General features: G+C 52.4%; 178 protein-coding genes, 2 tRNA genes and 3 pseudogenes (2 of these 183 cut by a window edge). 71 read left to right on the top strand and 112 right to left on the bottom strand.

All coding sequences use genetic code 11. The annotated features are described in order from the left end of the window. Window positions 1-1,157 carry the 3' portion of a phospholipase D family protein gene (locus ACTNE6_RS10345; RefSeq protein WP_442499641.1) on the top strand. 406 nt of this gene lie to the left of the window's left edge, so only the last 1,157 of its 1,563 coding nucleotides appear in the window; its start codon lies beyond the left edge, outside the window; its stop codon occupies window positions 1,155-1,157. A gap of 102 nt (window positions 1,158-1,259) precedes the next feature. Here ACTNE6_RS10345 and ACTNE6_RS10340 read toward each other — a convergent pair whose 3' ends face one another. Together ACTNE6_RS10340 and ACTNE6_RS10335 are read right to left on the bottom strand one after the other, a co-directional pair. After that, complete coding sequence (locus ACTNE6_RS10340; protein WP_194968744.1) at window positions 1,260-1,586, bottom strand: hypothetical protein; 327 nt, start codon at window positions 1,584-1,586, stop codon at window positions 1,260-1,262. A 132-nt stretch (window positions 1,587-1,718) separates the two neighbouring features. Further along, a complete protein-coding gene (locus ACTNE6_RS10335) occupies window positions 1,719-2,420 on the bottom strand; it encodes a rhomboid family intramembrane serine protease (RefSeq protein WP_194968743.1) in 702 nt (233 codons plus the stop codon). Window positions 2,421-2,670: 250 nt separating this feature from the next. Between ACTNE6_RS10335 and ACTNE6_RS10330 the strand changes: the two genes are divergently transcribed. After that, window positions 2,671-3,942, top strand: coding sequence for a DEAD/DEAH box helicase (locus ACTNE6_RS10330; RefSeq protein WP_442499640.1), 1,272 nt, complete (start codon window positions 2,671-2,673; stop codon window positions 3,940-3,942). A gap of 240 nt (window positions 3,943-4,182) precedes the next feature. On the opposite strand, the gene ACTNE6_RS10325 is transcribed toward ACTNE6_RS10330, so the two are convergent. Then, window positions 4,183-4,398, bottom strand: coding sequence for a DUF2905 domain-containing protein (locus ACTNE6_RS10325; protein WP_194968741.1), 216 nt, complete (start codon window positions 4,396-4,398; stop codon window positions 4,183-4,185). A gap of 226 nt (window positions 4,399-4,624) precedes the next feature. On the opposite strand from ACTNE6_RS10325, the gene ACTNE6_RS10320 reads away from it, so the two are divergent. The 6 genes from ACTNE6_RS10320 to ACTNE6_RS10295 all read left to right on the top strand — a co-directional run bounded on the left by ACTNE6_RS10320 (window position 4,625) and on the right by ACTNE6_RS10295 (window position 8,776). Beyond that, window positions 4,625-5,332 (top strand): DUF5752 family protein, encoded by a 708-nt coding sequence (locus tag ACTNE6_RS10320; RefSeq protein ID WP_442499639.1) that lies wholly within the window; start codon window positions 4,625-4,627, stop codon window positions 5,330-5,332. Continuing rightward, complete coding sequence (locus tag ACTNE6_RS10315) at window positions 5,329-5,568, top strand: hypothetical protein (protein ID WP_442499638.1); 240 nt, start codon at window positions 5,329-5,331, stop codon at window positions 5,566-5,568. The genes ACTNE6_RS10320 and ACTNE6_RS10315 overlap by 4 nt, the downstream gene beginning before the upstream one ends. An 18-nt stretch (window positions 5,569-5,586) precedes the next feature. Continuing rightward, window positions 5,587-7,434 carry a malto-oligosyltrehalose trehalohydrolase gene (treZ, locus tag ACTNE6_RS10310; protein WP_442499637.1) on the top strand — a complete coding sequence of 616 codons (1,848 nt, stop codon included), beginning with the start codon at window positions 5,587-5,589 and terminating at the stop codon, window positions 7,432-7,434. Window positions 7,435-7,440: 6 nt separating this feature from the next. Beyond that, window positions 7,441-7,758, top strand: coding sequence for an alpha-amylase family glycosyl hydrolase (locus ACTNE6_RS10305; RefSeq protein WP_442499636.1), 318 nt, complete (start codon window positions 7,441-7,443; stop codon window positions 7,756-7,758). A 194-nt stretch (window positions 7,759-7,952) separates the two neighbouring features. Then, entirely contained in the window at window positions 7,953-8,225 is a 273-nt protein-coding gene (locus ACTNE6_RS10300) for a hypothetical protein (protein WP_442499635.1), read from the top strand. Window positions 8,226-8,593: 368 nt separating this feature from the next. Next, complete coding sequence (locus ACTNE6_RS10295) at window positions 8,594-8,776, top strand: PLDc N-terminal domain-containing protein (RefSeq protein ID WP_194968736.1); 183 nt, start codon at window positions 8,594-8,596, stop codon at window positions 8,774-8,776. Between the two features lie 358 nt (window positions 8,777-9,134). Here the strand turns inward: ACTNE6_RS10295 and ACTNE6_RS10290 are convergent, their stop codons facing one another. Next, a complete protein-coding gene (locus tag ACTNE6_RS10290) occupies window positions 9,135-9,494 on the bottom strand; it encodes a DUF2784 domain-containing protein (RefSeq protein WP_442499634.1) in 360 nt (119 codons plus the stop codon). Between the two features lie 139 nt (window positions 9,495-9,633). Between ACTNE6_RS10290 and ACTNE6_RS10285 the strand changes: the two genes are divergently transcribed. Beyond that, window positions 9,634-10,359: an SDR family NAD(P)-dependent oxidoreductase gene (locus ACTNE6_RS10285; RefSeq protein WP_194968734.1), complete on the top strand. Its 726-nt coding sequence runs from the start codon at window positions 9,634-9,636 to the stop codon at window positions 10,357-10,359. Window positions 10,360-10,640: 281 nt separating this feature from the next. Here the strand turns inward: ACTNE6_RS10285 and ACTNE6_RS10280 are convergent, their stop codons facing one another. The 4 genes from ACTNE6_RS10280 to ACTNE6_RS10265 form a co-directional block, all read right to left on the bottom strand. After that, window positions 10,641-11,663, bottom strand: coding sequence for a fimbrial protein (locus tag ACTNE6_RS10280; protein ID WP_442499633.1), 1,023 nt, complete (start codon window positions 11,661-11,663; stop codon window positions 10,641-10,643). A gap of 25 nt (window positions 11,664-11,688) precedes the next feature. Beyond that, on the bottom strand, window positions 11,689-14,220 hold the full coding sequence (locus ACTNE6_RS10275) for a fimbria/pilus outer membrane usher protein (protein ID WP_442499632.1): 2,532 nt from the start codon (window positions 14,218-14,220) through the stop codon (window positions 11,689-11,691). A gap of 189 nt (window positions 14,221-14,409) precedes the next feature. Continuing rightward, window positions 14,410-15,171, bottom strand: coding sequence for a fimbria/pilus periplasmic chaperone (locus ACTNE6_RS10270; protein WP_442499631.1), 762 nt, complete (start codon window positions 15,169-15,171; stop codon window positions 14,410-14,412). 119 nt (window positions 15,172-15,290) lie between these two features. Next, window positions 15,291-15,851, bottom strand: coding sequence for a fimbrial protein (locus ACTNE6_RS10265; RefSeq protein ID WP_442499630.1), 561 nt, complete (start codon window positions 15,849-15,851; stop codon window positions 15,291-15,293). A gap of 939 nt (window positions 15,852-16,790) precedes the next feature. Here ACTNE6_RS10265 and ACTNE6_RS10260 point away from each other — a divergent pair. From ACTNE6_RS10260 to ACTNE6_RS10235, 6 genes are all read left to right on the top strand, one after another. Then, complete coding sequence (locus ACTNE6_RS10260) at window positions 16,791-18,113, top strand: PQQ-dependent sugar dehydrogenase (protein ID WP_442499629.1); 1,323 nt, start codon at window positions 16,791-16,793, stop codon at window positions 18,111-18,113. 133 nt (window positions 18,114-18,246) lie between these two features. Continuing rightward, window positions 18,247-20,457 carry a pentapeptide repeat-containing protein gene (locus ACTNE6_RS10255; RefSeq protein WP_442499628.1) on the top strand — a complete coding sequence of 737 codons (2,211 nt, stop codon included), beginning with the start codon at window positions 18,247-18,249 and terminating at the stop codon, window positions 20,455-20,457. A 163-nt stretch (window positions 20,458-20,620) separates the two neighbouring features. Beyond that, window positions 20,621-21,325, top strand: a complete 705-nt coding sequence (locus ACTNE6_RS10250) for a VPLPA-CTERM sorting domain-containing protein (RefSeq protein WP_442499627.1) — start codon at window positions 20,621-20,623, stop codon at window positions 21,323-21,325. 435 nt (window positions 21,326-21,760) lie between these two features. Continuing rightward, entirely contained in the window at window positions 21,761-22,930 is a 1,170-nt protein-coding gene (locus tag ACTNE6_RS10245; RefSeq protein WP_442499626.1) for an MdtA/MuxA family multidrug efflux RND transporter periplasmic adaptor subunit, read from the top strand. Beyond that, window positions 22,927-26,019, top strand: coding sequence for an MdtB/MuxB family multidrug efflux RND transporter permease subunit (locus ACTNE6_RS10240; RefSeq protein WP_442499625.1), 3,093 nt, complete (start codon window positions 22,927-22,929; stop codon window positions 26,017-26,019). Before ACTNE6_RS10245 ends, ACTNE6_RS10240 begins: the two co-directional genes overlap by 4 nt. Window positions 26,020-26,021: 2 nt before the next feature. Further along, entirely contained in the window at window positions 26,022-29,120 is a 3,099-nt protein-coding gene (locus ACTNE6_RS10235) for a multidrug efflux RND transporter permease subunit (protein WP_442499689.1), read from the top strand. 85 nt (window positions 29,121-29,205) lie between these two features. On the opposite strand, the gene ACTNE6_RS10230 is transcribed toward ACTNE6_RS10235, so the two are convergent. After that, on the bottom strand, window positions 29,206-30,678 hold the full coding sequence (locus tag ACTNE6_RS10230) for a serine/threonine-protein kinase (protein ID WP_442499624.1): 1,473 nt from the start codon (window positions 30,676-30,678) through the stop codon (window positions 29,206-29,208). A 38-nt stretch (window positions 30,679-30,716) separates the two neighbouring features. After that, entirely contained in the window at window positions 30,717-32,549 is a 1,833-nt protein-coding gene (locus tag ACTNE6_RS10225; protein WP_442499623.1) for a caspase family protein, read from the bottom strand. A gap of 343 nt (window positions 32,550-32,892) precedes the next feature. On the opposite strand from ACTNE6_RS10225, the gene ACTNE6_RS10220 reads away from it, so the two are divergent. Then, complete coding sequence (locus tag ACTNE6_RS10220) at window positions 32,893-33,213, top strand: hypothetical protein (RefSeq protein ID WP_442499622.1); 321 nt, start codon at window positions 32,893-32,895, stop codon at window positions 33,211-33,213. A 120-nt stretch (window positions 33,214-33,333) separates the two neighbouring features. Here the strand turns inward: ACTNE6_RS10220 and ACTNE6_RS10215 are convergent. After that, window positions 33,334-33,526: pseudogene (locus ACTNE6_RS10215) on the bottom strand (REP-associated tyrosine transposase); the annotation flags it as partial. A gap of 541 nt (window positions 33,527-34,067) precedes the next feature. On the opposite strand from ACTNE6_RS10215, the gene ACTNE6_RS10210 reads away from it, so the two are divergent. From ACTNE6_RS10210 to ACTNE6_RS10195, 4 genes are all read left to right on the top strand, one after another. After that, a complete protein-coding gene (locus tag ACTNE6_RS10210; RefSeq protein ID WP_442499621.1) occupies window positions 34,068-34,265 on the top strand; it encodes a phage integrase N-terminal SAM-like domain-containing protein in 198 nt (65 codons plus the stop codon). A 431-nt stretch (window positions 34,266-34,696) separates the two neighbouring features. After that, window positions 34,697-35,176, top strand: coding sequence for a DDE-type integrase/transposase/recombinase (locus ACTNE6_RS10205; protein WP_442499620.1), 480 nt, complete (start codon window positions 34,697-34,699; stop codon window positions 35,174-35,176). A 19-nt stretch (window positions 35,177-35,195) separates the two neighbouring features. Beyond that, a complete protein-coding gene (locus tag ACTNE6_RS10200) occupies window positions 35,196-36,146 on the top strand; it encodes a glycoside hydrolase family protein (RefSeq protein WP_442499619.1) in 951 nt (316 codons plus the stop codon). Beyond that, window positions 36,139-36,885, top strand: a complete 747-nt coding sequence (locus ACTNE6_RS10195; protein ID WP_442499618.1) for a hypothetical protein — start codon at window positions 36,139-36,141, stop codon at window positions 36,883-36,885. The genes ACTNE6_RS10200 and ACTNE6_RS10195 overlap by 8 nt, the downstream gene beginning before the upstream one ends. Window positions 36,886-36,962: 77 nt before the next feature. On the opposite strand, the gene ACTNE6_RS10190 is transcribed toward ACTNE6_RS10195, so the two are convergent. The 8 genes from ACTNE6_RS10190 to ACTNE6_RS10155 form a co-directional block, all read right to left on the bottom strand. After that, the gene (locus tag ACTNE6_RS10190) at window positions 36,963-37,154 is read right to left on the bottom strand and encodes a hypothetical protein (protein WP_442499617.1); all 192 of its coding nucleotides are present in this window, start codon (window positions 37,152-37,154) and stop codon (window positions 36,963-36,965) included. A gap of 202 nt (window positions 37,155-37,356) precedes the next feature. Next, window positions 37,357-38,619 (bottom strand): TIGR02270 family protein, encoded by a 1,263-nt coding sequence (locus ACTNE6_RS10185; RefSeq protein WP_442499616.1) that lies wholly within the window; start codon window positions 38,617-38,619, stop codon window positions 37,357-37,359. 96 nt (window positions 38,620-38,715) lie between these two features. Beyond that, window positions 38,716-39,243: an SMI1/KNR4 family protein gene (locus ACTNE6_RS10180; protein WP_442499615.1), complete on the bottom strand. Its 528-nt coding sequence runs from the start codon at window positions 39,241-39,243 to the stop codon at window positions 38,716-38,718. 16 nt (window positions 39,244-39,259) lie between these two features. Further along, window positions 39,260-40,138 carry a DUF4150 domain-containing protein gene (locus tag ACTNE6_RS10175; RefSeq protein WP_442499614.1) on the bottom strand — a complete coding sequence of 293 codons (879 nt, stop codon included), beginning with the start codon at window positions 40,136-40,138 and terminating at the stop codon, window positions 39,260-39,262. Further along, complete coding sequence (locus ACTNE6_RS10170) at window positions 40,139-41,197, bottom strand: beta-ketoacyl synthase N-terminal-like domain-containing protein (protein ID WP_442499613.1); 1,059 nt, start codon at window positions 41,195-41,197, stop codon at window positions 40,139-40,141. Continuing rightward, window positions 41,190-42,257, bottom strand: coding sequence for a DUF2169 family type VI secretion system accessory protein (locus ACTNE6_RS10165; RefSeq protein WP_442499612.1), 1,068 nt, complete (start codon window positions 42,255-42,257; stop codon window positions 41,190-41,192). The genes ACTNE6_RS10170 and ACTNE6_RS10165 overlap by 8 nt, the downstream gene beginning before the upstream one ends. 11 nt (window positions 42,258-42,268) lie before the next feature. Next, window positions 42,269-42,778: a DUF6484 domain-containing protein gene (locus ACTNE6_RS10160; RefSeq protein WP_442499611.1), complete on the bottom strand. Its 510-nt coding sequence runs from the start codon at window positions 42,776-42,778 to the stop codon at window positions 42,269-42,271. A gap of 3 nt (window positions 42,779-42,781) precedes the next feature. Further along, the gene (locus ACTNE6_RS10155) at window positions 42,782-44,968 is read right to left on the bottom strand and encodes a type VI secretion system Vgr family protein (RefSeq protein ID WP_442499610.1); all 2,187 of its coding nucleotides are present in this window, start codon (window positions 44,966-44,968) and stop codon (window positions 42,782-42,784) included. A 326-nt stretch (window positions 44,969-45,294) separates the two neighbouring features. Here ACTNE6_RS10155 and ACTNE6_RS10150 point away from each other — a divergent pair, with 326 nt between their 5' ends. Both ACTNE6_RS10150 and ACTNE6_RS10145 read left to right on the top strand, forming a co-directional pair. Beyond that, complete coding sequence (locus ACTNE6_RS10150; RefSeq protein WP_442499609.1) at window positions 45,295-46,770, top strand: type VI secretion system contractile sheath domain-containing protein; 1,476 nt, start codon at window positions 45,295-45,297, stop codon at window positions 46,768-46,770. A 472-nt stretch (window positions 46,771-47,242) separates the two neighbouring features. After that, entirely contained in the window at window positions 47,243-48,601 is a 1,359-nt protein-coding gene (locus tag ACTNE6_RS10145) for an autotransporter outer membrane beta-barrel domain-containing protein (RefSeq protein ID WP_442499608.1), read from the top strand. Between the two features lie 454 nt (window positions 48,602-49,055). Here ACTNE6_RS10145 and ACTNE6_RS10140 read toward each other — a convergent pair whose 3' ends face one another. From ACTNE6_RS10140 to ACTNE6_RS10045, 20 genes are all read right to left on the bottom strand, one after another. Beyond that, window positions 49,056-49,373, bottom strand: coding sequence for a hypothetical protein (locus ACTNE6_RS10140; protein WP_442499607.1), 318 nt, complete (start codon window positions 49,371-49,373; stop codon window positions 49,056-49,058). Window positions 49,374-49,511: 138 nt separating this feature from the next. Then, a complete protein-coding gene (locus ACTNE6_RS10135; RefSeq protein WP_442499606.1) occupies window positions 49,512-50,078 on the bottom strand; it encodes a hypothetical protein in 567 nt (188 codons plus the stop codon). An 11-nt stretch (window positions 50,079-50,089) separates the two neighbouring features. Next, entirely contained in the window at window positions 50,090-50,233 is a 144-nt protein-coding gene (locus ACTNE6_RS10130) for an N-acetylmuramidase domain-containing protein (RefSeq protein ID WP_442499688.1), read from the bottom strand. Between the two features lie 87 nt (window positions 50,234-50,320). After that, window positions 50,321-50,836 carry a hypothetical protein gene (locus ACTNE6_RS10125; protein WP_442499605.1) on the bottom strand — a complete coding sequence of 172 codons (516 nt, stop codon included), beginning with the start codon at window positions 50,834-50,836 and terminating at the stop codon, window positions 50,321-50,323. Between the two features lie 29 nt (window positions 50,837-50,865). Further along, entirely contained in the window at window positions 50,866-51,957 is a 1,092-nt protein-coding gene (locus ACTNE6_RS10120; RefSeq protein ID WP_442499604.1) for a M35 family metallo-endopeptidase, read from the bottom strand. Window positions 51,958-51,991: 34 nt separating this feature from the next. Further along, on the bottom strand, window positions 51,992-54,724 hold the full coding sequence (gene tssH / locus ACTNE6_RS10115; protein ID WP_442499603.1) for a type VI secretion system ATPase TssH: 2,733 nt from the start codon (window positions 54,722-54,724) through the stop codon (window positions 51,992-51,994). Between the two features lie 34 nt (window positions 54,725-54,758). Continuing rightward, window positions 54,759-55,793 carry a type VI secretion system baseplate subunit TssG gene (gene tssG / locus ACTNE6_RS10110; protein WP_434485313.1) on the bottom strand — a complete coding sequence of 345 codons (1,035 nt, stop codon included), beginning with the start codon at window positions 55,791-55,793 and terminating at the stop codon, window positions 54,759-54,761. Beyond that, window positions 55,757-57,631: a type VI secretion system baseplate subunit TssF gene (gene tssF, locus ACTNE6_RS10105; RefSeq protein ID WP_442499602.1), complete on the bottom strand. Its 1,875-nt coding sequence runs from the start codon at window positions 57,629-57,631 to the stop codon at window positions 55,757-55,759. The genes tssG and tssF overlap by 37 nt, the downstream gene beginning before the upstream one ends. 2 nt (window positions 57,632-57,633) lie before the next feature. Next, entirely contained in the window at window positions 57,634-58,137 is a 504-nt protein-coding gene (gene tssE / locus ACTNE6_RS10100) for a type VI secretion system baseplate subunit TssE (protein WP_194970918.1), read from the bottom strand. Between the two features lie 89 nt (window positions 58,138-58,226). Then, window positions 58,227-59,021, bottom strand: coding sequence for a type VI secretion system accessory protein TagJ (locus ACTNE6_RS10095; RefSeq protein ID WP_442499601.1), 795 nt, complete (start codon window positions 59,019-59,021; stop codon window positions 58,227-58,229). Window positions 59,022-59,108: 87 nt separating this feature from the next. Beyond that, entirely contained in the window at window positions 59,109-59,594 is a 486-nt protein-coding gene (locus tag ACTNE6_RS10090) for an Hcp family type VI secretion system effector (RefSeq protein WP_194970916.1), read from the bottom strand. Window positions 59,595-59,686: 92 nt separating this feature from the next. Continuing rightward, entirely contained in the window at window positions 59,687-61,183 is a 1,497-nt protein-coding gene (gene tssC / locus ACTNE6_RS10085; protein ID WP_194970915.1) for a type VI secretion system contractile sheath large subunit, read from the bottom strand. Window positions 61,184-61,186: 3 nt separating this feature from the next. Further along, the gene (gene tssB / locus ACTNE6_RS10080) at window positions 61,187-61,717 is read right to left on the bottom strand and encodes a type VI secretion system contractile sheath small subunit (protein ID WP_442499600.1); all 531 of its coding nucleotides are present in this window, start codon (window positions 61,715-61,717) and stop codon (window positions 61,187-61,189) included. A 49-nt stretch (window positions 61,718-61,766) separates the two neighbouring features. Beyond that, entirely contained in the window at window positions 61,767-62,816 is a 1,050-nt protein-coding gene (tssA, locus tag ACTNE6_RS10075; RefSeq protein ID WP_442499599.1) for a type VI secretion system protein TssA, read from the bottom strand. A gap of 79 nt (window positions 62,817-62,895) precedes the next feature. After that, window positions 62,896-64,440, bottom strand: a complete 1,545-nt coding sequence (tagF, locus tag ACTNE6_RS10070) for a type VI secretion system-associated protein TagF (RefSeq protein WP_442499598.1) — start codon at window positions 64,438-64,440, stop codon at window positions 62,896-62,898. 2 nt (window positions 64,441-64,442) lie between these two features. Continuing rightward, the gene (tssM, locus tag ACTNE6_RS10065) at window positions 64,443-67,994 is read right to left on the bottom strand and encodes a type VI secretion system membrane subunit TssM (protein ID WP_442499597.1); all 3,552 of its coding nucleotides are present in this window, start codon (window positions 67,992-67,994) and stop codon (window positions 64,443-64,445) included. Between the two features lie 17 nt (window positions 67,995-68,011). Further along, window positions 68,012-69,337: a type IVB secretion system protein IcmH/DotU gene (icmH, locus tag ACTNE6_RS10060; protein ID WP_442499596.1), complete on the bottom strand. Its 1,326-nt coding sequence runs from the start codon at window positions 69,335-69,337 to the stop codon at window positions 68,012-68,014. Between the two features lie 6 nt (window positions 69,338-69,343). Next, a complete protein-coding gene (gene tssK / locus ACTNE6_RS10055; protein ID WP_194970909.1) occupies window positions 69,344-70,681 on the bottom strand; it encodes a type VI secretion system baseplate subunit TssK in 1,338 nt (445 codons plus the stop codon). A gap of 71 nt (window positions 70,682-70,752) precedes the next feature. Then, window positions 70,753-72,387, bottom strand: a complete 1,635-nt coding sequence (tagH, locus tag ACTNE6_RS10050; protein WP_442499595.1) for a type VI secretion system-associated FHA domain protein TagH — start codon at window positions 72,385-72,387, stop codon at window positions 70,753-70,755. Between the two features lie 104 nt (window positions 72,388-72,491). Continuing rightward, entirely contained in the window at window positions 72,492-72,662 is a 171-nt protein-coding gene (locus ACTNE6_RS10045) for a hypothetical protein (RefSeq protein WP_442499594.1), read from the bottom strand. Between the two features lie 56 nt (window positions 72,663-72,718). Between ACTNE6_RS10045 and tssJ the strand changes: the two genes are divergently transcribed. Beyond that, on the top strand, window positions 72,719-73,237 hold the full coding sequence (tssJ, locus tag ACTNE6_RS10040; RefSeq protein ID WP_434485303.1) for a type VI secretion system lipoprotein TssJ: 519 nt from the start codon (window positions 72,719-72,721) through the stop codon (window positions 73,235-73,237). A 16-nt stretch (window positions 73,238-73,253) separates the two neighbouring features. Here tssJ and ACTNE6_RS10035 read toward each other — a convergent pair whose 3' ends face one another. Further along, window positions 73,254-74,441, bottom strand: coding sequence for a glycosyltransferase (locus ACTNE6_RS10035; protein ID WP_442499593.1), 1,188 nt, complete (start codon window positions 74,439-74,441; stop codon window positions 73,254-73,256). A 288-nt stretch (window positions 74,442-74,729) separates the two neighbouring features. Here ACTNE6_RS10035 and ACTNE6_RS10030 point away from each other — a divergent pair, with 288 nt between their 5' ends. Together ACTNE6_RS10030 and ACTNE6_RS10025 are read left to right on the top strand one after the other, a co-directional pair. Continuing rightward, the gene (locus tag ACTNE6_RS10030) at window positions 74,730-77,522 is read left to right on the top strand and encodes a Calx-beta domain-containing protein (RefSeq protein WP_442499592.1); all 2,793 of its coding nucleotides are present in this window, start codon (window positions 74,730-74,732) and stop codon (window positions 77,520-77,522) included. Window positions 77,523-78,262: 740 nt separating this feature from the next. Beyond that, window positions 78,263-78,643, top strand: a complete 381-nt coding sequence (locus tag ACTNE6_RS10025) for a hypothetical protein (protein WP_442499591.1) — start codon at window positions 78,263-78,265, stop codon at window positions 78,641-78,643. A 74-nt stretch (window positions 78,644-78,717) separates the two neighbouring features. Here the strand turns inward: ACTNE6_RS10025 and ACTNE6_RS10020 are convergent, their stop codons facing one another. The 4 genes from ACTNE6_RS10020 to ACTNE6_RS10005 form a co-directional block, all read right to left on the bottom strand. Beyond that, complete coding sequence (locus ACTNE6_RS10020) at window positions 78,718-80,379, bottom strand: ABC transporter ATP-binding protein/permease (protein WP_442499687.1); 1,662 nt, start codon at window positions 80,377-80,379, stop codon at window positions 78,718-78,720. Window positions 80,380-80,696: 317 nt separating this feature from the next. Further along, window positions 80,697-82,295, bottom strand: coding sequence for a serine/threonine-protein kinase (locus ACTNE6_RS10015; protein WP_442499590.1), 1,599 nt, complete (start codon window positions 82,293-82,295; stop codon window positions 80,697-80,699). A gap of 94 nt (window positions 82,296-82,389) precedes the next feature. Then, complete coding sequence (locus ACTNE6_RS10010; RefSeq protein WP_442499589.1) at window positions 82,390-84,786, bottom strand: caspase family protein; 2,397 nt, start codon at window positions 84,784-84,786, stop codon at window positions 82,390-82,392. Between the two features lie 234 nt (window positions 84,787-85,020). Further along, window positions 85,021-85,863 (bottom strand): TOBE domain-containing protein, encoded by an 843-nt coding sequence (locus ACTNE6_RS10005; RefSeq protein WP_442499588.1) that lies wholly within the window; start codon window positions 85,861-85,863, stop codon window positions 85,021-85,023. Window positions 85,864-86,482: 619 nt separating this feature from the next. On the opposite strand from ACTNE6_RS10005, the gene msrA reads away from it, so the two are divergent. The 10 genes from msrA (at window position 86,483) to ACTNE6_RS09955 (ending at window position 95,799) form a co-directional block, all read left to right on the top strand. Next, window positions 86,483-87,169, top strand: coding sequence for a peptide-methionine (S)-S-oxide reductase MsrA (gene msrA, locus ACTNE6_RS10000; RefSeq protein WP_442499587.1), 687 nt, complete (start codon window positions 86,483-86,485; stop codon window positions 87,167-87,169). Window positions 87,170-87,339: 170 nt separating this feature from the next. Continuing rightward, the gene (locus ACTNE6_RS09995) at window positions 87,340-88,542 is read left to right on the top strand and encodes an NAD-dependent formate dehydrogenase (protein ID WP_442499586.1); all 1,203 of its coding nucleotides are present in this window, start codon (window positions 87,340-87,342) and stop codon (window positions 88,540-88,542) included. Window positions 88,543-88,909: 367 nt separating this feature from the next. Further along, window positions 88,910-89,353, top strand: coding sequence for a cyanase (gene cynS / locus ACTNE6_RS09990; protein ID WP_442499585.1), 444 nt, complete (start codon window positions 88,910-88,912; stop codon window positions 89,351-89,353). Between the two features lie 355 nt (window positions 89,354-89,708). Beyond that, window positions 89,709-91,214, top strand: a complete 1,506-nt coding sequence (locus tag ACTNE6_RS09985; protein WP_442499584.1) for an alginate export family protein — start codon at window positions 89,709-89,711, stop codon at window positions 91,212-91,214. Between the two features lie 99 nt (window positions 91,215-91,313). Next, window positions 91,314-92,084: a molybdate ABC transporter substrate-binding protein gene (gene modA, locus ACTNE6_RS09980; RefSeq protein WP_442499583.1), complete on the top strand. Its 771-nt coding sequence runs from the start codon at window positions 91,314-91,316 to the stop codon at window positions 92,082-92,084. Window positions 92,085-92,100: 16 nt separating this feature from the next. Then, entirely contained in the window at window positions 92,101-92,787 is a 687-nt protein-coding gene (gene modB / locus ACTNE6_RS09975; RefSeq protein ID WP_442499582.1) for a molybdate ABC transporter permease subunit, read from the top strand. Continuing rightward, a complete protein-coding gene (modC, locus tag ACTNE6_RS09970; protein ID WP_442499581.1) occupies window positions 92,784-93,863 on the top strand; it encodes a molybdenum ABC transporter ATP-binding protein in 1,080 nt (359 codons plus the stop codon). Before modB ends, modC begins: the two co-directional genes overlap by 4 nt. 26 nt (window positions 93,864-93,889) lie before the next feature. Further along, window positions 93,890-94,318, top strand: coding sequence for a TOBE domain-containing protein (locus ACTNE6_RS09965; protein WP_442499580.1), 429 nt, complete (start codon window positions 93,890-93,892; stop codon window positions 94,316-94,318). 157 nt (window positions 94,319-94,475) lie between these two features. Continuing rightward, on the top strand, window positions 94,476-94,997 hold the full coding sequence (gene msrB, locus ACTNE6_RS09960) for a peptide-methionine (R)-S-oxide reductase MsrB (RefSeq protein ID WP_442499579.1): 522 nt from the start codon (window positions 94,476-94,478) through the stop codon (window positions 94,995-94,997). Window positions 94,998-95,124: 127 nt separating this feature from the next. Then, window positions 95,125-95,799 (top strand): HAD-IA family hydrolase, encoded by a 675-nt coding sequence (locus ACTNE6_RS09955; RefSeq protein WP_442499578.1) that lies wholly within the window; start codon window positions 95,125-95,127, stop codon window positions 95,797-95,799. Here ACTNE6_RS09955 and ACTNE6_RS09950 read toward each other — a convergent pair. Further along, window positions 95,796-96,368 (bottom strand): CAP domain-containing protein, encoded by a 573-nt coding sequence (locus tag ACTNE6_RS09950; RefSeq protein ID WP_442499577.1) that lies wholly within the window; start codon window positions 96,366-96,368, stop codon window positions 95,796-95,798. The genes ACTNE6_RS09955 and ACTNE6_RS09950 overlap by 4 nt on opposite strands. A gap of 367 nt (window positions 96,369-96,735) precedes the next feature. Between ACTNE6_RS09950 and ACTNE6_RS09945 the strand changes: the two genes are divergently transcribed. Genes ACTNE6_RS09945 through ACTNE6_RS09930 form a run of 4 tightly spaced genes read left to right on the top strand, consistent with a single transcriptional unit; the run spans window position 96,736 to window position 100,282 of the window. Continuing rightward, window positions 96,736-97,881 carry an MlaE family ABC transporter permease gene (locus ACTNE6_RS09945; protein ID WP_442499576.1) on the top strand — a complete coding sequence of 382 codons (1,146 nt, stop codon included), beginning with the start codon at window positions 96,736-96,738 and terminating at the stop codon, window positions 97,879-97,881. Between the two features lie 11 nt (window positions 97,882-97,892). Next, on the top strand, window positions 97,893-98,681 hold the full coding sequence (locus tag ACTNE6_RS09940) for an ABC transporter ATP-binding protein (RefSeq protein ID WP_442499575.1): 789 nt from the start codon (window positions 97,893-97,895) through the stop codon (window positions 98,679-98,681). Beyond that, window positions 98,678-99,670 (top strand): MlaD family protein, encoded by a 993-nt coding sequence (locus ACTNE6_RS09935; protein WP_442499574.1) that lies wholly within the window; start codon window positions 98,678-98,680, stop codon window positions 99,668-99,670. Before ACTNE6_RS09940 ends, ACTNE6_RS09935 begins: the two co-directional genes overlap by 4 nt. Window positions 99,671-99,682: 12 nt before the next feature. Further along, window positions 99,683-100,282: a PqiC family protein gene (locus ACTNE6_RS09930; RefSeq protein ID WP_442499573.1), complete on the top strand. Its 600-nt coding sequence runs from the start codon at window positions 99,683-99,685 to the stop codon at window positions 100,280-100,282. Between the two features lie 208 nt (window positions 100,283-100,490). On the opposite strand, the gene ACTNE6_RS09925 is transcribed toward ACTNE6_RS09930, so the two are convergent. The 13 genes from ACTNE6_RS09925 to sdhC all read right to left on the bottom strand — a co-directional run bounded on the left by ACTNE6_RS09925 (window position 100,491) and on the right by sdhC (window position 109,791). Further along, on the bottom strand, window positions 100,491-101,057 hold the full coding sequence (locus tag ACTNE6_RS09925) for an endonuclease dU (protein ID WP_442499572.1): 567 nt from the start codon (window positions 101,055-101,057) through the stop codon (window positions 100,491-100,493). Window positions 101,058-101,292: 235 nt separating this feature from the next. Further along, window positions 101,293-102,324: a PDDEXK nuclease domain-containing protein gene (locus ACTNE6_RS09920; RefSeq protein WP_442499571.1), complete on the bottom strand. Its 1,032-nt coding sequence runs from the start codon at window positions 102,322-102,324 to the stop codon at window positions 101,293-101,295. Between the two features lie 229 nt (window positions 102,325-102,553). Beyond that, complete coding sequence (locus tag ACTNE6_RS09915) at window positions 102,554-103,057, bottom strand: hypothetical protein (protein ID WP_442499570.1); 504 nt, start codon at window positions 103,055-103,057, stop codon at window positions 102,554-102,556. Window positions 103,058-103,060: 3 nt separating this feature from the next. Further along, window positions 103,061-103,723, bottom strand: a complete 663-nt coding sequence (locus tag ACTNE6_RS09910; RefSeq protein ID WP_442499569.1) for a hypothetical protein — start codon at window positions 103,721-103,723, stop codon at window positions 103,061-103,063. Between the two features lie 601 nt (window positions 103,724-104,324). Further along, window positions 104,325-104,401, bottom strand: a tRNA-Met gene (locus tag ACTNE6_RS09905). A 74-nt stretch (window positions 104,402-104,475) separates the two neighbouring features. After that, window positions 104,476-104,552 (bottom strand) — tRNA-Met (locus tag ACTNE6_RS09900). Between the two features lie 54 nt (window positions 104,553-104,606). Then, window positions 104,607-105,698: a redox-regulated ATPase YchF gene (gene ychF / locus ACTNE6_RS09895; RefSeq protein WP_442499568.1), complete on the bottom strand. Its 1,092-nt coding sequence runs from the start codon at window positions 105,696-105,698 to the stop codon at window positions 104,607-104,609. Between the two features lie 112 nt (window positions 105,699-105,810). Continuing rightward, on the bottom strand, window positions 105,811-106,236 hold the full coding sequence (locus ACTNE6_RS09890) for a protein YgfX (RefSeq protein ID WP_442499567.1): 426 nt from the start codon (window positions 106,234-106,236) through the stop codon (window positions 105,811-105,813). Next, the gene (locus tag ACTNE6_RS09885) at window positions 106,196-106,444 is read right to left on the bottom strand and encodes an FAD assembly factor SdhE (RefSeq protein WP_442499566.1); all 249 of its coding nucleotides are present in this window, start codon (window positions 106,442-106,444) and stop codon (window positions 106,196-106,198) included. The genes ACTNE6_RS09890 and ACTNE6_RS09885 overlap by 41 nt, the downstream gene beginning before the upstream one ends. Continuing rightward, window positions 106,444-107,229 carry a succinate dehydrogenase iron-sulfur subunit gene (locus ACTNE6_RS09880; protein ID WP_442499565.1) on the bottom strand — a complete coding sequence of 262 codons (786 nt, stop codon included), beginning with the start codon at window positions 107,227-107,229 and terminating at the stop codon, window positions 106,444-106,446. The genes ACTNE6_RS09885 and ACTNE6_RS09880 overlap by 1 nt, the downstream gene beginning before the upstream one ends. Further along, complete coding sequence (gene sdhA, locus ACTNE6_RS09875; protein ID WP_442499564.1) at window positions 107,229-109,013, bottom strand: succinate dehydrogenase flavoprotein subunit; 1,785 nt, start codon at window positions 109,011-109,013, stop codon at window positions 107,229-107,231. Before sdhA ends, ACTNE6_RS09880 begins: the two co-directional genes overlap by 1 nt. A gap of 3 nt (window positions 109,014-109,016) precedes the next feature. Then, complete coding sequence (gene sdhD, locus ACTNE6_RS09870; protein WP_442499563.1) at window positions 109,017-109,397, bottom strand: succinate dehydrogenase, hydrophobic membrane anchor protein; 381 nt, start codon at window positions 109,395-109,397, stop codon at window positions 109,017-109,019. 13 nt (window positions 109,398-109,410) lie between these two features. Next, window positions 109,411-109,791, bottom strand: coding sequence for a succinate dehydrogenase, cytochrome b556 subunit (sdhC, locus tag ACTNE6_RS09865; RefSeq protein WP_442499562.1), 381 nt, complete (start codon window positions 109,789-109,791; stop codon window positions 109,411-109,413). Between the two features lie 170 nt (window positions 109,792-109,961). Here sdhC and ygfZ point away from each other — a divergent pair, with 170 nt between their 5' ends. Next, window positions 109,962-110,960 (top strand): CAF17-like 4Fe-4S cluster assembly/insertion protein YgfZ, encoded by a 999-nt coding sequence (ygfZ, locus tag ACTNE6_RS09860; protein ID WP_442499561.1) that lies wholly within the window; start codon window positions 109,962-109,964, stop codon window positions 110,958-110,960. Between the two features lie 231 nt (window positions 110,961-111,191). After that, the gene (locus ACTNE6_RS09855; protein ID WP_442499560.1) at window positions 111,192-112,205 is read left to right on the top strand and encodes a COX15/CtaA family protein; all 1,014 of its coding nucleotides are present in this window, start codon (window positions 111,192-111,194) and stop codon (window positions 112,203-112,205) included. Here the strand turns inward: ACTNE6_RS09855 and ACTNE6_RS09850 are convergent. From ACTNE6_RS09850 to ACTNE6_RS09830, 5 genes are all read right to left on the bottom strand, one after another. Beyond that, window positions 112,189-113,151, bottom strand: a complete 963-nt coding sequence (locus ACTNE6_RS09850) for a hypothetical protein (protein ID WP_442499559.1) — start codon at window positions 113,149-113,151, stop codon at window positions 112,189-112,191. The two genes, ACTNE6_RS09855 and ACTNE6_RS09850, sit on opposite strands and share 17 nt — an antisense overlap. Beyond that, a complete protein-coding gene (locus ACTNE6_RS09845; protein ID WP_442499558.1) occupies window positions 113,148-113,879 on the bottom strand; it encodes a type III pantothenate kinase in 732 nt (243 codons plus the stop codon). Before ACTNE6_RS09845 ends, ACTNE6_RS09850 begins: the two co-directional genes overlap by 4 nt. Beyond that, window positions 113,876-114,871: a bifunctional biotin--[acetyl-CoA-carboxylase] ligase/biotin operon repressor BirA gene (gene birA / locus ACTNE6_RS09840; RefSeq protein ID WP_442499557.1), complete on the bottom strand. Its 996-nt coding sequence runs from the start codon at window positions 114,869-114,871 to the stop codon at window positions 113,876-113,878. The genes ACTNE6_RS09845 and birA overlap by 4 nt, the downstream gene beginning before the upstream one ends. Before the next feature lie 4 nt (window positions 114,872-114,875). Then, the gene (locus tag ACTNE6_RS09835) at window positions 114,876-115,076 is read right to left on the bottom strand and encodes a hypothetical protein (protein ID WP_442499556.1); all 201 of its coding nucleotides are present in this window, start codon (window positions 115,074-115,076) and stop codon (window positions 114,876-114,878) included. A 76-nt stretch (window positions 115,077-115,152) separates the two neighbouring features. Further along, window positions 115,153-115,506, bottom strand: a complete 354-nt coding sequence (locus tag ACTNE6_RS09830; RefSeq protein ID WP_442499555.1) for a Rieske (2Fe-2S) protein — start codon at window positions 115,504-115,506, stop codon at window positions 115,153-115,155. Between the two features lie 24 nt (window positions 115,507-115,530). Here ACTNE6_RS09830 and ACTNE6_RS09825 point away from each other — a divergent pair, with 24 nt between their 5' ends. Next, window positions 115,531-116,145, top strand: a complete 615-nt coding sequence (locus ACTNE6_RS09825) for a DsbA family protein (RefSeq protein ID WP_442499554.1) — start codon at window positions 115,531-115,533, stop codon at window positions 116,143-116,145. Here ACTNE6_RS09825 and ACTNE6_RS09820 read toward each other — a convergent pair. From ACTNE6_RS09820 to ACTNE6_RS09800, 5 genes are all read right to left on the bottom strand, one after another. Next, window positions 116,142-118,424, bottom strand: coding sequence for a thioredoxin domain-containing protein (locus ACTNE6_RS09820; RefSeq protein ID WP_442499553.1), 2,283 nt, complete (start codon window positions 118,422-118,424; stop codon window positions 116,142-116,144). The two genes, ACTNE6_RS09825 and ACTNE6_RS09820, sit on opposite strands and share 4 nt — an antisense overlap. Window positions 118,425-118,592: 168 nt before the next feature. After that, on the bottom strand, window positions 118,593-119,807 hold the full coding sequence (locus tag ACTNE6_RS09815) for an exo-beta-1,3-glucanase (protein ID WP_442499552.1): 1,215 nt from the start codon (window positions 119,805-119,807) through the stop codon (window positions 118,593-118,595). 566 nt (window positions 119,808-120,373) lie between these two features. Then, window positions 120,374-121,438: a L,D-transpeptidase family protein gene (locus ACTNE6_RS09810; RefSeq protein WP_442499551.1), complete on the bottom strand. Its 1,065-nt coding sequence runs from the start codon at window positions 121,436-121,438 to the stop codon at window positions 120,374-120,376. 305 nt (window positions 121,439-121,743) lie between these two features. Beyond that, the gene (locus ACTNE6_RS09805) at window positions 121,744-122,676 is read right to left on the bottom strand and encodes an alpha/beta hydrolase (protein ID WP_442499550.1); all 933 of its coding nucleotides are present in this window, start codon (window positions 122,674-122,676) and stop codon (window positions 121,744-121,746) included. Between the two features lie 44 nt (window positions 122,677-122,720). Beyond that, entirely contained in the window at window positions 122,721-123,152 is a 432-nt protein-coding gene (locus ACTNE6_RS09800) for a hypothetical protein (RefSeq protein ID WP_442499549.1), read from the bottom strand. Between the two features lie 368 nt (window positions 123,153-123,520). Between ACTNE6_RS09800 and ACTNE6_RS09795 the strand changes: the two genes are divergently transcribed. Further along, a complete protein-coding gene (locus ACTNE6_RS09795) occupies window positions 123,521-124,423 on the top strand; it encodes a TIGR01777 family oxidoreductase (RefSeq protein WP_442499548.1) in 903 nt (300 codons plus the stop codon). Between the two features lie 41 nt (window positions 124,424-124,464). Here the strand turns inward: ACTNE6_RS09795 and ACTNE6_RS09790 are convergent, their stop codons facing one another. Then, the gene (locus ACTNE6_RS09790) at window positions 124,465-124,911 is read right to left on the bottom strand and encodes a DUF1499 domain-containing protein (RefSeq protein WP_442499547.1); all 447 of its coding nucleotides are present in this window, start codon (window positions 124,909-124,911) and stop codon (window positions 124,465-124,467) included. 144 nt (window positions 124,912-125,055) lie between these two features. Between ACTNE6_RS09790 and ACTNE6_RS09785 the strand changes: the two genes are divergently transcribed. The 5 genes from ACTNE6_RS09785 (at window position 125,056) to ACTNE6_RS09765 (ending at window position 128,906) form a co-directional block, all read left to right on the top strand. Beyond that, a complete protein-coding gene (locus tag ACTNE6_RS09785) occupies window positions 125,056-125,403 on the top strand; it encodes a phenylpyruvate tautomerase MIF-related protein (RefSeq protein ID WP_442499546.1) in 348 nt (115 codons plus the stop codon). A 62-nt stretch (window positions 125,404-125,465) separates the two neighbouring features. Further along, window positions 125,466-126,470 carry a class 1 fructose-bisphosphatase gene (locus ACTNE6_RS09780; protein ID WP_442499545.1) on the top strand — a complete coding sequence of 335 codons (1,005 nt, stop codon included), beginning with the start codon at window positions 125,466-125,468 and terminating at the stop codon, window positions 126,468-126,470. A 52-nt stretch (window positions 126,471-126,522) separates the two neighbouring features. Continuing rightward, complete coding sequence (locus ACTNE6_RS09775; RefSeq protein ID WP_442499544.1) at window positions 126,523-127,047, top strand: excalibur calcium-binding domain-containing protein; 525 nt, start codon at window positions 126,523-126,525, stop codon at window positions 127,045-127,047. A gap of 78 nt (window positions 127,048-127,125) precedes the next feature. Further along, window positions 127,126-128,061, top strand: a complete 936-nt coding sequence (locus ACTNE6_RS09770) for a YbgA family protein (RefSeq protein WP_442499543.1) — start codon at window positions 127,126-127,128, stop codon at window positions 128,059-128,061. A 2-nt stretch (window positions 128,062-128,063) separates the two neighbouring features. Further along, window positions 128,064-128,906, top strand: coding sequence for an NAD-dependent epimerase/dehydratase family protein (locus ACTNE6_RS09765; RefSeq protein WP_442499542.1), 843 nt, complete (start codon window positions 128,064-128,066; stop codon window positions 128,904-128,906). A 63-nt stretch (window positions 128,907-128,969) separates the two neighbouring features. Here ACTNE6_RS09765 and ACTNE6_RS09760 read toward each other — a convergent pair whose 3' ends face one another. Further along, a complete protein-coding gene (locus tag ACTNE6_RS09760; RefSeq protein WP_442499541.1) occupies window positions 128,970-132,341 on the bottom strand; it encodes a hypothetical protein in 3,372 nt (1,123 codons plus the stop codon). Window positions 132,342-132,729: 388 nt separating this feature from the next. On the opposite strand from ACTNE6_RS09760, the gene ACTNE6_RS09755 reads away from it, so the two are divergent. The 3 genes from ACTNE6_RS09755 to ACTNE6_RS09745 are packed head-to-tail and all read left to right on the top strand — an operon-like array spanning window position 132,730 to window position 135,898. Continuing rightward, a complete protein-coding gene (locus ACTNE6_RS09755; RefSeq protein WP_442499540.1) occupies window positions 132,730-133,431 on the top strand; it encodes an FHA domain-containing protein in 702 nt (233 codons plus the stop codon). Window positions 133,432-133,485: 54 nt separating this feature from the next. Beyond that, window positions 133,486-135,084 (top strand): serine/threonine protein kinase, encoded by a 1,599-nt coding sequence (locus ACTNE6_RS09750; protein WP_442499539.1) that lies wholly within the window; start codon window positions 133,486-133,488, stop codon window positions 135,082-135,084. 37 nt (window positions 135,085-135,121) lie between these two features. After that, the gene (locus ACTNE6_RS09745) at window positions 135,122-135,898 is read left to right on the top strand and encodes a PP2C family protein-serine/threonine phosphatase (RefSeq protein ID WP_442499538.1); all 777 of its coding nucleotides are present in this window, start codon (window positions 135,122-135,124) and stop codon (window positions 135,896-135,898) included. 456 nt (window positions 135,899-136,354) lie between these two features. Here ACTNE6_RS09745 and ACTNE6_RS09740 read toward each other — a convergent pair whose 3' ends face one another. The 5 genes from ACTNE6_RS09740 to ACTNE6_RS09720 all read right to left on the bottom strand — a co-directional run bounded on the left by ACTNE6_RS09740 (window position 136,355) and on the right by ACTNE6_RS09720 (window position 143,422). Then, complete coding sequence (locus ACTNE6_RS09740) at window positions 136,355-136,624, bottom strand: hypothetical protein (protein ID WP_442499537.1); 270 nt, start codon at window positions 136,622-136,624, stop codon at window positions 136,355-136,357. 437 nt (window positions 136,625-137,061) lie between these two features. Beyond that, a complete protein-coding gene (locus ACTNE6_RS09735; RefSeq protein ID WP_442499536.1) occupies window positions 137,062-137,373 on the bottom strand; it encodes a hypothetical protein in 312 nt (103 codons plus the stop codon). Between the two features lie 321 nt (window positions 137,374-137,694). Further along, window positions 137,695-139,128, bottom strand: coding sequence for an efflux transporter outer membrane subunit (locus tag ACTNE6_RS09730; protein ID WP_442499535.1), 1,434 nt, complete (start codon window positions 139,126-139,128; stop codon window positions 137,695-137,697). Window positions 139,129-139,134: 6 nt separating this feature from the next. After that, entirely contained in the window at window positions 139,135-142,293 is a 3,159-nt protein-coding gene (locus ACTNE6_RS09725) for an efflux RND transporter permease subunit (RefSeq protein WP_442499534.1), read from the bottom strand. A gap of 19 nt (window positions 142,294-142,312) precedes the next feature. Continuing rightward, window positions 142,313-143,422 (bottom strand): efflux RND transporter periplasmic adaptor subunit, encoded by a 1,110-nt coding sequence (locus ACTNE6_RS09720; protein ID WP_442499533.1) that lies wholly within the window; start codon window positions 143,420-143,422, stop codon window positions 142,313-142,315. A 426-nt stretch (window positions 143,423-143,848) separates the two neighbouring features. Here ACTNE6_RS09720 and ACTNE6_RS09715 point away from each other — a divergent pair, with 426 nt between their 5' ends. The 3 genes from ACTNE6_RS09715 to ACTNE6_RS09705 all read left to right on the top strand — a co-directional run bounded on the left by ACTNE6_RS09715 (window position 143,849) and on the right by ACTNE6_RS09705 (window position 147,760). Next, window positions 143,849-145,324, top strand: a complete 1,476-nt coding sequence (locus tag ACTNE6_RS09715; RefSeq protein WP_442499532.1) for an ATP-binding protein — start codon at window positions 143,849-143,851, stop codon at window positions 145,322-145,324. Further along, window positions 145,321-146,673, top strand: coding sequence for a sigma-54-dependent transcriptional regulator (locus ACTNE6_RS09710; RefSeq protein WP_442499531.1), 1,353 nt, complete (start codon window positions 145,321-145,323; stop codon window positions 146,671-146,673). The genes ACTNE6_RS09715 and ACTNE6_RS09710 overlap by 4 nt, the downstream gene beginning before the upstream one ends. A 307-nt stretch (window positions 146,674-146,980) precedes the next feature. Further along, the gene (locus ACTNE6_RS09705) at window positions 146,981-147,760 is read left to right on the top strand and encodes a 4-hydroxy-tetrahydrodipicolinate reductase (RefSeq protein WP_442499530.1); all 780 of its coding nucleotides are present in this window, start codon (window positions 146,981-146,983) and stop codon (window positions 147,758-147,760) included. A 55-nt stretch (window positions 147,761-147,815) separates the two neighbouring features. On the opposite strand, the gene ACTNE6_RS09700 is transcribed toward ACTNE6_RS09705, so the two are convergent. The 7 genes from ACTNE6_RS09700 to ACTNE6_RS09670 all read right to left on the bottom strand — a co-directional run bounded on the left by ACTNE6_RS09700 (window position 147,816) and on the right by ACTNE6_RS09670 (window position 156,010). Next, window positions 147,816-149,777, bottom strand: coding sequence for an alpha-amylase family glycosyl hydrolase (locus tag ACTNE6_RS09700; RefSeq protein WP_442499529.1), 1,962 nt, complete (start codon window positions 149,775-149,777; stop codon window positions 147,816-147,818). Between the two features lie 19 nt (window positions 149,778-149,796). Next, the gene (locus tag ACTNE6_RS09695; RefSeq protein WP_442499528.1) at window positions 149,797-150,684 is read right to left on the bottom strand and encodes a PfkB family carbohydrate kinase; all 888 of its coding nucleotides are present in this window, start codon (window positions 150,682-150,684) and stop codon (window positions 149,797-149,799) included. Continuing rightward, complete coding sequence (locus tag ACTNE6_RS09690) at window positions 150,677-151,525, bottom strand: HAD-IIB family hydrolase (RefSeq protein ID WP_442499527.1); 849 nt, start codon at window positions 151,523-151,525, stop codon at window positions 150,677-150,679. The genes ACTNE6_RS09695 and ACTNE6_RS09690 overlap by 8 nt, the downstream gene beginning before the upstream one ends. Further along, window positions 151,518-153,662, bottom strand: coding sequence for an HAD family hydrolase (locus ACTNE6_RS09685; RefSeq protein ID WP_442499526.1), 2,145 nt, complete (start codon window positions 153,660-153,662; stop codon window positions 151,518-151,520). The genes ACTNE6_RS09690 and ACTNE6_RS09685 overlap by 8 nt, the downstream gene beginning before the upstream one ends. A 144-nt stretch (window positions 153,663-153,806) precedes the next feature. Beyond that, complete coding sequence (locus ACTNE6_RS09680; RefSeq protein ID WP_442499525.1) at window positions 153,807-154,676, bottom strand: phosphate-starvation-inducible PsiE family protein; 870 nt, start codon at window positions 154,674-154,676, stop codon at window positions 153,807-153,809. A gap of 278 nt (window positions 154,677-154,954) precedes the next feature. Continuing rightward, complete coding sequence (gene lysM / locus ACTNE6_RS09675; protein WP_442499524.1) at window positions 154,955-155,419, bottom strand: peptidoglycan-binding protein LysM; 465 nt, start codon at window positions 155,417-155,419, stop codon at window positions 154,955-154,957. 30 nt (window positions 155,420-155,449) lie between these two features. Beyond that, entirely contained in the window at window positions 155,450-156,010 is a 561-nt protein-coding gene (locus ACTNE6_RS09670; RefSeq protein WP_442499523.1) for a DUF937 domain-containing protein, read from the bottom strand. A 342-nt stretch (window positions 156,011-156,352) separates the two neighbouring features. On the opposite strand from ACTNE6_RS09670, the gene ACTNE6_RS09665 reads away from it, so the two are divergent. Further along, the gene (locus tag ACTNE6_RS09665) at window positions 156,353-157,330 is read left to right on the top strand and encodes a MerR family transcriptional regulator (RefSeq protein ID WP_442499522.1); all 978 of its coding nucleotides are present in this window, start codon (window positions 156,353-156,355) and stop codon (window positions 157,328-157,330) included. A 65-nt stretch (window positions 157,331-157,395) separates the two neighbouring features. Here the strand turns inward: ACTNE6_RS09665 and ftsH are convergent, their stop codons facing one another. Continuing rightward, a complete protein-coding gene (ftsH, locus tag ACTNE6_RS09660) occupies window positions 157,396-159,300 on the bottom strand; it encodes an ATP-dependent zinc metalloprotease FtsH (protein WP_442499521.1) in 1,905 nt (634 codons plus the stop codon). Window positions 159,301-160,334: 1,034 nt separating this feature from the next. Then, window positions 160,335-160,736: pseudogene (locus ACTNE6_RS09655) on the bottom strand (CBS domain-containing protein); the annotation flags it as partial. A gap of 645 nt (window positions 160,737-161,381) precedes the next feature. On the opposite strand from ACTNE6_RS09655, the gene ACTNE6_RS09650 reads away from it, so the two are divergent. From ACTNE6_RS09650 to ilvD, 3 genes are all read left to right on the top strand, one after another. Then, window positions 161,382-161,975: a methylated-DNA--[protein]-cysteine S-methyltransferase gene (locus ACTNE6_RS09650; RefSeq protein ID WP_442499520.1), complete on the top strand. Its 594-nt coding sequence runs from the start codon at window positions 161,382-161,384 to the stop codon at window positions 161,973-161,975. Then, entirely contained in the window at window positions 161,972-162,889 is a 918-nt protein-coding gene (locus tag ACTNE6_RS09645) for a DNA-3-methyladenine glycosylase family protein (RefSeq protein WP_442499519.1), read from the top strand. The genes ACTNE6_RS09650 and ACTNE6_RS09645 overlap by 4 nt, the downstream gene beginning before the upstream one ends. Before the next feature lie 63 nt (window positions 162,890-162,952). After that, window positions 162,953-164,806 (top strand): dihydroxy-acid dehydratase, encoded by a 1,854-nt coding sequence (gene ilvD, locus ACTNE6_RS09640; protein WP_442499518.1) that lies wholly within the window; start codon window positions 162,953-162,955, stop codon window positions 164,804-164,806. A 352-nt stretch (window positions 164,807-165,158) separates the two neighbouring features. Here ilvD and ACTNE6_RS09635 read toward each other — a convergent pair whose 3' ends face one another. Together ACTNE6_RS09635 and ACTNE6_RS09630 are read right to left on the bottom strand one after the other, a co-directional pair. Next, window positions 165,159-166,310 carry an SIR2 family protein gene (locus tag ACTNE6_RS09635; RefSeq protein ID WP_442499517.1) on the bottom strand — a complete coding sequence of 384 codons (1,152 nt, stop codon included), beginning with the start codon at window positions 166,308-166,310 and terminating at the stop codon, window positions 165,159-165,161. 589 nt (window positions 166,311-166,899) lie between these two features. Next, complete coding sequence (locus ACTNE6_RS09630; protein WP_442499516.1) at window positions 166,900-167,544, bottom strand: TetR/AcrR family transcriptional regulator; 645 nt, start codon at window positions 167,542-167,544, stop codon at window positions 166,900-166,902. A gap of 169 nt (window positions 167,545-167,713) precedes the next feature. On the opposite strand from ACTNE6_RS09630, the gene ACTNE6_RS09625 reads away from it, so the two are divergent. From ACTNE6_RS09625 to ACTNE6_RS09615, 3 genes are read left to right on the top strand one after another with little or no spacing between them, the layout of a single operon-like run. Further along, on the top strand, window positions 167,714-168,868 hold the full coding sequence (locus ACTNE6_RS09625; protein ID WP_442499515.1) for an efflux RND transporter periplasmic adaptor subunit: 1,155 nt from the start codon (window positions 167,714-167,716) through the stop codon (window positions 168,866-168,868). 3 nt (window positions 168,869-168,871) lie between these two features. Then, complete coding sequence (locus ACTNE6_RS09620; protein WP_442499514.1) at window positions 168,872-172,072, top strand: efflux RND transporter permease subunit; 3,201 nt, start codon at window positions 168,872-168,874, stop codon at window positions 172,070-172,072. Further along, window positions 172,069-173,523 (top strand): efflux transporter outer membrane subunit, encoded by a 1,455-nt coding sequence (locus tag ACTNE6_RS09615; RefSeq protein ID WP_442499513.1) that lies wholly within the window; start codon window positions 172,069-172,071, stop codon window positions 173,521-173,523. The genes ACTNE6_RS09620 and ACTNE6_RS09615 overlap by 4 nt, the downstream gene beginning before the upstream one ends. Before the next feature lie 69 nt (window positions 173,524-173,592). Here the strand turns inward: ACTNE6_RS09615 and ACTNE6_RS09610 are convergent, their stop codons facing one another. Both ACTNE6_RS09610 and ACTNE6_RS09605 read right to left on the bottom strand, forming a co-directional pair. After that, entirely contained in the window at window positions 173,593-173,973 is a 381-nt protein-coding gene (locus ACTNE6_RS09610; RefSeq protein WP_442499512.1) for a DUF805 domain-containing protein, read from the bottom strand. A 590-nt stretch (window positions 173,974-174,563) separates the two neighbouring features. Further along, the gene (locus tag ACTNE6_RS09605; RefSeq protein ID WP_442499511.1) at window positions 174,564-175,304 is read right to left on the bottom strand and encodes an NAD-dependent epimerase/dehydratase family protein; all 741 of its coding nucleotides are present in this window, start codon (window positions 175,302-175,304) and stop codon (window positions 174,564-174,566) included. A 706-nt stretch (window positions 175,305-176,010) separates the two neighbouring features. Between ACTNE6_RS09605 and ACTNE6_RS09600 the strand changes: the two genes are divergently transcribed. Beyond that, window positions 176,011-176,955 (top strand): ABC transporter permease, encoded by a 945-nt coding sequence (locus ACTNE6_RS09600; RefSeq protein WP_442499510.1) that lies wholly within the window; start codon window positions 176,011-176,013, stop codon window positions 176,953-176,955. Window positions 176,956-177,301: 346 nt separating this feature from the next. Further along, window positions 177,302-180,052: a cation-transporting P-type ATPase gene (locus tag ACTNE6_RS09595; RefSeq protein ID WP_442499509.1), complete on the top strand. Its 2,751-nt coding sequence runs from the start codon at window positions 177,302-177,304 to the stop codon at window positions 180,050-180,052. 58 nt (window positions 180,053-180,110) lie between these two features. Here ACTNE6_RS09595 and mepA read toward each other — a convergent pair whose 3' ends face one another. Next, window positions 180,111-180,950, bottom strand: coding sequence for a penicillin-insensitive murein endopeptidase (gene mepA, locus ACTNE6_RS09590; protein WP_442499508.1), 840 nt, complete (start codon window positions 180,948-180,950; stop codon window positions 180,111-180,113). 578 nt (window positions 180,951-181,528) lie between these two features. On the opposite strand from mepA, the gene ACTNE6_RS09585 reads away from it, so the two are divergent. Beyond that, on the top strand, window positions 181,529-182,980 hold the full coding sequence (locus ACTNE6_RS09585; RefSeq protein WP_442499507.1) for a serine/threonine-protein kinase: 1,452 nt from the start codon (window positions 181,529-181,531) through the stop codon (window positions 182,978-182,980). Window positions 182,981-182,988: 8 nt separating this feature from the next. Here the strand turns inward: ACTNE6_RS09585 and ACTNE6_RS09580 are convergent, their stop codons facing one another. The 17 genes from ACTNE6_RS09580 to ACTNE6_RS09500 form a co-directional block, all read right to left on the bottom strand. Continuing rightward, complete coding sequence (locus tag ACTNE6_RS09580; RefSeq protein WP_442499506.1) at window positions 182,989-183,561, bottom strand: OmpA family protein; 573 nt, start codon at window positions 183,559-183,561, stop codon at window positions 182,989-182,991. 82 nt (window positions 183,562-183,643) lie between these two features. Continuing rightward, window positions 183,644-186,643 carry a caspase family protein gene (locus tag ACTNE6_RS09575; protein WP_442499505.1) on the bottom strand — a complete coding sequence of 1,000 codons (3,000 nt, stop codon included), beginning with the start codon at window positions 186,641-186,643 and terminating at the stop codon, window positions 183,644-183,646. Window positions 186,644-186,657: 14 nt separating this feature from the next. After that, a complete protein-coding gene (locus ACTNE6_RS09570; protein WP_442499504.1) occupies window positions 186,658-194,700 on the bottom strand; it encodes a two-partner secretion domain-containing protein in 8,043 nt (2,680 codons plus the stop codon). A 35-nt stretch (window positions 194,701-194,735) separates the two neighbouring features. Then, window positions 194,736-196,442 carry a ShlB/FhaC/HecB family hemolysin secretion/activation protein gene (locus ACTNE6_RS09565; protein ID WP_442499503.1) on the bottom strand — a complete coding sequence of 569 codons (1,707 nt, stop codon included), beginning with the start codon at window positions 196,440-196,442 and terminating at the stop codon, window positions 194,736-194,738. A gap of 761 nt (window positions 196,443-197,203) precedes the next feature. After that, window positions 197,204-197,794 carry a hypothetical protein gene (locus tag ACTNE6_RS09560; protein ID WP_442499502.1) on the bottom strand — a complete coding sequence of 197 codons (591 nt, stop codon included), beginning with the start codon at window positions 197,792-197,794 and terminating at the stop codon, window positions 197,204-197,206. Window positions 197,795-197,978: 184 nt separating this feature from the next. Beyond that, the gene (locus ACTNE6_RS09555; RefSeq protein WP_442499501.1) at window positions 197,979-198,605 is read right to left on the bottom strand and encodes a hypothetical protein; all 627 of its coding nucleotides are present in this window, start codon (window positions 198,603-198,605) and stop codon (window positions 197,979-197,981) included. Window positions 198,606-198,626: 21 nt separating this feature from the next. Further along, window positions 198,627-200,840, bottom strand: a complete 2,214-nt coding sequence (locus ACTNE6_RS09550) for a S8 family peptidase (RefSeq protein WP_442499500.1) — start codon at window positions 200,838-200,840, stop codon at window positions 198,627-198,629. 44 nt (window positions 200,841-200,884) lie between these two features. After that, entirely contained in the window at window positions 200,885-201,580 is a 696-nt protein-coding gene (locus ACTNE6_RS09545; protein WP_442496985.1) for an IS630 family transposase, read from the bottom strand. Further along, the gene (locus ACTNE6_RS09540) at window positions 201,577-202,020 is read right to left on the bottom strand and encodes a helix-turn-helix domain-containing protein (protein ID WP_268120897.1); all 444 of its coding nucleotides are present in this window, start codon (window positions 202,018-202,020) and stop codon (window positions 201,577-201,579) included. The genes ACTNE6_RS09545 and ACTNE6_RS09540 overlap by 4 nt, the downstream gene beginning before the upstream one ends. A gap of 90 nt (window positions 202,021-202,110) precedes the next feature. Beyond that, the gene (locus tag ACTNE6_RS09535; protein WP_442496982.1) at window positions 202,111-202,755 is read right to left on the bottom strand and encodes an IS630 family transposase; all 645 of its coding nucleotides are present in this window, start codon (window positions 202,753-202,755) and stop codon (window positions 202,111-202,113) included. Then, complete coding sequence (locus ACTNE6_RS09530; protein ID WP_442496983.1) at window positions 202,694-203,059, bottom strand: helix-turn-helix domain-containing protein; 366 nt, start codon at window positions 203,057-203,059, stop codon at window positions 202,694-202,696. The genes ACTNE6_RS09535 and ACTNE6_RS09530 overlap by 62 nt, the downstream gene beginning before the upstream one ends. A gap of 462 nt (window positions 203,060-203,521) precedes the next feature. Then, on the bottom strand, window positions 203,522-205,876 hold the full coding sequence (locus tag ACTNE6_RS09525; RefSeq protein ID WP_442499499.1) for a molybdopterin cofactor-binding domain-containing protein: 2,355 nt from the start codon (window positions 205,874-205,876) through the stop codon (window positions 203,522-203,524). Beyond that, complete coding sequence (locus ACTNE6_RS09520) at window positions 205,873-206,340, bottom strand: (2Fe-2S)-binding protein (RefSeq protein WP_442499498.1); 468 nt, start codon at window positions 206,338-206,340, stop codon at window positions 205,873-205,875. Before ACTNE6_RS09520 ends, ACTNE6_RS09525 begins: the two co-directional genes overlap by 4 nt. Before the next feature lie 135 nt (window positions 206,341-206,475). After that, window positions 206,476-207,273 (bottom strand): XdhC family protein, encoded by a 798-nt coding sequence (locus ACTNE6_RS09515; protein WP_442499497.1) that lies wholly within the window; start codon window positions 207,271-207,273, stop codon window positions 206,476-206,478. A gap of 9 nt (window positions 207,274-207,282) precedes the next feature. Further along, window positions 207,283-207,963: a nucleotidyltransferase family protein gene (locus ACTNE6_RS09510; protein WP_442499496.1), complete on the bottom strand. Its 681-nt coding sequence runs from the start codon at window positions 207,961-207,963 to the stop codon at window positions 207,283-207,285. A gap of 245 nt (window positions 207,964-208,208) precedes the next feature. Next, complete coding sequence (locus tag ACTNE6_RS09505) at window positions 208,209-209,951, bottom strand: P-loop domain-containing protein (protein ID WP_442499495.1); 1,743 nt, start codon at window positions 209,949-209,951, stop codon at window positions 208,209-208,211. Between the two features lie 161 nt (window positions 209,952-210,112). Continuing rightward, on the bottom strand, window positions 210,113-210,502 hold the full coding sequence (locus ACTNE6_RS09500; protein ID WP_194971252.1) for a VOC family protein: 390 nt from the start codon (window positions 210,500-210,502) through the stop codon (window positions 210,113-210,115). Window positions 210,503-210,747: 245 nt separating this feature from the next. On the opposite strand from ACTNE6_RS09500, the gene ACTNE6_RS09495 reads away from it, so the two are divergent. The 7 genes and pseudogenes from ACTNE6_RS09495 (at window position 210,748) to istB (ending at window position 220,226) form a co-directional block, all read left to right on the top strand. After that, window positions 210,748-211,221 (top strand): KGG domain-containing protein, encoded by a 474-nt coding sequence (locus tag ACTNE6_RS09495; RefSeq protein ID WP_434485628.1) that lies wholly within the window; start codon window positions 210,748-210,750, stop codon window positions 211,219-211,221. Between the two features lie 296 nt (window positions 211,222-211,517). Continuing rightward, window positions 211,518-212,879 carry a L,D-transpeptidase family protein gene (locus ACTNE6_RS09490; RefSeq protein WP_442499494.1) on the top strand — a complete coding sequence of 454 codons (1,362 nt, stop codon included), beginning with the start codon at window positions 211,518-211,520 and terminating at the stop codon, window positions 212,877-212,879. A 213-nt stretch (window positions 212,880-213,092) separates the two neighbouring features. Beyond that, entirely contained in the window at window positions 213,093-214,571 is a 1,479-nt protein-coding gene (locus ACTNE6_RS09485; RefSeq protein ID WP_442499493.1) for a NarK family nitrate/nitrite MFS transporter, read from the top strand. A gap of 14 nt (window positions 214,572-214,585) precedes the next feature. After that, window positions 214,586-216,316, top strand: a complete 1,731-nt coding sequence (locus ACTNE6_RS09480) for a protein kinase domain-containing protein (protein ID WP_442499492.1) — start codon at window positions 214,586-214,588, stop codon at window positions 216,314-216,316. Window positions 216,317-216,449: 133 nt separating this feature from the next. Next, window positions 216,450-217,481 (top strand): annotated as a pseudogene (locus ACTNE6_RS09475) (IS110 family transposase). A gap of 401 nt (window positions 217,482-217,882) precedes the next feature. After that, window positions 217,883-219,424, top strand: coding sequence for an IS21 family transposase (gene istA, locus ACTNE6_RS09470; RefSeq protein ID WP_442497231.1), 1,542 nt, complete (start codon window positions 217,883-217,885; stop codon window positions 219,422-219,424). Between the two features lie 46 nt (window positions 219,425-219,470). Next, on the top strand, window positions 219,471-220,226 hold the full coding sequence (gene istB / locus ACTNE6_RS09465; RefSeq protein WP_442497230.1) for an IS21-like element helper ATPase IstB: 756 nt from the start codon (window positions 219,471-219,473) through the stop codon (window positions 220,224-220,226). A 463-nt stretch (window positions 220,227-220,689) separates the two neighbouring features. On the opposite strand, the gene ACTNE6_RS09460 is transcribed toward istB, so the two are convergent. The 6 genes from ACTNE6_RS09460 to ACTNE6_RS09435 all read right to left on the bottom strand — a co-directional run. After that, window positions 220,690-221,559: a hypothetical protein gene (locus ACTNE6_RS09460; protein ID WP_442499491.1), complete on the bottom strand. Its 870-nt coding sequence runs from the start codon at window positions 221,557-221,559 to the stop codon at window positions 220,690-220,692. Continuing rightward, a complete protein-coding gene (locus ACTNE6_RS09455) occupies window positions 221,556-223,271 on the bottom strand; it encodes an AAA family ATPase (protein ID WP_442499490.1) in 1,716 nt (571 codons plus the stop codon). Before ACTNE6_RS09455 ends, ACTNE6_RS09460 begins: the two co-directional genes overlap by 4 nt. Continuing rightward, complete coding sequence (locus tag ACTNE6_RS09450; RefSeq protein WP_442499489.1) at window positions 223,271-225,268, bottom strand: restriction endonuclease subunit S; 1,998 nt, start codon at window positions 225,266-225,268, stop codon at window positions 223,271-223,273. The genes ACTNE6_RS09455 and ACTNE6_RS09450 overlap by 1 nt, the downstream gene beginning before the upstream one ends. After that, the gene (locus ACTNE6_RS09445) at window positions 225,268-227,160 is read right to left on the bottom strand and encodes an N-6 DNA methylase (protein WP_442499488.1); all 1,893 of its coding nucleotides are present in this window, start codon (window positions 227,158-227,160) and stop codon (window positions 225,268-225,270) included. The genes ACTNE6_RS09450 and ACTNE6_RS09445 overlap by 1 nt, the downstream gene beginning before the upstream one ends. A gap of 110 nt (window positions 227,161-227,270) precedes the next feature. After that, window positions 227,271-229,658 carry an EcoAI/FtnUII family type I restriction enzme subunit R gene (gene hsdR, locus ACTNE6_RS09440; protein WP_442499487.1) on the bottom strand — a complete coding sequence of 796 codons (2,388 nt, stop codon included), beginning with the start codon at window positions 229,656-229,658 and terminating at the stop codon, window positions 227,271-227,273. Window positions 229,659-230,099: 441 nt separating this feature from the next. After that, a protein-coding gene (locus tag ACTNE6_RS09435; protein ID WP_442499486.1) for an alpha/beta hydrolase family esterase crosses the window boundary here: on the bottom strand, window positions 230,100-230,686 show its 3' portion. The gene runs 304 nt beyond the window's last position; the window shows 587 of its 891 coding nt (coding positions 305-891); its start codon lies beyond the right edge, outside the window — the gene reads right to left on this strand; its stop codon occupies window positions 230,100-230,102.

Genomic DNA, 230,686 nt, shown 5'->3' with positions numbered 1-230,686 from the left:
TGCTTATGGCGCTTGATGCTCATCCGAATATCGAAGTCCGCCTGTTTAACCCGTTCATGATCCGCAAGCCGCGGTTGATCGGTTACATCACCGACTTCTCCCGCCTGAACCGGCGTATGCATAACAAGTCTTTTACCGCCGATAATCAGGTTACGATCATTGGCGGCCGCAATGTCGGGGACGAGTACTTCGGCGCGGCCGACGACGTGCTGTTCGCCGATCTGGATGTCATGGCCGCAGGGGCGGTCGTCAAGGATGTATCGAATGACTTCGACCGCTACTGGATCAGCGAATCGTCATACCCTATCGACCGCGTATTGCCGCCCGCCGACCTTGTCATGCTCAAGGAATTGGTGTCGGCGGCAAAAATGGTCGAAAGGGATCCGGCTGCCGTGGCCTATATGAATGCGATACGCAACACGGCTGTCATACGCAAACTAGTCCAGGGAAATCTGGAACTGGAATGGGTTGTCACCCGCATGGTCAGCGACGATCCGGGCAAAGGGCTTGGCCAGTCCTCGGAGGACGCCCACCTGACCTGCGAACTTGATAAGATCATCGGCGAGCCAAAAGCTGAAGTGGAACTTGTCTCGCCTTACTTCGTGCCGACCGCCGCAGGCGTCGATGCATTTGTGGCTCTGGCCAGCCGAGGCGTTGACATTAAGGTATTCACCAATTCCCTGGAGGCCACGGATGTCCCTGTTGTACACGTGGGTTATGCGAAATGGCGCAAACCGTTGCTACAGGCCGGCATCACGCTCTATGAAACACGGCTGTTATCGCCGGAAGCCGAAAGAAACAGAAGAGTCGGCATATTGGGCAGTTCGGGTTCAAGCCTGCACGCGAAAACGTTTTCAGTAGACCACTCAAGCGTTTTCATCGGCTCGTTCAATTTCGATCCGCGTTCGGCAGAGCTGAATACCGAACTGGGCTTTATAATCGATAGCCCGCGCTTGGCAAAACAGATCGATGCCGTATTCAGCAACGGTATTCCTGAAAGCGCCTATGAGGTGCGCCTGTCCGATAAGGGGGATTTATATTGGCTTGAGAATCGCGAGGGGATGCTGGTGCGGCACGAGACGGAGCCCGGCACGAATTTTCTGCAGCGCTCTATCGTCTATTTTCTGTCATGGTTGCCGATTGATTGGCTTTTATGATCTGCTCCGGATTTAAAAGTCCGCTGTGGGACATAAAAAAGGCGTGCCGAACACATATCCGACACGCCTTTTTGCACTCACCCGGCAGGGCAAGAATGGAAATTAACTTTTTACTGAATTGGCGATTTCATTAAACGCTTCAACTCTTGATTTGCCGGTAGTAACCAGATCAACGCCAGTATCAACTACCATTTTGCCCAGTCCTGGAATTTTGTAAACCACCATGACCAGATAGCCAACAACCGGAACGGCAATAAAAGCTGCAATAAAACCGTTAAGGCCAATGGCTGACATGAGTTTTATTAGCAGAGCAATCGCATCCAATGGCAGTAAAACCATGGCGCCGAAATAGGCCAATACCATGAATGTGAACAGTACAAAAACTACAAATTGAAGCAGCCTTACCAATGCAACATTAATATTTTTCATATTATTTTTAATTTCCTGATAGAACTTAAGAAGCCTTTTTTAGCCAGAAAGCGTTCCTGGCTCTGATTGATCTTTATCAAAAAGCCCCACTTTTTGAGATCGGCAATTATACCTTAAAGCCATCAAAATAATTTATTTTTCTTCTACCGGCTCATTTGGCTCGTTTCGAATAAATAATCTATATAGAATAGTGCCGGTCACAAAGCCGCCTAAATGCGCCCACCAAGCCACATCAACAGTCACGCCCTCAAACACGACCGAAGTCATGGCATCATGCAGCTGAATAATGACCCACAAACCTAAAAAAGCAATGGCCGGAACATGAACGACAATCGGCAGAAAGAACAGAGGCACCCAAAGGATGACCCGGGCCATCGGATAGAGAAAAAAATAAGCCGCCAATACGCCGGCAATAGCGCCCGATGCGCCAACAACCGGGATGGCAAGACGGGGGTCAAAATACCATTGAAGAAATGTCGCGCATAGGCCGCACACTAAATAAAAGAGCAGAAAAGGCCCATGCCCCATTCTATCTTCTATGTTATCGGCAAAGATCCACATGAAAACCATGTTGATGGCCAGGTGCCACCAGTTCCCATGCAAGAACAGACTGGTCAAGAAGGACAAATAGTAGTCGTCGGGCAAACCGAAACTGAAAGCCCACTGTGGCTCTGTATAACGAATAGGCACCATGCCATAGCGATAAATAAGCCGATAACTCAACTCATACGGCATCAGCTGCATGGCAATAAAAATAGTGATGCAGATGGCCATCAATCCCCAGGTTACCCAAGGCCTTATGTTACAGGGCGCTGTATCTCTAATTGGTATCATGGCTTCCCCTATTGTTGATTCCAGTTATCGAAAAATCCGGATATTTCTAGCTCAAGCTTATCAGTTAAAAATACTGATGAGCAACGAGTCTGCATTTATTGATAAATTCTCGGTCCAAAAAGTTTATAATGATGGAAAAAACAGCTCCTTCTCATATTTGCCTTACGGCGACCGTTAACGATTCATGCAACCGAATTCACTAGATACTCCCCTATCCTTTTCAGACTTGTTCCTTGATGAACATTTGCTCATGGCGTTAAGGCAATTAGGCTTTGAGCAGCCCACACCGACTCAAATACGGGCTATTCCGCCGGCCCTGGAACATAAAGACCTACTGGTCAGCGCCGAAACCGGCAGCGGCAAAACAGCGGCCTTCCTGCTGCCGACTCTGCATCATTTACTAGCGATTCCCGCCTCTCACACCGGAACGCGGGCATTGGTACTTGCTCCGACCCGCGAGCTTGCGCGTCAGATTTTTCAGCAGTGCAGGCAATTGTGCGAATTCAGCGATCTGCAAGCCGGCCTGATTACGGGCGGCGACGATTTCAAACAACAACAGAAAACCATCAGTAAGAATCCTGACATTATCATTGCCACGCCGGGACGGCTTCTGGAACTGTTGAATCAGGACCTGCCGGATCTTGACGGCCTGGAAGTTCTGGTGCTGGATGAAGCCGACCGCATGCTGGACATGGGATTCAGCGATGACGTATTGACCATTGTCGAGCACTGCAATACGAAAAGACAAACCCTGCTGCTTTCTGCAACGCTGGCTCATCAAGGCGTCACGAAGATAGCCAAACAGGTACTGAAAAAACCTGAAGTGATTGCCTTAAACAGCCTGCACGATGAACACGGCAATATTGAACAGCAAATTGTCTTGGCCGACGACAGCGAGCATAAACAAAAACTGCTGGCCTGGCTGCTGCTTAATGAAATTTATGACAAAGCGCTGGTATTTACCAACACTAAAATTCAGGCCGACATTCTGCGTGGCCCGCTGCGCGGCCAGAAGCTCCGCGTCGGCGTGTTGCATGGCGATATGGATCAGAAAGACCGCAATCGGGTTCTGGAATTGTATACACAGGGTGATATCAACATTCTGATTGCCACCGATGTCGCCGCGCGCGGTCTCGATGTAAAAGGCATCGACCTGGTCATTAATTTCGACATGCCCAGGACCGGGATCGATTATATCCATCGTATCGGCAGAACAGGCCGCGCCGATGAACTGGGATTGGCGATTGCTCTGGTAAAAAGCACGGAATGGAACTTGATGGCCGGCATCGAGCGGTTTTTAAAGCAAAAATTTAAGCGCCGCACGATCAAGGAAATGGAAGGCAAGTATAAAGGCCCTAAAAAGCTTAAAGCCTCAGGCAAAGCTGTTGGCAGCAAGACTAAAAAAGAACCTAAAAAAGAAGCCGTCAAAAAGACCAAAGAGCGTCATCGCGACAGGAAAAATATCGGCAAGCGCCGCGTTCCAAGCAATAAGCCTTCTTCAGGGACAGTACCCGCCGAGTAACTGATGTTACGCACGCATCAATCTCTGTGCTGTTTTAGTTTTACTGCAATGCCGTGTAGGGGCGAATTCATTTATGCCCTTTGGGTACTTGTGCCCTTTGTCGGTATTCGCACTGCATGGGTCGGTACATGGGCGTTTGCTTCGGGTCGAATGAATTCGGCCTTACACATCAGTGAATAATAAAAAATCGGGCGATCCAGCTATGGATTGTCCGTTTTTTTGCAAGTCGATCAGCCTCTTCTATTTGCGGAAAATCAGGTTGATAATCAGCGTCAAAATCAGGCTGACGATGACCATTGAGGTAATCGGAAAAAAAATAATCCGCTTTTCATCCTTGATATGGATATCGCCGGGCAACTTGCCAAACCAATTGATCAGCCAGGGGGCATAATTGAAAACAAGCCCGGCGACAATCAGAATGACGCCGATAATCATCAATACTCTTCCGGTTGTCATAGATCGCCCTCCATTACGCTAAGCCGCAATTTTACAATGCGGCAATTATAGCGGCTTTTATTGCCTCGTTCTTAGTCAGTATATTTACCTAGGGGTTAATGCGAATTTTATTTTCGCTTTCAACAGGTTATCTTACATAGCAACTTATGTGGCCTGAAAATTTTAAGCAGCTGGCCGTCAACTCCTGCCATTTGCTGTACGCACCGCCGGCTATTTTAGAGGGGCTATGGCTATAACCGAACCATCCACTGCAGCACCGGGGCCAGACAAGCCCCGCTTCGCGATTAAAGATTGCACATTGATCGCTATCGCCACAGGCAAACGCGCGCATACGCTGAAAGAATTCCGTGACCATATTGCCGAAATCAGTCCTGAGAGCCTGTATTATCATTTTTGGGGCAATCTGCTCCAGGCCCGTTTTGAAGAACGCGAATATAATAACGATTTCGCCGCCTGGACTCATCGCAGCCTTCACGATGCGAAACTGGCAGAACAGCTGGCGGTCGTTGATCCTAGCCAATTCGTCAGCATGACGGAAATTCGCTGGCAGCTTCTGGAGTATATCGAAGAACGCCTTGAAGAAAGCGAGTGCCTGCATTGGGTTATCGCCGAGCAGCCGTTTGAGTTCATACGTTCTCAGATTGTCGTTTTCAACACGCATACGAGCATAGCCAATCCCAGAGAAATGGCCAAAATCATGCATAAGCTGTCAGTCAGCAGCATTTTTTATCATTTTATCGACGCCAGACGACACAATCCGGACAGAATGGACGACTTCCGCGCCTGGCTAAACCATTATGGCGATACCTATCAAGTACTGATTGAGCTCCTGTCGAGCGTAGATCCTAACTTTGGATCACTGGCGGAACTGCGGCAGCAATTGGTCAACGTTTTTGAAATTTGTTTTGACTACGCTATGGATGCCACGGAATGACTCATATACTCGATGCCTATGCTGATATTGTTGGCGCCGATGTCATCCGGCACTTGCGGCAATTAGCCGAGCCCTTGCAAGGCAAAGTTGCGTATCCGTTATTTATTCAATCAACCGAAAAAAGCCCGGGAAATGGGGATCACCGTGAAAAACTTTGTGCGCGAAAATTTCCTGCTAACCCGCCAGCTGCGCGAACATTTAACGCTGATGTTCGCGTTGCAGTATGGCTCCGCTGACCGTATCGAGTTAGGCTGATGACCGTCAAACGCCGCCATCTGATGCCTTTCGGCGCCGAACTAATGGATGACGGCCGGGTGCGTTTCCGCTTGTGGGCGCCGGGAGCCGACAAAGTAGAGCTGAGCCTGCTTGGCCTGGAGCCTGAAGAATACCTGACGATGACGCCGGAAGACGAAGGCTGGTTCGGCATTATTACAAAATATGGCAGCAGCGCTTATTATTACCAGTACCGCATTAATGAGTCATTTTATGTGCCGGACCCCGCATCGCGCTATCAGCCGGAAACCGTGCACGGCGCCAGCCAGATCATCGATCCCCGCGACTGGGACTGGCAAGACCGGGACTGGAAAGGGCGCCCTTGGGAAGAAGTCATTTTATATGAACTGCATATCGGCACATTCACGGCCGAAGGCTCATTTGCGGCTGCCAAGCAGCGGCTCGATTATCTGGCCGATCTGGGTGTCACCGCATTGCAGCTGATGCCCATCGCTGCTTTCCCCGGCAATCGCAACTGGGGTTATGACAGTGTATTGCCATTCGCCCCGGCCACGGCTTACGGCACGCCCGATGAGCTGAAGGATTTTATTCAGACGGCGCATGCCAAGGGCCTGATGGTTTTTCTGGACATGGTTTACAGCCATTTCGGCCCGGAAGGCAATTACCTAAACCAGTATGCACCGACATTTTTTACCGATCGCCATCAAACGCCCTGGGGCAGCGCAATCAATTTTGACGGCCCCGGCAGTACCTGGGTGCGCGCTTACTTTCTTCATAACGCCCTATATTGGCTGGAAGAATATCATGTTGACGGGCTCAGGTTTGATTCTGTCCATGCCGTTTTCGACGATTCCGACGCTACCCGTCCGCCCTTTTTTGAGTATCTGGCCAGGGAGGTGCGGCACGCGTATGGTTATGAACGCCATGTCCATCTGGTTCTGGAAAACGACAACAACGCTGCGCATTATTTGAGGCCGAATCCGGAAGAGCCGCATGACGGCCATTACAATGCTCAGTGGAACGACGATATTCATCATGTGCTGCATGTGTTGCTGACCGGTGAAACGGGCGGTTATTACCAGGATTATGCAAAGAATCCGATCGAACATCTGGCCCGTTGTCTGACTGAAGGCTTCGCCTACCAAGGAGAAATCTCGGCTTACCGGGACGGCAAACCGCGTGGCGAACCGAGCGCAGATTTGTCGCCGTTGGCTTTCGTCAATTTCCTGCAGAATCATGACCAGATCGGCAACTGTGCTTTCGCAGAGCGCCTTTCTGCGCTATGTTCCCCGAAAGCATTGCAGGCGGCCACGGCGATTATCCTGCTGGCCCCATCCATACCGCTCTTATTCATGGGACAGGAATGGGCCGCTTCTACGCCCTTCCCTTATTTCGTGGATTTTCCGGAAGAACTGGGTGAAAGAATTGCACAAGGTCGGCTTCGTGAATTTGCACACTTGTCGGACTTTAACAATTCGCAAGACATGCCGTTACCGAACCAGATTGGCACATTCCAGTCTGCAAAACTGGCCTGGCATGAGTTGGAGCAACCGACGCATCAGCAATGGCTGAATTACCATCGGCAGCTTCTGAACCTGCGCCGACAGTATATTCAACCTCGCCTGCCCTGCATGGCTGGAGGACAAGCCGGATATCGGCTGTTGAGCGAGCGCGCCTTGATGGTGAGCTGGCGGATAGCCGACGATTCGCAACTGGAACTGATCGCCAATCTTGGTGACGAGTCGGTGGCGATCGACAGCCCCGGCAATGGCGAAGTCATTTTCAAAACCGATGCCGCGATTGCCGACTTCCAGCCGCCAGCCAGCTTGTCGCCCTGGTCTGTAGTCTGGCTGCTGACTGAAAGCTGAACGGTTATGGGGCGCATCAAGGCGATTCCCGATGCGACCTATCGCCTGCAATTCAACAGTCAGTTCACATTCCACCAGGCCACAGCACTGATTCCCTATTTGCACCGGCTAGGCATCAGCCACTGCTACGTATCGCTCTATCTGAAGGCTAGGCCGGGCAACACTCACGGCTACGATATTGTCGATCATAACGCACTAAGTCTCGAAATCGGTTCGGAAGCGGATTATGAGCGCTTTGTGGATGAATTGCACCGGCATCGGATGGGCCTGATCGCTGCTATCGAGCCTAACCACATGGGCATTATGGGCAGCGACAACGATTGATGGCTGGATGTGCTGGAAAACGGTACGGCTTCCGATTATGCGGCGTTTTTCGATATAGACTGGCACCCGGTAAAGAAGGCCTTGCAGAACAAGCTGCTGATGCCGGAGAGTTCAGCGTTTGTTGCTATCATCACTGCTTCCCTATTGATCTTCGAACTTATCCTTACATCCTGAATGCCCGGCATGCACAACTATTGAAAATCTTCGCTCCAGCCGATCCTTTGCTGCTGCTCGAGTATCAGACGCTCGACAGCAGTTTCAGGAAATTGCCTGGCCGCACAAAGGCAACAATGGCGCAGCTAGAAGACCGCAATCGCGACAAGGAGGTATTCAAACGGCAACTGGCCCGCCTGTGCAGAGAAAATGCATCGATACGGCAGTTCATTGACAGCCGTGTAGCGGAAATTAATGATACAGCCGGTGCCGATAAACTTCTGCGCACCGTGATCCAGAACAGTTTGTTGTGATTCTGGCATCCAGGCTCATGAAGCATCTGTTGGATGAGGATGATATTTGGGTCAACACCCAACTGGAACTGCCTGTTGACGTTCCTTTGCATTACAGCAATGTTTTACGACCGGGAGACTGTCAGCCAAAGCGGTTGGTGGTCATTTGGAACTGGATATTGAGGATATGCTTGGAGCATTTCCGGTTGAGTTGCTGGTGGCCGGATAACAGTTTCGTAATATCAGATTGATTAAAAACTGCTCAAAAAACGCCGTAGGCTGAGCAATGTGTGCTAGCGTACAGAGCCGGCTTATTTTTAAGCGTAAAGTCTAAAACTGATGAGGCAGAATAGTTTTTCTAATGAAAACAAACCTGTTTAGGAGGAAATATGGATATTGAAGTTGGAGGTTTTCTAGGTTTTATTATACTCGTCTTGGATATCTGGGCCATTATTAACATTATGAAAAGCGCTGCCACCACTGGAATGAAAGTTTTATGGGTGGTTTTAATTCTACTGTTGCCAGTTGTAGGTTTGGTTATTTGGTGGTTTGCTGGCCCAAAGGGTGATTAATAAATTTGTTAATCTAAGATAGAAGCTATCTACCAGTGGCGGAGATTTTAGCCGAGGCAACAACCGAGACTAACCCTCCCCCACTGGATTTTTTCATCTCACTTTAAAACGTTTTCTGAATTCTAAACTTTGTAATTTTCTAGCTGTTGGATAAGCTTGAGCGGATGGGCTCTTCTGGCTCCACCTTGAATTATAATCAATATGTCTATGATATAATAGATTTGTTATTTTCATATGTAACTTGCCGTGTTTGGGATCAGCAGGGCATTTTCCAGAAACTTACTCAGACTTACTTCGTTTAGGGCTAACTGACAAACTGATTCCAGCTATGCAACCGGAACAAAAGTGGATGCTGTCTTCATCCCCTCTTGTGGATAAGCCACAAGCCGTAAATGATGCCGTTGAAAATCAAAACTATTATTCCGAATACGATTTGCATTTGATGGGTTAATTCGCCGGGATAAATTATCGGCATGATGTACTGCTCGATAAAGTCGCCGGAATAACCGCCACCGTTGGCAGCCCGAAGTTTGTTTTCGAGCGGCGTCAGCGGACAGATGCCACCGCTGAGTTCGATAAATGCGCCCCATGCAGCGGCCGGCAAATGAAGCCATACAAGCCACCGCCATTTGAAAATTAACAGGCCGCCGAAAACGACAAATAAAATGAAAGAAAAGTGCAGCAATACGACCAGATCGGCAGCAAATTGATTTGACATTGGTTCTCTTTAGAGTGCTACTTGATTGATCAGAGTCTTAATGGAATCGCCTCGTTCCTTCCTTTGGGACTGTATTTTTAGTTAAACGGGCAATAACGTTACAATACATCTCTACCCTATTCATCATGATAAGTATTTTATGAAGACGATCTTAATAACTGGCAGTAATTCGGATATTGGTATAGCCGTTGCCAAAGCTTTGTCTGACCGCCCATTGCAATTGGCTCTTCAATATTGTTCGAATCAAGCCAAAGCCAATGAGCTTCAAGCTTGGCTAAATGAAAAAAATGTTCCAAGCCGCCTTTTTCAATGCGACCTGACAGAGCCTAAACAAGCCGAATCGCTGATTGCTCAAAGTTTGGAGGCTTTTGGTTCGATTGACGTTTTGATTAACATCGTCGGGCCTTTCGTGTACAAAAACATCTTGGAGGTCACACCGGAGGAATGGTTCGCTGATATCAACCTGAATCTGCATACCTGTTTTAATACCAGTTATTATGCAATGAATGAATTGCGCCGCAATCACGGCCAGATCATCAACTTTGCCTTTTCAGGCGTGGAAAATATTAAAGCCTGGTCTATGTCGGCCGGTTATTGCGCTGCTAAAACCGGAGTTGCCGTTTTAACTAAAAGTCTCGCTGCGGCGCTTGCTCCACATAAAGTCCGTGTCAATGCAATCTGCCCTGGACTTGTCGAAGAAGGCAATATCAGTGCAGAAGAGCGGCAACACATGGCAGACCAAATCCCTTATGGCCGCCCTGTTCACCCTGATGAGATCGGCAAAACCACAGCATGGCTCATTTGGAATAGCCCCGAATCAATGACCGGTTCATTGATCACTGTTGCCGGCGCGTGGGAATACTGATTTTTTAAATAACTAAATCCTAACGTTCATCAGATCTTATTTACTGATGTTACGCAGTTTGTAGGATCAAATAAATTCGACAAAGGCAACCCGAGGTATAGGCGATACGAATGAATTGGCACCCGGGCTATTTTTGTCCATCCCTCGAAAAGGTAAAAAATCAGTAAAAACTAAAGATATCCTCACTTAAAGTTGAGATATAAGGGAACCCTTTCGTTTTTCTGCGATATAGGAGAAGAATTTCCGTTTCCTTATACCTGCAATCTCCCTAAACCCCAAATTTATTGATAGCTCATCGTAAAAGTCGCTGCTGCATTGACAGTTCCCGCTGTTAAGTCTCCGTTTCGATAGTATTGGACTATCAGCGGAATATTGCTGGTGCTTGCCGAGGAGCCGACCAGCCATTGGTTGGTGTTGCCAGCCGCCGCCGAATCCGGCCCAAAAGACACGGGATTGCCGTCATTTTTAAGAATCCGCAACTTGACTCCTTGCGCAGTTGAAGAGGGATTCAATGTCAACAGCGATGTGGTATTGCCGGGTGTCGTAGCATCGGTCAGCGTCACATAGACATTGGCGCCGCTCTGGCAACTCAGGCCAATATTAAATCGTGTATCGCCATTGGTTTGTCCCACCGAACTTAGCGAAGTGGTGGAAACCGTCGGCAAGGTCACGTTGACCGATGGAGTCGTCACGCTGCACGTAACCGGCGAGACGGTAATGTTGCTGGTAGTCAGATCATCCGTATGGTTCCAAGCGAGATTCAGGCCAAGACAGCTTAACAGCGGATTGAGGAGCCCCGTTTTATAATTTATTCGCACAAAAGAGGTGCTGGACGCAACAGAACCAGGAGCAATCTGCCCGGTCACGACCAGATGGGCATTGATGCCAGGCAACGGCCCTGAACCAGTATTAAAAAAAGTGTCGATAAACAGTCCATTGTTCGCATTCGTTATTAATGTGGAGTTTAAATAAAAACTGATCCCCAGGCCGTTAATCCCTGTAGGGTATACGCCTGATGAAACCTCGGTGCCGACCACGGTAACGGTCTGCCTAATGGTACAGCCATATAAGCCCAATAAATTAGGCAAGTTGCTTATGGAAATACCGGTCGTTGCCGTGGCAAGCGTGCTCCCGGCCGCCTCGTCTCTAGGCGGCGAGTAAGGTCCCGCCGGAGAAAAATTGAGCGTGGCTGGCGAATAACTGACCACCGGATCAGCCTTGCACAAAGTGGTCATGACACACAAGCCCAACAATGCTTGTAATAACCCTCCGGCCAGTTTATAGCCGCACATTAAAATTTTCATCGCACTATACCTTCTGTTGCCGACTTCAGAGTCGCTGGTTTGGCCGGTCATTGTTTTGCCTGGATAAGGCATCCCTGATATTGCATACCGCCTCAATTTTTAGGAATGGGCCTTCATCCATGCTCTTCGGTGGCAGTTGATATTCAAAGTCACACTGTTGATCGCTGGCATCTCCCCACTTTGCGGTTAAGATACCTGCGTCGGCAATGCCGCGCAGAAAAATACGGCCATCCTGTCCCGCCAGGCCAACCTCGTGGCCTTCGGCATCGAGTACGCTGGCGCCGAAAGGCACCGGCGAGCGGTCGGCCAGGTAAGTCGTGACCATTACAGCCCGTCCACTGACGGTGGCAAAACTTATCATCGCCACCGTATCGGAGCGGGGCGTAATCTGCTGGCTAGTGGTTTTAAATTCCACATCGGGTGGAACGCCATCCGGATCAATGCTGACGATGTTCATACGGTAGGGCGACAGGAAAGGCAAGACCGCGTAACCACGCCCATCAATGCGTGTACCGATACTGTTGGTGACCCGGGCGCCCTCGGCGCCGGGCGCTTCGACGATGCCAATTGTGTCGCCCATTTGGTTCGCCAGCGTTACCCCTCCCGGATGAAGGACCACACCGCCGGTAGCTCCCAAAGATTGTTGCGAATATTCGGACCCTTCGCTGAAGCTCGCCGAAAGCGTCGTGTAAGGGCTACGGTATCCCCCAGCCAGGCCGAAAACAGCTTTCCCATCATCGGTCTGGCTAGACGATGCGGTATAACTCAGTTCGTTGTTCTCGCCCCCCGTACCGCTGATGATCTCCTGCGCGGTACGGCGAGTTACCCCACCCACGTCGTCTTGAGTAAAATTTGTCATCAGCCTGGGCGCCTGTGGGCTACTGCCCAACGGTAGGGAGACACCGACCAGCACCTGATTGTCAACGCCGCCGGTAGCTCCATCCAACTGACGGGTCACCGAAATATTGTAATTCGGAGTGATACCTGCAAAAGTGAAAAAATTATTGTAGCCCGCTTGGAACTGCGTGGCTGTACCGGATTGGCTCCAATAATCCACGATGGATCCGGTCAGGAAAAGAGTGCCCCAATTCCCAAAATTCTGGTTGATGTTGAGTTGTAATTTACTGCGCTGGTGGTTGATCGTCAGCGGATCGGCACCGGCGGCCACCAAATCACGGCCGGCCAGCGCCTCGTGAAACGACCAATAACCCTCTGACGAATAGCGGTAGGCGGCTAATGTTAAGTAAGTGCGAGTATAAGAGACCAGCTTGCTGTAACTGACGCGCAGACTTTGGCCGCTAGTCGCCGGTGCACCTGGAATATCCGCTTCAGCGTGGGTCAGGTCGACCGCTATCGCTCCCAGTGGCGTGTTAAACCCCGTCCCCACTAGCCCCGCTTTATAGTTGGAGGCGATAATGCCGCCCATATAACCCGTCAGCAGATTATTAAAACCATATTGCAACGTTGCCTGGCCGAATTTCTCGCCGTTGTGAATCTGTGTCTCGCGGACTTCGCCAATCATGGCGTTGTAACGCCAGATTCCCGGACGCAGCAATTGGGTAACGTAAGCATAAGGAACGGTAAAATTCTGCTGGCTGCCGTCCGCTTCATACACGGTGACCAGCAAATCGCCGCCATAGCCGGTGGCATAAACGTCATTGATTTCAAAAGGTCCTGGCGCCACGGTGGTATCCAATATGATATTGCCATTCTGGCTGATCTGTACACGCGCACGAGTCTTGGCGATACCTCGCACTACCGGAGCGTAATTGCGTTGCGAATCAGGCCGCATGCGGTCATCGGTTCCCAGTGAAACGCCACGAAAACCAATACTGTCGAACATCGCACCATCCGTGAAACTATCGCCCAGGCTTAGGCGGCTGGTCAGCGAAGGCAGGTCGCGCAACACATAGGTGGCGATGTTTTGGTAAGTCGAAGACCCATCCGATTGCAGATTTATGGACGAGCGCTGTCGCAAGTGCCAATTCTCGAAATTTAAGCCACCGGTCAGGCCGAGATAGCCATTGGATGTCGTCGAAAATGAGCTTGCGTTGCGGAAGGCATTTAGGTTGTAGGCCAGCGTCGCGGAAGTCACGCCGCTATCCCATAATTCCGGGCTGATATAGCCGCGCGGGGTGCGCAGCAGCGCCGCCTGGGGCACGCTCAGGTCAAGACGTAACGAAGATTGATCAAACGACGCATGGGCATCCTTGACCAATGCGGCTAGGTCGGCGCAGCCGTCAGCCTGCACTTTGAGCAATTCGGAGCGAGCCGAATCTGATAGCTTTTCAAAATCCAAGTCGATTTTCTCAAGCACTGTCCGTTCGATACAAGGCAAGGCGATGTCGCTATCTGGCTGGGCAACAAAACGCACCGAGGCCCGGCCCACCCATTTGTCATTCACGTGCAGATCAACGATATAATCGCCCGGCAGCACGGGATTGCCACGCTGAAACCGGGAAATGTCCACTTGCTGGGCGCTACCGCCGCGCAAAAATGCGGGGTTGAACTCCACCTCGGCAAGCTTTTCCGATTCGGCGCCTGCGGAACCTGCCATGATTAGGATCAAGAGGGTTAGCGCCTTGAAAAATAAACCGGTCCAGGCGAAAATTAGCGTAAAGTTTTGTGATTCGATACCTGGATATCTAGTTACGATCGCGTTGATTAACCGCACCATAAATTTTCACGATTTTTCAATTTTTGGTGCTATGCCAGCGGTCCATTGCTGTATCGGTCAATAGCTGCTTCAACGCGCAGTGGGCGCTTTAAACGTCGCTTCTGCAATTCCACCGTAGTCATTGATAAAGCTGTAATCCACCCGCAACAACCCTGCCGGTTCAACGTCCTGTTTAGGCAGGCCAAACGTCCGGCTAGCAAAAGGCCCCACCATATCCGCTTTGAGGTTGAGAGCATCCTCCCCTACGATGGCTGTCACCTGGGCAAACGAGACATGATACGGGGTTGGGTTGGTAACCTCCAGCGCGGTTTGCCCATCCTTAGCCACCAGCTTCCAGGTCAACTGCGCAGGCGCGTCAGCGGCCGTACCGGGCAGGTTGTCCGGACGAAAAAACACCTTGATGCGGTGTTTGAATGCGAATTCCAGCTTGTTAGGCCTATCGAGATCTGCCGGCGCGCGCGGGGGGATATCCAGCACGTTCAACCAGAACAGTGACTCCCGGTCGACTGGCAGGGGTTCCTGGGTATAGAACAGACGCAGGCTCTGGCCCTTGGTGGGATCGAGGCGGAACAACGGCGGCGTCAGCAAAAATGGAACCTTGTCCTCACCGGGTTTGGACTGAGGGTTACCTGCATCGAGCCAGACCTGCACCAACGATGGGGTTTCCCCATTATTGTGAACATTGATGCTGACTTCCCGTTTTTGTCCGGGATAGACCACCCGGGTGCCGTCGATAACCACGCCAGCCGTGGCCGGCGAAACCAGCCCAAGCGATGCCACCCAGGCGTTAAAAGCGAATGTAAAAAAAAACGTCAATCGTGCCAGCATCATGGATTCGTATGGGGCTGTTTCAAAAAATGATAGGGCGCAGACCTTACAGTACTGCGCCTGATAGGAATATCAAATAAGCCTCTGTTCTAAAAGAGCTTACCAGCGGATTACAAATCTGATCAGTTATAGACCAGCGAGTAAGTTACATTAGAACTATAAGCCCCGGCAGTTGTTGCATCAAGCGCATAGTATTGCGCGACATAATTGAGGGTACCGCTACCGGCGATTAAGTTTATATCTGTCGCTTTCGCTTGATTAGTCACGCCCGGTTTGATCTGGGTAGTCAGGTTATTTTCCGGGAAAAGCTGAACTACAACATTACCTGCGCCGCCAACGGTCAGATTGATTAAATCGCCTGTGGCGGGGTCAACACCGGCCCCTGACTCAAAGAAAGCATTGACCGTAGTCTTGCCATCGGCGGCAGTACAGCCGGTTAAATCCAGCGTAAAATGAGTTGCACCTGCTGTATCTCCTGTGTTGGCCAATGTAGTGGTGGCTACCGTGGGTAGGGTTACAATGCCGGTCCCGGTTCCCCCGCCATTAAGCACAACTGTACAGGTCGAATCGGTCAAAGCCCCATTAAAAGTAATCGTCCCGTCCGACGCCTGGGCCAAACCCGGTAGCGCCAATACCGAAATCAAGCCCACCCCAGACATCATCAATTTAATTTTGTTTTTCATTTCTATCCCTAATAATAAGCTATTGAAATACAAGTTATACAAGAAATATAAAAACCAATATCACCCTACTGACAAGACACGTCGTAGTTTTATGTCAAATTAGGTTTACACCGCTATGCCATGCTTGTAAGTAAACAGGCACAAGCTGTACTTTAGCATATTTTTCCTAAATCTGTTTTGGCTATATCTTCCTATTTGAGCCCTTGAATTTGAGGTTCAGAATCCCTGCCCAGGACGGATGATCACCTTACCTCAGCTATTAGGCAACGTCAAATGCTTTGAAACGGTTCGCCCCTGCGCTGGCCGGATCAACTATTAGGGGTGCAAAAAACTGAGGAAAATTTAGGTGATCAGTGGTTACAGCGGTGGATTGGCAGATCGAATCGCGCAACTCAAATCACTGGAAAGACAGTTGAGAGACTTGCTTTTCCAACAATATGTCTATGATATAATATGTTTTGTATTTTTAATAATATAGCCACTTATCTTCCGAAGCGCATTCCTGAGCAGGCGCATGCTGCAAAAGCTAATGTTTCAAGCCGTAAAGATTGTCGTTGCGCTAACAATATAGTTGGCCGGAGCTGACCGGTTTAGCCTCATCAGAGCCATTTTATGTGCGATATCGTACAGATGCTGTCTGAGGGCTCGGTTATAGTCAAACTTCAGGACTACCGAGAAAAACGGTTTTAAAATCTGTGGGGCGGCTACCAACAGTAGGCGCTTTAGGCGAAGCCGCCTCCACAGGCTTGCGTAAGTCCTGACATTAAGGAATATTGGCAGCGGTGCCGGGAAAGCATAAAGCGAATATTTTTACCGCGCCGGAACTGGCTTATGGTTCAGTTTGAAGAACGCGCGACGTTACACACAGATCGACCTTTTACAAAATTTATGGTTTGTGCCTTCAACAGTTATTCCTTACCTTCCAATCGGAGATGCTGCATGCAACGCTCTGCCCTCTTTCACCTGATCGCTTGTCTGCTTTTACTGACTTTAAACGCCTGTGGTGATGTCGCGACGTTACCCGAACAGGCTGGCATCGGTCCTCATCCGAAGCTGCCGCCGCCCAACCCAACACTAATACCCACTGTCAATATCGCGCCTGCCAAAGGCTGGCCAGCAGATGCCAAGCCTAAGGCTGCCCCTGGGCTTGCGGTGAGCGCCTTTGCCGCAGGCTTAAGTCATCCGCGCTGGCTCTATGTGCTCCCTAACAACGATGTGCTGGTCGCCGAAGCCAGTGCTCCGCCCAATCCTGAAGGCGACAAAGGCATTAAAGGCTGGCTCATGAAGTGGTTTATGGATCGTGCGGGAGCAACTCCACCGAGCGCTAACCGCATCACGCTGCTGCGCGATGCCAATGGTGACGGCACCGTCGAAACGCGCACAATCTTCCTGCAAGGACTGAACTCACCTTTTGGCATGACGCTTGTCGGCAATGATTTTTATGTCGCCGATACTGATAAACTGATGCGTTTCCCTTATCGTACGGGTGAAACGCAGATCACTGGTACCGGCGTCAAGGTGATCGATTTGCCGGCAGATCCCATCAACCATCACTGGACCAAAAATGTAATTGCCAGCCGCGATGGTTCAAAACTGTATGTCACGGTCGGCTCGAACAGCAATGTCGGCGAGAACGGCATGGAAAACGAGGCCAACCGCGCCGCTATCTGGGAAGTTGACCCGGCAACAGGCCAGTGGCGCATCTTTGCCTCGGGCTTGCGCAATCCGAACGGCATGGATTGGGAACCGCGGAGCGGCGCGCTCTGGACAGTCGTCAATGAACGCGATGAGATCGGCAGTGATCTGGTGCCTGACTATATGACTTCGGTAAAAGATGGCGCATTTTATGGATGGCCTTATAGCTATTACGGTCAGCATGTCGATTCAAGGGTGAAGCCGCCTCGGCCTGATCTGGTGGCTAAAGCCATTGTGCCGGATTATGCCTTGGGTGCACACACAGCCTCGCTCGGGCTTGTCTTCTATGAGGGCGATTTATTGCCGAAACGCTTTAAAGGAGGGGCATTTATTGGTCAGCACGGCTCATGGAACCGCGAACCGCGGAGCGGCTATAAAGTGATTTTTGTGCCGTTTGTTGACGGGCGGCCTACCCTGCCACCAAAGAATGTACTTGTCGGCTTTGTCAGCGCGGACGGTGATGCTCTGGGCCGCCCGGTCGGCGTGGCGGTTGACCGATCGGGTGCGCTGCTTGTCGCCGATGACGTCGGCAACACTATTTGGCGGGTGACTCCCGCTACGAAATAGGCGTTCTACTGTAAACCATCAAGATCAGTGTCCCCTAGCTTGTATAGAAAATCAATGCGCAATCATAATGAAGAATTAATTCAGCTGATTTATACTGAAACATCACCAGTCGGCAGCAACAGCATCCACCGCCATGTCCCATACTGCACCGCCAGCTCACCCGGAAACCTCTCCGCATATTGAAAAACTGCTGGACTCAGCGAACTCCGCATCACAATCGGTAGCCGCCCTTCATATCGCATTTATAGCATTCGCCGCCTATCTCGGCGTCATCGTCTGGGGCACCACGCATGAAGACATGCTGCGCATCAGCCCGATCAAACTGCCGATTCTGGATGTGGAAGTACCGCTGACCACCTTTTACGCCTTTGCCCCGTGGATGCTGGTCCTGCTGCACTTCAACCTGCTCATGCAACTGGAGCTGCTTTCCAATAAACTCTGGAACCTGGACCGCGATCTGCCTGATACGCATGCCGGGCAGCAAATACGCGACCGCCTGTTCATCTTCCCTTTCACCCATCTGATCGTCGGACGCTCCAATGTCTGGCTAATCAACTGGCTGCTGTCGCTGGTCGTTGGCACTACTATCATTGCCCTGCCCTTATTCATATTGCTGGCTGCGCAAATCCGCTTTCTGCCGTTCCACGACGAAGGCATCACCTGGTCTCAGCGCCTCTCGGTCTGGACCGATGCGGGCATGCTGCTCGCCCTGTGGCCGCTGATTGCTTCACCCCAGGACAGGGCGCGGGAGTGGTGGCAGAATTTTGCCTTCAATCTCGTGGGCTATTGGCCGGCATGGCTCCGGCATTTGGGCATCCTCGGATGGAATCGGCTGGCGCGGTCGATCCAGCGGCGCTGGCCAAACCGGCACTTCCGGGAAATCCCTCCCCGGCCCGTGCAGCCGCCCGGCGTTGAGCCAAAGGGCATGGTGATATTGATGATCTCAGTGCCGCTCATCATTCTGCTCAGTATTGTCGCGGTAGTTCCCGGCAGCATTACCGTACAGACCTATTATTTTCCGCCGAATGACGAGTCCCAATCGGAGGACACCCCTTATTATCTCGAAGACTGGCTGATCCGGAGAATGCCGGAGTCATGGCTGAGCGTTGCCGCCCATAAATACGGCACCGTCTCCTGCACATCTTTAGCCGAGGCTGCCAAGACCGATGCCACGATGCTTCAGGTAGTGCTGGGCCCTTGCTCATGGTTCAATTTAGACCTTTTTACGCGCAATCTCGACCTCAGAGAAGCCCGGCTTGTGCCCAAGGAAGTTTCCCTGTCGCTGCTGACGCGGGCAACAGATCCGAACAAGCAGATCCGCGATGCGGCCTTCAAGGAATTCGACGGACTTAACCTGCAAAATCGCGATCTGCGCTTTGCCAATTTGTACGGAGCCATGCTGCCTAAAGCCGATATTCGGCATGTCCAGTTGCAGGGCGCAGTTCTGCTGAAAGCCAAACTCCAGGGCGTGATCGGCTGGGATAAGACGCAGTTGCAGGGCGCCATCCTGGGTGGAACGCAGCTGCAAGGCGCGGGATTGATCGAGGCGAATCTGCAGGGCGCAGATCTGCGCGGTGCGGATCTCCAAGGCGCCGACCTGAGTTGGGCGATTCTGCAGAGCGTGGATCTGCGCGGCGCAAACCTGCAGGGCGTGGATCTGCGCGGCGCTAAGCTGCAGGGGGCGGACCTGCGCGGCGCTAAGCTGCAGGGCACCATCCTGCGCAAGGCGAATCTACAAGGCGCCAACATGGTCTTTGCTAATCTGCAGGGCGCGGATTTAACCCTGGCGGAACTACAGGGCGCAGAATTGCGGGAAGCGCGACTGCAAGGGACTGACTGGTCGAAAGCCAATCTCGACGGCATCTATATTTCCGATAGCGCATGGTCAGACTGGAATGAGCAGCAACAGCACCGGTTGGAAACAGCCTTCAAGCAGTTACTGGACGCCGAAAAATTCAGCGCCTTCCAGACCCGTATGGAACGCGCCGGCACTCGTTTGTTGCCAGGCAAAGCGGCCAGTCGGAAAGATTGCTACAGCGATAATCCAACCTTGCTGGACTGCAAATACAGTAAACCGGCGCAACTGAATGCTTATCGAACCCATGTGCTGCACCCGAAGCTGATCGGACTGGCTTGTTCCGATGCTTCAATTGCCGTAGGCATCGCAAGGCGGGGCATGGACGACTTCACCGAGAATGATCCCGATTTTGGCCTGGCGACCGCCTTGATCCGGGCAATAGATGCTGAAAAACCTTGCGAGGGCCTGGCTGCGATGCCGGAACAATTACGCCTGGAATTACGGCATACAGTGAAACAACAGAAGAATGCGACCAAGCCCGGATGACGCAGTACCGGCAAATCTCATGCCGGGCTTTTCAAAGCACTGTTCAATTAGTCGGCTTAGAGAATTTACGTTTAAAAATCCGTTATTTATTGATCAGTTTGGGCAAGGGTATAAAATATGAAACTCCACTAAGCCCTCTATTCAAATCAGGAAAAATTAAATAATGAAGCATTCTCTATCATTTTCGAAGGTGATCGGCGCTGTCGCACTTATTAGCGCTTTTGCGCCGGCTACCGCCGCCGCAGCTCCGGTTTATTGGACAGACTGGGTATCGGCAAGCGCCGGCAACAGCGGATCAGCGTCAGGCATCATTACGCTGGCGGACTCGTCTACTGTCAATGTTGCCTACAGCGGCGGGTTATATTCCGCGCAAATCTCAGGCGGCGCAAATTACTGGTCGCCTAATGCCTACACCAGTGCAACAGTGGATAACGCACCGGATTCCTTGAACACCGATATCCTCCGCCTGGGCCAAGGCACCCCGATGAACACAATTACGTTCTCAACGCCGGTAACCAATCCAATCATGGCCGTCGTCAGCTTTAACGGCCCAAGCTGGACTTTTGATGCGCCGTTCACAGTCCTGAGTTCCGGCTGCGGCTATTGGGGCTGCGATACGCTGAACAGCGGAAACGGCAATATACTGTCTTCAACTCATTTAGGCGAAGGACACGGCACCCTCCAATTCCTAGGCACTTTCAGCTCTATTTCATGGGCTGAGAACGGCTCCGAGAACTGGAGAGGGATCACTGTCGGCGTCAGCGACGTAAGCCCTGTCCCTGCCCCTGCCGCAGCATGGCTGTTCGGCTCGGCTTTGGCCGGCCTGGGCTTTATAGGAAAACGCCGGTCTGATCGGGTATCTGTCTAACTCATCGCCCCTGCCCGGCCCACACCTGCAGAGCGCTGTTTTTCACGCTCTGAGTTGGGCCGGATGCGTAAACGCGCATCGCTCGCGCTCAAGACAACTATCTCACCGGCCTCTCTGGCTTGGGCGTTCAAGCATCAGCCCGAATTGGCAGGACTCAGCGCCAAACGAGGCACTAGAGTTGACCGCCGTATTTTTAAAGGTTTAAAAATACGGATGTATAGCAAGTGCCCGGCCCGGCTCAATATTTAAAATCGTCAGATCCGGTTTGAAGTATTACAATTTTCTTCATGGATTTCGTGGCCTTACGCTTTAAGTTGATAGTCTTTAAGCCTTTATGGCTTTCCCGATAAAAAACCTTAGCTATTGCATCTCAGCCATTGAACATTAATATTGAAATTTTTATCCTCCGCTTTATTGAAGGAAGCGCTCCATTAAATGAAATCGCGTAACTTGAAGCTGCTTCTAATCGGGCTGGCTGTCCTCCTTTCGATCATAACGGCTGCCTATCTCATCAAGCCCCGTAACGACCAGCCGCAACAACAAAATGCCGAAAAACCGGGCAAGCCCGACTTTTCCACCGTTGCGGTTGTAGCCGAGCCGGCCAGACAGGGCGATTTCCCGATTTATCTGAACGGGCTGGGCACAGTGACGGCGCTCAATACGGCGACGATCCGATCGCGCGTCGACGGCGAACTGATCCGTGTCGCTTTTCAAGAAGGCCAGGTAGTGCGCGAAGGCGATCTGCTGGCGGAAATCGACCCGCGCCCGTTCCAGGCTCAGCTCATGCAGGCCGAAGGCCAGCTGCTTCGCGATGAAGCGCTGCTGAAAAATGCACAGCTCGATCTGGAGCGCTACCAAACGCTGCTCGAGCAGGACTCCATCGCTGCGCAGCAGACAGCCACGCAGGAAGCCTTGGTCAGACAGTACCGGGGCACTGTGGAAACCGACCGCGGGCTGATCGCTGACGCCAAACTGCAGTTGACCTACACGCGCATCACGGCCCCGTTCACGGGACGCCTGGGTCTGCGGCTGGTCGATAAGGGCAATATCGTGAAAACGTCCGATACCAATGGACTGGTCGTGCTGACGCAGATTCAGCCCATCACGGTCGTATTCACGTTGCCTGAAGCCGATCTGCCGGCCGTCATGAAACGGCTGCGTGCCGGCGAAACATTGCCTATTGAGGCATACGACCGCTCAGGCAATACCCGCCTATCTCTGGGCAAGCTCGTAGCCGTGGACAATCAGATCGACATCGCGACCGGCACCATCAGGTTCAAGGCACAGTTCGATAATAAAGACCACGCCCTGTTTCCGAACCAGTTCGTCAACGTCAGGATGACTGTGGATACATTGCGCGACGTCACGATCATACCGGCTGCCGCCATTCAGCGCGGAACGCCCGGCGCCTTCGCCTATGTCGTGAAGGAAGACAAGACCATCAGCGTGCGCCCGCTGAAACTGGGCCCCGCCGAATCCGAAAAGGTCGCCGTGCTCGAAGGGCTTAAACCCGGCGAACAGGTCGTGGTCGACGGCATCGACAAGCTGCGCGAAGGCGCCAGGGTAGAGCTCGTCAACCGGGAACCCGCACGGCCAGCGTCATGAACCCATCCCGCACCTTCATCCTGCGCCCGGTCGCCACATCGCTGCTGATGGTGGCCCTGCTGCTGGTCGGGATCATCGGCTACCGCGCGCTGCCGATCTCCGCCCTGCCCCAGGTCGACTATCCGACCATTCAGGTCGTCACGCTCTATCCCGGCGCCAGCCCGGACGTCATGACCTCATCGGTCACGGCACCGCTGGAACGCCAGTTCGGCCAGATGCCGGGACTCAATCAGATGTCGTCCTCCAGCTCGGGCGGCGCGTCGGTCGTCACGCTCCAGTTCGATCTGGAGCTGGACATCGACATTGCCGAACAGGAAGTGCAGGCGGCCATTAACGCGGCTACCAGCTTTCTGCCGACTGATCTGCCCATGCCGCCCGTTTACAGCAAGGTCAACCCGGCGGACGCGCCGATCATGACGCTGGCGGTCAGTTCGAAGACGCTGCCCTTGACCAAGGTCGAGGATCTCGTGGACACGCGCCTGGCACAGAAACTGTCGCAACTGCCGGGCGTCGGCCTGGTCAGCATCAGCGGCGGCCAGCGCCCGGCTGTGCGCATCCAGGCCAATCCGATGGCGCTCGCAGCCTACAACCTGAGCCTGGAAGACCTGCGCACGGCCATTGCCCGCGCCAATGTCAATCAGCCCAAGGGCATGTTCGACGGCCCGGCGCGCGCGGCCATCATCGATGCCAATGACCAGCTCCGCTCGGCGGCCGAGTACAGGCCGATTATCATCGCCTACCGCGACGACAGGCCTGTGCGCGTATCCGATGTCGCCGAAGTCAGCGACGCGGCCGAAAACGTGCGGCTGGCGGCCTGGGCCAACGAAACGGCGGCCGTGATCGTCAATATCCAGCGCCAGCCCGGCACCAACGTCATCGAAGTGGTGGAGCGCATCAAGGCGTTGCTGCCCCAGTTGCAGACGGCCATGCCCAGCGCGCTGGAAATCGTGCCGTTGAGTGACCGCACGACAACCATCCGTGCCTCCGTACAGGATGTCGAGCATGAGCTCCTGCTGGCTGTGGCGCTGGTGGTGCTGGTGATCTACCTGTTTCTGCGCAATGCCTCCGCAACGACTATTCCTGGCGTCGCTGTGCCGCTGTCACTGATCGGCACGTTTGCCGTGATGTATCTGGCCGATTTCAGCATCAATAACCTGACGCTGATGGCGCTGACCATCGCGGCCGGCTTCGTCGTCGATGACGCCATCGTGGTTGTCGAGAACATCGCGCGCTACATCGAACAGGGCGAGAGTCCCCTGCAAGCCGCGCTCAAGGGCTCGGAACAGATCGGCTTCACAATCATCTCGCTGACGCTTTCCATGGTCGCCGTGCTGATCCCGCTGCTGTTCATGCAAGACGTGGTCGGGCGTCTGTTTAGCGAATTCGCGATCACGCTGGCCGTGGCGATCCTGATCTCCGGCATTATCTCGCTGACCCTGACGCCGATGATGTGCGCAAAGATCCTGCGCCCGGTTTCGGAAAAACAGTCCGGCCGCATCCACCATACCAGCGGCCGCTTTTTTGACAAACTCACCAGCGGTTACGGGAGAATGCTGAACCGGGTGCTCAATCATCAGGGCATTACGCTGCTGGTGGCTTTCGCGACATTGGCGCTGACCGTGTTCCTGTATGTCATCGTGCCCAAGGGCTTCTTCCCGATTCAGGACACCGGCGTCATTCAAGGCATCTCCGAAGCGCCGCAGACCATATCCTTCGAAGCCATGGCGCAGCGCCAGCAGGCACTGGCCACGGCAGTGCTGGCCGATCCGGCTGTCGAAAATCTGTCTTCATTTATCGGCGTGGACGGCGCCAATCCCACGCTCAACAGCGGGCGTTTTTTCATCACGCTGAAGCCATTGACCGAGCGCGGCATCAGCGCATCGGAAGTCATCCAGCGCCTGCAGCCGAAGCTTGCGGAAGTACCCGGCATCACGCTGTACCTGCAGCCGGTGCAGGATCTGACCATTGAGAACCGCGTCAGCCGCACGCAGTACCAGTTCACGCTGGAAGCGGTCAATCCCGATGAACTGAGCCACTGGACGCGCCGGCTCGTCGAACAACTTTCACACAAACCCTATCTGGCCGATGTAACCAGCGATATCCAGGACCAGGGGCTTCAGGCTTTCGTATCGATAGACCGCGACAGCGCCAGCCGCCTCGGCGTTACGACTCAGGACATCGATGACGCCTTATATAACGCCTTCGGCCAGCGGCTGATATCGACCAGCTTCACACAGTCGAACCAGTACCGTGTCGTACTGGAAGTCAAGCCGGAGTATCAAAAGAGCCCGGCGGCCCTGAGAGACCTCCGCATCGGTTCAGCGAACGGCACGCAGGTGCCGCTCCCAGCCATTGCCAGCGTAGCAGAGCAGTCAGTCCCGCTCGTCATCAATCATCTGGGCCAGTTCCCGGCTTCGACGGTCTCATTCAATCTGGCGCCGGGCGCGGCTCTCGGCGAAGCGATCGAAAGCGTCGAGGCCGCCAAGCAGGAAATCGGCCTGCCTCTAAGCATACAAACCAGCTACCAGGGCGCCACGCGCGCCTTTACCGCCTCGCTCACAAACACGCTGTGGCTGATCCTGGCCGCGATCGTGACCGTCTATATCGTGCTGGGCGTGCTCTATGAGAGCTATATCCATCCGGTCACGATCCTGTCGACGCTGCCCTCGGCCGGCGTCGGCGCCCTGCTGGCGCTGATGCTGTCGGGCAACGACCTGGGCATCATCGGCATCATCGGCATCATTTTGCTGATCGGCATCGTCAAGAAAAACGCCATTATGATGATCGACTTTGCTTTGGAGGCCGAACGCAAGGAAGGCAAGCCCGCGCGCGAGGCGATCTTTCAGGCGTCCCTGCTGCGCTTTCGGCCGATCATGATGACAACCATGGCGGCGCTGCTGAGCGCTCTGCCGTTGATGCTGGGCACGGGCGTCGGATCGGAGCTGCGCCATCCTTTGGGCATCACCATGGTCGGCGGACTGATTTTCAGCCAGCTGCTGACGCTGTTCACGACGCCGGTCATTTATCTGGCTTTCGACAGGCTGAGCCGGCGGCTGTCGCGCTCGCAAAGCAGTGAGGCCCGGCTGTGACGATGCTGTCCACGCATTTCATCGCCCGCCCCGTAGCGACCACGCTGCTGACGCTGGGACTGGCGCTGGCCGGCTTGGTCGCATTCCTGCAACTGCCGGTTTCGCCGCTGCCGCAAGTCGATTTCCCGGCCATTTCCGTGTCGGCCCGCCTGCCCGGCGCCAGCCCCGAAACCATGGCCGCCACGGTAGCCACACCGCTTGAGCGCACTCTCGGCCGGATCGCGGGCATCAACGAAATGACATCAACGAGCTCAACAGGCTCCACGAGCATCAGCCTGCAATTCGATCTCGAGCGCGACATCAACGGCGCCGCGCGGGACGTGCAGGCTGCGATCAATGCGGCCAGCAGCCTTTTGCCCACGAACCTGCCGACCCGCCCCAGCTATCGCAAGGTCAACCCGGCCGACGCGCCCATCATGATCATCGCGCTGACCTCGGCCACCCAGACCCGCGGCCAACTCTACGATGCGGCCTCGACGATTCTGGCGCAGAAAATCTCGCAGATTCCGGGCATCGGCCAAGTAGACGTCGGCGGCAGTTCGCTGCCGGCGGTCCGGGTGGAGCTCAATCCCGACGCGCTGGCAAAGTACGGGATCGGCTTTGATGATGTCCGCGCGGCGATTGACTCGACCAATGCCAACAGGCCCAAGGGCTCCGTCGCAGAAGACAGCCGGCACTGGCAGATCTATGCCAACGACCAGGTCAGCACGGCGGACGATTACCTGCCGCTTATCGTTGCCTATCGCAACGGCGCGCCCGTGCGCATCGCCGATCTCGGCCAGGCCGTCGATTCCGTGGAAGACCTGCGAAACTCCGGCATCAGTAATGGCAAGCCGTCCGTTATACTGATCCTGCGCAAGCAGCCCGAGGCCAACATCATCGAAACCGTGGACAGAGTCAGGGCAATGCTGCCCCAGCTTAAAGCCTCCATACCGCAATCCATAGACCTGTCGGTGCCTATGGACAGGTCCAGCACCATCCGCGCTTCGCTATATGAAGTGGAAAAAACGCTCTGGATCGCCATCGGGCTGGTGGTTCTGGTCGTATTCCTGTTCCTGCGCAATCTGCGCTCGGCTTTGATTCCATCCATCACCGTGCCGCTGTCGCTGATCGGCACTTTCGGAGTGATGTATCTGTTCGGCTTCAGCTTGAATAATTTGTCCTTGATGGCACTGACTATCGCGACCGGCTTTGTGGTCGATGACGCCATCGTCGTACTGGAAAACACCACCCGGCACATCGAGAAAGGCCTGCCGCCGTTTCAGGCCGCCATAAAAGGCGCCGGCGAAGTCGGCTTCACGGTCTTGTCCATGAGCCTGTCGCTGATTGCCGTGTTTATTCCGATCCTGCTGATGGGCGGCATCGTCGGCCGCCTGTTCCGTGAGTTCGCGGCCACGCTCTCGGCGGCGGTCATGATCTCGCTGGTAGCCTCGCTGACCACGGCCCCGATGCTCTGCTCGCGCTGGCTCGCCCGCGCCGAGGAGCGGCGACACGGACGGCTTTATCACTGGAGCGAGCGCCAGTTCGACCGCCTGCTCGCCGGCTATGAGCGGACGCTGCGCTGGGCGCTGGATCACGGACCGCTGATGATGGCGCTGTTGCTGGGAACGATCATTTTGAATATCTATCTCTACGCTATCGTGCCCAAGGGTTTCTTTCCCGTGCAGGATTCCGGCCGGCTGGCCGGCGCGCTCCGGGCCGATGAAAGCATTTCATCGACCGCCCTGAAGCAGAAACTGATCGATTTTGCCGAGATCGTGCGCGAGGCTCCGGGCGTTGAAAACGTCGTCGGCTTTACCCGCGGCGGCAATACCGGATTCATGTTCGCGACTCTTAAGCCGCTGGAGGAACGCCAGCTGACATCCGATCAGATCATGCAGCGCCTGCGTACCCGGCTCGCCAGAGAGCCGGGAGCCAGCCTGTTCCTGCAGCCGGTACAGGACCTGCGCGTCGGCGCACGCGGCGCGGCGGCCATGTTCGAATACACGCTGCAGGCCGAAAGTCTCGATGACCTCCGCACCTGGACGCCGCAGATTCTAAAAGCGCTGTCGCAACGCCCCGAACTGGCGGACGTCAACACCGATCAGCAGGAAAGAGGCCAGCAGGTATCCCTGATTGTGGACCGCGACGCGGCCTCGCGCCTGGGCGTCAGCCAGGCCCTTATCGATTCGACGCTGAATAACGCCTTCGGCCAGCGCCAGGTGTCGGTCATTTATACGCCCCTCAACCAGTATCACGTCGTGATGGAAGTGGCGCCCGAATACTGGCAGCATCCCGACACGCTGAAAAATTTGTATGTGAGCATCCCGCCCAGCCCGGAATTGCCGGAGGGCAAGCAAGTGCCCCTATCGGCCTTTGCCAGCTACGGCCTGACCAATGCGCCGCTGACCGTCAACCATCAGGGCCAGTTCGCCGCATCCACGCTGTCGTTCAATCTCAAGGGGGGGGCCTCATTGTCGACGGCCACTCAGGCCATCGAGGAGACGATGGTTCAACTGGGCGTGCCCGATTCGATACACGGCAGTTTCCAGGGCACGGCCAAGGCCTTCGCGCAGTCCCTGCGCAACCAGCCCTGGCTGATCCTGGCCGCGCTGGCCACGATTTATATCGTGCTGGGCGTACTGTACGAGAGTTACATCCATCCGTTGACTATCCTTTCCACGCTGCCTTCGGCCGGCGTCGGCGCGCTGCTTGCCCTGCTCGCATTCAAAACCGAGTTCAGCATCATTGCCCTGATCGGCGTGATTTTGCTGATCGGCCTGGTGAAGAAAAACGCCATCATGATGATCGACTTCGCGCTCGATGCCGAGCGCAACGAGGGCCTGAACCCGCACGACGCCATTTTTACCGCCTGCCTCATGCGTTTTCGGCCGATCATGATGACGACCATGGCGGCACTGCTGGGCGCCCTGCCGCTGGCTTTCGGAACCGGCTATGGTGCTGAGCTACGCCAGCCGCTGGGCATTTCCATCGTCGGCGGGCTGATCGTCAGCCAAATGCTGACCCTTTATACGACGCCAGTGGTGTATCTTTACCTGGACCGCTTCCAGCTGTGGTGCCGACGCCGTTTTGGCCGTAATGCGGCCGAAGCCCGGTTTTGAGATGGGACGCGTTGCTGGTAGCTTGCCAGAGCAAATCCGCTCTGGAATTCATCTGCCATGAAGCCATGCATCCGAAGCGCGAGCCCTATCGTCTCATTCTCAATATCTGCTCTTTCAATGACAGCAAACGATCCTTTTCAGGTTGTGCTTTCAGTCCTTCTTCAATTTTTTCCAGGCTTTCATCGAGCTTCTGCTGGGCAAGCAACTCATTTGCCTGCTTTTCAATCAGGTCGGCAATCTTCTCCACCCCTTGCAAGGCCTCCTGGTTATCAGGGTCAATAGCCAACACCTGACGATAAGTCCATAAGGCATTACTGTCTTGGGGCTCGGTTATATAGCCGACATCAAAATGGATTTGCGCCAGTTCGAGCAGATCCTTAATCTGCAGTTGCTGTTCCGGAGTCAGTTCAATCACTGCTGGCGGCGCCGCGTTCATGCTTGGATAAATATAGACGTAACCGCCCACCGCCGCGATCGAAACCATAACCGTCACTGTGCCGAGGATGTTCGGCCTGGACAGCCTGGACTTTATCGCATCAAGGAATTGCCTGACAGAACCTCTTATCTGCTTCCTTTTCAGAATCAGGGCATGCGGCGTTAAAGCTTTGACAGCCCCACCCGACCGGGCCGATTTAGGCCGTATTTCATCAAGGAATTGCGCAATGGAAGCTGTTCTCTGCTCGCTCCTCAACGCCAGAGCATGCGTCAAGGCGTTCCATTGCCGGCGTTTCAAGCCCGGAATGAATGGCGGCTGCAGATTGGTTTCCAGCGCCTTCTGGGCGGACAGTTTGTTGAACGGATGCCTGCCGGCCAATAATTCATAACTCACGCAGGCCAGCGCATAAATATCGTCCCGCGGATCGGGAATGCAGTTTTCAAACATTTTCAGGCCGGCATAAGTCGGCGTCAGCGCCTCCAGATTGCGACGATTGAAAACGGTTCCATCATAACTCTGGTGTTCCGGTTTAACGGCCGCGCTGGCGATGCCGAAATCCAGCACCTTGACTTCGCCGCCGTCAGTAATAAAGATATTGCCCGGTTTAAAGTCCGAATGAACGATATTTTTTTTGTGCGCATAGCCCAGTGCCAATGCCATTCTTTCGATAATAGGCCAGGCCTTGTCGAAGGGAATGCCGCCCCGCCGGGCGATTTTCTGTATGTAATGAGAAAGCGACTTGCCTTCCAGCATTTCCATGACCATGAAAATATTGCGGCCGTCGCGGTCGAAATCATAGACACTGACGATGTTGGGATGCGCCAGCATCTGGGATTTCTTCATTTTTCGCTGAAGTGCAATGAACAGTCCCGGATCATCCCGGAATTCTATGTTCAATACTTTCAAGGCGACATCCGGTTGCTGATCCTGCGCTTTCAAACGGCGCAAATCGGTTGCCCTGAACACTGTGCCCATGCCGCCGCTGCCGAGCACTTCCTTGAGCACGAAGCGCTTGTTCAGTATCGAGCCTACTTTTAATGTATCTGCCTGATCGGATGACCGGCGATTTGTTAGCGTCGGGTTGATTCGCGTCGTCACATCACCTAAATCATCTGCATTCATAGTGCATACTCCTGAATCAAATAAAAAATTGCATCGTGTCAACTCTTCGGCACAAAAAAGAACGGGCTGCCTTCGTGCCCTGCATGCTGCATGGCGGAATACTGCGGACTTTGCTGAAAGCCGATCTGTGACGCGGACTGTTTGACTTTACCGGAGGCCATTCTGTACAGTTCATAATCCTCAAGCAGGCCGGTATTGTCATTCAATGCCTTCAGAAACGCACTGGCGAATACCGAATGGCTGCTGACATTGGAATCCGGTATTGGCTTAACACTCCCGGATGTTATGACGGTTCTGCCCTTGCGGCTGTTCATGAGCTTCAGCCACTTCTTGCGTTTTTTATCGGACGCATCTTCCGGCAGATGAGCGATTGACGTTTTAGTCATGATGCCGGAATAACACGAATCGGCAATAACCAGGATATGCTTGGCCGGGAGAATGCTCAACTGTTGCGCGACATTATGATTGGACAGCCAAGTGGCAATATTGGCCTTTTCCGCATCGGATGGCAGCCAGTAGGCGCTTTGATCGTTTTTATCGATTTCGCCAAGACCGGCGTAATAAATCAACAGACTGTCCTTTTCGGTCAACTCTTTTCTCAGATCATCGAAAGCGGTCATGATCTGATGCTGGGTGACATTGATCAATAGCCTAGTTTGATAGCCGTAACGCGTCCGCAATACTTCATCGACCGCTTTGGCGTCATTGACCGATGTTTGAAGCGCCGGCAGTTGTTTATAGTCATTAATGCCGATAATCAATGCATAAAACCGGCCGAAATCAACGGATGGGTAGGATTTTAGGCTGGCTATGACAAGAGAAGCTTCATTATGATTTTTTTTCTGTACCCCCTTTTTCTCCGGCATCTCGGCCGGAACATCTTTGAGGCCTGCCAGGGTCTTTTCTTCCTGCTCGATCGCTTTCTTCAATTCCTTAATCTGCCCTCCTTGAGCCATCAGCTTGCTCTTGTCCTTTTTGAGCTTGATATGAACTCTTTCAAGGGCAAGTTTTTCCCGCCTGGAATCCATTTGAGGCGCTTTGACTTCTATAGTGATCATGTCACTTTTAATGCGGGCAAACGTATTGTGGTATTCCTCCTCCAAAGATTTCAGTTGCTCCTGCAACTGATCGAGTTTTTCTCTGGATTCCGCCTTCCGCCGCTTAAGTCCGGAATCATCCGCCGAACCGGAAGCGTTATCCCCGATCCTGGCCTGATGTTGTGCGTTATCACCCTGTTTCCTTTTGCCGCCTCTACCGGAGGCTTCGGTCACGGGCATAAACTGCAAACCTGAGTTCGCAAGCCCTGATCCCTTGCGATACCAATTCAACGCAGTCCGAGTATTTTTCTTTACGCCCAATCCTTTCTCATAAAGATAGCCGAGATCAATCTGTGCCCTCGAATTGCCTTGCTTGGCCGCTTTTGAATACCATTGGGCCGCCAAAGCGGGATCAGCTGTTCCGCCCAATCCTTTTTCGTAAATCTCGCCCAGCATTACCTGAGCCTCGGCATTACCCTGCTGCGCCTGCGGCAGCCATACTTTTAAAGCCGATTCGACATCGGTGCGATCGTGAGCCACATATTCGCCGCCGCGAGCCCTGCATTCAGCGGCTGTGGTTTTGATGGGCTGCGGAGAGGAAATATCGGTCTTTTGAGCGCCTGGGCCGCTCGCTTGCTCCGGCAACAAACAATCGACAACGAAAAGCTTATCGGTATCCTCCACCGCAAGATCTCCTGTTGGCTTGACGCTGTCGAGATCGGTTTTGGGATCGGTCTGACAGCCGATTAGCGCGGCAAAGAACAAAGACAGAAAGAAATACTTAGGTCCTGAAGTCCGAGCAAAACACGCTGCGGAAGGGGTGATTTTCCTCATAACAATCATTTTAAATATCCCTGGATTATTATTGATTGACTCGTACTGGGTATAGTAGCCCGACAAGATGAGATTAGTAAAACTTTATAGATATAATGGTTATGAAATGCCCTTTATCCCTGATTAATCAAGGCAAATCCACCCTGCGATTCATTTGCCGTGCGGCCAGTATAAACCATGAAAAAACTCAATTACTATAGAATTAACGCTGATTTTGAAGATCGGTTATGTGCTACAATCCCAAACTTTAACTTACTATTTATAAGGTTTTAACATGCAATTCATTCGGTTTTCTGCTTGCGCTCTGATGCTTTTGTCTTTTTCCGCAAATGCGGACGTTCCATTGACCCAATCCGATCTGCTTGGAACCTGGCAAATCGACAAAGAATCGGTTGATCGCGAAGGCACTAAATCAAGAAGCATAAACACCACTTGGACCTTCAAGGCAGACGGCACGCTGGAAGGCATTTCCCAGGAATCGGACGTACACGCGCGAATCGATCAGTTGCGCGCGGTACTTAATTATTCCGTCCAGGACGGAAAACTGGTCAAACAAGCCGCTCCCGGCCGTTCCAGAATGGAAACTTGCACTGCGATCGAAAAGGAAAACGACAAAATGGTTCTTAAGTGCCAATCGACTTATTTTTTCATGACGAAGAAATAATTAATTGATGACCATCACGGCAAATGCCCTACCGCCCATTATGGCGGCAGGGCATTTGCCAATAGGTTTGAAATCTAACCATTGCATACACCATACGATTTACCCTTCCCCACCGGATCTTTATGCCAACGCTGCCGGCAAATCCTCAGGAACACCACACCAATCGGCAGGTAATAAATCCATCCGCAACATAACGGTGGAACGTGGAATACGGACAATCGACAACCTGTCTCCCATAACCATGCTTCAGCGGATTCACGTGGATATAATCGATATGCCGGGCATAATCCCGTCCGTTGCGGATCATATGCTCCAATACTATCTTTTCAATATGAAAAGCGCAGGACGGTTTCGCACAGCAAAGCGCCATTCCAAACAGGCCGCCAATATCATAGACATAACGGCTACGAGACTCTATTTATTGGTGAATTGCCAAGGCGAATCTCCTATAAGGGGGGCACCAGCCGCCATTTCGATAACAGCAGCACCAGTCATTCATGCCCCGTACGAGTTCATGTGTTCCCAAATCAGTGAGATCAACACAGCATAATCACATAGCTGACTACACATAAGCGGAAAACCCTCGATGTAAAGTTTCCGCATAGTAGAGAATTATGACAAGGATTTCCGTATATTTTTAGCGCTGCAAAACGTCTGTTTCAAACGCCCTGTGGAAGGGTGACCGGAAAACAAGTGTTTTACGGCAACTCAGTGTCGGTTTGGTGCCAAAAGAACTAAACCGCTCGCGCGGTAAGGCGTGTGTATAAAAAGCCTGGGGTGATTAACAGCCTATCACTGTTTTTCCTATCCAAGAAGCGAGGCAATCCGCCTTGTTTCGAGATAGGAGCCGTGTCATGACCTCTACAGGCAACCACGCCAACACCCCTTTGCGCCAACGCATGATCGACGACATGCGGATGCGTAAACTGTCCCCCAAAACCCAAGCTTACTACATCCGCATCGTCCGGCAGTTCGCCGGCTTTCTGGGCCGATCGCCGGATACGGCCAACGCCGAAGATCTACGCCGTTATCAAGGCAATAATACGTATTGACAAATGTCGTCATTCTTTCAGGATGAGTTGCTTTTAATGCTGAGTTAGCGTTAAAGTAACGTAGCGCCTTAAGGCAATATTAAGTTTTGGAGCCAGCTGAGGCTGGCTTAGTAAGGATGAGCCTAATATAAGATGGGCATGATCCAATGGTTCTGTCGTAATGTCTGTCAGGCTGAGTGAATTACTCATTTTAGGAATTGAAAACCAGGATAATTCGTTTTAAAGGTATTTACTTTCCAGAGGAGATTATTCTCTGCGCTGTCTTTTTCTCTGTCCGCTATGCGGCTTCCTCCCGGGATCTCGAAGGCACTCTGACGGAAAGAGTGCGTGAAAGTGGGTCATGCCACGCCCAATCACTGGTCAGTTATTCATCGGCTTTGGCCTTGGAAGCTAAAAATCGCAAGCGCGCTGTAGCCGTTTCCTGGCCCTGGATGAAACGAATATCAAGGTTAAAGGGAAATGGATCTACCTTATACCGTGCTGTTGATAACTTCGTCGATACCGTTGACTTCATGCTCTCTGAGCATCGGGGTGAAGCGACGGTCACGGCCTTTTTCAGGCAAGCGATTGAAGGCAGTGGCTTTCCGCATAAAGTCGTCATGGATAAAAGCAGCGCCAACCAGGCAGGCCTGGAGAATATCAACTGCCTGCTGATGCTGGCCGGTTTGATCAGTTTTGTTGAAATACTCCAGGTCAAATATTTAAACAATCTGGTGGAACAGGATCACCGCTTCATCAAGAAAATCACGAACCCCATGATAGGATTCAAAGCCTTCTATTCAGACAAGGCTACCTTGGATGGCAGTGAAACAGCCCACATGGTTCGCAAAGGCCAACTGGCTGAAGAGAGCATCCTGCCGATAAGTGTGTTTTTATGCTTTTTGAATAATTGCGATAGAACCCTTAATTAATATACATCTAAAGTGACTTATGAAATTTCTAATACGTAAAGGATCAAAAGGTGAAGATGTTAAGCATCTTCAAGAAGAATTAAACAAAGCTGGTTTTGTGTTAAAAGCTGATGGAAAATTTGGCGCAAAGACTGATTCTGCATTACGTCTCTATCAACGCCGAATGGGTTTACTTCCCGATGGAATTGCTGGGCCACGTACGATAGCTATTTTAAAAAAAGTAAGCTCTGCTAATTCTGGTCTAAAAAGTGAGTTATTGCAAAATGACTCTACTTTCCATCGCACACCTTTATTTGATTTAATGGGTCGTATTGGACATTTCATCTATCAGCCTGCCGCATTTGATCAAGCTAAGTCTCGGAGAGTTCAATCATTACCTGTAACATCTTATCGAGCGGCATCTCTGCATATTTCAGACAGAGGCTTACACTTTATTTATATGCATGAAAGTGGATATGGAAGTAATCGTTTGCATTGGCCTAAAGGTGCAAGTGGAGTTACTTTAGGTCCTGGATATGATATGAAAGAACGAAACTCAACATCAATTACTAACGATATGCTCGCGATAGGAGTAGACGCATTAGTTGCACAAAAAATTGCAGAGGCTGCTGGGCTAACAGGAGAGGAAGCTCATACTTTCGCTAGGATAAATCGTGAGTTAGTAAAGTTATCTTCCCAACAAGAAAAGGGTTTATTACGGCATATAGTAAAAAAGTATCAAGCAATTGTTAGAAGAAAGATTTTAGTAGATCTGGCTCAGCATGAATTCGATGCATTAGTTTCTTTCGCATATAATCCTGGAGGAAGACTCGATACGGTTGCAAACCTTATCAATCGCGGAGAAGTGGCTGAAGCAATGAAAGAAATTCAAAAAGCGATAACGTCTGGCGGGCAAGTTATGAGAGGCTTGGTCAATCGTCGACATGATGAGGTTAATTTATATCTTTATGAGAATTACGGTCATGGTTAAACAAAAAAATTTAAAAAAGTTTTTCCTGATTAATAAAACAAAAAAAATATTGTTCTATCTTTTACTACTTTCTCTTACATTTTCCCAGCAGACCTTTGCTGAAGATGACCGCCGCTTTATCGATGTTTCAAAAAGTCCAATTGAAGGTATAACACCTCAAAGCTTTGTACCAAATGGATGGGCAATTGAAAAGAAAGTTGAGGGTGATTTAAACGGTGATAAACAACCTGACATGGTGTTGGAGTTGATTGAAAATGAAGCGATAACTTCTAAAAAGAATGAGAAATCCAATCCCCGTTATCGTGCAATGCTCGTATTATTTAAAACGCAAGAAGACAAATTTAAACTGGCAACAACAGCGGATCATCTTTTACCGTGTTCTATTTGTGGCGGGACATATGCTGTCCCGGACATCGCTCCACAGATAAAGATTAATCGTGGCATTATTATTATAGAAACTGAGTTTGGTGGTGGCTCAAAAGAGACTTGCCGCCAAGTGCAGCGTTTTAGATATGATCTGGAGCTTAATAAATTTGTTTTGATCGGTGCAGATGTAAATATAGCCAGTGAAAACACTCTCGAAAGTACTAACTATTTGACTGGGGTGAAGCTTATAGAACAGTTCAAGTATGATGAATCTTCTGGTAAGGATGTTGTTATTTCCACAAGGAAGGAGACTGTCACCAAAGAGAAAAAGTTGATGGAACAATTGGATTATGAAGATTCTTTTTGTTTATGAAGAAGCGAACGGGGTCAGGTCTTGCAATCCAACATTTTTTGGTGCGAAGCTCATTGCTCAGTATGGCTGCAAGCCAATCATTTACCGTGATTCCGTTCATATGCTTTGACGACCCGCCTGACCGTTGCATAATGCACCTCGAACACATCGGCAATAGCCTTCATCGAATAATCACCGGAAAGATAAGCCTGTGCCATACCAGTATGAGGGGCATGCGCATACTCGGATCGATATTCAGCCAACGGCTTGGCGAAAGGCCGGCGTTGCACGCGGGAGATTGCTGCCCCCTATAACTCACTGGATTATCATCAAAGCTAACGCCACAACAGCAAAGATAATAGCGATGCGCCGCCACACACGGGCTGAGGGAGATAATTTGCCCTTATTGCGCAGATAATCCCGCGCTGAGAAAAAAGCGAAAAGCAAAGACAAAACGCCAAAGATCAGTACGGTCAGATTAGGCATCATTTTTCATGCGGTATGCGGTAACAGACGCTGTTGCCGCCAGCCGGGAGCGCGGACTTCGAACAGAGGCTCGTCTGGCCTTATCAACGCCAATTCCAATGCAGCGGCAGTTCGCTGGCGCTGGAAACCTTCCCGCAAGACTTTTCGGCATTGCGCTTCAGAAACCGGCGCCCCCAGAAAATAGCGGCTTCCGGCCTGAAACCGGTGTTGTCTCGCAGCCCACCAGGCTTGGATCTTGGCCGGATCAGGCCACGGCAAATCCTCGTCGCCGTCGAGTTCGACATCTTCGTCTTCCGGGCTTTCGCTAGGGCCTGATTCGAAACCTTCCGGCCGCTCGCCTTCCAGATTCTCATAAGCGATGTCGGCGCCCGTGATAAAACTGAACGACTCGCCCGCCAGCCGCGCCAGTTCCGGCGTTTCCATCTGCTTGATCAGCCAGGGTACGTACAAAGGATCGCCCACCATTCCCGTACCGGCAATCAGATCCCTTTGCCGTTCCGGATACTGTGCCAGACCTTTCAACAAGGGCGCCGAGCTCTCAATCGGCATCGCGCGCAGCAACATGGGCAGAGCGCCAGGAAACTGCCCCGAGCCGGTCGCCATGAATACCTTGAGAACTTCCAGCGCATCGCTCCGATTACCCAGCAGCACCGCCGACCATGCGGCCCAGAAACGTATTGAGGCATCCTCGGCATGAAAACAATTGCGGAGATCGTAAATCAGGTCACGGCGTTTCAGCTCTCCCACTGCTCGCAAAGCACGGGCACGAAGCAGTGGCGGGGCATCATGGTCTTGCACCCAATTATCCAGAATATTGCCCGGATTCACTCGATGAACCGCACAGGCGGAAAGGCCGATAAACCGGTGGAAGTTCGAGCCGGAATCCAGCAGAAGTTTTACCGTTCTCGCCAGTTTGGAAGGTTCAGTCCAGCCAAAAGCCGAAACCAGTCCCTTAGCTGCCTCAGCCGAATCTTCGGCAATGCTTACGACTTTGGCCAATTTTTGCGGGTTCTTGCTTTCCAGAGCCAGTAACCCGGCAGTAAACACTTCACCGGCCTCGCCGATTTCCAGCGCCTGTTCGCACAGATTCCAGCCTTCCGGTCCGGCAATTCGCAAGCCATCCAGATGGGCTTCTACACGATTGTCGAGTCTGGTTAATTCACTTAATTTATAGTGAGGCGCTTTAACTGCCCGATTGCGGAGAAACCAGAGAAAAGCCGCTTCTTCGGCGTGTTGTTCAACGATGTGGGGAATCGCGGCAGCAAACATAAGCTATAACTTTCTTAAATGAAGGGAAACCCGATTAAGTTTCCGATAGACACTTTTTGAAGCGAACATGACACAACCGGCCGTTCTCAATTTCTTTTAGAGCATATCCTGGTTCATGGAAGCCAATTCATCATATTCATCAACCGACTCCTCAAGCCATTCCAAAAAACTCGCAACTTCGGCTTCTTCACCGTTGTGATGCTGGACGAATCGCCATTCCCCGCGAGAATCGATAATCTCGGGATCTAACAAATATTTGGTCGCAGTCACGGATGACACACCAATAACCAGGCTTCTGGCCGCCACGTCATCCCCACAAGATTCCATTTTTTTTTGCCATTCGGATATCTTCTGCTTGCGCGGGCCGTCAAGCAAATCCTTGAGTGGAAGGAGATCCAGCCCTCCATCGATCATGCGCCAGCCATTAAACATCTCGAGAAAGTGTCTGTACGACGGCGGCAGCGGTTTTCCGATTGCCGCCTCAAGCGCTGATATCTCTTCGTGGGAGGATGGAGGCCCTAATTCCTGCTCATCAGGAAGGCCTATTGAATCATAATATTTTTTGCGGGCGGAAATGCCTTTTTCGACGGCACGCCTGATACGGTCTTCGATGCTCTGATCCATTTTGTCCTCAAATTCGCTAGCAGTTCTTGGTTGTGAAACCGGTCGGGTTTGGTGTTGTATTCCGTTGCTCTTTTATCTGCCGTCCGGAAGCCCCGTTCACTTCACGATCCAGCCATAGAAACGGCCCCTGAGCCCGGCCACCCAGTTGCATTTCATGAATGTGGTCCGCCTCCATATTGTTTCCGAGCGGATCGTTTGTTTTTGCACAGTCATCGTAGAATTTTTTTGGCTGCTTGGCCGGGTTGGAGGAATCCGGCCAGCCTTCCGGCGCCGGTTTGTTCCAGTCGCGAGCGAATTTTGCGGCCCATCCGTTGCCGGCTTTACGTTGCAGTGTCGGCTTGCCGTCTTTGTATGTATTTCTGGGTTTGATCTTTCCCTGCTTGGCAAGCGAGTCCAACTGATTGGCCTTGGCTTGCATCTGTGCTTTTTGACACGGCGTCCAGCCAGGCTCGCACTCGAGCACGATCATGCCTACAGGGGTAGGAGCAAGGATTGCACCGGCCAGATCGACGGTATTTTCATGATTCTGGAATTTTTTGTCTGTCAGCCGGCAGACATTTTTGCCGTCCATCTTCACATCAAACGAATAAAGAATCCAGGTGGACTCCTTAATGAAAGTGCTGGATTTGACGCCGCCGATAGAACCCGGCTCATCACCGTTAGACAGCGAAAATTCCGAACCTTTAATCGCAATCATCATGCCGCCATCGGCCTTAACGGTAGTTGTACCTTTGGCTAATGTCGCAGACTGGGAAATGTTCGGATAAGGAATGGGCACCGGGCCGCCCGGAGTCGGGGTCTTGCAGACATCGGGAATGGTCGCAGTGGAGATTGCGTTACTGCCTTTATGTACCAGCGAATTGGCTATCCCGTTCACCTTGATTGTTACAGGCATTTAAACCGATCTCCTCACTTCCAGAATGCTTGCCGCGCGTTCGCCGCCTTCGGAACTGGCCCAAGCGAATGCCACGTTGCCATTTGAATAATTTTTGCTGCCGGCTATTGCGGCAAGTCCAATGTAGAGCGGCCCGCTGGCGGCGGAAACGTCGCCCCAACAATCCGCCGGGGCGACAAAGTCGGATGCCGACTCAAAATACTCCTTGGTCCGCAAACAGGTAAAACCATATTCGTCGCCCCGATAAGGTTCGCCGTTCATATCGCAATAAACATCGGTCACCTTGACGCCCTCGGGTAATGCCTGCAGGGCGGTGCGGAAAGCCTGAGTAAGCCCCTCGCCGATGCAGACAGTCTCAGTCTTGATGCGTTTGGGCTCAAACGCCGAGCCCAAGCCAAGCAAACGCGCCAGCGGCTGAAGGCGCAGCCGTACAACAAATTCGTGCCGCATGATCAAAATCGCGCCGGCCGCTTCCCCTGGAATAAAACCCCAGGCATTGTTGAGAGGGCCGGCTCCATGCAGCTGGTCGCATGCTTCCAGCCATTCCAGCGTCTCGGGTTCCAGATACGAATCGACTCCGGCTACCACACAAGCATCGAATGCGCCCTGAATAAGCTGTCTCGCTGCGGCTTCAAGGGCCAATAGTCCGGCGGCATGCCCATTGGGAAATGCGGCAACGCTTGCAAAAGTACTACGGTACTTTTCTGCCAGTGCATTCATGAGCATGGGTTGAAAATTCTCAGGCAATCCGGGACGCCGGCCGGGCAGTCCCAGCGACAGCGCGATACGTGGACGCAGTGACTGCGCCTCGGCAAGGGGAGCAAGGGCTTGTTCAATCGCCGGAAACAGCAATGCCTTAAACCGTTCCACACCCGTGATGTCGATATCCAGCCAGGGCGCTATCGCGGCACACATCGGCTCGCCAGCCGTGTCGATCATATAAGGATGTTGCGTGAAGCCGCTGATTCCCGCCCGTACTGCCGCAGCGCTAGACCAGGCATTGCGCCCGACCGGCGTGCTGGCCCCTAACCCAACAACATAGATTGCCGTACTACTCATCTTGCCCCATCTCCAGCGCAGCATCATTAGCCATAGCACTTCCCTCTCTCAAATTAGTCTTGAGGGTTACGATGGTACGTTCCAGCTTTTGTACTTTGAAGTGGCACGGCAAAGCCGTATGCCAGACCAAGGAGACGCGCGGAAAATCCGGCTCCAGGATGACTGTGTGCAGATTGCGCGTTTTATGGATTTCGCGGCTGCCGTCATAAAAGCGGGTTTCGAAGCCCAGATAAATTTTGGGCAGCACAAAGCGCAACAAATCTCCGCTGGGCGTCAGGCCGCTGAGCGCGACGGGTTCTCCGCCTTTTAAGAAACCTGGGGCCTGCTGATCAGTCGGCGCACATTGATAAAAGCGGTCATCGAAATCTTCCGGAAGGAGAGGCTGACGATTTTTCATCCAATTGTCATCATAAGTGCCTGCGAACGATACGCGCGGTTGCCAGTGGCAGCTGACAGCCCCAAAGCCGGCCGGGTCCGGCCGATCACTGCCCGACTGAATAAGCTGATTCGGATATTCAATATTGGGTAACGCTACACCTGCCAGATTCAGCCAAGAAGCCGCGTATCCGGTGCCTACAGGATTGCGCCAATCGAAATCCCGCTCCGGATTGTCCGATGCATGGTCCACCCCGCCAAAGGCCCGTTCGTATATTAAGGGCATTTTTTCGAAAGGTTTCGGGGCTGACAAACCGCCTTCAGCATCCCAATGACGATCGCCATAAATGCGAAGCATCTTTGTAATAGGCCCTACCCGAAAGCCGGCATCCAGACAAGTTACCGTATAACCGATAGGGGCGTATGCATGGCCGATGACCAGCACATCGGTAGTTTTTTTTGTTAAAACAAGATCGGCCTCGTACTTTATGCTGCTCTTGCCCGGCTCGCCGTAATATTCAGGAATGCGCAGCACCGGAGGCTGCTCCTTCGAGATTTCGACGGAACCATCCGGTTTGATGTCAAATGTTGCCTTGACCGCTACCAGCCAGATCTCGGCGCCATCGCGATCACGGACCCATCCTCGCTCCGCGGCAAAAGGCGTACGGTTATCAATTTGCCACATGAAAATACATATTAATTGATGTCAACCGCCGCCCCTTTGATCTTGTTGTATCCGCTTGACCGGCTCAGTACATAAGCGCCTTTGAGAAGCACTTTTCCGGCGGCTGTCAAGGTAATGCTTGCTTCGCCGCAGCGGAGCACGATTTCTTTTTGCGCAGTAAGCAGCAATCTTTCGCCATCAATCTGAATATCGACAGAGGAGGCAGGGATGCCGTCTGACCGGTGATCGACCAGCAGATTTAGAATGACCGGTTTTTCCGGATCGCCATCGGCAAAGGCCAGAATCACTTCACGGCCTGTATTGGCCTGCGACAGCGGCACGCCTGTCAGCGCCCGCAACGCTTTTCCCTGCTTATTGTTTGGAAAACTTACCATCGGCAGGCCATTTTCGAAACCTTCCAAGCGGCCGATCACAACACTTGGCAGAGAGGGTGCCTGAGTAGGGCTTACCGCTTCATTGTTGATTTGTTCGCCAGTGTGTACCGACGGACTTTGAAATTTGATAACCGATTCTGCCGCCATTTTCTAGTTCTCGCCAATTTTGCTGCCTTTGATGACCACATTACTGTCTGCCTTGGCATTGATTTTGCCAGAACCGCGGATGGTAATGTTTTTACCCTTGATGGTAATGTCGCCATTTTTTTTCATAGTAATACTGGCATCCCCTGTTTTTATAACGATGGAGTCGCCTGCATTTATCATTAAGTTTTTACCTACATCAAGGCTGTCATCCTTGCCGACCGAAGCGCTCCGGTTATCACCGATGCTGGAACTCTGATTTTTTCCTACCTGAATGGACTGGTCGTTGCCAACATCCATTGAATAGCTGTTGCCAATGGTGGTTGCCTGATTGAGTCCTACGCTGACTGTTCTAGCCGCGCCGACCACAACCTCCTGAGCGGCGCCAATGGCAATGGCTTCATTGATACCCACCGCGCGCGTCCTGTTCATTCCAACGGTAATGGTCTCATTCTGGGCAACGGTTTCCGTGCGGCTCATGCCGATGTCTATGGTTTCATTGGCGCCAACGGTTTCCTTGCGATTGACGCCGATAGTGATGGTTTCGTTATTATCGACAGTTTCCGTGCGGTCATGCTTGATATGGGAGGTTTCGTCGTGATCGATGGTCTTGGTGCGATCATGACCTACCCAATGCGTTTCGTCATTCTCGACTTCGATGTCCTGGTTTTTTTCGGCATGCAGATAAACTTGCTCCGAACCTTTCTTATCCTCGAAACGGAGTTCGTTGCAGTTGGCGCCAGAACCGCCTTTTGAGGAGCGGGTACGAACACCGCTCTGTGTGGCGTTGGCCGGCAATTCGAAAGGCGGCATCATATCGGCGTTGTAGACGCTGCCAATGATGAGCGGCTGGTCGGGGTCGCCTTCCAGGAATTCTATGACGACTTCATGGCCGATACGAGGAATGGAAATCATGCCCCAGTTCTTGCCGGCCCAAGGGTATGAAACCCGTACCCAGCAGGAACTGTCCTGGTCTTTATTCCCGTAGCGGTCCCAATGAAACTGGACCTTTACCCGGCCGTACTTGTCGGTATAGATTTCCTCGCCGGCAGGCCCCACCACAACGGCGGTCTGCGCGCCTCGAACGTAGGGCTTCGGCGTACTGCGCCGGGCACGGTAGGGTCGCTTGTTGTCCTGAACGGTAAAACTGCAATCGAAGAGCTTCTCTTCGCTGGCAGCGGATCTGGAAGAATACTCATCCAGCAGTAAATGATAGTTAGCTGAGACCACCAGATATTCGCGGTTCTGGTCCTGGCGCGGGAATTCCTGCAGCTTGAAGCGGTAGCCGGCGGCCAGGCCGCGGGCGTTGCATTTACCCTCGCAGCGTTCGAAGCGGGCATGGTGTTCCTCGATACGCTGACGAACCAAATTATCGCCCGCGCTGGTTTCCGTATAACGGCCCGGGTAATCGAAGCGTTCATACTCGGCATGAGGGTGGGAATTTTTGAGGATAGACTTGACCAACAGATTGGCTTTTGGCTTCTTGAAGTCGTAATCGGTCAGTTCATAGGCGCCCGGCTGGACTTCGCGCGCGAAGATCCAGTCGTGGATGTGATCCTTGCGGGTGCGGTCCATCGGGCCGGTTTCGACATGGTAGGGAATGTCGTCATAGCCCGGAAACGGGTCATGGGCATTGTTAGAATCGGCCAGCACCAGCTGATGCTTGTCCTTTCCATGACTGAAATAATAGTAAATCCCCTCCTCTTCCATCAGCCGGCTGACGAAGTTGAAGTCGGTCTCGCGGTATTGCACGCAGTATTCACGAGGGACATAGCTGCCGACCAGCCTTTCTTCAAAGTCACTGAAGCCGCGGTCCTGAAAGACTTGCTTGATAATCTCGGGCACGGATTGGTTCTGGAAGATCCGGCAGTTGGAGGTGCGGGTCAGGAACCACAGCCAGGGCCGGACTGTGGCATGATAGCGGGAAAGCCCGTTCAGATCGCCCCACTGTCCGAAGCGGCTGACAAAGCCATGGAAGTAGCGCCAGTTGCCGTCTTCCAGTTGCAGCCTGATAGTGAGCGGTTCGCCCAGCAGTTTTTCGGGATCGATAGCCCGGTCTTCACTGACCAGTTCCACGCTGTATTCGAATGGTTCGCTCAAGCCCTCCCGGCCATGCATCTGGTAAAACAGCAAAGTATCTTCAGCAAGTGATGTAAAGACCTGAATCTTACGATTTTTTTGTGTAACCGGCATGGAGCTTGATTCCTGGAACAAGAGTGCATTCAACACTGAGCGTCAGCGTATAAGCGATCGATACCACTTTTTGCCGTTTATACCATTTTCTCTATCCAGCAAATATTATTAGAAAGCTGATGAAAGTCAATGCAAATTGGTTTAGTGCAATTTGACATAGCTTTTTCCAAACCCGATAGAACAAGTGGAGGGATAGGTTGCAAGAATAATTATACAAGTAATCAAAGCGGCTCCTAACTACAAGCTCAGCAAGAGACTTGCACATGGGTGAACATCGAATTATCTTAAAGCACAAATGCTTATTTCAGATCACTTAAGGAGCCCTCATGCCCGGACAATTAAAGTTCGACTTCCGCTTCAGCACTGCCGCAGACAAAAAGGCTGCATCCGCAGATTCGCCCATGCGCATACTGATGTTGGGCAATTTCAGCGGACATCGTCATCCTGATGCGGCATTGAAGAATCCGACAATAACCAGCATAGACATTGATAATTTTGACGAAGTCATGTTCCGATTGAGCCCCGTACTGAACTTTCAGGACTTGCAGACCGAAGTCGTCTTCCACTGTCTCGACGACTTTCACCCTGATCATCTCTATAAGAAACTGGATGTTTTTCATCGCGTGACTCAGTTGCGCCAAAGCCTGCAGAATCCTGCAACTTTTGCACAAACGGCGGCAAAGTTGATGGGGACGGCCAATGTACCGGATGACGCCGGACAATCTGTCGAGACAACTCCGGCTGAGGATCAGAACGCATTGTTTGAGCGTCTGCTCGGGAAAGCGCCTGCGCAGCAACCACACCTGCAAAGTTCTCTGGACCACCTGTTTAAAAACATCATAGCGCCCCATATCGTTGAGAAGATCGATCCGCGCCAGCCCGAACTGATAGCCGAGGTCGACCGGGCAACCAGCGCATTGATGCGCTCCCTGCTGCACCATCCTGACTTTCAATCTCTTGAAGCACTATGGCGATCCGCTTATGAACTGGTTTCCCGACTCGAAACGGGCGAATCACTGCAGTTGTACCTGCTCGACATATCACAGGCTGAATTGGCTCAGGATCTTCTGAGCGCCGGCGAGAATCTGGAAACCTCGGCCGTCTACCAATTGCTGGCCCGACAGCACATTGACCAGCCCTGGTCGGTGATAATAGGCGATTATACTTTCGCAGCCGCCCGACAGGATGTACAAACACTGTCAGCCATGGGCGCTATCGCCGCCCATATGGGTACGCCTTTTCTGGCCGCCGCCGACAGCAGTCTTTTAGGCTGCGCTTCGCTCGCCCAGCCTTCCCCTCCCTCGACATGGAATGGCAACTTTGAATTCATGGCCGTATGGCAAGCATTGCGTGAAAAACCTTATGCGCAATGGCTGGGCCTGGCGTTGCCCCGGATTCTTTTGCGCCTGCCTTACGGTAGAAAAACCGACCCGATCGACAGTTTTGAATTTGAAGAACTGACTATGCCGGACGAGCACGAGGCTTTTCTGTGGGGCAGCCCCGCTTTCGCCTGCGCAAGATTATTGGCGGAAAATTTTCAGGAGGCCGGCTGGCCGCTGTCGCCCGACCGGCACTTGAATGTCGACGATCTGCCCGCCTACAGTTATAAACAAGACGGCGAAACGCTCATGCAGGCCTGCGCGGAATGGTATCTGCCTGAAGCGACGGCAGAAGCAATGCTTGAGCGAGGCGTCATGCCGTTGCTGAGCTACCGGAACCGCAATTGCGCACGGTTGTTGCGATTTCAATCAATAGCTGCGCCTCTAGCCGGGCTTGCCGGAATCTGTAGCCGAGAAGGTTGACTCACGTATTCCCAGCCTTGAATAATGTCACGATATATGTACATGCTGGAAAGCTCTCATCCATTAGAATTATGATTACTGCCGGAAAACGGTTTCCAAACGTTCAGGGAGAGGTTACAAACCTCGCCCTGCTCAATAGATTCTGCTCATTATCTAACTTTTACGAGCCACATCAACTCTTTCATACCCCAAATTTCAATCAAGCCATTAACATTGCAGGACGTTACGGTTTTAAGGCTCCGTTTGTCGGTGGATTACCAAGGCAAATTCACCCTACAGTTTTCAGATTCAGTAATGCGGTTCTCTGATTTTATCTATAAAATATGTTAAATGAATTTAACAATGATCAGTTAGCTTAAAACCCAGCAGAGACTGAGATTCATCCTGTGCGGTGTCTCATCGCACGATAATAATAAAACATAATGCGCTGCTTCATGCCAAATGAGCGCAACATAAAGGGGGAACTTTACTAATGAAAAAAATTTTATTTCCGTTGCTGGCATTCACTCCAGCAGCCTGGGGGGCTCTCAGCGGGGCTTATATCGCCCAAGATGGAACGCAATTTCCTGTCGCCGACGTGACTTCCGCACTTAGCCATACAGAAGCTGCAAGCGCGTTTGGCGACTACCAAACAAGCAAAGGTTTTACTGATTTCGCGTATCGAATAACTGACGCCGTGGAAGGAGCAGTTTTCGAGTGGAATACAGCTACTGATACTATGACTTGCAGCTCACCCAGAGGCTCGTCTTCACTGCCGTTTGAGTCGCCATCAGATGCCGCTATCATTGAATTCCAAAACAATTGCTTTCCTGTTTTATCCGGCGGCCATGCGACAGAAGAGCGGCAAGCCATCAATGCAGTCAATGCCGCAACGACTATTAATTTGCAGCTTAACCGTAGCACAACCCAGATGAGCCGCTCGCTGCAATCAATGCGCACATTGAGGCAAAACCCGAATTCTTCTAACGCGGGCGGGGGCGCAGGTGATGGCTATGAGCTTGTGGGGCCATTCGGTCTTTATGTCAATTCCGGCGGTACATTCGGCAATGTTGAGAGCAACAGCACCGCGGCAGGGTTTGACTTATATACCAGGAATTTTAACGGTGGCGTTGATTTAAAAATCAGTGACCGTTTGTTTACGGGCTTGTTATTTGGCTATACCAGTTCATCAGCGGAAGTCGTAAATTCGGGTGGCCGCCTGGATGCCGATACTTTCAGATTTTCACCTTTTGTGACGCTATTGCCAACTGAAAATACCTATATTGATATTGCGGCTGGTTATGCGAGCCATGACAATCGTTCAAAGCGTAACTGCGCAGCGTGCGCTACTTCGGCGAATGCAGCCTTCCGTACAGACGAATACAACATCCATACGGGACTAGGGTACACGCATAGCTTTGGAGCATGGAGTTTACGCGGATACGGTGAAGCGTCAGCTATTTATATGGATATTAGCGGTTACCAGGAAAGCGGAGATGCCCGTACTGGCTTGCTAAATGTGCCGAACCAATATGTTACGTCAGTAACCAGCACATTTGGCACCGAATTGAGCTATGCCTGGAGCCTGCCTTTCGGCGTGATCACCCCGCGAGTCACTGGCGAATGGGTGAGAGAGTACGCCAATGACGCCCGAGTGACTCAAGCCCTAATTCAAGGTGGAGGCAGCACTTTAATCGCGTCGAATTCACCTGAGACAGATTGGGGTAATATCGGCGCCGGTGTTCTAGTGACATTACCGAACGGATTATCGGCCATGTTTAACTATCAATCCCTTATTATGTCTGACGCTGTTAACCATACTATTGAAGGCGGGGTGCGTTTCGAATTTTAACCGGATTATTCTTTAGTACGTCAAACATGGAATGATAATCTCAAAGTCAAATTATTCCATGTTTTGGAAGTGATGACAGGCGCGCTATTTTCTTCCATTAGCGGATATTGGGTTGCCAACATGGCAACCCAATGCGTTCTTAGTCCAGGCTTTTCCGGTCTGGCGCTTATCAACGAATCCAGAGCGGCAGTAGCCGAGATACGCTGCACAGCAAGGCTGGCGCCGACATGGTTTTCACCTTCCAATTTGGAAGAGAAATGCTATCTGATCAAAAGAAGCGCCGTTGTCACCATCACCGCACCATTTAAAGCTGTCGCAAAAACACCGCCTTTGGGACTGACGGTCGGTTTAAATCCTTCCGATATATTCTGGACGCTGCCTGTCCTTAAAGGATTAGAGGCACTCTCAACAATTAAAAGGCGGATTGCCTTTCAGCAAATCCGCCCTACAATTTTCAGCCTCCGTTCCAAATGCTGGTGCCACGGTAATTGGCAGTCTTGCCGCCGGGCGCATTGATTTCGCCAATAGGCACGCTACCAGTATTACCCCAGCGCGTAGCTATCGATTGCAATAGCGTCTCGTAAAAAGCCTTCGTATCAGAAGTATAAGCACCGGAATCATGTGGATTGCCCAGAAAATAATAGTATGGGCCTTCTTTGGCCTTGCCGACCATACGCTCAATACTAAAGCCTCTAAATAAACCCTGGAGGTGGATTTCGCGTCCAGAGTAAGCAATTTTATTGTAAGTATATTTCCCGCTCCAGTCTGTCATAGTGATTTCCTCAAGTTGATAGCCAAAAATGCGCTTCTTTCGTCAGCGCATACTATAATTTATGTTTATTGTTAATAGGACTCTACTCAAACCATACCCCAAATCCCCATCCTGCACGCTCTAATCCACCCTACAGATCTATTTTAATTTAGCTCTAGCTTGTTTTGCGTTTTTTACATCCACCAGTCTTTCAGATAATCCTTCATCAATTTTCCAAGAATCACCCTCCAGATAATAAAAATAGCCAGCGTTTTCGCCCTCTTCTCCAGAACCCAATTTATAATAACTATAGAGAATAACCAGACCATTGTTGTTATGGAGCTTCGTTTTAGCAGTAAATACGGATTTGACTTCAATATCAAATAGTCCATCCGCTTCTTTCATAGACGCAAGATGAGTCACTCGATATTTTTGAGATTTTTCTTCGGGCAAAAGAACAAGCCCACTAAAATTCGTAGATTGATTCTTATTACGATAAATTGCTACAACCGCATGTGATGATTTCTGTACTGTAACCTCTACCACTGGATGAACTAATTCAGCATCTTTCGGTAAGGCCGACTGAGCAAATGTTTGAATTGATTCACCGGATTCTCTTTGAACAAACTCAGCGCTCCACGTAAAAAATGGAAATAACATAAGCACAAAAAAAATGTTAATGAATATCCATTTTTTGTTTCGGTAATTACTATTAGCTTCGCTCATTATTAGTAATCCTATTTTTTAGTATTATATTTTTTATAGGCTACTTCAAGCTTGATATCGTATTGGTTTTCTGCATATTTAGGCCCGTTATATGCACGAGCAAAACTCTTCCATGCTTTGGACTTCAAGTGTTCAGCTAACCCAATCTTGTTGATAAAATTAAAGGCGGATTGCCTTTCAGAAACTCCGCTCTATAGCTCTATAGCTCATCCATCATACGGCCATATTCGGCAGTTTTCCTTTTATTGAGGAATTTTAATCGGTCCTAATGCGTCTATCGGGATCTCGGAAACTTGAGTTGAAGTTTTATCGATGAGATCAAAAATAAAGCGTCTGCCAATTTCATCTTCAATTTCTAGTGCATCACGCCCCGGAATCAGGGCCATACTTTTGAAATAAATACCTATGACATCAACACCGGATTCGGACTGATCCGATACTTCATAAACTTTCACCATCCAAAGGCATTCCCCAGTCTTCACGTCAATTGCAGTCAGATATCCTCCGGGCTGATTGCCACCGTGGTCGTAACTTTGCATATCCTGTTCATAACGGATTCCGTTGTGCTCTATCGGAGCGACAACTGGTGGAGCGGGGCGGCTGCCAGATTGAAAACCTTGACCCATGATGATTTTCTCCTTTTGTTTAACCACAGAATCGTGGCTATCATTTGATGAATTAACCGCTGGTTTAAGTGTTATGGAAGAGGCCTGTGCAAGTCCAACATCTGCCGCATCCAAAACCAATAAAAACCACATTACTATTATCTTATTTTTCACTTGAACAGTTATATTATCTTCAAAGCTCTACTGCGCTCACTCTCAGTCAGCACCCCGGCGCAATCTGCACAGAAGAAAGCCCAACTGTCTGCATTTTTAACTGCGTCGCTTCCCATAAATCCTGCATGAGGGCCTATACCATACCATGCATACCGTGCCTGGCCCTTTGCTACATCCTCAGTTCCGCAAATCAAATGAGTCAATTCATGTACCAAAATCCTGGCCCAATTCTTGGGGCCGCTCAACACATTGCCGGGGTGATCGATAAAGAAAGACTTTTCGATATAAACAACATCCAATCCTTCGTTATTACAGGCAAATGTAAATGCTTCGGAATTCAAAAAACGAATTTCCTCGGGTGTAGAAGCTCTCCGGAGTGGAACCCAATCAGTCAATATCATGCTCCCTCTGTTTAAGGTTGCAGTAATGTCTTTGAACCCCTTGGAAAGAACAGCTATAAATTTGTCCAGATCCGCATCGGAGGTACTTGGATCTGAAAACCAACGCTTCACTATTGCTAATGCCGCTCCCTTGTCTTTATCTGACTTGCTGGTCGCCTGCGCTAATATCATGTTGGTCTTTTGACACCAAGCCAGCGAATATTGGGTAGCGGCGAACAAATCCTTTTTCTGAACGGCTGTGAAGTGTTCGTTATGATCTTTTAGAAGTTCTTTAACCTGACTGCCAGTTGAAGCCCAAGAATTGAGGTGAATGGATGGCCAGTGTAAAAAATTCTTGGGTAATGAATGAATCCAAACTGCGCGGTTTCCACTGGTATATAACATATAAGTATGCAACAGAAACTTCAATGCCGACGCCCGCATTTTAGGTGCATCAGGCACGGTAGCATCATTGTCGTTCAATGCCTTGACCGCTTTTAATATAGCTTTTTCAGCCGATACCAGCTTGCCATTTTCTAACCAGACTTTTTTTCTCAATGTAGTTAATAGTTCGGCCTTGGATGAATCAAAACCATCAGTCGTCATTAGATCATGAAGAGCTGACACCAAGCCGTGCCAATCATTTTCAAAATGATTAATATTTTGTAGCTGACTTTTGGCATAGTCATATTGCCATTTGAATTTAATTCTCCAATCCATAAGAATTCCTAATGTTTACTGTTAATAACACAACCTACTCAAACCCATACCCAAAATCCCCATCCTGCACGCTCACATGAACCCGCTCGATCGGTTTGCCTTCCATCATCCGTGTTAAAAACTCTTCGCTGATCCGCGGCAATACGGTATTGGTCAAAATCGCATCGATCATGCGGCCGCCGCTTTCGACTTCGGTGCAGCGGCTCGCGATCAGCTTGATCACGTCATCGTCGTAAGTGAACGGCACCTTGTGGCTTTCAGCGATGCGCTTCTTGATCCGGCCGAGCTGCAGGCGGGCGATTGCGCCGATCATTTCGTCGCTGAGCGGATAATACGGAATCACGACCAGACGGCCGAGCAGGGCCGGCGGAAACACTTTCAGCAGCGGTTCCCGCAGCGCTTTGGCGATGCCTTCCGGTTCCGGCATCAGTTCCGGATCGCGGCAAAGCCCTGCGATCAAGTCGGTGCCGGCGTTCGTCGTCAGCAGAATCAACGTATTCTTGAAATCGATAACCCTGCCCTCGCCGTCTTCCATCCAGCCTTTGTCGAAAACCTGGAAGAAAATCTCATGCACGTCGGGATGGGCTTTTTCGACCTCATCCAATAGCACGACGCTGTAAGGACGCCGCCTGACCGCTTCGGTCAGCACGCCGCCTTCGCCGTAGCCGACATAGCCCGGAGGCGCGCCTTTCAGGGTCGATACGGTGTGCGCTTCCTGATATTCGCTCATGTTGATGGTGATGACGTTCTGCTCGCCGCCGTACAAGGCTTCAGCCAGGGCCAGCGCCGTTTCGGTCTTGCCGACGCCGGAGGTGCCGGCCAGCATGAAGACGCCGATGGGCTTGTTGGGATTGTCGAGACCGGCGCGCGAGGTCTGAATTCTTCGGGCGATCATGTCCAGGGCATGGCGCTGGCCGATGATGCGCTGTTCCAGGTTGTCGGCCAGATGCAGAATGGTTTCGATTTCGTTTTTAACCATGCGGCCGACCGGAATGCCGGTCCAGTCGCCGACCACGGAGGCAACGGCCTGCGCGTCGACGCTGGGCAGGATCAGCGGCGTTTCGCCTTGCAGTTCATGTAGTTTCGCCTGCAAGGTTTTCAGTTCTTCCAGCAACTGTTCGCGCAGCACACTTGCCGTTGCTGGGGCGGATTCGGCTTCGGCCATCCGGTCGGTAGCTTTTTCAAGCGGGCTGTCGGTGCCTTCCACTTTGCCGGTCTGATCGCGCAACTGCTTGCGGATATCGAGTATGCTTTTGACCAGTTCGCGCTCGGCATTCCAGCGTGTTTCCAGTTTGCTCAGGCGCTCTTTTTCCACGCCGAGCTTTTCAGCGGCGACCGTTTCGCGGTCCTTGATATCAATACCGACCGCTTTCTCTCGGCCGATAATGGCCAGTTCGGTTTCCAGCGCCGCGATGCGTTTGCGGCAGTCGTCCACCTCGGCCGGTATGGCATGCTGGCTGATCGCGACGCGGGCCGAAGCCGTATCGAGCAGGCTGACTGATTTATCGGGCAACTGGCGGGCCGGAATGTAGCGGTGCGACAATCGGACCGCCGCTTCCAATGCCTCATCGAGCACCTGCACCTGATGGTGTTTTTCCATGACCGACGCCACGCCGCGCATCATCAGGATAGCCTTTTCCTCGCTCGGCTCGTTGACCTGCACGACCTGGAAGCGGCGCGTCAGGGCTGGGTCTTTTTCAATGTGCTTTTTGTATTCGGCCCAGGTTGTCGCGGCGACTGTGCGCAGCGTACCGCGCGCCAGAGCCGGCTTCAGCAGATTGGCCGCATCGCCGGTGCCGGCCGCACCGCCCGCTCCGACCAATGTATGGGCTTCATCGATGAACAGAATAATCGGTTTTTCCGAAGACTGAACTTCTTCTATGACCTGGCGCAGGCGGTTTTCGAATTCGCCTTTCATGCTGGCGCCGGCTTGCAGCAAGCCGACATCGAGCGTGCGCAGCGACACATCGCGCAAGGGCGGCGGCACGTCGCCTGCGACGATTTTCTGCGCAAAACCTTCGACGACAGCCGTCTTGCCGACGCCGGCCTCGCCGGTCAGGATCGGATTGTTCTGGCGGCGGCGCATCAGGATATCGATGACCTGGCGGATTTCCTCGTCGCGCCCGACGATCGGGTCCATTTTGCCTTGCCTCGCCTGCTCGGTCAGATCGACCGTAAACTGCTTCAAGGCTTCCTGCTTGCCCATCTGCGCCGGCGACATGGCGCCGCTGGCCTCGCCCGGAACGGCGCCGCCGCCGACCTGAAAGCCGTCGCTGGCGCGCAGGCCCTCTTCCGGCGAGCCGCTGACGATCTCGGCAAAACGTTCGGTCAGTGTCTCAGGCTTGATCTTGTCAAATTCCCGGGAAATACTTTGCAGGGCATGCGTCAGCCCTTTGGTTTTCAGGATGCCGACGACCAGATGCCCCGAGCGGACTTGCGATTCACCGAACATCAGCGTGCCGTAAACCCAGCCGCGCTCGACGGCTTCCTCGACATGCGAAGACAGGTCGGAGATGGACGTGGAGCCCCGGGGCAACCGGTCGAGCGCATCGGTAAAGTCCTTGGCCAGCCGGGAGGGATCGAGATTGAACTGGCGGATGATTTTATGCAGATCGGAATCCTGCAGCTGCAGAATCTGATGCAGCCAGTGCACCAGCTCCACATAGGGATTGCCGCGCATTTTGCAAAATACGGTTGCGCCTTCTATCGCTTTGTAACATACGCTGTTCAGCTTCCCGAACAGCGCCACACGACTGATGTCGGTCATTTCACGTCTCCCAATTTGTTTGTTTTTATTGTGCTTACGCTGCGCCCAGACTGCCCCAGAAAGGATTCAGCATCAAATCGTCAGCATCTGTATTCTCGTTTCGGTCGCCCAGCCAGCTTGTCCAGCCCAGCCCCGTCTGTCCGTCCAGTCGCGTGCCCGGCACTTGTTCTTTTTTCAGGACCAGATTGACATCCCAGACCAGTTCGTCGCCTATGTAATTGCGGACTATCGCTATTAGCTGCCCGATCCTGTAGCCGTTCGGCAACAGGCTCTGGTATTCCGCCAGACTCAACGGTCCCAGGCGGATTCGGAACTTATGCTGGCATGACCAGACCCGCGATCCCAGAATCGCCGACATACCCAATTCGCCGGTTCTGGGCGTCTCGCCCAGACGCGTCAAATCCGATTCCTGAATATCCAGCCATTCGCCGACGAACTCTTCGATGCTGACCGTCAACCTGAAATAGTCCGCCAGCATGGCCCTCAGCCCTTCGGCATGTTTGGCCTGGCAGGACAAGTAGCCCGTATAGTAGAACTTGGCCAGATCGGGCATGGCATCGCGCTCGTGCAGGGATTCCAGGCCCAGCCCGGCCAGCGAGCCGATGTAACCGGAAAAGCGGTCGGATTCGGGCCGATCGAAACTGACGACGGGCTCCGTGTCGGCCCAGGCGCGATAAAACAGGCACAGCATGCGATGGTGGAATATGTCGGCAAAACGCGCCAACGTATGATCGCGGTAATGATGAATTCTTTCGCGAACGTATTCGGTCAGATGCAGAGGCAGCGGCCCATTGGTGCCGAACAGACCCAGGAAGCGCCCGGTCAGCCGCGGAGGAAGTCCGTCCTCACCCGGCGTGAATGAACTGAGCGTGGAGGATTCGAACGACAGCGACACTTCCTGCCCCAGCCTGATCGGATCATCGACGGGGCGGGCCGAATGGCCCAACCGGGGCTTGTCCTTATAGGCGCACTCCAGAAGGCGCATCAGCTGGAAAAAGCCGTATTTATACGGCGCTTTGCCCAGTGACTCTTCTAGAGGATGTGGCGTTGCCCGATTCTCGTCGGCCATCGCATTACCTCGCCCCGGTCGCTGGTTTTCAGCACCGTTTCCGTAAATGAATTGATTGATACATACTGAGCGAAGAACTGCTCCAGCACGGTGCCCAGCAAGAATACGCCGCTCCCCTCAAAGGCCGACTCATCGACATTGAGCGATACTTCCAAACCGCGCCCGAACACGATCGGCCCTTTGGTATTGATACGGCGGACGATGGACTTGGATTGAATCGATAACACGCCCTCGATCTGCTTGCGAGAGCCTGGATCACTGTCGCCGTACAACGACAGCAGGTTACGAAACGCCATGGCGCCTTCTTTTTCGTCGTTATCGACGATCGATAAATAGTTCAGCGACAGATGGCTGATCAGTTTCCATGCGGTATCCTTGTGCGCATTGGACGGACGCGGCTTGGTCGGCCCCGATAGGCACCGTATGGATTGAACCGGAGCGCCGGTCTGAATCGTAAAATCAGTCGTTCCTACGCCGATGGGCAACTGCAGCGGCAAATCGCGGTTCGTGCACAGCGTGGCAAGGCCGAGCTGCTTCAGCTCGCTTCTAAAAGGCGCCTCATTGGCATCTACCAACGAGATATATATTTCATTGCCGGTATAGCTGGAGCGGGGGCCGTATTGCCGTAGCTTGGACGAAATGACGCGCGGCGCCCGGTGTAGCGTATAGTAGGCTCTCTTATGCTTGTGCCTGGCATCGGCGCTGGCTTGATAAAAAGGCAGGAATTCCTGCTTATCATCGGCTGTGCCGCCGAAGCCCGTAACTTCCTTCACCTGATAAACTTCATAATCCAATGGTCGGGTCCGGTCGGGAACGACATGATATTCGGCGGTTTGATTGGTCAAATGAATCCGGTCGGTTCTTTTGGGAAAGATATTGACGGCCGGCGTACAGAACAAGGCAAACCGTGACGCATCGACCGAATTGATCAACCGGGGGTTGCTGCGATTGAGCAGGATGATGATGTCCAGTTCGTTGTCGGCGCACTGCCGCACGGCTTCCTGCAACTGCGTCAATTCGACGAACATAAAACGCTCGGGAAAGGCAAAATACTCCTGCAGTAACCGATAGCCCTGGAATGAACGCGAGACATAAGGCAGCAGCGCCTGATTGTCTTCAAATCCCAGCGGCTGAACGGCGGCGTTCCTGATGACGTGTTGCCAGGCGGCAGGCCGTTGGGTCGGCTGCACGACTACGGCAATCGCATTCGCCAGTATCTGTTCATAAATCTGCATGGGCAATTCGCCGACACCGCGCAGATAGAGCGGCAGATTATTCAGGGCGATCTGGTTGAATTTCAGTCCCGCCGTCGTTCTCAGGCGCAATCGGATGCCGGCTTTCAGTCCGGGCAGGCTCGATACGCCGAGGTTGGCGACGGCGCCGGCACCGGGCAGATATTCAGCTTCCACCAGTTCCAAAGGCCATAAAGTCAGATCGTGGGCCGTGCGGTATTCGCAGGCGGTCTGCTCGCCTTTGCCGATCTGGCTGCGCAAAGCGGTCTCCCGAAGGATCGGAAATCCTTCATTGAGCGCCCCCTCGGACAGATCCGGCTGAAACTGCACGACCGTCATGGACGGCGTAGGCGCCAGATAATGCGGATAGACCATTTCCAGCAGATGCTGGGTAAAGCGCGGAAACTCCGCATCGACCTTGAGCTGGACACGCGCCGCCATGAATGCGAAGCCTTCCAGAAGACGCTCCACGTAAGGATCTGCGCATTCGAATTCGTCCAGACCCAGCCTGCCGGCAATCTTGGGAAATTCGCGCGCGAATTCGCCGCCCATTTCGCGGATGTGCTGCAACTCACGGTTGTAGTATTTCAGTAAGCGAGGATCCACAGCTAGCCTCCTCTGTCCATGATTTCCATGTTGCCGGTCTCAAGATCGAGTTCTGTTCTAAGGTAGAGGCGCAACGGTAACGGTTGCGCCCAAAGATCGCCTTCTATGTCGAAGGTCATGGCATTGTGATTCATCCGGTCATCCGAAGCGGTCACCGTGACCTTGACCGAATCGCGCAGGATTCGAGGCTCAAAATCCCAAATGGCCTGTCGGACGCAACGCTCTATTTCCTGCACATCGGCGCCCGATAACGTTGTGCCGGCCAGATCGGGAATGCCGTAGTTGATTACTGAACCGGCGACTAAAGGATAATCATCGAGATTCTCGACCGCAGCCAGACGGCCTGTATTCAACAGCCAGCCCATATCCCTCAATACGCCCTGCCGCAACCGGCTCAGCGACAAGACGCGCTGTTCGCGCGATTCCTGAGTCTTATCGGGCGCGTCATCGGTCAGCCGATCCAATAGCGAAGGCTGTAAACGTTCTTTCTGGGTTAGCTCGGCCATGGTTTTTATTCTCTACAGGCACCCCATGCGGGATAAAAAAGCGGATAAGAAGCGTTCAAGGTTGCGTTCGAATAAAAACAGGTTGGCGATTAGTCAATATTAAATTTAATTTCACGGACATCCATTAGCGCATAGTCGTTTTCGTCCGTACTCAATAACCGTTGGCCCAAGCCGATGAATGATTCTTCAGCCTGCTCCAGCCACTGCGTCTTGCGGGCCAGACGTATTGCCGGATCATTGGCGGTTTCGGAACCGGGATAACGTGTTGGAATCAAGCCGAAGGCTTCGCCGCCGTTCGCCCAGATGAAATGCGCCGGCATCCAGGCAAAATCGCGCAGATCGGTCGGTTCCTCAATATGAATCTCGCGAATCTGATGGAATGGAACCCAGTAATAATGACCATTGACTATCGCTTCCAGCATGGGCCCCAGGCGGGTGTCGGCATCGGCTATCCAGTTAAAGGCATTGCCGTTGATTGATCCCGGCGTTGCGGGCGCCTGGTCAAAAGCCTGATCGCGCAGATTTCTCGCTTCCGCGAACCGATTGTCGGCGTTCAGTTTAAGCGCTTCCTGAAGCAGCGCGATCCACTGTGCCGGCTCACCAAAAACCACAGGCGTTTTATAGCCTGAGAAGATATCCTTGCGCAAAACTTCGCATCGAATAGCTTCCCTGTAAGTCTGCACCATAGGCAGATTCGCCGCATCGAGCTCGCCCGCCACATTCAGTTGCGTCAGTGCGCGATCCCATTCGCCGAGAATCGACAAAAGCTGAAATAGAAATGTTCTGAGTTTAGGATTGGCAGGGTCTTTACGAACCTGATTTTGTAATTCAGCCAGCGCTTCCTGAAGCCGGCCTTCCTGTAAATGCTGCTCTGCAAGGTTCATAAACTTTCCTGCTGCTGATAAAAACGCTTTGAATTTGTTAGCCGTAAAAAACGCGAAGAAGGATATGCCTTCTTCGCGCTCCCGACTTTAGATTTTTACGTTTTCAGCGATATTCCATTTAGTCTCAATCGCGCCGCCGTCTTTTGAACCGTCCGCTTTTTGAGGCTGGTAGGCGTATTCGAATTCAGCGAAGTTCAGGCTGACATTTTCCGTCAGTCTGTCTTCACCACCGCTGCCGCCCGTGCTGACAGAGGTCACGATGACTTCCTTCATCTTGATCACGATATATTCCAGAGGCGTTTCGCCGGCTTTGCGCACGACCAGTGTAGCCTCGGGATAATGCTTGCCATTGCAGCAAGCCATGATCAAAGGCGCGGAAGATTTATCGACATATTTGGTTAACGATATATCCTGCACGCTGACTTTGCCAGCGCCGCCGCCGCCGCCTGTATGCGTGGTGCCTGATTGCGACATCCCCCAGCTCCATGCCAAAACGTCAATCTCATCCTTGTGCGTTTTATCGCGCGATTCACCTTTTACATCGCCGATTTTAATAAACATATCAACAGCCATTTGTCTCTCCTTTTATTTTTAAGACATCAAAAAAAAGCCAGAAGCGTCGTCCTTAATAAGTGCTAGGCTCCATGACTTGTAAGCACCAAACATCAACCGCCTTTGGCGGAGGGCAGTTTGGAAACCAATCGCAACGACACTGTCAATCCTTCCAGCTGATAGTGCGGGCGAAGAAAGAATTTGGACGAGTAATACCCGGGGTTGCCTTCTATCTCCTCAACAACAACTTCGGCGGCAGCCAGCGGCTTTTTCGCTTTAGTCGTTTCGCTGGAGTTTGCCGGATCGCCATCCACATAATTCAGAATCCAATTATTCAGCCAGCGCTCCATGTCCGAGCGCTCCTTGAATGAGCCGATCTTGTCGCGCACGATACATTTCAGATAATGGGCAAAGCGGCAGGTCGCAAACAGATAAGGCAATCTGGCCGCAAGGTTGGCGTTTGCTGTTGCATCCGGATCATCATACTCGGCCGGCTTATTCAATGATTGCGCGCCGATAAATGCTGCAAAATCGGAATTCTTTTTATGCACCAGCGGCATAAAGCCCGATTTGGCCAGCTCTGCTTCGCGGCGGTCACTGATGGCGATCTCGGTCGGGCATTTCATATCCACGCCGCCGTCATCGGTCGGAAACGAATGCACCGGCAGGCCTTCGACGGCGCCGCCTGATTCAATGCCGCGAATTCTGGAGCACCAGCCGTACAGTTTGAACGAGCGGTTGATGTTGGTCGCCATGGCATAGGCGGCATTGGACCATGTGTAGTTGCCGCTGTTGGCCGCTTCGGTATCTTCTTCGAAATCGAATTCGTCCACCGGATCGGTTTTGGAGCCGTACGGCAGACGAGACAGGAAGCGCGGCATAGCCAGACCGATGTACTTGGAATCATCCGATTCGCGCAATGAACGCCATGCGGCATAATCCGGCGTCGAGAATATTTTCGTCAGATCGCGGGGATTCGCCAGTTCGGCCCATGAATCCATCTGTAATGTCGAAGGCGAAACGCCGGCAATGAACGGCGCATGCGATGCCGCTGAAATCTGCGCTATCTGGCCCAGCAGTTCAACGTCCTGCGGTGAATGATCGAAGTAATAATCGCCCATCAGGCAGCCGAACGGTTCGCCGCCGAATTGGCCGTATTCCTCTTCGTACAGTTTCTTGAACAGCGGGCTTTGATCCCAGGCCGTGCCTTTGAATTTCTTCAGCGTCTTGCCCAACTCTTTCTTCGAGATGTTCATAACTCTGATTTTCAGCTGCTCGTCAGTTTCCGTATTGTTGACCATATAATGCAGGCCTCGCCATGATCCTTCCAGCTTCTGGAAATCTTCATGGTGAAGAATCAGATTAACCTGCTCGGTCAGTTTTTTATCGATCTGCGCGATGATAGCCTCAATTGAATTGATCGCATCTTCCGATATGATGGAGGCATCCTTCAAAACGTATTCGGCCAATGTCTGAACCGCGTTTTCAACTTCTGCCTTGGCGCGATCCGATTTGGGTTTGAACTCTTTGTTCAGCAATGATGAAAAATCGCTGAATTCCTGTGCCTGAGCCCCTGCTTGGGCTTCTGGCGCATTTGCTACTTCAACCATGGCTTATTCTCCTGCTTCCTGAGTTTCTGGCGTTGCGTCTGCAGCCGGCTTAGGCGCCGCGATCAGCGACTGCAGCAAGGCAGGATCGTTGATGGCCTTGGCAATCAGCTCTTCCGCGCCGCCCTTGCCGTCCATATAGGTCACCAGATTGGCCAATTGCGTTCTGGCTTCCAGCAGTTTATTGAGTCCTTCCACTTTTCTGGCGACAGCCGCAGGGGAAAAGTCATCCATGCTCTGGAAGGTGATATCAACGTTCAGATTGCCATCGCCGGTAATGGTGTTCGGCACGGTAAAAGCCACTCGCGGCTTCATGGATTTCAGACGTTCATCGAAGTTGTCAACGTCAATTTCCAGCAGCTTGCGCTCGGCAACCGGCGCCAGAGGTTCGGCGGGTTTTCCTGACAGGTCTGCTAAAACACCCATCACGAACGGCAACTGGACTTTTTTTTCCGCTCCGTATAATTCAACGTCGTATTCGATCTGAACTCTTGGCGCACGATTGCGTGCGATAAATTTTTGACTACTTTCTGCCATTTAATGCCCCTTATTCAACGTATTAAATTTCCAAACCAGCGTGATGTCTTTACTCATCTTCACCACGAGTTCCAATGATGACCTTGGCCTGATCCAAACCATCAGGCGCGATATCCTTAAGCGCGTCCATAAAGCTTTTTCCGACCAGTCTCATGCCACGTTCAATAAAAATAGGCACTGGACTCGACGGTTCATTTTTTTTGTAATATTCGCAGACCAGATTTAATGCCTTAAGCACATCCTGCGTATTGTTGATGGCGCCGGGCGCCGATTTTTTTTCTGCGGCAGCCGCGGCTCTAACGTTGTCAGCGACAATCTCGCTTTCCACCTCATCCGCAACAGCAATTTCGCCACCGCCTTTTATTTCAAGCCAGTCAGTCAGAAGCGCCCTGCTTTCCTTTAACAGATTTCTTAAGTCGCCAAAACTGGGCGCGTCATTGACGCCAACCTGCTCAGTAACAAAACGCTCCAATGCATTCAGGTTATCGAGGCCGGAGCTGACCGCAGCCAATATCTGCTTGAGGCTTTCCAGATCGCTGTCCAGAACGGCGGCGTCAATTGTCGATGACGCTATGCCGCTTTCATTATCGGAAACGGTAATTTTTCCGGTAGCGACAAACACATCGCGTAGGCTGAATCGGCCGAGACCTCTCGATTCGACCAGGGGCGTTTGTTGGAGCGGGCGCAGAATAGTCTCGTGGTCGCACAAGGACATCAAAATATTGACCCGTTCAGTAGGGTCGTTGTCATCATCCGGATCAAGTTGAGGATAAATACTGTCCCAGCGCTGTTCAACCAGCGCCTTGATCAAAGCCATGCCGTCATTGAAGCCGGCAAATCCTTCCGTTGCGATCAGCGCCCGGAGAAAGCTGACCAGTACCCGCAGGTCTCGGGTACGGGATAATAGCTGTTCTGCGCTCTTTTTTACTTCGCGCCAGTTGGGCGGTTCCGCTGCTTGAATGGTATCTCCGACCTGTTGTTCAGGCTTGCCTTTTATAGCCTGTTCCAGAGCAATGAATTCGGCATCGTATTGCAGATCCTCTCCACAGACATTTTCCGAATCTATCGCTTCTAAATAGCTTTCAATATCGACAGCCAATTTGCCCCCTTATTTTTTATTATAACTGCAAACTCTATCACATCATCAAGAACTCTAAAACTCAATGACGTGCTTTAATCTATGAAATTTCGACGGCCACAACCGAAACATTGTCGCGAGCTCCTCGCCGCAGCGTCAAGTCAATCAAAGCCTGTACGCTGGCTTCACGATTATGGGCATTCAAAATCGCCTCAATCTCCTGAAAGCTCACCTCTTTATCCAACCCATCGCTGCAAAGCAGATAAATATCGCCCGACTGTACATCAGCAGTTCCGGAATCCAACTGTAAATCATCATCAGCCCCAATAGCGCGGGTGATGACATTGGTCTGTTTCAGAGGCCTATCGGCCGGCATCAGGCTGCTTTCCGGATATTCCTGGTCTTCGCAATGATCTACGGTCAATTGTTGCAACTGCTTGTTCCTCAACCGATAGAGACGGCTATCGCCAGCCCACAGGTAAGCAAATTGCTTATCGCCCGCCAGCAACACCACAACCGTGCTGCCCACGATTTGATTGCCGAACCGGCTTTCCGCCAGGTCGCGCAGATCATCATTGACCTGTTTCAGGCAGGCGCCGGTTTTTTTTATGGCTGAATCCAGGTCGCCTGAGAATTCCAGCTTGCCCAGGGATTCAACAATCATCTGGCTCGCCACATCGCCGGCCTGGTGTCCGCCCATGCCATCCGCAACAGCCCATATGCCCGCCTGTGGCCGGTCCAATATCGCATCCTCATTACATTTCCGACGCATGCCTACGTCGGTTATGGCAAAAGATCGCCACTTTAGATTCTGCTCATCCTGCCCGGCTTCAGATCCACTGCTGTCCGGCTGATTATTAATACACCTGCGCGGCTGCGTCTTATCCGGATCAATGCCTTCGGCAACATTTGACAAAGTGGTTTTATCAAGCTGCCAGCCTCGGTCTGACATATGGCCGGAGAGCAGGCTGACAAACGCACTCACCGGCGGCAAGCCTTCACAGCCCAGTAAAAAAGGCTTGATATGATCGGAGCCGAGCGTGGCCCACAAACTGTAGCCGGATGTAAATACATCGAACAAATTAGTGTGCAAATCCGCTAACGCTTCCTCGGCCGGTCCCGCATGATCAATGCTTATACAGATGGCGTTTTTGGCGGCACCGGCATCCCTATGCAGGGTTCGATCGGCGAATCGGGCTTCAGGCCTTACTAAGGCAGGGATACTGGCCAGCAGATTATCGAAACCGTTCAGGTCGAGATTATCTTCCAGCGCCGTCAACGCAATCGATTCGACTTCCGCAAACCAGGCGTTATTGGCTATGAACACATCGGGCAAATTGATGTCTGCCGATACAGGCAACGCCAGCGTCAACGGAAAATAACGCCCGACCCGGTCAACGCTGGGCATCAGCACACCGAGCCAACCGGTATTGCCGCACAGCCCCGGGCTTAATGCAAAGCGCCAGACCGGGCTCGATAAGTAAGCCTTCAGCCAGTTCTCGACAAGCTGCTGCTGGCTCGCCGCCATGGCGCTCTGCAGCCATTTATCCCAAGGATTGATAAACTCGCGCGAAAGCCGGCGCGAAACAAAATCGCCCAGCACCGGTAATTTTCCATAAAATCCAGGAATGGACAGGTTTTCCACGGTCATATTCCGGCGATGCAGCGAAAGCTCTTTAAGGCATCAAATGCAAACGGATTGAATACGCTGTTGGCTCTCAACTCGTATTTTGCCGTCAGTCCTTCAATAGCGAAGGTCACGATATAACTGTCCTGCGTCGATTTCTGTATATCAGCCTTATCAAGTACCCTGAACAGCGCCCATGCGCCCTCTTCCGAGCGACTGACCAGCTTGCCGTCCGGCTTTTCGAAACCGTACCGGACCAAGCCTCCGCCCGTACCCGGCCATTGGAACTGCGTCGCCCGCGCCGGACCGTGGCGATAATCGGTCTGCTGGCCGCCCATATCGATCCAGAAGCGCGATGCATTCGAATCGAGTTGCAGCGGCTTGAGCTCAAACGTGATAGCCGGCAACTGTCCGCCGCTCTGGAAAAATACGTCGCGTATTTTTGCCGCATTCTGGAACTGGCTCAGAACGCCCGACGATATGCCGATCGACTTGTTGTCCTGGGCAATCAGCCTCCATTGCATGCCGCTGGTGTCGACAAACGGTTTCAGATGGGTATTGAAAAACTGGTCGAGAACGCCGTTAGGCGCAAAGAACTTGCCGAAATCCTGCAGCGTAATATCGGTGCGGCTGGCTTTTGACAGCGGATAGCGCCCTTCCAGCGCGCTTTTGCAAACCGTGGCCACTTCGCTTTGCAGGCTGCGGTTCAGCTGGGCCTTAGCGCCGCCCAGAATAATGCCCCAGTTTCCCGAAGCCAAGGTCCTGACCCAGCCTTGCAAAGGGTCCGGCAGCCGTGCCGAATGCAGATTAATCTGCGCAATGATGTCATTGCCGCCTCCGGAACTGCGCTGCAAGGCCAAGTTGACAGCGGCGGAAGCATCGGATGTGCTGCCCAGATCAGCCATATAGCCGTAAAGCTGCCCCAGGTCGGCAATCACCTGATCGATCGCCACGGCACCGCCGATATTCCTGATCTGGGCGGTCAGCCTTTCAAAATGGCGCTCGACTTCCTGACCCGAACCGGCCGAGGATTCGCCAGTCACGCCGGCCACTTTGGCGGCATTCAGCAGCTTTTGCATGCGCGCATCGCCGCCTGTTGCGGCTTCAGCGCCCTGTTTCAGCTTATCCAGGCCACCGGCGTCGGCCGGGGCGCGGGTCAGCGATGTCTGTTGATCCAGCGCCTGCAGCAGTTTACGCAAAGGCGAATCGCCGCCGGAGACTATCTCCAGCACTTCTATGGATTGCTGTATATTGGCCGTCGCCCTGATGTTCAAATTATTCAGCAAATCGTCCCAACGCTTGATGAAATCGATGAAATAATAATTGCGCAGCTTGGCTTCCAGATCCGCAGAATCCTGTACCCCGGCCATGTTGTCCTCGCCGAGCACCCACTGCTGCTCAACCGCCTGCTTGGCCAGATCCTTGCTTTCTTTCAGAAAAATCTGATAGAAACCGTCATAGGTAAAAAAGCCGGGAATCAACTGTTCTTCCAGTGTGCCGCTGGCGGTCGAAAAAACGCGGTTTCCGCTTAAACCCAGAGCATCGATCAGCTTGAAGTCATAATCATGCCGCTGCAATGCCTCACGCTTGATGCGCATGTAAACCTGCTGCGCGACCGGTATTTGCGTCAATATCTGCCGGGTGCCTGCAACCAACTGATCATCCAGAGGCTGGGCCTCCATCGGCAATTTCAGCAGATTGTCCAGATGCACCAGCAAGCCTTGCTGCACAGTCTGAGGGTAATTGTTTTCCCAGTCCAGTGCGATCCAGGGCCGAAAAATCCTGGCATCCATTTTCTCCGGGTTGCCGAGCATCAAATAAACGCGCAGCAGTTCATACAAAATCTCCGGGTTTTTGGCTTCCTCGCTGACCAGGCGCTGTTCCAGCCTGGCCTTGATGAGCGGCAGGAAACGGTTCGACAGTTGCTTGCCATAAGCGCTGTCGACCAGCGGCCTGAGCTTGTCGCCCTGGTAAAGCCCGAACTGCATGGACCACGGCGCGTCGTCGGCATAAACGGCGTGCACGGCATAAAGCGCATCCATTTGTTTCAATAAGGCGGCGAAATCGCTTTTCCACTCAGGTGTGTCGGCAAGCGTTTTTTCGTAGAGATCGTTTTTCGCCTGCACGTCGGCAATAGCCAGTTTATTGCGTGTAAAACTGGTCGACCATAAAGCCGCCATGCCGATAGTCAGCGCAATGGCCGCCCCGTAAGACAATTTTTGCATCAGCGAACGGCGTTGCTCCACGCGCTGGTTCAAACCGGCGATTTCGGCCTCGCCGAAGATGACTTCTTTAAGAAGGCGCGTCAGAAAATAGCTTTTGCCCTTGCCGCTGAACACCGGCGCCGAAAAGCGGTCGAGCTTGAATGTAGTCGCCAGTATGCCCATTAACCGATCGATCGGCGTGCCTTCCTGCGTGCCGCTGGTGAAATAAACGCCGCGCAGCAGCGAGGGCGCCTGGTAGCGGTTGATGCCGAAGCACTGCTGCAGGAAACTGAGCATGGGCTCTTTCAGTAACGACATGCGTTGCGGAAAGCCGAAAATCAGATTGCGGCGCTGAAGATCTCTCTCCTCCTGCAGGCGCTTTTGCATGCGGCTGTTCAGGCGCGTCAGCAAATCCTCGAAGTCCTGCCCGACTCGGGCGATGACATCGGCCGGATGTTCTTCATTTTCTTCAGGAAACGTTACGCCCCATATCTGGGCGCGCTCATCCTGGCCGAAATCGGCGAAAAAGTCCGTAAAACCCGCAATCAGATCCGTTTTGGTGAACAACATATAAATCGGGATGCGGATGCCGAGTTGCTCATTCAATTCCTGAATCCGCTGCCGTATGGCGAGCGCGTGCAGCATGCGCTCTTCTTCCGTCTGCCGAAGCAGGTCGGACAGGCTCATGGCAACCAGAACGCCGTTGACGGGCCGGCGCGGCCTGTATTTTTTCAACAGGTCCAGGAACCCGAACCAGGCCGCCTTATCGACGGCTTCATGGCTGTCCTGGGTCGTGTAGCGGCCCGCCGTATCGAGCAGCACCGCCTGGTCGGTGAACCACCAGTCGCAATTGCGCGTGCCGCCGACGCCTTGGATGGCGCTTTTGCCGAAACGGTCAGACAATGGAAATTCCAGGCCGGAATTGATCAAAGCCGTCGTTTTGCCGGAACCCGGCGGTCCTATAATAATGTACCAGGGCAGCTCGTACAGATATTGTCTGCCGTGCGACGACTTGCTTTTCATCTGTTTCAATGTTTGCAAGGCCGCATCGAAGTTTTGCCCGAGCATGCCGATCTCTTCGTCCGACTCATGATTGACCTGTAACGGAGCGGCTATCCTGCTGTCCACCAGTTCGTTGACCATCTGCGCATTGGCGCGGCTGGCTCTGACCTGAGTGAACAGGTTATTGGCGCCCCACAGCACGACAAGGATCAGTATGGCGATCAGGCGTGAAACCTCGGTTTCGAGCGGTACATTGCCGCCTATCGCAATCAGCGGACCGAAAAACCATAACACCAGGCTCAGCGCGATGATACCAATGAGCTGTATCACCCATTTTCTCTTGAAGAAATCGATAATTTTTTTCACGATTAACCTTAAAATTCTTAAAAATTGATTTCTATACGCCGATTCATGGCCCGGTGTTCGGGACTATCGTTAGGCGCCAGACTTTGCGTATCCGCGCGTCCTTCCGATGCAATGGGGTGGCTGAACTGACCGTGGCCGCTTAAAAACGCCGCCACTGTTTTTGCCCTTGCACTGGATAAATCCCAGTTAGAAGGAAAGCGCGCCGTGAAAATAGGTACATTGTCGGTATGTCCGACCACGCTGATGGGATCGGTGATGGTCGTCAGCGCCTGGGCTATTTTTTCCAGCAGCGGATAATATTCGGCCTGGATCTGGTCGCTGCCGGAAGCGAAAAAGCTCTTGGCCATGATTCTGATCACGGTCTTGCCGTTAACCTGATCCACAGTGACTTTATGCTGCTGGATTTCAGGCGCCAGAAACGCTCTGAGATCGTCGAGTATGTTTCTGACCGGCGCTGCAGGCGCGGGTTTGTTAACGGCCAAGGTAGGTTTAACATCGAGATCATCCTTGATTTTGTACAACTGGCTCAGCAACGGATTGGATGCCTGATTCACGGCATACAGAAAACCCAAAAATACCAGCATCAGCGCGAAACCCGCCACCGAAGCCACAACCCACAAGGGCACATATTTGGCCAGCGCATTACGCTTGTCGGTAATGCCGCGCCAGTGCGGCGACAGTTCTTTGTCGAAGTCGCCTCTTTGCCTGCGAATGACCAGATACAGATTCTCGCGCACCTCTTCGAGCCGCGTCAGGCCGTGTTCCTGGACACGGTACTTGCCTTCAAACCCCAAGCTCAAGCAGAAATAGAAAAGTTCCAGCAGATAAAGATAGGTTCCCGGCTGCGCAACCAGGTTCTGCAGGATCTGGAAAAACTTCTCGCCGCCCCAGGCTTCCTTGTGGAAGGTAACCAGCAGGTTTTGCGTGGTCCAGATACTATTGCAGCCCCATGGCGTGTTGAGTATCGCTTCATCGAGCAACGAGCACAGCGCGTAACGCGCAGCCTGCACGTGCTCGGGCGGGCAGCCTGCCTGCAAGGACTTGGCCTCGAAGGTTTTGACCTCGCTGATCAGCTTGTTCCTGAGTCCTGGCACGTCGGCATGAGATACGGAGTTGCGCAGCTGCACCACCAGCGACAATAGCGCCATGGCGCTGCCGGCCAGCGGATTATCGCCGGACTGCAGATTGATCTGCTGCGGTAAAACTTCGGCGGCTGGCGCAAAAACCGGCGCCGCAGGCTGTTGCAAGGATTCCGAAGACGGTTTTTTTCGCAGACCCGGCGAGGGCTTCAAAACAGTTTTGTCGTCATCCAGATAATTGCCGAAAGGATCGCCTTGATTCACGCTGTGTTACCCGTTTTTAATTGCCCAAAATTCTAGTTCAAGACCCGGAAATTCGCCTGCGATATGAATGGCGAAGCCGCCGGACTTGTGCATTTGCTGCCAAAAATCACCCTGCTTGCTCAGCTCGAAATACGAGAACCCCGCATGATAGGGAATCTGCCTGGGCGCAACCGGCAGCGGATGCACCGCGATACCGGGCAGCGCCGACCTGACCAGTTGTTGAATCTGTTCTACCGGACCGATTTTGACCTGGGTCGGGAACTGGCTGCGCAGCATGTCAACCGGCACCTGCGCATTCACAGCCAACACGAAGAAGGCATCTTTCAGCAAATTGTAATCGGGGATTTTGGCCGCACGCGTACCGTATTTGGGCGGCGTCAGCGGAATCGGTATGGCGTTCTGCTCCAGCACCAGGCTCAGGCAGTCGCGGATTTCATCGATCACGTAACTGAAAGTCAGCTGCAGATTGTCATGTTTGTAGACGGGAAAACTGACCGGGCGCTTCTGGGTTTTGGAGAAAGTCGACAGTTCGCCGGCCACCTGCAGCGCGATACGGTAGAAATCCTCGGGATGCATGCCAGGTAGGTTCTGCAGATGCTCGAAAAGCGGCTCCAGCCGGTTGACGACCTGCAACAGTAAAAAATCAGATATTTCCGAAACGCCTCCGCGCCCCGCTTCCGATGCCCGTCCGGCTAATGCTTCTCCCCGGGTGTGCAATAAACCGCAGATTTCCTTGATAAACCCGCTGATCTTGGGATTTGCAAGGCAATCGAGACTGGGAGGGATAAACTCTTCGTCAAGAATCACATTTTTGTCGGCGCGGGATTCGATGACCCGAGCCACACCGATGCAGATGTGCCCGGCGCGCTCCTGTCTTTCCAGCATCAGGCTGGTATGCAGCCGGCCTATCATCAACGCCGAGACTTCGTTGCTGTTGGTATTGTGATCCCTGACATCCGCTTCAACGGCATGATAACGCGCCATATTACTGGGCTTTTCGGCGCTGTCGACTTCAATGGAGCCTTCAAGGCGCGCCGGCAGGGAGAGATAGATAATGCTGTTTTGCACGTCGGACGGAATATCGATAGGCTGAGGCAGCTCATCGTCGGCGGGCAGGTTAAAAGGCGTACCGTCAGGAAAAATACCGCTGCATTCAGCCAGTGCAAACTTGCCCATCGCCAATTGCCGCTGGTCAATCTTCAGCCTTGCCACGCCCCAGTCATAAACCCGGCCTGTACCGCACCGCCCCCGCACCAAAGCTTCGATGTAGCGGTCATGCTGCTGAAAATGTTGCGGACGCAGGAACATCCCCTGCGACCAGATTACCCTGTTGTTTTCTGACATTATTTATCGTGCCCCCCGCACTGAACTGCAAATATCATACCCAAAAAGCCTGAATTTGGAATATTGTTATTTTATTTGTCTGTCCGTAGATTGCTCAACTGCTTCATTTGTTTTTCATAGGCTTCGGCAAAAGCATCTCCGAAAAAATCCTCCATCGCCTGCTCGACCACGCGCGGATAGAGAGCGCTGTATTTGTCCCAGCATTTTGATTTTTTCTGCAGAACCAGCCCTTCCTCATACTGTTTTTCAATCAGCTTCGGATCGAACTGCCTTAAAATTTGCGCCAGCGATGCTTGAATGCCGGCCTGCATGGCCATCTGATGACTCATGATATCGTTGAAGCCTTCATCAATCGCCTCGACCGGCTCCTTGAAACCGCCCTGCCCGTTTTTGACCAGATGCGTCAGCGCATCCTCGGTCGTCACGGCAAATTTTAGCGGATTGTTATTCGTTGTTTTAATGGTCGTCATACTGACGCGGAACTGGCTCTTAAACTCTGCACGGCTTCTCAATACCGCCACGGTGCCTTCGACCAGCTTTCTGAACATCAAGCCGATCCTGTGCATGGTTTCCGGCGCGGCTTGCGCTTGCAGCGCCTTGTCTTCGAGCCCGGCGCCCTGTAAAAATGCGTTAAACAGCGCATTCGAAGCCACGGTTTGATTAATGGGCTGAGCCTGTACCGGAGCGGCCGGCGCCTCCGGTATCGGAGTCACGGCAACCGGAACCGCATCATTCAACGTCGGCATTTCCAGTTCCGGCTCTTTACCGACCGCACCATCATCGGGCATCAGTTCAGTTTCCAGCAGCAATTCCTGTTCAACCGGTTCAAATCCCTGAAAGCCGAAATCCGCCGCAACCGGTACCGAGTCGATGGATACAGGCGTGTCCGGCTCCAGTAATTTGCTGTTTGCCTGCTCGGGCGCCGGTTCTGCTTCTGCCGTTACCGGCGGCAAATCTTGTACAACCTCCGGTTCGAAACCCTGAAACCAACTGTGATCATCGGCCTGCGCATCTGTCCCGGTATTGAATAATTCCTCAAAATTAAAGTCATCGGGAATTTCATTGCCGCTTTGCGGATCCCCGGCCGGCGCAGGCGGAATGAAGCTGTCATGAATCGAGGAAATATTGGCCTGCATAAGCCCTTCGAAACCCGGCTGACCTTTGTCATGATCGGGATTCAGCAATGCGTCATGGGCCGGAAAAGGCGCGGCATCAGTATCGCGAAGAAACGCATCCAGATGGGGATCGCCATGAGATGAACTATTAAAGATGTCGTCCGCCGATGCAAAAGGACTAGGTGCGTAAACAGGACTTTTGGCGGCAGGAACAGCCTCAAAAGGCGAAGCGAACAGATCAGGCCCCAAGGCGAAATCGTCCGGTTGCTGCTCCGGCGTAATCGAAACCAGGATTTCATATTCGCCTATCCTCAGGCGCATACCGTCGATCAAGGTCTGGGTACCGTCATTAAGCGGCGGCTCCTGGTCGTCGATGTAGGTGCCGCTCAAACTGGAATCCCTGATCAGATAATGGCCGTTCTCGAACGAGATGGAGGCATGACGTCTGGACACAAACTTTTCAGGGTCAGGCAGGACCAGGGTATTTTCGTCGGCACGGCCGATTGTTCCTCCATGCCTGTCAAAAACAGCTTCTGTGCCGGCATTAAAGGGTTGCCCCTTGAGTGATATTATTTTTAGCAATAGCGACATATCCACCCTACTTTATTATTGCTTCCATTTTATAAAATCTTTAACCGTAAATGATTAAAGAACTCCTTTTGAGTATTAATATACATCGTGAATTGTGAATATTTCTAATTTTTCGAACCGACCCGATTGAAGCTGCCCGTCATCGGCCATTGAAAAGACAGCTTGCGCTCATCAATATCACTCAGCAAAATCTTGCGGGCCTGTCGCTTTATCGCTAGAATCGGGCGCGTTTTACTCTTTATTTTTCCGTTCGTAAGCATTGCAAATTCATCCACTTTGTAATCAGGGCGGACTTCAATCGAACTGTTCATTATGGATTTGAGGTTTAATCGTGTTTAGCACCAACAGTTTCATGCGCGCTAATGCGCTGCCCGGCCTGATTATCTGCAGTATGCTCGCTTTAAGCGGATGCAGTTTATTCCAGGATGATGCCCCGCCCTCTGCTGCAACATCAGCCCCTGCGCCGGTTCCCTTCACGGTTGAACTTAAACTTGCAGCCGGCAGCGATCTGAATCCGGACATCGAAGGCAGGGCATCGCCGCTGGTGGTGCGCATCTACCAGCTCGAAAGCATTTCAGCTTTCAATAACAGCGACTTCTTTGCCTTATATGAGAACGATCAGGCTCTGATCGGCAAGGACATCAAATACCGCGAAGAGCTGGAAGTCAGGCCAGGGCAGAAAATCAGCAATAAACACGAACGGCAAGCGGGCGCCCGTTATATAGCCGTGCTTGCGGCCTTTCGCGATCTCGACCAGGCGCAATGGAAAGCCTTTGTTGAAATGAAGCCGGGTCAGAATGAAGCGTTCAACGTCAATCTCGGCAAAACCAGCGTCAGCATTAGCCGTTAACGGGTAAGCCTTGATTTCAACGCATCAGCGCCTCGCAGCGATCGACGATGCGGACAGCCTGTTCTTCGGGAGCAAACGCGGCGTATTTATCGGCAAATTTCTCTGCCGTTTTGGTATATTTGCCATTGGATAAAATCTCCATAGCCGCGGCACGATAATTCGGCTTTTTCATCTCCGGCGGTATGCATACGCCGGCGCCGAGCATGGCGATATTTCTTGCCGTGATTGACTGTTCCAAATGCACCGGCAGCATCAGCAAAGGTTTGCCGGACAACAGCATGGCCGCCGCAGTGCCGGCTCCGGCGTGGCAAATGACTAACCCACACTGCGCCGCTTGCCGCATATCCACCGGTTGCGCTGAAATGTGCAGATTGGCGCCGCTGTATTTTTGAATGAATGCCGGGGTCGTGCCCGGTATATGCGCGAAAACCGACCAGGACGAAGATCGCAATTGCTGCAGCAACGGCTCCAAGCCGGCATAGTCCTTGGTCAGATAAGCGAAGATACGCTTATCGCCCACGGAAGGCCACACGGGCCTATCCCCTTCCGAATAAGAAAAAGCCGGTCCCCAATAGACGCCTTGCTTGCGCCCCTGATAATGATCGAGTTCCGGCAACGTGCAGAGAAAATCCTCCTCCGCCTCGAACAAATCCGCCAGAACAGCCAGAGGCTGGCCGCCGAGCTGATTCACAACCGAATTTATCGTCGCCACGATCTGTGTCTCGCTGTTCAGCAATTCTTTCTCGGACACATGCAATCCGGGCCGTATAGCGGGCATTGGGCTGAGCCTTGGCGGCGAATAAAAACCGGTGCCGAACAAGGCGCGCGGGATCTTCAGTTCGCGGGCGGCCAGCAGCGCAGTCGGCGCATGATCGAACAGCAGCAGATCCGGTCTCAAGCACGCTATCGTCGCTTTCCAGGCCTGCGTTCTCGCCAATAGCCCTGCCGCTTCACGAAAGCCCGCATTGCGCAGAATCCCGGCATAATTCAACGCGGGCGGCATAGCGGCATTGCCGGGCCAGCGCATCGGCGCCTGAAGATAGGCAAACCCGTACTTGCCGAGCAACGTATGGGCATGTTCAAGATTCTTGAGCACAAAAACAACCTCGTGCCCGCGCTGCTGAAATTGTCTGGCTACGGAAAGAAAAGCGCCGATATGGCCATACCCTCCGCCGAGTTCCCAGACATAGACTATTTTGCTCATGACCTTAAAACCGGGAAAATAATGGCAGCCAAAAAACGCTAATTTTTAATAACATATCTTTATTTCTTGAAGCAATTTGGAAAGATGCTGGCGACGATCCTGCACAGGCGGATATTCAGTAATCATCGTTAATTCATGGATAGTGTTTATTCAATTGCCAGGATTATATAAGTCATGCTCAGCATTCAGGATTCTGTTAATATTATATTCACCAGCGATAAATAAAAAACACTAACGCTGCCGGCGGCCAGGCATATCCGCCCGTCATTTTTGAGGAGCTAAATCATTATGCAATTACCCTTGGCACATCCCAGGCATCCTTCAGTTCACCCTGAAAAATCACCTTTTCGAAATACCGTCTTTCAGACGCCGCGGTTATATGGTTCCAAGCCGATATTATTGACAGCCTTGAGCATGATGGCTCTGACGCCGATTTCCGCTGATGCCTGGATATTGGACTTTACCCCTAATTCCTATACTGTTGATGAGGCAGCTGGCACGGCGCAGATAGGCATCACCATTACGCAGGAAGCGAACGATTATGGCGGATGCAGTCTGTCGGGCAGGGTTGTTCCCATTGGCGGGTCGGCAATTGAAAATACCGATTTTGCATTGAGTGACGGGTTTGCTGTTCAGACCGACTTTAACTTTACCGGGGGGCAAACAACGTACTCAACGACTGTAAACCTCAATATTATCGATGATACCTTGCCGGAAAGCTCCGAAGACATTCAACTGGGCCTCCAGAATCTAAGCTGTAATGTTGAGGAAGTCATCTCCAGCAATGCCACTGCCGCCGTCAACATCACCGATAACGACAACTCCGGCACTGTGAGTCTTGATAATGCCTCTTACAGCATTAGCGAAAGCGGCGGCAGCATCACCATCACCGCCACGCGTGCAAACGGCTCCGACACCCCTGTTTCGGTTAATTTTTCCACGGCAAACGGGTCGGCGGTTGCCGGCCAGGATTTTGACGCCGTATCCGGCACGTTGAACTGGGATAACGGCGAATCCGGCACCAAATCCATTGTCATTCCAATACGGCCTGATTCAGCTGTGGAGCAAGACGAAACGCTGACTTTGACCCTGAGCAATCCCAGCGCCGGCCTCAGCCTGGGCACCAGCAGCGCAACCGTGACAATTCTCGACGATGACAGCGCCGGCATCGTCAATCTCGACAGCGCAACTTACAGCGTCAATGAAAGTGCCGGCCATGTCACCGTATCGGCCACCCGCTCAAACGGCGCCAGCGGCAACGTAACGGTTGACTTTAGCGCTAATAACGGCACCGCAATCGCCGGCCAGGATTTCGAAGCCGTAGCCGGCACATTAAGCTGGGCCGACGGCGAATCCGGCATCAAGTCCATCGACATCCCGATCAATGCCGATGCCTTAACAGAACCGAATGAAACCTTTACCGTCGATCTGAGCAACCCTACGAACGCTCTGACATTAGGCACCAGCCAATCGACGGTCACGATAGCCGACCAAACGGCACCGGCGACGACGGGATTCAGCATCGCGCAGGAAACGGTCACGGAAGGCAATGCGGTAACGGTAACAGTGGAAAGAACCGGGGGCACTAATGGCGAGGTGCGCGTTGATTACGTCACGTTAAACCGGTCAGCGCTCGCCGGCAGCGACTATACCAAAAAGTCAGGCACGCTGATCTGGAGCGACGGCGATGCCAGCCCGAAAACAATCACGATCGAAACCACGGCCGACAGCGATACGACTGAGCAAAATGAATTGTTTTCAATCCGCTTGTCCAATCCGGTAGGCGCGACGCTCAGCAGCATTGACGCAGTCGATATAACAATAACCAATACCACGCCGTCGCTGAGCGACATCGACAACCTTACCCCCAACCAAAGATCGGTAGCCGAAGCGCTGGACCAGTCATGCGCGGCAGCGACTGGCGAATTCAAGCAACGTTGCGATGAGCTGTACCTGTCTGGGATGAGTAACGATGAAAAAAGGCAGGTTCTCGATGCCATCGTTCCTGAGCAAATCGCCGCACAGGGATCAGCCGCCGTCGATTTCGGCTCGCAGCAGCTGCAGATCATCCATGGCCGCATCATCGAGGTAAGAAACAGGCGAAATAACGGCGGCCTGTCCGTGCTTGGCTTCAACATGAATGTCGATGGCGAAAACGTGGCGTTAGGCAGAATGGCGCAGAACGCCTTAAACAACGCCTTGGGAGGAGCCGCCGGGGATGAGCCGTTAAGGGACAGCCCGCTGGGCTTCTTCCTGAAAGGCCAGATCAAGATCGGCGATAAAAACAAAACCCGCAATGAAAAAGGCTTCGACCTTGAAACCAAGGGTATCATGCTGGGTGTCGATTATCAGTTCACTGACGCCTTGATCATGGGTATGGCGGCCGGTTATGGGCACACCAATACGGATTTCAACAGCAACGGCGGCGATATGACCACGCAGTCAGGCGACTTTTCCGTCTACGGCAGCTACTTTCTGCCCCAGGACTTCTATGTCGACTGGGTTGCGAGCTACGCCATCCATGGTTACGAAATGAACCGGCGCATCGCCTATCCGGGCATGATCACCACCGCAGCCAGCAATCCGGAAGGCGACCAGTACGGCGGCAGCGTGGGAGTTGGCAAGGATATTTACATAGGCAGTTTCTTTGTCAGCCCTTATCTTCGCGGCGAATATATAGAGACCACGATAGACCAATACACCGAACAGGGTGGCGCCGGCTTTGCCCTGAACGTGGCGGACCAGTCCATTTCGTCGCTGACATCGACGCTGGGCAGCCAGTTCAGCCAGTCGATCAGCATGCCCTGGGGCATTCTCGCGCCGGGCGCCCGCTTCGAATGGGTGCACCAATTTGAAGACAGTGCGCGCGCCATTCAGTCCCAGTTTGTCAGCGCGCCGGCCGGCTTGGGTTATTTCACGACGCTGACCGACAGCCCTGATCGGGATTACTTCAACCTCGGCGCTTCAATTGCCGCCACCCTGCCTGAAGGCCGGTCGGCGTTTTTCCGCTATGAAACGCGCCTGGGGCAAGCCAATATTTCCAATCATATTCTGGAACTGGGTGTCAGGATTCCTTTTTAGGAAAGCTTACAAAGGAATTCCACCGGCACAGCCGGTGGAATTCCCTATCGCTTCATCCACAATATCTGCTCTTTCAATGCCGGCGTAATGCGCCGAATGGCCGAAGCCAACATGCGGCGCAATACGGCTAGCGCCTATTGCGCCCTATGAATTGCGCCTTATCAACTTGGCTATTAGTTTTAGCGATCGGCAACAATGTGCCAAAAACGGTCTTTCAAGAACTATTAGTGAAGGTCAGATGAAACTTTGAAAACAGTCATTCAACGTTTGTATTCACCGGCCTGCGGGACTTTTCGCGCAGGGTTAGACGGCAATGCATCTAGGCTCCGGCCTATACTGCAAGCGGCAAGTCGATGAAGCCTTAAGCAACGGTTATTGCCGCGATAGTTGTCAAAACGTAGGCAGCTAGCAGCATGACCCATTGAGCCCAGGCCCAAACGAGAAACTATATCATAGGCTTGGAGATAATGCTGGAATGAAGGAAAGGCGCATGGACAGGTCTGAGAGATGGCTCTCTTATGAACGAATGTTGTCTTTATTGATCAGATTGATTATAGATAGAGAGATTGATTATGAGGACCTGGATAATCTGCCAATATCAAAGCCTATTGGATGGAATCGTCTTTTTTTAATGATGAAGAAGAACTGCCCAACATGGAATAGTTGGCAAGGGATTTGAGTAAAATTAAGATTGGCAATTTGTATCCGGTGAGATGACAAATCATTTCAAGGAGACAAAAATGAACACAAAGATAATTAATGCTGCTATCGCTTCTTTAGAAGTGTCCTCGAGTATAAGAAAAATATACTTACAGAAAGGGGCAGCTATAGCTGGACATCTATTGTTGGGATTCATCAAATTTTCAATGATATCTGCACCCTTTTTATCTATGGTGATAATGATCCTCGCCTTATGGGGAGTTGTAGGAAAGACAACCTATACCGATCTTGATGCCATACAGAAAAAAGACATCGCGTTTGATACCAAAGAGGCTAAAAATTACCTGGTCAACGAGACAAAAAATATTAAGCAATGTTCTGAGGAATTGAAGAATCCAGACATTAGACCGGAAAGAGAAAAACTGAAGCCAAGTAAAGTAGATTGGGAACATATTGTTTAAACCTTTGAGCTTGCGTTAGTCTTTTCTGAAAAGACTTAATCTTTCAACGGTTTTATCGGTAATCTCAGTGCTTTCTAAATCCTGAGCTTGCGTTGGTAAAAAGCCTGGGTGGACGGCTGATGAGTAATCGTCAGAATGCCTGCATGAGGTAGCTCGTGGGCCAATAATTTAAGCATCTTCTCTTCGTCATTAGGGGGCAACGAGTCGAGGGCTTCCTGAATGAAGAGCCATTGCGGCCGATGCAATAATGCGCGAACAATACCTAAATACTGCTGCTGTTCATTTGACAACACGTCTTCCCAAGCGTCGACCTGATCTAATTGGTTGATCAGGGCTTTTTGACCCACCTGCTCGAGCTTTTTTTCTACTTCGGCCTGGTCAAACGCTGTCTTGGGTTTGGGGTAGCAAATGGCATCAAATAACGACTTTGCTGGAAGGTAGGGCTTTGGCGGCATAAAGAATATCGACTGACCAGACGGTACTTCAATCTGGCCGGATCCCCATGGCCATAAACCGGCAATCGCTTTAAATAGCTTGGGGCCATTGTTGGCTCGATCAGAAATCAGCACATGCTCCCCCGCTTTGATTTCACCATTGAAAACGATTGAAAGCTTTTCTCCTTTCAGGTCTTCCAGCCTGACGTTATTAAACGTTAGCGCCGAAACATTGGCTTCATTCACATGAATCTGATGTGGATTCGGCGGTAAAATTTCATGCTCCAGATGATCAAGGGCATTCATGAGCCCTAAGACCCGCTCGACCGATGTTCGCCATTTGGCGACCTGGGCCATGTTATCGACCGGCCACGACAAAGCGGAAACCATGTGCTGAAAGGCCTGGACGGACTGAATCAAGATACCCAATGAAATTGCACCGGCTATATAACGCGGCGATGCAACTAAAATCGGCAAGGCCATGGATGCGACTGAGTAGCCGGACGTAAATAACTGAATCCGAATCCAGGCGCTTGTTTGTTCGGCATAGGACCCGATAATCGCTCGAAACGAATCAAGCAGCCGCTCTTGTTCGTTAGCCTCGCCTCGAATCAATGCAATGACTCGAGAATTATTCTGAATATCGATCAGATTGTGCCGGAAATTAGCTTCTCTGGTTTGTCTTGTGTGAGTGGCCGATGTCATCGGTTTCCCCATCCACCAGCCTAAAATCGAAGCGCAGATTGAGTAGCTGATCGATATCCAGACCAGGTACCCCATCACCGGAATCGAAACGTTTCCGAACTCAAATACAACTTTTCCGGAAATGCCCCAAAGAATTTGGCTAAAGCTCGCCAACATCAATAAACAGTAAAACAATGAGTGACTTAGCGCTATAGCGTCTTCGGTCGCAATACGAATATCTTCCGCGATGCGGCCGTCCGGATTGTCATGATCACTTTGGGATAATAAAGTGATCTGATAATGGCGGCCTTGTTGTATCCACTTGGCAATGACTTTTTCGGTTAGCCAGGTCCGCCACCCAATCAATAAGCGCCGTTTGACGATTAAATGGACTGTGGCGATCGCTATGCTACCCATGAAGATCAGAATTAATATGACGGCCTGGGCTTTTACGCCAGCCATTGATCGCTGTTCAATGGCATCAAAAAGAGCGGCATTCCATTGAGTAATATAGACGGCCAGTTCAATCTGCATCACTGTCAGTACAATCATCAGGACAGTTTCTGTCCATATTATGAGGCTGTTTTTGGATTTCCAGTAAGAGCCGGCCAATTTCATAAATGTAATAAAAAAATTTTTTTTATGATTCATTTATGGTTATCTCCCGAGACGTAACTCTATTTAGAGATTGCCTCTATCCTATCATCTTATATTGACGAGCAAATCATAACTTGAAATTGAATTTGGGGCCGGTCAAGTTTATGTATAACGCCTAGCATGACAGCATACAACAAGGGATACGGCACTAATCCGCCGATCAAGCCACTGTGGTGAAAGGTCGAGTTGGGTCGTTTTTTGCCGGTCAATCTGCTTCTTCTGCGCTCCTCTTTTTGGAAAAAAGCAAAGGAATTCCATCGGCATGGCCGGTAAAACTCCTATCGCTTCATCTGCAATATCTTCTCTTTCAATGCCAACAGACTTTCTCTTTTAGGCAGCGCTTCCAGCCCTTCTTCAATTTTTGCCAAGCTTTCATCGAGTTTTTGCTGATCAAACAGCTCGTTAGCCTGCTTTTCAATCAGGTCGGCGATCTTCTCCAGCCCCTGCAAGGCCTCCTTGTTGTAGGGATCGATGGCCAGCACCTGACGGTAAGCCCATAAAGCGTTGCTGCCGGATGGCGCGGTGATGTAGCCGACTTCAAAATGGATTTGCGCCAGTTCGAGCAGGTCCTTGATCTGAAGTTGCTGCTCCGGAGTCAGTTCAACGACTTCAGGCACGGCATCCATATTCTGGTAAATATAGACATAACCGCCCGCCGCCGCGATTAAAGCCACAATCGCAGCAGCGCCAAGGACTTTCGGCCAGGGCGATTTGGGCTCTATTTCATCAAGAAATTGCGTGATGGAAGCCGTTCTCTGCTCTCTTTTCAACGCCAGGGCGTGCGTCAGGGCGTTCCATTGCCGGCGTTTCAAGCCCGGAATGACCGGCGGCTGAAGATTGACCTCCAGCGCCTTCTGGGCGGACAGCTTGCCGAAAGGATGCTTGCCGGCCAGCAGTTCATAGCTGACGCAGGCCAGCGCATAAATATCGTCGCGCGGATCGGGATCTTGGTTTTCAAACATTTCCAGACTGGCGTAAGCCGGCGTCAGTGCCCCTAGGTCGCGGGCATTGAAAACCGTATCGTCATGGCCCTGGCGGTCCGACCTTACGGCCGCGCAGGCGATGCCGAAATCCAGCACTTTGACTTCGCCGCCGTCAGTAATAAAGACATTGCCCGGTTTAAAGTCCGAATGAACGATGTTCTTTTTGTGGGCGTAACCCAATGCCAACGCCAGTCCTTTAATGATCGGCCAGGCTTTATCGAAGGGAATGCCGCCTTGCGGAGCGATTTCACGGATATATTGAGAAAGCGACTTGCCTTCCAGTATTTCCATGACCATGAAAATGTTGCGGCCGTCGCGGTCGAAATCATAGACGCTGACGATGTTGGGATGGGCCAGCATCTGGGATTTCTTCGTTTCGCGCTGGAGCGCGATGAACAGTTCCGGATCATCCCTGAATTCTTCGTTTAACACTTTTAACGCAACGTCGGTCTGCTGGTCCTGCGCTTCCTGGCGACGTAAATCGGTCGCCCTAAACACAGTACCCATGCCGCCGCTGCCGAGCACTTCCTTGAGCACGAAGCGCTTGTTCAGTATCGATCCCGTTTTCAGCGCTTCGGATTTCTCTTCCTTACGAAGCTCCTTGAAAGTTGCGGTAGCCTGAACAGCGGCATCAGCATCAGCCGCAACCGGCCTTTTTGCCGGCTGAGTCAGAACGGTGGCATCATCGTCAACCATAGCTGGCTTTTTCGCCGGCCGGGCTAGAACAGTAGCATCGTCGACCGCAACCGGCTTTTTCGTCGGCTGGGCCAGAACGGTGGCGTCAGCATCCTGCTCAGGCGTGCGCGTTAATGCGCCTGCCTCATCCGATGGCTGGCGCATGGTTCTTGTCGGCGCGATTTGCGTAGCATCATCGGCTAGATCGTCTGCATTCATTGTATTTCTCTATATCCAAAAAACAGTACGAATACCCTAAAGGCACAAGTGAATTCGCACCTACAACTTACTTTATCTAACAATGCCTGTCTTCTCAGCTCCTTGGTACGAAAAAGAACGGGCTACCTTCATGCCCTGCATGCTGCATGGCGGAATATTGCGGACTTTGCTGAAAGCCGATCTGTGACGCGGATTGCTTGACTTTGCCGGAGAGGATTCTGTACAGCTCATAATCCTCGAGCAGACCGGTATTGGAGCCCAACGCCCTCAGAAACGCATTGGCAAATACCGAATGGCCGCCGCTGCCTGAATCCAGCACCGGCTTGACGCCGCCTGACGTCATGACGGTTCTGGCCTTGCGGTTGTTCATGAATTTCAGCCATTTTTCACGTTTTTCTTCGGGCATTTCATCCGGCAGGCGCACGATGGACGTTTCAGTCATGGCGCCGGAATAACATGAATCGGCAATGACCAGAATATGTTTCGCCGGCAGAATGCTCAAATACTGCGTGATATTATGGCTGGACAGCCAGTTGGCGTTATTGTCCGGTTCAGCATCGGACGGCAGCCAATAGGCGCTCTGGTCGTTTTTATCGATCTCGCCGTGACCGGCATAGTAAATCAGCAGATTGTCCTTATCCGTCAGCACCTTTCTCAGATCGTTGAAAGCGGTCATGATCTGATGCCGGCTGGCGTTGACCAACAGCGTGGTTTTATAGCCGTAGCGCGTCCGCAGCATTTCATCGACCGCTTTGGCGTCATTGATCGATGTTTTCAGCGTCGGCAATTGTTTATAGTCGTTATTGCCGATAATCAAGGCGTAAAACCGGCCGAAATCAACGGATGGATAGGATTTTGAGCTGGCTTTGACCGGCAAGGTTTTTTCATCGGCAACTGTCTCCTGATTTTTAGCCAGCAGATTGAAAGTGACGATGCTGCGTTTGCCCTGTTTATCGACTGCTACGATCTTGACCGGCGTCAGAGCGCTTTCGATAGCGATGTCGGTGCGGAATGTGCCGTCGGCGTCGACCGGCGTGTCTTGCTCATTGATCTGCAGTGTTTTCAGGCTGTCTGCGGCGCCGACCTTGCCGACGATTTTCTTGCTGCGGTCAATGGATCTTAATTGATAGCTGGGTACGCCGCGGGTCAGCGTCATCGGCGGATCGATGATATCGATGACCGGACCGTTTTGCGCCAGCGCCTGGGATGAAGTAGCCTCAAGGCTTGCCAACGCCTGCCGCTCCTGCTCGATCGTCTTTTTCAATTCCTTGATCTGCAGTCCCTGAGCCAACAGCTCGCTCTTATCCTGCTTGAGTTTGCCGCGCAATTTTTCCAGCGCAAGCTTTTCCTGTGTGGAGCCCGTCTCGGATGCCTTGCCTTCAAGCGCGCTCATATCGCTTTTGATGCGGATAGAAGTATTGTGATACTCCGCTTCCAGCGATTTCAATTGTTCCTGCAGTTGCTCCAGTTTTTGCCTGGACTGTGCCGTCTGCTGCTGGCGGCCTGATTCATTTGCCGCACCGGATGCATCGCCCCCAGCCTTGGCTTGCTGCTGTTCTTTATGGAATTGGGTTTCAAGCTGAGAGACTCTGGTTTGCTGGGCATTCAGGCTGGATAATTTCTCTTCCAGGTCTTTTTCCAGAGAGTGGATCAGGGCGTCATTGCGATTGGATTTTCCGCGTTCCTGTTCCAGTTTGTCACGCGTATTGTCGAGCTGTCTGCGCAGATCCGACAGTTTGCGCTGCTGGCTGGACAATTGCTGCCGGGTCTCATCCAGTTCCTTGCGCAGGCTCTTGGCTTCTTCCGCATGGCTTTGCGACTCCTGGCGCAGTTCCTCCAGTTGCTCCTTATAGGTATTGGCCACGGCCGCTTCGGTTACCGAGGCAAACTGCAGATCCGAGTTTGCCAGGCCTGATGCCTTGCGGTACCAGTTCAATGCGGTCGGAATGTCTTTCTTTACGCCCAGGCCTTTCTCATAAAGATAGCCGAGGTTGACTTGGGCTCTGGAATTGCCCTGCTCGGCCGCTTTTAAATACCATTGCGCAGCCAGTGCGGGATCGGCCATTCCGCCCAGGCCTTTTTCATAAATCTCGCCCAGCGTCACCTGCGCCTCCGCGTCGCCCTGTTGCGCCTGCGGCAGCCATACTTTCAAAGCCGATGCGAAATTAGCGCGATCGTAAGCCACATATTCGCCGCCGCGAATTTCGCATTCGCCGGCTGTCGTTCTGATGGGGCGACGGCTGGAAATGTAGGTCATTTGGGTGCCGAGCTTGCGGACCTGGCCTGGCAGCAAACAATCGACGACGAAAAGCTTGTCGGTATCTTTCGGCGAAAAGCCTTCCGTCGCGCTGGAATTGTTGAGATCGGTACCGGGGTCGGTTTGGCAGCCGATCAGCACGGTAAAGGATAAACACAGAAAAAAATACTTGGGCCTTGCAGTCCAGGTAAAACGGGCTGTGGAAGAAGCTGTTATTCTTCTTTTAGAAATCATTATTAAATACCCCCCGCATTATTAGCGATGACTCGCATGAATTATAAAATCTTGGCAAGATTGTATCTCATGTGGCTTGCTAATAATATGGCTGAACTTCATGGCCCAAACCGCAGCACATCCTTGCTGCCGCATTCTTTGCCGATTCCGGAAGCTATAAGCTTGTGGGGGCGACTTCAGTCGCTCTATTCCGTTCTCAGACCGAGATTTTCTTATCGTTTCCAGGCAGAAACCTTACTGGGCTGGTGGATGAGATTCTTCAAGCGCCGCCACGGCGAGCATCACGGCATTGCTTTTAAACACGGCATTGACCGGCATATCGCATTTCAGCCCCAGGGATTCGGCGCTGGCTTGGGTTATCGTGGCGATAAGACTGTCTCCGCCAGGCAACCGGAGCGCGACCTGCAATTCAACGCCGTCCCGCTGCAAGCGAATCACTCTGCTTGGCAGACAGTTGCGCGCCGAGAATTGTTGATGGCCGAAATCGGTAACGATGCCAATCTCCGGGGCATTGATCAGCAACAGCACATCCTTGCCAATGTTGAGTTCAAGCCGGTCAAGCGTTGACAAACTCAAGTCAGCGACAATCTGTTCACCGCCTTTTAATTCGACGATCACTTCGGCATTAATGGCACCGGGCTGAATGCGGGTGATCGTACCGAACAATTGGTTAGTGGCGCTGGTTTTGATGGTCAACGGTTTAAGCAGCAGTAGCATCTCGGGATCGTCCACCAGATTCTGATTGAGTTGCAGCAAGAACTGCCGATGCTGCTGCTCCAGCCGGGTAAACAGCTGCAGCAGCGCCTGGCCGGAGACAGTCAGCCGAGTACCGCCGCCCTTGCTGCCGCCGGTCGTCGTGGCGATCAACACTTTAGGAGCGAGATTGTTGGCGCGTTCTATCATCTGCCAGGCGCCCTTGTAACTTAAGCCCACCTGCTTGGCGGCCTGATTGATGGAACCGCTTTCATCGATAGCCTTCAGCAAGCCGATCATGCGGCTGTCCAGTATGCCGGCCAGCCGCAGTTCGCCTTCGATCCAGGCGGTAGAAAAATCGTCGCGGTTTGAGTTGTTGGTCATCGTCGTGTTGGTTGCCTCGAAAGGGTTGGATAGCCCACTTTTCATTCGGATGGAAACGGATAAGTCTTGTTCTTACACAGCCATCATGCCAATGCGGGCGAAAGTCCGCGATTATAAGTCATTCATGGCCTGGAACGTGCGCAAGAACCATTCCTCATTCCATGGGCAACTAACAGGAATCACTTTCCGACAAGGAAACCATCACAGCCGAGGATATTGCGCACAATAATCGTAACGATGCCGCTTCGGCCTTGAATCTGCTGCCTGGCATCTCGGTGCAAAACCTGGGCGCGCGCAACGAGCGCCTGATTTACCTCTGTGGCTTCAACTTCCGGCAGGTGCCGCTGTTCATATGAGCCTGTTTGAAATGCAGCAGAAAGTCGCCGCCCTGCCGTTGCTTCCGGAACTGTCGAGGGAAATCGGCCTGATCGCCATGAACGATTAAACCGCAGGGCCCCCATATGCTTGCCCATTCTCCGAGGCATCATGTTTTTTGATAACTCCGCCGAGTAAACAATTTCACCGGCAACCGCAACGAATATCGATTCCATACGATCAAACAATATACACGGAGCTGAGCTGCTCCAATTACGCAACCAAATTTATGAAGGACATATTTGTGAACAGATGGCATCAAGCATTTTGGTCTTTACCTATGATAGGCGTTTTAGTGATCGCAACTGGCGTATTGCTGAGTTCTTCCGTGCTTGCGGGCAAAAGCGTCAACCCTTCCCTGAATAAAGCGGCTGTTGGCTCTGACACCCCTTATATCGTCCTGGGGATGGGGTGTTTCTGGGGCGCGGAAAAACGCATGCAAACCCTGGGTGGCGTATTGGATGTTGAATCCGGCTATGCCGGGGGCGATATCGCCCATCCCAGCTACGAGACGCTCCACAATACCGAAAAATCCATACAGGAAGGCAAAGCCGTCAAAAACCATGCGGAAGTGGTCAAAGTCTATTACGACCCCAAGCAGACCACGCTTGAACGGGTCCTGATTCAGTTTTGGGAAAACCACAACCCCACCCAGAGCAATCGCCAGGGCAACGATGTAGGCAGCAATTACCGCAGCGCCATCTTTTATCGTACCGATGAAGAACGGCAACTGGCGGAGAAAACACGAGACATCTATCAAACCAATTTAAAAGTGACCGGCATCACCAAGCCCATTACCACTGAAATTGCCCCGCTGAAAAACTATACGTCCGCCGAAGCGTATCATCAGGATTATCTGAAAAAAAATCCGCTGGGTTATTGCGGCTTGGGCGGGACCGGAGTGGCCTATCGCGATTCGAAACGGCAATAACGATTCGATTCATCGATAACCGCGAGTTATCAAGCCATATCTTCAAACGATTAGGCGCCCGTCACCCGTAAAGCGGACAATATTGTCATCTGGCCAGGATAAACCCCGGTCCCGATCAATCAAAGATCAGGACCGATCTTCAAAATTCAACTCATAATGGAGATGGAAAAATGGCTAAAATTATTTTTGTTCTTTACGATGATCCGATCGACGGTTATCCGACTTCCTACGCACGGGATGACTGCCCGCAGCCAGAGCGTTATCCGGACGGGCAAACCCTGCCGACGCCCAAGGCCATTGACTTCAAGCCCGGCGCCCTGCTTGGCAGCGTGTCCGGCGAACTGGGCCTGCGCAAGTATCTGGAATCAAACGGCCATCAATTTATCGTCACCTCCAGCAAGGACGGCGCCGACAGCGTCCTGGACCGCGAACTGCACGATGCCGACATTGTGATTTCGCAGCCGTTCTGGCCGGCTTACATGACCGCCGAACGCATCGCCAAGGCGAAAAATCTCAAGATGATCGTGACGGCCGGCATCGGCTCTGACCATACTGACCTGCAGGCGGCGATGGAGCGCGGCATTACTGTCGCCGAAGTCACTTACTGCAACAGCAACAGCGTCGCCGAGCATGTGGTGATGGTGACGCTCGCGCTGGTGCGCAACTATATCCCGTCCTACAACTGGGTGATCAAAGGCGGCTGGAATATCGCCGACTGCGTGGCGCGCTCCTACGACCTGGAAGCGATGCAAGTCGGTACTGTGGCTGCCGGCCGTATCGGCCTGCGCGTACTGCGCCTGCTCAAACCTTTCGGTGTGAAACTGCATTATATGGATCGCCATCGCCTGCCGGAATCGGTCGAACAGGAACTCGATGTGACCTATCACACCAGCCTGGACAGCCTGACCAAAGTGTGCGACGTCGTGACCCTGAATTGTCCGCTGCATCCTGAAACCGAGCACATGATCAACGAGCAGACGCTGAAGAATTTCAAACGCGGCGCTTACCTGATCAATACGGCGCGCGGCAAACTGTGCGATCGCGACGCCATCGTCCGCGCCCTGGAAAGCGGTCAATTGGCGGGTTATGCCGGCGATGTCTGGTTTCCTCAGCCGGCGCCGAACGACCATCCGTGGCGCACGATGCCGCATCACGGCATGACGCCGCACATTTCAGGCACCAGCCTGTCGGCGCAGACGCGCTATGCAGCCGGCGTGCGCGAGATACTGGAATGCTACTTCGAGGGCCGGCCCATCCGCAACGAGTATCTGGTGGTTCAAGGCGGCCAGCTGGCGGGCGTAGGCGCGCATTCCTACAGCAAAGGCGACGCCACCGGCGGCTCGGAAGAAGCGGCTAAATTCAGGAAGAATTGATAACCGTCGTTTGACCTGAAAGCGGGATGCGGCGGCCAATGCCTGCATCCCTTTAACCAACTTGGGGAAGGGCTTAACCTGTGGCGCTCGGAAATAGAACAAAAAATAGCGGCAAAGCCCTTCCGCCAAGCCTTTTCCTGTCCTGCATGAAGCGAGCCATTCACTGACCGACAGGGCGCCAGAGGCATTCATAAATCCGGTAGGGTACGCACCGCGTACCTTTTGGGATGGCATTCACCGGAACCGTTGGAAAAGGTACGCAATGCGTACCCTGTATTTCTTGTCAACAGGTTAATGAAGAAGTCCTCATGAATCGCCATCTATCCGTACCACTCATACGCATTTTTTCACAGATCAGGAGAATCCAATGAACAGAATCAACGTTACCGAGAAAATCATTGCCGCCAAAGTCAGCCGGGGGCTGAAATGGGCTGACGTCGCGGCAAAGGTCGGTCTGAGCAAGGAATGGGTCACGGCCGCCTGCCTCGGCCAGATGACGCTCACGAAAGCTCAGGCCGACGTGGTGGGAGAATTGTTCGATCTGGCCGAGGAAGAGAGACAATGGCTGACGGTTGTGCCTTACAAAGGTTCATTGCCCACCGCCATCCCGGCCGATCCGCTGATCTACCGCTTCCACGAATTGATCAATGTGTATGGGACGACCTTCAAGGAACTGATCCATGAAGAGTTCGGCGACGGCATCATGAGCGCCATCGACTTCAAGATGGATCTGACCCGCGAACCCGACCCTAATGGCGACCGCGTCAAGATCACGATGTCAGGAAAATTTCTGCCTTATAAAACCTACTGAAGCGCCCTTCTCCCTGGAAATCAAACCGCCGCCCTCCCGCCTTTCGGCCGAAAGAGTGTATCCGCTTGCATCCCGATGTCGATTTCTATGCTCCTTGTAGGCATCGCTTCCACAGGGGCTAGTAAATGTTTGAAACCCGACATTATTCGCTTTCCGGCTCAACAACAATAACCGATATGACTCAATGACATGTGTCATCTCAATAGCCGGCACATTATTTGCTTGGAAATCACTATCGCTATATACTTACATATATAACGAATCAAGCTAGAGCGATGTTTATTTTTTGGGGGGTCTCAAAGTAAGCGTTGCGATATAAGTTTCGTACTTACAATAATAATTATCAGGTTTGACCATGCAAAGAAAACATACTACCGGCATGACTGCCGCCGGCCATACACTCAGCTTGATTATCGCCGGCGGCATTTATATGGGGAGCAGCAGTCCCATTCAGGCGGAGACAGAAAAGAAAAGCTACACTCAGCCGCCTTTTGCCCCGTTTTCCAGCCAGATGCACGATGCGCTGAACGGTTTCGGCAAATACGAGAAGCCGGTCTGGAATCTGCACGATGCCCTGAATCTGCCGGATTGGCTGTCGGTATCGCTGGAGCAGCGCACCCGCTACGAAACCCTGGACGGCAGTTTTAAAGCCAACAGCCAGGGCGGCGACCAGCAAATTCCGATGCAGATCGACCTGTCGCTGGAAGCGCGCTTCGGCCACTGGCGAATCGGCGGCGAATTTCTCGATGCGCGGCAATTCGACGCGGATGAAGGCTCCGGCATCAACAACACCCATGTCGATGAAGCCGATTTTATCCAGGGCTATCTGGCCTGGGCCGATCAGAACGTGCTTTACAGCGGCCTGGGCGCGGAAGTCATCGCCGGCCGGCAGACTTTGAATTTCGGCAGCCGCCGCCTGATTGCCAGAAATAATATGCGCAACACCATCAACACTTTCGACGGTTTGCGGCTGCGCCTTCTCGACTACGGCAACTGGCAATTCAATGCCTTTGTCACCATGCCGGTCGGCCGTTATCCTAATAATTCGGCGCAGCTTCTCGACCATTTCCACAGTTTCGACGAGCCGGAATATCAGACCTGGTTCTCCGGCGGTTTTCTGGAAGTCTACGATCTGCCCTGGAAAACCAATGCCGAACTGTATCTGTACCATCTGGACGAAGGCGACCGCAAACGCAACCCCACCAGCAATCGCCGCTATTTCACGCCCGGCATGCGCCTTTACCGCAAGCCCGCCAAAGAGCAGTTCGATTTCGAACTGGAAGCCATCGGTCAGATTGGCACGGTGCGCTCCAGCAGAAACGCCTCCGACGGCAGGGACCTTCAGCATCGGGCTTGGTATCAGAATTTCAATGTCGGCTATACCTTCAATCTGCCGTGGTCCCCGCGCCTGGCGCTCGAATACGACTATGCCAGCGGTGACCGCGATCCGAACGACGGCAAGGACGGACGTTTCGACACCCTGTTCGGCGCGCGCCGTTTCCAGTACGGACCTACCGGCATCTACGGCACGTTCGCCCGCAGCAACGTCAACTCGCCGGGTTACCGGATCGGCATCAAGCCGCGCTCCGACGTGCAAGCCTTTCTAAGCCACCGGTTTTTCTGGCTGGCCGAGGACAAGGACGCCTGGACCGCCGCCAACTTGCAGGACACAACCGGCAATACCGGCACTTTTGTCGGCCATCAGCTGGAGTTGGCTGCGCGCTGGGATATCAACAGCAGCCTGAATCTGGAAACCGGCTGGGCGCATCTGTTCAAAGGCGAATTCGCCAAAAACGCGCCATCGGCGCCGGATGCCAGGGATCTTGATTATTTCTATGTGCAGAGTTTGTTCCGGTTTTAGTATCATGTCGCCCGTGCGACGCTTTGTTTACAGCCGGCGCTTGCCGGCAGGCGGAAGGAATGCCCCGCTTCAACAGCCTTTTTATCTTGGAGATAAGCCATGTCGTTTAATTGTTTAAAGAGCGTCCTGCTGACTTTGTGTCTGTTCTCTCTCAACGCGATCGCGCACGCCGAAACCACGTTGGTAGCGGTGGCATCCGATTTCACTAAACCGATGACCGAAATCGCCGCAGAGTTCGAAAAAGCCACCGGCCACAGCGCCAAACTGTCGTTCGGTTCTTCCGGCAAGGCATTTGCGCAGATCCAGAGCGGCGCGCCGTTCGAAGTGTATCTGTCAGCCAGCGAGAAATACCCGTTGGAATTGGAAAAATCCGGCCTTGCCGTGGCTGACAGTCGTTTCGTATACGCCATAGGCAAGCTGGTGCTCTGGTCGGCCAAGCCGGGATATGTTGACGATCAGGGCCATATCCTGACTAAGGGCGGCTTCCAGCACCTGGCGCTGGCCGATCCCAGCCATGCCCCTTACGGTGTGATAGCGGAAGAAGTGATGCGTCATCTGGGCGTGTTGGAAAAGCTGCGCCCTTTATTCGTGCAAGGCGAAAACATTTCCCAAACCTTTCAGTTCGTCAGCACCAGCAATGCCGAACTCGGCTTTGTCGGACTGGCGCAAGTCATCGATGTCGCAAGTGGAAAAATCGGCAGCGGTTCGGGCTGGATCATTCCGGATACGCTGCACAGCCCATTCCGGCAAACGGCAGTATTACTGAAAACCGGCGCCGAAAACCCGGCTGCCCTCGCTTTGGTGAATTTCCTCAAATCGCCAACAGCTTTGGCTATCATAGAAAAATACGGCTTCGGTTTGCCCAAGTGATGAACAAGGCAACTTTATGCTAACCCCCGCCGATATCACCACTCTGTGGCTGACTTTTAAAGTCGCCGGACTGGCGACCGTGCTGATGCTGATCCTGGGAACGCCGCTGGCCTGGTGGCTGGCGCGCACGGCGTCGCCCTGGAAAGGCGTCTGCAACGCCCTGGTGGCCTTGCCGCTAGTGCTGCCGCCGACCGTGCTGGGCTTTTATCTGTTGATACTGATGGGGCCAAGCGGTCCTATAGGCCAATTGACTACCCGATTGGGCCTTGGTACCTTGCCGTTCACCTTTAGCGGTCTGGTCGTGGCGTCAGTGCTGTATTCATTGCCGTTTGTGGTACAACCCTTGCAGGCTGCCTTCGCCGCCATCGGCGATCGGCCCCTGGAAGCCGCGGCCACGCTGCGCGCCGGTCCGCTGGATACTTTTTTCAATGTCGTGGTGCCTCTGGCCCGGCCCGGCTTTCTGACCGCCACGATCCTGGGTTTTGCGCATACGGTCGGCGAATTCGGCGTGGTGCTGATGGTGGGCGGCAATATTCCCGACAAGACGCGGGTCGTGTCGGTGCAGATCTACAATCATGTCGAAGCGCTGGAATACGCTCAGGCGCACTGGCTGGCCGGCGGCCTGCTGGCGTTTTCGTTCTCGGTATTGCTGTTGATGTACAGCGTGTTGAAAACCCACCCTGTCGCCCATCAACTCAAATGACCCAGACTATCAACGCCCGCTTTCTTCTCGATTACGTCGAATTTCAATTCGACGTCGATCTGTGCCTGCCCGGTTCGGGCATTACTGTGCTGTTCGGCCCGTCCGGTTCCGGCAAGACCACTTTGCTGCGCTGCATTGCCGGTCTGCAGCGCGCGCCTCAAGGCTTTCTGGAAATCAACGGCAAGATCTGGCAAGACAGCGAGCGCGGCGTGTTCGTGCCGACCCATAAACGGGCTCTGGGTTATGTATTTCAGGAGGCCAGCCTGTTTCCGCATCTGACCGTCGCAGACAACTTGCAGTTTGGCCGGGAACGGATCGGCAGAACACCGGACGCGGTCGATCTGCAACAGGTGATCGAATTGCTGGGCATCGGCCATCTATTGAACAGAATGCCCGAAGGGCTATCGGGCGGCGAGCGGCAACGCGTCGCCATCGCCCGGGCACTGGCCTTGAACCCCGAAGTGCTGCTGATGGACGAGCCGCTGGCGGCGCTGGATTCCCAGCGCAAGCAGGAAATACTGCCGTTTCTGATCCACCTGCATAGGGAACTCAACATTCCGGTGCTTTATGTCACGCATTCCCAGCAGGAAGTCGCGCAACTGGCCGACACTCTGGTGATTATGGCCGAAGGCCGGGCGCTTGCTTCGGGTCCGCTGGCGGAAACGCTGAGCCGCCTCGACGTGCCGCTGGCGCATGACCGGGAGGCGGCCACGGTCTGGCCTGTTACCGTCGTTGAACACGAAACCGATTACCATCTGACCCACGTTGCTTTTGCCGGCGGCACGCTTAGTCTGCCGTCCATTGATGCCGATGCCGGCACACAGCTGCGCGTGCAAATTTATGCCCGGGATGTTAGCATCTGTCTTGAGGCGCCAAACGCCACCAGCATTCTCAATGTCCTTCTCGCCACCATCACAGGCCTGGCCAATAGTCACGACGGCCAGACCGTGGTGCGCCTGCGGGTTGGCACTCAGGCATTGCTGGCGCACATCACCCGCAAATCGGCAATATTGCTGGATTTGCAGGTCGGCATGGGGGTTTATGTGCAGATCAAGGGCACCTCGATCTTGAATTAATCAATATTAAACAGGGAGTTTTTATCATGAAAGCAAGCGCACGCAATCAATTCAAAGGCACGGTCAAGGAAGTCATTATCGGCGCGGTCAATGCCGAAGTGCATGTCGGTCTGAACGGAGGCGCTACGATTGTCGCCTCGATCACCAAAGAATCAGCGGAAAACCTGGCAATCAAAACCGGCACGGAAGTCATTGCGCTGGTCAAGGCGCCGCAAATCATCATTGTCACCGATTTCGGCGGCTATCGGCTTTCCGCCCGCAATCAACTGTCCGGTACGATCACTCAAGTCAAGCCGGGCGCGGTCAATGCCGAAGTCGACATCGAATTAGCCGGCGGCGAACAGATTGCCGCCACCGTCACTAACGAAAGCGCTGAAACGCTGGGCTTGCGCAAAGGCCAGCCTGCAACCGTCGTATTCAAAGCCGGCGCGGTGATCCTGGGCGTTGCAAGCTAAGCGTTACCGATCTTTTCCGGGGATTGAACATCAGAACCGGCTGTTTCCCTTGCCTTTCTCTGTTCGCTCCCCGGCTTTACGTGAATTACCGGAAATAAACATTGTCTTAAGGCAATGCTTACGATAGCGGCTATGTGTAATTTTCCGGAGGTTTGCTATGAACAAAACCATTTTATTGCTGACTTTATCGCTATGGGCCGCCACAGCTTCAGCCTGGGATGCCCGCTCATTCGTGAAGCCCACGCAGGATGAGCTGAAAAAACGGCTAACGCCGCTGCAGTTTGACGTGACGCAGCATGAAGACACGGAGCGCGCGTTCGACAACGAGTACTGGAATAACAAGCAGCCCGGCATTTATGTTGATGTGGTTTCCGGCGAGCCTTTGTTCAGTTCGCAGGACAAATACGACTCAGGGACGGGCTGGCCGAGTTTTACCAGGCCGATCAGTATGGACAGCATTACGACCAAAATAGATCATGGTTTTTTCACGACACGCACCGAAATCCGCAGCCGCTTGGCCGACTCTCACTTGGGCCATGTCTTCGATGACGGCCCCAAAGAGGCAGGCGGCAAACGCTACTGCATGAATTCTGCCGCGCTGCGCTTCATTCCGGCCGACAAGCTCAAGGAAAGCGGCTATGGGGAATTTGTGCCATTATTTGAAAAAGGATCAAGGTAGCGATGCAATATCAAGTCCGAATGATATGCCACTGTCAAACTTGACTAACATCAAAACTTGATTATCGTTAATGCAAAAAGTATGGAAGATATACGGTTTTTATAGTCTACGTCAGGCATCTCGATAAATGGCCCTCATCTGTGTAATCTTTGATTTGGACGGCACGCTCGTGGATAGTGAGAGGCTTTGCAATCAAGCGTTTCTTGATCTGCTTCCGCAGTTGACCGATACCGTGGAGTCATTGATCCAACGATATCGCGGCAAAAAGCTGGCTCAAATTTTTTCTGATCTTGAGCGCCATCTTTGCCAGAATTTACCGGATAACTTTGAACAGCATTACCGTCAGCGTGTTACGGAACTCTTCTCTAGCGAGCTGAAACCCATACCCGGCGTTATTGAAATGCTCGAAACCACGAATTTTCCCAAGTGCATTGCCTCAAGCGGACCGCCTTTGAAAATCCGTCAGGCGCTCGAAATTAGCGGTCTCGCGCCTTACTTTGGCAATAATATCTTCAGTTCGTATGAAGTTGGCTCTTGGAAGCCAGATCCGGGCTTATTCCAATACGCAGCGAATGCGATGGGCTTTTTACCCGGCCAATGTGTGGTTATAGAAGATAGCGAAGTTGGAATTGAGGCAGCCGCAGCGGCAGGAATGAACGCATTCCAGTATGTAGGCAATTGTGAAACCCCGTTAAGCCAAGCCGGAGATGCAGAGTCATTTGACGATATGCTGAAGCTTCCTCAATTGCTCGCCCAACTTGCCCATAATACTCGCCCCATCGTTCCATTAGAGCGCCGTTAAAACATATCCTCCGTCACATAGACATCGTTGCCTGAAACGGCAACGCCGATGCCTTGCCGGTCAATCAGAGGCGACAGGATATTTTTCCGGTGCGACGGGCTATCCATCCAACTCTGCACTGTCGTTTGTGCGATCTGCTCCAGGCTGTACCAGATATATTCCTGGTCAACGGTGATGCCGTCCTGGATCGTCTTCAATATTGTGCTGTAAAGGCTGTTCTGGAAAATATTTTCCGATAAACCGGTTCTCAATGTGTTGGGGCCGATCTGTTTTTGCCTGTTCCAGCCCTGGCGTTTACCGCGCTCGGCCGGACCTTCACCCAGCAGATTGATGTGGCTGAAAAAATTATTCCTCGCCATATCCAGACTGTGATTACGCGCTATAAACGTCAGATTTTCATCCTGAACCAATGGAGCCAGGCCGTATTTCTGCCGCTCGCGATTGATCTGCAGGTGAATCTGATATTCCAGTTGAACCGGATTTATTCGGGGCTCGGTAATGGAGCCGGCTTTTGCCGGGCCATAAGAAACCATCAGCCATAACAATGGCATTAGCAAAATTTTGTTCATTTTGGGATAGTAAAAACAGAGTTATCAGTTAGAGATTGAGGCAGGAAGATAAGTTGCCTTGTCGGGGCGCAAATTATAGTCAATCGCTACTTTAAAAATACTTAAACCTATCAACAAGTAAACATACATTGTCTTATTGATTTGGTATGCAGGCTCTAACACCAGGATACAAAAGCCATCGCTGCTGTCTTAACAGTGCCTTCGATATTCCCTGCCCAGTCAGATCCGGACAGCGATACACTTTCTTGCATGAACTTTTCTTACTATGGCGGAAACGATTTATGTTAAAGACCGGCATTATCAAAAAACCTCATGACCAGCGAACAGGATCTGAATGCCCTGAAGACGATGCTCGCAGGAGAATGCCGTGAGCGCTGTCAGCGCTGTATCGGGCCAGGTCAATTTCATCCGGATTGACGATTCGACCGTGGCTATACAGTTGACCGGCAACTGGAACCATGGCGCGACAATCAAGCAGGCCGAACAGGTGATCGCGGATTTGAATACCTCTAAAAATCCAAGCCATGTTTTACTACAGGCGCATGAGCTTGGAAGCTGGGACAGCCGGCTGCCGGCTTACCTCCTCAGGATCATCGATTATTGTCAGAGCCATGATATTGAAGTCGATGCCTCCGGATTGCCTGAAGGCGTACAGGCGCTGCTCAAACTGGCGCGCGCGGTGCCCGAACGGGCCGGGGCGCGCCGCACGGAGCAAAAAAAATCCACGTTGGGCCAAATTGGCAAAACGGTCCTGAAAGGACTTAAAGACGCCAAGGGGCTGATTGCCTTTATCGGCGAGACCGTGCTGGCTACCCTAACGCTGGTCCGGGGCAAGGCGCGCTTTCGTACTGTTGATATGTTCTTGTGCATACAGGACGCCGGTCCCGCGGCCCTGCCGATCGTAACGCTGATCAGCTTGCTGGTGGGCCTGATTCTGGCTTTCGTCGGCGCCGTGCAGCTGGCCATGTTCGGTGCCCAGATCTATATCGCCGATCTGGTCGGCCTGGGCACGGTGCGCGAGATGGGCGCGCTGATGACGGCCGTGATCATGTCCGGGCGCACCGGCGCCGCCTATGCCGCTCAACTCGGCACCATGAACGTCAACAGCGAGATCGACGCCCTCAAGACTATGGGCATATCGCCGATGGAATTCCTGGTGCTGCCGCGCATGCTGGCGTTGATCCTGATGATGCCGCTGCTGTGCCTGTATGCCGACCTGATGGGCATTTTGGGCGGGGCGATGGTCACGGTCAGCGCGTTCGATGTATCTTTGATCCAGTACTACAACGAAACCCAAAAGGCCGTGGATCTGACCGATTTCAGCATCGGGCTGTTCAAAAGCCTGGTATTCGCAACCCTGATCGCAACGGCCGGCTGTATGCGCGGCATGCAGTGCGGACGCAGCGCTTCGGCTGTCGGAGACGCCGCAACGACGGCCGTGGTGAACAGCATCGTCTACATCGTGGTGGCCGATTCGGTGATTACGCTGATCTGCGATCGGCTCGGTATTTGAGTGGATAAGCCATGAATGCACCGCACATCACGGTAAAGGATCTGACCATGGCTTACGGCGATTTCGTGATCCAGCGGGATTTGAATTTCACGATCGATCATGGCGATATCTTCATCATCATGGGCGGCAGCGGCTGCGGTAAAAGCACCCTGCTCAGGCATTTGATCGGCCTGCAGCGGCCAGCCAAAGGCGATGTGTTCTACGAACAGCAAGATTTCTGGCATGCCAGCGACGAAGAACGCACTCACATCATGCGCCGCATCGGAGTTTTATACCAGAGCGGCGCCTTGTTCAGCTCCCTGACGCTGGCTGAAAATATCGCTTTGCCGCTAGGCGAGTTCAGCGGTATGGGCAAGCATGAAATCGCCGACATTGTGTCCTACAAGCTTGCCTTGGTCGGTCTGGCGGGGTTCGAGGATTATTACCCGTCCGAGATCAGCGGCGGCATGCAAAAACGCGCCGGTCTGGCCCGGGCCATGGCGCTCGATCCCGAGATACTGTTCTTCGATGAACCGTCGGCCGGACTCGACCCGGTCAGCGCCAAACTGCTGGATGACCTGATCGCCAGCCTGCGCGACACGCTGGGAGCGACCATTGTCGTCGTCACCCACGAGCTGGCGAGCATCTTTGCCATCGGCACTAACTCGGTTTTTCTCGATCCCGATACCAAGACCATGCGGGCGACCGGTTCGCCCAAAAAGCTGCTGGCTGAATCGAACGATGCCAAAATCATTCAATTTCTGACCCGCGGCGAAAGCAATGCCGATAAGCCGGCTCAGAAAGGAGAAACCTTACCATGAGTAAACCTGTCAGTCCTGTTGCTATTGGCGGTTTCACGGTCGGCGCTTTGGCGCTTTTGCTGGTCGCAGTCTTCATATTCGGCGGCGGGCGGTTTTTACAGACCGACAAAGTCCACTTCGTCATTTTCTTTGATTCCTCACTCAATGGGCTGGATATAGGCGCCCCGGTAAAAATGCAGGGCGTCAAAATCGGCCAGGTCACAGAGATCACTCTACAAATTGATCCGAAAGCCACCAAGATATATAAGCCGGTAGTGATAGAGATCGACCGTAATACTTTAACTAGCAAAGAAGGTAAGGCTTTTCCCAAGGCAATGACGCGTGAAGAGCGGGAGGAGAACCGGGACAGACTCGTCGCCGCGGGCTTCCGTGCCCGTCTCGAGATGCAAAGCTTATTGACGGGGCTGCTTTTCATAGATTTCGATGTGCATCGGGATAAGCCACCTGTGTTTACCGGCCTTGAATATCATGGATTGCTGGAACTGCCCGCCATTCCGACAACCGTGGACGAAATTCGCAATACGGCCTCGGAAGTGGCAAAAAAACTAAACGAATTACCTCTGGAAGACATAGTTCAGGATTTATCGGCCAGCTTGCGCGAAATCAAAGACTTTATCGCTTCCAAAGACGTCAAGAAATCTACTGCCGCCCTGGCCGCTACCCTGGAGGGAATGGAGCAAACGATAAAGACGCTCAATCATAATCTGGAACCGCTGCTGGCCAATACGAACAAAACCATGGTCAGCACCAACACATTGATCAAAGACCTCAAGCCTATCGTCGCCAACACCGACAAGACCTTGAGCACCGCAACCGCTGCCCTTGACAGAGCACGGGATTCGATGGCGAAACTGGGCGGCGCCGTCGGGCCTGAATCGGAACTGACCGAAACCCTGGAAGCGCTCAAAGATGCCGCACGCTCCATGGAAAATCTGACCGACTACCTGGAACGCCATCCGGAAGCGGTAATTACCGGAAAAGATAACTAGAGGATGTGGATTATGCATATAAACCGGCTCGTTTTTCTTCCGTTATTGTCTGTTATATTTATATCCCTGACGGCCTGCATAGGCGGTACAACGCCTCCGCCGCAATTCTATATGCTGGAGCCGATCAGTAGCCTCAAACAAACAGCCGGAGCCGCCAAAAAGCCCATTATTATCCTGACATCCATTCGTATTCCGCACTATGTGGACAGGCCTCAGATCGTGACAGCCACAGGCCAGAACGCTTATCAATTGAGCGAACTCAATCGCTGGGCCGAGGCGCTGGACCACAATATCAGACGCGTGCTGGCCCAAAACCTCGCGCTTCTGGTGCCGGCCGAGGTGGAATTCTCCAGCAATCCAAATACGGCTGAACGAGCAAAGTTCCGGGTATCGGTCAATATTCTCGAATTTCATGTGGATCCGCAAAAACAGGCCGGTTTGAAGGCGCAATGGCAGATAACGCGCAATGATGGAATGGTATTGAATCAGCAGGAGTCTTACCGTGTTCCTGCTTCGACCACTGACTACTCAGTTATGGTGAAAGCGCTCAACGAATGCCTCGATCGTCTAAGCCGCGATTTGGCCGATGAACTGCAGGACTTGGCCGTTTAAATTTCTCTCATTCCCACGCTTCACGTCAATGCCGTTAAATTAAACCGCTCGTCGTGGTGAGCTTGTCGAACCATGAATGGCTTAACGACTTGTTTCGCTCACCCTTCGGCAAGATCAGGGCGAACGAAACAAGTCTTAACTTAATGGCAGTGATGCTCCGCGTTGGCATGTATCCCGCACCGCTCCAGCGGTGCTCAAGGTTGCAGAGCTAAGGCCGATGCCGGCTTTCTCCCAGGGTGACGCCGCCGGCTATGAGATGAGCCGTCCGCAGCGGTTCGGGGATATGGCTGTTGACGGCAAGAAACCGTAGCGTCCGGTCAGCATCGGCCAGGGTAAGCCCAATCCGCTGCACAAAAACCTGCCGAACCGGCTCCACCGGCCCTGCCCGTTCGATCAGCCGCCATTTTCGCTGGCCGCCAGGTACATGATTCAGCAGGGTTTGCCTGATCGTCTGCATATCGGGACGCCTGCGCATGACCACCAGCACCGGCAGGCCGAGCGTCTCGTGCAACAGCGGCAGATCGACCACGTTGAAACCGGCAAAGGCGATGCCCTGCAGCATTACCAACTGCAAATGGCCGGCGAAACGTGAGCCGCTGATCAACTTGATGATGGTCTGCGTAACGTTAGCCCCGTCACGCCTGACTTTGCCGCTCAGCACCGCCTCCAGGCGCAGACCGGCGTAAACCGCGCCCACCAGCAGCACATCGCCTTTATGCGTGCGCGGGAACGGGGCGTCGTCGAAGCCTATGACATGCGAAAGGGATTTAGTCATAATTAAAATTTTTTAATTTTTTAACACAGGCTTATTAACCACAGAGGACACAGACGACCGCATGGATGCGGGAGGTAGAGCAACGCAGGAGCAGTTGCCGAGAGCACAGAGGTCAGGCAAGCCATTTCTCTGTGCTCTCTAAAGCTCGCTGGCTGGGTTAGCGCTTTGTGGAAACCCGGCACGAGCAGCTTCGAAGCTGGGTTTATCAACCCAATCTACGCACTGAATTTCCGGATCAATCGCCTTCCAGTTCACGCTCAATCTGTTCAATACTAGGCAGCTGATTTTCCAGATCGGCGGGCAGTGCCTGGGCCAGCTGATATTCCGCCACGCCGATCGGCTTGTTGTTGTCGCGCAGGGCGTATTCCGCGACCAGCTTGTTGCGGGTCTTGCATAACAGCAAACCGATGCTTGGGGCGTCCTGTTCGCTTTTGATCCGGGCGTCTACCGCACTTAAATAAAAACTCAATTGTCCTGCATGCTCCGGCTTGAAATCGCCGGTTTTGAGCTCCACGACCACATAGCAGCGCAATTTCAGATGGTAGAACAATAAATCCAGATAAAACTCATCGCCGCCCACGTTCAGCTCGACCTGTCTGCCGACATAGGCAAAGCCGGCGCCCAGCTCCAGCAGGAACTGGGTGATATGCTGCGTCAGCGCCTGTTCTATGTCGCGTTCGCGCGCTTCTGCGCCTATGCTCAAAAAATCGAAGATATAAGGGTCTTTCAGCGTTGCCTGAGCCAGTTCGGATTGCGGGTCGGGCAGGTTTCGGCTGAAATTGCTGACCGCCTGGCCCTCGCGCTGCATCAGGGCGCTTTCAATCTGATGCACCAGCACATTGCGCGACCAGCCGTGCGCTATGGTTTTACGGGCGTACCATAAGCGCTGCTCCGGCGTTTTCAGCTTGGTCAACAACACCAGATTATGGCCCCAGGGAATTTGTGCAACAGGCTGTTGCACAATTGAGGGTGATGCCGCGGTTATCGGCCAGGCTTCCGCGAAAGCGCGCATGTACTTGATATTCCGCGCCGAAAACCCTTTTAAATCCGGGAAAGCCTGCTGCAAGTCCTCAGCCAGCCGTTCAATCACCTTGCTGCCCCAGCCCTGCTCGGCCTGGCGCTGCAAAATGTCGGCACCGAGCTGCCAGTACAGCTGGATCAGCTCCTGGTTGACGGCTAAAGCGGCGCGCTGCTGGGCCGAGGCGATTTGCCTCTTCAGCCCTGCCAGCCATTGGGGATAGTTATCGGGAAGCTTGTTGCTGTTCATGTTCGGGTGGTCCATAGAGGGCATGGAATTGCACAGGACATTGTTCTTTTAGACTTTGCGGATTCTGTGTTTTTTGTTGGCTGTTTGGATGCATGGCTGGAGTTTGGGATTTATTCTTTACTCATATGCTCAACTAAAGTCCAAAAAAGCATTTAATAATCAATTTATTATCTGTCGTTCAGCTATGGCATATTGCATGCCGCGATTCATTGAAGCTATCTGCTAATGATCAATCCGACATGCCAGTGTTGCAGACTTCGCGCAGCCATCGCGATGTTTTTGAGTCAAATTGGACTTGATGCACAATAACCTCTTGCCCGGGTCGCTCAAGCAAGCAAAAATCCGCAGTGTATCCATGCGCCTCATACGGATATTTTCCCATCGGCGCATAGAGCGTTACCCCATACACCTGTCCGGGTACTAATGGTTCTGCCGGCATCTTCGCTGGATATACGTCAGTCGTTTGACCATAAGGTATGCACTGGTCTGGCGTGAACGGAGGCGATTTTTTAAACTCGGCAAACCAGATTTTATTGCCTTGTTCCTCTATGACTTCTATAGCTTTAAGATTTGCGCCGGCTCGGGTTTTTTCAGTGTTTTCAATGGAAAAGCATGGGAGATTGCCGCTTTGTCGAACAATAGCCTGCCCAATTTCCTTTCTTATCGGAGTACACCCGCTGATCTGCGTAAGGAGCAGCGCGACGGCTATTGATAAATAAAAAAATATTTTCATGTGTCAGGGTAGATTTTCACTGCTTGCTGGATTGATCAGGAAGTCTTTCAGTGTTCTTTCATAATCATCAAGTGAGTAAGTTACAGTTGAATCGGCACTGAGTTGATTTCTGACAGCACTTGGATTATTAAGAAACTTTAACGCAAAGTAATCTGCCAAAATATCACCCTGAGCTTCCATATTGTAATCGCAGAGCTTTCTCTGCGCATCAAGCGTGTATTTATAGTCCAATCCTGGACGGAACGCGCCCCTAAACCTAACCCAATAACCCAGTTGATGCTGCCATATATGGGTCATCTCATGCATAAACCAGCATTTATTCAAATCATTAGAAGTTGAGAAGTCCTCTAGAAATTTTAAAGGAGGAAAATACATCTCCCCATTAGGTGTCACAGCAGTCCTGGCATCCTGCAGTCCAAAAGGGAAATAGCCTTCCTTATGGACCCGAACCCTGGCGTAGTTGATCGAATCCTTAAAGATTGTTTTCGCCATTTGAATCTCACCCACAGTTAATCCTCGGGACTCATTTTCCGGGGTAACGTGCAAACTATTTTGGGCGGCGATACCAATCGGTCCAGGTGACGGCGACCGGCGCTGAATGAGAGTACCTTCATCTATCACCGGCCTATTGGTTGATCCGCCCAGAGGGCCGCTATTGCCTGTCATGTTGACTCCTTATGATTTCGAGAAACCAATGTGTCTATCCTTCGGCTTATGCCGGTTTCCCGTTCCCAAGCGATTCCTTGGATGAATGCGCATTAGCCTGAATCGCCAGACTGTAAGCGCTTCCTCGTCGTTCCCGCGCGGGAATGCATACCGGGCCTGCACATGCCTGATGCTTCCAAAGCCCGGTATCGGTTCCTGTGGAGGATCGTGGAAACCTGGGAACGACGATGATATGTTTTATTCAACCGCAGAGGACATAAAGAGCACGTATTGGGCAAATCCCGTCCCTGTCAACGGCATAATAGCGTAAGGCCAGATAAGCCGTCACCTGTCGCGCTATGTTCAGGACAATCATCGCCGTGCGCAAATCGCCCCGTGAGCCAGGCCGCTGCCCTGGATGCGCAGCGGCTTGGGAAATAACCGCCGTAAATCAAAGCCGCCTTCAATGGGCTGATGCAGGATGCAAAGCCAAGGCGTTGACCAATTCGCGTTGTTACCAGGCTAGTCGGATTGAGCAGGACATTTGTTTGATCATGCCGAGCAGGCATTGTATCAATCAAAAAAGAGGGCAGAAACCGGACAACTTTGCAGATTTAATGAATGGTGGCGATGGGTGGGATCGAACCACCGACCTTGGGGTTATGAATCCCACGCTCTAACCGGCTGAGCTACATCGCCTTTGGATAGGTCTTTATTTTGTAAGGTAGCAGCATCTGATGATACTGCGATAAGAAAACTTCAAATAAGGAAAATGGTGGCGATGGGTGGGATCGAACCACCGACCTTGGGGTTATGAATCCCACGCTCTAACCGGCTGAGCTACATCGCCTTTGAAGTAGGTCTCTCAAAAGAGCGGGCATTTTAAATACCCGCTCGAGATTTGTCAAACGTTGAATCTAAAATGAACCACATCGCCGTCTTTAACGACATAATCCTTGCCTTCAAGACGCCATTTTCCGGCATCCTTGGCGCCCTGCTCGCCTTTATTGGCAATGAAATCTTCGTAGGCAATCACTTCGGCGCGGATGAATCCTCTCTCAAAATCCGAGTGGATGACGCCGGCTGCCTGAGGCGCGGTTGCGCCTGTCGGAATGGTCCAGGCCCGAACTTCCTTTACGCCGGCGGTAAAATAGGTGGACAGGTTCAGCAGCGTGTAGCCGGCCCTGACGACACGATTCAAACCCGGCTCTTCCAAGCCCAGATCATCGAGGAATTCCTTCTTTTCATCGTCATCCAACTGGGCAATTTCCGCCTCTATCGCGGCGCATATCGGCACGACGACCGCCCCTTCCTTGTCGGCAAATGCCCTGACCCTATCCAGCAGGGGATTGTCTTCGAAGCCGTCATCCTGAACATTGGCAATGTACATGGTAGGCTTGATCGTCAACAGGCACAGGTCTTTTATCAACGCTGTTTCATCATCGCTCAGCCCCATGGCTCGCACAGGCTCGCCGGTATCCAGGTGCTTGGCGACTTTCTCCAGCACCTGTTTTTTCGCCAGTTCGTCTTTGTTGCCGGATTTGGCGGCTTTTGATACGCGCTGCAATGCCCTGTCAACCGTAGCCATATCCGCCAATGCCAATTCGGTGTTAATGACTTCTATATCGGAAACGGGGTCGATCTTGCCGGCGACATGGATAACGTTGTCGTCATGGAAACAGCGCACGACGTGGGCTATCGCATCGGTTTCACGAATGTTGCCCAGAAATTGGTTGCCCAAGCCTTCGCCTTTCGAGGCGCCGGCAACCAGCCCTGCAATATCAACAAATTCGATGGTCGTAGGCAGTGTACGCTCGGGTTTCACAATTTCTGCCAGTTTTTCCATTCTATTGTCAGGCACGGGAACGACGCCCACGTTGGGATCAATTGTGCAGAATGGGTAGTTTTCGGCGGCGATCTTCGCCCGGGTTAATGCGTTAAACAGGGTCGATTTTCCAACATTGGGCAAACCAACGATTCCGCAATACAATGCCATAGAGTTCTCTTAAATAGAATTTTGTACAAGAAAGGAATACAGCGAGAGGTTCAAGCTGAAACAAACGGTAAATTATACAATTTATCGCTTTAATCTAAAATGCCTATTTAATTTATCCGGTGTTGACGCTTGTTCTCAATTTCACGATAAGAAATCGATAATCATCTTCTGATAACGCATCGTTTAAAACGATAATCGTCTTTTTGCCGGCGTTCTGCCTTATCACCTGTAAAAATATTACATATACGGTGATAACCGTTGAATTTATAACTCGGACCGGTTCGAAGTCATCGCCGTCCAAGATTTCCCAGCCTGACGCCTCGGTATATCTGATTATCTGCCGGAAATCATTTAAGCGCCTGATAACGCCCCAACAGTGCAGACCTATTCCTGCCAATAAAGCCAATTTAATGGCAAGCGGCAAGGCAGCGGCCAGACATGCACCCAACGCGAGCACATGAGCAAAAATCAGCAACTGTTTTAATCGTTTGGAAGGTTTAAGTTCCAACAGCAGAGAGGGATCGTATTTTTTTGACAAGAGCATCCATTCCTTTTGCTTCAGGCACTTGCCCGTCCACCAAAAACCTCAACAGCTCCGCATCGCTGAAATTCAGCAATGCCTGAAACAGTTGCTGTTCACCATGCCCAGCCTTTAAATAGGCATGTTCCAGATACAGGTTAAGCATCTTATCCAGCTCCAGCGAACCACGCCGGCAGAGCCATCTCAATTTTTCTTCTGAAACCATCAACCTTGTTGCCGGATTAACAGCATTTTTTTAATTTCAGCAATCGCCTTGGCAGGATTCAGGTGTTTGGGACAGGTATCGGTGCAGTTCATGATGGTATGGCACCGGTACAGCTTAAACGGATCATCGAGGTCATCCAGCCGCTCGCCGGCAATTTCATCGCGGCTATCATTAAGCCAGCGGTAGGCCTGCAACAAAACGGCCGGCCCCAGAAAACGGTCGCTGTTCCACCAGTAACTCGGGCAACTGGTTGAGCAACAGGCGCACAGAATGCATTCATAATAACCGTCGAGTTTTTTGCGGTCTTCTCTGCTCTGCAGCCGCTCCCGGTCCGCTGGCGGCGGCGTTTGCGTCTCAATCCACGGTTTTATGGAAGCATATTGAGCGAAGAAATGGCTCATATCGCCGACCAGGTCTTTTATGACGGACAAGTGCGGCAACGGGAAAATTTTTATCGTGCCGGGATAATCTTCAATGGCATTGATGCAGGCCAGCGTATTTTTGCCATTGATGTTCATCGCACAGGAACCGCAAATGCCTTCCCGGCATGAACGCCTGAAGGTCAAAGTACTATCGATCTCATTTTTGATCTTGATGATCGCATCCAGCACCATCGGTCCACAATTATCAAGATCGATTTCATAGGCATCGATCCGCGGGTTTTCACCACTTTCAGGGTCCCAGCGGTAAACTTCAAACCGCCTGATATGTTTGGCATGCTCGGGCGCGGGAAAAAATTTGCCTTTTTTAGGCACCGAGTTTTTAGGCAAGGCAAATTCAACCATTAATAAACCCTCTTCTTAGGTGGAATAGCTTCAACTTCATCAGTCAAGGTATACAGATGTACGGGCCGGTAATCGATCTTGACCTGCCCTTTATCCAGCCAGAGTAATGAATGCTTCAGCCAGTTCTGGTCATCGCGCTCAGGATAGTCCTCCCTGGCATGCCCGCCCCGGCTTTCCGTTCTGTTTGCCGCTCCGGTGATTGTCACCATTGCCTGGCTTAACAGGTTGTCCAGCTCCAGCGTTTCGACCAGATCCGTATTCCAGATCAAGGATTGATCCTTTATCCCTATATCAGCAAAGGAATCAGCGACTTGCTTTAACTTTTCGATGCCTTCATCAAGCACAGGTCCCGTTCTGAAAACAGCTGCATGCGTCTGCATGGTTTTTTGCATGTTTAAACGTACATCAGCCGTTTTCAAAGATCCTTTAGAGTGGCGGATACGATCGAAGCGAGCAAGCGCCTGATCGCATGCCTCTTCTTTCAAAGGGGCATGAGGGGTGCTTGGTTTTACCAGCTCGGCGCAGCGTATGGCCGCTGACCGCCCGAAAACGATCAGATCGAGCAATGAATTCGACCCCAGCCGGTTAGCGCCATGAACTGACACACAAGCGGCTTCGCCAATGGCCATGAGCCCTGGCACAACGACTTCGGAATCATTCCCGTTCTTAGTAATGACTTCGGCCTTATAATTGGTGGGAATGCCGCCCATGTTGTAATGTACGGTAGGCAAAACAGGGATCGGGTTCTTGGTGACATCAACGCCGGCAAAGATCCGGGCCGTCTCTGATATGCCGGGCAGGCGTTCTTTTATAATGGCCGGATCCAGGTGTTCAATATGCAGATAAGCATGGTCGCGTTCTTTACCGACGCCGCGCCCTTCCCTGATTTCCAGCATAATGGCCCGGCTTACGACATCGCGGGAAGCGAGATCTTTTGCATGAGGCGCATAGCGCTCCATAAACCGCTCGCCTTCGGAATTGGTCAGATAACCGCCCTCGCCCCTAACACCTTCCGTAATCAGACAACCCGCGCCATAGATACCGGTCGGATGAAACTGCACAAACTCCATGTCTTGCAGCGGCAATCCGGCCCGCAGCACCATCGCATTGCCGTCGCCGGTCACGATATGAGCGGACGTGCAGGAAAAATAACAGCGCCCGTATCCCCCCGTTGCCAGCACAGTCATGTGAGATCTGAACAGATGCAGACTGCCGTCCTCCAGGCACCAGGCCAGTACGCCTCTACAGGCACCGTCTTCCATGATCAGGTCGAGAGCGATATATTCGACAAAAAACTCGGCCCGATGCTTGAGCGACTGCTGATACAAAGTATGCAGAATGGCATGGCCGGTCAGGTCTGCAGCGGCGCATGTGCGCTGGGCCGTGCCCTCCCCGAAATGCGTGGTCATGCCGCCGAACGCGCGCTGGTAAATTCTGCCGTCCGGCGTTCTGGAAAAAGGCACGCCGTAATGCTCAAGCTCGATGATGGCCGGAATAGCCTCACGGCACATATATTCGATGGCATCCTGGTCGCCCAGCCAGTCGGACCCTTTAACGGTATCATACATGTGCCAGCGCCAGTCGTCTTCGCCCATATTGCCCAATGCCGCGCTGATGCCGCCCTGCGCGGCGACGGTATGGCTGCGGGTGGGGAAAACCTTGCTGATGCAGGCCGTTTTCAATCCCTTTTCCGCCATGCCCAAGGTCGCGCGCAAACCGGCGCCGCCAGCGCCGACAACGACGGTATCGTAGCGATGTTCAATGATTTTATAACTGTTCGACATGCCTTATACCATTTTCCCAATATTAAAGATCGCCACCACAGCGACTAACGCCAGAAGAACAAATGCCAGCTTGACGATCCACACGGAAACAATCTTCAGCCATTCGGTATGGACATAATCTTCGATGACCACTTGCAGACCCAGGCCGGCATGGTAAAAAACAGCCAGAATCCAGGCGATCATGAGCACGCTGTTCAAAGGTTTTGACAGCCAGACTACAGTTTGCGGATAAGATGACTTTAACAGATGACCGATAAACGTCAGCCACCATAAGGACAGTGGAATAAGCGCGGCAGCCGTGACTCGCTGCATCCACCAATGAGCGGTTCCGGCCTTTGCAGAACCCAGGCCCCGGGCTTTGGCAAGCGGTGTACGATAATCCATGATAGCCTCCTGCTTAAAGTAAGAAAAAACCAGCGACAGTCAAAACGACCGATGCTATCAGTTCGATATAGACATTCCTGTCCATGTGTTCCCGTTCGAATCCGCTGCCGGCATCCCAGATTAAATGCCTGACGCCATGACACAGATGAAAGAACAGCGCATAAATAAATAACCAGAGGATCAGAGTGCCCAGGGCATGATTCATAAGGTTTTGCATGGTTACATATGCATCCTCCCCCACGCTGATTGTCAGCAAACTGCCTACGAACAGCAGCAATCCTATCGACAATATGACACCGGTAATACGGTGAACAATAGACGCAACTGCATTCAGGGGCAGCTTGTAAACCTGCAGATGTGGAGAGAGTGGCCGGATTTTTTTCTGTTGGTCCATAACACATCACGATTTAAGCCATAAGGTAAGTTAATAATACCTTGTCGGTCACGGGTAAGCCAATACAAAATATGCCCAATCCGTAGTGCGGCTGGCTGATTTTTTGTCTTAGTTTTGAAGCGCGTTATAATCAATGCCCTTCTTAATGCACCCACCATAAAATCTCATCCATGGATCAAAACTGGAAAAATTTTCTAAGCACCGAACATGCCACATTTAAAGATGAGGGCGATATTGCTTTCCCTGCTATTTCCCCTGACAGCGAAAAACATATCTTTGCCATCTCTGAGCTGGCTGTTCTGACTGTAGCCGGAAAAGATGCGGCAAAGTTCCTGCAAGGGCAGATCACCTGCAATATCGATGATATTACTGAAACTCAAAGCAGTGTCGGCGCTCTGTGCAACCCGAAAGGGCGCGTCATTACAACTTTTTTGCTGGTTAAAAAAACCGATGCCTTCCTTCTGATTTTGCCGAAGGCATTGCTGGGATCGGTTAAAGAGCGACTGCAAAAGTACATCCTGAGGTCCGATGTGCAATTAATCGATAGCTCGGATGAACTATGCCTGATAGGGCTCTGCTGTCCCGCCGGGCAGCCGAGCGGCTTATCCTTGCCTGAGCGGTTGTTTGCAACCAGCCAGCAAAATGCCGTCTTTATCAATATTTCGCCCGAACAAAGCCGGTATCTGGTTATATCAGAGCCGGAGGCGGCGATAATGCTTTGGAAAACATGGACCGGCGATCAAGGCTTCCAGCCGGAAAGCTCGGCGCAATGGCGCTATCTGGACATTACCGCAGGCCTTCCGTGGCTGACGCCCGAAACGTCAGAGGAATTTATTCCGCAAATGCTCAACCTGGATAAATTGGGCGGCATCAGTTTCAACAAAGGCTGCTACACCGGCCAGGAAATTGTGGCCCGCACCCACTATCTCGGCAAAACCAAACGGGAAATGTTCCTGGCTGAATGCAAATCAGCAACCGCGCCCCAGCCCAATACGGCAATCATGGACAAGAACGCGGAATCAGAACAAAGCATTGGCACGGTACTCACGGCGCAAGCCAGAAACAATGTTTATAAAATGCTTATCGTTCTGCAAGTGTCCGATGCGAATACTTATAATCTGGCCTTAAACAATCAAGATCAGGACAAGGTCACGGTATTAACGTTATAATTTTACGCGTGTACATTAGACCTTCCTTATATCGATATCATGCAAGTAGCTTTCTTGCAGAACATCGCGGGAACTGATCGTCCGGCATGCCGGATTGACTGCTCTTCAACTCCCGCTTTTGGCAAGCCGAGTCTTGCAACCGATGCTGAAATACCGGAATTGAAAGTATTTCAGATGAAATTGAATTAGCAAAGAGCATGCTTTCCTAAACAGCAGCACCCTGATAAAACTATGATGAATACACAAGCAGCCATACGTTTTCGCCGCCTGGGCACCTTGACTATTTTCGCCGTTTATTTTGTCATTCTCGTAGGCGGGATTGTAAGAGCCTCCGGAGCGGGCATGGGATGCCCCGATTGGCCGACCTGCTTCGGACAATGGGTTCCGCCAACCGAAGAATCACAGTTGCCGGCCAATTATCATGAAATCTATGCCGAACGCGGCTATGAAAGCACGCAATTCAACCCGGTGAAAACCTGGACCGAATATACCAACCGCCTGGTTGGCGTGACGGTAGGATTCCTGATTTTCCTGACTGTCTGGTCATCGCGCATTTACCTGAAATCCGACAAAACCGTCTTTTATTTATCCTTAAGTGTGTTTTTTCTGGTCGGTTTCCAAGGATGGCTGGGTTCCACCGTGGTCGCCAGCAATCTGAAGCCAATCATGATCACGCTGCATATGCTGCTGGCTTTGTTCATAGTCGCCCTGCTCATTTATACGATTGCCCGATCGCAACGCGACTTTATAGGCCGGATAGACACTCAAGGGTTGCCCGAGAAGTTCCGGGCCGTTTTGATCGTCGCCATGATCATGACTTTAACGCAGGTTGCCATGGGCACCCAGGTGCGCGAAGCGGTGGATTTTATTGCGCATGAACACGCCTATATCGATCGCCAGTTCTGGCGCGACGATTTTCCTGTCATTTTTTATATCCACCGTTCCTTCTCGTCGATTATTTTATTTACCAACCTCTGGCTGGTCTGGAAAGTTTACCAGTCAGTCGATAAGCAAAGCATTTTGCTGCGCACCGGCTTTGCGCTTATCGGACTGATTGTGACCGCCATCATCGCAGGCATCACGCTGGACAGGCTGGGCATGCCGGCGGTTGCCCAACCCGTGCATTTATTAATGGCCAACCTGATCTTCGGCGCACAGTTTTTCCTGTTTATATGCCTGAGTTATTCTACAAATAAACCGGCAGTTTTAAAGCCCGGCCATTCGCGGATTACCAGCACTGATTGATTTGTTTGACGACGACAGCCGGGTAAGTTTGCTTCATGACATTCAGGCGCTCCTGAACCTTGCCGCCCGCTTTAATCTGGGCGTATTTCTGGGGTTTTAGGGTATATCGGGGCTTGACTTCGGCCTGAATGCCCTTGGCCAGCAACTGGCTCTTCATCGCCAGAGCCCGGCTTTCGTTTTTGAATACGCCTAACGAAATCAAGCCATTATCTTTACCCTTTGTCAAAAGCCAAAGATCATTGATGCCTTTGTCCTTGATCATTTTCAGGTTGGCCTCGGCCTGCTGTCTGGTTTCCGCGGCCGGATAGTAAACCAGATAATCACTGATCACCTCGCCGTCGCGGCTCAGCGATTTAATGGCTTCCTTGGGCGCATTCAACTCTCTTTTCCAAAGCTGATAGGCATTGCCGTTGGCGAAAGGCCCGGCTTCATAACAACTGGCCGGTTCGTCTGCAGCGTCATTGTCTTGGGCTTTTTCAGCGGCGGCAATAATTGGCTGAACGGGCTTGGATTCAAGCCTTGGCTGACCTGACTTTTCCTTGTCAGCATGAGCGGATTCAGGCAGCGCTTTTTCCGCTTTTTTCTGCTCAGCCGGACGAGCGGCGCTGTTTCCAGCAGACAAACCTGCCTCGACCACAAGCTTGTCCATGGGCAGACTCAATTGCTCAGCCAGCAAATTATTATCAGGAGCCTCTAAACCCTTCAATGAAACTGATGGGACCGTGGCTGCCGAAGTTTTCCTCGGATCTGCTGCTGTATCCGGCTTAGGTCCGGATGCCTGAGCTTGCTGGGCATTTTTTAGCTCGCTGACCAATAGAATGCTTTCCTGGTCCGGCGAATCGTATTGCTCGGCGATATCGGCCGATGGTTCGAAAGCGCCCTGTTTATATTCCCACATGAACAGTCCGACATTAGCCAGCGCCACTAAAAACAAAAAAAATTTCATTCGTCACTCTTCAAGATTATGGACAGTCCACGCAACACAATATCGGCGTCGATGACCGGTTTGAAAACAAGCCGCTCAGCGACAAGCTGTGCGTCGCCCCCTGTCAAGATCACTTGCATATTGTCCGGTTGCCGGGCCACTACATGCTCGATCAGCCCGACTGCGGCCGATAAGGTGCCGCTATAGATGGCTGCTGCCGTGTTCGTCGCAAGCCCGAACGCATGATGCGTTTCACTGAATTGTAGCTGCTCGGTTCCCAGCGAGAGCGATTTTTTCATCAGCATCAATCCGGGGCTGATCAAGCCGCCTTGATGCTTGCCATACGTATCAAGCACATCCACGGTTATTGCCGTGCCGCAATCGATCACGCAGGCTGGCCCCGGATAGAAATGCCGGACGGCCACCAGCGACAGCCAGCGGTCAACGCCAAGTTTTTCCGGATTTTCATAGGCATTCTGTACACCGAATGCCTGTGCTTGAGCTTTGGCCGAGATGATATCCATACCAGGCCAAAGCTCAAGAGCAACTGAACGAACCTGTTCAAGCAGTTGCCCTGCACTGACGCAGGCGATGGCGATCCGTTGAGGCGGAGAGATTTTTTCCCAGATATTCACAAGCTCATGCCGCACCACCTGATCATGGACGAGCGGCTGTCCGGCAATGATTTGATAGCCGTTGGCCATGCCCCATTTCAGCCGGGTATTGCCTATATCGATCAGCAAATTCATGGCAAATAACCGCTGAAGCTGACTTCGCCGGAAGCAAAAGCCTGGACATGGCCATCCAACCGTTTAATCAACAACAGCCCGTCATCATCTATGCCTTCAACAGTGCCCTCGAATTGCTGCGTGGCGATAAACAGTGTCGCCGCTTTGCCTTTCAGGCAATCATAACTGCGCCATTCATCGACATAAGCTTTAATGCCGACCCCCTCAAAATCCGCAATAACCGCTATCAGATGTTCCAATAAAAGACCAGCCAGCCTGTTTCTGGAGAGTTGCTGCCAACCGGTCACTTTACTCAGATCAGTCCATGCCTGGGTAATGCTTTCAGCCTCAGGTTCGGGCAAAAATAAATTCAGGCCCAAGCCGATCACAGCCGAACACGGGCCATCGGTTTCGCCTGAAACCTCGACCAGAATACCGCCCAGCTTTTTACCCTGGCTGTAGATGTCATTAGGCCATTTCAGGCCGACATCCTCAATATCATGCTGTCTTAAAGCCCGCATGACCGCTACGCCGATAGCCAGGCTCAATCCTGAAATGGCGGCAGGGCCCTGCTGGAAACGCCACAGTATAGACAGATAAATATTACTGCCGTAAGGCGATATCCATTGCCGTCCCCGCCTGCCTTTGCCGGCGGTTTGATGCTCTGCGAAACAGACAGTGCCGGACAGCGCGCCATGTTGTCCGCAATCTACCAGATAACTGTTCGTGGAATGGATACGGTCATGAATTTCAAGTGATGAAATCAGCTCGCGGGTCCGATCGCTCAGCACTTCATCGATTTCGGCATGCACAAGCAGCTCAAGCGGTTTGTCCAGCCGGTAACCTTTACCTCTGACTGCCGAATGTTGCAGGCCCAACTCAGTCAGGCTGTTTAACTGCTTCCATACCGCTGCGCGACTGAGCTTCATGACGCGAGCCAGTTCGGTTCCGGAATGAAATTGGCCGTCTGCAAGAATAGCCAGAATTTTCTTTTGTTTTTCAGAAATAACCACAACTTTAGCCTCTGAAACCGAAGGACTGTTTATTTACTTCATGTATCAAAACATTAATGCCTGTTGACTGATTGCCTGATTCTTTTCGGATGTATTGGGCAACCGTATTGCGCGCCATACCGCCAATTCCCAATTGGACGATAACCGCTGTTGATGATAAGTAGATCATTGATGTGCCGGAAATTCTATGCTGAAATTCTGTCATACCCTCCCTGGGACAGCTCATTAATTATACTGCAAATAAACTAATCTATGAGGATCTGCAGTTAAATCATCGTAATTTATCGCCCATGCGCCGATAAATAAACAGCCCCGTCCAAAACCTGGACAGGAACCGGTGTTAGTTTTTGCCTGACGCAAGGCCCGAACACACATAAGCCGTCATCAATTCTAAACAAGGCGCCATGAATGGCGCAGCTGATATGCGTCCGCTCAGGGTTAAGAAACTCATCCGGCTTCCAGTTCATCTCCACTTCCCAATGAGGACAGGCATTTTGATAGGCTTTTACCGCATCAAGCGTTTTCACCAGCAGCGCCTCAACCAGTACACCCGATGCATTGGTATAATTGAATTGACGGCATTGGCCGGCTTCAAGATCGGCGATGTCGCAAATTTTATTTGAATCGGCCTGCATGTTTAAACTATCACCAGGATGAAAATGGATACCAGCCTATATTATATACACGATCCGCTGTGCAGTTGGTGTTACGCTTTCAAGACCAGCTTGTCCGCACTAAAGCAGGCATTACCACCGGACATCGAGTTTAAAAGACTTTTGGGCGGACTTGCCCCCGACTCGACAGAACCCATGCCCCTTGCCCTGCAGCAAAGCATACAACAGGCATGGCATCGCATCGAGCAAACGGTGCCGGGCGTTAGATTCAATTTTGCATTCTGGAGCAATAACACGCCTATTAGGTCGACCTACCCAGCCTGCCGGTCATTATTGGCAGCGAGAAAACAAGGGATTGAATTTGAAGACAGGCTTTTAGCCCGCATTCAGGAGGCTTATTATCAGCACGCCAAAAATCCGGCGCTCGATTCCACATTGTTCGAGTGCGCCAACCAGGCGAATTTAGACAGCAAGCAATTCGAGCTTGACTATCGCAGTCATGAAATTGACAGGCAACTGCAGCAGGAAATCAAGATGGCCAGACGTTTTGGCGTCTGTTCTTATCCATCGCTGATCCTGGAGCAGAATGGCAAAATTTCGCCTGTAGCGGTCGACTATCTCAATTACAGAACCATGCTTGACGATATAAAAGGCTGTTAATAGACCGTTAAAACCACAGTTTCGGGCGATTGGCAGCTATTTTGGTCACAAGCCTGAAGCTGCAGATTCAGCTTGATAGGCTCATAGCTTCCGTCATCATGACGGGAAAGTTCGGCCTGCAGGTGTACCCGACCCTCATAAAGTGCCAATGGATTTTTATCGAACGGCAGCGTCCTTAACACCGGCTTGGGATAAGTCGCCGCATCAATAGTCCATGACGAGCCTTTTGCCAGATTTATCTCCGTAGCCACCGTCGTCGTTTGCTGTAACGGCTCATGGGCGTTGATGTGCCAGCCTTCTTTGATCTCCAGATCGATTATCACAGTGCTTTTGCGCGGCTGTTTTATGCGTTTTGCCTCAATTTTGACAGCGCCGCGCGCAACATATTGGCGAGGCCCGATCTCGCCATGTTGCATTTCATCGAGCTGCGCCAACAGATAAGCAAAAGCTGAAGGCTGTCGATTGATATCGTCCGCGAAAGCCTGAACGATTTTTGCCGCATGGTCAGCATAGACAAGCTCTCCCGTGCGCCTGGCCAGCCTTGAAAGCACACGCACGGCAACGGCATTGCCGGAAGGCAGCGCACCGTCATAGCTGTCTTTGGGATGATGGAACAATAGTCGCTCCCGTCCCATCACCAACGCGCCGGAAGCACTGTCCAGAAACTTCTCCAGCATTTCATCGGCAAGCGCCTGGGCTTGCTGCAGAAACAACGGCTCGCCGCTGATATCATAAAGCGCCAGCAAAGCCTCACTGAAATGGACATAGTCGTCCTGGCGAGCTGGAATGGATGACTTATTATCGAGACTGACGCGCCACAACACGCCATCTTTGAGCCGTTGCTTCTTCCACAGCGTACCGGCGGCGCGCCTGGCGGCATCGATATAGCGCGGCTCAGCCAGCCTGTCGCCGGCCTCGGCCAGCGCCGTGATCAGCATGGCGTTCCAGGCAACGATGATTTTGTTATCTGTCAGCGGCGGAATGCGTTTTGCGCGATAAAGCCTGAGTTTTTCCAGCAGCGGATCGAGTCTATTAAATAATTGTTCCAGGCTGACGCCTTCATCCCTGGCGATGTCATCCAGCGAGCGAGGCAGGTGAAAAATATTCTTGCCTTCAAAATTGCCTTTCGGCGTCAGGCCGAAGGTATTTATGACGAACAAAGCATCGTCAGGCGGCAGCACGGATTTAACTTCATCTACCGTCCAGATAAAAAACGCACCCTCCCGGCCTTCGCTGTCGGCGTCGGTTGCGGAATAAAATACGCCTTCCGGAGTCGTCATCTCGCGCAGCACATAATCGAGCGTGTGTTTGACGATTCGCGCATAGAGCGGATTGCCGGTCAGCGCGTAGGCATGCGTATAGACTCTGGCAAGATAGGCCTGGTTGTAGAGCATTTTTTCAAAATGCGGCACCAGCCAATGCGCATCGGTGGCATAACGGTGAAATCCGCCGCCAATCTGGTCATAAATGCCCCCTTGCGCCATCGCCGACAACGTGTGATTCAAAGCGGAAAATAGCGCCGGATCGAGATTTCGCTCATAGGCCTGAAGCAGCAGCAACAAAACCGGTTCGCTGGGAAACTTCGGCGCCGGACTGAAGCCGCCATTTTCGGCATCGTAGTGCTCAAGCAACTGGCCGATCGCCGCCTGCATGGCCGAAGAGTCCAGTTTGCTGACCCGGCGCTGAGCGGCCGTGACACGATCCAGCGCATCGGCCAGCTGCTCGGCCTGATCGATCAGTATTTGCTGCTGGCTGCGCCAAACCTGCGAGATCTGCAATAGCAAATTGGCAAATGTTTCTGCCGGATAATAAGTGCCGCCGAAAAAGGGTTTGCCTTGATGCGTTAGGAATGACGACATCGGCCAGCCGCCATGCCCGGTCATCATGGTGACGGCTGTCATATAAATCTGGTCTATGTCGGGGTACTGCTCCCTGTCTACCTTGATGGAGATGAAGTCGTCATTGAGGATTTTTGCAATATAAAGACTTTCAAAACTTTCCTCTTCCATGACATGGCACCAATGACAGGTGGCATAACCTATTGATAGAAAAATCGGTTTATTTTCCAGGCGCGCTATTGCAAACGCCTCATCGCCCCACGGAAACCAATCCACCGGATTATGGGCATGCTGCAACAGATAAGGAGAATCCTCAAAGATCAGCCGGTTCGTATAAATCGGCTTGCCGTTTTCCAGATGATGCGTGCGAGGCTGGTAATTCGGGCCTTTAGCTTCCAGGGCGGCGGCCAGCTTGGCTTTCAGTTCTGCGGTGGATGGCATGATAAAGTCCCGTAGATGGCATGTTTCAAAACAATCAATGACGCATCTTTAGGTGCGCCTATGCTTGATAATGCATTGGACTTTATTTTGTCGAAAATGCTCCGACGTCGGTAAAAAAGCGTTGCTGTTACCCTTGTTTTTTCAAGCAACGCTTTTTAATTCAGCTCCCTACCGTTTGGGTGGAATGCCGCTTACCCCTTTGACGCAGGCATACGGCGGCTTTCCTTCACAAAGCCCCCAGTAACTACCGAAGCTGCCTTCATTGCTGGGCTTCCAGTTTTCCGAAAACGCCTCAAACGCAACGCCGGACCAGTTCTTTTGAGACAGTTTTCTAAAGGTCTGCTCGACGACTCTCATTTGATTTTTCTTGCCGGCCACGCCGCAATGCTGCTTGGTATGAATATTGTATTCCGTGCCGCCTGCCGGGCCGTTAGGCCAGCCGAATTCGGTCAGAATCACGTCTTTCTTGGGATAAGTTTTCCGCAGATCCTTGAGGCGGGCGATATGAAAATCAGCCGCTTTGCTGGCTGATGTACAAGGGAAAATACCTGAATATTTATTCTCCCACCAGGGGAAAATATTTGTGCCTATCCAGTCCACGCTTTTGCCAAAGCTGGTTTGCTTGCAAGGCCATGACCGGTTGCACCATTCCCACCAGGTGTCAATCGTTGTGATAGGCTGAGTTACGCCGGCTTTACGCAGACTGTCTATGCAGCGCGTGATCTCGCCATCGAAGGCATTGCCGTGCCGCGTTCTGACTTCGGAGCCGCAGCTCAGCTTTACGATCGTCTGCGGGAAAGCCCGCGCGACTTCTATGCCGCTGTTAATCGACTGTGTATTGACGTTGATGTCATCGTCCAGCCAGATGATGGCGATCACTTTGAGATTGCGCGCTTCGGCCGCAGCAAAGACATACTCCAGCCCGTTCATGACGCCGTAGGTCATAATGCAGCGAAAGCGTGTTTCCTTGACCAGCTTATCGAGCAGTTCATTGATCAATTCCCTGGATGGATGAGCGCCCTTGTCGGGATTAAGATCGCCGACGTAAGGGCTGAAAGCGGCGCACTGCAATACTTCATTGGAGGGTGGAATGGGCCCATTTTCTTTATGCTGGAGTTCCGCTATCGGCTTTTCTGTTGTCGCCGGCTTGCCGGCTGCCGGTGGCTGCTCCTGCCCCGTAGCAGCCGGCTTGTCAGCAGTTTCCGGTTTCTCGGCGGCGGCCGGCTTGGCGTCAGCTTCCGGCTTATCGGCTCCGGTCGGCTTGGCATCAGCTTCCGGCTTATCGGCAGGCGGTGTTTTTTCTGTGGCTGCCGGTTTATCAACAACCGTTGACTTGTCTGCAACTGCCGGTTTTTCTGTAGCTGCCGGCTGATCTGCAGCCATTGACTGACCACTCATAAACAACACGGAAAACCAAACCCAAAACAGCAATTGCTTCATGAAATCCTCATAGAATAAAAATATTAATGGATAAGCTTACGCTCACTTCCCGCTAGAGCGATATGATAGCGATTTCTTTACAAAAGTCGTGAATTTTATTCATCCTGATTTTCAAAAAAGAGCTACAAATGCCCATTCTGACTTCAAAATGTAAAATTACCTGTGACTTTACCAGCTTCCGGGAAATTGAAATGACCTTTAAAAAGCACTAAATTCAAGCCAGTGCAAATTACACAAAAAGCATCATTTCAATAAATATTGTCCTTAAAAATTATAGGGTTGCAAAACCCTAACAGCGCCCGGCAATTGCCAAAGCATGCCATCCGACACAGTAAAATATAAGCCTGGGCCGCAAGCCTGGATCGGCTACTGAAAGAAATGGACATCAATGGCAAATAAGGATTTCTTGCCGGCGTGCCGCAAAAACGATTCCTTATAGACATTGAATTACAATTTTAGATTCAGACTATCCGGTTGCGACAGGAACGCACCGGATAGTCTGGGCATGGTTAATACGACGAAGGCGGTTTTTGAGGGCCGCGGTAATATTTTGTCAAAGTCGGATTGCTGGCAGGCGTTTGAACCGGCTCTTGCTGCGCGGTTATAGCCTCTTCATCAGGCATAGGCGGCAATCTTTCGTAAATTGCTATCGGGTCACCGTCCAGCTTGGTCAGGGCTTCATTCAGAATTTGCTGATCAAATTCAGGTATTTCACCGTTATTGGCTTTCTGGATAAGGCTCAGCGCCAGCTCAAAGCGCTGATCCCGCGTCATTTCCTCGCCTTCCAAATCAGGGTGCGCCTCTATGTAAAGCTTGTTATCCAGCCATCCCGCCTTAATAGGCTGCTTGACGATATAAACTGGTGTTCCCACCGGCACCATGTTATAGAGCTGCTCTATATCTTCAGGATACATACGCACGCAACCATGCGTGATCTGCATGCCGATACCGAAGATCTTGTCGATATCGGTGCCATGTATGCGGTATTCACCGGGCAGATTTAGATACAGCGCATAAGCGCCCAGTGGATTATGCGGACCAGGCGGCACGACTGCCGGCAGAGGGTCGCCGTTGGCCGCATGTTCGCGCCGGATTGATTCAGGCGGATGCCAGACAGGATCTTTAACCTTGCGCGCGACTTTGGTTTCGCCCAGAGGCGTCTTCCAGTCCTGTCTGCCGACCCCATGCGCGAACGACATCACTTGCCGGGGCATGCCTGGTGCCTGAGGCGGATAAAAGTACATACGGTATTCGGAAATATTCAGCGTGATGCCCTTGTGTGGCGAGTCGGGCATAATGCGTCTATTGGAGATGCGAATGATTTCATCCTTTTTCACATGCCAACGGTCAACGTCCGGATTTAGACGCACTATTTCCATTTGTCCCAAATTGAACCTTCTGGCCATATCCAGCAAAGTTTCTTCCTGCTCTGCCCGGGCCAGAGGCACCCCATCCGGGTATTCGGTGATGACAGTATCGTTGGGATCTGCCGGCCAATTGTAGGTCGTGGCACTGGCTTTGCCGCCGATGGCTGATAATGCGATCGACAAGGCAAACAATATACGCAATTTCATTTTGATAATTTTCTCAAACGCAAAAACAAATATAACATCACTTTTTCAAACTCAGGCTTAACGCATGCTGAACGGCGAAAAATAGCCTGATTGAAGAAAATCAGTGAAGAGGAAAAAATCCTGTCCTGATTAAAAAATACTTAAATTCTATCATGTCAGGAAGATTTAAGCATAGCTTGACTCAGAGGTCTTTAAAATATAGCTTGGCTGTTTAACATAAAGGCAGATAAAAACGATATCGCTATTGGATTAATATCAGCTGGGCTTCTATCAGAAATTATAGTCTGGTTAAATTAACAAGAAATTTAATGCATTTTAGTAATCATCGCCTTACAGGATACCTGCGGCTGTGCGTAAAAATTCAGAAATCCAATGATATCCGGCAAAACCGGCTTGCTGTCCTGCAGAGGCAATGCCAGCGCCGCCAGCAGTTCAACATGATCAAGGTCTTCGTATAGATGGGTTTCCACGCAACCCGCCGCATCCCTGACCTTATAGCTCAGGCTCTTGATATTGATTGGCTTTACCGTTTCATCGTTGTTGCCGTACAGCAAAAGCAAGGGAGGTTCCGTACCCTGAACAAAATTGACGGGCTGGGAGGCCGGATATTTCTCTTCGGGGCCGAAAATCTCTTTTTGATAGGCTTCTGTGAGAGGTAAAAAATCATAAGGACCTGCCAGACCAATAAATCCCTTTATGCGCTGGTAGGTTTCAGGCCGCAGATAGTCCTCATTAAGCGTCAGCATGGCGCCCAGATGCGCCCCAGCCGAATGCCCCATCAGGAAAATATTGTCGGGGTCAGCGCCGTATTCTGCGCCGTGAGCCTTAACCCATTCCACGGACCGCCGAGCATCGTCTATGATCTGATCAAACCTGACTTCCGGATAGCGCCGATAATCCGGTATGACGACCGCATAACCGTGCGATGTCAAAGCCTGGGCGACAAACAGGTAATTCTCCTTGCCTTTGGTTTCACATCCGCCCCAGCAACCGCCGTAAAAAAAGACAACCGTGGCTCGCAAAGCCTGATTCCGGTCAGGCAGATATATATCGAGCAGGTTCAGTCGATGCTCACCATAAGCTATGTCTTCAATTTCAGTAAAATTATCGGTCCGGGCCAGTGAATTCACAGCGAACAACAAAGACTCGGTACACGCTGCCAATGCAAACAGATAAAAAAGCCCCAATACACGTTGTGTATTCCGCCAGATACGTGACTTTGTTTTCGGATGGCTCATGCAAATATCCGCATGACCAATGACATTCAACGACAACGTCCAGACTATTGCTTTGACATCTCATGCGCCTGATTTGCAAGCGTTTTTTCCATATTCGTCAGCACACCGAACAAAATGTGTGAAAAACCAATATAGAAAAAAAACGGCGGGTAATTCGGATCAATTGGGATCTCGTTTATCTGTCCATAAAATTCCAGTAATCCGGTAATCAAAACCAGAAAAAAACCGGTCAGAATAATCGCTTGAAATTTATCCTTTAAAAAACAATATACGCAAACGCCTATTTCAGAAATAGCCAGGTAAATCATCATGATGCGCAAGTTATTGCGCAAGGGATCATAAAACTCCCTCTTGAATTCGAAAATTGCATCACTGCCCGATACTGACGAGATACCCCCTACCATTAGCACAATCACGGAAAGATAAAAGTTGGCAGTCACAAGGAATTTAAAAGTCTGGAATACTTTTGATGTCATACTTCCACTCATCTGCTTCGTCATTCATTAAGTAAAAGAAAACCCTCCCCTAGACTGCTAAGGAGGGTTTATCGAGGAGGATTTTTTACAATTCCCGTAAAGTTAAGAGAAAAAAGACGAATCAGTTAACCGGGCGCTCAACATCACCCGAGTATTCGACTCTTGTTTAAAGTAAAAAATCCTTAACTCATAGCCTTATTCTAAATAAACAATTGATTTACCATAAGAACGTTACGACAGTTTGTCAATCCATACCTGAACAAGCGGGCACTTTGTAACAACAGGCGCAATTTAACTTTAAGAAAAAGAACAAACAACTTATCCGACTTTATTGACTCTATCAGGAAAAACGCAATGAGGTCCGAACCATGAAAGCATTGATTACAGGCGGAACCGGCTTTATCGGCCATGCATTGACTCAGCATTTGACCCGCCAAGGCCATGCCGTTACCGTTTTAAGCCGCAATCCCGACAAAGTCGCCGCAATCTGCGGCCCCGGCGTAAGCGCGCTAGGCAATCTTGAGCAGCTTAAAACCGAAGACGCCTATCAGGTCATCATCAACCTGGCCGGCGAACCCATTTTTGACGCCCGCTGGACCGACGCCAGAAAAAAACTGCTCCGGGACAGCCGCATCAACCTGACCGAACAACTGGTTGACGCCATCGGACGCATGGCCATCAAGCCGGATCTGCTGATCAGCGGTTCGGCTGTCGGCTATTATGGCGACCAAGGGGATACTGTTTTAACGGAGCAATCGGCGCCGCACCCGGACTTTTCGCACCAGCTTTGCGCCGATTGGGAACAGGCAGCCCGGAAAGCCGGGCAGTTTGGGGTCAGAGTCTGTCTGATCAGAACAGGCCTGGTCATCGCCGAAGATGGCGGTTTGCTGAAGCGCATGTTGCTGCCGTTCCGTTTAGGGCTGGGCGGCCGCCTGGGCAGCGGCCGGCAATGGATGTCCTGGATACATCGCGAGGACTGGATAGCGATTGTCCAGGCTATGATCAACAATGCTTCCATGCAAGGCGCTTATAACGCAACCGCCCCCAATCCGGTCACCAATCGCGAGTTTACGCAAACGCTGGCTTACTGTTTAAACCGCCCCGCCCTGCTTCCGGTTCCGGATTGGTTGTTAAAAACCATGCTCGGCGAGATGTCGGAGCTGGTGTTAGGCAGTCAGCGCGTCATGCCCGAACGGCTGTTGGCGCAGGATTTCGAATTCCAATACCCGGATCTGGTTTCAGCAGTGAAGCACGCACTATTGAAGGCCTGAAGCTGCGGGAAACACCGGGAATATGAAAGCATCTTCAGCATTCATTCAATAACGCCAGCCTTCTGCAACGCAAGCCGCAACTTTTCCATGCGTCTGCGGTTGACGCCCAGATCGCTGTAACCGACGCGCGAGGCGGAACGGATATGAATCAGTCCGGTCTCAGCATCGAGTAGGGCATCGACATCATCGACAAAACGGAAAACCAGGCTGGTCGCCTCCGCGTGCAGCGTATCCTCCGTTTCTTCGGTAATAACGGTGCGGCTTTGGCTGACAAGCGCCTGCTTGAGTGCTTTCCAGGCATCGTCTGCCTTGCCGATTATTTTAAATGGGGCAATAAAATGCTCCTTATCCACGTCCGCAGCCTGGCTCGAAACACAGTTCGGAGTACCCGGGCATGGGGCCAGTTTTTTTTCGGATGCATTGGTAGGGCTGGCAGTCATTAAAGTCATCGTAATAAAACCCGTATATAAAAGAGATTTGATGGTCATCGGTTCGCCTGTCACAAGTGAGTAAAAGAGCATCTCATTTATAAGACACGAAAACCAGGCAAATCGCGAATCATCTTCACTAATCGGCTTTTTGCTATAAACTTTAATCCCAACCAAAACGTATTCTTATACGGAGTTAAAGCTATGCCTTATTTAAAACTAAGCACCACCGAATCCCTCTCTGAGGAACAATCGCCGCAATTACTGGAGCAATTGTCAAAACTGATGGCGCAACAGACCGGCAAGCCGGAACGCTATGTCATGGTGCAAATCGAAGGCGGCAAGGCCATGCTCTTCGCCGGCAACAATCAACCGCTGGCTTATGCCGAATGTAAAAGCATCGGACTCACCACGGCGCAGGCCAAGGCCATCTCGTCTTCACTGAGCCGACTGCTGAACGATGCGTTGCAAATCCCGGCCGACCGCGTCTATATCGAGTTCAGCAACTGCCCAGCCGAGTATTGGGGCTGGAATGGCTCGACTTTCGGCTAGTTAAACGATCCGGTCCAGCCGCTTTCCAAACGTAATAAACACGTTAAACGGAGATATCAAACATGGCCAATCGCATTACTCTGACCCAATTTCTCATCGAACAGCAGCGCGAGTTGCCGGGCGTATCGGGCACGTTCACATTGCTGCTCAACGATATCGTGACCGCATGCAAGAAAATATCGCATCTCGTCAACCGGGGCGACCTGATCGGTGTGCTGGGCAGCGCCGAATCCGAGAATGTCCAAGGCGAGGTGCAAAAGAAACTGGACATCATCACCAACGATATCATGGTCAACGCCCTGAACTGGACCGGGCATCTGTCCGGCATGGCATCGGAAGAAGTCGATGACATCATCAAGATCCCGAGCCAGTACCCCAAAGGCAAATACCTGGCGTTGTTCGATCCGCTGGACGGCTCTTCAAACATTGACGTCAACCTGACCGTCGGCACTATTTTCTCGATACTGCGCTGCCGCGAAGGCATCGATCCGACACTGGAGGACTTCCTGCAGAAAGGCGGCGATCAGGTATGCGCCGGCTTCGTGCTCTACGGTCCGTCAACGATGATGGTCCTGACGACCGGGCACGGCGTCAACGGCTTCACGCTCGACCAGGATATCGGCGAGTTCATCCTGACACACCCGAACATGACCATTCCGGATGACACCGGCGAATTCGCCATCAACATATCCAATCAGCGCTTCTGGGAAGCCCCCGTGCAGCGCTATATCGATGAGTGCCTGAAGGGCGAAGAAGGTCCGCGCGGAAAAAACTTCAACATGCGCTGGGTTGCATCGCTGGTCGCCGAAGTCTACCGGATTCTGACGCGCGGCGGCGTGTTCCTGTATCCGCTGGATTCCCGCGATCCGTCCAAGCCCGGCAAACTGCGCCTGATGTACGAAGCCAATCCGGTCGGCTTTATTATCGAGCAAGCAGGCGGCGCCTGCTCTACCGGACAAGAGCGCATACTGGACATCAAGCCGGCCTCTCTGCATCAACGCGTACCCGTGATTTTAGGATCAAAAGACGAGGTTGAGCGGATTGTGGATTATCACCGGCAAGGCTGATAAATAATCATACCAGGGGCTCGCCCACATCATCTCTAACAGAATAAGAAAAATGAAATTATTACCGACAATTGCGTTGTCTCTGTTCAGCCTAAATGCCACTGCCGCCTATAAATGTATCGTAGACGGCAAAACAGTCTATTCCAATTCGAAGTGCGCCCAGGACGCGCAGCAATTTTCGGTCGATAAGGACTCGGACTGGACCATGAAGCTGAAGACCAGAACCGCGCCGCAGGAAGATGCTCGCTTGAACGCCATTGGCGCCTCGCCTAAGTCAAATGAACCTGAGAAAGAACTGCCGCCTAAAGCCACTGTTGTAACCGGTCAAGACGACGGCGGGCCATCAGAAGAGACTGAATTCAACTGTGACGGCAGAGACCGCTGCTCGCAAATGACTTCGTGCGAAGAAGCAACTTTTTTTCTGAAAAACTGCTCAAACCAGCAAACGGACGGTGACAACAATGGCATCCCGTGTGAAAAACAATGGTGCAACGACAATAGTGAACACGATAATTGGACATATAATGACAGTGATAACGGCAGACGTAAGATCGCAACTCATCATCGCAGGCGCTAAATTGGCAGATCCGGCATTTCCAATGTCCTCAGCGAGATTAGCGCCGCGCTTCAATCAGCCGTGCTCAATTGCTTCATTATGAAAAAAATCCCCATCGGCATCAGCAGTTGCTTGGTTGGCCAGCATGTCCGTTACGACGGCAGCCACAAGCACGATGCCTATATCACCGGCACGCTCGGCGAGTATTTCGATTTCCGGCCGTTCTGCCCGGAAGTTGAAATCGGCCTCGGCATACCGCGTCCGACCATCCACCTGGTCAGGCTCAATGGCGAGGTGCGCTGCATCGGCGTTAAAAACCCTGAAATCGATGTGACGGAACGGCTGCGCAGCCATGCCGAACGTCTGAAAGCGCAATTTGCCGATTTATGCGGCTATATCCTGAAAAAGGATTCGCCGAGTTGCGGCATGGAGCGGGTCAAAGTTTATACCGACAATATACCCAGGCGGGAAGGCGTAGGAATTTATGCCGAAACCCTGATGCGCAATAATCCGCTGCTGCCGGTCGAAGAAGAAGGCCGGCTGGGCGATCCTGGCCTGCGCGAGAATTTCATTCAGCGCGTCTATGTGCTGCACCGCTGGAAATCAATGCTGGAGGAAGGGCTGACGGTACGCAATCTGACCCGTTTTCATGCCCGGCATAAGCTGATCATCATGAGTCATGGTGACTACCAAGAGTTGGGCCAGTTAGCGGCCGGCGCAACCCCGGACAATATCGAACAGCTTGCCGGTCAATATATCCTTTTGCTGATGAAGATGCTCAGAAAAGTCGCCAGCCGCGGCAATCACGTCAATGTCCTCCAGCACATCCAGGGCTATCTGAAAAAAGAATTAAGCGCCGATGACAAGGCCGAGCTATGCGAGATCATTGAGCGTTACCGCCAGGGTGAAGTACCGCTGATCGTGCCTTTGACGCTGCTGAAGCACCACTTCCGCAAAGCGCCCGATCCTTATATTGACGAATCCTATTATATGTCGCCCTATCCTCAGGAATTGCGGCTGACCAGTCTGCTGTAATCATGGCGAACATATTGATTGTCGGCTGCGGCGGCCTGGGCACGCGCCTGGCTCATGTACTGTCCGATAAAGGCCATCAGGTAACGGGGCTTAAGCGCCATCCGCCAGCCCATGACAGCCGAATCCGCTATGTGGCTGCCGACATCGCATCAGACATAGGACTTGATGCGCTGGATACGGATTTCGACCTGCTGTTTTTCATCGTTACGCCCGATGAGCGCACTGAGTCAGACTATCGCGCCATTTATGAGGCCGGCCTGCATCATCTGCTGGCTAAACTGCCCCAGTGCCCGTGGATTTTCGTCTCATCAACCGGTGTTTACGCGCAATCACAAGGCGAATGGGTCGATGAAGATTCGCCGGCCGAACCCGAAGCAGTCACGAACCGGTTAATCCGGCAGGCAGAAAAGCAGCTGATTGAACTCAATCCCGATAACATCATCGTACGCTTTTCCGGCATTTACGGCCCCGGCCGCGAGTCGCTATTAAGAATGGCCGCGCAATCCCCCGCCATTCAAAAAGAACCGCCCTATTTCACCAACCGCATTCATCATCTGGACTGTGTCGGCGTACTGGACTTTCTGCTCGAGCAGCGGCTAAAAGGCCGCAAACTGGAAAACTGCTATCTTGCCAGCGACGATGATCCCGCTCCTTTATGGGATGTGATTTCATGGCTGGCCGAACGCATGCATTGCGCACCGCCTGCCGCCAAAGCGGTCGACCAAGATGCTGCGATGAACAAGCGTTGCAGCAACCGGCGATTGCGAGATTTGGGGTATCAATTTCGCTATCCCGATTACAAAAAGGGTTATGAGGAGCTGATTGATAAAGATAAGCTGGGCTGACAACCCTTATCTTTGGGGGCCACCTATGCTGGGTTTCCGCTAAAGCTCCAACCCAGCTTACATCTATTCTTCTATAGGCCAGATAGGGTAAAGCAGGACACGTACGTCGCCGGGAAAAGCCTCCGGTTTCGCGGCAGAAAATGTCACCGCGTTCTCGCCCGGTTTCAGCTTAAGCTGCAGCCTGGACAGTTCAACCTTCTTTCCCGGCGCCATGCCGCCGGGCCAATGAATCGTTTCGCCAGGGCCTTCCGAAGTCAGTGCCTGTCCCGCCGCCAGCGATTCAGAAAAGACCATGCTCTCTCCGTTGACCGTGATGATGGGCCGGTCAAGCGAAGGAACTGAGGCAGGCGTCCGGAATGCACGAACACCGTCGAGCGCGACGCTGACCGTCGTCTTGGCCGGTATGGCATCGAAATAAAACAGCAGATACTCCGTGTTCGCCCAGTCGAACTGACTGTCGGCTAGGAAGGGAAAGGTCAACAGATGCCATCCCATGAAGTCAATAGCGGCTTGAAAATCGGCGCTGCGCCCTTTTGAGTCTCTGAGCTGGATATGAAGCTGCTCGTATTTGGCGTCCCCCATGACCCAGACACCCAATGCATTATGTCCCGATAGATTCAAAGGCTCATCGAACCGGCGGCCGATCGCCGACCATCCGCCATACTTGCCATTGTTTGCTGCGGTATAAAGCAAAGCGCTCCCGTCGGCCTCTATCTCGCTCTTGGTTGCCCCGAAACTCTGCCGCACGCCATCGCGCACAGGCCCGTTAAACGACAAAACCTTGTCCGCGCGGACAACATGTTTCTCGTATTGATTGCGATCGCTCATCTGGAAGTCGGCTGCATTGTCAAAACTTTCGATCATGAAGGCTTCCGGTGCATTATAGGCAGCCGGCGCTCCGGGCCTCCTGCCGGCAATGATCTCCACGCCAAGCTGGCGCTCGCTCGCCGTATCGTTGCGAATAATCCACGTATTCTGCTTGCCGTCCAGCACATCCACATATCTCACCGGCTCATACAAAGCGCGATAGATCTGCCAGTCGCCGTCAGCATCGCTGAACAGTTTAAAATCCTTCTGCGGCTCTCTCAGCTTGGCTTTTATCTCCTGCGAAACAGGTTGGGCGCGCCGGTACTGCTCCCACTTTCGAAGCGTATCCATCATCTGCCGCGACTGCGTCTGACTTTCCAGCGCCGCGCGCGACGTCTCCAGCGAAATCGATCCATCCACTGCCAGCGCTTTGGCGGCGACATATTCGAGCTGATCCGGCCGTATATCCTTGAACCAGTAATACCAGCCGATATCGGGACGGGTAAAGTTCGCATCCATACGCAGAATCCCTGGCCATCGCTCATCGAGATAGCCCTTGATGTCGCCGTGGCCGTCTGCCGAAGCGGACCGCGGCACGATATGCCAGCGCAAATCCGTACCCACGCCGTTGCTGGTCTGATAGAGCACGTCCTTCCTGAATTTACGGTAATAAGCAAGATGCATGCGATTGAGGTAATACCAGCTGTCGATATAGTCATCGATGATGCCGTCGCTGGCGTCAACATACAGCATATCGAAATCCGCGCTGTTAAAGACATCGGCGAAGTTCTGGGAAACTTCGTCAACGAGCGAGCTGTCAGGGTCCACGAGAAAATAGCCCCACATTGTAAGAAGCCTTCTTACAGGCGATCCGGCAGGATGAGCCTCCGCCTTGGTGCCCAATGCACCGCGCACACAACGAATATACCGGAACGGAGGACCCGGCTCCGCGGCCTCATAGCGGATGATCTCATCGCCTATTCTCAGGTACTGGCCCGGAAACTCCTTGCGGCGAGAATCTATCGGCGGCAGCCTAGGTTCAGCCGCCAGCGTGATGGCGGAGACTTTCGCATCGAGCGCCTCGGCAAGATCCGGGACAGGAACCGCCGCCAGGCGACCATCCGGCTTTGGCATGATGTAGGAATCGTTCGGCGAGATCGAGGGGCCAAACACATGCACTCCGGCTTCAAGCCCGGCCGCATGAATCTTCGCCACCGCCGCTCTCACTCCCTCGAGACCGTGCGGAAAATTGTCGGTGTTGATCCGGTAATGACCGTGGCTATCCAGCCAATTGTTTTTCAAAAAAACAAGGGTGCCGAAGCCTCCCAGTTTGGCATGGTCGATCAGCGCATCGATATTGGCTTCCGACGCGTCGGTAGCAAACAGATAGGATTTTTGCACTGATTCCGAATCGCGCGCCCAATTTCCACCCAGCTCAGGGGACGGCAATCCCGCCGCGCGTTCGGCCTCCCGGATCGCAGGCTTGAAATCCTCGATGGGCGCCGCCACAAGGGAAAATTTCGCGCCTGCTATGCCATGGCCGCGCTGGGCTTCGCTCCTGAGCAGCTGCACAGAGTTGCCCAGCGACATCGGATGGTTGACCGTGTTCTCGGTAATGCCGAAGAAGGCCGCGCCGAATTCTCTGTCGTAGGTTGCATTGAAAGCCGGCGCGACGTTTTCGAGACGCCGCAAAGGGAAGTCGATGGTCAGGCCATCAAGATCCGCCGGCTCGGCACTAAGCACGTCAAAAGTAAGATGCCGCTTCGCAGGAATCACGCGCAAACTGACCTTGATCTGAGGATCGATGAATTGCGCGGTCAGGACATCGCCTTTCCGCGAGAGCCGGGTCACAGGCATTCCCTGTATTCCGGCCCGTGAGACAGTCAGCATCGGCCTTCTGGCATTGATTGCCGCATAGTCTTCGCTGGAATCCAGACTGATGAAGTGAGTCAAAAAACCGGCAGGCGAGAAACTCAACTGTACAGCCTCATTCTGAAAAACCATGTCTGTCGCATCAGTCGGCAGTTCCGGTAAATCCGTAGGTTCCACGCGGACATCGTCGATATCGACGCCCGATTGCGAAGCCGTGGAAATAACTAAGGCCGAATCAAGATATCCCGTCCCGGCTGGCTGATAAAAAACGGTGTACTGCTGCCATTTCGCGCCGGCATGTTCCTGCAGCAGCGTCTGGCTTTCGGCCTGTCTTTCCCGGAAAGATTCGTACGTCTGTACGGCGAACGCACCGCCTCTGGCCCATAAGGAAACGCGATACCACTTGCCCGCCTGCAGGCCCCGGCAGCGCTGATAAATGTGCGCGGCGCCGCGAGCTGACGCAGTTATCCGGGCAAATCGCGAGCCAATATGCGGATCATCGGCGCCAAACATCAACTGGCCGGGATAAGCCGGGTTTAGTTGCCAATCAGAAGGAATCTGCCCGGCTGCGTCCAATTTCCATCCTGCCGCCCATCCATCAGCGCCCGGTTTGGTGTCATGGAGAGATTCGAAACTGCCGTTATTGATGATGGGAGCGCCTTCTACGGCCTGGGCCGGCCGGCTTGTCGCCACGATCATGAAAGCCACGGTTAATATCACTGTCGCGCTTAACCGTGCACACTGCCGCCATTTCATTTTTATTCCTTAAGGACGCTGTTGAAATTTTCCGACTTCCGAAATTGGCTACCAACCGGCCGGTTTGCCCGGCTTCTTCTTTAAATTCTGTTGAGCTAGCGGGGAAGCCTCATTTTCAAGCAATCTTACCTGGTTCTGCCTTAGAAATTATTAAACCAGTAGACAATTCGCCCAATTCACCGTTTTCAGGGATTAAACGCTTACATCGCCAAGCCAGTTAATGAGAACTTTCGGCTTTAGCTTTAGCTTTAGCTTTAGCTTTAGCTTTAGCTTTAGCTTTAGCTTTAGCTTTAGCTTTAAATTTATTTTAGATATGCGGTGAACATCAAAAAAATAATTTCTAACCTATACTTTGCTATTTATATTTTTTGATTAAACGGATTTCGCTATGGGTTACCTGAATATTTACTTTAACGATGAACTCAAATCCAAACATGAGGTGAAATCCCTCATCACTCGAATTGGCCGCAATCAGGATAATGATGTTGTAATCGACAACGTAGGTGTCTCGGGCAATCATGCTGAAATCATCAAAAACGGTGACAAATACACCATTCATGACCTCAAAAGCAAAAATGGCGTTTATGTAAACGGCGAGCGGATATCGGAGGCAGAATTAAGTTACGGCGATGAAATAAGTATTTTCAAACATAAGCTAAGATTCATCGCGGTTGATTTACCTGTATCTGTTGAAAAAACGGACGCACGAACTTCAAATGAAAAAAGCAATAGCACCCAATCGGCTACCGTGGAGATCGACGTTTCCAGACTGGAAAGCCTGATAAAAGACAAGGAGGCCAACAACGCTTGCCTTGAAGCTGCCAGCGGCGCAATGGCCGGCCGCACGTTCAGGCTGTCAAAAACCCGCTTTGCCATCGGAAAATCCTCGGACTGTGATATCCAGATCGGTGGCTGGTTCGCTCCGAAAGTCGCCGCCAAAATCGTCCGTCAAAGCGACGGCTATTATCTGGTTCCGGAAAAACGCGGAAATACCCGCCATAACGGCAGCACAGTCAAAGCCAGGGTAAAACTCAAGCACGGCGATAATATCGAGATCCGCGGAACAAAATTTCGTTTCATCATCAAATGATGAGCCGCTGATTAAAGGCGCCAAATCCTTTTTCTCAACAGTGAAAAGCTACCATTGACTATCCTGGTTCCCGGCTACACAATCCAGAAGCTTTTAGGCGAAGGCGGCATGGCTTCTGTTTTTTTAGCGACACAGCAGTCTCTTGACCGCCCTGTCGCTTTGAAGATTCTGAAAAGATTTGATACCGAGGCCCAAATCAAGCGTTTCTTCAATGAAGGCAGGATCATCGCCTCATTGAATCATCACAACATTATTACCATCCATGATTTGGGAGAGGTCGATGGACGCTGCTTCCTGGCCATGGAGTATATTGAGGGCGGCGATCTCAAGCAGCGCATCCATGCCGGCTTGCCGCCGGATGAAGCCATACAGTTGATAAAACTGCTCGCGCGCTGTCTCGATTTTGTCCACCAAAAAGGCGTCATCCACCGGGATATCAAACCTGAAAACATCCTTTTCAGAAAAAATGGCTCGCCTGTCCTGACGGACTTTGGCGTGGCCAAACGATTACAGTCCGATACCTCATTGACCATGGACGGCTCGGCCATCGGCAGCCCCCATTATCTAAGTCCGGAGCAAGCCGAACAGAAACCGCTCGATGCCAGAACGGATATTTACAGTCTCGGCATTATTCTTTACGAAATGCTGACCGGTCAAAAACCGTTTCAGGGCGATTCTCCGATTGAAATCATCATTGCCCATTTAACGACCGAAGCTCCTCCACTCCCCAAGCGCCTTGCACAATATCAGGAATTATTGGATTTGATGATTGCCAAGGATGCGGATGATCGCTTTGACTCCGCCGGCGATTTGGCCGACTTTCTTGAACAGCTCCAAAATCCTGTTGCCAGGCGTGTGTTGTCCCGGAAAACCGGCAGGACCACGCCTTCTGCCGACAAAAAAGCCAAAGCGCCCGTTAAAGGTCCGCTTTCAGCAAATCAGCCAAGCGCCCCCCCAAAACGCCCCTACAAGCTGGTATGGCTTGGCGTAGCCAGCGTCGCCGTACTATCGGCTGCCATCTATTTTTATCCTTATTTAAATATAGAACCGGCTTCATCTGAGGACTCTTCAGCCGATACTGCCCAGAATAAAAGCGCTACTGCCGAAGCGCCTCCCCCTTTATTGGACGAGAACAGAATCCGGCAATTACTTGCTCAGACAGAAGCCCTTCTGGCCAAGCCGAACTTATCCATGCCAATTCTGAAACAGGCATACGATGCATACAATCTGGTACTTGAGATAGACCCTGATAATGGTATTGCCACCCAGGGCATAACGCGCATCGGAGCCTTGTATGCGTCCATGCAGGAAAAAATTGATCTGTATCTTTCAGAAGCGGCAAAGGCGCTGCAGACCTACAGATTGACTTCGCCCTCCAGAAATAACGCCTTGTATTATTTTCATGAAGTCCTGCTTCTGGACCCCAACAACACCGAAGCCCAACAAGGAAAATTCAAGGTCGCCAATGCTTATGCGGATCTGGCCGAGTCTAATCTGGACGCTTTTGATTACACCGCTGCCAAAGCAAATATTCAAAGAGGGCTTTCCATTTACCCTAACTCTTCCAGATTGCTGGCGCTCAGAAAGAAAACCAACGCCTTTACGGATGCCCCCCAGCGCCTGTTTGGAAAGATTAAATCAATATTTGATTAAACAGTGTATGACAACACATTAAAAAGAGGAGCCCCTGATGCCCTGGAAATTTGGACAAGCGATCAACATAGGCAAACGCAGTGAACAGCAGGATCGCATAGGCATATTCCACACGGGGGATGGAAAAAGGCATTTAATGGTTGTCGCTGACGGCATGGGCGGAATTCCCAAAGGCGGTCAGGCCGCGCAAATTGTCGTAGACACTGCTGAACAGGCTTTCAAAAAAAACAGAATTCGCAATCCTGAATTATTTCTCGAAGCTATCTGCAGTCAATCCCATGAAAAAATTAATCAACTTGAAGCAGATAGTTCATTGGCGCCCGGCACAACCTGCGTCTTGCTGTATATCGACAAACGTCAAGCCTATTGGGCTCATATCGGCGACTCGCGCCTGTACCATTACAGGCAAGGCCGGCTGATCAATCAAACGCTGGATCATTCACTGATTCAGCTGATGATCGATCAGGGCGCCATTGAAGATGGCGGCAGTGAGGCCAGATCGTTACAAAACCAGCTTTACAAACGCCTGGGAGGCCCTAAAAAACCGGAGCCCGATATTCATGTAGGCACATTGAAAAGCGGCGATATATTCCTGCTATGCAGTGACGGGTTCTGGCAATTTGTAGAAAAAGACCAGATTCCGGCTATTCTTCAGAATCATCCGCTTGATCAAGATGGCCCTGAGCATCTTGTAACCCTGGCTTTACAGAGTGGGGGCCCGCATTGCGATAATATCAGCGTTACATTGGCGCAATGGGAACAAGCGCAAACGGGTTTTATACAGAAAGTGCGCTGCCTTTTTAAAAAGAATTAATGTCAGAAATCTTCTGTTTTCCTTCCTCACATTCAAATAAAGCTTTATTCGATCTTTAAGCGTTACTTCCTGTACGGAGTTACCTGGGCTTTATCCGCTTCGTTCCAGCCCTGTTTTGGTTGCGCTAAAAGTCAGCAAAACCTAACCTGACAGACAGCGCTGGAAGCTCGGAGACTGTCAGGTTAGCTTGTAATCACTACACACTTAGCGAAATTTTAGAGTCACCTATCAATTACTAGAGAAAGGTCATCAATCAGCCATTGGTTTGCTGGAGTAGGTGTCACTCGAACAGAGACACTATGAACTCCGGCGGTGGGAACTAGAAATGCACACTGTTTGGTAGCGCTCACCGCCCCATCAAGTATATTAGGCGTGCCATTGCCGGATACGAATGCGCCATCCAATTCTCCGCTGGTTCCGCTAGTTCCGTTGGTTCCGCTAGTTCCGTTGGTTCCGCTAGTTCCGCTCGTTCCACTGGTTCCGCTCGTTCCACTGGTTCCGCTCGTTCCACTGGTTCCGCTCGTTCCACTGGTTCCGCTGGTTCCACTGGTTCCACTGGTTCCACTGGTTCCACTGGTTCCGCTCGTTCCACTGGTTCCGCTCGTTCCACTGGTTCCGCTCGTTCCACTGGTTCCGCTCGTTCCACTGGTTCCGCTCGTTCCACTGGTTCCGCTCGTTCCACTGGTTCCGCTCGTTCCACTGGTTCCATTGCCAGAGAATGAGCATACAACTTGACCTTGTTGGCCACTAGGATCAACAAGAATCGTAGCCACTAGCTTGGCCGAAAAATTGCCTCGCACTGCACCTGTAGCATTAAAGATGACGCGCACTAACTGGTTTGGGCGCGCTGTATTGAAAGTAACTGTTTGACCACCAGCCTGCGGACCATTAAGGTCAAGATTTCTAGCGGCTGCGCCATTTTGTGGGCTGTTGTTCTGTGTTGCGAATAAAAGGTCAGCAGTAGCTGTGTTAGTTACGAGCCCGAAACCCAAAAATGTCGTCAATGTGCCTACGTAACGCATCTTCTTGTTTGTTGATCGTATAATCATGTCTTTACCCTCATTGATGTATGACAAAGTAAAACAACTAGATCAAAATTTCGTCCTCCATAGAAAGCTTGCGAAACTGAATTATGGCTGTTGGATTGGCCATGTTTTCGCTCATTACGAGAGTAATCCCAGTTTACCGGACCAGTGGCTTGGAGCGGGACCGGAAGCCTCAAGGCTTAAGCGATTGGAAGTGAATAGGATATAAAACGGCGCTGAATTGGATGGTTGAGTAGCATTATTATCGATCCGTTTTCTAGGGCCTGAGCCCAATGCGGAATCAGAATGCAATGAAGCGAATACCGGGGTGTTAGTTGCGCCAAATTCTCTCTCTGCTTGTTCTTTTATTGAATTTGGCTGATTCGGCCGCAGCCAGGCTATGAAGCCAATGGCTAGGGCGGATATGATCGCAATCTTGATTGTTTTCATAAGACAACCTCCATCAGGTATGGAGTTAAACTATTTTTGTCAAACATACAGCATAGCGGCTGCCGGCAAGGCGCAGCCTGAATTGATGTAATGGTTAGTTGATGTTGACTTATGCTAGATTTTCGCTATTTGAAACTTATTATTTATATTTTGGCTCTGGATTGCTATTCGTGCCATTACGGTCAAACTAAGCAGACATCGGGCCTATAGCCGGCCTCAACTTGGGCGGCTCTTGTTGTTTGCAAATAATGATCGGTTACGTTGCCTGCTATAAGGATATTCACTGCCATATTTCTTGACGAAGTTAAGTCTGCCCAGCTATTAGCTCCATCCCCCGCCCAATGCCTTGTAAATTTTTACGGTCGATATGCGTTGGCGCTTGGTCACATCGATTAATTCGAGATTGGCCTGCAACGCATTTTGTTGAGCGATAAGCACCTCCAGGTATGTTGCCCTGGCAGATTTATAAAGCTCATCAGATGTTTCAATAGACTTTTTCAATGCTTCGCTTTGCTGCTTTTTCTGGGCATGGATCTGTTCCAGATTCTTAATATTGGCAAGTTCATTCGACACTTCGACATAACCATTCAGAATTGTTTTCTGATAGTTATACATGGCGGTCAGCTGATTGGCTTTTGCCGTGTTGAACTGCGCTTTCAACGCATTCATATTGATCAGCGGCGCCACTACGGTTCCAAAGAGTGAATAAGCGAGCGATGCAGGCGTCTGAAATAAAAACTCGGGATTGAATGCCTGATAACCCAAGGTCGCCGTGATGTTGAAATTTGGGAAAAATGCCGCCCTTGCCGCTTTCAGATCAAACTTGCTGGCCTCAATCTGATGTTCGGCTTCGCGAACATCGGGGCGGTTTGCCAGCAATTGCGAAGGAACGCCCGATGCGATTTGCTGAGGAACCGCTTCGAGCAGAACTTCCATCTTCCTCTCAATGGGCTGCGGATAGCGCCCCAGCAGAAAATTAAGCCGGTTCTCGGCCTCCGTAATTTGTTGCAGCCTCTGTTTTTCCAGAGCTTGCGTATTGAGCAATTGGGCCCTGAACTGCTGCACGGCCAGTTCATTCGCCCTGCCGGCTTCTTTCTGCAGTTTTACAACTTCCAGCGCCTCCTGCTGTTTCTGGATGGTCTGCCGGATGATGTCCAGTTCATTATCCAAGGCCAGCAATTCGTTATAGTTAACCGCGACATCGGCCACCAGATTGGAAATAACAAAGTGGGTCCCTTCAATGCTCGACAGATAGCCCTCGATTGCCGCCTTGCGCTGGCTCCGCAGTTTGCCCCAGACATCGACTTCCCAGGAGGCCTGCAGGCCTAAAAAGAGATCGGTCAGATTTTCAGGAACAATTTGCCCGGGCGTGATTTCGGTAGAGGCGTTGCCCGCCCCGTCCATGGTGTAAAGCCCGAACTTTTGCACCCCGCCGCCTATACTCAAATCCACTTTCGGCAACAGCGCCCCGTTTGCCAGCTTCACGCTGGAGCGCGAGACTTCAATCCGCTGCAAGGCCATCTGCAGATCGAGGTTGTTGGCCACGGCGGTATCGATCAGTTTAACCAGAAGCGGATCGGTAAAGTATTGGCGCCAGTTGATGTCTGCAATAGTCGTGGCCGTGTTTTTCTGATTTTGAAAACTTGCAGGAATCGCCTTTTCCGGAATGGACAGGTTGGTATCGAGCGACGCACAACCGTTGATGATTACGGCCAAAAACGAGATGGCCAAGGGGTAATAAATTTTATTCTTCATTTAATCTTAAATAGTTTCCGAGAGAGCCATTTCTTCTTTTCTTCCGTCGTGCTTGCGCTTGTCGGCAATGCTTGCAAACACCACATAAAGCCCCGGAATGACGATGCCCCCGAAAATGGTCCCGAAAAGCATGCCTCCCGCGGCTGCCGTACCGATGGTATTGTTGCCTATCTTTCCCGCCCCTGAAGCAAACATTAACGGAACCAGACCGGCAATAAAGGCAAAGGAGGTCATTAAAATAGGACGCAGGCGCAGCGTGGCGCCTTCAACGGCCGCTTCGAGCGGCGTTTTCCCCAGTCGGTGCTGCATCGTGGCAAACTCAATGATCAGAATGGCGTTCTTGCCGAGAATACCGATCAGCATGATCATGGCGATCTGCGCGTAGATATTGTTCTCCAGGCCCATAACCATCAGTAAGAACAAGGCTCCGAATATGCCGATCGGCAGGGAGAGAATAACCGGCATGGGCAGCAGGAAGCTTTCATACTGGGCGGCAAGCAGCAGGTATACGAACACCAGGCAAATCAGAAAAATATAAATCGCCTGGTTGCCCGCCTGAGCCTGGTCCCGGGACGAGCCTGCCCAATCGTAACCAAAGCCTTTCGGCAGTTTCTGCGCGGCCACATCCTTGATCGCGGCAATGGCCTGCCCGCTGCTGTACCCTGACGCCGGCTGGCCGTTGACCATGGCCGAGGTGTACATGTTGTAGCGCGTCACCTGCTCCGGACCATAGACCTTTTCAACACGAAGAAAGGAGGAAAAAGGCACCATTTTTCCGGCGTCATTTTTGATGTACAGCGCCATCAGATCATCCGGCTGAGCACGGTATTCTGGCAGCGCCTGCACCATGACCTTATACATCTGGCCGAAACGGATAAAGTTGGTGGCATACTCGCTGCCGATCAGGGTTTGCAGCGTACTCATGGCGTTCTCGGCGGTGATGCCTTTTTGCGCGGCCTTATCGCCGTCAATGTGCAGCAGAAATTGCGGAAAACTGACGTTGAAGGTGGTAAAGGCATTCACGATCTCGGGCCGCTTGTTGAGCTCCTCCACAAAGGCATCGGCGACTTTCTGCAATCTTTGCAGATCGTCCGAACCGGTCTTGTCCAGCAAGCGCATTTCGAAGCCGCTGGAATTGCCATAACCCGGCACCGGCGGCGGCGTGAAAAACTCAATGCTGGCATCTTTGATATATCGGGTTTCTTGTTCCAGCCTATGGATGATGTCCTTGTCGGAAACTGTTCTCTCATCCCAGTTTTTCAAGCTGATCAGATTCATGCCATAAACAGCGCCCGTACCTTCGGAGAGCAGGCTGAACCCAGCCAGACTGGAAACCGAATTCACACCGTCCAGGCCCGATGCAACACGCTGCACCTCATCCGACACTTTTTCGGTGCGCTCAAGGGTTGCACCTGATGGTGCTGTGATATTAGCGTATATAGTCCCTTGATCTTCTTCAGGGATAAAACCTGTAGGCACATAAGTTCCTATCAAACCGGAGCCTACAGAAAATCCAACCAATATTCCAAACGTTATAACCCGTCTGTCAGCGATGACACCGATCAGCTTTTTGTAGTTGCCGGACAGCCTGTCGTACCCGTTATTGAATCCTGCAAAGAATTTCTGCAGACCCGATTTTTCAGCATGATCGGAAACATGAACATTCTTGAGAAACAAGGCGCACAACGCGGGAGTCAGGGTAAGCGCCGTAACACCTGAGAGGACAATGGAAAACGCCATAGTCAGGGAAAACTGCCGGTAAAAAACGCCTTCAGGGCCTTCCATAAAGGCTACCGGTAAAAACACGGCCGACATGACCAGCGTGATGGCGATAATCGCTCCGCTGATTTCGCGCATGGCCTGTTCCGTGGCTTTTCGCGCGCCGATTTTGGAATGCTCCATTTTGGCATGCACGGCTTCGATGACCACAATGGCGTTGTCCACCACGATACCGATAGCCAACACCAGTGCAAACAGGGTAATGAGATTGAGGGAAAAGCCCATCAGCTGCATGAAGAAAAACGTGCCGACCAACGATACCGGCACGGCAATAATGGGGATGAGGGTGGAGCGAAAATCCTGCAAGAAGACAAACACCACCAGGGCAACCAACAGAAAAGCTTCTACCAGTGTCTTGATGACTTCATGAATGGAAGCATCCAGAAACTCGGAAACATCATAGCTCAGGGTATAATCCATGCCCGGCGGAAAGGACGTGGACTTTATCTTTGCCATGGTCGCTTTGATAGTGTCAATCACCTCCTTGGCATTGCTGCCCGGGCGCTGCTTTAACAGAATGGCGGCGGAAGGCCGACCGTTTTCTTTGGAAAGGACGTTGTAATCCTGAGAATCGAATTCAATTTCGGCAACATCCTTGAGCCGCAATATTTCGCCATTCTCCGCACTGCTCAAGACGATGTTTTCATAGGCTGCCTTAGTATTATGTTTGCCGGTGTACTTCAAGACGTATTGAAGCGCCTGCGCCCTCTTACCTGAGCTCTCACCAATCTTACCCGGCGCGGCTTCCACGTTCTGAGCTTTTAGTTTTTCAATGACTTCCGTAGCCGAGATGTTGTACATCAACAGTTTATCGGGCTTCAGCCACACGCGCATGGCGTATTCCCTGGAGCCCAGGATTTCGGCAAAACCGACCCCGTCTATTCTTTTGAGTTCTTTTAAAACATTGATGTCGGTAAAGTTGTAAAGAAATTTCTCGTCCAGCGTTGGGTCCGAGCTGAGTATGTTGATATATAACAGCATGGCGTTTTGTACTTTCTCGACAATAACCCCTGCTTTAATCGCTTCGGCGGGCAGCTCGTCCAGCACCGAAGACACCCGGTTCTGCACGTTGACGGCGGCAACTTCCGGGTCGGTGCCGGCCTTGAAAATAATCTGGATTTCGCCGCTGCCGTCATTGCCGGAAACGGACGACATATAGGCCATGCCGGGCACGCCGTTGATCGCTCGCTCGAGCGGCGTTATGACAGCCTTGACGACAACTTCCGCATTGGCGCCGGTAAACTTTGTCGTCACGTTGACCTCGGGAGGCGCAATATCGGGAAACTGAGTGACAGGCAGTCGGGTTAAAGACAGCAATCCCATCAACGTGATCAGAATGGAGATGACAATCGATAGTACCGGCCGATGAATAAATCTTGAAGTCATGATAATCCTTACCGCCCGGTTAAGCTTTAATGTCTAACGCCATCACTTCGGCTAAATCAACATCGACAGGATTGATTTTATGCCCATCCCTGACATTTTCGACGCCTTCGAACAGTATTTTTTCGTCTTTTGACAAACCGGACTCCACGACATAAAAATCAGGAAACCGCATTTTGGGAACGATGTTCCTTTGCTGCAACACTCCATCCCGGCTGACTACGAACACATACAGCTTGTCCTGAATTTCAAACGTTGATTTTTGAGGAATTTGCAAGACGTTCTTCAGCTCTTTGTTGACGATGATCTTGCCGCTAGCCCCATGCTTTAAAATGGCATCCGGATTTGGAAACCTGGCCCTGAAGGCAATGTTGCCCGTTGAACGATCGAATTCGCTTTCGATCATTTCTATTTTTCCCTCGTGCTCATAGAGAACACTGTTGGCAAGCTTTAAACCCACCGTTTTTGTCTTTTGTTCGCCGTTAGTGATGTAATTGAGGTAATCGATTTCCGACAGATTGAAATAGGCAAATACCTCGTGATTGTCGGAAATGGAAGTCAGCATATCCCCTTCTTCTATGAGACTGCCGACCTTGTTCGGAATCCGGTTGATGACGCCGTCATAGGGCGCCTTGATGCTGGCGAATGAAAGCTGTAAAGCGGCCTGTTCTTTGTTCGCCTTAGCCTCTTCCACGTCGGCTCTCAATGCATCCGCTTTGGCCTTTGTTACAGCCAGCTCCGCTTTGGATACAATATTTTTTTCGACTAGCCGCCTTACGTTGGTTAATTCCACCTGGGCTGCCTTCAAATCGGCTATGGCATTTTTATAAACCGCATTGGCCTTTTGCAATTCCTTTTCGAATTCCAGAGGGTTAAGCGTGAACAGCAACTGCCCTTCCTTTACCGGCTGACCCTCGTCCACGTAGATTTTTTCAATATAGCCTTTAACCTGGCTTCTTACCTCGACGTATTTTACCGACTGTATGTCGGCAACATATTCGCTGCTGTAGGTGGTGTCTTTTAACAGAGGGGTTATTACCTGATGGGAATCGACGGCCTCAACTTCTTTTTTAGGTGTGCAGGATGCCGTGATCAGGCAGAAGACAAGAAACAGTATTTGGCTATTTTTCATTTGAAGTCATTTAGGCAATTGAATGTCTGACACAGCAAAAGAATCGTACGGATTTTCTTCGTGCTGTTGGGATTACGGATTTTTTTCAAACAGATGGCAGTTAGGGCATAAAATTTTTTGCTCTGCTCATTAAACCCAGCTTTCACTTTTTCTATTAACGCATGCTTAAATTTGGAAAGCTGAATACTGAAAGGCGGACGCAGTTCTCAGAAAACGGGTACAAATGAGTAAATGAGTTGTTGTTCATAACATTGGCTAATGGCATTGCAAGTCATGGAATTATTGATTATTTTAATAAGCAATAATAATGCCAATACTAACAAAGATTAAATAACATTATTTTTCCTATAGATATTTCACCTTGTAAATTCATTCGCCTGAACAGAGTGTTGCAATTTGCGAAAAGCGAGTGCAAAATGCATCACTATGTCTGTTATTTATAAATTAACTTTCTCCCTGTTCGCCTTGACATTAGTGGTTTTTGGCATCTACGGGACGTATCAGCTTCGAACCGAATCGCAGGACTTACGGGATGATGTTGAAAAAGAGACTCGCTTATTAGCCCACAGTTTGCTGGTTTCTGTAGAGAACGCTTTACGGGATCAGCAAACGGAAGATGTGCAGGAGCTGTTGCAACAAATAGAGCACTTCAAGCCTTCTATAGACGTATCTGTCTACATTCAAAACCACAGCATTATCCGTTCCGGTGCAGAAAGCCTGGTGTGGCCGGAAGAAGTAAAACAAACGCTGTCCCAGGCTGCGCTTGATGGTGAAATGAAGCAATTTTATTTTCCCGCAGACGATCCTGACTTTCTGGTGATGTCCTTACCTTTCAATAAGGCTTCAACCGCCATGCCGGGCAATCTGGCTGTGGTGCGGTCCCTGCAAAAGATGAAAGAGGATTTAAGTAAAACCAGAACCTATATTCTTTGGTCTTTTTTTTCTTTGATTTCATTTACCTCCCTGCTTTGTTTCTTTTTAGGCCAGATTTACATTTCCCGCCCGCTGCAGGAACTCCGCCAAGCCATGCTGGCTTTCAGAAACAGCCGGGAACCGCCGGAGCCTTTACCAATAAGCGGGAATGACGAGCTTTCGTCCGTGCGGCAGGAATTCAACCGGATGACGGTACAATTGTTTTCCGCTTACCGCAGACTGGACGCTGAAACCCAGCAACGGCGGCAGCTGCAACGGGCCTTGCAGAATGCGGACAAAATGATAACGATCGGCCAGTTATCGGCAGGACTGGCCCATGAAATCGGCTCGCCCCTGCAGATCATTAACGGCAGGGCGAGAGCGCTGGCCGACGGCAGCGAGGATTTGCAGGAGGTGCGGCGGATAGCCAATATCCTGGTCGACCAGACCGACCGTATCACGCGAATTGTCCAGCGTCTCCTGGAGTTTGCCCCGCGCCCGTCATCCGAACCCGTGCTCTGCGATGTCATCCAGGCTGTAGCCGAAGTCATCGACATGCTGGGCTTCGAAGCGCGGCGCCAAGGCGTGGCCATGACTTTCACCCATCCTGAGACATTGCCGCTTCTGCTGATCAACAAAGACGGCATCCAGCAGATCGTGTTGAACCTGCTGTCCAATGCGCTGGCGGCAGTCGTTGACACAGGCTCGATCACCGTCGATCTATCCCAGGATTCCATTGTCTATGCCGACAACAAAATACCGGCGCTAAGGCTTACCGTCAGCGATACAGGGACAGGCATCGCGCCGGAACATCTGCCCTATCTTTTCGAACCTTACTTTACCACTCGCAGCAAACAAGGCGGCACCGGCCTGGGACTGGCCGTGGTCAAGACCTTGGTGACCGAAATGGGGGGCAGTGTCGTCGCCGAAACAGAATTCGGCAAAGGCAGCCATTTTATTGTTCACTTGCCCTGGAAGAATCCATCATGACTTCAGAAAACGTTCGCCTGCTGGTGATTGACGACGATCCCGGCATTGTTGATTATCTGCTCGACATGCTTCGGCATGAGGGCTATTCAGCCGTCGGATTCACGCAAACCGATGAGGCGCTCAGCGCCATAGAAAAAGAGCCGTTCGATCTCGTCATATCCGATGTGGTCATGCCCGGCATGCGCGGTCTCGAATTAATGACGGCCATTCACCGTAAACGGCCTGAACAGCTGGTATTACTCATTACCGCCTTCGGCAGCATTGACCTGGCGATGCAAAGCATGCATGCAGGCGCCTGCGACTTTTTAACCAAGCCGTTCCGCATCGAAGAACTGTACGCCGCGGTAACCCGTGCGCTTGAAGACCGGCAAATGAGGCGCACCGCAGTAAAAATCGACTATACCGATGATAAAAACAGCGACACAAGTGTTTTTGTAACCCGCAGCGCTTGCATGCGGCAATTGATCACTCTGGCAAAACGGGCTGCCGCAGTGAATTCGACGGTGCTTTTAACGGGCGAAAGCGGCACCGGCAAAAGCGCAGTGGCACGCTGGATTCATGACAACAGCCCGAACCGTCAAGGGCCTTTTATCGCTGTCAATTGCGCGGCATTGCCGCACAGTCTGGTGGAAAGCGAATTGTTCGGCGTCCGCAAAGGCGCTTTTACCGACGCCAGCAAAGACAGGCCGGGACTGTTTTTGCAAGCGAATTCCGGAACCCTGTTCCTCGATGAAATCGCTGAACTGCCTTTGGAAATACAGCCCAAGCTGCTGCAAGCGCTGGAAACCGGAAAAATCCGCGCACTCGGCGATACCAAAGAAGAGCAAGTCAATGTTCGCCTGATCGCCGCAACCCATCAGCCGTTGGAACAACGCGTCAACGACAAACTGTTCCGTCTGGACCTTTATCACCGGTTGAATGTGATCAGCCTTGAAGTACCTCCTTTACGAGAGCGCAAGGAAGACCTTAACGAGTTGATCAAGACATTAATCGACACGATCTGCCAACGTCTCGGCAAACAAGGGCCGGTCAATATTTCGGCGGAAGTGCTGCGTTGGATACAAGCCTACCATTGGCCGGGCAATGTCCGTGAACTTGCCAACACTTTGGAGCGGGCTATCGTACTTGCCGAACATGACACGCTTTTTATTGAAGATCTGGCGCAAGCCTCGAAAATTCCTTTCAACGACAAGAATTTTCTGGAACTGGCAATGATGCAGGGATGGACAGTCGAAGACGTTCAGCAGGCCTATATTCGCCATGTTCTGGAAGCAACCGGCGGCAATAAAATTCAAGCCGCCCGAATACTTGGCCTGGACCGCAGCACTCTGTACCGCAAGCTGGGATAATACTTTCCTGCAGGAAAATCAACCGGCTGATCTGAAACACTTTCACAGCCTCGAAGCCGCCTTTTCATATTAATGTGGACCGGTACCTTCAAGCTAGACAGGTCATGGGTTTGCCGGTTTTTACCTGCCCCATGCAGACATTCAGTGCGCGCGGCAAGGTTGGTCTATGAACGGCTATTTTGCTATGATTCCTTTGTGATAAACAACCACAGGTATAAATCCACACAGTAGAAATTGTCCACAAATACGCCGCCTTTGTCGGGCTGCGCATCATTCTGTTCTTTAATACACATTAAGGAGGTTTTTCGTGTCCCCAAAAACACGTATTGGTCTCATTGGTTACGGCAAGACCGGCAGAGCCGTAGCCAACATATTCAGCACCGACCCTCGCTTCGAACTGCGCTGGATTGCTCGCCGCACGGCCAGCGGCGTCGCTCAAACACACCCAGACACCGCCGTCCCTATCATCAGCATTGAACAGCAACCGTTCGAGGAGCTGTTTAATCGGCATCCGGTTGATGCAGTCGTGGATTTTTCCTTGCCAGAAACAGTACATTCGTATGGAGAAATAGTACGCAAACGCAGAATAATGCTGGTCAGCGCGATTTCTGCTTATTCGAAAAGCGATCTGGCTTATATTCGTAATCTTGGAGAATATACACGGGTGATGTGCTCGCCCAACATTACGCTGGGGATCAATTTCCTCATGACGGCAGCCAATCTGCTACGCAAGGTCGCACCTTTCGCCGACGTGGAAATCCTTGAGCAACACTTTAAGGAAAAACCTGAAGTTTCAGGCACGGCACTTAAGATTGCGGAAAAATTAGGCGTGGAAGATGATCAAGTCACCTCATTGCGGCTCGGCGGAATTATCGGCGAGCATGAAGTCATTTTCGGTTTCCCCCACCAAACCGTTCGATTAATCCATTCATCAATCAGACGCGAAGCATTCGGTACCGGCGCAGCTTTCGCTTTATCCCAACTGGCAAGCTGCGATATCGGCTTTTATACCTTCGAAGACCTGCTGTTACGAGCCACCAGCCACAATGAATTGCCGAAGTCCGGCATTTCCAGGGCGACAATTTGAATAAAATTAAGTTACCTTCGGCATGGCCGGAGGTAACTTAATTTACTATCCGGAATTAATATTCACTCAGCCAATAAAAGTGGAAAGGCTGGATGGGCAGCCTGCCCTCCTCTATAACAGGCTGCTGGCCCGAATATAGATCGATTAACTGGCCGGAAGTACCGAACCCCTCATGAGCCAGGGTTTGCAAATCGAGAGCCTGCGGTTCGGCGCTGAAATTGCTCACCACCAGAACGCTTTTCGAGGAGCGGTTGTGATCGAAACGCATGAAGGCAAACAGATGCTCGTTATTCGTATCGATCAGATGGCGATTGTTGAAATCGGCAAAGGCTGTCGTTTCCTTGCGTATCGCGATCATCTTCTTTAACGCGGTGAACAGCGTGTACTCTATCGTGCCCTGCTTCTTGCGCAGTTCAACACGTTGCCAGTCAATTGTCGGCCTGTGTATCCAGCGGCTGTCGCCTAATTTATCATGATCATCGCGGTAGCTGTAATCATTGAAGGTGCCGATCTCGTCGCCGTAATACAGCAATGGGATGCCGCCGAAGGCCATGATCAGGTTATGCAGCAGCAGGATTTTATCGATAGCGATCCTAATCTCCTGTTCATTGCCGGATTGGGCCGCTTTTTCAAGGCCGGCCAGCGAGGCCAGAGAGCCTGAGATACGCGCATCGCCGGTTTTATCATTGCGCATGAACGGCACGCCGCTGGCGAAAGACCCCGGATAACTGCCCGTATAGAAATCAATCAGAAACTGCCGGTGGGCGAAAGGATCGTAACCGGCGGCGCGAATGTCGTTGTCATCATAACCGAGGCCAATATCATCATGGCAGCGCACATAGTTCAGCCAGGTGGCGCGCTCCAGTTTGCCGGGCAGGCTCTTCAAGCCCTGAGTCAGCAGTTTGCAGTTTTGGGTGGCGATGGCGTCCCAAAGCAGCGCCATGAACGTGGCGTTATAGGCAATCTCGCATTCCTTGGCAATGATCGCGTCTTCGCCGAAATATTTGATGATTTCCACCGGCGCGACGATGGCTTCGGCAATAAACAGCGCGCCCGGCGCCACGACCTGACAGCAGTCTTTCATCAATTGCAGCAGCAAATGGGCTTCGCGTTCATTCTGGCAAGTGGTGCCTATCTTCTTCCATAAAAACGCCACCGCATCGAGCCTTATGATATCGGCGCCCTGGTTGATCCAGAACAGGATGACATCGATCATCTCGATGAATACGGCGGGATTGCTGTAATTCAGGTCCCATTGATAATTATGGAAAACCGTCATGACCCATTTTTGCATGGTCTCGTTCCAGGTGAAATTGCCCGGACTGGATTCCGGAAAAATCTCCGGCATGCTTTGCTCGTACATGTCGGGAATTTCGCGGTTATCAAAAATGTAATAGTAATCCTGATATTTTTTATCGCCGGCGATAGCCTTCTGCGCCCATTCGTGCTCATCGGAAGTATGATTGACGACCACGTCCAGCACCAGCAGGATGTCGCGCTTGCCGAACTCATCAGCGATTGTCTGCAAGTCTTCCAGCGTGCCGATCCGCTCGTCAATTTCACGGAAATTGCTGACCGCGTAGCCGCCATCGCTTTTGCCGACCGGGCATTTCAGTATCGGCATGATGTGCACAAGATTAATGCCCAGCTCTTGAAAATAAGGCGTTTTAGCCGCCATATTCCGTAAATTGCCGGCAAAGCCCGCACTGTAGAGCGCCATGCCGACCCACTTCTGGCTTAAAAACCAGTTGTGGTCTTTTTCCCGGGCGATATCAAGGTCCTTCAATTCCCTTGGCCTATGCATGTACTTCCGCACCAGCGTTTCAACCAGACGCTGCATCTGAAGTTCAAAATCATCTCGCTGCCCGTAGAGGCGCTCGAAAAGATTATGGATGGCATAGAAATTCGCCCCCAGCCGCGTATAAAAATGCTGCAAATCCCGTCGCCGTTCGTATGCATTCGGCTGCAGCTCATCCAGAATTTCATTCAGCAATGAATGGGAGATTTGTTCGTACATAATTTTCTCTCTGAGGCTACTAATTGAGTGCCCAGGCTTCTATAAAAGGCTGGTAGAAGCCAATGTCCTGAACCGTCGCGCCGCGCCGGCCGACCAGCGCCGAAGCGAAACACTGCGCGCGCTCCATGGTCAGTTTTATATTCCAGCCCATATTCAGGCCGAGCAGCAGAACGGCAGCAAAGGCATCGCCGGCGCCGACCGTATCGAGTACCTGCAGAGCCGGCGCAGGCACCACATTGACATGATTGCCCGCCGCATCGACCGCCAGCGCGCCCTGATCGCCATAGGTTACAACTAATCCCTCAAGGTCATGAGCCCTCTGAAACGCACGCATATCGGCTTTGATGTCGCCTGATAGCGGCTGCAATGCAGCCAGCTCATGATGATTGAGCTTGACCCAGTCGGCATCGTCAAGCAACCGCCGCACATCGTCCTTTTTCCACCACGGCGCGCGCAGATTGACATCCAGAAAAATCTTGCCGCGATGCCGGGCCTTTAATACGGCCAGCGCCCGTCTCGACACCTCATGCCGCACCGCCAACGTGCCGTGATAAAGCAAACCATCGTGTATTTCCACGGCCAGCTCATCGGCAGCAATGAAGTCATAGGCTTGTGCCGGCAGGATCGCGTAACGGGGTTCGCCATCGTCGATCATGACTTGCACCGAGCCGGTGGGATGTTCGCTATCGCGTTGCAGGCCCGACACAGCCATGCCCCATGCCCGCATGGCCGCTTCAATGGCATCGCCTAACGGGTCCCGGCCGATGCGGCTGATAAAACGCGGAGCCTGGGCGAAAGCCTGCAAATGCCAGGCCGCATTGAACGGTGCGCCGCCGAGCACGCAGCTGCCGTCGGGAAAATGATCAAACAACACTTCGCCGAACACTGTAATAGGTTTATTAGTCATTAATTTTCATCCATTGTTGCGTGTGCGGCAGATAATGTGCGACACCTTCTAAAATACCGGCGCTGTAATTGCCGTTCATACCCATAAAACCGCCTTTGGCGAGATAAAGCGCGCTGCCGGTCGAGCGCAGCGTCGCCAGCTCCTGGGCTTCCCTGCGCACATCGGCGCTGGCGTTGGCAACCAGCACCGACTGGATCGGACTGGTCAGCACAGGCAGATCATTGCCGCTGTCGCCGGCAAATACCGTGTTTTCGATACCGACCCCCAGCTCCTGCATCAAAAATTCGATGGCATGGAATTTGGTGGCGTTGGCCGGCAGCACGTCCAGCAATCCGACAGGCCCGGCCTCATCAATGCTGTAAATCAAGTCGGCACGGATGCCCTGCTCCCCTAACAGGCCGCGCATGGCCGCCATCAACCGGGACAGATCGGCCTCTATCGGCACATAATAACTGAGCTTGAAGCGGTTCTGCTTGGCGCTTTCCTGCAACCTCAGATCAACCAGATGCCCGAACATCCGCCGCATGTCGGCATGATCGCGGCCGGCCCAGTCAGGCGCGATGGCTGCTATCCATTGCGGCCATTCCTGCCAGCCCTCGGCCGTTATCGCATAAATGCTGGTGCCGACATCGCCGATGACGAAGTCGGGGCGCGGCAGTTCGTATTCGGCTATCGCCTGCTCCACCAGCGCCTTGTGCCGCCCTGAAACATAAGCCAGCAGAACTTCCGGGCGCGCGGCCAAGGCCGCGAACAGCGCCCTGGCCGGTGCCGATTCCGGCGCGTTGCCGTTCGGCAGCAACGTGCGGTCAAGATCGGTACAGATTAACAGCCGTTCAGTCATTGTTGTTGAAAAAATCATAGTGCTCGATCGCTTCGATAATGCCCAGCGCATGAGGTTGCCGTGCGAAATAAATACGCTCCGGTTCATCCAGTTGCGCAAGTTCCTCGCGGTGCCGGTTGGCCACGACGACGGCCAGCGTATTGCCGCGCATCATGTCCTCGTCGGCGGCCGATCCGCCGGCGACCAGTATCCGTCCCAGCGGAATGTTCCACTGCTGGGAGAAATAGCGCAATGCCAGCCCCTTGGAAGCGCGCACCGGCACGATATCGAAATATTGCCCGAAAGCGAGCCGTGCATTGACAACCTGTTCTTCCTGACGCAGCCTCGCATTGATCTCGTCCGGGGACGGCGCAATGTCCGCATTGTAATAGAACGAGATTTTGAAACGGCTTTGCTCGTTCTTGGGCTGCCAGGTCAGGCCAGGCATTTCACTCATGATCCTGCGGATAGCTCCCGGATTCCAATAGTGATCGATGTGCCGGGCCCAGGCCATATCGGCCGTGATATGGGGCGCGTAGTAGATTTCCGTGCCCAGGCTGGTCAGCAATACGTCCGGTGTCGGGATACGGTGCTTCCTCAGCGCCGCAAGAGCCGAGTCGAGCCGTCGCCCGGTTGCGATGCCGAAAAAGACATGCCTACGCTTGTCGCGGATATAGCGGGCAAATTCCAGCAAGCCTTCCGGGTTGCCGAGCAGACTCTGATCGATATCGGTGAAGATGGCCCGGTCCTGATAGCGCAGGGAGTTGCGTGAGCGGGCGACTTTGGGCAGCGGCATCTGCTGGCCGAGCAAGGGCCTGATGCTGTTCACGTACTTCTCGGCATGCGCCTGCCAGGAATAATATTTACGGACATTGGTCAGGCCGTTCTCTGAAAATGTCCGCCACTGCTGCCGGTCTTTGAGCAGTGCCATAAGCGCTTCAGCCAAGGCCTGTTTATCGAGCGGATCGATGAGCAGACCGTTATGGCAGTTGCCGATAATATCGACAGGGCCACCGTTTTCGGTCGCGACCAGCGGCAAACTACATGCCGCCGCTTCCAGCAGAGTCAGGCCGAACGGTTCGGTCAGCGCCGGATTGACGAACACGCCTTTCGATAAAGCCGCCAGACGGTAGATAACCGGAACGTCTTCCTGGTTGTGGTGTTTGGGGAGCGCAATGCGCCCGTACAGATCGTAGCAGTCGATCAGGAGCAGGATGTCCGTGAGCACGGACTGGGCGCCTTCATCCATTTCGCGGATATCGTCGCGGCAGCCGGCCACGATGACCAGATTGGCCAATCGCTGCAATTTCGGACATTCGCCGTAGGCTTCAATCAGAGTCGCAATGTTCTTGCGCACATCCGGGCGCGATAGCGCCAGGATCATCGGCTTTTCAGGTTCTTTCAAAAATCGCGTCAGGCTCTTGTGAATCGCTGTGTTTATCTCCGAACCGTCCGGCGCATGAAACTGATCCAGATCAGTGCCCGGCGGGATGACCACCATGCGCTCGGGATGGTAATAGTCGTAAAGCTCGTACTGCTCGGCGATTTCGTTGTTCGTGCTGGTAATGACCAATTCGGCATTGGCCAGAACATCTTCCTCGACATTGATGCGCCGGGATAAATGGTAACGTTGTTCAATGGACTCATTGAGCAATCCCGTCGCCAGCAGCCGGCCGCGTTTGTCGCGTCCCAGGGAATGCCCGGTATGAATCAGCGGAATGCCGGTCAGATGAGCCAGACGCATGGCCACGTAGCCCGCATCGGCATAGTGGCTGTGCAGTACATCGGGCATGCGCGGCTGCTGGTGCAGCCAGTGCAGCAGATTGTCTGCGAATATATCCAGATAATCCCAAAGTTCCTCTTTACGAAAATAGCCGTCCGGACCGGCGGCGATACGGATGATGCGGGCCTTATCCTGAAGCCGCTCAACCGGTTCGCCGTAGTCGGCGCTGATATTGGCATCGATGATCTGCCGGGTTACCAGATCGACGCGCTCTACATCGTCGCGTAGCGCCAGCGCCCGGGTCAAATCGACGACATATTTGGTCTGGCCGCCGGTATCGGCATCACGGCCCAGTTCAAGATCGTGGCCGCGAATCAGGCCGTGAACGCTGATCAGAAGCAGATAAAGGGGATCTGTTTTGCCTGTCATAACCATTCCAGTCAGCTAGAGGTTAATAGGTGTTTCGCATTCCTTTTTCATCTTATCTCTTCGTAAAGAATTTGAGTTTTCTGCCTTCCATAGATCAGCAGAGCCTGTATTGAATCCATTGACACTATTGGTTCCACGCAGTTTCAGGCGCTATTCCTTTTTCTGAATCAACCAATAAGTAATGCCCAATGCCACAACAACCAGTGCCGTTGCACCGACATATTCATAAGGCAAATGCTTATAATCAAAGACGATGACTTTCCGTGCAACCGCCATCAAAGCGGTCGCCACCACCAGCTTAACGGGAATCACATCACTGCGGATGTACAAAGTGATATTCAAGAAAATCTCAATGGCGATCAGCACAGCCAGAAATGCGCCGAAAGTATCCAGGATTTCATCAGTGGTCATCAGCAGAAACGGCGGCGTCGTCATTTTTTCGTAAATTACATAGATGACATCGACAATGCCGAGCAGTATCACAAAAGTCATCAGCATGGCCAGAAACTTGACGCCCGTGCGAATCGTGCGATGCAGGAACTGAATAAACGAGTCTTCGTGATCTATGGGCAGTTCTTCATGCTTCGTTACGCTCACATGCTTGATCAGTTTGACGCGCAGAAGGTTGACTAAGGGGTCGATTATACCTCGGTGCGCAGCAATGCCGGCAGGCGTAAATTCCTTGTCAAAAAAATGGGGGAAGTCTTTGAAAGTGTTCAAATCGTGTTCGTCCAGCTTCTCAAATCCCATGCTCCAGTAGGGAAAATCCCGTTCGGCAATCGGTTTTCTTTCAATCTGGGTAACGTCTTTGTGCCGCGTGTCTTTTTGTATTTTTTCAAAGGTTTCATCAACGGCTTGCTCGTCGCCTTCCAGGATCTGAAAAAAAGTCCTGTGCAAATAAATAAGCGCGCCGGTAATATCTCTGGCGCTGTTATTGGTGCGGCAGATTTTCAAAAGCCCTAACAGTTCTTCGGCATTCCAGTCTTTCAGAGCTGTACTTGCAAAAATCAATCTGATCATAGCTGTTTTCCTCTAACACTAGACTCCAATCGTCGAGCAAGATTCCTAGCATTAAAGGCTAATTGTCCGTTTCAGATACTTGAGAACGAATCAGAAAACTTTAGTATGGCTTTGCCGGAAAATTCATATTGAAACTGAAGGGATTGAAGACGGGCTTTCTTATATCAAGCCGAATTTGCATCCATCAATTCGACTATTACTCAACTGACTATAAAGCATGCTCTTTCATCCGAGGATGAAAGAGCATGCCGGCTGCCTTTCGAGCAGTGAAATAATCGTCAATCTAATGGAATTCTAATTTTCTGGCCCGGGTAGATTAAATCCGGATCTTTGATGACTTCCCGGTTGGCTTCGAAGATGCGCTGATATTGATTGGCGTCGTGATAATATTTCTTGGCAATTTTTGATAAAGTGTCGCCGCTGGCAATCACGTAGTACTCGACATTTGCAGGTTCCAACGCCGATGCGGCATCCTGGCCTGCTGAGGTCGCTTCAACGATGTCGATTTTCGGCACGACTTTAGTGACGCCTTTGACGTTCCCGGCCATCAGCACGGCCTTCTGCGCCGCTTCCGCGCTATCGGTCTTACCGATCAGGGTCACTTCGCCGTCTTTGTAGATAACACCCAAATCACTGATTCCCGGGTTACTGGCCATAATATGTTCCGTAATTTTATCCGCGGCCTCGTCATCCCTATTGAACAATTTGCCGCCGATATCTTTAACAAAATCTAATAGTCCCATATCATCCTCCAGTGCTTGTTTGAAAAGCGATTAAAAGAATTTCTTGGCAAGATTCAATAAATCATCGGTGATATCGCCATCTTTATCCGCATCCAGAAAAGACGTGATCCAATTACCCGACGAATTGGCCCCGGCTTGTCCATAGTTTTGCGCTGAATCGGCGGATAAGGTCTTACCGGACGTCTGCTTGCTCAAGGCGCCCATGACCACCGCTGCCACCAAGGGCAGCAACTGCTTGACAATGCCCGTATCTGCGCCTGTTTCCTGGGCGGCATGAGCCGCCACATTGCGGCTGACATCCTTACTGCCGAAAATATGGCTCAAAATTGCGTTTCCGTCCGCTTTTGCAGTTTCTTCTTGCAATGCTTCGGGATGATCAATATAACGTTGATGGCTGCCGGTCTGTAGGGCGTTCAACAGCCCTTGCAGTCCTTCGCCGCTTGTCGCGTTGGATTTGATTCCTCTGGAGACAGCAGGCAACAATTGCCTGACAATATTCTGCGCATCGCTTTGATCAATACCGACGCTTTGCGCCAACTTGGCAACCATGTCCGCATTCTGCTTTCCTAGAACAGCATCTAATAGACTCATCGCTCAACCTCCTCGTGGCTTGTGGCTTCTACTAATAAGCACCACCGGTGCATACCGCTTTGGATCAAAAGCCGCTTATTGATTTCCTCGTTTCCGAATAAAAACCATCGACTATTTCCTACATTCAGATCAACAACTTGAGATTTAAGTTCTGGAAAACTTGAAACGGCCCATGGGACTGGCTAAATAATCGCTCAACAAAAATAACCTCCACTATTAAATTCAATCTATTCAATAACTAAGGAATACAATCTATTAAATAACTTTAAATATTGTCCTGCGTCAAATTTTTGTAAAAGTGTTGTGGTATAATTTTTTAAAAACCCTATCACTCTCTCGTGCATGAATGAAGATCAGGCCAAGCCAGCGCAATATTTAATCAGTACCGTTTCAAAACGTTCCGGTGTCAAAACCGACCTGATCAGAGCCTGGGAAAGGCGCTATGAGGCCGTGACACCTTCCCGCACAGCGGGCAGGCAGCGTGTCTATACCGACCAGGATATCGCTAGATTAAAATTGCTCAACCAAGCTATAAGCAATGGTCACAGTATCGGCCGGATTGCCAGACTCTCTTTGGATGAATTGCAGTCCCTGCTCAAAAGAGATACCCATGCGGCAAAACAGCCGATAGGCGTTGTCACTCCAATACGCGCCAACAATCGCGATCTGGCGGAAGAGTATCTGGAGAAATGCTTCAGCGCCATCATTGCTTTCGAAGCCGCGGTACTAGAAGGTCATTGTGAAAATGCCATTGCTGAACTGGGGCCAATGCCTTTTATCGAGCACTTGCTGACGCCTTTACTGAACAAGATTGGTGAAAGTTGGCAAGCCGGTTTGTTGAGGCCGGCGCATGAACACATGGCTACGGCCATAATCCGTTCCCTGGCTTATATCCTGAGATCCAGCGCACCCAGCCCAAAACAGGCTCCACGCTTAATTATGAGCACACCGCTAGGCCAATTACATGAAATAGGCGCCTTGCTGGCCACGATTATCGCCGAATTCAAAGGCTGGCACGTCACTTATCTGGGACCCAATCTGCCGGCTGAAGAAATTGCCGCCGCCGTTAAATATGCCCGCGCTTGCGCGGTAGCAGTCAGCATCAGTTTCAGAACTGATGACCATGTCATCAATAGAGAGATAAGACGTCTGAACAAACTGATAGGAAAAGATGTCGCTCTCATTGCCGGCGGGAGAGCGACATCCGATTATCAAGCCGTCCTGGATGAGGTTGGCGCTTTAAGCGTTCAGAACTATGAACACTTCAAACTGATTCTGGACCGTTTACGCATTCAAACTTCGCTTCATGACTACTCTTAACCGGATCAAGTAGTTCTGATTCAAAAAGAGGGGGAAACCTTAATCCCCCCCAGAATGAGCGCACCTCAAATCTGTTCGGTAGTCTTGTCGGCATCTGCTTTTTTCTGCCCTTTGCTACCCGAATTAGACTGATTGCCTTGATAATCGTTTCCGTCCTGAGGCGGTCTGACGTCTCTGCGCGCCATTAGATCCTCGATTTGCTGGTGATCCAGTGTTTCCCATTTCATCAGTGCATCGGCCATTTTATGCAGGATGTCGATGTTTTCCTGCAGAATGATTTCCGCCCGTTGATAGTTGCGGTCGATGACCAGACGTATTTCCTCATCGATCATGTGAGCGACGTTACTGGAAACAGGACCGCCCTGAGAGCCGGAATATCTCATGAAAGGCTGGCTGCCCTCCTCGCCGTAAACCTGCGGCCCGAGTTTGTCCGAAAATCCCCAGCGCGTCACCATATTGCGGGCCAGCTCGGTTGCGCGCTCGATATCATTGGAAGCCCCTGTGGTCACGCGGTCGCCGCCATAAATCATCAGTTCGGCAATTCTGCCGCCGAACAGACCCGCTATCTGGCTCTCCAGTTTACGTTTGCTGGCGCTGTACTGATCTCTTTCCGGCAAGAACATGGTGATGCCGAGCGCCCGGCCTCTAGGCATGATACTGACCTTATAGACCGGATCGTGATCGGGCGACTTCTGCCCGACGATACAATGCCCGGCTTCGTGATAAGCCGTTAATAACTTATCGTCTTCCGACATAACCATGGTGTGTTTCTCGGCGCCCATCAGAATCTTGTCCTTGGCTCTCTCAAGATCCTGCATGTTGACTTCTTCCTTATTGGCCCTGGCTGCAAACAACGCCGCTTCATTGACTATATTGGCCAGTTCCGCGCCTGAGAATCCCGGCGTGCCGCGCGCTATGTACTTCAGCTCGACATCTTCGGCGACCGGCACATTCTTGAGGTGCACATTCAAAATCTGCTCACGGCCGCGCACATCGGGCAGCCCGACAGTTACCTGACGGTCAAAACGCCCCGGCCTGAGCAGCGCTTTATCGAGAATATCGGCCCGGTTGGTCGCGGCAATAACGATGATGCCTTCATTACCGTCAAAACCGTCCATTTCCACGAGCAACTGGTTGAGCGTCTGCTCGCGCTCCTCATTGCCGCCCCCCGCGCCCGCACCGCCGCGTTGACGGCCAACGGCGTCGATTTCATCGATAAAGATAATGCAGGGCGCATGCTCTTTAGCCTGAGTGAACATATCCCTGACCCGGGAAGCGCCAACGCCAACGAACATTTCAACGAAATCGGAACCGGAAGCACTGAAAAACTTAACTCCGGCTTCACCGGCAATGGCACGCGCCAGCAGGGTTTTACCGGTACCGGGAGGGCCGACCATTAACACGCCGCGCGGCATTTTGCCGCCCAGTTTCTGAAACTTGTGAGGATCTCTCAGGTAGTCCACCAGTTCGACCACCTCTTCCTTGGCTTCCTCGCAGCCGGCGACATCTTCAAATTTGACGGTCATATTGTCTTCGGTCAGCATTTTGGCTTTGCTTTTGCCAAAGTTCATGCTGCCTCCCACGCCTCCGCCAGGCATTCTGCGCATGTAGATGACCCATATAGCAACCAGCAGCAATACAGGAAACCAGGATATAAATAATTGCGCAAGAAATGATTGTTGTTCTGGTGCGTAGGTTTTTATCTGGACACCGGCTTCGAGCAGATCATCAATAAGGTGGGGATCATCAGGATTAATAGTCTCGAAGGTTTGACCTTCCGATGTGCGGATTCTGATGAGATTCCCCAGTATTTCCACTCGCTCAACCTGACGATGTTTGACTTTTTCAATAAAACTTGAATAGGCTATGGAGTTATCCGTTGGAGGGTTTGAGTTCAGCCGGGTAATGATTACCGCCGCCGCGATCAAAACAACACCCCAAAGCAGTAAATTCATCGAATATTTCTTCATGATTTGTCTCCTGGCTTTGGCGGTACGATCAACACCTTGGCGATGTCTGAGTGCTTACGGGCACTGCTTGGTTTTATGCATAAAAATATCATTATAGACAATTACTTATATTAACTTGCAGAATTGAAGAGATACGTAAAAAAAATGTATCTCGCCTTTTTCCTTATCAGTTCCATATCAGGTTTTACTGCGCTTTGCCCGTGCACTCCATCCTCCGTTAGCAAAGCACGATGTTAAAACCCAGGCCTAATCATCAAGACATCCTCAAAGAGAATATCTAGCTATAGGGAAGCGATTGAAATTTTTCATAAAAAAACCTGAGGCTCATATAAACCCCAACTTTTTCGGGCTGATTCTTCGGGCGTTGTTTTTATGGCTTGTCTTGCTTTCGGCATATCACTGATCCGATCTGAATCTATAACTTTGCTGATTTCCTGCAACGACTTCATGCCAAGACTCACTGTGAAATGATTTGAGGGCGATAGGTTAAGCATTGCCTAACTCATTGTTTTGACCGCAGTTTATCTAAATAGGTCATAATAATGACGTCTTTGTAAGCCTAGTTAGATTACAATCTGATCGATAGGATAATAACATATTGATTTTATTAGGTTATTCTTAACCTAGCAAATTAACAGCGCATGAACTAAGCGGCACTTCGGAAGCGATAACCACCTGATTCTCCACCTAATCTTCATCCCATAATAATCAGTAGCCCGGCCTTTGTCTAATTATAATTAGACAAAATATGTACAAAAAGACCTGAGCAGCCAAACCTTATTAGAAAATTATAATATAAAATGAGGTTTTTGGAAAAATAGTTGATAATCAGCTACTGATAATTTTTGATGCTATCAGCCTGAATGTTTCACCACAAAGGACATGAAGGCATAAGCCAGAACGCCTGCCGGTGCCCAACCCGCGCGGCAGTCAGGACCGGCACGATGGTGACAAGAACAATCAGTAAGATAATCAGCGCGTTATTCTTCTCTTTTCAAATGGCTTTCCAGTTCTTCCCAGCGAGCCAGAAGGTCGATTCGGGAAATGACGCCCACCAGTTTTCCGGCTTCCACTACGGGCAACGATGTCACCTCATGATCCACCATAAGCCGGGCCGCCATGAACAGGCGCATGTCCGGTTTAACGGTGTACACATCCTGAGCCATTATCTCGGCGGCGGTATGCCCCTGAGCCTTGTCAGACTGCATGTTTTTAGGACCAAAGAAGGCAACCCAGAAATTCTCCTTCCAGATGGAATCGCGGGGTTTGAGCCGCTCGTCGAGCCCGCGGTGAATCAAATCTTCAGCTGTAACAATGCCGAGCAATTTGCCCTTATCGTCGACAACGGGAACGCCATTGATACGATTGGCGATCAGCAGGTCCGCCACCTCTTTAACCGGAGTTTCCGGCCTGACGGTAATCGGATTGGTAGTCATATAATCTCGTATTAACATAGACATTCTCCCTATCTTAATAAGTTAGTTAAGCATACATAGCCGTTCAACGCCTGTCGGCCCTCCCTGAACCGTGGAACGCTTGCATAATGGCGGCCATGATGGCTGCCACAACGTCGATCTCAATCAATTCTCTGGCAACGCGCTGACGCAACAATAGAAAATCGCAGGTTTGCCGGTCGACCTTAATACAACATGCCGTTGCCGTAACGTGCTACGGGAACGATTACCTGGATAATTTCCATTCGAAATTTTTATTGAATTATTCAAACAGCAATTATGACAGCGTGTCGATCCGGTCCAACCCCTCTTTTAAACGGGACTGGGCACTTTTCAACTCGGACAGCGGCAGCGCCAAAAACGCTTCAATTCGTTCTTATCACGAACCGGCTTTCCTCCGGTGGAGAAATGTTTTAACCCGCCTGTTCTATCCTGACATCTTCTTTCAATGCATAACTTTTGTACAACTTCCATGCCCATAAACTTATAATGTTTCAAACAAGTGATAAGTACAGTTCCTACTTCATCAACACGCAGCCAAGCCGGTTTTGAGAGCAAGACTCGGAATGTTTAACAGCAACGGTTTGTTAAATTAATCGGCAGATATCAACGAATACGAAAATTCAGATGCCGAAACCGATTAGCACACATTATTTGAAAACAGAGGATGATCCTCGTCGGCAGGCTGTACTTGCCCGCGCTCATGCCGGTTACAGCGCCAACAGCCAAATTCGTTTTGCTTTGGGTGAATGCTCGCTCGGTTCTATTCTGGTGGCGGCCAGCGAAATCGGCATTTGCGCCATCGCCTTGGGCGACGGTCCGGATCTCTTGGCTCGGGAGTTACGAGACCGTTTCCCCCATGCCGAACTCATCGGCGGCGATCATGAGTTCGATCAATGGGTCGCTAAAGTGGTTGGCTTTGTCGAAGCCCCGGCGATTGGCCTGGATTTACCGCTGGACATACGCGGCACCGCATTTCAACAAAGGGTCTGGCAGGCTTTGCGGCAAATCCCGGTCGGCGAGAAAGCGAGCTACACCGATATTGCACAGCGCATCGGCGCGCCCAAAGCAGTACGAGCGGTGGCGGGCGCCTGTGCGGCCAATACCTTGGCGGTAGCCATTCCTTGCCACAGGATAGTCCGCTCGGACGGCAGCTTGTCCGGTTACCGTTGGGGCGTGAAGCGCAAAGCCGAACTGTTGCGGAGAGAGAACCCGGCATGAAGCCCCATGTGATGGCTTGCACACTGCCGCTGCCTGCGAATTACCGGGTAACCGATATTCTGTCTTTCCATGCGCGCGATACTTTATCTGTTGCCGAAGCCGTAGATGCCGACCGAGTGCGCAAAGGGATCGTCTGGCAAGGTTCGCCGGCCTGCTTGACGCTCCGGTTTTCATCCCAGTGCGCTGAAATAGAGCTCAGTATCGATCATCCATCAGCTTCATTTGAAGCTGACGCATTATCCACGCTGGCCATGCGCATGCTCGGATTAAACCAGCCCATTGCTGTTTTCGAGGAAAGTGTCAGCCAGCATCCCCAGTTTGGAATGCTGGTCAAAAAACAGACCGGATTGCGCGTGCCGGTCTCGGCATCGGCATTTGAAGCCTTGACTTGGGCGATCACCGGGCAGCAAATCAGCGTTGCCGCCGCTATTTCAATACGCCGTAAATTCATTCAGTTGGTCGGATTACAGCATTCCGGCGGCCTCTATTGCTACCCGGATGCACGGCATGTAGCGGATTTAAGCAGCGACGACTTGCGCCGGGCCGGTTTTTCGCAAAGCAAGGCGCAGACTTTGCTGGCTGTGAGCCAAAGGATAGCGTCCGGTGAATTGGAACTGAATGACGATCTGAAAGAGCCGCCGATAGAACAAATTCGTCAACAATTATTGAAAATTCGCGGCATAGGCCCCTGGACTGTCGATTATGCACTATTGCGCGGATACGGTTGGCTGGACGGCTCGCTACATGGTGATGCCGCAGTCCGCCGCGGCTTGCAGATATTACTGGGCCACGTTGAGCCGATGGATGAAAACCAAACCCGGCAATGGCTGGAAAACTTCGCACCGTGGCGGGCTTTGGCGGCCGCGCATTTATGGAAACTGGCTTCCAGCGCGTCACGGCGTCAGTGGAGATAAACGTTCGATTGGGGTATCATCTAGCGCTTCAATTTCAAACCTTAAGATCCTTCGAGATTTATTATGCCCCAATACCGTTCCAGTACTAGCACTTTCGGCCGCAACATGTCAGGTGCGCGTGCCCTGTGGCGCGCCACCGGCATGAAAGATGAAGACTTTTCCAAACCCATCATCGCTATCGCCAATTCCTTTACCCAGTTCGTGCCCGGCCATGTGCATCTGAAGGATATGGGCCAGCTCGTCGCGGCGGAAATCGAAAAAGCCGGAGGCGTGGCCAAGGAATTCAACACCATAGCCGTGGATGACGGCATCGCCATGGGCCATGAGGGGATGCTTTATAGCTTGCCTAGCCGCGACCTGATCGCCGACAGCGTGGAGTACATGGTCAATGCGCACTGTGCCGACGCATTGGTCTGCATTTCCAACTGCGACAAAATCACCCCAGGCATGATGATGGCCGCTTTGCGCCTGAACATCCCTGTGGTGTTCGTGTCCGGCGGCCCCATGGAAGCGGGCAAAGTTAACTGGAAAGGCGAAATCCGCGCGCTGGATCTGGTGGATGCGATGGTGGAAGCGGCCGACGATCGCATCAGCGATGAGCAAGTGGCTGCGGTGGAACGCTCCGCCTGCCCTACCTGCGGTTCCTGTTCAGGCATGTTCACGGCCAACTCCATGAACTGTCTGACCGAAGCGCTGGGCCTAAGTCTGCCCGGCAACGGCTCGCTGGTGGCCACGCATGCCGACCGTGAGCAGTTGTTCCTGCGCGCCGGCCGCCTGATCGTCGAACTGGCCAAGCGCTATTACGAACAAGATGACGCCAGCGTGCTGCCGCGCTCGATCGCGACATTCGAAGCGTTTCAAAATGCCATGAGCCTCGATGTGGCCATGGGCGGTTCCACCAATACCGTATTGCACTTGCTGGCGGCGGCGCACGAGGCCGGAGTCGATTTTACGATGTCGGATATCGATGCGATTTCGCGGCGCGTGCCCTGCCTATGCAAGGTCGCACCGGCTACGCAGAAATATCATATGGAAGACGTTCATCGCGCCGGCGGCGTGCTGGGTATTTTGGGAGAACTCGATCGCGCTGGCGTCATCAACCGCGAGGTGCCGACCGTGCATAGCGCCACCCTGGGCGCCGCACTGGAGCAATGGGACATCCAGCGTAGCCAAGATGAAGCAGTCAAGGAGTTTTTCCGTGCCGCACCCGGCGGAATACCTACCACGGTCGCCTTTTCACAGTCCCAGCGCTATCCGAAATTGGACGACGATCGCGCCAACGGCTGCATCCGCGACAAGGCGCACGCTTACTCGCAGGACGGCGGCTTGGCGGTATTGCACGGCAATATTGCGTTGGATGGTTGCATCGTCAAGACTGCAGGGGTAGACGATAGCATCCTCAAGTTTACCGGCCGCGCCCGCCTATTCGAGAGTCAGGATGCAGCGGTTGCCGGCATTCTTGGCGATCAAATCCAGCCGGGCGACGTGGTTGTGATCAGATACGAAGGCCCGAAAGGCGGCCCTGGCATGCAGGAGATGCTGTATCCGACCAGTTATCTGAAGTCCAAGGGCTTGGGCAAAGCCTGCGCACTGCTTACCGATGGCCGTTTTTCCGGCGGCACCTCCGGCCTGAGTATCGGCCACGCTTCGCCTGAAGCGGCCGAAGGCGGCGCTATCGGTTTGGTGGAAGAAGGCGATACGATAGAAATCGATATCCCCAATCGCCGTATCCATCTGGCCGTGTCTGTCGAAGAACTCGAGCGCCGCCGCGCCGCGATGATCGCCAGAGGCCCGCAGGCTTGGAAACCGGTCGGCCGTCAGCGCAACGTATCGGCTGCGCTTAGAGCCTATGCCGCCATGACCACCTCTGCTGCCAAGGGTGCGGTGAGAGATGTTTCTCTGGTAGAGCGAAAGTAAAAAGCTGTCCGTTGCACGCGGACGATGTCTGCTGGAGCTATACCCGTTGGCTCCAGCAAACTTCCGGACTTGAATGACTCGACAAAAATAGTTGATGCCTATGGGGCGCAAGTGAATTCGTACCTAAAGCGCATCGCAGGCGGTAGGCTGGGCTGCTAACCCAGCATTTCGGCCGCCCATGCCGGGTTTCTGCTAAAGCTCCAACCCAACCTACACAGGCTGGTAAAAGTAGGCAACTCGCCTTCAGGTGAGGTAAACCCGATTAAATAACTCCGTCGCACGACACTTTGCTAAACCGATCTGTATTCAACTGACTGCATAACATCAGTATTAATAACGCCATTCGACACAATCAGTTCAGATTATCCAGTACAGCCCCTGCCCAGGCCGAGAACTTGCCGGTGTAAGGAATAACCGTTAACCCTCTTCGTTCTCCGGAATGGTGAAAGATCTTATTGACTCTGCTGATTTGCGTATCATCGATAGCCAGGTCGATATAAAACACCACCTTGTTATAACCGTCGCTGCGGTCTTCCGCGAACTGTTTGAGAATCAGCCGCACTAGTGCGTCTTCTTCGGGCAGACTGTAGCCGACGATCACCAGCACAGTCGATTCATGCAGCAGCCGGATAACCTTCGGAAAGATGGCCTGAAAATAGTTTTGCTGATAATCCTGCTCATGCGACGGCAGCATGATTTGCGGCGGATTTAATTTCAGACTGGCGAAGTCTCTCTCGCTGTAATCGAATTCATAGCCTGCCGGGGTTTCATAAATCTCAAACCCGCCATTGATTTTCAGCAGATTATTGACAAAGCCATGATCGTGTATCGTTGTAGCCCTGCTTTTGCCGGAGCTCTGCCGCGGCGTGATCCCCCGATAGGTATATCGTAAAAATGAGTCATCCGGCCCCGCGCAATTGTCCAGAATAGCCTCAATGGTGGCATCGTAGTTTGTGGTGATGAAATGCGGTCTTACGCCTTCAGGCAAACTCTCTGAACCATCGGCATCTCTAAGCAGCCGTAAAAAAAGCTGCAGTATAGTCTGCTGGTCATCGGTCAATCGGGTATCGAAACAAAATTTGTCGAGATCAGGATTAACGGGGTACGTAGGCGCCATGTTTTTAAATTTTTCGACGATCAGCGCCTTGAGCTCGTTTTCAACAATGGCGATATTCTGTTCGTCCAGATATCTCGATCTGACGGCCGCATACTTTTTCATCATGCCGATCTGGTAAACGATGTCTTTAAAAAGCTCGCAGGTTATATCCAGTCCATGTACCTGATAATTATTGAGCGTAAGAAATTGCTCCAGAGCCCTGCCGCGAGGCATCCACTCCTCATATTTGAACTCAAACAACTGATTTTCCAAAGGGAATCGCTCATCCCACGACTTAGGAAAACCGGCTCCCAGAAAAAATGAAAAATTACACAACGGGGCTGTCTTCTTGCCTTTAAAGGAATGCTGTTCAACCAGGGATGCAAATGTTTTTGGTGAATTCATCATTTATCAATCTAGCATTTAATACTAATTGCAAGACATTTGATACGACAAGCCTAACAGAACTCTCATAATCTTCAGCCGTTTTGAATTTTGACTTTTACTAAATAATTAGACCAGTTCACATGCCATTGATTTCATTATCCTCTATCTTACTAATATTAAATTAGTGTGACATGATTGTATCCATAAAAGAAACAATTTATCTTATTTTTTATATATAGTTAATTATCTGCGCCACCTGTATAGTAATCTCATCCTCAAGAACAGCTATTATTTTTTACAAAAAACTGAAAAATGAACGATCTATCTAAAGATATTTTGACTGGTTTGGTATTTATAACAGGCCTTTACGGGTTTGTTTCAGGCGAATACATTATCGCGTCCACTCTATTTGCAACAGCCACCATTGCCAGCAACGTAAACCAGAACCGTAAAAGGAATAATGCGAAATTGATGTAATTATCCCTGAGCATTCGCTTCATATTGCTTCCCTCAACTATCATTTGATGACTCCCAGGGCATTGTGCCCGGGAGATTTTTAACTTCATTTTTCCTTTTGTGATGGCACCAGCGCATCCGTATGACGCTTAGACTAACCACTAGCACCATCCTGCCCGCTTGACAAACAGCCATACAGAAACAAGCGCGTGGCCTGCCGGGCCAAGATATCAATTTGCGCCTCATCCGGCGTTGAGTCTAAACCGAGCTGCAGCTTAAAAACCTTTTCACCGCGCAATGCGCTTATAAATTGTTCGGCAAGAAAATACGGATCCACGTCGGAAAAATAGCCGACTTTCTGCTGCCGGATAAAAAACTGCTCAAGATGATCCAGCGTTCTTTGCGGGCCTTGTTCATAGAACTGCATGGCAAGATCCGGAAATTGCAATGATTCGCCTATCAGTATGGCGCGTATGCGTACCGCATCCGGCCGCGTAATGCCGAGAAGAAACTGTTTGGCGAAAGCAATCAGCGCCTCCTCCGACCGGCCTTCCAGAAGCCCCTCCGATAGGACCTCGATAAACGGATCGCTGGCGCGCTTTATAACCGCGCCGAACAGCCCGGCCTTGCCGCCGAATTGATTGTAAATGGTGCGCATCGACACATGCGCCTCCCTGGCAATGGTTTCCAGACTCAGGTTTCCATAGCCGTATTCAAGAAACAGCTTGAGCGCCGTATCCAGCAACCGGTCACGGCTCTGACGCTCCTCGCCCTTACGGGGGCGCCCGCATTTAATCATTTGTTCACTCATAAAAACATTAGTTGACTCGGACTATGATCATACCGTAAATTAAACGGTAATATGTTTTACCATTTATTTTTTCCTTTCACATCAAGGTACAAAAGGGATGAAAAACGCAACACCCATATGGACTCTCATCCGTCGGCCAGACTCGCCAGGGATATCAATGCATTATGCACGGCAAGTTTTGCTGACTCTCATCACCTTATTGGCGATAGCCGGATGCGGCGAGCAGAACGATCCGGAAACCCAAAAAGCTCAAGGCCAAGCGCCCGGCGTCAAGATCGCCCAGCCCCTGGCTCAAGATGTTACTGAATGGGATGAGTACACGGGCCGCATCGAAGCCGTCAGTTCGGTAGACGTTCGGGCAAGGGTTAGCGGCTATCTCGAAAAGGTCAATTTCAAAGCCGGTGAAAAAGTAAAAAAAGGCGATCTGTTATTCCTGATAGACCCCAAGCCGTTCAGTGCTCAGCTGAACTACGCCGAGGCTGAGCTGGAACGGGCCCGGTCCAAGCGCGAACTGGCCAAGAATGACCTGGAGCGGGCCGAACGCCTGTTCCGCGCCAAAGCAATTTCCGAAGAAGAGCACGATGCCCGCAGCAAAGGCTTGCGAGAAGCCGCAGCGGCGGTTCAGTCCGCGGAAGCCAATGTTGTCACGGCCCGGCTGAACCTGGACTTCACCAAAGTACGCGCCCCGATTGACGGCCGCATCGGCCGCGAACTGATAACCGAGGGCAACCTGGTCAGCGGCGGCGGCGCCGATGCCACGCTCTTGACTTTTATCGTCTCCACCGATCCCGTCTATGTTTACGTGGATGCCGATGAGCGTTCGGTGCTGAAATATCGCCGTCTAGCCCAGCAAACCGGAGGCGGCCACATCGGCGCGCCCGTGCAGTTGGCCGTGGCTGACGAGATAGACTTCCCGCACCAGGGCAACCTCGACTACATTTCGCCGCGCGAGGATACGGCTACCGGCACAGTCACACTGCGCGGCGTGTTCTCCAACTCGGACGACCTGCTGAGCCCCGGCTTTTTCGCCCGCATGCGCGTGCGCGGCAGTGTCCCCTATCCGGCTATCCTGCTGCCCGACAAAGCCATCGCGACCGATCAGGCGCAACGCTTCGTCTGGGTCGTCAATAAAGACAACCAGGTGGAATACCGCAAAGTGACGCTGGGCGCCCGCATCGGTCAGTCGCGCGTGATCAAGGAAGGCGTGAAAGCCGAGGAATGGGTCGTCGTCGAAGGCCTGCAAAAACTCAGACCGGGCATTAAGGTGAATCCGGAACGTATCTCGCTCGCCGAGCAGCCGATAGAGCAATAAATCATGAATCGCTTCACTCACTTTTTTATTGATAGGCCGATCTTTGCATCGGTCTTGTCTATTCTGATTGTTCTGGTCGGCAGTCTGGCGCTGATTGGCCTGCCTATTGCCCAATATCCGGAGATCGCGCCGCCCACTGTCGTCATCAGCGCAACCTATCCCGGCGCCAATGCCCAGGTTGTGGCCGAAACCGTGGCGACGCCCATCGAGCAGGAAGTCAACGGCGTCGAGGACATGCTGTACATGTCCTCGCAGTCCACCAACAGCGGCTTCATGGCCCTGACGGTGACATTCAAGCCGGGCACCAACCTGGACAAAGCCCAGGTGCTGGTGCAGAACCGCGTGGCGCTGGCCGAGCCCAAGCTGCCTGAAGAAGTCCGGCGGCAAGGCATCAGCGTCAAGAAACGCAGCCCCGACCTGAGTCTGGTCGTCAACCTGGTCTCTCCGGACAAGCGCTACGACAGCGTTTACCTGAGCAACTATGCGTTGCTGCAAATCAAGGATACGCTGGCGCGGCTGCCCGGCGTCGGTGAAATCATGGTGTTCGGCGCCCGCGACTACAGCATGCGGCTCTGGCTGAACCCCGAGCAGGTAGCATCCCGCAATATGACTGCCAGCGACGTGATCAACGCCATCCGCGAGCAGAATATCCAGGTAGCGGCCGGCGTGGTCGGCCAGCCGCCTTACAAGGAAAGCACCGATTTTCAGTATACCGTCAGCACGCTCGGCCGGCTCATGGAGGCCGAGCAGTTCGCCGATATCGTGATCAAGAAAGGCGAAGACGGCCAGATAACCCGGCTCAAGGACGTGGCCCGCATCGAGCTGGGCGCCAAAGACTACAATTCGGGATTGTTTCTGGACGGCGATCCCACCGTGGGTCTGGCCATTTTCCAGCTGCCGGGCTCCAACGCGCTGGATACCAAAAAAGCCGTCGTCGAAACCATGGAAAGGCTGAAGACGCGCTTCCCTGAAGGCCTTGAATACAACATGGTCTACGATACCGTCGTCTTCATCCAGCAATCCATCAGCGCCGTCGTCAAGACGCTGTTCGAAGCGATATTGCTGGTCGTGGTCGTGGTTGTGATATTCCTGCAGAACTGGCGCGCCACGATTATTCCTCTGCTCGCCGTGCCGGTCTCGCTGATCGGCACATTCGCCGTCATGGCGGCCATGGGCCTGTCCTTGAACACCCTGTCGCTGTTCGGCCTGGTGCTGGCCATCGGTATCGTCGTGGACGACGCCATCGTCGTCGTGGAAAACGTGGAGCGCCACATTTCCATGGGCCTGTCGGCTCGGGAGGCTACGCGCAAGGCCATGGACGAGGTCGTAGGCCCCATTATCGCCACGGCCCTGGTTTTGATCGCCGTGTTCGTGCCGACAGCTTTTATTACCGGCGTATCCGGCGCATTCTACAAGCAGTTCGCATTGACTATCGCCGTCTCGGCGACCATCTCGGCGTTTAATTCATTGACCCTGAGCCCTGCCCTGTGCGCACTGCTGCTGGATCGGGCGCACGGCGACAAAGACAAGCTCACGCGGATGATCGACCGCCTGTTCGGCTGGTTTTTCAACGGCTTCAACAAGTTCTTCGACCGGTTCAGCGAAGGCTACTCGCGCCTGGTCGGGCGGCTGATCCGCATGACTGTGGTCGTGCTAGCGCTCTATGTGGGGCTGAACGGGCTCAACTTCCTGGCTTTCGAAAAAGTGCCGACCGGCTTCATCCCGCAGCAGGACCAGGGTTATCTGATTCTGTATGCGCAACTGCCCGATGCGGCTTCGCTGGAGCGTACTCAGGAAGTGGTCCAGCAGGCAACGCGCATCGTGCTGGAGACCGAAGGCGTCAAGCATTTGAATGCCTATGCCGGTTTCTCGATCCTGAGCGGCTCCAGCCAGTCCAATGTCGCCACGATGTTCGCCCGGCTTAATGACTTCGAGCAACGGGCCGGCCGCGAAAATCTGCATGCCGATGCCGTGATTAAAAATCTCCAGCAGCGTCTCGCGCAGATCAAGGATGCCCATATCGCCGTGTTTGCGCCGCCGCCGATCCGGGGCATGAGCTCGGTGGGCGGTTTCAAGCTGCAAATCCAGGATCGAACCGCGGCCGGCATTGATGCCTTGCAGCAGGTGAACTCGGAACTGATCGCCAAAGGCAACCAGCAGCCCGGCCTGGTGGGACTGTTCTCGACTTTCCGCTCCGGCGTCCCGCAACTGTTCCTGGACGTCGACCGCGCGCGCGCCAAATCCATGGATGTGCCTTTGAAGGAAGTCTTCGACACGCTGCAAATTTACCTAGGCTCGCTCTATGTCAATGATTTTAACCGCTTCGGACGAACTTACCAGGTTATGGCGCAGGCCGATTCCGAGTTCCGCATGAAGCCTGAAGACATTGCCGAGCTCAAGACGCGCAATCAGCAAGGCGGTATGGTGCCGCTCGGCTCACTGGTCAATGTCAAGGAAATTACCGGACCGGACAAGATCACGCGCTACAACATGTATCCGGCGGCCGAGATCAACGGCGGCACGCTGCCCGGCGTCAGCTCCGGCCAGGCTATCGACATCATGAGCCAGCTGATGAAAGCGGAGCTGCCGCCCGGGTTCGACTTTGAGTGGACCGAGCTCAGCCTGCAGCAGGTCCTGGCCGGCAACGTGGCCTTGCTTGTTTTCCCGCTCAGCGTTATCTTCGTGTTTCTGGCGCTGGCAGCCCAATACGAAAGTTGGTCGTTGCCGTTCGCAGTGATCCTGATCGTGCCGATGTGCATTCTGTCGTCCATGACCGGCGTGTGGTTGAGCCATATGGACAACAATATCTTCACGCAGATCGGCTTTATCGTACTGGTGGGGCTGGCCAGCAAGAACGCGATTTTAATCGTGGAATTCGCCAAGCAGCGGCAGGAAAGCGGTCTCAACCGCTTCGAAGCCGCCGTGGAAGCCTCCCGAATCAGATTGCGCCCAATCTTGATGACCTCGTTCGCCTTCATCATGGGCGTGTTTCCGCTGGTGGTGTCCGAAGGCGCGGGCGCAGAGTCGCGGCGACTGCTGGGCACGGCCGTGTTCAGCGGCATGATTGGCGTAACCCTGTTCGGCTTGTTGCTGACGCCGGTCTTCTATGTGACCGTACAGGCGCTGGCGCAGCGCCTGCGGCCAGCCAGAGCCAAGACCGGCAATTTGCCGATTCATGAGCCTTCTTCCGGTACCGAACTATGATCCAGTACAGAACCCAATCCCGCGTCGTCATGGCCCTGCTGACCGCCGCGCTGGTGAGCGCCTGCGCGGTCGGCCCGGACTATGAAAGGCCGAAAACCGATATGCCCCAAACCTTTCACCACGGCAGCCAGCCCGAATTTTCCCAGAAAGGCATAGAAGTCAGCTGGTGGAAGCTGTTTGATGACAAGCAGCTGACGGCGCTGGTAGACCAGACGATACAGCACAACCGCGACCTGGAAACAGCCCGCGCCAACCTGCGCGAAGCACGGGCGCTCTATATGGAAGCGGGCCTGAACCTGTTCCCCATTATCAGTTCGCACGCCAATTATAACGAACAGAAACGCAGCGTCGGCTCTTTGAACAACCGTGCCTTTGTGCCGCGCGAACTGAAACTGTACAACATCGGTTTCGATGCTTTCTGGGAAGTCGATTTTTTTGGCCACGTACGCCGCAATGTCGAAGCGAGCAGCGACGAAGTCGAAGCGCAGGAAGCCAGCCTTCGGGATCTCAGCGTCAGCCTGATCGCCGAGGTAGCCAGAAATTACTTTGAACTGCGCGGCCTGCAAAACCAATTGGCCGTAGCCAGGAAGAACGCCGAAAACCAGACCCAGACACTGGAAATAACGCGCATCCGGCTTGAAAACGGGCGCGGCACGGAACTCGATACCTCAAGAGCCCAGGCTCAGCTTGATTCCACGCGGGCCATCATCCCGCCGATAGAGAGCGCCATTTTCAGAGCTATCCATCGGCTCGGCGTACTGACCGGACAATTGCCGGATGCTCTGACCAAGGAACTGGAACAGCCTGTGCCAATGCCTAAGATTCCTGAGCTCATCCAGATAGGCAATCCCGAAGAACTGCTGCGCCGGCGGTCCGATATTCGTATAGCCGAACGCACGCTGGCAGCCGCAACGGCTCTCGTCGGCGTCGCCACGGCCGATCTTTTCCCGCGCGTCACCTTTGTCGGCACTATTTCTCTTGAGGCTAACACCCTGTCGGGCCTCGGCGCGGCAGGCTCGGACACCTACTCCGTCGGCCCCAGAATCAGTTGGGCCGCGCTGGACCTGGGCCGTGTGTATGCACGCATCAAGGCCGCCGATGCCAGCGCCGAGGCCAGCCTGGCTCAATACGAGCAAACGGTGCTGAATGCTTTGGAGGAAACGGAAAATGCATTGGTTAACTATAATCGCGAGCGAGCCCGGCGAGCATTGCTCACCACAGCCGCTAAAGCCAGCGAAAGAGCCCACCAGCTGGCGCATTTGCGTTTCCAGGAGGGCGTAACTGACTTTTTGACCGTGCTGGACACCGAACAACGCCTGTTACAAGACCAGGATCGTCTGGCACAGAGCGAAACCGCCACGGCGACTGCGCTGGCGGCGCTTTACAAAGCGTTGGGCGGCGGTTGGGAATCGACTGTGGCGTTGGAAAGACCTGATCGACTGCTGCCTTAGAAAAACTGGCTGCTGGGAAAGCTTGCCGCGAATGCGATACAGCGTAATCGCAAATCGCGGCATCCATAACTAGACAGGCTGTTGGCCCGACTTAGGATTAGACCCGTATTGATTGTCGCCGGGCTGGCTGTCCTGCGCGAAAAAGAAAATCAGAACCAAAACGCCGAGAACAGGAATCAGTGAAAGCAACTGCCACCATCCGCTACGCCCTGTATCATGCAATCTCCTCGCTCCCACGGCCAAAGATGGAACCAGCATGGCCAGCGTATAAATCCCGCTGAATAATCCGGTACCCGTTTGCTCATTAAAAGCCCCTGTCACTTGATCAACGACGGACAAGGCAAAATAAATGAGCAAATAGAACAGCATGAAATACCAGAATTCCTGCCGCTGCGCCCGTCCGTCAAACACGGCATATTTATTCTTCACTGCTTCCAGATACCAATTCATAACGTTCTCCTAGAAAATATATTAATACTTAATACTATCGCATTTCAGTACAGTCGAGTCAGCTTAATATTCTAATGCTACCGGCCACCCTGACGCGACTACTGTGAATTCTTCAGGTCTCATTCGCCAGGAATAAAAATGGTTCTGTTGCATTAGTAACTGATGTTGCGCAGTTGTAGATATCGAATTCACTTGTGCCCTTGTGGCAGCCTTCAGCATCATTTCGCTCGATTTCAGCAAGCGTCAGGGCGGCTAATGCCTTGGTCGGCGGAATCTTGAATCGGAATAACCGTACAAATCCACGGTCGGATCCGCACAGTGCGGATTGACTGCCCATATGGCGCGGGCCAAGCCGGAAACAGGTTCGGACCCGCGGATATCCGACCAATGGTTCTCGCACAGCTTAATCAAGGTTCGCTGCAGAGCCACAAGCGCTTACTCCGACATTCGCCTTAAGCGTCTTCGCGCTTCGCTTTCCATAAGAGAGTTTTGTCATAGTGCTTACCTTACTTGGTTCATGCCGAGCCTTTGCTGAGCGCTACAGTTCCCTGTTTGCATCGATGGCCGGGGAGCAGCTTTTTGTCGTTTGTTCAGCGCGTTGAAGCATCATCTTCAGGCTGATACCCGATTTCTGCCACGACATTGGAAATATCCCAGAACCGGTCTCTGTTGTTCGAAACTCCGTAATAAATCGCAAACTGGACTTCAGCCAAAAGACTCTTCTTCACCAATTGCACGAGATCCCGGTGGCTGAGCCATACGCTCTGGCTGCGGGCAACCTTAGTCGGATCATCGTCCTTTAGTACCGAGCCAATGCGGAGACATACCGACTCGAGGCCGTGAAGGTCATAATACATTCTGGCAATCGCCTCACCGGCAACCTTGCTGACGCCATAGTATCCGTCCGGGCGAATGGGATCTTGCGTCGTGATTTTGACCGGGCTTGCCTGGATATGCAGGCTTGGAGGAAAACCTTCGTAAGCCCCTGTAACGTGGTTTGAACTTGCGAATATTATTCGCTTAACCTTATGAGCCTTTGCCGCCTCATAGACATTCCGGGTCCCGACAACATTGTTCATCAGTGCTGATTGCCAGTCTGCTTCAACACGCGGATCGCCTGCCAGATGAACCACGCAAGCAAACTCAGGGATTCGTTCAAATACGGCATTTATTTGCTCGAAGTTTGAAATATCGGCTCGAAATACGTTTCCAGTCTGTTCATCCAGGCAAATATCGACGCCATGGAGTTCGAATGCGTCCGCCAGGCCGCGCCACAGAATTTTGCCGATCAAACCGCTGTGGCCGGTGATCAATAATTTCGGAAGTGTCATCGGTTTCGTCTCCTGGTAAGATATCGGCTCGCCGCATCCCGCTAACGGCTGATCATAAATTTCACATATCCACCCTCTTCAGACCGCTGACAACCATAAAATGGTCCTCAGCAGGTGCTAATTCATTTATGCCCTTTGGGTACTTGTGCATTCGCACGGCATAAAGATCGCCCGCGTTTCCGGGCACCTCAGGCTGAATATCTTATAAGGCGCAAGTTAATTCGACCTTACAGGCACATGATATAAAGGCAAATTGCCTGCGCGGCAAAAGCCTCAGTGCTCATGCTCTTCTCTTGCCAGAACTAAATGCTGTGGTTTAGTCTAACCGTTAACGCTACATTCAACGCAAAGGAAGTTGTTTGAACGATGCCGAACGCAATCCCTACTATAAACTGCCAGCCATTCCCCTGCTCCACAAGCACCTTAACCATAACGGCCAGGTTTGGCCGGCTATGCCCGCTGGCTGGCCTGTGCGGCTGCACTGTAGGCCCCGATTACCGTGAACCCGTGCCAGCCGTTCCCAAGGATTGGCTGGCAGGAAAGGACCCGGCCTCGGATTTGAAATCCGCCGACCCGGAAACCCTGATAAACTGGTGGAAAAGCTTCGGCGACGCCCGGCTCGATCGCTTAATGGAGAAAGCGTTGGCGGACAACCTGGACCTCAAGGCGGCGATGGCCCGCATCGAACAGGCCCGCGCCGAACTACGTGATCCCGGCCAAGGCCAGCTTCGTCTCCAGCGTCGCGCAGTTCACGCCGAAAACGGTGGAAACCGAGAGCGAGCGCCTGAAGCTGATGTTCAGGGTGCGCGCGGCGATCGACCCCGAGCTGTTAAAGCGCCATCTCAAACACGTGCTGGCCGGGCGCCAGCCTACGATCCAGCTCAATGTCGATGTCACGCGCATGTCGCAGGCCTTCATCGGCAACAGCTACATCCAGAACATCGTCAACGGCGAAGTGACGGCCTTCGTCGAAGGGCATCGCGCGGTCGCTACGCTGCCCGTCGAGCTCGAAGTGCGCGCTCGCTTCAATCCCAACCTGAGCTCGGTATGGTTCGGCTCGGTCATGGAGGTCATCAACAGCATCACCATGCTGTCCATCATCCTGACCGGCGCGGCGCTGATCCGGGAGCGCGAGCACGGCACCATCGAGCATTTGCTGGCGATGCCGCTGACGCCGTTCGAGATCATGATGGCCAAGGTGTGGGCCATGGGCCTGGTCGTGGTGGTCGTGGCGACGGCCTCGCTCGTCTTCGTCGTGCAGGGCGTGCTCGAGGTGCCAATCGAAGGCTCAATCGGGCTGTTCGTCGCCGGCATGACGCTGCACCTGTTCGCCACCACCTCGATGGGCATTTTCATGGGCACGGTGGCGTGCTCGATGCCGCAGATGGGCTTGCTGATGATTATTGTGCTGCTGCCGCTGCAGATGCTGTCCGGAGGCACGACCCCGCGCGAGAGCATGCCGGAACTGGTGCAGAACCTGATGCTGGCGGCGCCGACCACGCATTTCGTCGCGCTCGCCCAGGCCATTCTTTACCGCGGCGCCGGCTTCGGCATCGTCTGGCTGGAATTTCTCGCCCTGCTCGCGATCGGCGGCGTCTTCTTCGTACTGGCGCTGGGGCGCTTCCGCAAGACCATCGGCTCCATGGCTTGATCGTCCCGGAAACCGGTTTCGCCGGCCTGCTGCCGCTGCCGGTCAACATCCGCCCATGCATCAGTCTGAGATCGCGAAAGACTCATGAAAGGTTTGCTGGTTATGCTTAAGTTTTCCAGCGGCCCGGGGTTGCAGCCCCGGGCCTGGCGTTTCCACGGTATCCAGGTTCAGTGGCGCATTGGATCAAAACCCAATGTACCGTTCGCCGCATTCGGACCAAGTGAATTCGCCCCCGCAACTGAGGGTCTTAAGCCTGCATGACCAGTTTCTGCAAGCCCAAGCTGTGCACCAGTTTCAGGCCATGCCCGATCGTTTCAGGGCGGTTTGGCCATCATCAGGAGAATCAATGCATAAAGACAACGTCCATGACAAGCAAATGGCCGACTGGCACGGCCTCGACGCCGACAAAGCCATCGAGCGCCTTGATTCGGATCGCCATCGCGGGCTGTCCTCCCAGGAAGCCCGTCAACGGCTGAAGCGTTTCGGCCGCAACCGGCTGCCGCCGCCCCGCAAGCGCCCCGTCTGGCTGCGCTTTCTCCTCCAGTTCCACAACGTCCTGATCTATGTGATGCTGGCCGCGGCCGGTGTCACGACGCTGTTGGGCGACTGGATCGATACCGGCGTGCTTCTGGGTGCCGTCTTCATCAACGCCATCATCGGTTTTATCCAGGAAGGCAAGGCGGAACAGGCCATGGACGCGATACGCGGCATGCTCTCGCTGCACACGATAGTCATCCGCGACGGCGGACGCATCGAAATTGAAGCCCAGAACCTGGTGCCCGGCGATATCGTGGCGCTCGCCTCGGGCGACAAAGTGCCTGCCGACCTGCGGCTCGTCGCAGGCAAGGGCCTGCGCGTGAACGAGGCCATCCTGACCGGTGAATCCGAGGCGGTGGAAAAGACCATCGATTCCGTACCGGCCGATGCACTTTTGGGCGATCGCACCTGCATGCTCTATTCGGGCACGCTGGTGGCCTCCGGACAGGCGACGGGACTGGTAGTCGAAACCGGCATCCGTACCGAACTGGGGCGCATCAGCGCGATGCTGGATCGCGTGCAGGCGGTCACGACTCCTCTGCTGCGCCAGATAGCCAAATTCGGCCACTGGCTGGCGCTGGCCATCGTGCTGATGTCCGCGGCCACGTTCGTCATCGGGGTGCTGTGGCATGGTCATCCTCCCAAGGAAATGTTCATGATGGCCGTGGCGCTGGCGGCATCGGCCATTCCGGAAGGATTGCCGGCCATCATGACCATCACGCTGGCCCTCGGCGTGCGGCGCATGGCCAAACGCAAGGCCATCATCCGGCATCTGCCGGCGGTGGAGTCGCTGGGCTCGGTCACGGTCATTTGCTCCGACAAGACCGGCACATTGACCCGGAACGAGATGACGGTACAGCAGGTGATCACCAGCGATCATGTGTTTGAAATCAGCGGCACGGGCTACGCGCCCGAGGGCGCCATCCATCTGGGCGGAGCGGCGGTACCGCCCGACCAGTATCCCGAACTGGCCGAAATCGCCCGTGCCGCCGTGCTCTGCAACGATGCGCTGCTGCGCAGACATGACGGCGATATCTGGCAGGTGGAAGGCGATCCGACCGAGGGCGCCCTGCTCGCGTTCGCGACCAAGGCCGGCGCCGATCCCGCATCGGAGCGCGAAAGCCTGCCGCGCATCGACGCCATCCCCTTCGAATCCGAACATCGGCTCATGGCCACGCTCCACCACGACCATGAAGGCCAGGGCTGCATTTATGTCAAAGGCGCGCCCGAACGCATCATGGAGATGTGCGATCGCCAGGCCGGCGCCCTGGGAACAACGCTGAACACTGACTACTGGCACCGCCGCGGCAGGGAGGCCGCATCCGACGGGCTGCGCCTCCTGGCGATCGCCGCGAAGCCTGTCGATGAATCACAGCGCGAGGTGCGCTTTTCGGATCTGGAAGACGGTTTCACCCTGCTGGCGCTGATCGGCATCATCGATCCGCCGCGGGAAGAGGCAGTGGCCGCCGTGGCGACATGCCACAGCGCCGGCATCCAGGTCAAGATGATCACCGGCGACCACGTCGAGACGGCCCGCGCCATCGGCGCCCGGCTGGGGATCGGCCGAGACAGGCCGGCGCTGACCGGAGCCGAGATCGAAACCCTGGATGACGAGGAACTGCGCGGCGTGGCCTTGGATGTCGACGTGTTCGCGCGGGCGAGTCCGGAGCACAAGCTGCGCCTGGTGCAAGCGTTGCAGGCGGCGGGACAGGTGGTCGCCATGACCGGCGACGGCGTCAACGACGCGCCGGCGCTGAAGCGCGCGGATGTCGGCGTGGCTATGGGCCTGAAGGGCACCGAGGCGGCCAAGGAAGCGGCGGACATGGTGCTGGCCGATGACAATTTCGCCACCATCGGCAACGCCGTGCGCGCGGGCCGGGGCATCTACGACAACATCAGGAAATTCATCCTGTTCATGCTGCCGACCAACGGCGGCGAAGCCCTGGTGGTGATCGCCGCCATCCTGTTCGAATTGACGTTGCCGTTGACGCCGGCCCAGGTGCTGTGGATCAACATGGTCACGTCCAGCACCCTGGGGCTCGCCCTCGCCTTCGAGCGCCCGGAGCGCGACATCATGCGCCGGCCTCCCCGCGATCCTCGTGAATCGCTGCTGTCCTGGTTTTTCGCCTGGCGGGTCCTGATGGTTTCCGTGCTCTTCATGGTGGGGTCACTGGGCCTGTTTCTCTGGGAAATGCAGCGGGGTTCCAGCCTGGAGACTGCGCGCACCATGGCCGTCAGCTCGGTCGTGCTGTCCGAGATGTTCTACCTGATCAACAGCCGGTACATCTTCAGGTCCGTTTTATCTCTCGAAGGGCTGTTCGGCAATCGTTACGTGTTGCTCGCCATCGCGACCTGCGCGGGGCTGCAGGTACTCTACACCCATGCCGGCCCCATGCAGGAACTGTTCGGCTCGACCGACCTGAGTCGGGAAGAATGGCTGAAAGTGGTCCTTTCCGGGGCGTTCGTCTTTTCCGTCGCGGAGTTTGAAAAAGCCGTAATCAGCGTCTTCAGATACATTACCTATAAGCAAGCCCGAAGCGCACCGCTGCTGAAAGACTAAGGAAGGCAATGTCTGCATTCACGGCATGAATATGGTGGATGCAGACATCCGCTATTTTTTATTCCTTCAACACAGTCTGGCACTGTTCGGGAAGCACAAGCGCTGCAGCAGGCTTGCGGGCCTTGCCGGAGCGAAGCTGCTCGCGCGCCTCGGCCGAGAACCACCAGTCCAGCGAGGCGTCGCAGCCGTCGCCTTCGGGAATCAGTTCCTGGCCCTGGCATTGGCTGTTGCTAGCCGGACATTTCAGGCGCACATGGAAATGGTCATCATGCCCCCACCAGGGTCGGATTTTCCGGAGCCAGTCGTGCGGCATCCTACTGGCGCACAGTTGGCGTTTGACGCCGGGATTGACGAAGATGCGTTCGACCTCGGGCATGCGCGCAGCGGCTTCGAGAATTTTTTCGTTAGCCGGCGACCAGCGGCTGGCGTCCACTGCATCCGATCTGACGGCCAGCACGGAAGGCGCGCCCCAAGTTTCGCGCTCATCGAGACTCAGGCTTCTGGCCGCCGCTTCCCGGGACAGCAAATACCAGATATCGACATCGAGCCCGGTCTGATGGCTGCGATGTCCGGTCAACGTCGGTCCGCCTCGCGGTTGGCCTAGATCGCCGATTAACAGGGTGCCCCAGCCTTTATCGGCAGTCGTCTGCCCGAGTTTTTCAATGAAATGAATCAGGTCGGGATGGCCATAGACACGTTTGCGCGACAAGCGCATGGTTTGGTAGCCGGCTCCGTCCTGTGGCAGCGCCGCGGCGCCTCTCAGGCAGCCAGCGGTATAAGTGCCGATGCTCTGCGCCGCGCCGCCCATTATAACGGGCGTGGTGACCCGCGCCCAGGCATGGGCGGCAGGCTGCGCGACGGCGCTGCCGGAAAAGGCGCTCAGCGCCAGAAAAAACATCCCATATTGCTTCACCGAAAACCGACTTCTGAACACACCTTTACCTCTGACTGATCAAATCTGAAATTATAGCGCGGCATTTTTAAATTTGCCTTGCGTAGTGTACGCGGCGTACCTTTTTGATCAGCCTTATTCTCCGTTTTCGCCTGCCATCGCTCCAAGCGGCTGAAGTTGTCCTCACAGGCTTGCGTAAGGCCTGAGTAGATTAAGAAGAAAATCATGAAAAATCATTGAAAAATATTGTTTAATGGATATTGCTGGACGGTGGATTTTTGATAAATCCGCTCGATGCATTTGCAAATTAAAAAGCGTATTAATCAACGCTCCCTGGAAAGGCGCCGGTCGAATATAATGTTATTTCAATGAATATCTTTCATGTCTTGAGAAACTGAACGGAATCATCATTAGCACTAATGATAGGAAGGAGTCCACATATGCTCAAATAATCTAATAGTTCTTATAGGCAGCAAGGACTCAATTTTGCTAACGACAATGTTCTGGTCGTAAAAAGCGCTTGATTAGAAAAACCAAATTACTTATTGGTATAAGCGGGATCTTATTTAGTTTAGGTAGAAACAATGGAAAAATTATGTGTTGGGGGCAAGACAGTGTTAAAAGGACGATTCGTACTGCAGGAAGTGCTCGGTCAGGGAGGAATGGGAACCGTATATAAAGCACTGGATTTAGTGGCCCAGGAAGCCCATGACAAGGACCCCTACCTCGCGATAAAACTTCTTAATCCTGAATTTCTTGATGACCCTATTTTTTTCGTGGCGATGCAACGGGAGGCTAAAAAAGCTAAATCTCTTGCTCATCCGAACATTGTTACAGTATACGATTTTGATCGCGATGCGGATAACGTTTATCTGAGCATGCAGCTTCTCAAAGGCCGTCCGCTCAGTTCCTTGATTAAAGAATACCCATCAGGCATGCCGTTTGAAAAGGCCTGGCCCATCATACAGGATATGGCGGCAGCACTTTCCCATGCGCATAAAAACGGCATAGTCCACTCCGATTTCAAACCGGGTAACGTTTTTGTCGACGACAAGAGCCATGTCAAAGTCCTGGACTTCGGCATAGCTTGCCCATTCAAGAGAACAGGACAAAGTGATGACGATGCCACCGTTTTCCATTCCCGCTCGTTAAATGCGCTATCGCCCGCTTATGCAAGTTTGGAAATGCTTAATAACCTTGAGCCTGACCCAAGAGATGATATTTATGCCCTCGCCTGTATTGTTTATGAACTTCTGTCCGGCAAACATCCCTTTTCGCGGTCGACTGCCCAGCAGGCCTTCGATTTGAAAGTGCAGCCTGCGCCTATAACTTCGATAACAAAATCACAATGGAAAGGGTTGCAGCACGGCCTGGCACTAAAGCAGGAAAACCGTTGTAGAACAATCAGCCAGTTTATAAAGGAAATTTCTCCGGAAAAGCGTTATAAATCAGGAGCAATTGCAGCGGCCAGCCTGTTCTCTCTAGGCCTGCTTGCGATCCTTTTATGGCTGTTTTATGGTAAAAACGAGCCGAGCTACGATGTTGCCAAATCCGAGACACAAAAACAGGCGCCTTCAGATAAGGTTGAGGCCAATGCCGTTCAGGCCGATACGCCAACTGATCGGCAACATCAGGAAAGTAAGGTTGCAACCGTGCAGCACGAACCATTGAAACTGCGGTCTTCCGCACCGAATTATCGTATCGGGGAAGCCATGACGTTATTGCTGGAAACGGAAAAAGCGATGTATGTGACCATCGTTCACATAAGCACGGATGGAGAAATTTCTACGATTTTTCCTAATGCCTATGAGCCGAATAATTGGATAGCGGCCGGTAAGACGGTCCGCCTGCCGAAGAAAAATGCGGGCTATGAACTGACTGTTTCGGGCCCGTCGGGAACAGACCGCATAGAAGCCTTCGGCAGCGCTGAACCTCTGCCTGTCACGGAGAATATTATTAATCCGGACGGTAAACTAAACCCTCAACTGCAATCCTATATCTCGTCAAGGGTCAGTTTGACCGTACCGGTTCTATAAGTTTTCAGCTATTGAGTCGCTACAATGCGTACGCGCCTGTTTACCTCGCTGAATGGGTTATTGGGATCCAGCAAGTTGCTCTTTCCCAATCCTGAAAATTGTACTCTTGAGGCATTCAGCCCATGTCTCTTGACAAAGAAATCACGTACAGTGGCGGCTCGCTTCAGCGATAAATCCTTGTTGTATCCATCACTGCCCTTGGCATCCGTATAGCCTTCCACATGAAAATTCAAATTCTTCAACTCACCCGATACCAGGGCCTCCGCCACCGGAGTCAGCTGCCTGACGGCATCATCAGTCAACTGAGCGGAGTTATAGCCAAAACGGACTTCCAGGGAAATTGCTTTAGGCGTTGCGGCCTGAGAAGAAGTCATTCCCGTTTGCCCGGTCGGGCGAATATGAATGCCCCGTGTAAGCACTTTCTCACCGCCATCAGAATTTGTTTTAAACGCTTGAATAACTTCCTCTTTTGTAGGCGCCCTTGCTCCGACGTTTAAATCTTCTGCCCACCCGGCTTTAACTGAAGCCAGGCAACATACTATGGCCAAAGTGATGCCGTTTGATTTATTTAAAATACTCATATCCTATGCTCTCGTCTCTTAAAATTATGATAAATATTCGTCTGACCTTACTCGTCAGTAACCGTCTTTTTTCGTAAACCCTTTAATTTGATTGTGCTAAAGGCAACTCGATATTCGCCAGCGAGCCTGGTGCGATCAACTGCGGCGTCTGCGCGCCGGCAGACGGATTGTGCAGTTTTTTCACCAGCGGCACTGAAAAATCGTGAAGTTCGGCCAGCGTAATTCTGCGGTCGTGGTTGTAATCTGCAAGTCCTTGTAAACCCTCCAATAGCGTGTGAGTAAATAAGCCATGTTGCGCCGGCTCATATTCCTGCGAAAGTTCATCCCCCTTGGAAGCCAGCAACAGCGGAAAGAGTGAGGCGGCTGATCGTTTGCGCAGGGATCTGGCGTCAAACTCGCCGAAAATACTTTTCGCCTGACAAGTATCCACGATGAGTATGCGCCGTCCCGCCGCCTTGCGCATGTTATCGAAAAAGTCAGTCCAGCTGAGCAATGTAGAGGCTTTGCCGCTCAAATTCCTGCCGGACAATACCGACTCCACATCGTTATATTCGCCATCCTGCGGCAGAAAATAGTAATTGCCGGTTTGGTCGCTGAAACCGTGGGAGGCGAGAAATAACAGCACCGTATCATTCGGGCCCGCCTGCTCAAATACTTTCAGTGCTGCCAGGATATTTTGCCGGCTGGGCGGCAGCTGGGCGGAATCGGTCAACAACTGGACGTGGACCTGGTTGAAGCCGTCATTGCTCGCGGAATTTCCCAGCAGGCCAGCCAGCTTTTCGGCATCGTTGACCGCGTATTTCAGATCCGGCACTTTGTTCTTATCGGCCGCCGAGATACGGTCGAAGCGATTGACGCCGACCGCCAGCACATAGAGATCGCCTTTGGGAGGAGCTGCCTGACTCATGGCAGGCACTTCCACCCACTGTTCCGCCAGCCCTAAGGAAACGCCGTTATTGACTTCCACGCGGATCAGATTGTCTCCGCCGCTGACAGGAAATCTGAAAGTCCTGCGAAACGTATCCGTCTCGTTAACGTCAAGGCGGCGCTCCTCGTTCGCCGCAACCGGCAGCAGGTTGGCATAAACGGTGACATCCTGCATGGGACGGCTGTTTTTTTCCGCCTCTACCGTCAACTCCAGTTCAGTCGCGCCCTCGGGAGTCTGCACGGCCCGGGCCGATGCAATCTGGATGCGAGGCGGGGCAATTTCATTCAGTTGATTTAGCGTAAATGTACCCGGAGCCGGTTCCGCGAAGTTCGGCGTCATGATTCCGGATAAGGTGACGGCCTGGCGTGTACCCGCGCTGGCTTGGCCAGGCTGAGGATTGGAATCCGCGCTGCTGTTTGCAGCCATTTGCATGGCCCCTATCTGTGCGCGCAGCAGATCAGGGCGATAAAACTGCTTTTCAAACTGCACCGCACGATAAAAATCGGGCTCATTGCCCCTGCCTCGATTGACGTGCCAGCCGATCAGGCTGTCGCCATTCTCCGATGAAGCATAATAACCGTCAGGCCGCCAGAGCACCCACTCCCGGGAAAGCCGATCAACAAACAATGCCAAAGACTCCTGCCCGTCCTCAGCACGGTACCAGCGCACGGAACCGTCCGACAGAACGGCAACAATCCATTTGTCATCTCCGCTGACTGTAACATTCCATACTGCGCCAGGCGTTGGTGTTTTCCAGCTCAGCTGGTTGTTTTTATCGTATGCCCGCAACAGCCAATCGGTTCCCAGAAATGTCTGCTTGCCAGTTCCGGAAAAGGATCGAATCTCTTCAAACGGTTCCAGCCTCAGCGGCTGCCCGTTTAACACCGGCGTTGTGTTGTCTTGCCAATGCGTTAATTGAATACGCTTTTGAGTCCTGTTCTTGGGCTTAAGTCCCGGCACGGAACCGGATTCGCTCAAAGATAAGCGCTCGATATCGAACATAAAATCCCGGTTATCGGTTATGCTCACTGGAAAGGTGACTTGCTTGCCGTCAGCCGACACCCGGAATTCGTCACTCATGATCGGCGATTGAACCAGATGCGTATCGGAAATACGCGCCACACTGTCCTGATCGTTAATAACGCCAATCGAAGCGTCCTCAGTGGAAAAAATCACGCCATTTTGGCCATGAGGCCGGATGGATTGAATCCGATGAGCGACTTTGATCGTCTCATACCGGCTCAAATCTGTTATGCGCCAGCGCAGGATTTCCGTCTCATGAACACTGTCGGAATCTCCGGCGCCGTAAATGAATTCGCCGGATTGGCTCCAGACAGCGCCTCTGAGCGTTTTCAAGGATGACTGCCCGGGAGCGGTACGCAAACTGTGTTCAACCTGCAGCTGCGGCAAGGATAAGATCTGAATCAGCGGGCTATCGTATGAACCGACCAGAAGTCTCTTGCCGTCCGGCGAAAAATAGCTGTCGGCAATGCGGTTGATTTCGGGCACCTTGACGCGCGCGGCCAGTTTGAATTGCGGATCATAAACGCGAAGATAGCCGTCATTGGAAGCGCTGACGGCATAACCATTACTGGAAAACGACAGTCCGGTGACCCGTTCACCATATTCCTGATCCTGCGCCAGAACCTGAAAAGATTGAGCATCGACAAAAACAACGCCGCCATTGCCGTGCAGGCCGATCGCCAGGACTTTGCCATCAGGGGAAAACTGCAACGCACCGATAATGTTTTTTAACCGCTCGATGCTGTGCTGCAATTTTCCGGTCGCCGCGTCAAAAAGATAAACGCACCCCTGCTGATCCCATTGCCAGCAGGTCCAGCCTCCTACCGCGATAAACTTGCCATCAGGCGACACGGCAATGCTGTCGAGGTTGCCTTCGTAAGCATCGCCTATCGGGATGCGAAGTGTCTTTAACAGCTTGAAATCCCGGCTACGCCAGATTTTGACGGTTTTATCATGCGATATCGTTACCAGCCTTTCATTATCCGGCAATGGCTCTACGCCATAAATCGGCCCGCTATGATAAGCGGTATCGACCCGGATAACCGGGTCGCTGGAGGGCACTGCGGCATAAGCCTTATGGATCAAGAGAAGTCCGGCCGCCATTCCGAAAAGCGTTTTTTTTATGATCATGGGACAATTATTCCTCAGCTTTTTGATAGCGAAGAATTACCGCAATGCGGAAGACCGGCTTTGGATTTGCCGTTTGTTTTATTGACGCTGCAAACGGGAGAATGCTTGGTCGAATAAGTATCCTGTACCGCACCGGTTTCCGGAGAGTTCAAACCCAGATCGGTATTATCGGCCTCACTGCCGCCGCCCAGGATAACCGACTCTTCATTCTCAGGATGATCCGCAGAGTCCGGCCCTTCTTCCAACGAATTGGCGTAATTCAACGTCTGTTTGGTACTGGATGACGTGTCGGTCTGGTCAGGGTCCAGAGCGTTTGTTTTTGGCACATCCAATGTCTTTAAGCCATCCAGCGTTGATTCAGTGTGGAAAATTTTAACTTGCTCAGGGGTCGAGGCTGAATTTTTGGATAATGTGATTTTGGTTGTACTTTCTTCCGTTGGCTTGACAGTAATTGAATGGCCATCAACCTGAACCGTTCCCAATGTCTTTGTGTACTCCGAAGCTTGTTTGATAGCTGGCGAAATGGAAATTCGCTCAGGAACGGAAGGAGTTGCTGAATTCCCTGGCAACTGGGTATCTATTGTATTGATTTCCAATGGCTTAACGTCGATTGAGTGCCCATTAACGGAAGCAAGGCTGGAGAGGCTTTGAGAATCCGCTTTAGCCACAGTGATCTCATTGCTTAAGTTATTAAATTCATTCAAAAAAGTAGCCTGCCTAAAGCCTTCAAAAGGGTCCGTTGTTGGTGCCGGTGTTGAGGCTGCTTGTGGAGACGGGACAGGTACTATGCTGTTCAGCGTAATCGGAGCTGGAGTCTGAGTTATGCTTTTCATCATAATTGAGAGGAAAGCAGGCTTTATGTTATCCGGCACCATAGCCTTTTGCGGCTTAAATGCATTATTAGGTTTAATGATTTCAGGTTTAGTGATTTCCTCAAAATGAAATGCCGCGCTTCCGATCCAGTGTACGCTAAATTCATTCCCGTCATTATCGGAATAATCATGACGAGTGAACTCGCCGTCAAAGATAGTGTATTCTTTGCCAGTCTCTTTATTTACAAAAAGATTTTCCGGAATCGCCTGCCATTTTGGCAAAGAAACAGACGTTTTATAAGCGAACGCTATATTAAGCGGCGCTGCAGATTCGAATAAACCCGTTATATTTCCGTTAACGGCAATTGCTCCTGTCCTGTTGTCCAGCACGTTTACCAATTGACCATCCTCGTCTTGCACCCGTTGTAACTCATAGCCGATAAGCTCCGAAGGAATATCAACATCCAGCTTCTTCAACTTTATTTTTTCAGATTTTTCTTCCTCAGATTTTGTCAGTTTAGGTTCAATCACATGGATATCATTATTCAGGGTGATAGTTGTGCCATTTAAAACATAAATTGAATTCCCCAATTCGATATTGTTGTCATCAGTGAAAGAATCCGTTCCAGCAGGCTTGCCTAAATAAACGCTGCCATTATCCACCACGATTTTTCCGTTAATGGTTAACTTCCCGCTAGTGCCTGTTTGCTGAATATTCAGCACGTCGTCGCTACTTTGATAATTTCCGTTAATTGGATGAATGCCTGTCAAATGGACTTGATCATTAAATGTTATTGATCCTTTGCCCTGGACCATAAGCGCCGCCAATCCCTTGTAAATACTGTCCTGGTCCACCCCCAGAGCATTGTTGAAAGTAATCGAGCCGTCAGAGATCAAATCGAGCTTCCCAGTAGTAAATACATTGTATAAGGAAACATCGCCTTCGCTGATAAGAGAAATATCGGCAGTCCCGGTTTCCAGCAGCTTTTCCGGATTACCCGTAATGCTTCCGGCATGGCTGATTGTCAGCATGCCGTTTAGGGTCCGCACATCGCCATTCAAGGCAATCGCGTCATTTGCCGATAATTGCAATCCGGCCGACTCTCGGGAACGCAGATCGATGGTTCCCAGATCGATTTTGCCCTGACTGGCGGTAATGGATAACGAACGGTCGGCTATGACGCTGCCGCCGATCTTGATATCGCCGTTTTGAGAAATAATGGTCGCCATGGCGGGATTGTCGATATTAATTTCTGCATCCGGATCATCTGCATTCGGATTGCATACTTTGCCGGGTGCAAGACAAGTGCTACCCAGATTAATATCGCCATCGGCATCGATATTCACGGCGGCCGATCCTGAGTTTATGCTGATGTTGTCAGCCGTGGTTATCGAGCTCTCCATGCCGGTCGCTTTCAACTCAATCGCCGCATCGCCGGTCATTAAGTTGGCATTAAGCATCATATTGCCGTTTGTAGTCAGCTTGATCTGGCTACCGGAATGTTTGCCATCCATGCCTTTGGTACTGATATCCGCCCCGCTCGCAATATCAAGCGATTTACTGTTGAAATCGACTGCGCCGGCAGCAAAGATCGGCTTGAGGATGCTGATATTATCGGCATTAGCTACCGTCACTGAGCCATTCGATAAGGCACCGTTCAAAGTTACATCGCCGGCAGCATTAACTATCAGATCGCCTATGCCTTGTTTTTGTATCCCGGTTAATGCCTGCCCGAAACTGGCGTCAGCACCGGAAGTGACATCGATTTTATTGGTTGAGATAAGATGCTGCGCATGCACATCACCACTTGCCTCTAGCGAAATGTTCTGATTGCCGGCGGACAGGATTGTATTGCCTGCCATGGTAATGGCGCCGTTCGTCGAGCTGATGGCCATCTCACCGTTCTTAGTCAGAATATCATTGTTGAGTTTAATGTCCTGCTTGCTTTGGGCTTGCAGGGTAGCACCTGGACGCGAGCTCAGATCGATGCCGCCGAGCGTCAGAGCGCCATTATTTGCTTTCAATACCAGCGACCGATCGGCCAGCAAATTGCCGGCCAAAGTGATGTTGCCGTTTTCGGAGGTGATGGTTGCCGCCGCTGCTGTCTGCGCGTCAGCCTTGCCGTCACAGCCGCCGGACACCAGGCACAAGGAGCCCAGGCTGATGTCGCCGCCCGCCTTCAGAGTCAGCACCTCCGAGCCGGAGTCTATAGCGATATTACCGGCTGTGGTCAGGCTGCCGTTTTGGACCTGCAGATTGATCGCGGCATTGCCGGTCAGCAGATTGCCCTTGACGGTCATATTGTCCGCCGCAGTCAGATTCAGCGCTTTGCCGGCCACGTTTCCGCTCGCCCCCTTGGTGCTGATGCCGGCGCCCGATTCAACGGTCAGGGTCTTGCCGGCGAGATTAACATCGCCGGCCGTGAACACCGGCTTGACGACATCGACCAAACCATCCGCCGATACGGTGACGGCACTGTTGCTCCTCAGACCGTTCAGCACAACATTACCGCCGGCGTCAACGGCAAATTCACCGATACCCTGATTGTTCAGGCCCGCCAGCGCCTGCTTGAATGTCGCGTTGGCGCCCGAAGTCACGGCGATCTTGGCCGTAGTCAGGAGATGCTGCACATCGACATCGCTGCCGGCGGTCAGCGTGATGTTATGGTCGCCGGCGGACAGGATCTTATTGTCCGCCATGGTAATGGCGCCGCCTGTCGAGTTGATGGCAATCTCACCGTTATTGGTCAGGATATCATTGTTGAGCTTGATGCCCTGTTTGCTTTGAGCTTGCAGGGTAGCGCCCTGGCGTGAGCGCAAATCGATGCCGCCGAGCGTCAGGGCGCCGTTATTGGCCGTCAGCAGCAGCGACCGGTCGGCCAGCAAATCGCCGGCTAAAGTAATGTTGCCGTTTTCGGAGGTGATGTTTGCTACTTTCGATGTTTTCTCTGGGGTTGTTGCTCCACACTTTCCGGAGATCAGGCACAAGGAGCCCAGGCTGATGTCGCCGTCCGCTTTCAGGGCAAGCTCCGCCGATCCGGAGTCGATGGCGATGTTATTGTCCTTAGCCATGGTAATGATGCCGTCTGTCGAGCTGATGGCAATCTCACCGTTCTTGGTCAGGATGTCACTGTTGAGCTTGATGGCATTTTTACTTTGAGCTTGCAGGGTAGCACCCTGGCGTGAGCTCAAATCTATGCCGCCGAGTGTCAGGGCGCCGTTGTTGGCTGTCAGCAGCAGCGACCGGTCGGCTAGCAAATTGCCATTCAAGGTAATGCTGCCGTTCTCGGAGGTGATGGCTGCCGCAGCTGTGGTCTGCGCTGCCACTTTACTGCCGCACTCGCCGGAGCTCAGGCACAAGGAGCCCAAGCTGACGTTGCCGCCCGCCTTCAGGGCCAGCCCTGCCGAGCCGGAATCGATGGCGATATCACCGGCTGTGGTCAGGCTGCCGTTTTGGGCCTGCAGGTTGATCGCGGCATTGCCGGTCAGCAAATTGCCCTTGACGGTCATATTGTCCGCCGCAGTCAGATTCAGCGCCTTGCCTGTCACGTTTCCGCTCAATCCCTTGGTATTAATATCGGCATTCGATTCAACCGTCAGGGTCTTGCCGGCGAGATTGACATCGCCGGCCGTGAACATCGGCTTGACGACATCGATCAGGCCATCCGCCGACACGGTCACGGCACTGTTGCTCAACAGGCCGTTCAGCACAACATTACCGCCGGCGTCGACGGCAAATTCACCGATACCCTGATTATTCAGGCCTGTCAGAGTCTGCTTGAATGTTGCATTGGCGCCCGAGGTCACAGCGATCTTACCCGTGGTCATAAGATGCTGCAGGTCCGCACTACCGCCGGCGGCCAGCGCAATGTTGCGATTGCCGGCGGACAAGATTTTATTGGCCGCCATGGTAATGGCGCCGTCTGTCGAGCTGATGGCAATGTCGCCATTCTTGGTCAGGATATCATTGTTGAGTTTGATGCCTTGTTTGCCTTGGGCTTGCAAGGTAGTACCCTGGCGTGAACTCAAATCGATGCCGCCGAGCGTCAGAGCGCCGTTATTGGCCGTCAGCAGCAGCGACCGGTCGGCCAGCAAATTGCCATTCAAGGTGATGTTGCCGTTTTCAGAGGTGATGGTTGCCGCCGCCGTGGTCTGCGCATCAGGCTTGCCGTCACAGCCGCCGGACACCAGGCACAAGGAGCCCAGGCTGACATTGCCGTCCGCCTTCATGGCCAGCCCTGCCGAGCCGGAATCGATGGCGATATTACCGGCTGTCGTCAGGCTGCCGTTCTGGACCTGCAGGTTAATCGCGGCATTGCCGGTCTGCAGATTGCCTTTGACGCTCATATCACCCGTCGAAGTCAGATTCAGCGCCTTGCCGGCTACGTTTCCGCTCGCCCCCTTGGTGCTAATACCGGCGCCCGATTCAACGGTCAGGGTCTTGCCGGCGAGATTGACATCGCCGGCCGTGAACACCGGCTTGACGACATCGATCAGGCCATCCGCCGATACGGCCACGGCACTGTTGCTCCGCAGACCATTCAGCACGACGTTGCCGCCGGCGTCAACGGCAAATTCACCGATACCCTGATTGTTCAGGCCCGTCAGCGCCTGCTTGAATGTCGCATTGGCACCCGAGGTCACGGCGATCTTGGCCGTAGTCAGGAGATGCTGCACATCGACATCGCTGCCGGCGGTCAGCGTAATATTGCGATTGCCTGCGGACAGGATTTTATTGTCCGCCATTTTGATGGCGCCGCCTGTCGAGCTGATGGCCATCTCACCGTTATTGGTCAGGATATCATTGTTGAGATTGATACCCTGTTTGCTTTGGGCTTGCAGGGTAGCGCCCTGGCGTGAACGCAAATCGATGCCGCCGAGCGTCAGGGCGCCATTATTGGCTGTCAGCAGCAACGACCGGTCGGCCAGCAAATCGCCATTCAAGGTGATGTTGCCGTTTTCAGAGGTGATGGCTGCCGCCGCCGTGGTCTGCGCATCAGGCTTGCCGTCACAGCCGCCGGACACCAGGCACAAGGAACTCAGGCTGATGTCGCCGCCCGCCTTCAGGGCCAGCCCTGCCGAGCCGGAATCGATGGCGATGTCGCCGGCTGTGGTCAGGCTGCCATTCTGGGCCTGCAGGTTGATCGCGGCATTGCCGGTCAGCAGATTGCCCTTGACGCTCATATTGTCCGCCGCAGTCAGATTCAGCGCTTTGCCGGCCACGTTTCCGCTCGCCCCCTTGGTGCTGATGCCGGCGCCCGATTCAACGGTCAGGGTCTTGCCGGCAAGATTGACATCGCCGGCCGTGAACACCGGCTTGACGACATCGATCAGGCCATCCGCCGACACGGTCACGGCACTGTTGCTCAACAGGCCGTTCAGCACGACATTACCGCCGGCATCAACAACAAACTCACCGACACCCTGATTGTTCAGGCCCGTCAAAGCCTGCTTGAATGTCGCATTGGCACCCGAGGTCACAGCGATCTTGCCCGTGGTCACGAGATGCTGCAGATCCACATCGCTGCCGGCGGCCAGCGTAATATTGCGGTTGCCGGCCGACAGGATGGTGCCGCCCGCCATGGTGATATCGCCGGTACTGGCCTTGATTAAGATGTCGCCGTTATTGGTGAAAATATGATCGTTTATATTTACGTCATGTCCGGCGGCAAGCGAGATCGAGGCGCCGATTTTACCATCGATGGCCTGGCGGCCGTCGATTTTTGCCGCGACCGTCAGGTCGTTGTCGGCTTTCAGGGATACGCTGGTGCCGCCCTGGAGCAAAGCATTGACTTTCTGTACGTTGACCGCCGCATCCGTTGAGGTGGTTGTTACAGCACCGTTAGCATCGGGTTTGGCTGCCGTTTTATTCTCTTCGACAGTCATCGTCTTAACGATTAAATTGCCCGGGTCGAGCAACAGCTCGCCTGCCTTGCCGTTTTTGGCGCTGGCATCGACATCGCCGTCGTAGTGCAGTGTTTGTTTGCCGGAGACTTCCACCAGACCGCCATTGCCCGAGTTTTGCCCACCGCGGGCGCTGATGGCGCCGTCAAAATGCGTATGATCGTCCGCCCAGACGATGACCTTGCCGCCATCCCCTGCACTATGGCTGTCGGCATTGATCGCGGCATTGCGTTCGACTGTCGTCGTCCTGGCTCTGATGCCTTCGCCCGAACCCTGAAAATCGCCCCCGACCAGAGCCGTACCGCCCTGCCCGTTACCGGAGACGTCAATCCGACTGCCCTCTGCCAGCTGCACCTCGCCGCCGCGTACTTCCACGCGGCCGCCTCGGGCCTGGGCTGTCTGCCCGGAGGCATCCAGCGTTCCGGCTACTTCGACTTGAGTGTTTTCATCGCCGAGCAGGGTGATGACACCGTTACGGTTTTCAACGGTCTGTGCCTGCACATGGCCTTTCAGGTTAATCAGACTGTCGACAATGGCTTTGCCGGTGCCGGCCAAAATGGTCACCATGCCGCCGTCGGCGATGATCTCGCCGGTGTTGCTGACATAGTGCGACAAGGGTTTGCCATCGGCGCTTGAGATTTGCGCCAGTTGTTCCTTGGTGACGGTAAGGTTGATGAGCTGGTCGCCGTACAGGTCCAGGGTAAAAGCGTCGCCGCCGGCCAGGGCGATCTTGCCGAGCCGGGCGTTGATCGTGCCGTGGTTCTCCACGCCTGGCGCCACCAAAGCAACCAGACCGCCTTGTTGCACGGTGATGTTGCCGTGATTGATTATGCGGGCATCCGGATTGCCGGGTTCGGCAAAGTTCATGCGGCCTTCCATGAAATCCTTATTGCTGATGTTCGCCGTGGTGGCAGTCAGCGAACCGACATCGATCTCGGCATCCTTGCCGACCATGATGCCGTTCCGATTGACAAGATAGACGTTACCGTTGGCGGTCAGCCGCCCTAAAATCGCCGAAGGATCGTTGCCCGCCACGCGGTTCAGTGTCGCGGAGTCGCGGCCGGGCTGGTTGAAATTGACGTGTTCCCCGTTATCGATGCTGAAAGCTTGCCAATTGATGACGGCTCTCTGGCTGGCCTGATTGATGTCCATCCGGGCGCCCTGCTGAACGATCTCGGCAGCGCCCGCGGCCACTTCGCCGCCGGTCGGGTTGGCATGCGCCATCGGCGCACAACCCAAGGCAATCGCCCCGACAGCCTCGGCCATCAGCAGCCTTTTGATCACGGCAGGCAGTGTTTTCAGATTGTTATTGTTCGGTGATTGGTCGGTTGCGGTCTTCATCGTAGTTGCTCCTGCTGTTCTGGTATCCTGGTGTTTCAAAAGGTCAATTTAAAGCCGCCGAACAAGCGCATGTCTTTGTTCTGCTCAGTCGATTGATCGGGATGCATGGGCTTTGCCCCTTCGATATAACCGGAGAAATAACGTGTCACCGACAGCCTCATGCCGACACCGGCCGCTTCGACGGAAACGCCAGGCCTGTCGTAGTTGTAATGGACTTCGCCGTAGTCGAAGAAGCCATAGAGGGTTGCGCTGGCTGCATCAAAGGGATTGAAGGTGTAACGCAGCTCTGCCTTGGTCGCAAAACCTTTGTCGCCGATGAACTCCGATGGGTCATAGGCACGTAGGAACTGCTCGCCGCCTAGAGAAAACTGCTCAGGCGCCAGCAGAACATCTTCCGTATATTGACCCTGAAACGCGGCCAGAAAGGACCAGTTGGGCGCCAGGGCTTGAAGGCGGGCCAGATACAGGTTGGTTTTGGTGTAGTCCACCTGCCCTTGTGCCGCCGAAAGCTGCGATGTGCCGGCTTCCCGGGACGCGTCGGAAGGATTGCGTGCGCCGAGCGCGTCGATGCCCTGGCTCAGTTCCAGATCAGCTATGTTGATACCGCGCCAGCTGTCGGCCAGGTCATAGGTTAAGCCCACCCGGAAGGAGCGGATACGATCACTGGTGATGGTTTCGTTGAAGAAGTCGCTCTTTGAGCGTGAATCGACCATCGAGTAAGTGCCGCGTACGCTCAAGTTCGTGTTACGACTCCGGATCAGCGGATGCGATACCCCCAGGTTGAAGGAAACCAGATTTGATTTTAAATCATTAGAGATATCGAACAGGGAGGAGTTAGACCAGACCTCGTTGAACATCAGAGATAGCCGGGTTCCTTCACTGGACAACGGCAAATCCTCACCTACCGACAATACGGTCATTTTGTCTTCGAACGATTGCAAGACCCGTGCGTAGGATTTTTCCTGTAGACCTAAGATATTGTTTGCCTCGCCGTACACCTCGCCCCGATAGGTGCCCAACAATTCGGTCAGTCGGTTGTTGAAGCCGACTGAACCGCCGAAGTTTTGCTGAGCGATTTCGATCACCAGGTCGGCCGCCCCGGGCTGCTGGGCCGAAGGCGAGAGCGAACCATGCGCGGTAATGCCGGGAAGATCGTTGATCAGCAGAAGATAGCGTTCAAGCACATCAATCCTGACCGGCTTTGTTGCACGGATTTTCTCGACATAATCCTGAAGCAATCCAATTCTATCGTCAGAGGTATCTCCCTGGAACCTGACTTCACCGATACTGCCCTCAACGACATCCAGGCGCACCAGCCCGTCTTTCAGTGTTTGCTTAGGAATGAGCACCTGGGCCAGCACATAGCCGTCATTCCGATATTGAGTGGCGGCGTTGTTGGCAGCGGCTCGTAGCTGCTTGAGCGTCACCGTTTTGCCCACCAGATCCGCAAAAAACGCTTTCAAGTCGGCTTCGGGATAGACCGTGGCGCCTGAAAAAACAATTTCCTTAAGCTCAAAAGAAACTGCGCCTTCTTCCGGTGCTGGAATCGGTTGCTCCGGGATAATCTGTATGGCAGGCGGCTCGGCCTTTGGAATAGGCGCTACCTTGAGTTGTTTCTCGATCTGGCCGGGTTGAATGGAGCCTGGAATTTGCTCTCCTTGTGCCATGGCGTTGGAGGAAATGGTGAGCTGCATTGCGCAGACAATACTTCCCCGCATGGCTAAAATGCCTATATTTTTCACTGCGTCCCTTATTTATATAATTTTGTCTTTAATTTTTGTTTTTTATTTTTTGTATTGTATGGCCTTCCTGAATCAGACTCCCTCGTGATCGGCAGTTATCTATTCAGCATCGCCAGGAAATCCCGCAATCGTCACATAGTTCTGAGACTTTTCACGTCACGATGGCGGAAAATCAATTGAGCTTCGGGTCTTTATAAATCCGCGTTATGCCCCTGCAAAGTTAAGCGCGCTGAACCTTTCCCCAGGCTCAGTAGCCGAGCTCTTTTCATCAGCCATTTCCACAACGTTTATAATGTAAATCGCCCAAGCTTCATTCGTCAATGGTATGGGAAATTTAAAGAGTTATTTTACCGTTGCTTTTTGACGCCCCCGGACATATCAAGCAACACAAATACAAGGCACTTTTTTGGCTATCGCTAAATTATCACTATTGTAGCGGGCTAACCCCAAATACCTCATACAGAACAGGCTTGCTCCTATAAGGGCAGAGTAAGAGTTTACCCAAAGCAGATTGTACCGCAACTTAAATGAAATTCCCCGTTGTTCTTAAACACCTAATTGAGCGTTAATAACAGGCCAAGAGAAATAATATTGCTTTTCTACTGCCCGAAGGGATATGCCTTTCGGTGCCGATTCGGATAATCCAGTCCGATTTCCCGACCACATGATCCTCAATCCGGCTCCGCTCAGCCACCCGGCCGATTAGCCGCTTTTACCTAGGGCGTGACGTAGAGATGGCGTATTCCCAACCTGCTGCGCGATTACTGAGCCGTTACTTTACGCTCCGTCATCTTTGTGGCGGTCAGACAGATAGTTGAAAACTTTTCCTCAAAACCGATGCCTATTTGCCAGAGCCGGTAATAGCGCTGGTTGTCCATCATGTCCTGAAACGAATCTTCTTCCGTTGCTGATTCATCCTTTCTCAAACCATAACCTACCCATATCTCCCCATCCCCTTCAAACTCGGTCACATCCATCTGTTGCATGAAAATTTTCGCCTTTATCACCGGGTCCAGTTTTGCTGGCCTTTTATAAGCCATATAGGGATGCTCGCTATCATCATAAGCACGCCATTCAGAGCCGTCGGTCAACCATAATGCATCAGGCTCGCTTTTGCGGCGAAAGCCGATGAACACATCCCCGATTTTAAAGTGGTATTCCTTCGGTATGATCAAATAGTGATCCAGGATGGTTTTGTCGGGCACGCCTCGCAGCCTTGTTTGGCCAAAACAAAATTGCCCAGGCTCAGAGAATACCGTGGTATTGACTGTCTCAGCCTGTGATAGGGCGGCATTCAGCAGACAAGCCGCAGATATGCTGGACAACATCCAGTGTCGGATGGAAAGTTTCATTTTTTAAATCTCCAGATAATTTTAAAAATTGGGGATACGAGTCCACCAATAAATTCGGGCACAAACGATGATGGAAATACTGCCCGCCATGACGATTCAGGCCGCAGCACGCCTGCAATGATAATGCCACAAAGGCCGGCCTTTATGGCTGCAACATGCCCGGCTCACTGCTTTTACGGGGCTGTCATAGGGATGTTATCGGGACGATTGCCTGTCCAGTATTTCCAGTGCCTGTATCCTCCTCCATCTGTGTGGCGGTCAGGCAGACAGTTGAATTCTTCTCAATAGAACCGCCTATCTGCCAGAGCCGGTAATAGCGCTGATTGTCCATCATCTCCTGAAACGAATCCTCTTCGGTTGATGTCTTGCCTTTCCTCAAGCCATAACCTACCCATATCTCTCCATCCCCTACGAACTCGGTAACATCGGTCGGATCCAGAAAAATTGACGCATCTATCACTGGTTCCAGCTTTTGCATAGAATAAACGGACCTGGAGTATATGTATTGAGTATCGTTGGAATCGATCCAATTCCCAAAAATACCATATAGCCATAATTTGTCAGGCTCGCTTTTACGGCGAAAACCGACAAACACATCTCCTAGTTTGAAATGGTCTTCCGGCGGTACGATCAAATGGTGCTCCAGAATGGTTCTGTCGAGCCCGCCTCGCAGGGAGGTTTGCTCGAAGCAATATTCCACCGGTTCTGAGAACACCGTAGTGTATTTGGGCTCAGCCTGTGAAATGGCGGCGCTCAGCAAGCAAGTCGTTGACACGCCGAACAACATCCAGTGTCGGTTAAAGAATTTCATTGTTTAAGTCTCCGGATACTATTAAAAATTGGGGATGCGAATCCGCCGGTAAGTTTTGGTGTCGACAGTGACGGGAATGCTGCCCGTATTCACGATCCAGTCCGTGGCATCAGCAACGCTGATGCCGGGAACGGCAGCCTTGATGGCAGCATACACACCCGATACATGCGGAGCTGCCTGCGACGTGCCTGCTATCTGCTTAGTAGCCGTTGTCGAGGCACGGTCCGCGGATTTGATCGATGTCTTCCAACCGCCTCCCGGAGCCAGCAGAATTGGCCCAGTGAAGCTGGCCGGATTACCGATGTTTGCAAACTCAGACAGGTCTTTACCATCCGCATCGCTGGCAACAGAACTTACCTTGATAGTATAAGGAACACAGGCCGGCCAGCTAACCCCAGTATGGCTCTTGTAGTTGCCAGTAGGAGTTACGATTGGAACTCCACGGTCAGTCAGACTCTTGATAGCATTCTTAATGCTCTCATAAGTTTTTTGCGTATCCGTAAGGGAACCACAATCTCCAGAGTAAATTTGATTGCCGGCCATGCTTAAGTTGACCACATAAGGGTTATTCGTGCTGGCTGTCGTGGCTGACAATACGGCGTCGAGGACAGCAAGAATATCCGCATTAAATGCGTTTACCTTGTAGTTCTTCTTGTCATACGAGTACACTTGCGCCGAAATCAGCCCGGCATCGGGCGCAACGCCTTGAAGGTTTGACGGCGAAACAGAGGGGCTTTTGCGGCCGGCAACGATGCCTGCAACATGTGTGCCGTGTGAGCAGTCATGATAACCTGCGGAAGCTTTCGTAACAAAGGTCGAGCAACCTGTCAAATCACTATTCGGCTCTCCGGAACCGGATAGACCCAGAGGGCTATCACCTTTAATGTCTTTGCTAGGACAGATCGAACTATAACCCCCAGCATCAGTGCCGAAACAGGCTTCATAGGTGACCTTGGTCGCACCATTCATCTTGAAGAGTTCGTGATCTTTTCGTATGCCGGAATCGACAATAATGATACTTTGGCCGGCAGCACGATAACCGGCGTTCCATGCCGATTGCATATTCATCAGCCCTGTGCTGTTGGTCAGCGTCGCCTCGGCGACAGGCCGGTTCAATTCAATGCTGAGGATTCTCGAGTCGGCTTTTTTGTATAGCCGTTTTAGAGAGTCGTACGGAAGGCGCGCATGAATGGCCCCGATGTCGGCATAACTTGCCAAAACCTCCGATGTTGATGTTGTATCCGCATTAACGAGGATATCGTCAAAGGCGCGCTGATTGGCGCGGGCTTGAGCCTTTAATGCTTTGGCCGACATGGAACCGGCCTTCGTGGAAAAAACCGAGCCGCCGCGTAGTGTGATGATTACCTCTGCCGATCCATCAGCCTGTGCCGTTTCCAGCACGTCAGCCGGCCATTGAGACTGACGGGGATCAACAAAGCCTACCGGCCGGATGGCTCTCACGTCGTCGCTCTCACGCAAGCCGTAGAACGCATTCCTGTCAATTCTTACCCGAAAACTTGGGCTGGGTACAGCCGCCAGAGACGGAGCGGCATCAAAATTTTTGAAGGACTTAGCGAACTTATGTGTTTTAATATTATTCAGGCGACTCGTGATCTGATCCAACAGCGCCGATGATGGCTTGAATACAGTTTTACCTTTCCTGTCTATGTCGTAATCGCCTTCATCAACGTTCAGAAACACTTCGACGTTGGCAAAGCCTTTTTCATTGATGATGGATTCGATGGCGTCGAGGCTGCCGTCGTCGTCATATGCCCGGATGCGATATGTACGCGTATCATCGGACGAGAAGGATACTGCGCTGGCGCTATTGGCCAGAACCTGAAGCCCCTTCGCATTCACATACAGCCCGATCTGGCCGATACCGTTGCTCCAATATCCTTCCGTTAACGCATACTCGCCCAACTCAGCCAGCAGAACTCCCGCTTTTGACTCCATTTCAGCTTTTACGGAGTCAAGGTTGCTTCCCATTTCTTCCAGTGTCACCGTATCGTCCAGCGTCACCAAAACACTAGCCACGCCTTTTGAATTGGCCTCATTGAGTAATTTTTCATAATCGCCAGGATCGGATTGGGCGCCGAAGGCAATGGATGTAGCAAGCAAGGCTGGCAGTGCCAGCATGGCACGACCGCTGGAAACCCATCCGGATGATAAGCAAGAGCATTCCGTTGTGCTGCGCAAAGGGATGGTTGTTACTGTTGATTCAAGCTTTGTCATTATTGTTCTTCCATAAGTTATTGTTATTCCCTACTAGTGCATTGTCACAGCTTAATTTTAGGGTAAATGGATTTCAGTTTCGTTCGTGCATCGTCCACTTTCATCTGCCAATCGACACCGCGTTGTTTGCTATTAACAGAGCTCGACCAGGCGCTAATTTCAGTCCGTAAGGTTTCCATGTCACCGAACCTTCGATGCGCCAGGCACTGTCGGGTCAGGGTACTCAACTCATTTTCAGCGATATTCAACCAACTGCCATGCTTGGGCGTCTGGCAAAACTTGATCCGCCGTACGAGGTTGCGGGCACGTTCGGGTTCGAAGACCTCATAAAAGGCTCCTTTGGTATGGGTGTTGAGATTGTCGCTCACCAGCGTCACCACGGGACACTGGGCATAACGCCCTTCCAGCAAGCGGGCCACTTCTTTGGCCCAATCTGCTTTGGTGCGCTGAGGGCGGGCCGTCACCTCGCGCCATCCGACTAACGGCTCGGTAAACAGGAACAAGCTGGCGGTGCCGGCACGCTCGTATTCGTAATCGACCCGTGGCGGCTGCGTCAGCGTCCCCGGTCGTGGCGTACGGGTCTCTTTGATCAACTGTATCGGTTGTTCGTCCATGCAAAGGACCGGATGCGCGGCCTCATACGGTCGCGCATACACGTCCAGCACCTCTTCCATTGCAGCCACAAATTCGGCGTCCTGCTCGGGCGGAATCACCCAATAGGCAATCGCCCGCTGCGTCATGCCGTTTTTTTAATCAGCTTGCGGACGGTCTCATGGCTGATGGCGTCTACAATCCCCAGTTCCACGACGCGCCCGGCCAACAGCCGCAGGCTCCAGCGCGCATAGCCTGCCGGCGGCGATCCCAAGCGCGTGGCGATAATGCGCGCTTCCTGTGCCCCGTCCAATAACCTCGGGGTCGGCGGATACTCGCGTTTTCGGCCTTCCAACGCCCGTTCAAAGCCCTCTTCGACAAAGCGCTGGCGGATCTTTTCGACCGTGTTGATCCGGCATGCGTAGGCCTCCGCAATCCGCTGGTCTGTCCAACCCGGGCCATTCGCATCGGCCTTGAACAGAATCTGCGCACGCCGGACTTTTTGTGAGCTGCCTTGAAGTTTTTTGATCACCTCTTGAAGATGATGACGTTCCGTATCGCTCAGGCGGACAATGTATTTCTTGGGCATGTCTCGTCTCCGGTTTGGGAAAAAAGCCTATTAGACAGTTTTAGGTAGCCCATATTCTTAGCGTTGGCAGTGCACTAGAGCATTTATTTTTTAGTCAGAAACATAGCCTGAATGCCTGAAGAAGTTCAGGCATTCGTCGGGATGAAACCGCTCCATTAATTGGCCGACAGTGCGCCAGAGATTGTCATAAGTTCGTGCCGCTGCCTTGCGCAAAAGCGCCTTCAGCTTGGCGAAAACCTGCTCGATCGGATTCAGATCAGGGCTGTAAGGCGGCAGGTATTTGATCGTCGCCCCGTGTGCTTCAACAATATCCCGGACTTCCGCCACCTTATGCGCAGGCAGGTTGTCACAAATAACAATATCACCGGGTTTCAAAGTTGGCGCCAGCTGCGAACGCAGGTATTCCTTGAAGGCTTCGCCCGTCATGGCTTGATCCACACACCAGGGTGCCGTGAGTTTGTCGGCACGCAAGCCGGCAATAAAAGTCAGCGTTTGCCAGTGACCAGCTGGGGCAGCATCCCGGCAGCGAGCACCACCCAAGGCCCGTCCATAACGACGGATCATGTTGGTAGATAGCCCTGTTTCGTCCAGAAACACCAACTTCGACAGATCGCAGGTTTGCTGCCAGGCTTGCCATTGCTCGCGAGCCCTGGCGACATCCTCGCGCTGCTGTTCACTGGCAACGACCGTTTTTTTTATAGCGATAGCCCAGTTTGTGCCGGATAAACTTATCAATGGCCGAAATCGATACACTCAGGGCTTGTTCAGTTTCCAGCCAATCCTGCAGTTCCTTCAAGGTCATCGATGGGCTGTTCGCCAACTGTTCCTTGATGGCGGCTGCATAGGGTTCCAACAGGGCCCGTCTGTAACCACCGATCGGCTTGCTCTGAACGCCGCCGGTGTTTTTCCAGAGTTGATGCACTCTGGAGACAAAGGAGGGGCTGACTTGATAGTGCGCGCTGACTTCGCGTGTCGTTTTGCCGCTGTCAACAGCCTTCGCGACACGCAAGCGCAAGTCTTCTGAGTAAGGTTTGGGCATCTTCGGTCATTCTCATTCAATGAAGCCCCATTTTAGCAATACGGCTTGATCTTAGGTAACAGATAAATGCTCTAGTCCATCATTACTCTAATTCCATACTAGACAGGAGATCTCATATACGGGCAAATACTGCATAGTTTGAGCAAGAGCTTGCCCGAGCAAATTGTACCTCAGCTCAAATAGAATTTCCTGCCTTTAAACATGGTTTTGCTCTGTCTGGTTAACCATGATGCTGACTCAGTGTGTTAAGGGCGAGGCATGCCCGCTTTGCTTGCAGTTAACGGCGCAGTAAAGCCGACGCAGCAGAAGGGTGGCAAATTGCTGTGCGACGCGAAGTAGCAGTGAGCAAGGAATAAATCAGAAAATTATAGGTGCAAATTCATTCACACTGCGCGAATCAATCCGCACCTGCACCGAAAAATCCTCCGCCTGCTTGAGGAAGTATTTCATGCCCATCCCTGTTCAGTCTTTAAGCAGTTGATCCCCGATTGGCAGTTGCCGGATGCGCTGGCCAGTGGCGGCAAAAATCGCGTTGCACAATGCCGGCGCAATAGGCGGTACGCCCGGTTCGCCCACTCCGCCCAGCGGCGTGTCGAAGTCAGTTGCCGGCAGCATGTGGACCCGAATTTCTCGGGGCGCGTCATCCATCCGGGTGAGCTGATACGTATCGAAGTTATCCTGCATCACGGCGCCATCCTTGAAGCTGATTTCACCCAGAGTGGCCAGGCTGACGCCCATGATGCAGGCGCCCTCGATCTGCGAACGGATTCTTTCCGGATTGACCTGAGGACCGCAATCCACCGCCACATCGATTCTGGGTATGCTCAGTCTGCCGTCTTCGCCGACAGCCACCTCCGCCACGGCCGCGACGTAAGTGACGAAACTGTAATGGGCCGCGATGCCCAGTCCCCGCCCCCGAGGCAGCGAGCGTCCCCAGCCGGCCTCACGCGCAACGGTTTCGGTCACGCGGCGCAGTCGCCCGGTGTCTACCGGATACAATTGGGGTGATTCGCCATGATTCCAGGTATCTTCAAGCGTACGCGGATCGATGCGGCGCGGCGGCCCGATCAGGTCCAGCAGAAAATCCTTGGGATCGCGTTCTGTCGCCGCAGCCAGTTCGGCAACGAAGGATTGAACAGCAAAAGCATGAGGGATATTAGACACCGACCGAAACCAGCCGATACGTGTATGCGCCTCGGCCTCCGGGTTTTCGATCCGCACATTGGGTATTGCAAAAGGCACATTGATGACGCCCATGCCAAGTTCAGCCGTCATCTCGTGCTTGCTGCCGTGAGCGAAAATAGAGGAAATCGAAGGAGCGACTGTTCTGTGCAGCCAGGCCACGGGCTTACCCTGGTCATCCAGCCCCGCCTCCAGCCGCTCGAGTGAAACGGTGTGGAAGTAGGCATGATGCAGATCATCCTCGCGCGTCCAGGTCAGTTTGACAGGCTGGCCGTTCATGGCCTGCGACAAGAGCGCCGCTTCAATGACATAGTCGGGTTTGGATTTGCGTCCGAATCCGCCGCCCAGCAAGGTGACGTGTACCGTGACTTTATCTGCCGGCAGCTTGAGCCATTTGGCCACACGGTCGCGGGCCACTTGCGGCGCCTGCGTGCAGGTCCAGATTTCACACTGGCCGTCGACGATGCGGGCGGTCGCCGCCGGCGGCTCCATCGGCGCCTGGGCAAGATGCGGAATATAATACTCGGCATCAATCCGTCTGGCCGCGCCCTCCATAGCGGCATCGATATTGCCGTCGTTGCGCATTACCTTGCCCGGTTTGCGCGCGGCGGCCTCGAGCTCAGCCTTGTAAGCTGCCGAGTCATAGCTGCCATTAGGCCCTTTGTCCCATTCAATCTTGAGCGCCTTGCGCCCCTGAATCGCCGCCCAGGTATTGCGGGCGATCACGGCGATGCCGCCGAGCGGGTTATATTCGGCAGGCGGAGGACTACCTTTGAGTCCGAGCACGCGTACTACGCCCGGCACCTTCAGGGCGTCTTTGGCGTCATAATGCAGGACTTTGCCGCCAAACGCGGGAGGCCGTGCTACTACAGCATACAGCATGTCCTTGAGTCGAACATCGATACCGTACACGCCTCTGCCTTTGACCATATCCTGCCCATCGTAGATTCCGACCTGGCCCTTGCTGATGTAACGGAACTCCGCCGGTTTTTTTAAGCGCAGGCTTTCGCGGGAAGGGACCGGCAGTTTTGCTGCAGCCTGGGCCAGTTGACCGTAGCCGAGTGTTCTGCCGGTCGCAGCATGGCGGACCTGATGCTGTTCGGCACGAACCTCCTGGATAGGCACTTGCCATTGTGCGGCCGCCGCCGCTTCAAGCATGGCGCGGGCAGCCGCGCCGACCCGACGCATGGGCAGGAAGAAATGGCGCATGCTGCGGGAGCCGTCGGTATCCTGATTGCCGTAGCGTTTTTCGTCGCCGGGCGCCTGTTCGATGCGTACACGGTTCCAGTCGGCTTCGAGTTCGTCGGCCACGACCATGGGCAGGCTGGTACGTATACCTTGCCCCATTTCCGAACGGTGGCAAACGATGGTGACTGTGCCGTCATCCGCTATCGCGACGAACACCAAGGGATTGTCCACCCAGCCGTGCGGCATAGCGTCGGCGCCATACTTCGCCTCGTCTGTATGTGGAGCGGTTTCCTCCGCCTCTATCAGCGAAGGAAACCCAGCGGCCAGTACGAATCCGGTCAGCGCCAGATCCTTGAGAAACGCGCGTCGACTGATATTGACGATATGCAGGTCATCGCTATCCAGCCGATCAATGTTCAATTCGGAGCGATCCAGTGGGGTTTTCATGGCTTGACCTCCGTTGTTCCGGCAGCTTGCTTGATGGCGGCGCGTATGCGTGTGTAAGTGCCGCAACGGCAGAGATTGCCGCTCATGGCGGCATCGATATCGGCATCGGTTGGTTTGGGTTTTTGCTTGAGCAGGGCTGTGGCCGTCATGATCTGACCAGGCTGGCAATAACCGCATTGCGGTACGCCCAGCGTTAACCAAGCTTCCTGAACTTTCTTTCCCATTGCATCCTGATCGATCGCTTCGATGGTGACAACTTTTTTGCCCGTGGCGGCCGAGACAGGCGTTACGCAGGCGCGCACAGACTTTCCGTCGAGGTGCACCGTGCAGGCGCCGCATAAAGCCATGCCGCAGCCGTACTTGGTTCCGGTCAGACCTAGATAGTCGCGCAAGGCCCAAAGAAGGGGGGTATCTTCGGGCAAATCAATCTGATGGGGCTTGCCGTTGATATCGAGCGTGATCATAAGGCATTTCTCCTCGAGTCGTTAAAAATAAAGACGCCCGCATAAACATCCGTGGGGCATTGGCCAGAATTCTACATGGACATTTTGGGGCCGTAAAAGTCGTACGCCGATGCGGCAGAGCAGTATCTGTTTCCTTTAGTCCGTCGCCGGCGAAATTTTGCTCAATGGTTCGCCGTTTCCTCTCCGCCTCACCCGTACCATTTCACTGACGATGGACAAGGCAATCTCCTCCGGCAATCTCGCCCCCAAATCCAGGCCGGCAGGCGCTCGCACTCTGGCAAGGCTGGTTTCGGGAAAACCTTCCTGCCGCAGTCGCTCCAGCACCAGTTTCGCCCGCTTGCGACTGGAGACCAGCGCGATATACAGGGCTTCGGATTGCAGAGCGCGGGTCAGCGATTCATAGTCGCCCTTATGATGAGTGGCGATAACCACAAAATCGCCCGTTTGCGGCTGCAATTGCTGGTATCGGCTGTCGTCGCTGATCACGCGGAAAGCGGTGGGAAAGCGGTCCTCGGTGGCCTGCGGATCATTGACAACCGCTTCAAATCCTACCCGGTGAGCGAATTCGCAGAGGCTTTCCACAATGCGCCCATGACCCATCAGCCAGAGCAGCGGCTTGGGCAATACCGGTTCGACGTATACCCGCATGCTGCCGCCACAAGGCATTCCTGCACCGAAAACTTCATCGTTCAGGTCGATTTCGATCACGCAGGGCTCTCCTGTATCAAGACACTCAAGCGCCGCCCTGGACACTATGACCTGCGCACAGCCACCGCCGACCCAACCGGCAACAATCTTGCCCGAAAGGTCGATCAGCGCCTTGGCGGCAGGCTTGGCCGAAGACGAACCCAGTATTTCGACCACCGTCGCCAGGGCGTAGGGATGACGCGCTTCGCGCAGTTCCAGCTGGAGATTGAGAATGTCCCGAGTCACGATGGTTTTTTAAATTTTTGTCAGTATTTCCAAATCTTGCGGTTTGTCAATGTCCCGAAGCACACCGGGATCATCACAATCGACAAGGCGAAGCTGCTCAAGATGGGCCTGAATCACCGATTTCGCGCCGGCATCGCCACTCAGCGCGGTCAGATCCGGACCTAAAACGTACGAAAAGCCGACAGGATGCCCGCGCTGGCCTTGCCAGCATGGCGCGGCGATAAGTGCACCCAAACGAAGCTCATCCGCTACCCTACGAATGGTCGCAGGCATTATCCAGGGCATGTCGGCCAAAGCGACCAGCCAGCCGGCGGCTTCAGGCCGGGCGCAAATCCCGAAGGCAAGGCTCGCGCCCATGCCTTGCCCGGCATCGGCGCAGATTCGAACTTCCGCCCCTTCGGCCTGCAACCGGGCAGCCAGTTCCTCGCTGCCGGGGCGAACCACCGCCAGCACGCCATCCGTGCCGGCCAGTAAATTGCGGCAGGCACACACTGCTACCTGATCGCCGTCGGGCAAAATATGGATCAGTTTGTCAGCGCCGAAGCGCCGGCTGGCTCCGGCGGCCAACAGTATGCCGATAATCGGGCTCATCAATTTAAAGATAATTTTGAATGCTGGCTTCGCAAGATCGGCGCGCGTATATTCATCGTGTTGACCGTTCAGGTAAATCAATTCCGGCAAGACTAACATTCCCTTCGTCTTATTAGCAATATTCTCCAGCCAGGTGCCGCCAATACCTGGCGTGTCCTGACAGCGATAGGCTAAGGATAAGGCGAGAAATAACTTCCCTGAATTGTGACGAGCCATGTGGGGGCGACTTCAGTCGCCCAGGGCGAATACCCGAGGGGCACAAGTACCCGAAGGGCATAAATGAATTCGCCCCGACATAAGCGCTGATTTCAGCGACAAACTGGAAAGTTACTTTTAACCGAATCCTAGACAATTCGCAACGACCTGATCCGGTTGACGGCGGCAGCCAACTCGTATTTGCGCGGCAGGGAGAGCGTGCCAGGGTAATCGGGCGCCAGCACCTGCAAACCCTGTTCGGCGATGTCGCTGTAAAGCCGGTCTATCCAGAATTGTATGGTTTCGGGCTGATCGGCCGACTGACTGATCTTATTACGCAACGCCAGCAGACAATAGCCCAGAGCCAACACCTGCGGCGCTTCAGCGATCTGTACGACAGCCTCCAGATTGACCAGATCCATGCCGTACTCCAGTTGTCTCAGCGCACTGCGCAGCGGTTTGATGCGTTTGGCGATCGTTTTTTTCAGGCGTTTGTTTTCATACGCCGGATCAAAATTATCGGCGGCCAACCGGCGTGCTGATGAGAAGTCTTTAATCGTTTCATTTTCATTGGCAATTTCACCCAGCCTGTCGCGCACGCTGGCAGTGATATCCTGGCAATGGTAATGGGCCATAAGCAGGCAGGTATCGGCTTTCTGCAGAAAACAGCCCAGTCCGCCTGCCACGAAAATCATCGACACGCGCCGTTCGTTCCAAAGCGAGCGTACCGTGGAATAAAGCGGCCTGATCGGTTCCAGCGAAGCATCCAGCACCTGCCTGATTAAGGCGTCGCGCACCAGAAAATTGGTCGCGCAGGTATCTTCATCGAACAACAACAATCTCGACCCGCTTTCGACAGCCTCGACAATGGCAGCCGCCTGCGACGTGCTGCCGCTGGCGTTGTCCGAAGAAAAATGATCAGTCTTCAGGCCGTTCGGCAAGTCGCCTATAAAAAGGCTGATGTCCACGTTCCTGACGCTGCGCCCTTCCTCGGCCCGGATAAAGAAAGCGTCTTCACGCGTCACGACAAATTCGCGGCCATCGCCCGGCACATGCGCATAGACGCCCGCCAGAATAGCCTGCATCAGGGTCGATTTGCCGTGATAGCCGCCGCCGGTAATGCAGGTAATGCCTTCCCGGACGCCCATGCCGGTCAGGCAACGGCCATCCGATAGCGGGATTTTGACCTGCAGGGAATCAGGCGATTGAAAAGCGATAACAGCCTCGCTCTCGGCCGGCCTGTCGTCGATGCCGCTGTTGCGCGGCAGCCGGGCGCCGTCGGCGATAAAAGCAACCAGACGATGCTCGCCCATAAACCGGCTGATTTTTGTACGCACTGTCAGCACATCGACAAACTGTTCCAGTTGCGCTCTGGTTTGTTCGTCGTAGCGCTGATAAAAAAATGTGGCATCGATGATGGCGGGCAGTTCCTGATTTATCATGATCCTTGCCTGTTCGGCATCAAAAATACCGCCGCCCTGCCCCTTTGCGGGCCAACTGATCATGAAGCGCAATTCAATGGCGGCTTGATCGATCAAAACGCTGTCCCTTTCCAGCATTTTCTGGCTTAACTCGATGGTATCGAATGAACCGCTGCCTTCCTTTCCGCGATTTTGCAGCGCAAACATATCGATTCCCTGTCGAAAGCGGCGAATCAGAAAATCTGCGACGGCTAGCCTGCCGGCCTCGGCCTGTAAAAAAACTTCTGGAATGACGCTATCCTGCCGGGATACGGTGACCGAGGCGATTGAGGCGGGATGGGCGCCGGCACTGTGTTGAACCCTGATCACCCTGAAATTGAAGCCGGGAAAATCATAGCTGCCTTTTAAGGCCTGTATATGATCAAAAGGCCGATCGGCAAGCGCCGAGATTAACTGATTTAGCCGGTTCATGGGATTCCTCTCATATGCATAGCGGTTATGCAACTTTAGAAGATAATAGGAAGCTGCGGAGAGCACTGGCTCTGTAGCATACCTTTCGAAATTTACCGGATTATTACGGTTCCGGGAGGGTTACGCGCTGCCCATTCTACGGCGCGGCAAACGTCTTGTTTTCAATTGATGACGCTCAGGTCCTGAATCAATTCCACGGCATTGCCGTCAGGATCGCGGCAGAACAAGGCCCTGCGTCCCGATTTACTTAATGTGTAGAAAATATCCTGCTGTTCCAGTTGCTGCTGAACGGCGTCCAGATCATTAACCAGTAGAGCCGTATGGCGATCCAGTCCACCATGTTCAGGGCGATTTTCATTCCGGTCGGGGTTAGGTACTTCGAGTAGATGGATCTGATGCTCGCCGAGCTGCAACCAGGCGCCTGGGAACGGCAGGTTGGGGCGCTCGCAGGTCTTCAGGCCCAGTATACCGCTGTAGAACGCCAGCGCTTTCGATGTGTCGGACACAATAATGCTGACGTGATGAATTTGTAATTGAATGCTGTCAGACATGTTATTCCCTCTTCTGCATAGTAATTTTTTTTATACGGCGCGATATCGCTTGCTTGACGAAACCTGTCGCCTTTTATTCTGCCTAATCATTGCAGACCTCGAATGTACGCTAACGCACAGAACTTCACTATGTCGTTGGTATATTTTAATCATTCTTTTTTTATATGAAAAAGAAGATGGTGTTTGGTTTTATCCCAAGAGGAATTAACCATTAATTTAAATCTTATGTTTGAGGAGACACGATCATGACTCAACAAAGAGGTAGTACGGGTTCTGGCCAAGGCAAATCAGCCCGCGGGTTTGCTTCAATGGACGAAGCCAAACAACGTGAAATTGCAAGCAAAGGCGGCCATGCCGCTCATGCAAAGGGCACGGCCCATGAATTTACGCCGGAAGAAGCAAGAGAGGCCGGACGCAAAGGCGGCCAGGTCGCTCATGAGCGAGGCACGGCCCACGAGTTTACTCCTGAGGAAGCCCGGGAAGCCGGACGCAAAGGCGGCAAAGCCGCTCATGAAAAAGGCACCGCCCACGAGTTTACTTCCGAGGAAGCCCGGGAAGCCGGACGCAAAGGTGGCAAAGCCGCTCGCGGCGGTAAAGAGGAAGAAGAAGGCGGCAAAGGCAAATCAGCCCGCGGTTTTGCTTCAATGGATGAAGAAAAACAACGTGAAATAGCCAGCAAAGGCGGTCAACACAGCCATGGCGGTGGCAAAAAGCATTAATCTTCATACCGGAGCGCCCCTTTAACAGCAGCATACTGTTAAAGGGGCGCTCACAACCATCCCTATCAGCGTTTCATTGTCCTCTCAATCTGCCATACGCCTTATTTACGATTAAATCCACCCTCCTGCCGGCCTTCATAAGCTCGGCTGTCGGATTACGTAAACGTTAATCTATTCTTAATTCAAACTTAACTTCTTCTTAATTAAGACGCGTTAGGCTATCGTCTGATTTGCCTACGTGCGATATTTCCAGCTCGCCTCGGGTATTTACAACTATACTTGAATGAATTTCATAGATGTTTACCTTAGAAGAAAAATTAAAAACCAGCATGTCCCATTCAAAATCAACAGCTTTTCGGCCTTCGCTTTTAATAGTCTGCACATTGCTCAGCAGTGTTCTGGCCGGCTGTCAGATCATGCCGTCCTTCGGACCCTCGGAAGCACCGCCGGCCGCAGTCTCATCGCCGAAGCAGGAAAATATTGAATCCCACAATTTTCAGCTGGCTGACGGCCAGAACATAGTCGGCTCACTGGCGACTGTCGATATACGCGAAAATGATACCTTGCCCGATATTGCCCGGCACTACGGCCTAGGTTATAACGACATCACAATAGCCAACGCCCGGCTTGATCCCTGGACACCCCAACCGGGCAGCCAGGCGCTGCTGCCTTTGCGCTTCATTCTGCCCGAAGCCCCCCATAAAGGCATCGTGCTGAATCTGGCCAATATGCGGCTGTTCTTCTACCCTCAAAAACAGCCGAACACCTTATTCACTTACCCGGTCGGTATCGGCCGTCAGGGCTGGAATACGCCGATGGGTGCAACCAAAATCGTCGCCAAGAGAGCCAACCCGACCTGGACCGTACCTGAGTCGATACACCGAGAGCATGCCGAAAAAGGCGATACGCTGCCGAAAGTCGTGCGCTCCGGCCCCGATAATCCGCTCGGCAAGTACGCCATGCCGCTCGGCTTTCCAGGCTATTTGATCCACGGCACCAATAAACCCTATGGCATCGGCATGCAGATCAGTCATGGCTGCGTGCAGCTTTATCCCGAGGATATCGAGGTTCTGTTCAATAAATCCAAAGTTGGGATGCCCGTACAGATTGTTCATCAGCCTTATCTAACGGCATGGGATCAGGACATGCTTTATCTTGAAGCGCATGAACCGCTGCAAAAATGGGCCAAGCAAAAACCCAAGCTGAAAAAGAAATTGGTCGGCGAGTTGAAACGGATCAGCACCGAGCAAAACATATCCATCGATTGGGAAAAAGTCGACCGTATCATTGAACGCGCAGACGGCATTCCTACGCCGATACTGACCGGCAGCCCTGATATAGCAGAACTGACGACAGCGGCCGTGCAACTGGATCACCCCGAACAGCTCTATGGCCAGCCTGTTGTCGAAGAATTGAAGGAAAGCGACTGGGCTCTGTTAGCGGCCACTTTCGATAACGAAACCGAAGCCCAACAACTGGCCGCAATGCTGTCGCATCAGGGACCACCGATCCCGGCGCGCAAAATGGAGAAAGACGGCGTTTATCAGGTTATCGCCGGCCCGTTCAAGAACAAAAAAGAAGTCAAAACCGTTGCACAGCGCATCCGCATGGATTTCGAGCTGGATGCCAAGCCGTTGAAGCCCGGCAAAGTCAATTAACAACGAGCAACATAGGATACGCATTGCGTACCCTGACATTTCCTGCCATGCCCGCACCAAAATCAGGCAGACTGCCTGATTTTGGTGCTTACCCGCCGCTTTTGAGCCGGCCGCTATTTCCCCAATCAGGCTTGACGCCAGAGCCGTCCCCCGTTTGCACTCTTGGCATGCAACATGCAATTTCCTGGAGAAAATTTTCAACAGGAAATAATTATGTCTTCACCCACATTAAATCTGCTTTCTTTCTCGGGCAATATCAAAATCCTGCACCTGTCATGGCTGGCTTTTTTTATCAGCTTTGTCGTCTGGTTTAACCACGCGCCATTAATGCTGGCCGTTGCCGAATCGCTGCGCATGAGCCAGACGGATATCAAGACCATCCTGATTTTGAATGTGGCATTGACTATTCCGGCGCGTATCGTCATCGGTATCCTGGTCGACAAGTTCGGCCCCCGGCGCACTTACTCGGCGCTGCTGGCGATCGGCAGCGCGCCCTGCTTCCTGTTCGCCTTTGCCTCCAGCTTTGAACAATTGGCGCTGGCGCGCTTCCTGTTGGGCTTTATCGGCGCCGGCTTCGTCATCGGCATCCGCATGGTCGGCGAGTGGTTTCCGGCCCGGCAGGTCGGCATTGCCGAAGGCATATACGGCGGCTGGGGCAATTTCGGCTCCGCCGCGGCCGCTATGACGTTGCCGGCGCTCGCGCTGCTTTACGGCGGCCCCGATGGCTGGCGCTATGCGATCGCCAGCACCGGACTGGTGTCGCTGCTTTATGCCGGCGTCTATTTTTTCTCGGTCTCGGACACGCCCAAGGGCTCCACTTATTTCAAGCCCAAAAAGGCCGGCGCCATGGAAGTCAGCAGCATCTGGGATTTATTCTTCTACATCGTCATGAACATCCCTCTCTACGCCACCCTGACCTTACTGACCTGGAAACTGTCGCCGGCCGGCGCGCACCTGTTGTCGCAACCCACGGCGCTGGGCTGTTATGCCGGCATCTGGCTTCTGTTCATCTACAATGTCTACAAAATCATCCATGTCAATGAAGGACACCTGCAGCAACCGATTGAAGAGATTCATAAATACAAATTCAAACAGGTCGCCATTCTTGACCTGGCTTATCTGATTACCTTCGGTTCCGAACTGGCCGTCGTGTCCATGCTGCCCCTGTTTTTCTTCGAGACGTTCCATGAATCGCAAGGCGTAACATCCGTGCAGGCCGGCCTGCTGGCATCGGGCTTTGCCTTCATGAATCTGGTCGCCCGCCCCGGCGGCGGCTGGATCAGCGACAAGTTCGGCCGCAAGCTGTCATTAACGCTTTTTATTTCTGGCTTATCGGTGGGCTACCTTTTGATGTCGCAAATCACGTCGGAATGGTCCATTACCGTGGCCGTGCTTCTGACCATGGCCTGCTCTTTCTTTGTGCAGGCCGGCGAAGGGGCCGTGTTCGGCATGGTGCCGCTGATCAAACGGCGCCTGACCGGGCAAATCGCCGGCATGGTCGGCGCTTACGGCAATGTCGGCGGCGTCTTGTTCCTGACCATTCTGTCTTTCGTCTCGCCCGCCGTGTTTTTCATGGTGATCGCCGGCGGCGCGCTGCTGGTCCTGGTCGCCGTGCAGTTCATAGAAGAACCGCAGGGCCATATGGTCGAGGTTGAGGAAGACGGCACCGTGGCCATCATTGAAGTCAGTTAGGCAGGACGCCGGTTATGCCATCAGCGAAACTCCGGATCAGTCTGGGCCATGCCAGCGACAAAGGCATCAAGGCCGATAATGAAGACTTCTTCGGCGCGCTGGTGCCTGAAGAGCCCCAGCTGACCTACAAAGGCATCGCCGTTGCCATTGCCGATGGCATGAGCAGCAGCGATGCCGGCAAGCAGGCCAGCCATTGCTGCGTGGTCAGTTTTCTGGAGGATTATTACAGCACGCCCGATTCCTGGTCCGTGGTCCACGCCGGGCAGAAGATCCTCTCCGCCACCAATTCCTGGCTGTACAGCCAGGGGCAGGCCCGCTACGCGTCCGCCAGGGGCCTGGTCAGCACGCTCAGCATCTGCGTATTCAAATCGACCACCACGCATGTTTTTCATATCGGCGATTCCAGAATTTATCGCCTGCGCAAGGGCAATCTCGAACAGATCACCCGCGACCATCGCGTCTGGATCAGCCAGGAAAAGAGCTACCTGAACCGGGCAATGGGCATAGAACCCCGGCTGGAAGTCGATTACCAGGCGCTGCCGCTGGAAAAAGGCGACCTGTTCCTGATGACGACGGACGGCGTGCATGATTTCATCAATGAAAAGGCCCTGAAAAGGCTTTTGCAGGAAAGCTCCGATTTAACGTTGACGGCTGAAAAAATCGTTCGCATGGCAGCCGACAATAAAAGCGACGACAATTTAACCTGCCAACTGGTCAGGATCGAGGAACTGCCGCCGGCGAAAGAGGATGAAATTCTGCGCCGCCATACCGACCTGCCTTTCCCGCCGCCGCTGAAGCCCGGCATGGTGCTGGACGGCTACCGGATTGAAGAGGAACTGCATGCCAGCAAGCGCACGCAGATTTACCGGGCTTTCGATATGAAAACCGGTACGCAGGTCGTACTGAAAACCCCGTCCATTCTGTATGACGACGATACGCACTACATCGAACATTTTCTGCACGAAGAATGGGCGGGGAAACGGATTCATAATGATCATGTCCTGAAAACCCTCGGCAACGACCGCGAAAAAAGCGGCATTTACTATGTCACCGAATTTCTGGAAGGCCCCACGCTCAGGCAGTGGATGGATGCCAACCCGAAAGCCGATATCAAGGAGACGCGCAAAATCCTGGAGCAAATCGCCAAAGGGCTGCGCGCCTTCCACCGCATGGAAATGCTGCATCAGGATCTAAAACCCGAAAACATCATGTTCGCTAAAAACGGCACCGTGAAGATCATCGACTTCGGCTCCGTCAAGATCGCCGGCATCAAGGAAATAACGCCGCTGGAGCACATCGACCATACCGAGGTGCTGGGCACCTTGAATTACACCGCGCCCGAATATCACTTGGGCCTGCGCGGCAGCATCAAATCCGATCTGTACTCGCTGGGCGTCATCGCCTATGAGATGCTGAACGGCGCCCTGCCCTTCGGCCCGGACATGCCGGAACGGCCGAATCAATCGAGCTTGGCAAAACTGAAATACGTGCCCAGCATTTATCACAACATCATGGTGCCGGCCTGGATAGACGGCGCCTTGAAAAAAGCCACGGCCATCAACCCGCAACTGCGCTATGACGACCTGTCGGAGTTCCTGTTCGACCTGTCCCTGCCCAATCCGAAATTCCTGAGGCCGGAAGAGCGACTGCCGCTCATGCAGCGAAACCCAACCGGTTTCTGGAAAGGCCTGTCAGCGCTGTTGCTGTTTACCAATCTGGCTTTGCTGTATTTACTGATGGGTTAGATGTGTGGGTTTTTAAGGATTGTCTAAAGTCACCATAGGATAATGGTATGGACTCCTCCTCTTCCCTGCGGCATCACGATGTGCCAAAGTGGAAGAGTTAGATAACCACTTAAATGAAGAAGAGGAATCCGCCATGAATATTACGACAATCGGTTTAGACATTGCAAAGAACGTTTTTCAGGTACATGGCGTGGATGCCCATGGAAAAGTCGTGTTACGCAAACAGCTCAGGCGGATTCAGGTACTGGCTTTTTTTGCTAACCTGTCACCTTGCCTGATCGGCTTGGAAGCCTAAGCCGGGGCACACTACTATTGGGGACGTGAATTGCTCAAATTAGGGCATGATGCGCGTTTAATCAGTCCACAGTTCGTCAAACCGTACGTTAAAGGCAATAAGAACGATGCCAACGACGCGGAAGCGATTTGCGAGGCAGTAAGTCGCCCGAGTATGCATTTCGTACCGCTGAAAAGCATTGAGCAGCAAGATATCCAGATGTTGCACCGGGTGCGCAACGGCCTGGTCAAGGAACGCACGGCACAAGCCAATCGCTTGCGGGGGCTGTTGAGCGAATATGGGATTATCATTGGCCAAGGCCTGGCACAAGTACGCACGCGCTTGCCGGAGATCCTGGAAGATGACAAAAACGGCTTGACGATGGCGGCGCGGCAAATTTTTACTGACCTGCAATACCAGTTAAGAGAACTGGATAAGCAAATAGCCGCTTATGGTGAGAAAATCCTGATGCTGCACCGGTCTAGCCCAGCCAGTCAAACGCTCGGCGCCGTGCCCGGTATCGGGCCGATTACGGCCACCGCGTTATTGGCTGCGCTAGGCGATGGCAAGGCCTTTGATAAGGCGCGGCAAGTGCCGGCTTGGTTAGGTTTGGTCCCTAAGCAAGATTCCAGCGGTGGCAAACCGAAGCTGCTAGGCATTAGCAAGCGCGGTGATGTCTATTTACGCACCTTGCTGATCCACGGAGCCAGGGCGGTGGTTAAGGCGGCGGCAAAGAAAGATGACGCACACAGCCGTTGGATCAACGACTTGGTGCAACGGCGCAATGTCAACATTGCCGCCGTAGCGGTTGCCAACAAGAATGCCCGGATTGCCTGGGCACTGCTGGCTCGGACAGAGGCCTATCGCCCCCCGGTGCCGGCCAGCGTCTAAGCCTAAGTGTGCAACAAACTGTTGTTAACCGTTTAAGAGGTGTTTGATAGTCACTTCTCCAGTTGTGAAGCATTTTTCAACACGATGGCAAACCGGTCGGACCGGTGTTTTCAGGAATCCGTTCAGCGCATGGGCCTCCAAGGCCGTTAGGATGATAGAGATGAAAACACGCGGAAATCCATCTGCATATTCTGGCCCAACCTGAACACCTATTCTGATTCAATCTGAACACTGATTCTGATCGAAGTTGAACATCGATTCTGGTTTCAAGCTGAACACTTTTTGGGGTATTTCCAGAATCGGTGTTCAAGCTGCCGGAATCGCTGTTCAGATGGCCAGAATCCTTCCTAACGCATTGTTTTGTTAAACCTTAGTATCCTGTTCCGATTTTTGGAAAGGATATGTCAGCCCAACGAATTGCAATGCGAAAAATCAGAGAAGTTTTACGACTGCGTCTCAGTGCCGGATTGAGCATCCGGCAAATCAGCGCCGGCACCAAGATCAGTGTCGGCAGTATCCAGACTATCCTCAAGCTGGCCGAACAGCATCAGCTCTGCTGGCCGCTGCCGGATGAACTGGATGACCAGGCCCTGGCGTTGACGCTGTACCCCAGCTCCGATGCCCGGCCTGCGGCCAAATTTCAGCAGCCAGTGTGGTCGGAGATTCATCAGGAACTGAGGAAAAAAGGTGTGACCAAGCAGTTGCTGTGGGAAGAATACACCCGCCAGTATCCGAACCGCTGTTACAGTTACTCGCAGTTCTGCGCCCGCTATGCCGACTGGTTGAAGGCGCAAAAGCGCTCCATGCGGCAAACGCATCGGGCCGGCGACAAGCTGTTCATCGACTATGCCGGTCCGACCGTCCCCATCATCTGCACTGGCGGCGAAATCCGTCCGGCCAGCATCTTTGTCGCGGTGCTGGGCGCTTCCAGTTACACCTATGCCGAAGCCACCTGGAGCCAGAGCCTGCCGGACTGGCTGGGCAGCCATGTGCGGGCCTTCGAGTTTTTTGACGGCTGTCCGGCGCTGCTGGTACCCGATAATCTGAGAAGCGGGGTCAGCAAGGCTTGCCGTTATGAGCCGGAGCTCAATCCGGCCTATCAGCAACTGGCCGCCCATTACGAAGTGGCGGTGCTGCCGGCCCGGCCTTACAAGCCCAAAGACAAGGCTAAGGCCGAAGTCGGCGTGCAATTGGTCGAGCGCTGGATCCTGGCCAGGCTGCGCCATCAGACGTTTTTCTCACTGGCCGAGCTGAATCAGTGCATTCAAGCTTTGTTGATCGAACTGAACGATAAGCCGTTCAAGCAGTGGCCGGGCAATCGCCGGCAGTGGTTCGAGCAACTGGATCGGCCAGCGCTGGCACCGCTGCCGAAACACGCCTATCGCTATATCGCGATCAAGACGGTCCGAGTCCCTCTCGACTACCACGTCCCGTACGAGCAGCATTGGTATTCGGTCCCGCATCACTGCGTCGGCGAGCCGGTGGAGATTCATGCCGGCGAGCGCTTGATCGAGGTTTATTTTCACAACCGTTGCCTCGCCACCCATGTCCGCCAGTTTCATCCCGGCACCACAACAGAACCAACGCATAGACCGGAAAAACACGCCCAGCATCAGCAATGGACGCCGGGGCGGCTGATGAACTGGGCGCAGACCCTGGGGCCTGAGGTGTTGCGCTGGGTGAAAACTCAGTTAAACCGTCAACAGCATCCGGAGCAGGCCTATCGCGTCTGTCTGGGCTTGCTTAATCTGCAGCGCAGCTACCCACCTGAACGCCTGAACCGGGCCTGCGCCCTCGCCAACCAGGCGGGCTTGTACCGCTTGAAAAACATCAAAGCCATTCTGCACAGCAACCGTGATCAACTGCCGGAAACGCTGCTCGTCCAGCCGTCTTTATTACCTCAGGATCATGAAAATATTCGCGGACCAAAAAGCTTTCACTGAAGCCTCACCGCATGATTACCCCTTAATAAAACAGGATAACGCCAAGATGATTGCACAAACCCTCAGCCAACTACGGCAACTGAAACTGACCGGCATGGCCTCGGCCCTGCAAACCCAGCAGGAGCAACCGGGCGCCTATGAAGGCCTATCTTTTGCCGAGCGCTTGCAGCTGCTGGTCGGCCAGGAAACCCAGGAGCGCCAACAGCGCAAACAGGAGCGATTGATCCGCACGGCCCAGTTTAAACTCAAAGCCCACGCCCAAGACATCGATTACCAGCATCCCCGAGGTCTGCAGCCAAGCCAGATGGCGGCGCTACTGCAGTGCGACTGGATCCGCAAAGCGCAGAACCTGTTGCTGACCGGCCCCTGCGGCAGCGGCAAGACCTACCTCGCCTGTGCGCTGGGACACCAGGCCTGCCTGAAAGAGTACAGCGTGCGCTATGTCCGGCTTTCCCGCCTCATCCTGGCGCTAACCCAGGCCAAGGCCGACGGCAGTTATGGCAAGCTGCTGAAGAACCTGGCCAGCTTCGATTTGCTGATCATCGACGACTGGGGGCTGGAGCCGTTAAAAGCCGCCACCCGCAATGACCTGATGGAAATCATGGATGACCGGCATGACCGGTCCGCCACCGCTATCCTCAGTCAGTTACCCACCGACCAATGGTATCAGTCGATCGGCGACAACACGCTGGCCGATGCTATTTTAGACCGGCTCATGCACAACGCTCACCGGATCAATCTGAAAGGTGAATCGATGCGCAAAAAGTTGAATTCCTTGACCCAAGTTGAACACTTGGGATAAAAATTCACTGCCATGGATGCGTTAGGATTTTGACTGTTCAAATTGACCAGAATCGGTGTTCAAATTAATCAGAATACGCACCATCGGGGCCAGAGGCAATAAAGACCTCATCGATAGGCCGGATATATGGCAGCAACTGCGTTCACTGATCGTTGCGATCGAAGAGAAAAAGCTTGCAAAACGGAGGAGTCCATATATGCTGCTGAGGTACGAAGCGCATCATTCGCGATGCTGAATCTTCCGCGAAACGATCAGGCTCATTCTTCCTGATTTTTTGTAAGCCTGTATATGTTTTTGAAGCTTAGAAATATCCATTTGGCCTCTTTGGACTGCTTAATTTTTTGGTGACTCTTTGTTTCAATACGAACCAACAATAAAAGCACTCGCTATGCTCATTTGGTAGACTTTTTCGCGGGACATTGAACGCATCAGCGACTTCGATGTGATGATATGGTTATAGCCATCAGGCAGCTAACCTTATTAATTGCGGCTCATTTCTAAATAAAATACACCATCTCGCGACAGAAGAAAGTTCCGCGCCCGCTTGGGTCATCGATCTTATGTTAATCAGATGATCTCGTACTTTTTGTTTTGCGGCTGGGTTACCCCCATGTGAACAGCGGGATTTAGCTTTTAAATATAGCTCTATTTCCTGCGATACTTTTTGCCATATTTTTCTGCGCTCTTCAGGCAGTGCCGCATGTTCATTTAGCTTCAATCGCTTAATCGTTTCTTCAACTCTTTGCTTTTCCCAATCAGAAATCCCAGGTGCGGCGATAGCGTTTCCCTCTTCATCAAAAGCAATTAAATTAACATCATCCGGATCTGTGGGATCGAGCAAATAAATGGCTTCCGATTCCTCGCAACGGTTATTGAATTCCGAGACAAGCGATCCTTCTTTAAGAGGAAACCATCCTCCTTTTTTACGGTTACCTACGTTGCCGCATAATCGGTAATTCGTATAATCGAAAGCCAACCACCAATAGCCGTCACGGACAGTACCGTCCAGCGCTTTTGTCTCTTTTTTAGGTCGAAAGTGTTCTACATCATAGTGAGAAAATAGTTCTTTTACCTCTGAGAACCAACACTTTCCCTTTGATAGCACTTGCAGCCAGGACTTTAACCTGCCCCAATGAGCGGCATGGTCATCTATAAATTTATTACGTCCCTCTATATCGCTATTATTGTGTAAGGTTTCCAGCTGCTGATAATAAGCTTGTGACTGGGCCAGCCATGCCACCCAGGCTTCTTGGGACCAGGGTTCCCAGTCAGGAAAGTCCGCATCGCGCGGCGTATTGACAGGTGTCTTTCCTTCAATATCAATGAATCTCATTTTGCCCCTTCCTCCCTCAAGATCTCATCGATAATTTCATCAGCTATCGCATCCTGCTCTTTCTTTTCCTCAGGCGTTAATATTTCCTTATGAAATTTTGTATGTATTGCCATTTTCTGAACAAACAACTCAAAGTAAGGATCTCTAAAATCCGATGAAAAACCCAGATCAGATAATTCATCACTGAGTCGTGATAGCTCCTCGTCCTGGGATTGCGTTCGTTTCCGGCCCAGCGCATATAAATAGTTGCGTTTATCCAGGCGACGCCGGGTTTCCGAGTCAAGTGTCGAGCGCAGTCCAAAGAGATCGCTTTTTAGTAACCCAGCCACTCCCATTCCTTGCGGATGCTCATCAGGTTCGTCAACAGCCGACCTTCCCTGTTCATTTCGAAGTATTCGTACTTGCTCTTTTCGCAGGCTGCCGACCATCATGGGATCGTGGGTGGTGATGATGATTTGCGAATCGCCCGCAAGGGTTTTGCCTTCCTCCTGTTTGATGATTCTTTCGATGTCATCAAAATAACGCAGTTTCCAGATCGGGTTTAGATGGGTATCCGGCTCGTCCAAAAGGAACAGGCAATGGTCCTGACTGGTGATGCGCATCAGGCCAAGCACGGTCAGCAGTTGGACTTCGCCTTCCGATAATTGATCGAAGCTGATGTTGCCTTCGGCGTCTTTATGTTTGACGGTAATTCTGACTTCATCGATCAAGTCGCCAATATAGGCGCCTTCCGCGTAGCGAAAGAACCATTTCGGCGGCCCGACTTTTTCGCCCAGCTCCTTGAGCTTTTCGTTGTCGGGAACAAACAGATAAAGCTGTTCTTGCTGCTCCCGGCGGCCACGAAAATCGATGCGTTTTTGGACTTTTTGATCAATCGGCGCAATCGCCACATCCCAAAGCTTATCCAAAAATTCACTGACGACGGTCCCGCCCGCATACCAGAAACGGCTGTCGCCATTGGCGATGTCATTTTCATCGAGCTTGGATTTTAAATAGTGAGGTTGTTTTAATACGAATAAGGCGGAATCCAACTCAATAATGCCAAGATCATCCATCAATTGACGAAAGACCGGATCGTCGGATAACAGGCATGACAATAATACAAGCTGAGTATGCGGACCCCGGCAATAAAACAAACGCCTCAGTTCATCATTGCCCATATTCTGCCGTGCCCGTTGCACACGTTCTTCATGGGCCTTCATTTTCTCGGCACTGGCTTCTGTGCCATCGAAGTTTTCCAATAAATGGGCAGGCATATATTCCTGGGAACCGGAGCGCATTTTTTTATTGAAGCGCTCAAGGTGGGGATAGAAAAGTTCTTCGATGCGCTGATTTTTACCGGAATAATAAGCGAAAATATGCGCAGGTAGATAAGTATGGGGATTGTCGGTGATTATTTTCGTACTGCTTTTTTCGCCATCGATCAGCACTTTCGGCTTTTTACCTTTCATGGCTTCAAGGTTAATGACATGGCCTCGCAGTTCGTATTCCAGCTCATAATCCAGTTTGGCGACATCGTTTAAATCCAGATCCCTGAAGATGGTAATAATCACTTCAAGCAGATTGGATTTACCCGAGCCGTTCTGGCCGATAATTGCATGGCTTTTTAATGCTTTTGTTTCACCGGCCGGCAATTGTGCTGTTTCTGAGAACGCAATCTCAAAATCTTTCAGGTTGCGAAATTCCTTGATCTTTAACCTGCGGATAAACATTAGCCAACCTCCGCCCCGCTCTGGTTATCGGCATCTTTTTCAATCATGCGGGCCTTTTCAGGCTCCACAATCCAGTCACACGCCATTTCAGTCTTGAGCTGTTGGTAAAACTTATCAATATCATCCATGCCGGAATAATTCCATAAGGCTTTTGATGAAAGTTCGCCATTGTGTTTGGCCAGAATGGCGGATAGCGGGGCCTGATCTTTATTGTTGGGGTTAACTTTGAGTTTGAGTTTTGACACCAGTTCTGTTTTGGGCGCTTTCATTTTTTTCTCTTCCTTAGATTCGGTGCCGGTAATGGAGGCGACCGCCGCTTGGGCAAGTTTTCTTGCTGTGCTTTTGGCTTTAGCAAGTTGCTTTTCTAGTTCATCACAAAGCGTCATTAAACTCGCGACTTTTTCTACAATGCGTCTTTGTTCTTCAATCGGTGGCAACGGTATTTCAAACTGTTCGAGCACCTTTTTGCTTAAGCCTTCTCTCGCCATTCCTACTTGCCTGCCCCATATCATTTTTTGAGCATAAGGCGATAACATACACAAATGCAAATAATGCCTCGTTTCTAAATTAGTCGCTCTGATAATAGTAACGTGTTGACTGACATTGGCCTGTTCAAAATCATCTGGAACTAATGCACAACGACCTAACGAAGCACCAGTGATATTCAAAAGGATGTCTTTCGGCATAACCGCTGTGTTAGCCATCTTTTCATGTGTACTTTTTGGTATGTATGCAACATCATGCATCCTAATCCCATCATCCCAAATGTTTTGGGATCGCAAAAAAGGCACACCTTTATTAACATAAACACTCTTACCTCCACGCGGAGTACTACCTGAACCAATTTTATTGGTGATAGCACCAAGCCGCACAAACATCCAACCTTTTGGTAAATTAAATGGCTTTTCTTCCTCCTTCACAGGCTGAAATTTAGTTTGCTTTCCAATTTTCTTATTTTTTAGAAGCTGCTCTTTTTCCTTAGCTATTTCTAAAACTAACTCGCTAGCATCTGCATCATAAGAATTTTGTAAAACAAGATTTCCCTTTACCGCGGAATCTAAAATCAGCCCCCGCAGTCCTAGAATATCCTTGGGTTCATCAAACATTAACGTCATATTGCTTTGCACACGCAGCCAAGCCTCTTTGAGCTCGTGGGGACTTTGGGCGTTGGCGAGAGCGTCCAGTGCGGTAATGCGGTTCAAGGTTTGCAGTTTGCGGCGTTTTTGTTGTTGGGCTTCCAGTTTGTCGCAAAGCGCCATGAGTTCATCGACTTTAGCGACAATGCGTTTTTGTTCTTCGAGCGGAGCCAAAGGAATAGATGATTCTGATATCAACCTCATATTCAACCCCCGACGTTGCTTTTGACCGGTAATATCTCTTATTTCAAAATATCTATATTTCAGCGCAAGAAATAAATATTCTGGGGTCAATAATTCTTCACTATATGGAATCATAGCAACCAGTGACTGATTGCATGCGGCAGAAACTCGCAATATCGCTACTGTTGCTCGAGTTTTCCCTTGCCCATTCAAAGCAATAAGAACAGAATTTTTGGGTATAATCTTACAATTACTATTTTTAAGGCCTTCTTCTGTTATTCTTCCTTCGCACTCAGTAATCTCACCTTTGTGAATATCACCAGAAACTAGCCATCGAATGTCACCATTAAAATATTCTGGTCTCTGACGGCTGGGTGTCGCACCTGTCTGTAAGTCACATAACTCACCAACGCGCTTCCACTTCCAGCTCGCGGGAATATCAAATTCGTCTAATATTGCTTCTCCATATAAAAACGGCTTAGTTCGTATATTTAACCTTTTATAATAATTTTTTTTGTATTTATATATTCGATCTTCAATTCCTTCATCGAATTCTTTCACATCTGGAAATAACTTTCCCGCAAGCGATAAACCCATTATCAGTTGTCTTAGGTTTTGAATTCCCTTGGGGGCATTCGCAATATGCCCAAACTCGGCCAAAAACTGCTTGGCATCCATCAGGCTTGTTCCTCTTCTTCGAAATGGTGGGCAAGGGCCGCGGAGAGTTCGTCTTTTAGCAGGTTTTGAGTTTCCTCGATATCCGCCAGCAGTTGTTTGTATTTGATCAGCAGTTCGTCCGGGTCATGGCTTTCCGCTTCCGGCGCATTGGGATTTTTGATGTCCAGATTGTAGATCGGCCAGTAGATGCGGTCGCCCGCGGCTTGTTCGTCGCGTGCCTGAGATTGTAGTTTTTCGGCGCTCTTTTTCAAATCATCAGCAGCGCTTTCCATGGACTCAATAATTTTCTGATTGCTTCTTTGTTTTATCGCTTCTTCCAAGGCATTGATCAGCGCTAGCGTATATTCCTGAGACCCTGTCTCATTTTTAAGATCAGACTCTAAATCCTTCAATTGCACTATAAGCAACTGCTTTAAATCATCACTACTGCGCCGACCAACCAGTGTATCGGTCAAATACTTACGCTGCCTTAATGTATCGGAAGCTTCATTTTTAAGTTTCTCTGCTTTATCCCAATAGGGTTTTGCTTTCGCTTCGGCGGCTTCCTTAATCGATTTAAAATCGATTTTCCAGGCAAGTTCGCTTTCCTGGCGTTCGGCAAAGTCATCTTTTTCCTTGCCCCACCAGGCTTTTTCCTGCTCAAATTCTTCCAACCGAATGGGTTTGGTTTTGCTGTAGCTTTTATAGCCTTCCGGATACGGGTGCTCATAAAACCAAATGGTTTCCGTCGGTTTGCCTTTGGTAAAAAACAGCAGGTTGGATTTGATACTGGTGTAGGGATTAAACACGCCATTGGGCAGGCGGATAATCGTGTGTAAATTGCATTTAGTTAATAATTCTTCTTTAATACGAGCTTTCACGCCTTCACCAAACAGAAAGCCATCTGGCAATACAATCGCTGCACGGCCTCCTTCATCTTTGAGCAACTTATTAACAATTAAAGTCACAAACATATCTGCTGTTTCGCGTGTTTGGATTAGATAATCTGATCCAGACTTATTGTCTTCCATCCCCCCAAAAGGCGGATTAGTGATCACACAATCCACTTTGTCGTTCTGCCCCCAATCATTCCAGCCTTTAGCCAGGGTATTGCGGTGCTCTATCTGACTCGGCACATCGATGCCGTGCAGCAGCATATTGGTCGTACAGAGCAGATGCGGCAGTTGCTTTTTCTCAAAGCCTTTGATGGATGCTTCGATGGACTTTTTTTGTTCCGGACTGGATTTATCCGTGATCTGCGCATCCAAATGATCAATAGCGGCGGTCAAGAAGCCGCCGGTGCCGCAAGCCGGGTCCAGGACCGTTTCGCCCAACTGGGGATTGACCCTTTGCACCATGAATTGGGTAATGGCGCGCGGAGTATAGAACTCACCGGCATTGCCTGCTGAACGCAGGTCGTTGAGGATTTGCTCGTAAATGTCGCCGAGGTGTTGGCGGGTTTTGAAATCGTGAAAGTTGATCGCTTCGTCGAGCTTTTCAATGACGCCCAGCATCAGGGTGCCGGATTTCATGTAATTATTGGAATCGACAAAGACTTCGCGCACCACCTTGGCCTTGGCGATATGCGCATTGTTTTCCGCGCCTTCGATGTTCATGTCTTTCAGGCCGGGAAATACGGTGCCGTTGACATAGTCGATCAGCTCATTGGGCGCAATCTGAGGCTTGCCGTCTTTATATTTCGCCCAGTTGCGCCAACGGCACGCCTCCGGCAATGGCGACTGGTAGGTTTCGCCCCGGTCTCCGGCATCGTCCTCCCAATCTTCTTCGCGCTGATCGAATATTTTTAAAAACAACATCCAGGTAAGCTGGCCGATACGTTGGGCATCGCCATCGACACCGTCGTCTTTACGCATGATGTCCTGGATGGATTTAATGGTACTGCTTAGGTTCATAAACACTTCTCTTTATTGCTTGAGCGACGTTCGCCGTAGGTCGGGTTAGCGTAGCGTAACCCGACATTGATGGCGTAAAACGTCGGGTTACGGCTAATGCCTAACCCGACCTACGCACTTTCGTCTTGGTAAAGCACCTGCTCAAGCTCGCTTAATGCCTGGGTGAATTTTTCCGGCCCGCCAAATATACCCCGGCGTATTTGGGTTTTGGTGCCGTATTGGTCAAAAGGCGGTAATTCTAATATTTTTGGGTCTTCGATGTCTGCAATTCCGTGATCTGCATATTTTTCGAGCAAGGATTCGAGCACGGCACGGGCTTGATCGCCGTATTTGCCGAAATAATTCCGTTTTTGCACCCTATTGGCGCGTTCCTGACGGGTCAGCGGCTTTTGATCAAAGGCGATATGTGCGACCAGATCAAAAACATCAAAGTCATCGCTCTTGGGTACGGCTTCTTTTATCAAATCAATGGGTATTCCCTGATCTTCCAGTTCCTGTAAGATTTTTTGCTTGCGATCGGTTTCATTCCAGCGTTTGAGGAAACCCTTGAGCGAGCCGAATTCTTCCTTGAGTTTCCGCCGTGAATAGTCGCGAAGGTCTTCGGTGATGAGTTTGCCATCGGCATCCAGATAACGGGTTTGTACGACACCTTCGCCCACTTCAACATCATCGACATAGTACTTGATTCGGTCTTCGCCCGGCTCACCTCCTTCACCGCCCGATTCGTATGGCGGCTCGGGCTCATTAATATTATTCGTTTCTTCCGTGAGCATGTCATCCGGCGGAACGATGGGGTCTTCTTCCTTGGGTTCATATATCACCACGGGCTCGCCATCGAAGTCCGGGTCCGCGAATAAACGCGTCGCGCCCTTGAAATCCATGATGGTAAAGTACAACTTGTTATAGTCTTCACGCAGGCGGGTGCCGCGACCAACGATTTGCTTAAACTCGGTCATGGAATTGATGTTCTGATCCAGCACAATCAGCTTGCAGGTTTTGGCGTCCACCCCTGTGGTCAGTAATTTTGAGGTGGTTGCAATGACGGGGAACTTTTCGTCATTATCGATAAAATAGGATAGTTGCGCCTTGCCTTCCGCGTCGTCGCCGGTAATGCGCATCACGTATTTGCGATTGCTTGCGGCTTCGGGAATCAGTTTTACCAGTTCCTGCCGCATTCTTTCGGCATGGTCCTGGTCATCACAGAATACGATGGTCTTCGCATAGGGGTCGGTTTCACTTAAATATTCCCAGACTTTTCTCGCTACGAAGCGGGTTCGTTTTTCCAGAACCAAATTCCGGTCGAAATCCTTGGTGTTGTATTCCCGCTGGGGGATTAAATTTCCTGCTTTGTCGACTTTACCTTTTTCGGGTGTATAGCCTGCCGCGTCTTTATCGCTAACTATGCGAATGACTTTATACGGCGCAAGGAAACCGTCCTGGATGCCTTGTTTGAGTGAATAGGTATAAATGGGATCCCCGAAATAGCGGCTATTCGATATGTCTTTCGTTTCTCTTGGCGTCGCGGTTAATCCCAGGTGTGTGGCGGCTTTGAAATAGTCCAGAACTTCGTGCCACGCGGAATCCTCATCAGCGCTTCCCCGATGGCACTCGTCAATCACAACCAGATCAAAGAAGTCTTCCGGGAACTGGCGATAGATCTTTTTCCACTCTTCCTTTCCCGTCACTGCCTGATATAAGCACAGGTAAATTTCGTAATTTTTTTTGACTTCGCGATTGGTGATCTTATGCATGACTTCGCCAAATGGCGAAAAGTCTTGTTGCATGGTTTGGTCAACGAGAATATTTCTATCCGCAAGAAACAAAATACGTTTTTTCTTTTTGGCTTTCCATAGCCGCCAAATAATCTGAAATGCCGTATAGGTTTTGCCTGTGCCAGTGGCCATGACGAGCAATATGCGATCTTGTCCATTGGCTATGGCTTCGATCGTTCTATTGATGGCTACTCGCTGGTAATAACGCGGTGCCTTGCCCGTGCCATCGCTATAATAGGGCTGTTCGATTAACTGGAGTGATTCCTCGGTCGTTAGTCCCTTCCATTGCAGATATAGAGGCCACAGCTGATCGAGGCTTGGAAATTCCTTCAGACTCAGTTCGCGCTCGGTTGGCTTGGTCAGGCCCGTGCTGTCGTGGAGCAAAAAGCCATCGCCATTGGAACTTATGGAAAATGGCACATCCAGCATCTCGGCATAGCCCAGGGCCTGTTGCATACCCTGGCCGACTTTGAATTTGTTTTGTTTCGCTTCAACGACCGCGATCGGCACATTAGGTCGAGCATAAAGGACATAGTCCGCGCGTTTTGGGCCCCCTTTAGCATCAGGATTTTTGATACGAGCGGCCAATTTGCCACGGACCATCACACGGCCGTCTGTCAGTTTTACTTCTTCTCGAAACTGAGACTGCTGCCAGCCCGCCTCCAGAATGGCGGGAGTGATGAATTTGGTGCAGATGTCGCGTTCGCTGAGTTTCTTTTTATCCATGAGGCGACATTCTGTTAATAATAGAGATTGGGGGGGATTTATCCTGAATCACTCAACCGGCCTGAAGCAGTTTTTGGTCGATCCCTGCTCTGGCTTGTTGTTCCGGTGTTGGCTGATTGCTTTCCATAGAATTCATTCCATGAATAGATTTGATACCGGACCGATTATAGCTGTTAACGTTGGCTTTGTAATCCGTGTAAACGGTCACTGTCATTAAGTTAATAAATAATATATTTTAAATCAAAATAGATATCTGTAGGTCTGATTTACCCTGAAGGGCACAAGAGCGTAGCGTAGCGTAACCCAACCGGTTTCTGGAAAGGCCTGACGGCGCTGTTGCTGTTTACCAATCTGGCTTTGCTGTATTTACTGATGGGGTAGACGCACCGTCGTGCAGGCTGGGTTAATAAACCCAGCCTGCAACGTTCCAACCCGGTGAAACTATCGCTGCCGACGGCCCGATGAAGCAAAAAAATCGATGAGCGTGCCGTTAATAGCCGGCCACTGCGCATGCAGTTTATCGCCTTCGCAGTACCAGGTTTTAACATCGTTGGCACAGCCGGAATAGCCGAAACAACCGTTGACCAGCTTTTCCGGGATCGGGTCGCATTTATTGCAGGCCGCCCACCACCCCGACGACTCGAGACCATAGCCGGGAAACAGGTGATCGTTGGCGCTGTGCATGATCATGACCGGCAGCGGTTTCGGGCATTGGCGGTCGCGCAGATCCTGGTAACTGATGCCGGCGGCGCTGGGGGCTATGGCGCCGGGAATGTGCCGGGTTCCGGCCATGAACGCCAAAGCCATCGCCGAAGTGCCGCCGTCGGAATGGCCGGTGATAAAAATCCGCTTTTCATCGATGCACCATTTTTCGGCCACCCGTTTAGGAATAGTGCCCAATTCAATGGTTGTGGTAGGTGATAATTCCGGGTGGTCCGCATAGGCGACGATGAAGCCGGCCGTTGTTGCCGGAAGCGTCAGGCCCGTGGTCTTTTCGGTTTTGGCCCGGTTAGAGCCGGCCGGCGACA

The organism is Methylobacter sp. sgz302048 (assembly GCF_052162025.1).
GTDB lineage: Bacteria > Pseudomonadota > Gammaproteobacteria > Methylococcales > Methylomonadaceae > Methylobacter.
Note: the sequence above shows the minus strand (reverse complement) of the source record. Positions and strands in the feature narration are given on the sequence as shown.

Bases quoted from the DNA above. Each gene is read 5' to 3' on its own strand.
- ACTNE6_RS09585 (WP_442499507.1), top strand. From the start codon at position 181,529: ATGGAAAAATTATGTGTTGGGGGCAAGACAGTGTTAAAAGGACGATTC.
- tagH (WP_442499595.1), bottom strand. From the start codon at position 72,387: ATGTCGCTATTGCTAAAAATAATATCACTCAAGGGGCAACCCTTTAAT.
- ACTNE6_RS09725 (WP_442499534.1), bottom strand. From the start codon at position 142,293: ATGACTTCAAGATTTATTCATCGGCCGGTACTATCGATTGTCATCTCC.
- ACTNE6_RS10125 (WP_442499605.1), bottom strand. From the start codon at position 50,836: ATGTGGTTTTTATTGGTTTTGGATGCGGCAGATGTTGGACTTGCACAG.
- ACTNE6_RS10160 (WP_442499611.1), bottom strand. From the start codon at position 42,778: ATGGCGGCAGAATCGGTTATCAAATTTCAAAGTCCGTCGGTACACACT.
- ACTNE6_RS10015 (WP_442499590.1), bottom strand. From the start codon at position 82,295: ATGAATGCAGACGATCTAGCCGATGATGCTACGCAAATCGCGCCGACA.
- tssH (WP_442499603.1), bottom strand. From the start codon at position 54,724: ATGACCGACATCAGTCGTGTGGCGCTGTTCGGGAAGCTGAACAGCGTA.
- ACTNE6_RS09685 (WP_442499526.1), bottom strand. From the start codon at position 153,662: ATGGTTATGACAGGCAAAACAGATCCCCTTTATCTGCTTCTGATCAGC.
- ACTNE6_RS10245 (WP_442499626.1), top strand. From the start codon at position 21,761: ATGAAATCGCGTAACTTGAAGCTGCTTCTAATCGGGCTGGCTGTCCTC.
- ACTNE6_RS09835 (WP_442499556.1), bottom strand. From the start codon at position 115,076: ATGACAGAATTTCAGCATAGAATTTCCGGCACATCAATGATCTACTTA.
- ACTNE6_RS09580 (WP_442499506.1), bottom strand. From the start codon at position 183,561: ATGAGTATTTTAAATAAATCAAACGGCATCACTTTGGCCATAGTATGT.
- ACTNE6_RS09985 (WP_442499584.1), top strand. From the start codon at position 89,709: ATGCAAAGAAAACATACTACCGGCATGACTGCCGCCGGCCATACACTC.
- ACTNE6_RS09620 (WP_442499514.1), top strand. From the start codon at position 168,872: ATGAATCGCTTCACTCACTTTTTTATTGATAGGCCGATCTTTGCATCG.
- ACTNE6_RS09545 (WP_442496985.1), bottom strand. From the start codon at position 201,580: ATGACGCAGCGGGCGATTGCCTATTGGGTGATTCCGCCCGAGCAGGAC.
- tssE (WP_194970918.1), bottom strand. From the start codon at position 58,137: ATGGCCGAGCTAACCCAGAAAGAACGTTTACAGCCTTCGCTATTGGAT.
- ACTNE6_RS09790 (WP_442499547.1), bottom strand. From the start codon at position 124,911: ATGACCATCAAATCTCTTTTATATACGGGTTTTATTACGATGACTTTA.
- ACTNE6_RS09520 (WP_442499498.1), bottom strand. From the start codon at position 206,340: ATGATCACGCTCGATATCAACGGCAAGCCCCATCAGATTGATTTGCCC.
- ACTNE6_RS09460 (WP_442499491.1), bottom strand. From the start codon at position 221,559: ATGAGATTCATTGATATTGAAGGAAAGACACCTGTCAATACGCCGCGC.
- ACTNE6_RS09530 (WP_442496983.1), bottom strand. From the start codon at position 203,059: ATGCCCAAACCTTACTCAGAAGACTTGCGCTTGCGTGTCGCGAAGGCT.
- ACTNE6_RS10205 (WP_442499620.1), top strand. From the start codon at position 34,697: ATGAAACGAATATCAAGGTTAAAGGGAAATGGATCTACCTTATACCGT.
- ACTNE6_RS10265 (WP_442499630.1), bottom strand. From the start codon at position 15,851: ATGAAAAACAAAATTAAATTGATGATGTCTGGGGTGGGCTTGATTTCG.
- ACTNE6_RS10325 (WP_194968741.1), bottom strand. From the start codon at position 4,398: ATGACAACCGGAAGAGTATTGATGATTATCGGCGTCATTCTGATTGTC.
- ACTNE6_RS09690 (WP_442499527.1), bottom strand. From the start codon at position 151,525: ATGACTGAACGGCTGTTAATCTGTACCGATCTTGACCGCACGTTGCTG.
- treZ (WP_442499637.1), top strand. From the start codon at position 5,587: ATGACCGTCAAACGCCGCCATCTGATGCCTTTCGGCGCCGAACTAATG.
- ygfZ (WP_442499561.1), top strand. From the start codon at position 109,962: ATGGATCAAAACTGGAAAAATTTTCTAAGCACCGAACATGCCACATTT.
- ACTNE6_RS09735 (WP_442499536.1), bottom strand. From the start codon at position 137,373: ATGAAAACAATCAAGATTGCGATCATATCCGCCCTAGCCATTGGCTTC.
- ACTNE6_RS09450 (WP_442499489.1), bottom strand. From the start codon at position 225,268: ATGGATGCCAAGCAGTTTTTGGCCGAGTTTGGGCATATTGCGAATGCC.
- ACTNE6_RS10250 (WP_442499627.1), top strand. From the start codon at position 20,621: ATGAAGCATTCTCTATCATTTTCGAAGGTGATCGGCGCTGTCGCACTT.
- ACTNE6_RS10230 (WP_442499624.1), bottom strand. From the start codon at position 30,678: ATGAATGCAGATGATTTAGGTGATGTGACGACGCGAATCAACCCGACG.
- ACTNE6_RS10155 (WP_442499610.1), bottom strand. From the start codon at position 44,968: ATGCCGGTTACACAAAAAAATCGTAAGATTCAGGTCTTTACATCACTT.
- ACTNE6_RS09630 (WP_442499516.1), bottom strand. From the start codon at position 167,544: ATGATTAAATGCGGGCGCCCCCGTAAGGGCGAGGAGCGTCAGAGCCGT.
- ACTNE6_RS09855 (WP_442499560.1), top strand. From the start codon at position 111,192: ATGATGAATACACAAGCAGCCATACGTTTTCGCCGCCTGGGCACCTTG.
- ACTNE6_RS09495 (WP_434485628.1), top strand. From the start codon at position 210,748: ATGACTCAACAAAGAGGTAGTACGGGTTCTGGCCAAGGCAAATCAGCC.
- ACTNE6_RS10235 (WP_442499689.1), top strand. From the start codon at position 26,022: ATGCTGTCCACGCATTTCATCGCCCGCCCCGTAGCGACCACGCTGCTG.
- ACTNE6_RS09595 (WP_442499509.1), top strand. From the start codon at position 177,302: ATGCATAAAGACAACGTCCATGACAAGCAAATGGCCGACTGGCACGGC.
- ACTNE6_RS09965 (WP_442499580.1), top strand. From the start codon at position 93,890: ATGAAAGCAAGCGCACGCAATCAATTCAAAGGCACGGTCAAGGAAGTC.
- ACTNE6_RS09920 (WP_442499571.1), bottom strand. From the start codon at position 102,324: ATGAACAGCAACAAGCTTCCCGATAACTATCCCCAATGGCTGGCAGGG.
- ACTNE6_RS10260 (WP_442499629.1), top strand. From the start codon at position 16,791: ATGCAACGCTCTGCCCTCTTTCACCTGATCGCTTGTCTGCTTTTACTG.
- ACTNE6_RS09830 (WP_442499555.1), bottom strand. From the start codon at position 115,506: ATGCAGGCCGATTCAAATAAAATTTGCGACATCGCCGATCTTGAAGCC.
- ACTNE6_RS09955 (WP_442499578.1), top strand. From the start codon at position 95,125: ATGGCCCTCATCTGTGTAATCTTTGATTTGGACGGCACGCTCGTGGAT.
- ACTNE6_RS10030 (WP_442499592.1), top strand. From the start codon at position 74,730: ATGCAATTACCCTTGGCACATCCCAGGCATCCTTCAGTTCACCCTGAA.
- ACTNE6_RS09480 (WP_442499492.1), top strand. From the start codon at position 214,586: ATGCCATCAGCGAAACTCCGGATCAGTCTGGGCCATGCCAGCGACAAA.
- ACTNE6_RS09575 (WP_442499505.1), bottom strand. From the start codon at position 186,643: ATGATCATAAAAAAAACGCTTTTCGGAATGGCGGCCGGACTTCTCTTG.
- ACTNE6_RS10010 (WP_442499589.1), bottom strand. From the start codon at position 84,786: ATGATTTCTAAAAGAAGAATAACAGCTTCTTCCACAGCCCGTTTTACC.
- ACTNE6_RS10145 (WP_442499608.1), top strand. From the start codon at position 47,243: ATGAAAAAAATTTTATTTCCGTTGCTGGCATTCACTCCAGCAGCCTGG.
- istB (WP_442497230.1), top strand. From the start codon at position 219,471: ATGATTGCACAAACCCTCAGCCAACTACGGCAACTGAAACTGACCGGC.
- ACTNE6_RS10305 (WP_442499636.1), top strand. From the start codon at position 7,441: ATGGGGCGCATCAAGGCGATTCCCGATGCGACCTATCGCCTGCAATTC.
- ACTNE6_RS09910 (WP_442499569.1), bottom strand. From the start codon at position 103,723: ATGACAGGCAATAGCGGCCCTCTGGGCGGATCAACCAATAGGCCGGTG.
- ACTNE6_RS09645 (WP_442499519.1), top strand. From the start codon at position 161,972: ATGAAGCCCCATGTGATGGCTTGCACACTGCCGCTGCCTGCGAATTAC.
- tssG (WP_434485313.1), bottom strand. From the start codon at position 55,793: ATGGCCGACGAGAATCGGGCAACGCCACATCCTCTAGAAGAGTCACTG.
- ACTNE6_RS09445 (WP_442499488.1), bottom strand. From the start codon at position 227,160: ATGAACCTAAGCAGTACCATTAAATCCATCCAGGACATCATGCGTAAA.
- ACTNE6_RS09800 (WP_442499549.1), bottom strand. From the start codon at position 123,152: ATGACATCAAAAGTATTCCAGACTTTTAAATTCCTTGTGACTGCCAAC.
- ACTNE6_RS09555 (WP_442499501.1), bottom strand. From the start codon at position 198,605: ATGAAATTCTTTAACCGACACTGGATGTTGTTCGGCGTGTCAACGACT.
- ACTNE6_RS09845 (WP_442499558.1), bottom strand. From the start codon at position 113,879: ATGAATTTGCTGATCGATATAGGCAATACCCGGCTGAAATGGGGCATG.
- ACTNE6_RS09810 (WP_442499551.1), bottom strand. From the start codon at position 121,438: ATGAAATTGCGTATATTGTTTGCCTTGTCGATCGCATTATCAGCCATC.
- ACTNE6_RS09700 (WP_442499529.1), bottom strand. From the start codon at position 149,777: ATGTACGAACAAATCTCCCATTCATTGCTGAATGAAATTCTGGATGAG.
- ilvD (WP_442499518.1), top strand. From the start codon at position 162,953: ATGCCCCAATACCGTTCCAGTACTAGCACTTTCGGCCGCAACATGTCA.
- ACTNE6_RS10335 (WP_194968743.1), bottom strand. From the start codon at position 2,420: ATGATACCAATTAGAGATACAGCGCCCTGTAACATAAGGCCTTGGGTA.
- lysM (WP_442499524.1), bottom strand. From the start codon at position 155,419: ATGGGACTATTAGATTTTGTTAAAGATATCGGCGGCAAATTGTTCAAT.
- ACTNE6_RS09850 (WP_442499559.1), bottom strand. From the start codon at position 113,151: ATGAAATTTTTTTTGTTTTTAGTGGCGCTGGCTAATGTCGGACTGTTC.
- ACTNE6_RS09815 (WP_442499552.1), bottom strand. From the start codon at position 119,807: ATGGCTGCAGATCAGCCGGCAGCTACAGAAAAACCGGCAGTTGCAGAC.
- sdhD (WP_442499563.1), bottom strand. From the start codon at position 109,397: ATGGATTATCGTACACCGCTTGCCAAAGCCCGGGGCCTGGGTTCTGCA.
- ACTNE6_RS10240 (WP_442499625.1), top strand. From the start codon at position 22,927: ATGAACCCATCCCGCACCTTCATCCTGCGCCCGGTCGCCACATCGCTG.
- ACTNE6_RS09950 (WP_442499577.1), bottom strand. From the start codon at position 96,368: ATGAACAAAATTTTGCTAATGCCATTGTTATGGCTGATGGTTTCTTAT.
- ACTNE6_RS09570 (WP_442499504.1), bottom strand. From the start codon at position 194,700: ATGAAGACCGCAACCGACCAATCACCGAACAATAACAATCTGAAAACA.
- ACTNE6_RS09795 (WP_442499548.1), top strand. From the start codon at position 123,521: ATGAAAGCATTGATTACAGGCGGAACCGGCTTTATCGGCCATGCATTG.
- ACTNE6_RS10090 (WP_194970916.1), bottom strand. From the start codon at position 59,594: ATGGCTGTTGATATGTTTATTAAAATCGGCGATGTAAAAGGTGAATCG.
- ACTNE6_RS10340 (WP_194968744.1), bottom strand. From the start codon at position 1,586: ATGAAAAATATTAATGTTGCATTGGTAAGGCTGCTTCAATTTGTAGTT.
- mepA (WP_442499508.1), bottom strand. From the start codon at position 180,950: ATGTTTTTTCTGGCGCTGAGCGCCTTTTCCGGCAGCGCCGTCGCGCAG.
- ACTNE6_RS09485 (WP_442499493.1), top strand. From the start codon at position 213,093: ATGTCTTCACCCACATTAAATCTGCTTTCTTTCTCGGGCAATATCAAA.
- ACTNE6_RS09820 (WP_442499553.1), bottom strand. From the start codon at position 118,424: ATGCCATCCACCGCAGAACTGAAAGCCAAGCTGGCCGCCGCCCTGGAA.
- ACTNE6_RS09490 (WP_442499494.1), top strand. From the start codon at position 211,518: ATGTTTACCTTAGAAGAAAAATTAAAAACCAGCATGTCCCATTCAAAA.
- ACTNE6_RS09720 (WP_442499533.1), bottom strand. From the start codon at position 143,422: ATGAAAAATAGCCAAATACTGTTTCTTGTCTTCTGCCTGATCACGGCA.
- ACTNE6_RS10150 (WP_442499609.1), top strand. From the start codon at position 45,295: ATGCCCGGACAATTAAAGTTCGACTTCCGCTTCAGCACTGCCGCAGAC.
- ACTNE6_RS09730 (WP_442499535.1), bottom strand. From the start codon at position 139,128: ATGAAGAATAAAATTTATTACCCCTTGGCCATCTCGTTTTTGGCCGTA.
- ACTNE6_RS10165 (WP_442499612.1), bottom strand. From the start codon at position 42,257: ATGTGGCAAATTGATAACCGTACGCCTTTTGCCGCGGAGCGAGGATGG.
- ACTNE6_RS10185 (WP_442499616.1), bottom strand. From the start codon at position 38,619: ATGTTTGCTGCCGCGATTCCCCACATCGTTGAACAACACGCCGAAGAA.
- modB (WP_442499582.1), top strand. From the start codon at position 92,101: ATGCTAACCCCCGCCGATATCACCACTCTGTGGCTGACTTTTAAAGTC.
- ACTNE6_RS10095 (WP_442499601.1), bottom strand. From the start codon at position 59,021: ATGAACCTTGCAGAGCAGCATTTACAGGAAGGCCGGCTTCAGGAAGCG.
- ACTNE6_RS09935 (WP_442499574.1), top strand. From the start codon at position 98,678: ATGAGTAAACCTGTCAGTCCTGTTGCTATTGGCGGTTTCACGGTCGGC.
- ACTNE6_RS09780 (WP_442499545.1), top strand. From the start codon at position 125,466: ATGGCCAATCGCATTACTCTGACCCAATTTCTCATCGAACAGCAGCGC.
- ACTNE6_RS09760 (WP_442499541.1), bottom strand. From the start codon at position 132,341: ATGAAATGGCGGCAGTGTGCACGGTTAAGCGCGACAGTGATATTAACC.
- ACTNE6_RS10170 (WP_442499613.1), bottom strand. From the start codon at position 41,197: ATGAGTAGTACGGCAATCTATGTTGTTGGGTTAGGGGCCAGCACGCCG.
- ACTNE6_RS10285 (WP_194968734.1), top strand. From the start codon at position 9,634: ATGAAGACGATCTTAATAACTGGCAGTAATTCGGATATTGGTATAGCC.
- ACTNE6_RS09540 (WP_268120897.1), bottom strand. From the start codon at position 202,020: ATGCCCAAGAAATACATTGTCCGCCTGAGCGATACGGAACGTCATCAT.
- ACTNE6_RS09915 (WP_442499570.1), bottom strand. From the start codon at position 103,057: ATGAAAATATTTTTTTATTTATCAATAGCCGTCGCGCTGCTCCTTACG.
- ACTNE6_RS10315 (WP_442499638.1), top strand. From the start codon at position 5,329: ATGACTCATATACTCGATGCCTATGCTGATATTGTTGGCGCCGATGTC.
- tssB (WP_442499600.1), bottom strand. From the start codon at position 61,717: ATGGCAGAAAGTAGTCAAAAATTTATCGCACGCAATCGTGCGCCAAGA.
- ACTNE6_RS10225 (WP_442499623.1), bottom strand. From the start codon at position 32,549: ATGAGGAAAATCACCCCTTCCGCAGCGTGTTTTGCTCGGACTTCAGGA.
- ACTNE6_RS10020 (WP_442499687.1), bottom strand. From the start codon at position 80,379: ATGAAATTGGCCGGCTCTTACTGGAAATCCAAAAACAGCCTCATAATA.
- ACTNE6_RS10120 (WP_442499604.1), bottom strand. From the start codon at position 51,957: ATGGATTGGAGAATTAAATTCAAATGGCAATATGACTATGCCAAAAGT.
- ACTNE6_RS10275 (WP_442499632.1), bottom strand. From the start codon at position 14,220: ATGGCAGGTTCCGCAGGCGCCGAATCGGAAAAGCTTGCCGAGGTGGAG.
- ACTNE6_RS09765 (WP_442499542.1), top strand. From the start codon at position 128,064: ATGGCGAACATATTGATTGTCGGCTGCGGCGGCCTGGGCACGCGCCTG.
- ACTNE6_RS09785 (WP_442499546.1), top strand. From the start codon at position 125,056: ATGCCTTATTTAAAACTAAGCACCACCGAATCCCTCTCTGAGGAACAA.
- ACTNE6_RS09825 (WP_442499554.1), top strand. From the start codon at position 115,531: ATGGATACCAGCCTATATTATATACACGATCCGCTGTGCAGTTGGTGT.
- ACTNE6_RS09940 (WP_442499575.1), top strand. From the start codon at position 97,893: ATGAATGCACCGCACATCACGGTAAAGGATCTGACCATGGCTTACGGC.
- ACTNE6_RS09610 (WP_442499512.1), bottom strand. From the start codon at position 173,973: ATGAATTGGTATCTGGAAGCAGTGAAGAATAAATATGCCGTGTTTGAC.
- ACTNE6_RS09695 (WP_442499528.1), bottom strand. From the start codon at position 150,684: ATGACTAATAAACCTATTACAGTGTTCGGCGAAGTGTTGTTTGATCAT.
- ACTNE6_RS10135 (WP_442499606.1), bottom strand. From the start codon at position 50,078: ATGAGCGAAGCTAATAGTAATTACCGAAACAAAAAATGGATATTCATT.
- ACTNE6_RS10195 (WP_442499618.1), top strand. From the start codon at position 36,139: ATGGTTAAACAAAAAAATTTAAAAAAGTTTTTCCTGATTAATAAAACA.
- ACTNE6_RS10035 (WP_442499593.1), bottom strand. From the start codon at position 74,441: ATGAGCAAAATAGTCTATGTCTGGGAACTCGGCGGAGGGTATGGCCAT.
- tssC (WP_194970915.1), bottom strand. From the start codon at position 61,183: ATGGTTGAAGTAGCAAATGCGCCAGAAGCCCAAGCAGGGGCTCAGGCA.
- ychF (WP_442499568.1), bottom strand. From the start codon at position 105,698: ATGGCATTGTATTGCGGAATCGTTGGTTTGCCCAATGTTGGAAAATCG.
- ACTNE6_RS09615 (WP_442499513.1), top strand. From the start codon at position 172,069: ATGATCCAGTACAGAACCCAATCCCGCGTCGTCATGGCCCTGCTGACC.
- ACTNE6_RS09510 (WP_442499496.1), bottom strand. From the start codon at position 207,963: ATGTTAGTCTTGCCGGAATTGATTTACCTGAACGGTCAACACGATGAA.
- ACTNE6_RS10270 (WP_442499631.1), bottom strand. From the start codon at position 15,171: ATGATGCTGGCACGATTGACGTTTTTTTTTACATTCGCTTTTAACGCC.
- ACTNE6_RS09740 (WP_442499537.1), bottom strand. From the start codon at position 136,624: ATGCTCATTCTCTGGCAATGGAACCAGTGGAACGAGCGGAACCAGTGG.
- ACTNE6_RS10140 (WP_442499607.1), bottom strand. From the start codon at position 49,373: ATGACAGACTGGAGCGGGAAATATACTTACAATAAAATTGCTTACTCT.
- modA (WP_442499583.1), top strand. From the start codon at position 91,314: ATGTCGTTTAATTGTTTAAAGAGCGTCCTGCTGACTTTGTGTCTGTTC.
- ACTNE6_RS09995 (WP_442499586.1), top strand. From the start codon at position 87,340: ATGGCTAAAATTATTTTTGTTCTTTACGATGATCCGATCGACGGTTAT.
- ACTNE6_RS10025 (WP_442499591.1), top strand. From the start codon at position 78,263: ATGAACACAAAGATAATTAATGCTGCTATCGCTTCTTTAGAAGTGTCC.
- ACTNE6_RS10005 (WP_442499588.1), bottom strand. From the start codon at position 85,863: ATGACCAACAACTCAAACCGCGACGATTTTTCTACCGCCTGGATCGAA.
- ACTNE6_RS09550 (WP_442499500.1), bottom strand. From the start codon at position 200,840: ATGACAAAGCTTGAATCAACAGTAACAACCATCCCTTTGCGCAGCACA.
- ACTNE6_RS09775 (WP_442499544.1), top strand. From the start codon at position 126,523: ATGAAATTATTACCGACAATTGCGTTGTCTCTGTTCAGCCTAAATGCC.
- ACTNE6_RS09930 (WP_442499573.1), top strand. From the start codon at position 99,683: ATGCATATAAACCGGCTCGTTTTTCTTCCGTTATTGTCTGTTATATTT.
- sdhC (WP_442499562.1), bottom strand. From the start codon at position 109,791: ATGGACCAACAGAAAAAAATCCGGCCACTCTCTCCACATCTGCAGGTT.
- ACTNE6_RS09715 (WP_442499532.1), top strand. From the start codon at position 143,849: ATGTCTGTTATTTATAAATTAACTTTCTCCCTGTTCGCCTTGACATTA.
- ACTNE6_RS09665 (WP_442499522.1), top strand. From the start codon at position 156,353: ATGAATGAAGATCAGGCCAAGCCAGCGCAATATTTAATCAGTACCGTT.
- ACTNE6_RS10290 (WP_442499634.1), bottom strand. From the start codon at position 9,494: ATGTCAAATCAATTTGCTGCCGATCTGGTCGTATTGCTGCACTTTTCT.
- ACTNE6_RS10295 (WP_194968736.1), top strand. From the start codon at position 8,594: ATGGATATTGAAGTTGGAGGTTTTCTAGGTTTTATTATACTCGTCTTG.
- ACTNE6_RS09605 (WP_442499511.1), bottom strand. From the start codon at position 175,304: ATGACACTTCCGAAATTATTGATCACCGGCCACAGCGGTTTGATCGGC.
- modC (WP_442499581.1), top strand. From the start codon at position 92,784: ATGACCCAGACTATCAACGCCCGCTTTCTTCTCGATTACGTCGAATTT.
- ACTNE6_RS09525 (WP_442499499.1), bottom strand. From the start codon at position 205,876: ATGAAAACCCCACTGGATCGCTCCGAATTGAACATTGATCGGCTGGAT.
- ACTNE6_RS09885 (WP_442499566.1), bottom strand. From the start codon at position 106,444: ATGGTTTCAGAAGAAAAATTGAGATGGCTCTGCCGGCGTGGTTCGCTG.
- ACTNE6_RS09455 (WP_442499490.1), bottom strand. From the start codon at position 223,271: ATGTTTATCCGCAGGTTAAAGATCAAGGAATTTCGCAACCTGAAAGAT.
- tssK (WP_194970909.1), bottom strand. From the start codon at position 70,681: ATGTCAGAAAACAACAGGGTAATCTGGTCGCAGGGGATGTTCCTGCGT.
- ACTNE6_RS09625 (WP_442499515.1), top strand. From the start codon at position 167,714: ATGCATTATGCACGGCAAGTTTTGCTGACTCTCATCACCTTATTGGCG.
- ACTNE6_RS10200 (WP_442499619.1), top strand. From the start codon at position 35,196: ATGAAATTTCTAATACGTAAAGGATCAAAAGGTGAAGATGTTAAGCAT.
- ACTNE6_RS09880 (WP_442499565.1), bottom strand. From the start codon at position 107,229: ATGGTTGAATTTGCCTTGCCTAAAAACTCGGTGCCTAAAAAAGGCAAA.
- sdhA (WP_442499564.1), bottom strand. From the start codon at position 109,013: ATGTCGAACAGTTATAAAATCATTGAACATCGCTACGATACCGTCGTT.
- ACTNE6_RS10280 (WP_442499633.1), bottom strand. From the start codon at position 11,663: ATGAAAATTTTAATGTGCGGCTATAAACTGGCCGGAGGGTTATTACAA.
- ACTNE6_RS09745 (WP_442499538.1), top strand. From the start codon at position 135,122: ATGCCCTGGAAATTTGGACAAGCGATCAACATAGGCAAACGCAGTGAA.
- istA (WP_442497231.1), top strand. From the start codon at position 217,883: ATGTCAGCCCAACGAATTGCAATGCGAAAAATCAGAGAAGTTTTACGA.
- ACTNE6_RS10180 (WP_442499615.1), bottom strand. From the start codon at position 39,243: ATGGATCAGAGCATCGAAGACCGTATCAGGCGTGCCGTCGAAAAAGGC.
- ACTNE6_RS09505 (WP_442499495.1), bottom strand. From the start codon at position 209,951: ATGAACCGGCTAAATCAGTTAATCTCGGCGCTTGCCGATCGGCCTTTT.
- ftsH (WP_442499521.1), bottom strand. From the start codon at position 159,300: ATGAAGAAATATTCGATGAATTTACTGCTTTGGGGTGTTGTTTTGATC.
- hsdR (WP_442499487.1), bottom strand. From the start codon at position 229,658: ATGGATAAAAAGAAACTCAGCGAACGCGACATCTGCACCAAATTCATC.
- ACTNE6_RS10210 (WP_442499621.1), top strand. From the start codon at position 34,068: ATGACCTCTACAGGCAACCACGCCAACACCCCTTTGCGCCAACGCATG.
- ACTNE6_RS09925 (WP_442499572.1), bottom strand. From the start codon at position 101,057: ATGACTAAATCCCTTTCGCATGTCATAGGCTTCGACGACGCCCCGTTC.
- cynS (WP_442499585.1), top strand. From the start codon at position 88,910: ATGAACAGAATCAACGTTACCGAGAAAATCATTGCCGCCAAAGTCAGC.
- ACTNE6_RS10330 (WP_442499640.1), top strand. From the start codon at position 2,671: ATGGCGTTAAGGCAATTAGGCTTTGAGCAGCCCACACCGACTCAAATA.
- ACTNE6_RS09635 (WP_442499517.1), bottom strand. From the start codon at position 166,310: ATGATGAATTCACCAAAAACATTTGCATCCCTGGTTGAACAGCATTCC.
- ACTNE6_RS09755 (WP_442499540.1), top strand. From the start codon at position 132,730: ATGGGTTACCTGAATATTTACTTTAACGATGAACTCAAATCCAAACAT.
- ACTNE6_RS09805 (WP_442499550.1), bottom strand. From the start codon at position 122,676: ATGAGCCATCCGAAAACAAAGTCACGTATCTGGCGGAATACACAACGT.
- ACTNE6_RS09680 (WP_442499525.1), bottom strand. From the start codon at position 154,676: ATGATCAGATTGATTTTTGCAAGTACAGCTCTGAAAGACTGGAATGCC.
- ACTNE6_RS09710 (WP_442499531.1), top strand. From the start codon at position 145,321: ATGACTTCAGAAAACGTTCGCCTGCTGGTGATTGACGACGATCCCGGC.
- ACTNE6_RS10320 (WP_442499639.1), top strand. From the start codon at position 4,625: ATGGCTATAACCGAACCATCCACTGCAGCACCGGGGCCAGACAAGCCC.
- ACTNE6_RS09650 (WP_442499520.1), top strand. From the start codon at position 161,382: ATGCCGAAACCGATTAGCACACATTATTTGAAAACAGAGGATGATCCT.
- msrB (WP_442499579.1), top strand. From the start codon at position 94,476: ATGAACAAAACCATTTTATTGCTGACTTTATCGCTATGGGCCGCCACA.
- ACTNE6_RS09500 (WP_194971252.1), bottom strand. From the start codon at position 210,502: ATGTCTGACAGCATTCAATTACAAATTCATCACGTCAGCATTATTGTG.
- ACTNE6_RS09560 (WP_442499502.1), bottom strand. From the start codon at position 197,794: ATGAAACTTTCCATCCGACACTGGATGTTGTCCAGCATATCTGCGGCT.
- ACTNE6_RS09770 (WP_442499543.1), top strand. From the start codon at position 127,126: ATGAAAAAAATCCCCATCGGCATCAGCAGTTGCTTGGTTGGCCAGCAT.
- ACTNE6_RS10175 (WP_442499614.1), bottom strand. From the start codon at position 40,138: ATGCCTGTAACAATCAAGGTGAACGGGATAGCCAATTCGCTGGTACAT.
- ACTNE6_RS09670 (WP_442499523.1), bottom strand. From the start codon at position 156,010: ATGAGTCTATTAGATGCTGTTCTAGGAAAGCAGAATGCGGACATGGTT.
- ACTNE6_RS10255 (WP_442499628.1), top strand. From the start codon at position 18,247: ATGTCCCATACTGCACCGCCAGCTCACCCGGAAACCTCTCCGCATATT.